This window comes from Mycobacterium sp. OAE908 (assembly GCF_017872775.1).
Classification (GTDB): Bacteria; Actinomycetota; Actinomycetes; order Mycobacteriales; family Mycobacteriaceae; genus Mycobacterium.
This window is the reverse complement of record NZ_JAGGJL010000001.1, coordinates 1,308,508-1,534,214: the sequence shown is the minus strand read 5'-3', so window position 1 is coordinate 1,534,214 and position 225,707 is coordinate 1,308,508. Positions and strand designations below refer to the sequence as shown.

Annotated in this window: 230 protein-coding genes, 3 tRNA genes and 1 other RNA gene (2 of these 234 only partly in view); 129 read left to right on the top strand and 105 right to left on the bottom strand. The window is 66.0% G+C overall.

What is annotated here, in order from left to right:
• Positions 1–79, top strand: the end of a protein-coding gene (locus tag J3E61_RS07495) for a hypothetical protein (RefSeq protein ID WP_210083141.1). The gene continues 554 nt to the left of window position 1, outside the view; 79 of the gene's 633 nt are visible here — the last part of the coding sequence; its start codon lies beyond the left edge, outside the window; it ends in the stop codon at positions 77–79.
• Here the strand turns inward: J3E61_RS07495 and J3E61_RS07490 are convergent.
• Entirely contained in the window at positions 76–450 is a 375-nt protein-coding gene (locus tag J3E61_RS07490; protein ID WP_192724607.1) for a hypothetical protein, read from the bottom strand. The genes J3E61_RS07495 and J3E61_RS07490 overlap by 4 nt on opposite strands.
• A gap of 56 nt (positions 451–506) precedes the next feature.
• On the opposite strand from J3E61_RS07490, the gene J3E61_RS07485 reads away from it, so the two are divergent.
• A complete protein-coding gene (locus tag J3E61_RS07485; RefSeq protein WP_192724606.1) occupies positions 507–848 on the top strand; it encodes a DUF732 domain-containing protein in 342 nt (113 codons plus the stop codon).
• A 79-nt stretch (positions 849–927) separates the two neighbouring features.
• Here J3E61_RS07485 and J3E61_RS07480 read toward each other — a convergent pair whose 3' ends face one another.
• Positions 928–1,425: a lipoprotein LpqH gene (locus tag J3E61_RS07480; protein ID WP_210085469.1), complete on the bottom strand. Its 498-nt coding sequence runs from the start codon at positions 1,423–1,425 to the stop codon at positions 928–930.
• Between the two features lie 186 nt (positions 1,426–1,611).
• Here J3E61_RS07480 and J3E61_RS07475 point away from each other — a divergent pair, with 186 nt between their 5' ends.
• Positions 1,612–2,517 carry a haloalkane dehalogenase gene (locus tag J3E61_RS07475; RefSeq protein WP_210083140.1) on the top strand — a complete coding sequence of 302 codons (906 nt, stop codon included), beginning with the start codon at positions 1,612–1,614 and terminating at the stop codon, positions 2,515–2,517.
• Here J3E61_RS07475 and J3E61_RS07470 read toward each other — a convergent pair.
• The gene (locus J3E61_RS07470; RefSeq protein ID WP_192725228.1) at positions 2,514–2,933 is read right to left on the bottom strand and encodes a lipoprotein LpqH; all 420 of its coding nucleotides are present in this window, start codon (positions 2,931–2,933) and stop codon (positions 2,514–2,516) included. The two genes, J3E61_RS07475 and J3E61_RS07470, sit on opposite strands and share 4 nt — an antisense overlap.
• Positions 2,934–2,965: 32 nt before the next feature.
• Between J3E61_RS07470 and tgt the strand changes: the two genes are divergently transcribed.
• The 3 genes from tgt to J3E61_RS07455 all read left to right on the top strand — a co-directional run bounded on the left by tgt (position 2,966) and on the right by J3E61_RS07455 (position 6,794).
• Positions 2,966–4,195 (top strand): tRNA guanosine(34) transglycosylase Tgt, encoded by a 1,230-nt coding sequence (gene tgt, locus J3E61_RS07465; protein WP_210083139.1) that lies wholly within the window; start codon positions 2,966–2,968, stop codon positions 4,193–4,195.
• Between the two features lie 67 nt (positions 4,196–4,262).
• A complete protein-coding gene (locus J3E61_RS07460; RefSeq protein ID WP_210083138.1) occupies positions 4,263–5,468 on the top strand; it encodes a saccharopine dehydrogenase NADP-binding domain-containing protein in 1,206 nt (401 codons plus the stop codon).
• A 3-nt stretch (positions 5,469–5,471) separates the two neighbouring features.
• Positions 5,472–6,794: a 4-hydroxybutyrate CoA-transferase gene (locus J3E61_RS07455; RefSeq protein WP_210083137.1), complete on the top strand. Its 1,323-nt coding sequence runs from the start codon at positions 5,472–5,474 to the stop codon at positions 6,792–6,794.
• 67 nt (positions 6,795–6,861) lie between these two features.
• On the opposite strand, the gene J3E61_RS07450 is transcribed toward J3E61_RS07455, so the two are convergent.
• From J3E61_RS07450 to J3E61_RS07430, 5 genes are read right to left on the bottom strand one after another with little or no spacing between them, the layout of a single operon-like run.
• Positions 6,862–7,617, bottom strand: coding sequence for an amino acid ABC transporter ATP-binding protein (locus tag J3E61_RS07450; protein WP_210083136.1), 756 nt, complete (start codon positions 7,615–7,617; stop codon positions 6,862–6,864).
• Positions 7,614–9,077, bottom strand: coding sequence for an ABC transporter permease subunit (locus J3E61_RS07445; RefSeq protein ID WP_210083135.1), 1,464 nt, complete (start codon positions 9,075–9,077; stop codon positions 7,614–7,616). Before J3E61_RS07445 ends, J3E61_RS07450 begins: the two co-directional genes overlap by 4 nt.
• Before the next feature lie 44 nt (positions 9,078–9,121).
• Positions 9,122–9,994 carry a tRNA glutamyl-Q(34) synthetase GluQRS gene (gene gluQRS, locus J3E61_RS07440; RefSeq protein ID WP_210083134.1) on the bottom strand — a complete coding sequence of 291 codons (873 nt, stop codon included), beginning with the start codon at positions 9,992–9,994 and terminating at the stop codon, positions 9,122–9,124.
• A gap of 13 nt (positions 9,995–10,007) precedes the next feature.
• A complete protein-coding gene (locus J3E61_RS07435; RefSeq protein ID WP_015309820.1) occupies positions 10,008–10,376 on the bottom strand; it encodes a hypothetical protein in 369 nt (122 codons plus the stop codon).
• A gap of 29 nt (positions 10,377–10,405) precedes the next feature.
• Complete coding sequence (locus J3E61_RS07430; protein ID WP_210083133.1) at positions 10,406–11,707, bottom strand: aspartate aminotransferase family protein; 1,302 nt, start codon at positions 11,705–11,707, stop codon at positions 10,406–10,408.
• Positions 11,708–11,753: 46 nt separating this feature from the next.
• Here J3E61_RS07430 and J3E61_RS07425 point away from each other — a divergent pair, with 46 nt between their 5' ends.
• The 13 genes from J3E61_RS07425 (at position 11,754) to J3E61_RS07365 (ending at position 18,889) form a co-directional block, all read left to right on the top strand.
• Positions 11,754–12,767 carry a phosphotransferase gene (locus J3E61_RS07425; protein ID WP_210083132.1) on the top strand — a complete coding sequence of 338 codons (1,014 nt, stop codon included), beginning with the start codon at positions 11,754–11,756 and terminating at the stop codon, positions 12,765–12,767.
• Between the two features lie 128 nt (positions 12,768–12,895).
• The gene (locus tag J3E61_RS07420; RefSeq protein WP_210083131.1) at positions 12,896–13,105 is read left to right on the top strand and encodes a hypothetical protein; all 210 of its coding nucleotides are present in this window, start codon (positions 12,896–12,898) and stop codon (positions 13,103–13,105) included.
• 1 nt (position 13,106) lies between these two features.
• Positions 13,107–13,355, top strand: coding sequence for a hypothetical protein (locus tag J3E61_RS07415; protein WP_210083130.1), 249 nt, complete (start codon positions 13,107–13,109; stop codon positions 13,353–13,355).
• A 392-nt stretch (positions 13,356–13,747) separates the two neighbouring features.
• Positions 13,748–14,476 (top strand): hypothetical protein, encoded by a 729-nt coding sequence (locus tag J3E61_RS07410; RefSeq protein WP_210083129.1) that lies wholly within the window; start codon positions 13,748–13,750, stop codon positions 14,474–14,476.
• 5 nt (positions 14,477–14,481) lie between these two features.
• Complete coding sequence (locus tag J3E61_RS07405) at positions 14,482–15,492, top strand: cyclase (protein WP_210083128.1); 1,011 nt, start codon at positions 14,482–14,484, stop codon at positions 15,490–15,492.
• Positions 15,489–15,899, top strand: coding sequence for a gas vesicle structural protein GvpA (locus J3E61_RS07400; RefSeq protein WP_210083127.1), 411 nt, complete (start codon positions 15,489–15,491; stop codon positions 15,897–15,899). Before J3E61_RS07405 ends, J3E61_RS07400 begins: the two co-directional genes overlap by 4 nt.
• Complete coding sequence (locus J3E61_RS07395) at positions 15,889–16,671, top strand: GvpL/GvpF family gas vesicle protein (RefSeq protein ID WP_210083126.1); 783 nt, start codon at positions 15,889–15,891, stop codon at positions 16,669–16,671. The genes J3E61_RS07400 and J3E61_RS07395 overlap by 11 nt, the downstream gene beginning before the upstream one ends.
• A 2-nt stretch (positions 16,672–16,673) precedes the next feature.
• Positions 16,674–16,931, top strand: coding sequence for a gas vesicle protein GvpG (locus J3E61_RS07390; protein WP_210083125.1), 258 nt, complete (start codon positions 16,674–16,676; stop codon positions 16,929–16,931).
• A gap of 5 nt (positions 16,932–16,936) precedes the next feature.
• Positions 16,937–17,242, top strand: coding sequence for a gas vesicle protein (locus J3E61_RS07385; protein WP_210083124.1), 306 nt, complete (start codon positions 16,937–16,939; stop codon positions 17,240–17,242).
• Between the two features lie 17 nt (positions 17,243–17,259).
• A complete protein-coding gene (locus tag J3E61_RS07380) occupies positions 17,260–17,610 on the top strand; it encodes a gas vesicle protein (protein ID WP_210085468.1) in 351 nt (116 codons plus the stop codon).
• The gene (locus J3E61_RS07375) at positions 17,600–18,376 is read left to right on the top strand and encodes a GvpL/GvpF family gas vesicle protein (RefSeq protein WP_210083123.1); all 777 of its coding nucleotides are present in this window, start codon (positions 17,600–17,602) and stop codon (positions 18,374–18,376) included. The genes J3E61_RS07380 and J3E61_RS07375 overlap by 11 nt, the downstream gene beginning before the upstream one ends.
• Positions 18,373–18,597: a gas vesicle protein gene (locus J3E61_RS07370; protein ID WP_192724586.1), complete on the top strand. Its 225-nt coding sequence runs from the start codon at positions 18,373–18,375 to the stop codon at positions 18,595–18,597. Before J3E61_RS07375 ends, J3E61_RS07370 begins: the two co-directional genes overlap by 4 nt.
• The gene (locus tag J3E61_RS07365; RefSeq protein ID WP_210083122.1) at positions 18,575–18,889 is read left to right on the top strand and encodes a gas vesicle protein K; all 315 of its coding nucleotides are present in this window, start codon (positions 18,575–18,577) and stop codon (positions 18,887–18,889) included. The genes J3E61_RS07370 and J3E61_RS07365 overlap by 23 nt, the downstream gene beginning before the upstream one ends.
• 7 nt (positions 18,890–18,896) lie before the next feature.
• Here J3E61_RS07365 and J3E61_RS07360 read toward each other — a convergent pair whose 3' ends face one another.
• On the bottom strand, positions 18,897–19,364 hold the full coding sequence (locus J3E61_RS07360; RefSeq protein WP_210083121.1) for a hypothetical protein: 468 nt from the start codon (positions 19,362–19,364) through the stop codon (positions 18,897–18,899).
• 10 nt (positions 19,365–19,374) lie between these two features.
• Entirely contained in the window at positions 19,375–20,448 is a 1,074-nt protein-coding gene (locus tag J3E61_RS07355; RefSeq protein WP_210083120.1) for an ATP-dependent DNA ligase, read from the bottom strand.
• 108 nt (positions 20,449–20,556) lie between these two features.
• On the opposite strand from J3E61_RS07355, the gene J3E61_RS07350 reads away from it, so the two are divergent.
• Genes J3E61_RS07350 through J3E61_RS07340 form a run of 3 tightly spaced genes read left to right on the top strand, consistent with a single transcriptional unit; the run spans position 20,557 to position 23,725 of the window.
• Positions 20,557–21,612, top strand: coding sequence for an ATP-dependent DNA ligase (locus J3E61_RS07350; RefSeq protein WP_210085467.1), 1,056 nt, complete (start codon positions 20,557–20,559; stop codon positions 21,610–21,612).
• On the top strand, positions 21,612–22,664 hold the full coding sequence (ligD, locus tag J3E61_RS07345; protein WP_210083119.1) for a non-homologous end-joining DNA ligase: 1,053 nt from the start codon (positions 21,612–21,614) through the stop codon (positions 22,662–22,664). The genes J3E61_RS07350 and ligD overlap by 1 nt, the downstream gene beginning before the upstream one ends.
• Complete coding sequence (locus J3E61_RS07340; protein ID WP_210083118.1) at positions 22,661–23,725, top strand: low specificity L-threonine aldolase; 1,065 nt, start codon at positions 22,661–22,663, stop codon at positions 23,723–23,725. Before ligD ends, J3E61_RS07340 begins: the two co-directional genes overlap by 4 nt.
• Here J3E61_RS07340 and J3E61_RS07335 read toward each other — a convergent pair whose 3' ends face one another.
• From J3E61_RS07335 to J3E61_RS07325, 3 genes are all read right to left on the bottom strand, one after another.
• Positions 23,726–24,352, bottom strand: a complete 627-nt coding sequence (locus J3E61_RS07335; protein ID WP_192724580.1) for a DUF4352 domain-containing protein — start codon at positions 24,350–24,352, stop codon at positions 23,726–23,728.
• Positions 24,353–24,489: 137 nt separating this feature from the next.
• Entirely contained in the window at positions 24,490–25,179 is a 690-nt protein-coding gene (locus J3E61_RS07330) for a cutinase family protein (protein WP_210083117.1), read from the bottom strand.
• Between the two features lie 84 nt (positions 25,180–25,263).
• Positions 25,264–27,210, bottom strand: coding sequence for a serine/threonine protein kinase (locus J3E61_RS07325; RefSeq protein ID WP_210083116.1), 1,947 nt, complete (start codon positions 27,208–27,210; stop codon positions 25,264–25,266).
• A gap of 153 nt (positions 27,211–27,363) precedes the next feature.
• Here J3E61_RS07325 and J3E61_RS07320 point away from each other — a divergent pair, with 153 nt between their 5' ends.
• Together J3E61_RS07320 and J3E61_RS07315 are read left to right on the top strand one after the other, a co-directional pair.
• Positions 27,364–27,795 (top strand): hypothetical protein, encoded by a 432-nt coding sequence (locus J3E61_RS07320; protein WP_210083115.1) that lies wholly within the window; start codon positions 27,364–27,366, stop codon positions 27,793–27,795.
• A gap of 50 nt (positions 27,796–27,845) precedes the next feature.
• Positions 27,846–29,132 carry a serine hydrolase gene (locus J3E61_RS07315; protein ID WP_192724577.1) on the top strand — a complete coding sequence of 429 codons (1,287 nt, stop codon included), beginning with the start codon at positions 27,846–27,848 and terminating at the stop codon, positions 29,130–29,132.
• Here the strand turns inward: J3E61_RS07315 and J3E61_RS07310 are convergent.
• From J3E61_RS07310 to J3E61_RS07290, 5 genes are all read right to left on the bottom strand, one after another.
• Complete coding sequence (locus tag J3E61_RS07310; RefSeq protein ID WP_210083114.1) at positions 29,129–30,199, bottom strand: dihydrodipicolinate reductase; 1,071 nt, start codon at positions 30,197–30,199, stop codon at positions 29,129–29,131. The genes J3E61_RS07315 and J3E61_RS07310 overlap by 4 nt on opposite strands.
• Before the next feature lie 18 nt (positions 30,200–30,217).
• Complete coding sequence (locus tag J3E61_RS07305) at positions 30,218–31,237, bottom strand: trypsin-like peptidase domain-containing protein (RefSeq protein WP_210083113.1); 1,020 nt, start codon at positions 31,235–31,237, stop codon at positions 30,218–30,220.
• A 50-nt stretch (positions 31,238–31,287) separates the two neighbouring features.
• Positions 31,288–31,680 (bottom strand): hypothetical protein, encoded by a 393-nt coding sequence (locus tag J3E61_RS07300; RefSeq protein ID WP_210083112.1) that lies wholly within the window; start codon positions 31,678–31,680, stop codon positions 31,288–31,290.
• Between the two features lie 31 nt (positions 31,681–31,711).
• Entirely contained in the window at positions 31,712–32,458 is a 747-nt protein-coding gene (locus J3E61_RS07295; RefSeq protein WP_210083111.1) for a hypothetical protein, read from the bottom strand.
• A gap of 74 nt (positions 32,459–32,532) precedes the next feature.
• A tRNA-Ser gene (locus J3E61_RS07290) sits at positions 32,533–32,618 on the bottom strand.
• A 68-nt stretch (positions 32,619–32,686) separates the two neighbouring features.
• Between J3E61_RS07290 and ffs the strand changes: the two genes are divergently transcribed.
• The 4 genes from ffs to J3E61_RS07270 all read left to right on the top strand — a co-directional run bounded on the left by ffs (position 32,687) and on the right by J3E61_RS07270 (position 36,954).
• An RNA gene (ffs, locus tag J3E61_RS07285) (signal recognition particle sRNA small type) lies at positions 32,687–32,781 on the top strand.
• Positions 32,782–32,809: 28 nt separating this feature from the next.
• A complete protein-coding gene (locus J3E61_RS07280) occupies positions 32,810–34,093 on the top strand; it encodes an aminotransferase class I/II-fold pyridoxal phosphate-dependent enzyme (RefSeq protein ID WP_210083110.1) in 1,284 nt (427 codons plus the stop codon).
• Between the two features lie 39 nt (positions 34,094–34,132).
• Positions 34,133–36,004, top strand: coding sequence for a DNA polymerase III subunits gamma/tau (locus J3E61_RS07275; RefSeq protein ID WP_210083109.1), 1,872 nt, complete (start codon positions 34,133–34,135; stop codon positions 36,002–36,004).
• A 95-nt stretch (positions 36,005–36,099) separates the two neighbouring features.
• Complete coding sequence (locus J3E61_RS07270) at positions 36,100–36,954, top strand: DUF559 domain-containing protein (protein ID WP_210083108.1); 855 nt, start codon at positions 36,100–36,102, stop codon at positions 36,952–36,954.
• Positions 36,955–36,995: 41 nt separating this feature from the next.
• On the opposite strand, the gene J3E61_RS07265 is transcribed toward J3E61_RS07270, so the two are convergent.
• Both J3E61_RS07265 and J3E61_RS07260 read right to left on the bottom strand, forming a co-directional pair.
• Entirely contained in the window at positions 36,996–38,306 is a 1,311-nt protein-coding gene (locus J3E61_RS07265; RefSeq protein ID WP_192724569.1) for a class I SAM-dependent methyltransferase, read from the bottom strand.
• Positions 38,303–39,682 (bottom strand): FAD-binding oxidoreductase, encoded by a 1,380-nt coding sequence (locus tag J3E61_RS07260; protein ID WP_210083107.1) that lies wholly within the window; start codon positions 39,680–39,682, stop codon positions 38,303–38,305. The genes J3E61_RS07265 and J3E61_RS07260 overlap by 4 nt, the downstream gene beginning before the upstream one ends.
• Positions 39,683–39,746: 64 nt before the next feature.
• On the opposite strand from J3E61_RS07260, the gene J3E61_RS07255 reads away from it, so the two are divergent.
• On the top strand, positions 39,747–40,187 hold the full coding sequence (locus J3E61_RS07255; RefSeq protein WP_192724567.1) for an SRPBCC family protein: 441 nt from the start codon (positions 39,747–39,749) through the stop codon (positions 40,185–40,187).
• On the opposite strand, the gene J3E61_RS07250 is transcribed toward J3E61_RS07255, so the two are convergent.
• The gene (locus J3E61_RS07250; protein ID WP_192724566.1) at positions 40,184–40,939 is read right to left on the bottom strand and encodes an Rv3717 family N-acetylmuramoyl-L-alanine amidase; all 756 of its coding nucleotides are present in this window, start codon (positions 40,937–40,939) and stop codon (positions 40,184–40,186) included. The two genes, J3E61_RS07255 and J3E61_RS07250, sit on opposite strands and share 4 nt — an antisense overlap.
• 111 nt (positions 40,940–41,050) lie before the next feature.
• Here J3E61_RS07250 and J3E61_RS07245 point away from each other — a divergent pair, with 111 nt between their 5' ends.
• The 3 genes from J3E61_RS07245 (at position 41,051) to J3E61_RS07235 (ending at position 42,934) form a co-directional block, all read left to right on the top strand.
• Positions 41,051–41,383: a YbaB/EbfC family nucleoid-associated protein gene (locus J3E61_RS07245; RefSeq protein ID WP_192724565.1), complete on the top strand. Its 333-nt coding sequence runs from the start codon at positions 41,051–41,053 to the stop codon at positions 41,381–41,383.
• Positions 41,384–41,983, top strand: a complete 600-nt coding sequence (gene recR / locus J3E61_RS07240) for a recombination protein RecR (RefSeq protein ID WP_192724564.1) — start codon at positions 41,384–41,386, stop codon at positions 41,981–41,983. It abuts the gene before it with no gap.
• A 102-nt stretch (positions 41,984–42,085) separates the two neighbouring features.
• On the top strand, positions 42,086–42,934 hold the full coding sequence (locus tag J3E61_RS07235) for a hypothetical protein (protein WP_210083106.1): 849 nt from the start codon (positions 42,086–42,088) through the stop codon (positions 42,932–42,934).
• 69 nt (positions 42,935–43,003) lie between these two features.
• Here J3E61_RS07235 and J3E61_RS07230 read toward each other — a convergent pair whose 3' ends face one another.
• Together J3E61_RS07230 and J3E61_RS07225 are read right to left on the bottom strand one after the other, a co-directional pair.
• Positions 43,004–43,720, bottom strand: coding sequence for a type 1 glutamine amidotransferase (locus J3E61_RS07230; protein ID WP_210083105.1), 717 nt, complete (start codon positions 43,718–43,720; stop codon positions 43,004–43,006).
• Complete coding sequence (locus J3E61_RS07225) at positions 43,713–44,942, bottom strand: Mur ligase family protein (RefSeq protein WP_210083104.1); 1,230 nt, start codon at positions 44,940–44,942, stop codon at positions 43,713–43,715. The genes J3E61_RS07230 and J3E61_RS07225 overlap by 8 nt, the downstream gene beginning before the upstream one ends.
• Positions 44,943–45,041: 99 nt before the next feature.
• Here J3E61_RS07225 and J3E61_RS07220 point away from each other — a divergent pair, with 99 nt between their 5' ends.
• On the top strand, positions 45,042–46,031 hold the full coding sequence (locus J3E61_RS07220) for a DEDDh family exonuclease (protein WP_210083103.1): 990 nt from the start codon (positions 45,042–45,044) through the stop codon (positions 46,029–46,031).
• On the opposite strand, the gene J3E61_RS07215 is transcribed toward J3E61_RS07220, so the two are convergent.
• Complete coding sequence (locus J3E61_RS07215; RefSeq protein WP_210083102.1) at positions 46,028–47,290, bottom strand: cytochrome P450; 1,263 nt, start codon at positions 47,288–47,290, stop codon at positions 46,028–46,030. The genes J3E61_RS07220 and J3E61_RS07215 overlap by 4 nt on opposite strands.
• A gap of 49 nt (positions 47,291–47,339) precedes the next feature.
• Between J3E61_RS07215 and J3E61_RS07210 the strand changes: the two genes are divergently transcribed.
• The 5 genes from J3E61_RS07210 to J3E61_RS07190 are packed head-to-tail and all read left to right on the top strand — an operon-like array spanning position 47,340 to position 51,146.
• Entirely contained in the window at positions 47,340–48,554 is a 1,215-nt protein-coding gene (locus J3E61_RS07210; RefSeq protein ID WP_210085466.1) for an aminopeptidase P family protein, read from the top strand.
• A complete protein-coding gene (locus tag J3E61_RS07205) occupies positions 48,551–49,636 on the top strand; it encodes an aminopeptidase P family protein (protein ID WP_210083101.1) in 1,086 nt (361 codons plus the stop codon). Before J3E61_RS07210 ends, J3E61_RS07205 begins: the two co-directional genes overlap by 4 nt.
• A complete protein-coding gene (locus J3E61_RS07200) occupies positions 49,636–50,085 on the top strand; it encodes a VOC family protein (protein ID WP_210083100.1) in 450 nt (149 codons plus the stop codon). The genes J3E61_RS07205 and J3E61_RS07200 overlap by 1 nt, the downstream gene beginning before the upstream one ends.
• A gap of 39 nt (positions 50,086–50,124) precedes the next feature.
• Positions 50,125–50,580: a hypothetical protein gene (locus tag J3E61_RS07195; protein WP_210083099.1), complete on the top strand. Its 456-nt coding sequence runs from the start codon at positions 50,125–50,127 to the stop codon at positions 50,578–50,580.
• Positions 50,580–51,146: a TetR family transcriptional regulator gene (locus tag J3E61_RS07190; protein ID WP_192724555.1), complete on the top strand. Its 567-nt coding sequence runs from the start codon at positions 50,580–50,582 to the stop codon at positions 51,144–51,146. Before J3E61_RS07195 ends, J3E61_RS07190 begins: the two co-directional genes overlap by 1 nt.
• On the opposite strand, the gene leuA is transcribed toward J3E61_RS07190, so the two are convergent.
• Entirely contained in the window at positions 51,143–52,963 is a 1,821-nt protein-coding gene (leuA, locus tag J3E61_RS07185) for a 2-isopropylmalate synthase (protein WP_210083098.1), read from the bottom strand. The two genes, J3E61_RS07190 and leuA, sit on opposite strands and share 4 nt — an antisense overlap.
• Positions 52,964–53,209: 246 nt before the next feature.
• On the opposite strand from leuA, the gene J3E61_RS07180 reads away from it, so the two are divergent.
• Positions 53,210–53,869, top strand: coding sequence for a hypothetical protein (locus J3E61_RS07180; RefSeq protein WP_210083097.1), 660 nt, complete (start codon positions 53,210–53,212; stop codon positions 53,867–53,869).
• 4 nt (positions 53,870–53,873) lie between these two features.
• Here J3E61_RS07180 and J3E61_RS07175 read toward each other — a convergent pair whose 3' ends face one another.
• The 7 genes from J3E61_RS07175 to J3E61_RS07145 form a co-directional block, all read right to left on the bottom strand.
• Positions 53,874–54,557 (bottom strand): helix-turn-helix domain-containing protein, encoded by a 684-nt coding sequence (locus tag J3E61_RS07175; RefSeq protein WP_192724552.1) that lies wholly within the window; start codon positions 54,555–54,557, stop codon positions 53,874–53,876.
• Positions 54,532–55,728: an FAD-binding oxidoreductase gene (locus J3E61_RS07170; protein ID WP_210083096.1), complete on the bottom strand. Its 1,197-nt coding sequence runs from the start codon at positions 55,726–55,728 to the stop codon at positions 54,532–54,534. The genes J3E61_RS07175 and J3E61_RS07170 overlap by 26 nt, the downstream gene beginning before the upstream one ends.
• On the bottom strand, positions 55,710–57,017 hold the full coding sequence (locus J3E61_RS07165) for an FMN-binding glutamate synthase family protein (protein WP_210083095.1): 1,308 nt from the start codon (positions 57,015–57,017) through the stop codon (positions 55,710–55,712). The genes J3E61_RS07170 and J3E61_RS07165 overlap by 19 nt, the downstream gene beginning before the upstream one ends.
• Positions 57,017–57,703, bottom strand: a complete 687-nt coding sequence (locus tag J3E61_RS07160) for a protein glxC (RefSeq protein WP_210083094.1) — start codon at positions 57,701–57,703, stop codon at positions 57,017–57,019. The genes J3E61_RS07165 and J3E61_RS07160 overlap by 1 nt, the downstream gene beginning before the upstream one ends.
• A complete protein-coding gene (locus tag J3E61_RS07155; protein ID WP_210083093.1) occupies positions 57,691–58,563 on the bottom strand; it encodes a glutamine amidotransferase in 873 nt (290 codons plus the stop codon). Before J3E61_RS07155 ends, J3E61_RS07160 begins: the two co-directional genes overlap by 13 nt.
• Before the next feature lie 28 nt (positions 58,564–58,591).
• The gene (glnT, locus tag J3E61_RS07150; RefSeq protein ID WP_210083092.1) at positions 58,592–59,893 is read right to left on the bottom strand and encodes a type III glutamate--ammonia ligase; all 1,302 of its coding nucleotides are present in this window, start codon (positions 59,891–59,893) and stop codon (positions 58,592–58,594) included.
• A 72-nt stretch (positions 59,894–59,965) separates the two neighbouring features.
• The gene (locus tag J3E61_RS07145) at positions 59,966–61,219 is read right to left on the bottom strand and encodes an ammonium transporter (RefSeq protein WP_192724546.1); all 1,254 of its coding nucleotides are present in this window, start codon (positions 61,217–61,219) and stop codon (positions 59,966–59,968) included.
• Positions 61,220–61,328: 109 nt separating this feature from the next.
• Between J3E61_RS07145 and J3E61_RS07140 the strand changes: the two genes are divergently transcribed.
• Positions 61,329–61,781 (top strand): hypothetical protein, encoded by a 453-nt coding sequence (locus tag J3E61_RS07140; protein ID WP_192724545.1) that lies wholly within the window; start codon positions 61,329–61,331, stop codon positions 61,779–61,781.
• A gap of 1 nt (position 61,782) precedes the next feature.
• On the opposite strand, the gene J3E61_RS07135 is transcribed toward J3E61_RS07140, so the two are convergent.
• Positions 61,783–62,379: a nitroreductase family protein gene (locus tag J3E61_RS07135; protein WP_210085465.1), complete on the bottom strand. Its 597-nt coding sequence runs from the start codon at positions 62,377–62,379 to the stop codon at positions 61,783–61,785.
• A gap of 100 nt (positions 62,380–62,479) precedes the next feature.
• Between J3E61_RS07135 and J3E61_RS07130 the strand changes: the two genes are divergently transcribed.
• The 12 genes from J3E61_RS07130 (at position 62,480) to J3E61_RS07075 (ending at position 74,592) form a co-directional block, all read left to right on the top strand.
• On the top strand, positions 62,480–63,745 hold the full coding sequence (locus J3E61_RS07130; RefSeq protein ID WP_210083091.1) for an aspartate kinase: 1,266 nt from the start codon (positions 62,480–62,482) through the stop codon (positions 63,743–63,745).
• The gene (locus J3E61_RS07125) at positions 63,745–64,776 is read left to right on the top strand and encodes an aspartate-semialdehyde dehydrogenase (RefSeq protein WP_210083090.1); all 1,032 of its coding nucleotides are present in this window, start codon (positions 63,745–63,747) and stop codon (positions 64,774–64,776) included. Before J3E61_RS07130 ends, J3E61_RS07125 begins: the two co-directional genes overlap by 1 nt.
• Before the next feature lie 2 nt (positions 64,777–64,778).
• On the top strand, positions 64,779–65,897 hold the full coding sequence (locus J3E61_RS07120) for a DUF4185 domain-containing protein (protein ID WP_210083089.1): 1,119 nt from the start codon (positions 64,779–64,781) through the stop codon (positions 65,895–65,897).
• 234 nt (positions 65,898–66,131) lie between these two features.
• On the top strand, positions 66,132–66,551 hold the full coding sequence (locus J3E61_RS07115; RefSeq protein ID WP_210083088.1) for a hypothetical protein: 420 nt from the start codon (positions 66,132–66,134) through the stop codon (positions 66,549–66,551).
• Between the two features lie 81 nt (positions 66,552–66,632).
• Positions 66,633–67,061 carry an organic hydroperoxide resistance protein gene (locus tag J3E61_RS07110; RefSeq protein WP_210083087.1) on the top strand — a complete coding sequence of 143 codons (429 nt, stop codon included), beginning with the start codon at positions 66,633–66,635 and terminating at the stop codon, positions 67,059–67,061.
• 3 nt (positions 67,062–67,064) lie between these two features.
• Entirely contained in the window at positions 67,065–67,706 is a 642-nt protein-coding gene (locus J3E61_RS07105; RefSeq protein ID WP_210083086.1) for a sensor domain-containing protein, read from the top strand.
• A gap of 165 nt (positions 67,707–67,871) precedes the next feature.
• The gene (gene egtA, locus J3E61_RS07100) at positions 67,872–69,122 is read left to right on the top strand and encodes an ergothioneine biosynthesis glutamate--cysteine ligase EgtA (RefSeq protein WP_210085464.1); all 1,251 of its coding nucleotides are present in this window, start codon (positions 67,872–67,874) and stop codon (positions 69,120–69,122) included.
• Positions 69,122–70,396, top strand: a complete 1,275-nt coding sequence (gene egtB, locus J3E61_RS07095) for an ergothioneine biosynthesis protein EgtB (protein ID WP_210083085.1) — start codon at positions 69,122–69,124, stop codon at positions 70,394–70,396. The genes egtA and egtB overlap by 1 nt, the downstream gene beginning before the upstream one ends.
• A complete protein-coding gene (gene egtC / locus J3E61_RS07090; protein WP_210083084.1) occupies positions 70,396–71,088 on the top strand; it encodes an ergothioneine biosynthesis protein EgtC in 693 nt (230 codons plus the stop codon). Before egtB ends, egtC begins: the two co-directional genes overlap by 1 nt.
• Positions 71,085–72,050: an L-histidine N(alpha)-methyltransferase gene (gene egtD, locus J3E61_RS07085; RefSeq protein ID WP_210083083.1), complete on the top strand. Its 966-nt coding sequence runs from the start codon at positions 71,085–71,087 to the stop codon at positions 72,048–72,050. Before egtC ends, egtD begins: the two co-directional genes overlap by 4 nt.
• Entirely contained in the window at positions 72,047–73,171 is a 1,125-nt protein-coding gene (gene egtE / locus J3E61_RS07080; RefSeq protein WP_210083082.1) for an ergothioneine biosynthesis PLP-dependent enzyme EgtE, read from the top strand. The genes egtD and egtE overlap by 4 nt, the downstream gene beginning before the upstream one ends.
• Before the next feature lie 50 nt (positions 73,172–73,221).
• Positions 73,222–74,592 carry a cation:dicarboxylase symporter family transporter gene (locus J3E61_RS07075; protein WP_210083081.1) on the top strand — a complete coding sequence of 457 codons (1,371 nt, stop codon included), beginning with the start codon at positions 73,222–73,224 and terminating at the stop codon, positions 74,590–74,592.
• Here J3E61_RS07075 and J3E61_RS07070 read toward each other — a convergent pair.
• The 3 genes from J3E61_RS07070 to J3E61_RS07060 form a co-directional block, all read right to left on the bottom strand.
• Positions 74,589–75,266: a class I SAM-dependent methyltransferase gene (locus J3E61_RS07070; protein ID WP_210083080.1), complete on the bottom strand. Its 678-nt coding sequence runs from the start codon at positions 75,264–75,266 to the stop codon at positions 74,589–74,591. The genes J3E61_RS07075 and J3E61_RS07070 overlap by 4 nt on opposite strands.
• 10 nt (positions 75,267–75,276) lie before the next feature.
• Complete coding sequence (locus tag J3E61_RS07065; protein WP_192724532.1) at positions 75,277–76,755, bottom strand: glutamate--cysteine ligase; 1,479 nt, start codon at positions 76,753–76,755, stop codon at positions 75,277–75,279.
• A gap of 74 nt (positions 76,756–76,829) precedes the next feature.
• Positions 76,830–80,471 (bottom strand): hypothetical protein, encoded by a 3,642-nt coding sequence (locus J3E61_RS07060; RefSeq protein WP_210083079.1) that lies wholly within the window; start codon positions 80,469–80,471, stop codon positions 76,830–76,832.
• Between J3E61_RS07060 and J3E61_RS07055 the strand changes: the two genes are divergently transcribed.
• Positions 80,425–81,072, top strand: a complete 648-nt coding sequence (locus tag J3E61_RS07055) for a hypothetical protein (protein WP_210083078.1) — start codon at positions 80,425–80,427, stop codon at positions 81,070–81,072. The genes J3E61_RS07060 and J3E61_RS07055 overlap by 47 nt on opposite strands.
• A 152-nt stretch (positions 81,073–81,224) precedes the next feature.
• On the opposite strand, the gene J3E61_RS07050 is transcribed toward J3E61_RS07055, so the two are convergent.
• Positions 81,225–82,001 (bottom strand): class I SAM-dependent methyltransferase, encoded by a 777-nt coding sequence (locus J3E61_RS07050; protein WP_210083077.1) that lies wholly within the window; start codon positions 81,999–82,001, stop codon positions 81,225–81,227.
• Position 82,002: 1 nt separating this feature from the next.
• On the opposite strand from J3E61_RS07050, the gene glpK reads away from it, so the two are divergent.
• Positions 82,003–83,556 carry a glycerol kinase GlpK gene (gene glpK, locus J3E61_RS07045; protein ID WP_192724528.1) on the top strand — a complete coding sequence of 518 codons (1,554 nt, stop codon included), beginning with the start codon at positions 82,003–82,005 and terminating at the stop codon, positions 83,554–83,556.
• Between the two features lie 15 nt (positions 83,557–83,571).
• Here glpK and J3E61_RS07040 read toward each other — a convergent pair whose 3' ends face one another.
• The 5 genes from J3E61_RS07040 to J3E61_RS07020 all read right to left on the bottom strand — a co-directional run bounded on the left by J3E61_RS07040 (position 83,572) and on the right by J3E61_RS07020 (position 86,807).
• A complete protein-coding gene (locus J3E61_RS07040; protein ID WP_210083076.1) occupies positions 83,572–83,817 on the bottom strand; it encodes a hypothetical protein in 246 nt (81 codons plus the stop codon).
• 142 nt (positions 83,818–83,959) lie between these two features.
• Positions 83,960–84,832 (bottom strand): oxidoreductase, encoded by an 873-nt coding sequence (locus tag J3E61_RS07035; protein WP_210083075.1) that lies wholly within the window; start codon positions 84,830–84,832, stop codon positions 83,960–83,962.
• Positions 84,833–84,882: 50 nt separating this feature from the next.
• Positions 84,883–85,623: a helix-turn-helix transcriptional regulator gene (locus J3E61_RS07030; protein WP_210083074.1), complete on the bottom strand. Its 741-nt coding sequence runs from the start codon at positions 85,621–85,623 to the stop codon at positions 84,883–84,885.
• A 150-nt stretch (positions 85,624–85,773) separates the two neighbouring features.
• Positions 85,774–86,121 (bottom strand): hypothetical protein, encoded by a 348-nt coding sequence (locus tag J3E61_RS07025; RefSeq protein ID WP_210085463.1) that lies wholly within the window; start codon positions 86,119–86,121, stop codon positions 85,774–85,776.
• Positions 86,122–86,228: 107 nt separating this feature from the next.
• Positions 86,229–86,807, bottom strand: coding sequence for a PadR family transcriptional regulator (locus J3E61_RS07020; protein WP_210083073.1), 579 nt, complete (start codon positions 86,805–86,807; stop codon positions 86,229–86,231).
• Between the two features lie 55 nt (positions 86,808–86,862).
• Between J3E61_RS07020 and J3E61_RS07015 the strand changes: the two genes are divergently transcribed.
• The 3 genes from J3E61_RS07015 (at position 86,863) to J3E61_RS07005 (ending at position 89,822) form a co-directional block, all read left to right on the top strand.
• Positions 86,863–88,194, top strand: coding sequence for a carotenoid oxygenase family protein (locus tag J3E61_RS07015; RefSeq protein WP_210083072.1), 1,332 nt, complete (start codon positions 86,863–86,865; stop codon positions 88,192–88,194).
• A gap of 95 nt (positions 88,195–88,289) precedes the next feature.
• The gene (locus tag J3E61_RS07010; RefSeq protein WP_210083071.1) at positions 88,290–88,664 is read left to right on the top strand and encodes a hypothetical protein; all 375 of its coding nucleotides are present in this window, start codon (positions 88,290–88,292) and stop codon (positions 88,662–88,664) included.
• Entirely contained in the window at positions 88,665–89,822 is a 1,158-nt protein-coding gene (locus J3E61_RS07005) for a cation:proton antiporter (protein WP_210083070.1), read from the top strand.
• Here the strand turns inward: J3E61_RS07005 and J3E61_RS07000 are convergent.
• Together J3E61_RS07000 and J3E61_RS06995 are read right to left on the bottom strand one after the other, a co-directional pair.
• Positions 89,792–90,751, bottom strand: a complete 960-nt coding sequence (locus J3E61_RS07000) for an AraC family transcriptional regulator (protein ID WP_210083069.1) — start codon at positions 90,749–90,751, stop codon at positions 89,792–89,794. The genes J3E61_RS07005 and J3E61_RS07000 overlap by 31 nt on opposite strands.
• A gap of 9 nt (positions 90,752–90,760) precedes the next feature.
• Positions 90,761–91,396 carry a TetR/AcrR family transcriptional regulator gene (locus tag J3E61_RS06995; protein WP_210083068.1) on the bottom strand — a complete coding sequence of 212 codons (636 nt, stop codon included), beginning with the start codon at positions 91,394–91,396 and terminating at the stop codon, positions 90,761–90,763.
• Between the two features lie 87 nt (positions 91,397–91,483).
• Between J3E61_RS06995 and J3E61_RS06990 the strand changes: the two genes are divergently transcribed.
• Positions 91,484–92,149 carry a DUF998 domain-containing protein gene (locus J3E61_RS06990; RefSeq protein WP_210083067.1) on the top strand — a complete coding sequence of 222 codons (666 nt, stop codon included), beginning with the start codon at positions 91,484–91,486 and terminating at the stop codon, positions 92,147–92,149.
• Positions 92,150–92,217: 68 nt separating this feature from the next.
• Positions 92,218–92,712 carry a DUF1772 domain-containing protein gene (locus tag J3E61_RS06985; RefSeq protein WP_210083066.1) on the top strand — a complete coding sequence of 165 codons (495 nt, stop codon included), beginning with the start codon at positions 92,218–92,220 and terminating at the stop codon, positions 92,710–92,712.
• Between the two features lie 2 nt (positions 92,713–92,714).
• On the opposite strand, the gene J3E61_RS06980 is transcribed toward J3E61_RS06985, so the two are convergent.
• Entirely contained in the window at positions 92,715–93,587 is an 873-nt protein-coding gene (locus J3E61_RS06980) for an RDD family protein (protein ID WP_192724516.1), read from the bottom strand.
• Positions 93,588–93,615: 28 nt separating this feature from the next.
• Between J3E61_RS06980 and J3E61_RS06975 the strand changes: the two genes are divergently transcribed.
• Positions 93,616–94,608 (top strand): stage II sporulation protein M, encoded by a 993-nt coding sequence (locus J3E61_RS06975; RefSeq protein ID WP_210083065.1) that lies wholly within the window; start codon positions 93,616–93,618, stop codon positions 94,606–94,608.
• Here the strand turns inward: J3E61_RS06975 and J3E61_RS06970 are convergent.
• From J3E61_RS06970 to J3E61_RS06950, 5 genes are read right to left on the bottom strand one after another with little or no spacing between them, the layout of a single operon-like run.
• Complete coding sequence (locus J3E61_RS06970) at positions 94,605–95,927, bottom strand: DUF58 domain-containing protein (RefSeq protein ID WP_210083064.1); 1,323 nt, start codon at positions 95,925–95,927, stop codon at positions 94,605–94,607. The two genes, J3E61_RS06975 and J3E61_RS06970, sit on opposite strands and share 4 nt — an antisense overlap.
• A complete protein-coding gene (locus tag J3E61_RS06965) occupies positions 95,927–96,904 on the bottom strand; it encodes a MoxR family ATPase (protein ID WP_210083063.1) in 978 nt (325 codons plus the stop codon). The genes J3E61_RS06970 and J3E61_RS06965 overlap by 1 nt, the downstream gene beginning before the upstream one ends.
• The gene (locus tag J3E61_RS06960) at positions 96,901–98,058 is read right to left on the bottom strand and encodes a DUF4350 domain-containing protein (RefSeq protein WP_210083062.1); all 1,158 of its coding nucleotides are present in this window, start codon (positions 98,056–98,058) and stop codon (positions 96,901–96,903) included. Before J3E61_RS06960 ends, J3E61_RS06965 begins: the two co-directional genes overlap by 4 nt.
• Complete coding sequence (locus J3E61_RS06955) at positions 98,055–98,711, bottom strand: DUF4129 domain-containing protein (RefSeq protein WP_210083061.1); 657 nt, start codon at positions 98,709–98,711, stop codon at positions 98,055–98,057. Before J3E61_RS06955 ends, J3E61_RS06960 begins: the two co-directional genes overlap by 4 nt.
• 1 nt (position 98,712) lies before the next feature.
• Positions 98,713–99,942 (bottom strand): glycerophosphoryl diester phosphodiesterase membrane domain-containing protein, encoded by a 1,230-nt coding sequence (locus J3E61_RS06950; protein ID WP_210085462.1) that lies wholly within the window; start codon positions 99,940–99,942, stop codon positions 98,713–98,715.
• A gap of 103 nt (positions 99,943–100,045) precedes the next feature.
• On the opposite strand from J3E61_RS06950, the gene J3E61_RS06945 reads away from it, so the two are divergent.
• Genes J3E61_RS06945 through J3E61_RS06935 form a run of 3 tightly spaced genes read left to right on the top strand, consistent with a single transcriptional unit; the run spans position 100,046 to position 101,711 of the window.
• Positions 100,046–100,510 carry a GatB/YqeY domain-containing protein gene (locus J3E61_RS06945; RefSeq protein ID WP_210083060.1) on the top strand — a complete coding sequence of 155 codons (465 nt, stop codon included), beginning with the start codon at positions 100,046–100,048 and terminating at the stop codon, positions 100,508–100,510.
• Between the two features lie 49 nt (positions 100,511–100,559).
• On the top strand, positions 100,560–101,546 hold the full coding sequence (locus J3E61_RS06940; protein ID WP_210083059.1) for an LLM class F420-dependent oxidoreductase: 987 nt from the start codon (positions 100,560–100,562) through the stop codon (positions 101,544–101,546).
• Positions 101,547–101,558: 12 nt separating this feature from the next.
• Positions 101,559–101,711, top strand: a complete 153-nt coding sequence (locus J3E61_RS06935; RefSeq protein ID WP_210083058.1) for a hypothetical protein — start codon at positions 101,559–101,561, stop codon at positions 101,709–101,711.
• Here the strand turns inward: J3E61_RS06935 and J3E61_RS06930 are convergent.
• Positions 101,708–102,379, bottom strand: coding sequence for a phosphodiesterase (locus J3E61_RS06930; protein ID WP_210083057.1), 672 nt, complete (start codon positions 102,377–102,379; stop codon positions 101,708–101,710). The genes J3E61_RS06935 and J3E61_RS06930 overlap by 4 nt on opposite strands.
• A gap of 118 nt (positions 102,380–102,497) precedes the next feature.
• On the opposite strand from J3E61_RS06930, the gene J3E61_RS06925 reads away from it, so the two are divergent.
• Together J3E61_RS06925 and J3E61_RS06920 are read left to right on the top strand one after the other, a co-directional pair.
• On the top strand, positions 102,498–103,193 hold the full coding sequence (locus J3E61_RS06925) for a methyltransferase (RefSeq protein WP_192724504.1): 696 nt from the start codon (positions 102,498–102,500) through the stop codon (positions 103,191–103,193).
• Positions 103,190–103,405, top strand: a complete 216-nt coding sequence (locus tag J3E61_RS06920; protein WP_210083056.1) for a CDGSH iron-sulfur domain-containing protein — start codon at positions 103,190–103,192, stop codon at positions 103,403–103,405. The genes J3E61_RS06925 and J3E61_RS06920 overlap by 4 nt, the downstream gene beginning before the upstream one ends.
• Here the strand turns inward: J3E61_RS06920 and J3E61_RS06915 are convergent.
• The gene (locus J3E61_RS06915) at positions 103,388–104,404 is read right to left on the bottom strand and encodes an iron-containing redox enzyme family protein (RefSeq protein WP_210083055.1); all 1,017 of its coding nucleotides are present in this window, start codon (positions 104,402–104,404) and stop codon (positions 103,388–103,390) included. The two genes, J3E61_RS06920 and J3E61_RS06915, sit on opposite strands and share 18 nt — an antisense overlap.
• 247 nt (positions 104,405–104,651) lie before the next feature.
• Between J3E61_RS06915 and J3E61_RS06910 the strand changes: the two genes are divergently transcribed.
• The gene (locus J3E61_RS06910) at positions 104,652–104,897 is read left to right on the top strand and encodes a hypothetical protein (RefSeq protein WP_210083054.1); all 246 of its coding nucleotides are present in this window, start codon (positions 104,652–104,654) and stop codon (positions 104,895–104,897) included.
• Here the strand turns inward: J3E61_RS06910 and J3E61_RS06905 are convergent.
• From J3E61_RS06905 to J3E61_RS06870, 8 genes are all read right to left on the bottom strand, one after another.
• Positions 104,894–106,087 (bottom strand): HAMP domain-containing histidine kinase, encoded by a 1,194-nt coding sequence (locus J3E61_RS06905; RefSeq protein WP_210085461.1) that lies wholly within the window; start codon positions 106,085–106,087, stop codon positions 104,894–104,896. The genes J3E61_RS06910 and J3E61_RS06905 overlap by 4 nt on opposite strands.
• Positions 106,088–106,146: 59 nt before the next feature.
• Positions 106,147–106,827 carry a response regulator transcription factor gene (locus J3E61_RS06900; protein ID WP_210083053.1) on the bottom strand — a complete coding sequence of 227 codons (681 nt, stop codon included), beginning with the start codon at positions 106,825–106,827 and terminating at the stop codon, positions 106,147–106,149.
• A 28-nt stretch (positions 106,828–106,855) separates the two neighbouring features.
• Positions 106,856–107,119 (bottom strand): ferredoxin, encoded by a 264-nt coding sequence (locus J3E61_RS06895; RefSeq protein ID WP_210083052.1) that lies wholly within the window; start codon positions 107,117–107,119, stop codon positions 106,856–106,858.
• A complete protein-coding gene (locus J3E61_RS06890) occupies positions 107,116–108,291 on the bottom strand; it encodes an NADH-quinone oxidoreductase subunit F (protein ID WP_210083051.1) in 1,176 nt (391 codons plus the stop codon). The genes J3E61_RS06895 and J3E61_RS06890 overlap by 4 nt, the downstream gene beginning before the upstream one ends.
• Entirely contained in the window at positions 108,288–108,848 is a 561-nt protein-coding gene (locus J3E61_RS06885) for a ferric reductase-like transmembrane domain-containing protein (protein ID WP_210083050.1), read from the bottom strand. Before J3E61_RS06885 ends, J3E61_RS06890 begins: the two co-directional genes overlap by 4 nt.
• Positions 108,845–109,750 (bottom strand): FAD:protein FMN transferase, encoded by a 906-nt coding sequence (locus J3E61_RS06880; RefSeq protein ID WP_210083049.1) that lies wholly within the window; start codon positions 109,748–109,750, stop codon positions 108,845–108,847. Before J3E61_RS06880 ends, J3E61_RS06885 begins: the two co-directional genes overlap by 4 nt.
• Positions 109,747–110,199 carry a hypothetical protein gene (locus J3E61_RS06875; protein ID WP_210083048.1) on the bottom strand — a complete coding sequence of 151 codons (453 nt, stop codon included), beginning with the start codon at positions 110,197–110,199 and terminating at the stop codon, positions 109,747–109,749. Before J3E61_RS06875 ends, J3E61_RS06880 begins: the two co-directional genes overlap by 4 nt.
• A gap of 570 nt (positions 110,200–110,769) precedes the next feature.
• Positions 110,770–111,381 (bottom strand): TetR/AcrR family transcriptional regulator, encoded by a 612-nt coding sequence (locus J3E61_RS06870; protein ID WP_210083047.1) that lies wholly within the window; start codon positions 111,379–111,381, stop codon positions 110,770–110,772.
• A gap of 159 nt (positions 111,382–111,540) precedes the next feature.
• Between J3E61_RS06870 and J3E61_RS06865 the strand changes: the two genes are divergently transcribed.
• Positions 111,541–112,455 carry a DUF2236 domain-containing protein gene (locus J3E61_RS06865; RefSeq protein WP_210083046.1) on the top strand — a complete coding sequence of 305 codons (915 nt, stop codon included), beginning with the start codon at positions 111,541–111,543 and terminating at the stop codon, positions 112,453–112,455.
• On the opposite strand, the gene J3E61_RS06860 is transcribed toward J3E61_RS06865, so the two are convergent.
• Entirely contained in the window at positions 112,416–113,024 is a 609-nt protein-coding gene (locus tag J3E61_RS06860; protein ID WP_210083045.1) for a recombinase family protein, read from the bottom strand. The two genes, J3E61_RS06865 and J3E61_RS06860, sit on opposite strands and share 40 nt — an antisense overlap.
• A 383-nt stretch (positions 113,025–113,407) precedes the next feature.
• Here J3E61_RS06860 and J3E61_RS06855 point away from each other — a divergent pair, with 383 nt between their 5' ends.
• Both J3E61_RS06855 and J3E61_RS06850 read left to right on the top strand, forming a co-directional pair.
• Positions 113,408–114,184: a hypothetical protein gene (locus tag J3E61_RS06855; RefSeq protein ID WP_210083044.1), complete on the top strand. Its 777-nt coding sequence runs from the start codon at positions 113,408–113,410 to the stop codon at positions 114,182–114,184.
• Positions 114,185–114,358: 174 nt separating this feature from the next.
• On the top strand, positions 114,359–115,021 hold the full coding sequence (locus tag J3E61_RS06850; protein WP_210083043.1) for a hypothetical protein: 663 nt from the start codon (positions 114,359–114,361) through the stop codon (positions 115,019–115,021).
• Between the two features lie 365 nt (positions 115,022–115,386).
• On the opposite strand, the gene J3E61_RS06845 is transcribed toward J3E61_RS06850, so the two are convergent.
• From J3E61_RS06845 to ponA2, 4 genes are all read right to left on the bottom strand, one after another.
• Positions 115,387–115,460: transfer RNA gene (locus J3E61_RS06845), tRNA-Pro, on the bottom strand.
• A gap of 251 nt (positions 115,461–115,711) precedes the next feature.
• Complete coding sequence (locus J3E61_RS06840; RefSeq protein ID WP_210083042.1) at positions 115,712–116,821, bottom strand: PLP-dependent cysteine synthase family protein; 1,110 nt, start codon at positions 116,819–116,821, stop codon at positions 115,712–115,714.
• Between the two features lie 75 nt (positions 116,822–116,896).
• Positions 116,897–117,853 carry a metallophosphoesterase gene (locus J3E61_RS06835; protein WP_210083041.1) on the bottom strand — a complete coding sequence of 319 codons (957 nt, stop codon included), beginning with the start codon at positions 117,851–117,853 and terminating at the stop codon, positions 116,897–116,899.
• Positions 117,854–117,927: 74 nt separating this feature from the next.
• The gene (ponA2, locus tag J3E61_RS06830; protein WP_210083040.1) at positions 117,928–120,390 is read right to left on the bottom strand and encodes a transglycosylase/D,D-transpeptidase PonA2; all 2,463 of its coding nucleotides are present in this window, start codon (positions 120,388–120,390) and stop codon (positions 117,928–117,930) included.
• 301 nt (positions 120,391–120,691) lie between these two features.
• Between ponA2 and J3E61_RS06825 the strand changes: the two genes are divergently transcribed.
• The gene (locus tag J3E61_RS06825; protein WP_192724497.1) at positions 120,692–121,048 is read left to right on the top strand and encodes a WhiB family transcriptional regulator; all 357 of its coding nucleotides are present in this window, start codon (positions 120,692–120,694) and stop codon (positions 121,046–121,048) included.
• Here J3E61_RS06825 and J3E61_RS06820 read toward each other — a convergent pair.
• On the bottom strand, positions 121,045–122,187 hold the full coding sequence (locus tag J3E61_RS06820; protein ID WP_210083039.1) for an ArsA family ATPase: 1,143 nt from the start codon (positions 122,185–122,187) through the stop codon (positions 121,045–121,047). The two genes, J3E61_RS06825 and J3E61_RS06820, sit on opposite strands and share 4 nt — an antisense overlap.
• Positions 122,187–123,206: an ArsA family ATPase gene (locus J3E61_RS06815; RefSeq protein WP_192724495.1), complete on the bottom strand. Its 1,020-nt coding sequence runs from the start codon at positions 123,204–123,206 to the stop codon at positions 122,187–122,189. The genes J3E61_RS06820 and J3E61_RS06815 overlap by 1 nt, the downstream gene beginning before the upstream one ends.
• 48 nt (positions 123,207–123,254) lie before the next feature.
• On the opposite strand from J3E61_RS06815, the gene J3E61_RS06810 reads away from it, so the two are divergent.
• From J3E61_RS06810 to J3E61_RS06800, 3 genes are read left to right on the top strand one after another with little or no spacing between them, the layout of a single operon-like run.
• Positions 123,255–123,416: a DUF4177 domain-containing protein gene (locus tag J3E61_RS06810; protein WP_014817956.1), complete on the top strand. Its 162-nt coding sequence runs from the start codon at positions 123,255–123,257 to the stop codon at positions 123,414–123,416.
• Positions 123,413–123,868: a RidA family protein gene (locus tag J3E61_RS06805; RefSeq protein ID WP_192724494.1), complete on the top strand. Its 456-nt coding sequence runs from the start codon at positions 123,413–123,415 to the stop codon at positions 123,866–123,868. The genes J3E61_RS06810 and J3E61_RS06805 overlap by 4 nt, the downstream gene beginning before the upstream one ends.
• Positions 123,865–124,641, top strand: a complete 777-nt coding sequence (locus J3E61_RS06800; RefSeq protein ID WP_210083038.1) for an MBL fold metallo-hydrolase — start codon at positions 123,865–123,867, stop codon at positions 124,639–124,641. Before J3E61_RS06805 ends, J3E61_RS06800 begins: the two co-directional genes overlap by 4 nt.
• Before the next feature lie 12 nt (positions 124,642–124,653).
• Here J3E61_RS06800 and crp read toward each other — a convergent pair whose 3' ends face one another.
• Together crp and J3E61_RS06790 are read right to left on the bottom strand one after the other, a co-directional pair.
• Positions 124,654–125,328 (bottom strand): cAMP-activated global transcriptional regulator CRP, encoded by a 675-nt coding sequence (gene crp, locus J3E61_RS06795; RefSeq protein WP_041312815.1) that lies wholly within the window; start codon positions 125,326–125,328, stop codon positions 124,654–124,656.
• Between the two features lie 102 nt (positions 125,329–125,430).
• Positions 125,431–125,763, bottom strand: a complete 333-nt coding sequence (locus tag J3E61_RS06790; protein WP_210083037.1) for a hypothetical protein — start codon at positions 125,761–125,763, stop codon at positions 125,431–125,433.
• Positions 125,764–125,985: 222 nt separating this feature from the next.
• Here J3E61_RS06790 and nth point away from each other — a divergent pair, with 222 nt between their 5' ends.
• From nth to marP, 4 genes are read left to right on the top strand one after another with little or no spacing between them, the layout of a single operon-like run.
• Complete coding sequence (gene nth / locus J3E61_RS06785; protein ID WP_210085460.1) at positions 125,986–126,666, top strand: endonuclease III; 681 nt, start codon at positions 125,986–125,988, stop codon at positions 126,664–126,666.
• Positions 126,667–126,676: 10 nt separating this feature from the next.
• Complete coding sequence (locus tag J3E61_RS06780; RefSeq protein ID WP_210083036.1) at positions 126,677–127,333, top strand: TlpA family protein disulfide reductase; 657 nt, start codon at positions 126,677–126,679, stop codon at positions 127,331–127,333.
• Positions 127,330–128,112 (top strand): CoA pyrophosphatase, encoded by a 783-nt coding sequence (locus J3E61_RS06775; RefSeq protein WP_210083035.1) that lies wholly within the window; start codon positions 127,330–127,332, stop codon positions 128,110–128,112. Before J3E61_RS06780 ends, J3E61_RS06775 begins: the two co-directional genes overlap by 4 nt.
• Positions 128,109–129,299 carry an acid resistance serine protease MarP gene (gene marP, locus J3E61_RS06770; protein WP_192724489.1) on the top strand — a complete coding sequence of 397 codons (1,191 nt, stop codon included), beginning with the start codon at positions 128,109–128,111 and terminating at the stop codon, positions 129,297–129,299. The genes J3E61_RS06775 and marP overlap by 4 nt, the downstream gene beginning before the upstream one ends.
• Here the strand turns inward: marP and J3E61_RS06765 are convergent.
• Positions 129,296–130,240: an alpha/beta hydrolase gene (locus J3E61_RS06765; protein ID WP_210083034.1), complete on the bottom strand. Its 945-nt coding sequence runs from the start codon at positions 130,238–130,240 to the stop codon at positions 129,296–129,298. The two genes, marP and J3E61_RS06765, sit on opposite strands and share 4 nt — an antisense overlap.
• Positions 130,240–130,749, bottom strand: coding sequence for a phage holin family protein (locus J3E61_RS06760; RefSeq protein WP_192724487.1), 510 nt, complete (start codon positions 130,747–130,749; stop codon positions 130,240–130,242). The genes J3E61_RS06765 and J3E61_RS06760 overlap by 1 nt, the downstream gene beginning before the upstream one ends.
• Before the next feature lie 132 nt (positions 130,750–130,881).
• Here J3E61_RS06760 and J3E61_RS06755 point away from each other — a divergent pair, with 132 nt between their 5' ends.
• The gene (locus tag J3E61_RS06755; RefSeq protein ID WP_210083033.1) at positions 130,882–131,583 is read left to right on the top strand and encodes a serine protease; all 702 of its coding nucleotides are present in this window, start codon (positions 130,882–130,884) and stop codon (positions 131,581–131,583) included.
• A gap of 4 nt (positions 131,584–131,587) precedes the next feature.
• Here the strand turns inward: J3E61_RS06755 and acs are convergent, their stop codons facing one another.
• Positions 131,588–133,534: an acetate--CoA ligase gene (gene acs, locus J3E61_RS06750; RefSeq protein ID WP_210083032.1), complete on the bottom strand. Its 1,947-nt coding sequence runs from the start codon at positions 133,532–133,534 to the stop codon at positions 131,588–131,590.
• Between the two features lie 78 nt (positions 133,535–133,612).
• Between acs and J3E61_RS06745 the strand changes: the two genes are divergently transcribed.
• A complete protein-coding gene (locus tag J3E61_RS06745; protein ID WP_192724484.1) occupies positions 133,613–134,359 on the top strand; it encodes an oxidoreductase in 747 nt (248 codons plus the stop codon).
• A 426-nt stretch (positions 134,360–134,785) separates the two neighbouring features.
• On the opposite strand, the gene J3E61_RS06740 is transcribed toward J3E61_RS06745, so the two are convergent.
• The gene (locus tag J3E61_RS06740; RefSeq protein WP_192724483.1) at positions 134,786–135,643 is read right to left on the bottom strand and encodes an HAD-IB family hydrolase; all 858 of its coding nucleotides are present in this window, start codon (positions 135,641–135,643) and stop codon (positions 134,786–134,788) included.
• A gap of 454 nt (positions 135,644–136,097) precedes the next feature.
• On the opposite strand from J3E61_RS06740, the gene J3E61_RS06735 reads away from it, so the two are divergent.
• The 6 genes from J3E61_RS06735 to J3E61_RS06710 all read left to right on the top strand — a co-directional run bounded on the left by J3E61_RS06735 (position 136,098) and on the right by J3E61_RS06710 (position 140,551).
• The gene (locus tag J3E61_RS06735) at positions 136,098–137,141 is read left to right on the top strand and encodes a CpaE-like family protein (RefSeq protein WP_210085459.1); all 1,044 of its coding nucleotides are present in this window, start codon (positions 136,098–136,100) and stop codon (positions 137,139–137,141) included.
• Positions 137,138–138,304, top strand: a complete 1,167-nt coding sequence (locus J3E61_RS06730; protein WP_210083031.1) for a TadA family conjugal transfer-associated ATPase — start codon at positions 137,138–137,140, stop codon at positions 138,302–138,304. The genes J3E61_RS06735 and J3E61_RS06730 overlap by 4 nt, the downstream gene beginning before the upstream one ends.
• The gene (locus J3E61_RS06725) at positions 138,301–139,083 is read left to right on the top strand and encodes a type II secretion system F family protein (RefSeq protein ID WP_210083030.1); all 783 of its coding nucleotides are present in this window, start codon (positions 138,301–138,303) and stop codon (positions 139,081–139,083) included. The genes J3E61_RS06730 and J3E61_RS06725 overlap by 4 nt, the downstream gene beginning before the upstream one ends.
• Positions 139,080–139,649: a type II secretion system F family protein gene (locus J3E61_RS06720; protein ID WP_210083029.1), complete on the top strand. Its 570-nt coding sequence runs from the start codon at positions 139,080–139,082 to the stop codon at positions 139,647–139,649. The genes J3E61_RS06725 and J3E61_RS06720 overlap by 4 nt, the downstream gene beginning before the upstream one ends.
• A gap of 29 nt (positions 139,650–139,678) precedes the next feature.
• Complete coding sequence (locus J3E61_RS06715) at positions 139,679–139,882, top strand: DUF4244 domain-containing protein (RefSeq protein ID WP_210083028.1); 204 nt, start codon at positions 139,679–139,681, stop codon at positions 139,880–139,882.
• A gap of 117 nt (positions 139,883–139,999) precedes the next feature.
• Positions 140,000–140,551 (top strand): flp pilus-assembly TadE/G-like family protein, encoded by a 552-nt coding sequence (locus J3E61_RS06710; protein WP_210083027.1) that lies wholly within the window; start codon positions 140,000–140,002, stop codon positions 140,549–140,551.
• Here the strand turns inward: J3E61_RS06710 and J3E61_RS06705 are convergent.
• Positions 140,548–141,591, bottom strand: coding sequence for a DUF5593 domain-containing protein (locus J3E61_RS06705; RefSeq protein WP_210083026.1), 1,044 nt, complete (start codon positions 141,589–141,591; stop codon positions 140,548–140,550). The genes J3E61_RS06710 and J3E61_RS06705 overlap by 4 nt on opposite strands.
• Before the next feature lie 290 nt (positions 141,592–141,881).
• Positions 141,882–144,212: a DEAD/DEAH box helicase gene (locus J3E61_RS06700; protein ID WP_210083025.1), complete on the bottom strand. Its 2,331-nt coding sequence runs from the start codon at positions 144,210–144,212 to the stop codon at positions 141,882–141,884.
• A gap of 277 nt (positions 144,213–144,489) precedes the next feature.
• Here J3E61_RS06700 and J3E61_RS06695 point away from each other — a divergent pair, with 277 nt between their 5' ends.
• The 3 genes from J3E61_RS06695 to topA all read left to right on the top strand — a co-directional run bounded on the left by J3E61_RS06695 (position 144,490) and on the right by topA (position 148,331).
• Positions 144,490–144,693: a cold-shock protein gene (locus tag J3E61_RS06695; protein WP_006243848.1), complete on the top strand. Its 204-nt coding sequence runs from the start codon at positions 144,490–144,492 to the stop codon at positions 144,691–144,693.
• Positions 144,694–144,821: 128 nt separating this feature from the next.
• On the top strand, positions 144,822–145,400 hold the full coding sequence (locus tag J3E61_RS06690; protein ID WP_192724475.1) for a hypothetical protein: 579 nt from the start codon (positions 144,822–144,824) through the stop codon (positions 145,398–145,400).
• A 135-nt stretch (positions 145,401–145,535) separates the two neighbouring features.
• Positions 145,536–148,331: a type I DNA topoisomerase gene (gene topA, locus J3E61_RS06685; protein ID WP_210083024.1), complete on the top strand. Its 2,796-nt coding sequence runs from the start codon at positions 145,536–145,538 to the stop codon at positions 148,329–148,331.
• On the opposite strand, the gene J3E61_RS06680 is transcribed toward topA, so the two are convergent.
• Complete coding sequence (locus tag J3E61_RS06680; RefSeq protein WP_192724473.1) at positions 148,328–149,935, bottom strand: HAMP domain-containing protein; 1,608 nt, start codon at positions 149,933–149,935, stop codon at positions 148,328–148,330. The genes topA and J3E61_RS06680 overlap by 4 nt on opposite strands.
• Positions 149,936–150,016: 81 nt before the next feature.
• On the opposite strand from J3E61_RS06680, the gene J3E61_RS06675 reads away from it, so the two are divergent.
• Both J3E61_RS06675 and J3E61_RS06670 read left to right on the top strand, forming a co-directional pair.
• Positions 150,017–151,225, top strand: a complete 1,209-nt coding sequence (locus J3E61_RS06675; RefSeq protein ID WP_210083023.1) for a DNA polymerase III subunit delta' — start codon at positions 150,017–150,019, stop codon at positions 151,223–151,225.
• 58 nt (positions 151,226–151,283) lie between these two features.
• Positions 151,284–151,356 (top strand) — tRNA-Thr (locus tag J3E61_RS06670).
• A gap of 84 nt (positions 151,357–151,440) precedes the next feature.
• On the opposite strand, the gene J3E61_RS06665 is transcribed toward J3E61_RS06670, so the two are convergent.
• The 3 genes from J3E61_RS06665 to J3E61_RS06655 are packed head-to-tail and all read right to left on the bottom strand — an operon-like array spanning position 151,441 to position 154,487.
• The gene (locus tag J3E61_RS06665; protein WP_210083022.1) at positions 151,441–152,319 is read right to left on the bottom strand and encodes an alpha/beta hydrolase; all 879 of its coding nucleotides are present in this window, start codon (positions 152,317–152,319) and stop codon (positions 151,441–151,443) included.
• 17 nt (positions 152,320–152,336) lie between these two features.
• Positions 152,337–152,705, bottom strand: a complete 369-nt coding sequence (locus J3E61_RS06660; protein WP_192724470.1) for a carboxymuconolactone decarboxylase family protein — start codon at positions 152,703–152,705, stop codon at positions 152,337–152,339.
• Between the two features lie 18 nt (positions 152,706–152,723).
• Entirely contained in the window at positions 152,724–154,487 is a 1,764-nt protein-coding gene (locus tag J3E61_RS06655; RefSeq protein WP_210083021.1) for a hypothetical protein, read from the bottom strand.
• A 57-nt stretch (positions 154,488–154,544) separates the two neighbouring features.
• Here J3E61_RS06655 and J3E61_RS06650 point away from each other — a divergent pair, with 57 nt between their 5' ends.
• From J3E61_RS06650 to J3E61_RS06640, 3 genes are read left to right on the top strand one after another with little or no spacing between them, the layout of a single operon-like run.
• A complete protein-coding gene (locus J3E61_RS06650) occupies positions 154,545–155,480 on the top strand; it encodes a GDP-mannose 4,6-dehydratase (RefSeq protein WP_210083020.1) in 936 nt (311 codons plus the stop codon).
• A gap of 39 nt (positions 155,481–155,519) precedes the next feature.
• The gene (locus J3E61_RS06645) at positions 155,520–157,301 is read left to right on the top strand and encodes an amidohydrolase family protein (RefSeq protein WP_210083019.1); all 1,782 of its coding nucleotides are present in this window, start codon (positions 155,520–155,522) and stop codon (positions 157,299–157,301) included.
• Position 157,302: 1 nt separating this feature from the next.
• The gene (locus J3E61_RS06640) at positions 157,303–157,890 is read left to right on the top strand and encodes a TetR/AcrR family transcriptional regulator (protein ID WP_210083018.1); all 588 of its coding nucleotides are present in this window, start codon (positions 157,303–157,305) and stop codon (positions 157,888–157,890) included.
• On the opposite strand, the gene J3E61_RS06635 is transcribed toward J3E61_RS06640, so the two are convergent.
• The 6 genes from J3E61_RS06635 to J3E61_RS06610 are packed head-to-tail and all read right to left on the bottom strand — an operon-like array spanning position 157,887 to position 166,103.
• Complete coding sequence (locus J3E61_RS06635) at positions 157,887–158,228, bottom strand: DUF2304 domain-containing protein (RefSeq protein ID WP_210083017.1); 342 nt, start codon at positions 158,226–158,228, stop codon at positions 157,887–157,889. The genes J3E61_RS06640 and J3E61_RS06635 overlap by 4 nt on opposite strands.
• Entirely contained in the window at positions 158,225–158,932 is a 708-nt protein-coding gene (locus J3E61_RS06630) for a glycosyltransferase (protein ID WP_192725218.1), read from the bottom strand. Before J3E61_RS06630 ends, J3E61_RS06635 begins: the two co-directional genes overlap by 4 nt.
• A gap of 18 nt (positions 158,933–158,950) precedes the next feature.
• On the bottom strand, positions 158,951–160,192 hold the full coding sequence (locus tag J3E61_RS06625; RefSeq protein WP_210083016.1) for a hypothetical protein: 1,242 nt from the start codon (positions 160,190–160,192) through the stop codon (positions 158,951–158,953).
• On the bottom strand, positions 160,189–161,538 hold the full coding sequence (locus J3E61_RS06620) for a M1 family metallopeptidase (protein WP_192724463.1): 1,350 nt from the start codon (positions 161,536–161,538) through the stop codon (positions 160,189–160,191). Before J3E61_RS06620 ends, J3E61_RS06625 begins: the two co-directional genes overlap by 4 nt.
• Positions 161,535–165,461 (bottom strand): amino acid adenylation domain-containing protein, encoded by a 3,927-nt coding sequence (locus J3E61_RS06615; RefSeq protein WP_210083015.1) that lies wholly within the window; start codon positions 165,459–165,461, stop codon positions 161,535–161,537. The genes J3E61_RS06620 and J3E61_RS06615 overlap by 4 nt, the downstream gene beginning before the upstream one ends.
• Before the next feature lie 12 nt (positions 165,462–165,473).
• Positions 165,474–166,103: a DedA family protein gene (locus J3E61_RS06610; RefSeq protein WP_210083014.1), complete on the bottom strand. Its 630-nt coding sequence runs from the start codon at positions 166,101–166,103 to the stop codon at positions 165,474–165,476.
• 219 nt (positions 166,104–166,322) lie between these two features.
• On the opposite strand from J3E61_RS06610, the gene J3E61_RS06605 reads away from it, so the two are divergent.
• The 3 genes from J3E61_RS06605 (at position 166,323) to J3E61_RS06595 (ending at position 169,431) form a co-directional block, all read left to right on the top strand.
• Positions 166,323–167,336 (top strand): TerC/Alx family metal homeostasis membrane protein, encoded by a 1,014-nt coding sequence (locus J3E61_RS06605; protein WP_192725217.1) that lies wholly within the window; start codon positions 166,323–166,325, stop codon positions 167,334–167,336.
• 36 nt (positions 167,337–167,372) lie between these two features.
• Positions 167,373–167,780 carry a hypothetical protein gene (locus J3E61_RS06600; protein ID WP_210083013.1) on the top strand — a complete coding sequence of 136 codons (408 nt, stop codon included), beginning with the start codon at positions 167,373–167,375 and terminating at the stop codon, positions 167,778–167,780.
• Between the two features lie 316 nt (positions 167,781–168,096).
• Positions 168,097–169,431, top strand: coding sequence for an acyltransferase (locus J3E61_RS06595; RefSeq protein WP_210083012.1), 1,335 nt, complete (start codon positions 168,097–168,099; stop codon positions 169,429–169,431).
• Here the strand turns inward: J3E61_RS06595 and J3E61_RS06590 are convergent.
• On the bottom strand, positions 169,409–170,560 hold the full coding sequence (locus J3E61_RS06590) for a beta-lactamase family protein (protein ID WP_210083011.1): 1,152 nt from the start codon (positions 170,558–170,560) through the stop codon (positions 169,409–169,411). The two genes, J3E61_RS06595 and J3E61_RS06590, sit on opposite strands and share 23 nt — an antisense overlap.
• Positions 170,561–170,600: 40 nt before the next feature.
• Positions 170,601–174,644, bottom strand: coding sequence for a TIR domain-containing protein (locus tag J3E61_RS06585; RefSeq protein ID WP_210083010.1), 4,044 nt, complete (start codon positions 174,642–174,644; stop codon positions 170,601–170,603).
• A gap of 124 nt (positions 174,645–174,768) precedes the next feature.
• Here J3E61_RS06585 and J3E61_RS06580 point away from each other — a divergent pair, with 124 nt between their 5' ends.
• The 3 genes from J3E61_RS06580 (at position 174,769) to J3E61_RS06570 (ending at position 178,039) form a co-directional block, all read left to right on the top strand.
• Positions 174,769–177,111 carry a hypothetical protein gene (locus J3E61_RS06580; RefSeq protein ID WP_210085458.1) on the top strand — a complete coding sequence of 781 codons (2,343 nt, stop codon included), beginning with the start codon at positions 174,769–174,771 and terminating at the stop codon, positions 177,109–177,111.
• Between the two features lie 135 nt (positions 177,112–177,246).
• Positions 177,247–177,486: a hypothetical protein gene (locus J3E61_RS06575; protein WP_210083009.1), complete on the top strand. Its 240-nt coding sequence runs from the start codon at positions 177,247–177,249 to the stop codon at positions 177,484–177,486.
• Between the two features lie 22 nt (positions 177,487–177,508).
• Entirely contained in the window at positions 177,509–178,039 is a 531-nt protein-coding gene (locus J3E61_RS06570) for a hypothetical protein (RefSeq protein ID WP_210083008.1), read from the top strand.
• Positions 178,040–178,043: 4 nt separating this feature from the next.
• On the opposite strand, the gene J3E61_RS06565 is transcribed toward J3E61_RS06570, so the two are convergent.
• Positions 178,044–178,565 carry a 2-oxo-4-hydroxy-4-carboxy-5-ureidoimidazoline decarboxylase gene (locus J3E61_RS06565; RefSeq protein ID WP_192724454.1) on the bottom strand — a complete coding sequence of 174 codons (522 nt, stop codon included), beginning with the start codon at positions 178,563–178,565 and terminating at the stop codon, positions 178,044–178,046.
• Between the two features lie 63 nt (positions 178,566–178,628).
• Positions 178,629–179,117 (bottom strand): inorganic diphosphatase, encoded by a 489-nt coding sequence (locus J3E61_RS06560; RefSeq protein WP_192724453.1) that lies wholly within the window; start codon positions 179,115–179,117, stop codon positions 178,629–178,631.
• A 106-nt stretch (positions 179,118–179,223) separates the two neighbouring features.
• Between J3E61_RS06560 and dacB the strand changes: the two genes are divergently transcribed.
• The 6 genes from dacB to J3E61_RS06530 all read left to right on the top strand — a co-directional run bounded on the left by dacB (position 179,224) and on the right by J3E61_RS06530 (position 185,795).
• The gene (gene dacB, locus J3E61_RS06555; protein ID WP_210083007.1) at positions 179,224–180,606 is read left to right on the top strand and encodes a D-alanyl-D-alanine carboxypeptidase/D-alanyl-D-alanine-endopeptidase; all 1,383 of its coding nucleotides are present in this window, start codon (positions 179,224–179,226) and stop codon (positions 180,604–180,606) included.
• A 73-nt stretch (positions 180,607–180,679) separates the two neighbouring features.
• Positions 180,680–181,732 (top strand): zinc-dependent metalloprotease, encoded by a 1,053-nt coding sequence (locus J3E61_RS06550; protein ID WP_210083006.1) that lies wholly within the window; start codon positions 180,680–180,682, stop codon positions 181,730–181,732.
• Complete coding sequence (tilS, locus tag J3E61_RS06545; RefSeq protein ID WP_210083005.1) at positions 181,711–182,673, top strand: tRNA lysidine(34) synthetase TilS; 963 nt, start codon at positions 181,711–181,713, stop codon at positions 182,671–182,673. Before J3E61_RS06550 ends, tilS begins: the two co-directional genes overlap by 22 nt.
• Positions 182,674–182,675: 2 nt before the next feature.
• Positions 182,676–183,272 carry a hypoxanthine phosphoribosyltransferase gene (hpt, locus tag J3E61_RS06540; RefSeq protein WP_210083004.1) on the top strand — a complete coding sequence of 199 codons (597 nt, stop codon included), beginning with the start codon at positions 182,676–182,678 and terminating at the stop codon, positions 183,270–183,272.
• 2 nt (positions 183,273–183,274) lie between these two features.
• On the top strand, positions 183,275–183,511 hold the full coding sequence (locus tag J3E61_RS06535; RefSeq protein ID WP_192724449.1) for a hypothetical protein: 237 nt from the start codon (positions 183,275–183,277) through the stop codon (positions 183,509–183,511).
• Between the two features lie 64 nt (positions 183,512–183,575).
• On the top strand, positions 183,576–185,795 hold the full coding sequence (locus tag J3E61_RS06530; RefSeq protein WP_210083003.1) for a molybdopterin-dependent oxidoreductase: 2,220 nt from the start codon (positions 183,576–183,578) through the stop codon (positions 185,793–185,795).
• A 106-nt stretch (positions 185,796–185,901) separates the two neighbouring features.
• Here the strand turns inward: J3E61_RS06530 and J3E61_RS06525 are convergent, their stop codons facing one another.
• Genes J3E61_RS06525 through J3E61_RS06510 form a run of 4 tightly spaced genes read right to left on the bottom strand, consistent with a single transcriptional unit; the run spans position 185,902 to position 189,761 of the window.
• The gene (locus J3E61_RS06525) at positions 185,902–186,642 is read right to left on the bottom strand and encodes an SIMPL domain-containing protein (RefSeq protein ID WP_192724447.1); all 741 of its coding nucleotides are present in this window, start codon (positions 186,640–186,642) and stop codon (positions 185,902–185,904) included.
• 16 nt (positions 186,643–186,658) lie between these two features.
• Positions 186,659–187,675, bottom strand: a complete 1,017-nt coding sequence (locus tag J3E61_RS06520) for a zinc-binding dehydrogenase (protein WP_210083002.1) — start codon at positions 187,673–187,675, stop codon at positions 186,659–186,661.
• Positions 187,675–188,868 carry an LLM class flavin-dependent oxidoreductase gene (locus tag J3E61_RS06515; RefSeq protein WP_210083001.1) on the bottom strand — a complete coding sequence of 398 codons (1,194 nt, stop codon included), beginning with the start codon at positions 188,866–188,868 and terminating at the stop codon, positions 187,675–187,677. The genes J3E61_RS06520 and J3E61_RS06515 overlap by 1 nt, the downstream gene beginning before the upstream one ends.
• A complete protein-coding gene (locus tag J3E61_RS06510; protein WP_210083000.1) occupies positions 188,865–189,761 on the bottom strand; it encodes an alpha/beta hydrolase in 897 nt (298 codons plus the stop codon). The genes J3E61_RS06515 and J3E61_RS06510 overlap by 4 nt, the downstream gene beginning before the upstream one ends.
• Positions 189,762–189,981: 220 nt before the next feature.
• Here J3E61_RS06510 and ftsH point away from each other — a divergent pair, with 220 nt between their 5' ends.
• The 11 genes from ftsH (at position 189,982) to J3E61_RS06455 (ending at position 199,848) form a co-directional block, all read left to right on the top strand.
• Positions 189,982–192,315 (top strand): ATP-dependent zinc metalloprotease FtsH, encoded by a 2,334-nt coding sequence (gene ftsH / locus J3E61_RS06505; protein ID WP_210082999.1) that lies wholly within the window; start codon positions 189,982–189,984, stop codon positions 192,313–192,315.
• A gap of 76 nt (positions 192,316–192,391) precedes the next feature.
• Positions 192,392–192,970, top strand: a complete 579-nt coding sequence (folE, locus tag J3E61_RS06500) for a GTP cyclohydrolase I FolE (protein WP_210085457.1) — start codon at positions 192,392–192,394, stop codon at positions 192,968–192,970.
• Positions 192,919–193,785, top strand: a complete 867-nt coding sequence (gene folP, locus J3E61_RS06495) for a dihydropteroate synthase (RefSeq protein WP_210082998.1) — start codon at positions 192,919–192,921, stop codon at positions 193,783–193,785. Before folE ends, folP begins: the two co-directional genes overlap by 52 nt.
• Positions 193,786–193,797: 12 nt before the next feature.
• Positions 193,798–194,181, top strand: coding sequence for a dihydroneopterin aldolase (gene folB / locus J3E61_RS06490; protein WP_192724440.1), 384 nt, complete (start codon positions 193,798–193,800; stop codon positions 194,179–194,181).
• Positions 194,178–194,690 carry a 2-amino-4-hydroxy-6-hydroxymethyldihydropteridine diphosphokinase gene (gene folK / locus J3E61_RS06485; RefSeq protein WP_210082997.1) on the top strand — a complete coding sequence of 171 codons (513 nt, stop codon included), beginning with the start codon at positions 194,178–194,180 and terminating at the stop codon, positions 194,688–194,690. The genes folB and folK overlap by 4 nt, the downstream gene beginning before the upstream one ends.
• Positions 194,690–195,166, top strand: a complete 477-nt coding sequence (locus tag J3E61_RS06480; protein ID WP_192724438.1) for a DUF3180 family protein — start codon at positions 194,690–194,692, stop codon at positions 195,164–195,166. Before folK ends, J3E61_RS06480 begins: the two co-directional genes overlap by 1 nt.
• 76 nt (positions 195,167–195,242) lie before the next feature.
• Positions 195,243–196,658, top strand: coding sequence for a hypothetical protein (locus J3E61_RS06475; RefSeq protein WP_210082996.1), 1,416 nt, complete (start codon positions 195,243–195,245; stop codon positions 196,656–196,658).
• A gap of 80 nt (positions 196,659–196,738) precedes the next feature.
• Positions 196,739–197,683, top strand: a complete 945-nt coding sequence (locus J3E61_RS06470; protein ID WP_210082995.1) for a DUF2520 domain-containing protein — start codon at positions 196,739–196,741, stop codon at positions 197,681–197,683.
• The gene (locus J3E61_RS06465; protein WP_192724435.1) at positions 197,680–198,621 is read left to right on the top strand and encodes a pantoate--beta-alanine ligase; all 942 of its coding nucleotides are present in this window, start codon (positions 197,680–197,682) and stop codon (positions 198,619–198,621) included. Before J3E61_RS06470 ends, J3E61_RS06465 begins: the two co-directional genes overlap by 4 nt.
• A complete protein-coding gene (locus J3E61_RS06460) occupies positions 198,621–199,028 on the top strand; it encodes an aspartate 1-decarboxylase (protein WP_192725214.1) in 408 nt (135 codons plus the stop codon). The genes J3E61_RS06465 and J3E61_RS06460 overlap by 1 nt, the downstream gene beginning before the upstream one ends.
• A 4-nt stretch (positions 199,029–199,032) precedes the next feature.
• Positions 199,033–199,848: a type III pantothenate kinase gene (locus J3E61_RS06455; RefSeq protein WP_192724434.1), complete on the top strand. Its 816-nt coding sequence runs from the start codon at positions 199,033–199,035 to the stop codon at positions 199,846–199,848.
• A gap of 30 nt (positions 199,849–199,878) precedes the next feature.
• Here J3E61_RS06455 and J3E61_RS06450 read toward each other — a convergent pair whose 3' ends face one another.
• A complete protein-coding gene (locus J3E61_RS06450; RefSeq protein ID WP_210082994.1) occupies positions 199,879–201,096 on the bottom strand; it encodes an alanine racemase in 1,218 nt (405 codons plus the stop codon).
• A 23-nt stretch (positions 201,097–201,119) separates the two neighbouring features.
• Between J3E61_RS06450 and lysS the strand changes: the two genes are divergently transcribed.
• The 7 genes from lysS to J3E61_RS06415 all read left to right on the top strand — a co-directional run bounded on the left by lysS (position 201,120) and on the right by J3E61_RS06415 (position 208,104).
• Positions 201,120–202,634: a lysine--tRNA ligase gene (lysS, locus tag J3E61_RS06445; RefSeq protein ID WP_192724433.1), complete on the top strand. Its 1,515-nt coding sequence runs from the start codon at positions 201,120–201,122 to the stop codon at positions 202,632–202,634.
• Positions 202,635–202,756: 122 nt separating this feature from the next.
• Entirely contained in the window at positions 202,757–203,098 is a 342-nt protein-coding gene (locus J3E61_RS06440) for an Lsr2 family protein (RefSeq protein ID WP_192724432.1), read from the top strand.
• 278 nt (positions 203,099–203,376) lie between these two features.
• A complete protein-coding gene (gene clpC1, locus J3E61_RS06435; RefSeq protein ID WP_192724431.1) occupies positions 203,377–205,926 on the top strand; it encodes an ATP-dependent protease ATP-binding subunit ClpC in 2,550 nt (849 codons plus the stop codon).
• Positions 205,927–206,083: 157 nt separating this feature from the next.
• Entirely contained in the window at positions 206,084–206,455 is a 372-nt protein-coding gene (locus J3E61_RS06430) for a heavy metal-binding domain-containing protein (protein ID WP_192724430.1), read from the top strand.
• A 144-nt stretch (positions 206,456–206,599) separates the two neighbouring features.
• The gene (locus J3E61_RS06425) at positions 206,600–206,815 is read left to right on the top strand and encodes a CbtB-domain containing protein (RefSeq protein WP_210082993.1); all 216 of its coding nucleotides are present in this window, start codon (positions 206,600–206,602) and stop codon (positions 206,813–206,815) included.
• Between the two features lie 15 nt (positions 206,816–206,830).
• Positions 206,831–207,556 carry a CbtA family protein gene (locus J3E61_RS06420; protein WP_210082992.1) on the top strand — a complete coding sequence of 242 codons (726 nt, stop codon included), beginning with the start codon at positions 206,831–206,833 and terminating at the stop codon, positions 207,554–207,556.
• The gene (locus J3E61_RS06415; protein WP_210082991.1) at positions 207,553–208,104 is read left to right on the top strand and encodes a histidine phosphatase family protein; all 552 of its coding nucleotides are present in this window, start codon (positions 207,553–207,555) and stop codon (positions 208,102–208,104) included. Before J3E61_RS06420 ends, J3E61_RS06415 begins: the two co-directional genes overlap by 4 nt.
• 1 nt (position 208,105) lies before the next feature.
• Here J3E61_RS06415 and J3E61_RS06410 read toward each other — a convergent pair whose 3' ends face one another.
• The 6 genes from J3E61_RS06410 to J3E61_RS06385 all read right to left on the bottom strand — a co-directional run bounded on the left by J3E61_RS06410 (position 208,106) and on the right by J3E61_RS06385 (position 214,145).
• Positions 208,106–208,678 (bottom strand): sugar transferase, encoded by a 573-nt coding sequence (locus tag J3E61_RS06410; protein ID WP_210082990.1) that lies wholly within the window; start codon positions 208,676–208,678, stop codon positions 208,106–208,108.
• The gene (locus tag J3E61_RS06405) at positions 208,675–209,625 is read right to left on the bottom strand and encodes an SDR family oxidoreductase (protein ID WP_210082989.1); all 951 of its coding nucleotides are present in this window, start codon (positions 209,623–209,625) and stop codon (positions 208,675–208,677) included. The genes J3E61_RS06410 and J3E61_RS06405 overlap by 4 nt, the downstream gene beginning before the upstream one ends.
• Positions 209,618–210,763, bottom strand: a complete 1,146-nt coding sequence (locus tag J3E61_RS06400; protein WP_210082988.1) for a glycosyltransferase family 4 protein — start codon at positions 210,761–210,763, stop codon at positions 209,618–209,620. The genes J3E61_RS06405 and J3E61_RS06400 overlap by 8 nt, the downstream gene beginning before the upstream one ends.
• On the bottom strand, positions 210,760–211,533 hold the full coding sequence (locus J3E61_RS06395; protein ID WP_192725212.1) for a class I SAM-dependent methyltransferase: 774 nt from the start codon (positions 211,531–211,533) through the stop codon (positions 210,760–210,762). The genes J3E61_RS06400 and J3E61_RS06395 overlap by 4 nt, the downstream gene beginning before the upstream one ends.
• Positions 211,534–211,714: 181 nt before the next feature.
• Positions 211,715–212,770 carry a glycosyltransferase gene (locus J3E61_RS06390; protein WP_210082987.1) on the bottom strand — a complete coding sequence of 352 codons (1,056 nt, stop codon included), beginning with the start codon at positions 212,768–212,770 and terminating at the stop codon, positions 211,715–211,717.
• Positions 212,760–214,145 carry a hypothetical protein gene (locus tag J3E61_RS06385; RefSeq protein WP_210082986.1) on the bottom strand — a complete coding sequence of 462 codons (1,386 nt, stop codon included), beginning with the start codon at positions 214,143–214,145 and terminating at the stop codon, positions 212,760–212,762. The genes J3E61_RS06390 and J3E61_RS06385 overlap by 11 nt, the downstream gene beginning before the upstream one ends.
• Positions 214,146–214,258: 113 nt before the next feature.
• Between J3E61_RS06385 and J3E61_RS06380 the strand changes: the two genes are divergently transcribed.
• The 3 genes from J3E61_RS06380 to J3E61_RS06370 all read left to right on the top strand — a co-directional run bounded on the left by J3E61_RS06380 (position 214,259) and on the right by J3E61_RS06370 (position 219,106).
• A complete protein-coding gene (locus tag J3E61_RS06380) occupies positions 214,259–215,773 on the top strand; it encodes a polysaccharide biosynthesis tyrosine autokinase (protein WP_210082985.1) in 1,515 nt (504 codons plus the stop codon).
• 189 nt (positions 215,774–215,962) lie between these two features.
• A complete protein-coding gene (locus J3E61_RS06375; protein ID WP_210082984.1) occupies positions 215,963–217,819 on the top strand; it encodes a polysaccharide biosynthesis protein in 1,857 nt (618 codons plus the stop codon).
• 105 nt (positions 217,820–217,924) lie between these two features.
• Complete coding sequence (locus J3E61_RS06370) at positions 217,925–219,106, top strand: polysaccharide biosynthesis C-terminal domain-containing protein (protein ID WP_210082983.1); 1,182 nt, start codon at positions 217,925–217,927, stop codon at positions 219,104–219,106.
• Here the strand turns inward: J3E61_RS06370 and J3E61_RS06365 are convergent.
• On the bottom strand, positions 219,072–220,436 hold the full coding sequence (locus tag J3E61_RS06365; protein WP_210085456.1) for a serine hydrolase: 1,365 nt from the start codon (positions 220,434–220,436) through the stop codon (positions 219,072–219,074). The two genes, J3E61_RS06370 and J3E61_RS06365, sit on opposite strands and share 35 nt — an antisense overlap.
• Entirely contained in the window at positions 220,417–220,740 is a 324-nt protein-coding gene (gene mhuD / locus J3E61_RS06360) for a mycobilin-forming heme oxygenase MhuD (protein WP_192724419.1), read from the bottom strand. The genes J3E61_RS06365 and mhuD overlap by 20 nt, the downstream gene beginning before the upstream one ends.
• 25 nt (positions 220,741–220,765) lie before the next feature.
• Here mhuD and J3E61_RS06355 point away from each other — a divergent pair, with 25 nt between their 5' ends.
• Positions 220,766–221,536, top strand: coding sequence for an alpha/beta hydrolase (locus J3E61_RS06355; protein ID WP_210082982.1), 771 nt, complete (start codon positions 220,766–220,768; stop codon positions 221,534–221,536).
• On the opposite strand, the gene J3E61_RS06350 is transcribed toward J3E61_RS06355, so the two are convergent.
• Positions 221,510–221,764: a hypothetical protein gene (locus J3E61_RS06350; RefSeq protein ID WP_192724417.1), complete on the bottom strand. Its 255-nt coding sequence runs from the start codon at positions 221,762–221,764 to the stop codon at positions 221,510–221,512. The two genes, J3E61_RS06355 and J3E61_RS06350, sit on opposite strands and share 27 nt — an antisense overlap.
• A 71-nt stretch (positions 221,765–221,835) precedes the next feature.
• Between J3E61_RS06350 and J3E61_RS06345 the strand changes: the two genes are divergently transcribed.
• A complete protein-coding gene (locus J3E61_RS06345) occupies positions 221,836–222,822 on the top strand; it encodes a helix-turn-helix domain-containing protein (RefSeq protein WP_192724416.1) in 987 nt (328 codons plus the stop codon).
• On the opposite strand, the gene J3E61_RS06340 is transcribed toward J3E61_RS06345, so the two are convergent.
• Entirely contained in the window at positions 222,819–224,183 is a 1,365-nt protein-coding gene (locus J3E61_RS06340; protein WP_210082981.1) for an adenylate/guanylate cyclase domain-containing protein, read from the bottom strand. The two genes, J3E61_RS06345 and J3E61_RS06340, sit on opposite strands and share 4 nt — an antisense overlap.
• A gap of 54 nt (positions 224,184–224,237) precedes the next feature.
• Entirely contained in the window at positions 224,238–225,137 is a 900-nt protein-coding gene (locus J3E61_RS06335) for an A/G-specific adenine glycosylase (protein ID WP_210082980.1), read from the bottom strand.
• Between J3E61_RS06335 and J3E61_RS06330 the strand changes: the two genes are divergently transcribed.
• Positions 225,136–225,707: the 5' portion of a carbonic anhydrase gene (locus J3E61_RS06330; protein ID WP_192724413.1), read on the top strand. The gene runs 49 nt beyond the window's last position; only the first 572 of its 621 coding nucleotides appear in the window; it begins with the start codon at positions 225,136–225,138; its stop codon lies off the right edge, out of view. The genes J3E61_RS06335 and J3E61_RS06330 overlap by 2 nt on opposite strands.

The following is a 225,707-nucleotide window of genomic DNA, read 5'->3' as shown; positions in this document are numbered from 1 at the left end:
ACGGTGGCGACGGACCACGTCGAGTAGCCCAAGCGACTTGATCGGGCCTGCCGACAGCCCGCCTCCCCTACGCCGTTAAGCGAACGGCACGCCGTAGTCGGGTGTCCATGCGCCGCCGATGCAGCTCATCGTCACGCCGTCGGCCGTCAGCGCCACGCCCTTGTCCTCACCGCACGCCGCGCGGTTGGTGCGGATGCCGACCAGCGGCGGCGAGCTGATCCACTGCCCCTTGGCGCTGCATGCCAGCGTGGCACCGGACGGGTCGAGGGCCAGGTTGTATCGGGTGCTCGTGACACAGGCATCGCCCGCGCTGGCGCCGCGCTCGATATACGGCACGCATGCGGGCGCGGTGCCGTCACAGGACACCGGATACGCCGATGCGCTCGTCGCCGTCACCATCGGTGCCGCGATGAATCCACAACCCAACGCCACTGCAGCCATGAGTTTCATGGCGCTTAGCGTAGGGCCCTGCGCAGGCGCAGGGGTGCGCATTAGGCTCACTACGCATGAAGTCGCTGGCTGTCGCCGTGTTCGCGAGCTTGTTGTCGCTGGTTGCTTTCGCGGCACCCGCCAATGCCGATGTGGTGGCCTACCTCGTCAACGTGACCGTGCGTCCCGGCTACAACTTCCCCAATGCAGACGCCGCGATCGGCTACGGCAACAGCATCTGCGACCGGGTCGCCGCGAAGATGAGTTACGCGCAACTGGTCGAACAGGTCAAGGCCGACTTCAACACGGCCGACTATTACCAGGGCGCCTACCTGATCAACCAGGCCGTGAACGAGCTGTGCCCCGCTCAGGTCTGGCAGCTGCGCCAGTCGGCGGCCGGTTACACCCTTCCTGCTTGAGTCCTGCTCGGGCGTTCTCACGACAACAGCGGCGCCCCTTTCGGAGACGCCGCCGTCGTGTCGAATCTGGAGTACCTGGCTACGGGCAGGTGACGTCGATTTCAAACGGCTTGTTCACCGGCTGCATGGGGTTGGCCATGTCAATGCCGGTCGCCGTGCCGGAGATCGTCCACTTGTTGCCGTCCTTGGTGGCCTTGGCCTCACCCTGGCCGGTGCCGCTCTGGTAGCCCAGCGTGACGCCGTTGACGTTGCCGAGGCCCACGGAGGTGACGTTCGAGCCATCCTCGCTGACCACGGCGGCGATGCCGGTTGCGGCCTCGCCGATCGCGATGTTCATGTTCCCGCCCATCGCGGTGCAGACGACGGTGCCTGCGACGTTCTGGTCCTTGCCGTCGATCGTGACCTTGGTGCCGCCCCCGCTGGGTGCTGCCGTTGCGCTGACTGAGGCGGTGCCCGACGCGCTGCTCGCTGTTGAACTGCCGCTGCTTTCGGACTTCTTGTCACCCGACGAACAGCCTGACAGGCCGGCGATGACAATTGCCGCGCCGCCTACGGCGACCACGAACCCACGCTTCACCACTGGTTCTCCTTTGTTTTTGTTGTGATCCGTCAAGATCGGCGGAGCATCCCGGCCAGTATGGTTGGCTTGTACAACGCGGACATGGCGATTTGGCGAAAAATTTGCCTGTTCAGCCGCTGATTGTTATCTGGGGTTGACGCGAACGGCCCCGTGGCTCTTGCGATATCCGATATCTTCGCCACCATGCAGAGTTTGCGCACGCCAGACGAGCGGTTTGCCGAACTGCCTGAATTCCCTTATCCCGCAAAGTATTGCGAAGTCGATGACGGTGAGGGCGGGCAATTGCGGGTGGCGTGGGTGGAAGACGGCCCGGCCGAAGGTAATCCGGTGCTGATGCTGCACGGTGAGCCGTCGTGGTCGTTTCTTTACCGCAAGATGATGCCCATCCTGGCCGCTGCGGGGTATCGGGTCATTTGTCCGGACCTGGTCGGTTTCGGTAGGTCCGACAAGCCGACCCGCATCGAGGACCACACCTATGCCCGGCACGTGGAATGGATGCGCACCCTCGCGTTCGACGTGCTCGACCTGCGACAGGTGACGCTCGTCGGACAGGACTGGGGTGGCCTGATCGGCCTGCGCATCGCCGCCGAGAATCCGGATCGCTTGGCGCGCATCGTCGTCGCCAACACCGGACTGCCCACCGGCGATCACCGGATGCCCGACGTGTGGTGGAACTTCTACAAGACCATTCAGCGGACCCCGCAACTCGACGTGGGCAGGTGGGTGGAGGCCGGTTGCGCGCACCCGCTCACCGACCCAATCCGCGCGGCCTACAGTGCGCCGTTCCCCGACGACAGCTACTGCGTCGGCCCGCGCGCGATGCCGGGGCTGGTGCCCACTTCACCCGAGGACCCAGCGACGCAGGCCAACCGCGCAGCGTGGAAAGCGTTGTGCGAGAGCATGACTCCTATGCTGGTGGCGTTCAGCGACAGCGACCCGATCACCGGCGCAATGGCTCCCATCTTCTCGAGCAGGATGCGTGGCGCCCAAGGCATCGAGCATCCCGTCATCGCCAATGCCGGACACTTCCTGCAGGAAGACGCCGGCGAGGAGCTCGCTGAGGCGATTGTTCGATTCCTGGCGCGTTAACAAGCCACCTTGATGGCGAACGTGCCCGAGGTGCGGAAGCTGGGATTGGCGGTGGCGAAGCCGTCGGCTGTTCCACTGATGTCGTAGGTCCTGCCGGCCATCGTGACCTTGGCGTCCCCGCCCAGGCCCCTGTTGTAACTGCCGGTGAAGCCGCCGACGTTGTTGATGCTGACGGCGTCGGCGGCCAGTTCGTCCTTGTTGGAGATCAGCGCCGTCACCCCCGACACCTGGTCGCCGGTGGTAATCGTGGTCAGCGGGCCCGCAGGCGTGCACGCCACCGCCTGGGTGGTACCGACGTTCTGACCGTTGACGGTGACCTGCGCGGTGCCCGCGACGAGCATCCCCGGCCCTGGTTTGTAGTCCGGCGGAGCAGATGAACAGCCCGCGACAGCCAACGTTGCCGCTGCGGCGGCCACCCACCCAGTTCTCACAGTGCAGAATCTACGGCGTGAGTGAGTCGTTCTTCAGCGTTGACGCAGAATTGCCTGGACGACTCGGTCGCGCCGGCATCATCCGCACTCCGCACGGCGACATCCACACCCCGGCGTTCATCGCCGTCGGCACCCAGGCCACCGTCAAGGCGGTCCTGCCCGAAACCATGAAAGAGCTTGGTGCGCAAGCCATTCTGGCCAACGCGTACCACCTGTATCTGCAGCCCGGCCCCGACATCGTCGAGGAGGCAGGCGGTCTCGGCGCGTTCATGAACTGGCACGGCCCCACCTTCACCGACAGCGGCGGGTTTCAGGTGCTCTCGCTGGGTGCCGGCTTCAAAAAGGTGCTGGCGATGGACACCGAGCGAGTGCAGGCCGACGACATCATCGCCGAGGGCAAGGAGCGGCTGGCCCACGTCGACGACGACGGCGTCACATTCCGTTCCCATCTCGACGGCTCGACCCATCGCTTCACCCCAGAGGTGTCGATCGGAATTCAGCACAAGCTCGGGGCGGACATCATTTTCGCGTTCGACGAGCTGACCACGCTGGTCAACACCCGTGGCTACCAGGAAGAGTCGGTGCAGCGCACCCACGACTGGGCGGTCCGATGCCTGGTCGAACACCGCCGCTTGACCGCCGAACATCCGGACAAGCCCGCGCAGGCGTTGTTCGGTGTCGTGCAGGGCGCCCAATACGAGGACCTGCGGCGGCAAGCCACCCGTGGGCTGATGAGCATCGTCGACGAGGACGGGCGAGGCTTCGACGGGTACGGCATCGGCGGCGCGCTGGAGAAGCAGAACCTCGCGACCATCGTCGGCTGGGTGAGCAGTGAGCTGCCCGCGGACAAACCCCGCCACCTGCTGGGCATCAGCGAGCCCGACGACCTGTTCGCCGCGGTCGCGGCGGGCGCCGACACTTTCGACTGCGTTTCGCCGTCGCGCGTCGCGCGCAACGCCGCCGTCTACTCGCCGACCGGCCGCTTCAACGTCACCAACTCGCGCTACCGGCGTGACTTCGGTCCCGTCGACGCGAACTGCGACTGCTACACCTGCGCCCACTACACCCGTGCCTACCTGCACCACCTGTTCAAGGCGAAAGAACTGCTCGCCAAGACGCTGTGCACCATCCACAACGAGCGCTTCGTCATCCGCCTCGTCGATCAGATTCGCAGCGCGATCCGCTCCGGCGAGTTCGACGAACTCCGCGCGCACGTTCTCGGCCAGTACTACTCGACGCGCTCATAACCGAAAAAGTTCGAGTAGAACTCGCCAAAACGTCGATCTCGGCGAGACCGTGTATACGGTCGAGCGCATGCGAATTCTGTTGGTTGGCGCAGGCGGGGTCGGTGCGGCGTTCTGCGCCATCGCGGCGCGTCGAGACTTCTTCGAGCACATCGTCGTCAGTGACTACGACGAATCGCGGGCCAAACAAGCCGCGGAGGCCGTTGGCGACGACCGGTTCTCGGCAGCGCGGGTGGACGCGACATGGGCCGACGACGTCGCTGCAGTAGTCGACCAACACGGCATCACCCACGTCATGAACGCCGTCGACCCGCGGTTCGTGATGCCCATCTTCAACGGTGCGCTGGCCGGCGGCGCCGACTACCTCGACATGGCGATGAGCCTGTCGCAACGCCATCCCGAGCGACCTTACGAACTCACCGGCGTCAAACTCGGCGACGAGCAGTTCGCGGTCGAGGAGCAGTGGAAGATGGCGGGCCGACTCGCTCTGGTCGGGATAGGCGTGGAGCCCGGCCTTTCCGACGTGTTCGCTCGATACGCCGCCGATCACTTGTTTTCCGACATCGATGAGCTCGGCACGCGGGATGGCTCGAACCTCACTGTCGACGGTTACGAGTTCGCGCCGTCGTTCTCGATCTGGACCACCATCGAGGAGTGCCTCAATCCGCCGGTGATCTGGCAGGCCGACCGCGGCTGGTTCACCACCGAACCCTTTTCTGAGCCAGAGGTTTTCGACTTTCCGGACGGTATCGGCCCGGTCGAATGCGTCAACGTCGAGCACGAAGAAGTCCTGCTGATGCCCCGCTGGGTGAACTGCAAACGCGCCACCTTCAAGTACGGCCTCGGCGAGGAGTTCATCGACGTGCTCAAGACCCTGCACAAGCTCGGCCTCGATCGCACCGACAAGGTCTCCGTCGGCGGCGTCGAGGTCAGTCCCCGCGATGTGGTCGCGGCCTGCCTACCGAATCCCGCCACGCTCGGGCCCAAGATGCACGGCAAGACCTGCGCCGGCCTGTGGGTGACGGGCACCGGCAAGGACGGCAATCCGCGATCGACCTACCTGTACCACGTGGTCGACAACCAATGGTCGATGACGGAGTACGGCCATCAGTGCGTCGTCTGGCAAACCGCCATCAATCCCGTTGTTGCGCTGGAGCTTCTGGCCAACGGCACCTGGAGCGGCAGCGGCGTGCTGGGGCCCGAGGCGTTCGACTCGGTGCCCTTCCTCGAGCTGCTGACCGCCTACGGTTCGCCGTGGGGCCAAAAGGAGCTCTAGCGGATGCCAACAGAGCTCACCGCCGAGCAGGCCGCTGCGCTGCTCGACGCGGCCGACACGCTCGGGATGCCGCTCGGGCCGGGCCAACCGCCGGCGTTCATGCGCGCGCTCGGTCAGCGCGACGACTGGACGAATCTGCGGGTGTACGGTGCGCTATTGGCCGTCGGGACCGAACTGTTCTCGCGCCAAGGCGTGCACTACCTTTCGGGCTTCTACGGTCCGATCGAGCGGGCGCTGCAAGCAATGGGTGCCGACATCGACTTCGCGCCTGCCGACTTCCGCCGGTTCGGCCCGCTGCTCGAGCGTCAGGCGCCGCGGGTGATGACGACCGTCGCGACGCCGCCAGACACGAACGGCTGGTGTTCGCTTTCGTTGCACGCAGGCGGCACGATCGGCGAATTGCACCGCGCCGGAGCCGATCCCGACCGACTACTGGTCGTCGAGGTGTCGGACGCCTATCCGCGGACGTTCGGGCTCGGCGAGGACCGCCACGCGCTGCATGTCGACGAGATCGACATCCTGGTGCACTCGACCGATGCCCCGCTCGCACTGCCCGGCGGCGAGGCGGCACCGACCGACGTCGACCGCGCGATCGCACGGCACGCCGTCGCATACATCCCGTCCGGGGCAACGCTGCAGACGGGAATCGGCTCGATTCCCAACCAGATTGCCACGCTGTTGGCCGAGGGCGACGGCGGCAACTACGGCCTGCACAGCGAGATGTTCACCGACGGCTGCATGCGCCTGCACCGCGCGGGCAAGGTGACCAACGCCTGCAAGGGCCAGTACGACGGGGTCAGTGTGACGACGTTCGCGTTCGGCTCGGCCGAACTCTACGACTGGCTGAACGGCAACTCCGACGTCGCGTTCCTGCCTGTCGAGATCGTCAACGCGCCCGATGTGATCGCAGCCAACAACGACATGACCACCATCAACGGCGCGCTGGCCATCGACGTCCAGGGTCAGGTCGTCGCCGACACGATTTCCGGCGGCCAGTTCAGCGGAATCGGAGGTGCTGAAGACTTCGTGGCGGGCGCCGGACTAGAACTGTCCGATCGATCGCTGATCTGCCTGCCGTCGACGTTCGAGAAGGACGGCGTGGTGCAATCGCGAATCGTGCCGTGGTTCGGCCCCGGTGCTGTGATCACGACACCGCGGCATCAGGTCGACGTGATCGTCACCGAATACGGCGCCGCCGAACTGGAGGGCAAGACCGTGCGTGAGCGCGGCGAGGCGCTGGCCGCGATCGCCCACCCGCAGTTCCGCGACGAACTGACCGCAGCGGCAGAGCGCGCCGCAAAAGGCCGCTCGCCCGTCGCTACCTGACGCGCGAACGTGGGTTACCCGCACACCTGAACCACAAAGTGCGTGCATCAATCCCACACTCGCGCCGCTAGAGCGGGTTGAGAATCCGGTCCAGGAACTGGCGGGTGCGCTCTTCTTTCGGATTGCCGATGACTTCGGCGGGCGGGCCCTGCTCCAGGATCACTCCTTGATCGGTGAACAGCACCTGATCGGAAACCTGCTTGGCGAACTGGATTTCGTGCGTCACGATGATCAGAGTCCAACCTTCGACGGCCAGGTCCCTGATGACTGACAGCACCTCGCCGACGAGTTCGGGATCCAGCGCCGACGTCGGCTCGTCGAACAACACGACCTTCGGCTTCAGCGCCAGCGCCCGCGCTATGCCGACGCGCTGCTGTTGCCCACCGGACAGTTGATACGGGTATTGGTCGCGCTTTTCGGCCAAGCCGACCTGCTGGAGCAGTTCGAGAGCTTCGGCCTCGGCAGCGTCCTTCGATCTCTTCTGCACGAAGATCGGGCCCTCGGTGATGTTCTGCAACACCGTCTTGTGCGGAAAAAGGTTGTGAGACTGGAAGACAAAGCCGCTCTGCGCGCGATAGCGACGCAGCAGGTCCTTGCTCACCGGCTTGGAGAAGTCCAGTTCGACCTCCCCGACCCGTACCACTCCCGCGTCAGGCACGTCCAGCGCGTTGAGCGCGCGCAGCAGGGTCGTCTTGCCCGAACCCGACGGCCCGATGATCGTCGTCGCCGAGCCCTGCGGCACATTGAATGAAACGCCTTTGAGCACTTCGTTGTCTCCGAAGGCCTTGTGCACACCTTCGGCCACCACGCGGTTCTCTGTCATCGCGCCACATACCTTTCCAGCCGGTGTTCCACGCGGCTCTGACCGAACGAGAGCACCAGGCAGATCACCCAGTAGTACACGGCCGCCGTGCCGTACAACGCAAAGAACTCGAATGTCGGCGCCGCGATGATCTGGGCCTGCCGCAGCAACTCGGTGACCAATATGGTCGAGGCGAGGGAAGTGTCTTTCACCAGTGAGATCAACGTGTTCGACAGCGGCGGCACCGCCACACGCGCGGCTTGCGGAAGGATGATGCGCCTAAGCGCGCCAACGTAATTGAGGCCGATCGTCTCGGCCGCCTCCCACTGCCCCTTGGGGATGCTCTGGATCGCCGACCGGATGATCTCCGCCGCGTAGCCGCCCACGTTCAGCGAGAACGCGATGATCGCCGCGGGGAACGGATCGATCTTCACGCCCAACTCAGGAAGCGCGTAGAACACGATGAAAAGCTGTACCAGCAAGGGGGTTCCGCGGATGATCGAGATATAGAACCGCGCGACGTTGGTGAGGATCAGGTTCGGAGAGAGTCGCGCCAGCGCAACCGCAAGAGCCAGCACCAGGCCGATCACGAAACTGATCACCGTCAACGGGATCGTCTTGGTGATCGCCGCCTTGGCCAGCGGCCCGAGGCTCTCCGCAATGAGCCCCCACGTCGACTTCGACTGCTTGCCTGCGGGGGCCCCGGACGCGTTGGCCTTCAGATACTTCTGCGAGATATTCGCCAGCGTGCCATCGGCACGGAGTTCGTCGAGCGCCTTGTTCAGGTCCGGGAGAAGTCCGCTGTTCTTGCGCGCGGCGAAGCCCTGTTCGCTCTTCTCGCCGACGTTCCCGGCGATTTTGACGGAGGTGTCGCCAGTCTCGGCAAGGTAGGCGTACACCGCGATGCTGTCGTTGACGACGACGTCGACGCGGCCCTGATTGAGAAGCTTGATCGCCTGGGTGAACCCTTCGACGGTCTCGACGCGCGCCCCCGCCTTTCGGGCCACGTCCGCCCAGTTGCTGGTCGCGTTCTCGCCTGCGATCTTGCCCTTCAGGTCTGCGAGCTTCGTTATGGAGTTGTCGTTCGTGCGTGTGACGATCACGCCCTCGCCGACCGAGTACGGCTCTGACAGGTCGTACTTCTGTTTGCGTTCGGCGTTGATGGTCACCTCGTTGGCCACCACGTCGAACCGGTTGGCCTCCAGCGCCGCGAAGATCGAATCCCACGGCGTCTCAACGAATTCGACCTTCACGCCGAGCTTGTCGGCCACCGCGCGGGCCACGTCGACGTCGTAGCCGACGAGCTGGCCGGTGGCAGGGTCGTGGTAGCTGAACGGTGAGTAGACACCTTCGGTCCCGACGCGCAGCACGCCTGCCGACTTGACCGGGTTGTCGCCGTTGGTGGCCGACGAACCGCATGCCGTGAGCAGACAGGCGGCGAGCAGCAAAACGGCCACGACGGCTCTTCGTAGATTGCGCACCGGCGGAAGCTAGCAAGTCTGCTCGTTTACACCAAGAGTTCTGCTCAACCCGGCCGGTATATCCACGGTTCGCGCGGCAGCGCAGCCGGTTTGAACTGCGTGAGCATCTGCTCTGGGGTCGCCGCCGAATAGCCGAGTGAGGAAGCGATCTGCGCCAGTGCCCGCTCGACGCCGATCTCGGCAAGCGTCACCGCGCCGTCGCGTTTGGCCAGCCGCGCGCCGTCTTCGTTGAGCACCAATGCGACGTGGGCGTACGTCGGCTCCGGGTAGCCGAGCAGCCGCGCGAGGTAGGCCTGCCGCGGGGAGGACGACAGCAGGTCGTCGCCCCGCACCACCTGGTCGACGCCCTGCGCGGCGTCATCCACCACCACCGCGAGGTTGTAGGCCGCCACGCCGTCGCCGCGCCGCACCACGAAATCGTCGACGATGCCCGTGTACTGGCCGTGCAGCAGGTCGTGGACGGTGTGCACGAACGTGTCAGCGCGCAACCGCAGCGCCGGCGGGCGGCCTGTCTCGCGACGCCGGTCCTCCCGTTCGGCATCGGAGAGGTCGCGGCAGGTGCCCGGGTAAGCGCCCTGCGGTGCGTGCGGCGCTCGCGGGGCCTGCGCGATATCCTTTCTGGTGCAATAGCATTCGTACAGCAGACCGCGCTCGGCCAGCTCGTCGACGACGGCGTCGTAGCGCTGCGGGTGTGCGGATTGCCATTCGGCAGGCTCGTCCCACGTCAGCCCGATCGCCGCCAGATCGTCGAGCTGGCGGTTGGCGATGTCGGCATGGGTGCGGTCGTCGAGGTCCTCGACGCGCATCAGAAACCGACGCCCCGTCGAACGCGCGAACAACCACGCCAGCACCGCTGTACGCAGATTGCCGATGTGCAGATCGGCGGACGGGCTTGGCGCGAACCTGCCGGCGGTCACGCCCGCAATCTACCTAGCTGCGCTCCCAGGGAGCCGTGTCGCCCATCTTCTTGTAGTACTTGGCCAGGTGGCTCTTGACGCGGTCGATGTCGTCCTTCGGAAGGTCGACGCCGCCGCGTGAGCCCTGCATGATCGCACCAGCGGCCATCACACCCCGAGGGACGGCCTCCAACTTGCCGTCGACGACGTCGGCGATCAGCAGCTTGTAGGCGGTGAAGTTGTCCTTGTTGTCGCTGTCGTACCAGACGTGCGCGTCGCGATATTTCTGGTTGGGCTCGTCTTGCGCATCGGCCCACTTACGAACTCGCTTTTCTGCCGCGTCGCCGTCCCACTCACGGTCGCGATCAGCGAGCGGCAGATCTTGAAATGCTGTCACTGACATAGGAAAAGCGTGCCCGCACCACGGACGGGTTAAACCGCCAGCGCCGCTGTGAATTCGCTGCAAAACCAGTCGACGTCGCTGCTGGAAAACACCAGCGGCGGGCGGATTTTCAGGACGTTGCCGTCATGACCGCACACCGAGATCAGCACCCGCCGTTCGCGCATGGCGTTGACCAGTGCCTTGGCGCCGGCGCGATCCGGAGCCTTGGTTTCGGCGTCGCTGACGATCTCCACGCCGATGTACAGCCCTGCCCCGCGCACATCGCCGATCCGTGGGTTGCTTTCCGCGATCTGCGCCAACTCGGTCCGCAGCGCCGTGCCGACCGTGGCGGCATTGGCCATCAGGTTCTCGGCCTCGATGACATCGAGCACCGCCGTCGCGGCGGCCATCGACACCGGGTTGCCGGCATAGGTGTTGAAGTACGGCACCCTGACCGCGAACGGATACAAGACCTGGTCGCGCACCGCCATCGCAGCGACCGGCAGGCCGTTGCCCATCGGCTTGGCCATCGTGACGATGTCGGGGACCACGCCGTGGCGCTCGAAGCCCCACATGGATTCCCCGGTGCGCGCGAAGCCCGGTTGCACCTCGTCGGCGATGAACACGCCCCCGCTTCGGCGCACGATGTCGACCGCGGGTGCAAGCACGGAGCGGTCGGGATAGATGCCGTCGGACGAGAAGATCGTGTCGGCGATCAGGCAACTGACGCGAATCCCCTTCTGGCTCAGGTCATCAGCTGCCTGCGCCACGTCGGCTGCGAATCGCGCCGCCGCGTCCGGATATCGGTAGCTGTCCGGTGGCGGCACCGTCCGCACATGCGAAGCGAGCGTGGTCGAGTCACCCAGCGACGGCGAAATCTGTGTCACCGCAGCGGTGTTGCCGTGGTAAGCGTCGCGGGTGACGATGACGCCCTTGGCTTCGGTGAAGGCCTCGGCGACGCGCAACGCGAGGTCGTTGACCTCTGAGCCGGTGCAGCCGTACATCACCTGATCGATCTCGGCGGGCATGGTGGCGAGCAGCCGCTCGGAATAGTCGACGATGCCGCGGTGCAGGTAACGGGTGTGGGTGTTCAGCGTCGACATCTGGCGCGTGACCGCCTCGATCACGTGCGGGTGGCAGTGCCCGACGCTGACGACGTTGTTGTAAGCGTCCAGATACCGCTGGCCGTCGACGTCGAACACGTGGCTGCCCAGCCCGCGGACCAGATGCACCGGCCGGTCGTAGAACAGCCGGTTCGCCGGGCCGAGCACCCGCTCACGCGCCTCGATCAGCGGGTCGCCATCGTCGCCGGCGGTGTAGCTGTTGGAGTCCATGATGTTGCTGAAGCTCACCGGGCCCAGTCTGCTGTATCCGGCGTCGTCCGTCAGACTGTGTGGAATGTCCGGATTGCCGCCCGATCATGAGTCGTATGCCCGTGCGGCGCTGGCCGCCTACGGCCGCGAACCCGACAGTCCGCTGCGTCTGCTCAGCCTGTCGGAGAACGCCACATACCTGGTCGACGACGGCGACCCGATGGTGTTGCGGGTGCACCGGCCCGGCTACCACTCGCTGGACGGGATCCGCTCGGAACTGCAGTGGATGACCGCACTGCGCGAGCAGGCCGGCGTGCTGACCCCGCATCTGATTCCGGCGCGTGACGGCCGTGACGTGGTCCCAGCCACGGTCGGCGGCAACACCCTGCACGTCGACGCGGTGACGTTCATTTCCGGTTGCACCGCCGAAGAGCAACCCGATGTCGTCGGCTTCGACGAACTCGGTCGCATCACCGCGGCAATGCACAATCACGTCCAGCGATGGACTGCACCCGAATACTTCACCCGGTTCAGCTGGGACGTCGACGCCACGCTCGGCCGTGAGGCGCGCTGGGGCAACTGGCGGCACGCGCCTGGATTGACTGCGGCGGACGAGGCCGTCGTGGCCCGCGCGGCCGCCGAGGTTGGCCGTCGGCTCACCGAATTCGGCTGTGGGACAGACCGTTTCGGCCTTATTCACGCGGATCTGCGGATGGCGAATCTGATGGTCGACCCTGCCGATGCTTCGGGACGGATCACGGTCATCGACTTCGACGACTGCGGATGGTCCTGGTATCTCTTCGATCTCGCCGCAGTGGTGTCGTTCATCGAGGACACCCCCGAGGCCGAGCGGATGATCGCCGACTGGCTGCGCGGTTACCACGAGGTGCGCGACATTCCCGGCGAACACCTGGAGGTGATCCCGACGTTGGTGATGCTGCGCAGACTCATGCTGACCGCCTGGGTTGCCTCGCACGCGGATGCCGACGCCGCGATCGCGTTCACCGACGGGTTCGCGACGGGGACGGCCAGGCTGGCCGAGCGATACCTCACCGATCGCGACTGGTTGCGCGACGCGATCCACTCGTCGCGAGTATGACCGCTACAGGGCGGAATCGACGCCTGGGTTAATTCTGTGCCCAAGGGGTAGCCCCACCTACGAGGAGCGGAGCCGGTGATTGCGCCCGCTTCGCCGGCTCTGATCCTCCGTAGTTGAGGAGGGTCATCGTGCAAGTTCTCAATCGCCTGCTTGGTGTGGTGCTCGGAATCCTCGGGGCTGTGCTCGGCGTCGTCTTGGGCATCGTCGCGGCGTTGGTGTGGCTGGTCGGGGCCGTGCTGTGCGTGACGGTGCTCCTGATCCCGCTTGGCATTCCAGTGATGAAGCTCGGTTCTCGGCTGTTCGCCCTCGCCGGCGACATGATGCACATCGGCGGCTGAGATGCGGCTCCTACGAGGCCTGCTTGGCGCGCTGCTGTGGATCGTCGCGGCGATTCTCGGCCTCCTCGGCTTTGTGCTGTGCGTGACGGTCATTCTGCTTCCGCTCGGCATTCCGCTGTTGGGCCTCGCTCGGCGGCTGCTGACGCGGGCCGTCGCGCTGATGCTGCCGCGGTCGTTGGCGCACCCGGTTGACGAGATCACCAAGACGACGCAGAAGAAGGCACGCAAGCTTCGCAAGCGCGTGGCCTGAAGCGGCGAGTCGACAGACCGTGTGTTTGGCCCACACGCGCGTGGGCCGGTCGAGCGTGCCCGGTGAAAAATGATCCGCCGAAGCGGATCTAGCGAACTTATCGATGAGTCAAGATCTACCTATTTGACGCGTTAATTAACTAAGCGAACGATCCCGGACTACATAAGCGCTGTGACATGCGTCATACCTGCGCGGCGAGCTATCGGCAAGGGTTTGCATTACTGACGGATACGTAGAAACAGCGATTTACCTCAGTATTTATCGGGTTAGCGGCGAGCGCGACGGGGTAGAGCAGGTGACATACGACGGTCGCGGGCGACAGAACGACCAACAGCGATCCAGCGCTACGCACCGGATGTATCGGACGTTAGAAAGCGGAAGGGAGGCGCATCGTGTCGAACGGAGCAAAGGTGGCGGTCGCTGTCGGAGCGGGCTACCTACTCGGCAGAACCAGGAAGATGCGGATAGCCATGATGTTGGCGGCAGCGGGGATCACCGGAAAGTTTCCGGCCCGATCCGCCGAACTGCTCGCCCATGGATTGAAGTCGCTCGGCGCCGCCGATCAATTGCATGATCTGACCGACCAATTGCGCGGAGAGGTGCTGACAGCCGCCAAAGCTGCCGCGGTTTCTGCTGCGACTCATCGGGTTGATGCGCTCAACGATCGTCTGCAGGGCGTGGTGCCCACCGAAGACGTCGGACGTGCGGTTGGCTCCGCGGGCCGGGGACTGACATCGGTTGCCGGGCGCGGACGTCGCCGGCGTGACGACTTCGATGACCGCGACGAGTTTGAAGACGAGCAAGCCTACGACGACGAAGAGCCGTTGGACGTGGAGGAAGAGGACCTCGAAGACGAGGACCTCGATGATGACGATTTCGACGACCAAGACCTCGAGGGCGACGACCAGGACGAGCAGGACGACTTGGATGACGAAGCCGAATTCGAGGACGAGCCGCCACCACCGCGTAGGCGGGCGGCACGGAAGGCGTCAGCTCCGCGGGCATCGACGCGGCGCAGAACGACGACATCGAGCGGTGACGGTGAACCGCCAAAGGGGCCGTCGCGTCGCGGACGCGCATCGGCGGCCGCCAAGCGGGCACCTGTGCGCCGAGGCAGGTGAGTGAAATGGCAAGGCAGACAACCCAAAAAAGCGCCTCGTCCAACGGGGCAGGCGCCCTGCAGGATTCCATCCAGCGGCTGGCGGGGTCCATGACCGACCGAGCGGTGAGTTCGGTGTCAGATCGTCTCACCGGAGCGACCGGCCGCTTGACCGATTACGCGCAGAACGGTGGCGGGGGTCTGCTCTCGGCGGTGACTGGCCTCGACGATGTGTCATCCCCGGTGAAGTCGGCGCTGCGCGCGGGTGTTGGCGGTGCCGCGGGAAAGGTGAAGGACTCGCTGAAGGGCGTAAAGGATTCGGTAACAGAGGCTCTTGGCGGCAAGGGCGGCAAGGGCGGCAAGGGTGGCGGCGGCAAGATCAAGGTCACCAACATCGTCGAGGAGATCGATGTGGGAGTCCCGATCGACGTGGCCTACCGGCAGTGGACTCAATTCGCCGAGTTCCCGAAGTTCATGAAGAAGGTGGAACAGGTCGAGCAGGTCTCCGACGAGAAGTTGCGGTGGAAGGCGCAGGTGTTCTTGTCGCACCGGACGTGGGAGTCCACGATCGTCGAGCAGGTGCCCAATGACCGGATCGTGTGGAAATCCAAGGGCGACAAGGGGTATGTCGACGGCGCCATCACGTTCCATGAATTAACGCCCGACCTGACGCGTGTCGTGGTTGTGCTCGAATACCATCCGCAAGGACTCTTCGAAAAGACCGGCAACCTTTGGCGCGCTCAGGGTAGGCGGGTTCGGCTGGAACTCAAGCACTTCCAGCGGCAGGTGATGACCGACACGATCCTGCATGCGGACGACGTCGACGGCTGGCAGGGTGAAATCCGGGATGGCGAAGTCGTGTCGAACGACGCTGAATCCGACGAGAAGTCGGCCGATCGGCCCAAGCGTCGGCCGCGAAAGACGGCCGCGCGCAGTAAAACCAGTGAGTCGAAGCCAAGCCGATCCAGGACGCGCACCCAACCGCGGTCCGCTTCGGGGCAACGGCGCTCGCCGGCCAGGAAGGCGGCCCGCTCGTGACTACCGCAATTCAACCCGCCGGCGGCGACGTCGGTGGGCCGAGTTCCAGCAGCCTCGCCGACGTGATCGACACGATCCTCGACAAGGGACTGGTCATCGATGCCTATGTCCGAGTTTCGTTGGTGGGCATCGAGATATTGACCGTTGACGCACGCGTCGTGGTCGCCAGCGTCGACACGTATCTACGGTTCGCCGAAGCGGTGAACCGGCTCGACATCTCTGCGCAGGAGCCCAAGGCCGGCCTGCCCGAACTGGTGGGTGACATCACGGAGGGCGGTGCCAAGCACAAGACGAAAGGCGCGCTCGAAGCGGCGGGCGAAAAGCTCAGCGATCTCCTTGGCGAGTCCTCGTCGTCACGCGAACGGGCTCCCCGCCGAGCGCGGCGAAGGAGTGATGATGACGAGTAAACAGTCCGGCCGCGCTGAAGCGGCGACGGGAATCTATGTGTACGGAATCGTTCCCGCCGATGTCGAGGTCGAGGAAGACGCGCAAGGCATCGGCGATCCACCGGCGACGGTCACGGTGATTCGCGAGGGCGACATCGCGGCGCTCGTCAGTCAGGTACCCACCGACGAACCGCTCGGGAAGCCGGAATGCCTGCAGGCGCACGCCCGGCTGCTCGACGGAACGGCGTCGGTTGCGCCGGTGCTGCCGTTGCGATTCGGGGCGGTGATGACCGACGAAGACTCGGTTGCCGAAGAACTGCTGCGGAAGAATCACGACGAGTTCGCGGGGGCGCTGCATGCCCTTGAAGGACAGGCGGAGTACGTCCTGAAGGGCCGTTACGAGGAGGACATCATCCTGCGGGAGGTGATCTCGGAAAGCGCTGAGGCGCAACGCCTTCGCCAGAGCCTGGCGGGCATGTCAGAAGACGCTTCCCGCAAGGCGCGGATGGCGCTTGGTGAGATCGTGGTAAAGGCGATCGACGCCAAACGTGCCGCAGACACCGACGCCGCGGTCAACAAACTCAAGGGTGTTGCCAAACAGGTCAATGTCCGCAAGCCCACGCATGAACTGGACGCCGTCAATCTGGCGGTGCTCGCTGCCGTCGACGACCACGACGAACTGCAAGCCGAGGTGGACGACCTTGCCGAGGAGTGGGGCGACAGAGTGCAGCTGCGACTGCTGGGGCCCCTTGCGGCATACGACTTCGTCGTCACCCGTACGGCGGAAGGCTGACAATGGGCGTCCTCTCGTCGCTGGTGCTGTGGCCTCTGACTCCGGTTCGGGGCGTGGTGACGCTCGCCGAGCTGATCCAGCGGCAGGTCAACGACGAACTGAACGATCCGGCAAGGACTCGTCGGCAGCTAGAGGAACTCGCGGAAGCGCGCGGCCGTGGAGAGATATCCGCGCGTGAGGAGCGCGAAGCGCAGGCACGGATCCTTGAATCGAGGATTGGTCCGCAGCCGGCCAGGCGCGCACCTCGCAGAAAGAGGTGAGAACGATGGCCCAACGCACTCAGTCGCGAAACGACCCGCCGCTTCGCGCGAGAGATGCCGCCGAAGTGGCCAGGGAGTTCATCACGGAGCTCAACGGCAGCGAACCGGTCGCGATGACATCGGTGGAACTGACCGATGCCGACGGCTGGGTCGTGGAATTCGAAGTGGTAGAAGACCGTCGAATTCCGTCGTCGGCGGATGTGCTGGCGCTCTACGAAGTGGAACTGGATGCCGATGGCGAACTGCTCGGCTTCCGCAGGACACGCCGGTACCTCCGAGGCCAGACCCGCGATGGGAGTGAGGCGACGTGACGTTGGGAGACGACAGCCTGGTGCCTCGCGGCTACGGCGGCGCTGTAGGCAACCCCCAGCCCGCCAACCTTGGCGACATCCTGGAGCGGGTGCTGGACAAGGGCATCGTCATCGCAGGCGACATCCAGGTGAACCTGCTCGATATCGAGCTCCTGACGATCAAACTCCGCCTCGTCGTCGCGTCGCTGGAAACGGCGAAAGAGGTCGGAATCGATTGGTGGGAGAACGATCCCTGGCTGACCGGTAAGAAGTCGCGCCTCGAAATCGAGAACCAGCGGCTGCGCGCCGACATCGAGCGCCTGCAGCAGGGCGACGGTGACCGTCGTGCGGTGACGGCGCGATCCGCGGAGTACGAGGATGAGCGTTGACGCTGTCTGGGTCTATGCGGTCATCCACGTCGGCCGCGCTGAGAGCCGTGTGTCTGGATTGCGTGGGGTGGCGGGCGAACCAGTGCAGGTGGTCGCTTCCGATGACCTGGCCGCGGTTGTTGGCGTCGTCAGTCTCGACGAGTACGGCCAGGATGCCTTGCGCCGCAACCTCGAAGACCTCGATTGGGTGTCGCACAAGGCGCGCGCGCATGACGCAGTGATAAGCGCGATTGCACGCTCAGGCGCGGTGATTCCGGTGCGGATGGCGACGGTGTACCTCGATGACGACCGGGTGCGGGATCTGTTGGAGCACCGGCGCCGAGAATTCGTCGCGACGCTGAGTCGGCTGTCCGGACGCGCTGAAGTCGGCGTGAAGGTATATGCCGATCCGGCGAGCTTGACGATGCCGGACGAAGGATGTGTCGATCACGGGGCGCGCAGCGGCACTTCGTATCTGATGCGTCGGCGGCGTGAGCTCGCCTCCCGCGAGGAGGCCTACCAAGCCGCGGCTGTGGAGGCTGACCGCATCCACACGACGCTGATGCGGCACGCCGTCGACGGTAAGCGCAAACCGCCGCCCGACCGCAGTCTCTCAGGCCGAAACGACCTCGCGGTGCTCAACGGTACGTACCTCGTCGACGCTGACGCCGTCGAGTTCTTCCGGGAAACCGTTGCCGCACTGGCAATGTCGACGGCACGACTGTCATTGGAGACGACGGGGCCATGGCCGCCGTACTCGTTCGCGGGAGAGCCGGTCGCCGAATGAACGAAGTGCTACCTGCGCAGGAGGACCGGCGCATCTCGCTGGTGGACCTTCTGGATCGCGTGCTCGCGGGAGGTGTGGTGATCAGCGGCGAAGTGGTGCTGTCCATCGCCGACGTCGATCTGGTCGTCATCTCCCTGCGCACGCTCGTCTCGTCGGTCGGTTCGTTGATGTCAGTTGAAGGAATCACTGGAGGTGACCATGACGGGCGCCGAGCGCGGTGATCTCGTTGCGCCGCGGCAACGAATCAACGCTGACCCTGCGACCGTGGAGCGCGGCCTGGTGAGTTTGGTGCTGACCCTGGTCGAGTTGCTGCGGCAGCTGATGGAACGCCAAGCGATCCGCCGGGTGGACGACGGGCTGTTGACCGAGGAGCAGATCGAGCGTGTCGGAACCACGCTGATGTTGTTGGAGGAGAAGATGGTTGAGCTCCGCGAACATTTCGATTTGCGGCCAGAGGATCTCAACATCGACCTCGGCCCGTTGGGCCCGTTGCTTCCGACCGATCCGGCCTAGATCAATGTCAGGGAATCAGGCCGTCGAGAAACTTTGGTGGCGCAGACGGGGCCGCGGGCTCCAGACTGATCGGCTGTTGACCCTGCTGCGGGTTGGGGTCGTTGCACACCCCGGGTTTCGACGTGGCGCTGACGGTGCCCGCGAGCGTCACAGGGTCGAACGAGTACAGCAGGTCTGCCGGGCCGGTACTTCCGTCGGGGCACGTCCACCCAGTCGAGGCGCCAAGGCGTTCAGCGGTCCAGGGGCCGCCGGCCACTCTGCTGATCGCCCCGACCCACCCCCGAGACGTCGCCACCGACCCTCCGCAAGTGCGCTCTGCATTGCATTGCGTAGTGATGGTCCAGATGGTCGGCGGGCCGTCGGTGACAAGGTTGTAGTCGCCATCGAGTTGGTCGTCCGCCGATGCCGGGCTTGCCAAGCCGATAGCGGCGCTGGTGAGAGTGATGGCGGCAGCCATCGCGCGGGTGATCGCCATCGGCGAAGCATCACATGTTTCGGCGAAGGCCGGGCACGATATCGCCAAGGTCGAACGTAGCCGGGTGCTCGAGCTGCTCGTAAGTACATGAGCGCGGGTCGCGGTCGGGCCGCCAGCGGTTGAACTGCGCGGTGTGGCGGAACCGTCGGCCTTCCATGTGGTCGTAACGGACTTCCACCACGCGCTCGGGTCGTAGCGGGACGAACGAAAGGTCCTTGCCTGCGTTCCAGCGCGAGCCCCCTTCGTAGCGCCTTGGGTTGTCGGCCACCGCGTGTGCGGCCCAATTCCACGGGTGGCCTTCAAACGTCGTGACGAGAGGCTGCAACTCGGCGTACAGCCGCCGGCGTTCGGCCATCGGGAATGCGCCGATGACTCCGACCGATGCGAGCGTGCCGTCGTCGGTGTAGAGGCCGAGCAGCAGCGAGCCGACCGCGTCGTCGCCCGATTTGTGCACCCGGTGGCCGGCGACCACGCAGTCGGCGGTCCGTTCGTGCTTGACCTTGAACATGACCCGCTTGTCCGGCTGATAGGTGATGTCCAACGGCTTGGCGATCAGCCCGTCGAGCCCGGCGCCCTCGAACTCGGTGAACCACCGCTGCGCGGTCGTCAGGTCGGTGGTCGCGGGCGTGACATGGACCGACGGACCTGAACTGGCCAACGCGTCGACCAGCGCGGCGCGACGCTCGTGAAACGGTCGACCGGTGTAGTCGTCATCGCCGAGGGCGAGCAGATCGAACGCGATGAACGCCGCAGGAGTCTGCTCGGCGAGCATGTTGACGCGACTGGCCGCAGGGTGCAGGCGCAACTGCAGAGCCTCGAAGTCAAGTCCACCGTCGGTGGCGATGACGATCTCACCGTCGACCACGCAGCGTTGCGGTAATTCGGAGGCAATTGCCGCTACGACTTCCGGGAAATACCGGGTCATCGGCCGTTCGTTGCGGCTGCCCAGCTCCACCTCGTCGCCGTCACGGAAGCAGATCGTCCGAAACCCGTCCCACTTCGGTTCGTAGGAGGCGTCCGGCGGGATCGACCGCACCGGCCTGGCCAGCATCGGAGACACTGGCGGCATCACAGGCAGCTGCACTGGCTCATTCTCTCGCGCGTTAACGGGGTGATTACTCGTACCAGGCGCTAGTAATCAACCCGTTAGCCGTCCCGATGACATTGCCCGGTGTCGGCGGTCTACGTGAGTATGGAAAGCGTGGATCTCCCCGTATTGCCACCGTTGGAGCCGATGCTGGCCAAGGCCCAGGCCAAGGTGCCACCCGAACCGGGGGTGTGGTCCTACGAACCGAAGTGGGACGGTTTCCGCGCGCTGGTGTTCCGCGACGGCGACAAAGTCGTCATGCAGTCACGCAACGGCAAGGAACTCGGCCGCTACTTCCCCGAATTGGAGCAGGCGTTGCGCGACGAACTCGCGCCACGTTGCGTGCTCGACGGAGAGATCGTGGTGCCGCGCGAGATCGACGGCCGCATCCGGCTGGACTGGGAGTCGCTGTCGCAGCGCATCCACCCGGCGGCGAGCCGAATCAAGCTGCTGGCCGAGCAGACGCCCGCACATTTCATCGGATTCGACGCGTTGGCCACCGGCGAGAGGTCTTTGTTGAAAGAGCCGTTCCGGGTTCGCCGCGACGTGCTGTCCGATTCGGTCAACGAAAAGCAGTGGTGCCATGTCACCCGCACCACCGAGGATCCGGAGCAGGGCGCCAAGTGGCTCGACACTTTCGAGGGCGCCGGCCTTGACGGCGTGATCGCCAAGCGGCTGGACGGCCCCTACCTGTCAGGCAAGCGGGAGATGGTCAAGGTCAAGCACGCCCGCGATGCCGACTGTGTGGCGATGGGCTACCGCATCCACAAGAGCGGCGAGGGTATCGGCTCGATTCTGCTCGGGCTCTACCGCGACGACGGCGAGCTGCAAATGGTCGGCGGCGCTGCGTCGTTCACCGCGAAGGACCGGCTCAAGCTGCTTGCCGATCTCGAGCCGCTGCGCGAGGGCGACGAAGTGCGCGAGGGGGATCCGAGCCGGTGGAACTCGGCGGCCGACAAGCGCTGGATTCCGGTGCGTCCGGAGAAGGTGTGCGAGGTGGCCTACGACCAGATGGAGGGAAACACGGTGCACGGCAAGCGGTTTCGGCATGCGGTGAAGTTCGTCCGATGGCGCCCTGATCGCGAACCGGACAGCTGCACCTTCGACCAACTCGATGTGCCGATCACCTTCGACCTGTACGACGTGCTGGAGTCGCGCTGATGGCCACGCCCGCAGAGGAAATCGACGTCGACGGCATCAACGTCCGGCTGACCAACCCCGATAAGGTGTACTTCCCGAAGCTGGGCTCCGAGGGCACCAAGCGCAAACTCGTCGAGTATTACCTGGCCGTCGCGAGCGGTCCGATGCTCACGGCGCTGCGGGACCGGCCAACACATCTGCAGCGCTTTCCAGACGGCATCGAGGGCGAGGAGATCTATCAGAAGCGGATTCCCAAGCATGCGCCGGATTACCTGGAGACCTGCGTGGTGACGTTCCCCTCGGGCCGAACTGCGGACGCGCTCAAGGTGACTCACCCGGCGGCGATCGTGTGGGCAGCGCAGATGGGAACCATCACCCTGCATCCCTGGCAGGTGCGCTGCGCGGACACCGAGCATCCCGACGAGTTGCGGGTCGACCTGGATCCGCAGCCCGGCACAGCGTTCAAAGAGGCTCGCACAATCGCGGTCGACGTGCTCAAACCGGTGCTCGACGAACTCGGCCTGGTCGGCTATCCGAAGACGTCCGGCGGTCGCGGTGTGCACATCTTCGTCCGCATCAAGCCCGACTGGGATTTCATCGCGGTGCGGCGGGCGGGCATCGCGTTGGCCCGCGAGGTGGAGCGTCGAGCGCCCGACGCGGTCACGACGTCATGGTGGAAAGAAGAGCGCGGCAAGCGAATCTTCATCGACTACAACCAGAATGCCCGCGACCGCACCTTCGCGTCGGCGTACTCGGCACGCAAGACGCCGATCGCGACGGTGTCGATGCCGTTGACATGGGACGAACTGCGCGACGCCGATCCCGATGACTACACCATCACCACCGCACCCGATTTCGTCGCAGGCCGACCCGACCCCTGGGACGGAATCGATTCCGTCGCACAGTCATTGGATCCGTTGTTGGAGATGGTCAAGGCCGACGAGGAACGCGGGCTCGGTGATCTGCCGTATCCGCCGAGTTATCCGAAGATGCCGGGCGAACCGCCGAGGGTGCAGCCGAGCAAGAAGGTGGCCGCGAATTGGGACGACGAGGGCAACCCGGTGAGCCGGTGAGCCACACCGACGCCCAACGCCGTCACGACCCGGACGTTCGTAGCTTCGCCAGTGACAACTACGCCGGCGTTCACCCGGAAATACTCGACGCTCTCGCACTGGCCAACGGCGGGCACCAGGTCGCCTACGGTGACGACGCGTACACCGAGAACCTGCAGAACATCATCCGCGAGCACTTCGGCCCCACCGCGGAAGCGTTTCCCGTTTTCAATGGAACAGGGGCGAACGTCGTTGCCCTGCAAGCCGTCACCGATCGATGGGGTGCTGTGGTGTGCGCCGAGACCGCGCACATCAACGTCGACGAGGGCGGCGCACCCGAGCGGATGGGCGGGCTCAAGCTGCTCACCGTGCCCACAGCCGACGGCAAGCTCACTCCGGACCTGATCGACCGGCAGGCCTGGGGCTGGACCGACGAGCACCGCGCGATGCCGCAAGTCGTATCGATCACCCAAAGCACCGAGTTGGGCACGCTGTACACACCCGAAGAGATCCGGGTGATCTGCGACCAGGCCCACGGCAGAAACATGAAGGTGCACGTCGACGGGTCACGTATCGCCAATGCGGCTGCGACACTTGACCTCCCGATGCGTGCATTCATCTCCGACGTCGGCGTTGACATCCTGTCGCTGGGTGGCACCAAGAACGGCGCGCTGTTGGGCGAGGCTGTTGTGGTGCTCAACCCGGATGCGGCCAGCCATATGAAGCATCTGCGCAAGCTGTCGATGCAGCTGCACTCCAAGATGCGCTTCGTCGCGGTGCAGCTGGAAGCGCTGCTGGTCAAGGACCTTTGGCTGCGCAACGCCAGGCACGCGAACCAAATGGCGCAACGCCTCGCCGAAGGAGTGCGCGCCGTCGACGGGGTTCAAGTGCTTCATCCGGTGCAGGCCAACGCGGTCTTCGCTCGGCTACCCCGTGACGTCAGCGAGCGGCTGCAGAAGCGATTCCGGTTCTACTTCTGGGACGAGGCGGCCGGCGACGTCCGCTGGATGTGTTCGTTCGACACCACCGAGGCCGACGTCGATGCATTCGTCACGGCCGTGAAGGAAGAGATGGCGCGCTAGTCAGGACGAATTCACCTGAATGCGAGCGCCTTCGGAGAACACCGAGTCGTGTAGTTCCAGCGCCTTCGGCAGTGTTCCCGTTGGCACGTCGAACGGCAACTTCACGGTCATGTTGGCGCCGGGCTTCATCGTGACCACCATCGAGCTGTTGTTCATCGCGACAGCTGCTTCGGCATCGGCCGCGTAGACATGGCCATTCGAGTCGATCAACCTCTGGTTGGTGGCAGCGAATTCCTGCGACTCGTCATCGAGGTTGTGCACGGTCATCGTCGCGATGAGCCACTCACCCTTCGGGCGCGGATCGCCGCGCCAATTGGCCGGGGTGGCCACGTCCGTGACGACGAACTCCAAATCACCATCACGGAGCGGTGTACCGAGCCAACCGGTGGGCCCATGGAATTTGTCTGCGCTAGGGGTGTCCGACTTCGATCCCGCCACGACCATCGCGGTGCAGCCCCCGAAGAACAGCGCGATCACCGCGATGACGCTCACTGCGATCCACAGCCCGGTCCTGCTCAGCGTTGGCCGCGCAGGCGCATGGCCGGTCCACTGAACACCGTCCCAGTAGCGCTGCCGCGGCGCGCCCGATGGGTCCGGATACCATCCCCTCATTGGTGTGCTTGCCACTGAAATTCCCTCCCGAAATGGACCATAGCGGCACGCAGCATCGGGAGTAAAGTTTGCTGGAACTAACTAGGACGTCGAATTAACTTGAGAGCCTGGTCGTTGGCGGTTTGGTGGTCGTTTGCTCAAGGAGGTGCTAGCTAGACCCGGCCCGCGGCGAACGCCGCGCCCTGACTGGCCATGCCCGAGCGCACGTAGGACAGGTGCGCGTCGGAGAACATCTCGTCGCGCGTAGGTGTCGACATACCGCCGCCGGGTGTGCAGATCGGGTCGCCGGCCGCGCACAAGTCGAGGGTCTTGTCGGCATATAGCGGGCTCACCCCTGTCAGCGGCATGCCGACATATCTGTCCAACGGATTGCCGAAGACTGCCACCGCTGCAACGTGATTCGCGACATCGGGTGGCATCGGCGCGGGAGTGAAGCCCGCGAGCGAGACCGGGATCGCGGTGATCAGATCGATCGTCAACGCGCCTTGGGAGTAGCCGCCGAGCACGATGCGGGTGTTGGGGCAGTTCGTCACCGTCGACTGGACGTGTGCCCGGGCATTGTCGGCACCCACCGAGGCGGAACCGGCGAAGTCCTCCGAGGCGGGGTAGTCAACCGGGTAAACGGCGACGGATCTGCCACCGGCCTGTGAGCGCAGTGTGTCCACGAATACCTGCCCGACGTGCCCAACACCGGGCGGTTCGGTTGTGGCGCGGGCGAATACAACTTCGATGTCGGGGCAGCCTGCGGCGAGTGCCGGGGCGATGATGGCGGGCATAGAAAGGGCCGTCCACGCTGTCACCATCGCGGAACCCAGGACACACACGACTGCGCGTGCGCTCACGTCTCAATCGTGGCATACCACGTCGGCATAGGCACGGATCTTGTTGCGAGTGCAAGGAACTGGGTGGCACGGCGGCCGACTGGTCTAGTCGCCGGTCCGCTGGACCCGGGAGTCGAAGTCACTGTTGAACGGACACTCGCCGGTGACGGTGTAGTGGCCCCGCCCCGTCAGCAGCGTGACGGGGTCTTGGGCCGGCTGGGGAAGCGGGTAGTTCAGGGTGATCTGGGCACGAGCAGGGCTGCCGTTGGTGCACTTCGCATCTTGTGACGTGTCCGCCAGCACCCACTGATTCTTCGCGAATAGCAGGATCTTGGTGTCGCCGGGATTCTGCCAATAACTCAGGCAGCGATCGCCGGTGCGCAGGCAATACGTCGCAATGTCGAAGTTCACTTCCGCGTTGCGGCCACCGACGGCATAGGTATCCGTCTCTTGGTAATTGCCGTGTAGCCCTTGGGCCGGCGATGGCACGCGCGTCGGTTGCTTCCGCGGATCAGCAACTGACGCATCGGGTTTCAAATCTCCGACGCGTGTGAACTGAACCTGTTGGTCGGTCGCACAGCTTGCCGTTGACCGAACGACGAAGTTACCGTCCAGCGTTCCGTCCGGCCGAAGCTGAAGCGACATCGCTTCCCAGACCTCGGCCTGGCTGTTCATGCATGACCCCTGCGCTGCGCTCACGGCGACCCAGTGTCCGCCGAGCTCGTCGAGCACCATCGTCGATGCAGCTGATCGAGATCCGCTGACCTTTGATGCGGTGGCCACGCATCCTTCGGTCTGGCAGGCAGACTTGATCACCCATGTCTCCGAACCGCCCGATTGGTTCGCGTTTGACTGCGCATCAGGCGGCTCAGCAGTGCCGAACTCGACGGTGTAGATGCCGTTGAGAGGTGTCACTTGCTGCGGTTTGTTCCCGCTGTCGCTGCCACCGACGACCGAGAAAATCGTGACCAGAGCAATGACCATCAAGGTTACGGCGACGGGGATCACGACCGTCTTTCGTTGCCACCATGGCAGCGGCCGGTGGAACTCGTCAGGTTTGGCTTCGGTGGCTTCGACCGTGCCGTACTGTGTTGGGGCCCAGGCTTTCTCGAGGTGCACCGGCGTACCGGTCTGCGTTGGCGCCCAGGCTTCTGCGGATTCCGGAGAGAAAATCTCGGTCGGTGAGTCGGCCGCAACGCCGATGGCAGTGTGGTCGAGACCAGTCGGAGTCGTAGGGGTGACGGCAGTCAGTGCCTTGCGCGCGGCGCGCGCCATCTCTGTGGTCGTGCTGTATCGATCGGTAGGCTCTTTGGCCATCCCCGCGGTGACAACCGCATCCAGCGCAGCTGACACTCCGGGCCGTGAAATCGACGGCCGCGGTGGGGGAGTCGTGAGATGACCGGCGATCTGCTGCTCGACGCTTTCGCCGGGAAAGGGCCTGTTCGACGTCAGGCACTCGTACAGGACGCAGGCGAGGGCATAGATGTCCGAACGCGCGTCCGATACACCGCTGGTGAAGCGTTCCGGGGCCATATACGCCCACGTGCCAACGACATTGCCGGTTGCGGTCAGCTTTGTCTCGCTCGCTGCGCGGGCGATCCCGAAGTCGATGAGATACGCGAAATCATCCTCTGCGATAAGGATGTTGGAGGGTTTGACGTCGCGATGCACCAGGCCCGCCCGGTGCGCAGCGTTGAGCGCCGAGGAAACCTGCTCGATGATTTTCACGGCCCGTTCCGGTTCCAGTGCGCCGCGCTCCAGCGTGTGCTCGAGGTCTTCTCCCTCGATCAGGCGCATGTCGACGTAGAGCCGCCCCGCGATCTCGCCGAAGTCGTGGATCGGCACCACATGAGGATTGTTCAGTCCGGCGGCGGTGAAGGCCTCGCGACGGAATCGCTGCTCGAACATCGGGTCGGCGGCCAGCTGCGCCGGCAGGACTTTCACGGCGACCATGCGCTGGGTGGCGGTGTCGAAGGCCTTCCAAACCTCACCCATGCCGCCGCGGCCCAACAGCTCGAGCAATTGGTATCGGCCGAACGGCGTGCCCTTCACAACGACTCCGCTCGGCGGCAAACCGACAGGTTCACAGCGATCACACTAAGGCCGTCGCCTCGCCCGGAGGCGGGTATTGAGGTCCGCATTGGGAGTGACAACCTGGCTGAAATCATCGACGGACACGTCCGCCCGAACTAGCCTGGGGACCCGATGCAAACAATCCGCAAGCTGCTTGCCGCGGTCGCGATCGTTGCAATGCTCATCGGCGGCATCAGCATTGCGGCGGCGCTGATCTTCGGTGACCACTCCAAACCTGTGCCGACGGTCGCCACACCTCCGCCTCCGCCACCGCCGTCGGTGCCGATACCCAAGGAGTTCACGGTCAACGTGGTGGTCACCGAGCAGACCTGTGACCCTGGTCCCGGATGCGTCTACAAGTACACGATCGAGCCGAAATACATTGGCTTCCATCCGTTGCCGACCACCCCGTTCACGGTCAAATATGAGGTGCAGGGTGGAAACCTGCCCCAGCCCGGCGAGTTCACCGTCGAGGGCAACCAGGCAAAGATCCTCAAGGACGTGGTGCTCGAAGGACCGCCTGCGGCCCGACTGCAAGCCGTCGTCCTGCAGGTAGTCGGCTGAATATTGCGATTTCCTACGCGTGGCGGCGTCCTGCACGCATTGTTAGCGCTATGAGCAAGGCCTCGTTGCTCCGCGCTGAGGAAGGCCTGCCCCGCGGTGTTCAGGGGGCGGCCGATTCGCGGTTCTCCAATGTCGTTCGCGTGTTCGCGGGTCTGTTCCCGGGCAGACGGTTTGGTGGCGGCGCGCTTTCGGTGTACATCGACGGGCGGCCGGTCGTCGATGTCTGGACGGGCTGGTCCGACCGCGCGGGGGAACAGCCCTGGACCGTTGACACCGGTGCGATGGTGTTTTCGGCGACGAAAGGCGTAGCGGCGACTGTCATTCACCGCCTCGTCGATCGCGGCCTGCTCGACTACGACGAACCGGTCGCAACGTACTGGCCCGCGTTCGGCGCCAACGGCAAGGACGCCATCACGATCCGCGACGTGCTGCGGCACCGCTCCGGCCTGTCGCATCTGAAGGGTGTCGGCCGCGACGAGTTGCTCGACCACGAGCTGATGGAGCAGCGGCTGGCCGCTGCGTCGGTGGACCACCTGCGCGGCTGGCCGGCCTACCACGCGCTGACCTACGGGTGGATCCTTTCCGGCTTGGCCCGCGCGGTAACCGGGCAGGGCATGCGTGAGCTGATCCGCGAAGAGGTGGCCCGTCCGCTGGACACCGACGGTCTGCATTTGGGCCGCCCGCCTGCCGGCTCGCCGACGAAGGTCGCGCAAATCCTTGCACCGCAGAGCAGTCGCGGCAATCCGGTGTTCAACTTCGTCGCGCCGAAGGTGGCGGGCCTGCCGCTCTCCGGCGCGTTCGGGGCGATGTTCTTTCCCGGCATCAAATCGTTTGTGCAGGGCGATATTCCATTTCTCGACGGCGAGGTGCCCGCTGCCAACGGCGTCGTCACCGCCCGTGGGCTGGCCAAGATGTACGCCGCGATCGCCAACGGCGGCAGGATCGACGACACCCAGTTCGTGTCGAACGACTTGGCGCAGGGGCTGATCGGAAACCCGAAACCCTGGCCTGATCTCAACATCGGCGTACCGATGCCGTTTCACCTCGGCTATCACGAGTCGCCGATACCCGGCCTGCTCAAGGGCTTTGGCCACTTCGGCCTTGGCGGCACCCTCGGCTGGGCCGATCCGGCGTCGGGCGCGGCGTTCGCATTCGTACACAACCGGCTGTTGACCCCGATGGTGCTCGACATGGCGTCGTTCGCCGGACTGGCCCGGCCGTTACGCAACGCGATCACCGCTGCCCGGCACGCGGGCCCGCTTGCGGTACCGAGATACGGTGCGCGGTATCGCGACGTCGGCCAAAAGGAGAAGAAGAGGCTGGCAGGTCGCCGTTAATTCTGCGCCACAACGCCTTTCGCTTGTGGAAGCGGCAGGTCGTTGTAGGTCACGATGCCGGGTGGCGCGGCGACCACGGCCGGGATCGCGTGGATCGGCGGCATCGCCGTCATGATGTGGCCGAGGACGAAGAAATCGTCAATGGACTTGGCGTTCTCGATCATGTCCTGGGGCGGAAGAAAGCCGACCTGCATGTTGACCGTCGGACGGCCCTCGATCGTGATCTTCCAACCATCGGCGTCCAGCTTCCACTCCGGTTCGAGCGTCTGGCCCTTCTTCCACCGGACGTTGATGTCGATGACTGTCTTGCCGTTGGCAATCCCTTGCCAGCTGGCGAAGGTGCCCGCCACGTGGCCCGCGGGAATGGTCCACGATGCCATCGTGAGATCCTCTGTGGTCTGGGCGTATTCGGCCACGCACTTGATCTCGTCGAGTTCGACTCCGAGCGAGTCGGCGACCAGTTGTACCGCCTCGGCGAACACCACGGTCCCCTTCGACATCATCGGCTCCAGGTCGGGGTCGTCGATCGGCATGCCGAAACCACACGGCCGCTCGGTGTCGGGCGAGTCGTAGAGGGTGGTGTCGGCGGACTCCGCGATGGTGACCTTGTCGACGCGGTCGCATGATGTCGCCGCCACGATCGCGAGCAGTTCCGCGAAGCCAGGACTCACACCGGAGCCGAACAGCGTCGACCCACCCTTCTGGCAGGCATCCTCGAGTTTGGCTCTGTCGTCGCCGAGATTGTGGCCGGTGATGAAGGACGCGGAGGCGACGACGTTGACACCGGCCGAGAGGATGCGGGCCAGCTCGTCGACGTCGATCCACATCGGGTTGTAGACGACGCAGTCGGGCTTGAGCGCGAGCAGCGCGGCGACGTCGTCGGTTGCCTTGACGCCGAGCGGTTGGATGCCGGCCAGTTCGCCGACGTCACGGCCGACCTTGTCCTTCGACCAGGCGTAGCACCCGATGAGGTCAAGTGTGGGGTTGGCAGCGATGGCCGCTACGGAGCTTTTTCCGACGTTTCCCGTCGTCCACTGGACAACGCGATGAGGAGTGGTGTTGAGCACTCGCTCAGCATAGGGCGGTCAGGGGCCGGAAACCAGAGTCGCCTTGCCGGTGCGCTCCTGGCCGCTGCGGTCGATCCAGGTCAGGTCGACGACATCACCGGGGTAGTGCCGGTCCAGCACGTAGGTCAGTGTGGTGGCCGAGTCCAGCGAGGTGCCGTCGAGCACCGTCAGCACGTCGCCGATGTTCAGGCCCGCCTGGGCGGCCGGGCCTCCGATCACCACGTCGCGCACGATGATCCCGCCGCCGTTGCGTGGCTGCGTGCCGACGCCGACGCCGAGCAGCGTCGGCTGCCCGATGTGCACGCTCGGCGACGGCGCACCGGAGCGGATCTGGTTCGCGACGGCCATCGCGTCATTGATGGGTATCGCGAAACCCTTTCCGGCAGGGCCCATTTGGAAGTTCACCGTCGCGGCGGTGACCACCCCGATGACCTGCCCGGCGCCGTTCACCAGCGGACCCCCGGAATCGCCGGGGCGTACGTCGGCGGACACCTCGATGAGCCCGTTGACCTCTTCCGAGCTGCCGGTCAGCGCGTCTTCGGCGTTCACGGTGCGGTTCAGTGCGGCCACTGGGCCGGTTTCGTGGGTGAGGGGTGCGCCCGTCCCGCGCGCGTTGCCAAGGCCGACCGTCGGCTCACCGACGACGACCTGACCGGAGTCACCGATCGGGGCGGCGGGCACTCCGCCGGCGCCACGCAACTGCAACACCGCGATGTCGTTCTTGCGGTCGTAGCCGACCAGGTCGACCGGGTAGTCCCGGCCGCCGACCGTGCCGGTGATGGTGTTGGCGCCCGCGACGACGTGGTAGTTGGTCAGCACCACGCCACCCGGATCGATGACCATCCCGGTGCCGGTCCCGATCGCCTGTTGATAGTCGATCTTCGTGGTGATCTGGACGACCGCAGGTTCGACCGCAGCGGCAGCCGCGGCGATGTCCACCGGTGCTGCCGCCGACGTCGCCGGTGCAACCAGGGCGAAGACCGCGGCGAGCACGGTCAGCAATGCAGGCACCAGGCGGCGCTTGGGAGATGTGCGCATCTGCCTATAGTGCCCGAACTGCGGTCCGCTAACCCTCGAAGGCGCCGTCGTCAGCGGTTCTGCACCACGATCGTGGCCCGATAATCCTCGAACCTGATCGGGTCGTCGGGCGTCTGCGGATAGGGCTCAAGCGATTGCAACTCGATGCGGTATGCGCCAACAGTCGCCACGTTGACCGTCTGACCCGGCGCCGGGTTGGTGTTGAACTCCACCGTCGTCGGGGCGGTGGAATCGGGTTGCACCGCAATCGCGATCCTGGCCTGTCCGGTCCAGAAGCACTGCACCCTGGTCGGGCAGCGGGAGTCTTCGAGTACGTCGGCGAACCGAAGGCGCAATTTCTCGCTCGGTATCAGGGCTTCCTGACCGCTTGCCAACGCGAACGGCGTATCGAGGGTGAACTCGGGGATATCGGCCCGGGCGGGCCCGCCGGCCCGGCAGCTCATCAATGCCAAGCCGATGAGAACTGCGCAGACGCTAGTCCTCGACGGCGACACGGCCCCGCAGCCGCCTGCGTCTGCGGTTGCGCAGACCGCCGTTGGTTGACTCGGCAGCCGGTTCGTCCTCCACGGGTGGCTCCGGATCCTCTGTCGTCGACTCCGTCTCCGCGGTGTCCGTGCTTTCGGCGGTGACCTCGGCTGGTTCCGCGTCGGCTTCGTCCGTAGCGTCCTCAGGGGTCTCCTCGGCGGCGTCCTCAGCGGCGTCTTCAGTGGCGTCTTCGGTGGCCTCGTCCTCGGCGGCCTTGCGGCCACGGCGGCCCTGCTTGGCCTTCTTCGGCTTGAGCGGTTTGGGCGGAGGCGGCGGCAGTTCGGCAACGAACGCCAGATAGAACGCGGAGATGCCGAGCAGCGCGATGGCTGCGGCGGCGCCGTAGATGCCGAACAGCCACTGCCCGGCGTTGTCGAGGCTGATCCAGATCTCGCTGATCGCGGTGCCCAGGATCAGCACCCCCGCGAGCACGTGCAACACGATCGACGACGTGTAAAGGCGCAGGGCCATCTGCGGCGTCCCGAACTCCGGCCGACGGGTGCGCAGCAGCGTGAACACCACCGGCAGCGCAGCCAGCCCGATGAGCGCGCCGGTGACGATGCGCAACGCGGTACCGAGAGTGGGTGACGTGTCGCCCGAAAGTTCCCACCACCGCGGTAGGACGAAGAAGAAGTAGAGGACACCGGCGGCGATAGAAAACGACGCGTGCCAAACCACCGCCACGGTGCGGCTCATAGCCCTCCTATTGGTTATTTGGCCGGGGTGCGACCGGGCCGTTGGACCAGCCGGTCGCACTCCCGAGCCGAGTGCGGAGGATAGGGGATTTGAACCCCTGAGGGCTATTAACCCAACCCGCGTTCCAGGCGAGCGCCATAGGCCACTAGGCGAATCCTCCGCGGGCTATGGTAGCCGACCGCGCTGATGTGCTCGTCGAGTCGCAGGGTCCGCGGGTATTACACTCGCTACGGACCCCGCGCGGCGTCTATCCTGTGAACTCCCCCAGGGCCGGAAGGCAGCAAGGGTCAATGGGCTCTGGCGGGTGCGCGGGGTCCCCTTCTGTTTCACGGCTAATCGGAAAGGCGCGCCGTGTCGTTTTTGTCTCTTGGCCGTGACGAACTGCAGGCACAGCACGAGCTGCAGTCCCGCAACTACGCCGACCTGCAGGCCAAGAAGCTGAGCCTCGATCTGACCCGCGGCAAGCCGTCGCCTGCGCAGCTGGATCTGTCCAATGCCCTGCTAGAGCTGCCCGGTGCCGGAAAGGATGCCTTCCGCGACGGTGACGGCACCGACACCCGCAACTACGGCGGCTTGCACGGTCTGCCCGAACTGCGCGCGATCTTCAGCGAGCTGTTGGGCATTCCGGTGCCCAACCTCATTGCAGGCAACAACGCCAGCCTCGAGCTGATGCACGACGTGGTGACGTACTCGATGCTGCACGGCGGCGTGGACTCCACCCAGCCGTGGATCAAAGAGCCGACCGTCAAATTTCTCTGCCCGTCGCCCGGATACGACCGGCACTTCGCGATCACCGAGACCCTCGGAATCGAGATGATCACCGTGCCGATGCGCGAGGAAGGCCCCGACGTCGACCTGATCGAGGAACTCGTCGCCGCCGACCCGGCCATCAAGGGCATGTGGTGCGTGCCGGTCTACTCGAACCCGACCGGTGTCACGTTCTCCTGGGAAACCGTCCGTCGGCTGGTGCAAATGCAAACGGCGGCAAAAGATTTCCGGCTGATGTGGGACAACGCCTATCCCGTGCACACGCTGACCCACGACTTCGTTCAGCAGGTCGACGTGCTCGGGCTGGCCGAGGCCGCGGGCAACCCGAACCGGCCGCTGGTGTTCTCGTCGACGTCCAAGATCACGTTCGCGGGCGCCGGCGTCAGCTTCTTCGCAGGCTCGCTCGGCAACATCGCCTGGTATCTGCAATACGCGGGCAAGAAGTCCATCGGGCCGGACAAGGTCAACCAGCTGCGGCACCTGCGGTTCTTCGGGGACGCCGACGGCGTGCGCCTGCAGATGCAGCGCCACCAAGAGCTGCTTGCGCCCAAGTTCGCGTTGGTTCAGGAGATTCTCGACGACCGCCTCGCCGAATCGAAGGTCGCGTCGTGGACCGATCCCAAGGGCGGCTACTTCGTCAGCCTCGACGTGCTGCCTGGTACTGCCAAGCGCACCGTCGCGCTGGCAAAGGACGCGGGCATCGCGGTCACGGAAGCCGGCTCTGCGTTTCCGTATCGAAAAGACCCGGAAGACAAGAACATTCGAATCGCGCCGTCCTTTCCCGGCCTGCCCGAGCTGCGCGACGCGATCGACGGCCTTGCCACGTGCGCGCTGCTGTCGGCGACCGAGTCGCTTCTGAAGAGCTGACGTGTCCATCCGTCGGACCGCGCCGGTAGCCTGCTGAGCGTGGCGCTCTACCGGAAGTATCGACCGGCAACCTTCGCTGATGTAGTCGGCCAGGAGCACGTCACCGAACCGCTCTCGACCGCCCTGTCCGCGGGACGCATCAACCATGCGTACCTGTTCTCGGGGCCGCGGGGCTGCGGCAAGACGTCCTCGGCGCGGATCCTGGCGCGCTCGCTGAACTGCGAGCAAGGGCCGACTCCGACGCCGTGTGGCGTATGTGACTCCTGCGTCGCCCTGGCGCCGAACGGGCCGGGCAGTGTCGACGTCGTCGAACTCGACGCGGCCAGCCACGGCGGCGTCGACGACACCCGCGAGCTTCGTGACCGGGCGTTCTACGCGCCCGCCCAGTCGCGCTATCGCATCTTCATCGTCGACGAGGCGCACATGGTCACCACCGCCGGCTTCAACGCGCTGCTGAAGATCGTCGAGGAGCCGCCGGACCACTTGATCTTCGTGTTCGCGACGACGGAGCCGGAAAAAGTGCTGCCGACCATCCGCTCGCGCACGCATCACTATCCGTTCCGGTTGCTGGCACCGCGGACGATGCGGTCACTGCTCGAACGCATCTGCTCGGCCGAGGACGTTTCGGTAGATGATGCGGTGTACCCGTTGGTCATTCGGGCCGGTGGTGGGTCGCCGCGCGACACGTTGAGTGTGCTGGACCAGCTGCTGGCAGGCGCCGAGGGCAACCGGGTGGACTATCAGCGCGCGCTGGCGTTGCTCGGCGCGACGGACGTCGCGCTGATCGATGTCGCCGTCGACGCGCTGGCGGCAGGGGACGCCGCGGCGCTGTTCGGGGCCATCGAGGCCGTGATCGATGCCGGTCACGACCCGCGCCGGTTCGCGACCGATCTGCTGGAGCGCTTCCGCGATTTGATCGTGCTGCAATCCGTGCCCGACGCGATCGCCCGCGGCGTGGTTGACGGGCCCGAGGACATTCTGGAGCGGATGCGCGAGCAGGCCACGCGCGTCGGCACTGCGACCCTGACCCGGTACGCCGAAGTGGTGCACGCCGGGCTCGGTGAGATGCGGGGTGCCACTGCGCCGCGCCTGCTGCTCGAGGTGGTGTGCGCACGGCTGCTGTTGCCGTCGGCCAGCGACACCGAAGCGGCGCTGCTGCAACGTGTCGAACGCATCGAGACGCGGCTGGACCTGTCCATCCCGGCGGGGGAGGCCGCGTCTGCTTCGGCGTCACTGGCACCGCCGAAGCAGTACGCCCGCAAGAGCAAGACAGAGCCGACTCCGGCCGCCGAGCCGAAGCCGGAGCCCAAGCCGGAGCCCACGCCGGCACCGAAGGTCGAGACCGAGCCGCCCCCGCCGGTGTCCGAACCGGTGTCCGCGCCAGAGCCGCCGCCGTCACCGCCCCCGGTGCGACCGCCGTCCGACCCCGTGGTGGAGGCGCCCCCGACACCGCCGGTCGGAGGTGAACTCAACGCGGCCGCGGTGCGCAGCATGTGGACCACGGTGCGTGAGAAGGTTCGGCAGCGCAGCCGCACCATCGACGTGATGCTTGCGGGCGCCATCGTCCGCGCGGTCGAGGGCGACACGCTGGTGCTCAGCCACGAGTCAGCACCGTTGGCGAAACGGCTTGTGGAACAACGTAATTCCGACGTGATCCGGGAGGCCCTCAAGGACGCCCTCGGCGTGGACTGGAAGATCCGCTGCGAAGTCGGAACCGCCGCGGCCGCACCTGCGGCGCCGGAGCCAGCTGATCCTGTGGTGGTGTCGGCGCCGCAGCAAGATGACGACGAAGAGGACATGCTGGCCGAGGCCAGCAATGACACCTCCGAGGTGACGCGCCGCGACCCGGAAGAGGCCGCGCTGGAGCTACTGCAGACCGAACTCGGCGCCCGTCGCATAGACGGCGGTTGAGTGACTTGTGTGCGTTGAGGAGCGCTGAGCGCAACAAAACGCACACAGGATGGTGACGATGGAACCGTTGACGTATCGCGGGCCGTCAATCATGAGTGCTCGAAGAGTATTTGCGATGCCAAGACGGGGTCGTGACCCTCGCGCAAGCGCAACGGGCGGGTCTGAGCCGACACGCAGTCAACCGTCGTGTCCGAACGGGGCAGTGGAAACGGTGCACGCCAGGCGTCTTCTTCGTCGACGACCGTCCGTTCACCGACGCTGCACGCCTCCGGGCCGCGGTTTGGGGTTACGGACCGCTAGCGGTGGCCAGTGGAATGGCGGCCGCGTGGTGGCATGGCCTTACCCGATTCGCTCCCGACGTCGTTGAAGTAACGGTGCCGAGGCGCAGCCATCATCCGCGTCGAGACGGTGTACGCAAGCGTCGGCGCGACTTAGCGCCAAAGGACGTCGTCGAGCGGAATCAGTTGAGGGTCACCGGGCTAGCGCTGACGGTAGTTGAGGCTGCCGTCCGACAGCGCGACGGAGCCAGGCTGATGGATTCTGCGTTGCAACGCCATGTCGATCTGCACGAATTGTGGCGGGCACATCTGCGAAATGCGCGCCGCCACGGATCGCCGGCGGCGCGACAACTGTTGCAAATGGCGTCCGGCGGAGCCCGCTCGGAGGCCGAGCGACTACTCGTCCGGCTTCTGCGCGCACACAAGATCACCGGGTGGCAGAGCAACTATCCGATCGGCGGCTACAAGGTCGACGTCGCGTTTCCCAAGCGGAAGGTCGTCATCGAGGTCGACGGTTGGGCGTTCCACAGCGATCACGAAGACTTCGTGAAGGACCGCAGGCGTCAAAACACCATCGTTCAACTCGGCTGGAAGGTACTACGTTTCACGTGGTTAGATCTGACCGAGTACCCGGAACGCGTGATCGCCGAAGTACTCGCCTGTGTGCGTTGAGGAGCGCTGAGCGCAACAAAACGCACACAAAGCACTGAGGGCTAGGGCGTCCACCACGGCCGCAGCGGCAGCCCGCCGTCGTGGCCATGCGAGTCGAGCTTGACCGCCAGCACCTGGTGCAGCTGAACGACATTCGTCTCGAAGCCGACGCGCGAGCCCGCCATGTACAGGCCCCACACCTTGGCCGTGGGCAGTCCGACTTCTTCGACGGCCTCGTCCCAGTGTTCGACGAGATTGCGGCACCAGTCGCGCAGCGTCAACGCGTAGTGGTGGCGCAGGTTCTCCTCGTGGATCACTTCGAGACCGACGTCCTGGGCCTCGGTGATGATGCGGCCCGAACCGGTCAGCTCACCGTCGGGGAACACATAGCGGTCGATGAAACCGCCCGCGTTCGCCCCAGTTCGGTTGTCGTGGCGCGTGATGCAGTGGTTGAGCAGCAGACCGCCGGTGCGCAGCTTCGACTTGAGGAACCGGAAGTATGCCGGATAGTTGTGCACGCCAATGTGTTCCGTCAAGCCGATGGACGAAACCGCGTCGAATCCGGACTCACGCACGTCGCGGTAATCGCTGTGGCGGACCTCGGCCAGATCCGAAAGTCCCTGTTCCTCGATCGCGTTCTGCGCCCACGCGGCCTGTTCTTTCGACAGCGTCACGCCGATGGCCTTGACGCCGTGGCTGGCCGCGTAACGCACCATGCCACCCCAGCCGCAGCCCACGTCGAGCAGTCGGTCGCCTGGCTTCAGCCGCAGCTTGTCGAACACCAGTCGGTATTTGTTCTCCTGCGCCTCTTCCAACGTGGCGTCCGGAGTCGGGTAACACGCGCAGGTGTACGTCATCGAAGGGCCAAGAACCCACTCGTAGAACGTGTTTGACACGTCGTAGTGATGGTGAATTGCCTCGGCGTCACGGATTCGGCTGTGCCGCAGCCCTTCTGCGATCCGACGCCAGCGCGGCAGCGCTTCCTGCGGCGGCGGCGCGATGGGCTTGAGATGTTCGAAGCCGATCGAGCGAATGATATTCGGCAACAGCCGCGCCGGTGGCAGCTTGAAGTCCATCTTGTCGGCGAGCGCCTTGAGTAGCTCATAGGGATCGCCGGGATGCACCCCGAGCGGTTCCAGGTCGCCGGACACGTAGGCGCGCGCCAGGCCGAGATCGCCGGGGGCAGTGGCCAGATACGTGGTGCCGCGCGGCGTCTTCAGGTCGAGGCCGACGGGCGCGTCGTCGGGCCCGGCCGTGCTGCCGTCGTAAGCGCTGAACCTCAGGGGCAGCTGCCCTGACGCGAAGATTTCCAGGATCTCGGCCAGCGTCAGCTTCCTCGCCGGGGCGTGTGATTGCTCTTTATAGGTCGTCATCGTCTTTGCACCGCCTTCGCGTACAGGTCTAGCAGCCGTGAGTCAGGGTCGTAGGTTTTCTTGACGGTCTTGTAAGCCTCCCCGCCATACAGCTCGTCAAACTCTTCAAGGGAGTAAAAAGCGTCGGAATACAGCGATTTGTGCCCTTCCAGACTGCTGACCTTGTGTTCGATCAGCCTGTTGGTGTGCCCTTCGGTCGGTCCGATCGGCACCGATGACCAGAAGCCGACATTGACGTAGGTGTGGTGCGGGCGGATCGGATACAGCGGCCAGCGCTCGTCGCCGCGCAGTCGCAGCGGGCACAGCCACACCGGTTCGATCGGGACGTTGTCCAGGAACCAGGCGAGGAATTCTGCGGTGCGCTCGATGGGCACCTCGATGTCCTGCACCACGCGTTCGCGGGGCGGCCTTCCGTTGCGTTTCTCGATCCGGTCGGCGATGTTGAAGCGCTGGTCGTAGGCGATCAGCTTCCAGTAGACGCTGCTGCGCCGGTATCGCCGCGGCCAGAGTCGGCGGATCCGCGGATCCTGCGCACCGAATGCGCGCGAGCACCAGAACCAGTCGGTGTCCCACCGCCACAGGTAGTCGTGGATGGTGAGCCGGTCGTGCTTCTCACCGTCAGCGTGCTGGATGGAGCGGTAGTAGATCTGCTGGCCGGTGTAGTCGCTGACAGGACCGGGCGTGCCGGTCTGGAAGCCCAGCGTCAGGTAACTCTCGTCCGCGCTGAACACCACACCGTCGAGGTAATCGACAGGGGTGCCGTCGTGTCCGCCGGTCTCGATGATGCGATCCATGGCCGCGACCAGGTCGTCCAGCGAGTGGAATCTCAAGTGCCGCAACGCCACGAACGGTTTGACGGATTCCAGCTCGATCTTCAACCGGACCGAATAGCCAAGCGTGCCATAAGAATTCGGAAAGGCATGGAACAGGTCGGAGCAGTGGTCACGACTTGCCGTCACGACCTCGCCCGTGCCGGTCAGGATGTCCATCTCCAGCACCGACTCATGCGGCAGCCCGTTGCGGAACGATGTCGACTCGATGCCGAGCCCGGTGACCGCGCCGCCCAGCGTGATGGTCTTGAGCTGCGGCACCACGAACGGCGCGAGCCCGTAGGGCAGGGTGGCTGAGACGAGGTCCTCGTAGGTGCACATGCCCGCGACGTCGGCAGTCTTGCGCTCGGGATCGACGGAGATGACGCCCGTCAACCCCGAGGTGTCCAGCCCTTTGGCCGTCGATTTGGCCCGCGCGCGGAACAGGTTTGACGTGCGCTTGGCGAGTCGCACCGTGGCGTTCGGCGGAATCGCGCGGTAACTGGCAAGAAGGCGCTGCACGCCCGCAGCGTGCGCAGCCTGTGCGTCGCTCCCCTCAACTGACACAGATATACGCTAGTCCGCGGTCGCAGCCGATGCGACCGCACCTAGCGGACAGGAGAGCCATCTCATGGGACAGGTCAGCGCGTCCAGCACCGTCTTGATTGACGCCCCGCCGGAGCGCGTACTGGCGGCCGTTGCCGACTATGCGACCGTCCGCCCGAAGATCCTGTCGTCGCATTACCGCGATTACCAGGTGCTCGAGGGCGGTCAGGGCGCGGGCACCGTCGCGACCTGGAAGCTGCAGGCGACGAAATCGCGGGTGCGTGACGTGAAGGCCAACGTCGACGTGGCAGGCCACACCGTCATCGAGAAGGACGCCAACTCGTCGATGATCACCAACTGGACCGTCGCACCGGCCGGCCCGGGGTCGTCGGTCACGGTCAAGACTTCGTGGCAGGGCGCAGGCGGCATCGGCGGCTTCTTCGAGAAGACCTTCGCGCCGCTGGGGCTGCGCAAGATCCAGGGCGAGGTGCTGGCGAACTTGAAGTCTGAGGTCGAGAAGGGCTAATTGGTCCGCGGCGGCTGGGTGGCCAGGAAGCCCGCAATGCCGCGCACGACGGCCTCGGCGTACTTTTGCCGTCCCTCCGGTGTTTTCATCAGCCCCGAGTCGACAGGGTTCTTCATGTTCCCGCATTCGACGAGGATCGACGGGTACTGCGCCAGGTTGAGGCCCGCGATGTCGGAGCGGGGGTCGAGGCCGTTGGAGCCGGTGTAGGTCGACGGCACGAATCCTGCGGCCTGCATCTGGTCACGCATTGTCTGCGCGAACTGGACCGACGGGCCGGCCTGCACCTGGTTCAGCGGAGGCGACGAGTAGAGCACGTGAAAGCCGCGACCGGTGGGCGGGCCGCCGTCGCCGTGGATGCTGACGACCGCGTTCGGCGCCAGCGCATTGGCCATCGCGGCGCGTTCGTCGACGCACGGGCCCAGGCCGGTATCGTCGCCGCGGGACATCGCGGTGCGCACGCCGAGCGCGGTGAGGGCCTGGCGGATGCGCAGGGTGGTGTCCCAGGTGAACGTGTGTTCGGGGTAGCCGTCGTCGGTCGAGGTACCGCTCTCCTGGCAGTTCTTGGTGCCACCGCGGCCGGTGGGCACCTGCTTGCCGATGGAGGCGTCGTTGGAGCCGTTGTGGCCGGGGTCGAGAAACACGATCATCCCCGCGATGTTGGCGGGGGCGGCCGACGCTGGGCTGGCGAGCGTCGACGCGACGACGAGGAGACCGGCGGCGATTGCGGCGCCGACACGCAGGGTGGCTGGCACGGGCGCCACGGTAGCCCGTCTGGCGACTAGGCTGAAAGCCCGAACCGCCGCTTACCGATGAGCGCAACCAAGTCGAGACCCATCTGCAACTAACACGCAAGGGGAACAGTCATGCAACCCGGAGGCACGCCCGACATGTCGGCACTCCTCGCGCAGGCCCAGCAGGTGCAGCAGCAGTTGATGGAGGCGCAGGAAGCGCTGGCCAACTCCGAGGTGCACGGGCAGGCGGGCGGCGGCCTGGTGCAGGTCACCATGAAGGGCAGCGGTGAAGTGGTCGCGGTGTCGATCGATCCGAAGGTCGTGGATCCCTCCGACGTCGAGACGCTGCAGGACCTTGTCGTCGGCGCCATTGCCGACGCCGCCAAGCAGGTCACCATCCTGGCGCACGACCGGCTCGGGCCGCTCGCGGGCGGGATGGGTGGCCTGGGTCTGCCAGGACTTTAAGTGTTCGAAGGCCCCGTCCAGGATCTGATCGACGAGCTAGGCAAGCTGCCCGGCATCGGGCCGAAGAGCGCGCAGCGGATCGCATTCCATTTGTTGTCGGTGGAGCCGCCCGACATCGACCGGCTGACCGCCGTGTTGAACAAGGTCCGCGACGGTGTGAAGTTTTGCGCGGTGTGCGGAAATGTCTCCGACGAGGACCGCTGCCGAATCTGTTCGGATGCACGCCGTGATCCCGCTGTGGTGTGTGTGGTCGAGGAGCCGAAGGACGTGCAGGCCGTCGAACGCACCCGCGAATTTCGTGGCACCTACCACGTGTTGGGTGGGGCGCTCGATCCGCTGTCTGGCATTGGGCCAGAACAACTGCGGATTCGCGAGCTGTTGAACCGGCTGGCCGAGACCGAGATCTCCGAGGTGATCATCGCGACGGATCCCAACACCGAGGGTGAGGCGACGGCCACGTACTTGGTGCGGATGCTGCGCGATATCCCCGGTTTGACGGTGACGCGCATTGCGTCGGGTCTGCCGATGGGCGGCGACCTGGAGTTCGCCGACGAGCTGACGCTGGGCCGGGCGCTGGCCGGCCGCCGTGCAATGGCCTAGCTCCCTTTTCGCGAGATCGCACTTATCACGTTGCTCACTCGAACTCTCCCGCGGTAACTGCAGTTTCGCGGACATGTCGGCCCTCGCTGCGACCATCCCCACATGCGGAGAGTGTTTCTAGGTAGCGAGGCGGTGGAAGAGGGGGCGCTGACCGCCCACGAGTTGCGTCGCTGGCATCAGCGCCTTATCCGCGATGTATATCTCGACAAGTCGAATGACGTGACGCTCCGCGATCGGATCGAGGGCGCCTGGCTGCGATCTGGCCGGGAAGGCGTCATCGCGGGAGTTGCAGCCTCGGCACTGCACAATGCCCAATGGGTTGGCGATGACATCCCGATCGAGCTGATTTGGAACTACGGCCGCTCGCCCAACGGATTGCTCGTTCGCAATGAGGCGTTGGCCGAGGATGAGATCACAAGGGTGGCTGGGATTCCCGTGACAACGCGAGTGCGTACCGCGTTCGATCTCGGCCGCTACCTGCCACGTGACGAAGCCATCGCCCGACTCGACTCCCTCATGCACTCCCAGGTGTTCTCGATTGAGGACGTGTTGCTGCTCGCCAAGCGATACCGAGGCGCACGGGGGCTGAAGGCACTTCGAACAGCCCTTCCGCTTGTCGACGGTGGTTCCGCGTCGCCACGGGAGACACGGCTTCGGTTGTTGTACATCGACGCGGGATTGCCAACGCCGACAACCCAGATCCCCATCGTCGAAGGCCGCGGGCGACTTGTCCGGTGGGCGGACATGGGCTGGGAAGAATTCATGGTCGTTTCCGAGTACGACGGGGATCAACACCGCACCAATCGCGGGCAGTACACCAAGGACATCCGAAGCCTACGAAGGGCCAGAGAACTCGGTTGGATCGTCGACCAGGTGATCAAAGAGGACCGGCCCGCGGAGATCGTCGCCCGCGCGCGGAAGGCATTGGTCTCGCGCGGTTGGCGACCCTAATTCGCGAGATCGCACTTACTGCGTGGGCCACTCGAACTTTCGCGCAATAACTGCAGTTTCGCCGTCCGCCTAGACGCGGCGGGGGGCCGCCAGGCGTTCGCGGCGCAATTGCGCGACCTCGTCGATCTCGAGCGGCGCCAACTCGCCGACGACCTTCGACAACAGATGGTCGGCCAACTCCGGGTTGCGGGCCAGACAAGGCCCATGCAGATACGTCGCGATCACACTGCCCTGCACCGCGCCGTCGATGCCGTCGCCCGCGCGGTTGCCCGCCCCGCTGATCACCTTCGCCAGCGGTTGCGCCGCAGGGCCGAGAACTGTTCCGCCGCGGTGGTTTTCGAAACCGGTAAGCCGCTGCGACAGCCCAGCCATCAAGGGCTGCGACACCACCTCGCCGATGGTCCGAGTCTCCTGCGGCGACGTCGTCACGTCCAGCAGTCCCACGCCCTCGACGCGCTCACCCGACGACGTCTCGTACCAATGCCCGAGCACCTGGATCGCCGCGCAGATCGCCAACACCGGCGCCCCGCGCGCGGCCGCCTGCTGCAGACCGGGATAACGGATCAAGTGCTTGGTCGCCAGGCGCTGCGCGTAATCCTCTGCGCCGCCGAGCGTGTACATGTCGAGTTCTGACGGTACCGGGTCCGACAGCGTGATCTCGACGATCTCGGCATCAAAACCCCTGAGCCGCAACCGTTGCCGCAGCACCACCGAGTTGCCGCCGTCGCCGTAGGTGCCCATCACATCGGGCAGCACCAGCCCGATCCGCACAGCAGATTCAGCCATGTCGAGCCACCGCCCGCTGAAGCTGAAGGAACGCGGTGTAGTTGGCTACCACCTCGACGTGTCCCGGCGGGCACGACGCGATCGCCTCAATCGCGTTGTGCACCAACGTGTGCTCGACGCCCGCATACCCGAGTCGCACAGCAAGATCGGTGCCGCGCTCACCGGCGGCAACCACCGGCTTGTTCACGAAATGCTCGAAGTTGACGTCCCAGAGCCACGACAGGTCTTCGCCGTCGGGCACCTGACCGTTGACGGAGATCACCACCGAGCCCGCGTCGGTGTCGACCATCGACAGCGCTTCCTGCCAACCGGCTGGGTTCTTGGCCAACAACATTCGCACCGAGTGCGCGCCGAGTTGCACCGTGCTGTACCGGCCTGCGACCTCATCCACACCCGAGACCGCCGCCACTGCCGCGGCCGGATCCGCGCCGAGCGTCACCGCAGCCGCCACCGCCTGCGTGGCATTCCCGCGGTTCACCGCACCCGGCAGCGCCAGCGTCATCGGCAGCGAAAGCCCTTCCGGCCCATAGATGTTCGCATCGTCGTACCACCATTGCGGGGTCGGTCGTTTGAAGTCGGTGCCCGTCGAATACCAGTGGCTGCCGTCACGCACGATGGTCTCGCCTGACCGCGGACAGCTCACGGAGTCGTTGGCCCAGCCGCCACCCGCGGCCACCCACACCACGCGCGGGCTGTCGTAGGCCGCCGACGTCATCAGCACGTCATCGCAGTTGGCCACGACGACGGTGCCGGGGTGACGCGCCAACCCGCCACGGAGCGTTCGCTCGATGTGGTTGATCTCGCCGACGCGGTCCAGCTGATCGCGCGACAGATTCAACAGCACGATCACCGCGGGCTGCACAGCGTCAGCGACATGCGGCACATGCATCTCGTCGACCTCGAGCGCGGCCAACGACGCGGAACGGGCTCCCGCCAAGGCCGCCACCAGTCCCGCATCCATGTTCGCGCCCTCGGCATTGGTGGCGACGGGCCCCAGCGTTCCCAAGGCCGCCGCTGTCATCCGCGTCGTCGTGGACTTGCCGTTGGTGCCGGTGATCACCACCGTGCGACGGCCCTCGCCCAGCTGGCGGAGCATCGATTTGTCGAGCGCAAGCGCCACCAGCCCGCCGATCATCGCGCCCGCGCCGCGCCCGGTGACCCGCGACGCCCAGCGCGCGCTTGCCCCGGCCGCAAGCGCGACACGTCCACGAGTGGTGACCATCCTCGGCAGTCTAAAAGGGTAGAGGCAGGGAGCCGACACGCTGTGACGGCGATCAAGTCCTTGAGGGGAATTGTCGGGACCCCGTGCCATGCTCGAAATGTGAGTCAAACCTGGGGCCGGCCGGCAAACGAGACCGGTCCGGGCTGGGCCGTCGTGGACGTAGAGACGTCCGGCTTCCGCCCCGGGCAGGCCCGCATCGTCAGTGTCGCGGCGCTCGCCGTCGGCGACGACGGCAACGTCGAGCAAAGCCTCTACACCCTGCTGAACCCGGGCGTCGACCCCGGCCCCACCCACGTGCACGGGCTGACCGCCGAGATGCTGCAGGACCAGCCGTGCTTCGGCGACGTCGTCGGCGACCTGATCGCGTTGCTCAAGGACCGCACGCTCGTCGCGCACAACGTCGGCTTCGACTACTCATTCCTGGCCGCAGAGGCCGAGTTGGTCGGCGCGGAGCTGCCCATCGACACCGTGATGTGCACAGTCGAGCTGGCCCGCCGCCTCGAGCTGGGCACCGAGAACCTGCAATTGTCGACGCTCGCGTCGCATTGGGGCATCACGCAGATCAAGCCGCACGACGCGCTCGACGACGCGATGGTGCTCGCGCAGATCCTCAAGCCGGTGCTGGTCCGCGCCAGGGAGCGCAAGGTATGGCTGCCCGTCCGCTCGGTGTCGCGGCGGCAATGGCCCAACGGCCAGGTCACCCACGACGAGTTGCGCCCGCTGAAGATGTTGGCCTCGCGGCTGCCGTGCCCGTACCTGAATCCCGGCCGATTCGTCGCGGGCAGGCCGCTGGTCCAGGGCATGCGGGTCGCGTTGTCGGCCGAAGTCACCCGCACCCACGAAGAGCTGATCGAGCGGATCGTGCACGCCGGGCTGGCCTACACCGACAACGTCGACCCCGAAACCTCGCTCGTCATCTGCAACGAGGCCGAACCCGAACACGGCAAGGGCTATCAGGCCATCGAGGTGGGTGTGCCGCTGGTGAACGATGCCGACTTCATGCGACTCCTCGACGGCGTCATCGGCGGCACCGACATCGAGCAGTTCACCGACACCACACTGGCCGGCGACCAGTTCGCGCTCTTCTAACTCGGCGGGGCGGTACCCAGCGAAGCACCGGGTGTGAACGTGACCGGCAGCCTGCCGAGCCCCGTCATGCTCGGGTTGCCGGAGTAGCGATGCACGCGTGTCAGATCGACCTCGTAGTCGGGGATGCGGTCGAGCACGGCCTTCACCATCACCGCGAACATCACCCGCGCCAGCGGCGCGCCGATGCAGCGGTGGGGCCCGAGGCCGAACGCGAGGTGACGATTGGGCGCGCGATCGAGCACGACCTCATCGGCGCGGTCGAACGCCCGCTCGTCGTGGTTGGCGGCCAACCAGCTGATGAGCACTTGGTCGTTGCGCCGAAGTTGTTGTCCGCCAAGGACGGTGTCGCGACTGACGGTGCGGCTGAGCGTCTTGTTGACCGAGCAGTAGCGGAGGTATTCGTCGGCTGCGGTGCGATAGAGGTCTGGCTGTTCGATGAGTTGGCGCCGCAGTTCGGGATGGGTGCCGAGATGCAGCAGGCTCAGCGCGGTCAGTGAGGTCGTGGTGTCGACGCCGCCGCCGATCAAGTTCCAGAGGATGTCGATGAGCTGGTTGTCGTCAAGGTGCTTGCCGTCGAATTCGAACTGAACGAGGAAGCTGGTCAGATCGTCGGCAGGATCGGCACGCCGGGTCGCTGCGAACCTCAGCAGCCCGTCGATCATCGCAGGTACTTCGGCGATCACCTTGTTGTACTGCGCGGCGTCGCCCGCATCCATCACCCCGTGGAAGAGGTCGGCATACAGCCGCCAGTTGTCGTAGGGCAGGCCCATCAGTCGCATGGTGAGAATGGCAGGGACCGGGCTCGCGTAGTCGAGCACGAGGTCCATTCGGCCGTCGGCGATTTTCTGGTCGAGGAACCAGTGCACAGACTGCTCCATGAACGGCCGCATCTTCTCGACCGCGCCCGATGAGAAGAACGGCGTGAGTGCCTTGCGCAGCGCCAGATGGTACGGTCCGTCGACCTCGCCGATGCCCAGCGGCGGCTGCCCTTCAGGACGCGGAACACCCATCTCGCCTTGATAATTCACGCCGTCGGCGGCGTCCGGCTCGTACTTGTGGGCGAAGGTGTCGGTGTCGCGCGCGATCTGTTCCACCGCGTCGTAGGAGGACACGTACCAGAACCCGCCGTACTTCTCGTTCCACGCGACGGGGCACCGGCTGCGTAGGTCGGCGTTGAGCTCGTTCTCGTTGCGGGTGAACTCCGCGGAATGGTGATCAAATCCCACGATCGCGTCGGCACTGACGTCGGGACGGCCCATTCGGCTATCTTTACATTTTTAGGGAATTAAGTCCGCAGGAGGTGGACTCATCGGCGGAGCGACCATCGGCGGGCGAGCGATTCCGGACCAGCCTGATCTGCCGCGGATGCGAAGGGAACGTTTCGAGCGGTTGCAGCGACAGCTCGAGACGCAGGGCATCGACGGCCTTGTCCTGCTCGGATCGAGTTCGGTCGGCTATGCCACCGGAGCCGCGGCCCCCGCCCAAGACGGTGACCGGGCGGCGCTGTTCCGCCAGGTGGCGGTGGTGGTGACCGGGGATTCGGCGCCGCACCTTTACACACCGTTCTCCGACGGCGTGCCAGCCGAACTTCCCGACGACCATCTGCACGGGCCGTTGTTCCCCGATCTCGACGACGGTATCGATGTCTTCGCCAAGGAGCTCGCCGAACACTTCAGTTCCGGAGCACGCCTCGGTGTCGACGATCAGACGCATGCGATGTTGCGCGCGTTGCCTCGGTACGAGTGGGTCGACGCCTCCGACGTGGTCGGCGCCGCGAAGCTGACCAAGACGCCCGACGAAATCGCGTGTATCCGCAACGCGCAGCGGCTCAATGAGCTCGCGATGGCCGACGCGTTGGCGGCGCTGCGTCCCGGGGTTCGCCAGATCGACCTGAGCGCGATATTCCTGCGCCGAGTGTTCGAACTCGGAGCGTCGGCGAACGGCATCGATCCGATCTGGCAGGTGATGGCGCCGACCCGCGAGCTGGGGCCCTGGACGTTGCACGGCGACCTGGCCTACCCGACCGTCACCACCGACCGCTTTCTCCGCGAGGGTGACGTCATCTGGGTCGACTCCGGCATCACCTGGGAGGGCTACGCATCCGATTACGGCCGAACGTGGATCACCGGCGCTGCCCCGAATGCCAAGCAGCAAGCACACTTTCGTCGCTGGCGTACCGTCGTCGACGCCGCCCTTGACGTTCTGAAGCCCGGCGTGTCCGCGCTCGAACTCGGCAAGGTTGCCATCGATGCCAACGACGGTATGCGGCCCTGGATCGAGCATTTCTATCTGGCTCACGGCGTCGGCACGGACAGCGCCGAAATGCCGCTGATCGGAACTGACCTAGGCGAAGGCTTCGACGAACGCCTCATCATGCAACCGGGAATGGTGCTCGTCCTCGAGCCGGTCATCTGGGAAGACGGCTATGCCGGCTATCGGTCGGAAGACATTGTGGCCGTGACGGATACCGGTTGGGTGAAGCTCAGCGGGTCAACCTATGAGCCTTATGGAGTCGAGGCATGAGCCCGGCTCCCCGTGACCGCGGGGTGTTCATCGGCATGATGGGCCTCGAGGACGGCGCACGCGTCGACTTTGCGCGTCTGCGTGCCGAGCGACGGTCAAAAGTATTCTCCGGCATGGCAGCTCACGATCTCGATGCGCTGATGCTCGGCGGCGTTGGCAATGTGAAGTACGTGTCGGGCGCGCGTCAGCTGGGACGTTCGGGTGTGCTGCCGTTCGCACCTGTCGTGGTGGTGGTACGGGAAACCGAACGCGTGCATCTGCTTTCGACGTGGGACGAGGGAGTGCCGCCCGAGATCGGCCGCGACGACCTGTACCGCATGAGCTGGAACCCGGCCAATCTCGCTGCCGATCTCGCCAAGGTTCCCGGCTTGCGCGACGCGCGGCGCGTCGGCAGCGACGGTCTGACACCGATGTTCGCTTCGTTGATTCCGGAGATGGTGACGAAGGCGGACCTCGTCGATGCCGGACCGATGCTGACCGCTGCGCGGCGGACCAAGACGCCCGACGAGATCCTCTGCGTTGAGGTCGCGTCGGCGATCGCCGAAGCCGCGCTGAGCGCGATGAAAGGCGCACTGGCGCCTGGCATCACCCCGCGCGAACTGCTCGCCGTCTACCACGAGCGGATCGCGAGCCTCGGCGCACCGATGCCGCCGTCCGAAGACGTCTGCACCGTGGCGCCGTCGTCGGTGATGCTCGCGCCCGGCGCGCTCTACGCGGGCTACGAGGCCGGCCTGGCGCGCACCAGGACAGCCGACAGCGATTTGGTGTCGCGATGTGAAGGTGCAATGGACGCGCTAGTCGCCGCATGCCGTCCGGGGAACACCGGGGCGGATCTGTACCGGGCATGGGAGGCGACCGGGAACGAGCCCCCGAGCGGTCCGTTGGCGCACGGGCTGGGGCTGGGTGCCGAACCGCCGCTGATCGGTCTTGGGCGCGGCCGCGACGCTGCCATCGTGGAGGGAATGGTGTTGAGTGTGCAGTCGTGGGTCGCCGAACCAGGTATCGGCGGCTGCCTGCAGCGGGATACGGTGCTCGTCGAGAGTGACGGGCCAAGACTGCTCACCCGATACGGAAGGTTGTAATGGCAAGCCACCGAACGGCTTTCAACCACATCGGGTTGTGTGTGGCCGATCGCGAGCGATCGCGGCGCTTCTACGAAGGCCTGCTCGGCTTCCAGTTCTGGTGGGAACTGGAACTGCCAGACGCAGGCACCGAAAAGCTGCTCCAACTCGAACGGCCGATCGGCGTGCACGCGACCTACCTGGTGCGCGACGGGCTGGTGCTCGAACTGCTCGACTACTCGAAGCGAGAGGTCAAGCCGCAGCAGCGTGCGATGGACCACGCGGGGCTGACACACACGTCGCTGTCGGTGTCGGATCTGGCTGCCGTGCTGGCGATGGTGGAGGAGTTCGGCGGAGCGGTGATTCACGAGACCGTCACCGAGCAGTTCGCGATGATCCGTGATCCCGACGGGCAGTTGATCGAACTGCTGCCCGATTCGTGGCTCGCCAACCTGCCGCCCCGGCCCTAACTATTGCAGTCACTACACACGTAGTGATACCGTCGGCTCATGACAACCACTACAGACGTAGTACGTAAATCGTCCCGTGGGGCCGCCTATCGGCGCCACGGCTACTTCTTCAAGGAAGCGGCGATGCTGACCATCGGCCTCGGCGTGGTCCTGCATCTGCTGCGGGTGATTTTCGGTGACGCCTGGGCGTTGCAATACGCGATCACGCCGACGACCGACAAGATCCTGCTCGTGCCGATGACATATGCCGCCGTCACCGGGATCGTGCTGCTGGCGACGCATCGCGTGAGGTTTGCCAACAAACGGCACCGCGCGCTTTTCACCGGCTCGGTGGTCTACATCGCAGGCAGTGTGCCGCTGCACATCTACTGCTCCTACATCATCTGGGACACCACTTTGGTCACATGGTTTCCGATGTGGTTCAGCTGGTTCCTGCTGATCGTCGTCTACCCGGCGTTCTTGACCCTGTTCGCCAGGCTGCAATATAGGAACTGATGCCACCCAATCCAGAACGACGGACGCAGATCCTCGACGCCGCGATCGACATCCTCTGTGATGACGGCGTCGGGGGTCTCACGCACCGACAGGTCGACAGCCGCGCGGGCGTGCCGGCGGGCACCACGTCGAACTACTTCCGCACGCGCCAGGCGCTGCTCGAGGCGACCGCCCAACGGACGGTTGATCTGCATTGGCAGCGCGTCGAGACGCTGCAGTCGGCGATCGGTCCGCTGAGCCGGGATGCGTTGAAGGCGTTGATGATTCGCATGCTCGAACCCGACGAGCAGATGCGGCGTTTCACGCTCGCACGGTTCGAGCTTTTCATGGAAAGCACCCGGCGAGAAGAGCTTCGGCCGCTGATGAAGGAGCTCCAGGCGGCCGCGGTGAAGTCGGCGACACTCATCATCGAGGCCGCCGGCTTCACCCCGACACCGCAGCGGATGGACGAACTCAGCAGATTGCTCAACGGCTTTGTGTTCAGCAATCTCACCATGGCGCCCGAGTCGGGCGCGCTAGATGCCGCCGGTCTTGTGAACCGACTGCTGAGCGCCTTCCTCGATTAGGAGCGACTTGCGCGGTTGACCGCCGACACCACCGCGCGAAGCGATGCAGTGGTGATCGAAGTCGCGATGCCGACGCCCCACACGGTCTTGCCGTCGATGGACGCCTCGACGTAGGCAGCGGCCTGCGCCTCCTCGCCAGCCGAAAGCGCATGCTCGGAGTAATCCAGCACCGAGACGTTGATCCCGATTGCGCCGAGCGCGTCGACGAACGCGGCGAGCGGACCGTTGCCTGCGCCGACGATCTCGCGTTCGACACCGTCGACCTTGACCACGGCCTCGATCGTGTCCGTTCCGCCGTCGACCTCGGCTGCGGTGACCTTCTGCCGAATGCGCTCCAGCGGCCGGATCGGCGCCAGGTACTCGTCGGCGAAGACGTCCCACATCTCCTTGGGGGAGACCTCGCCGCCCTCTCCGTCGGTGATCTTCTGGATCGCCTGGCTGAACTCGATTTGCAGCCTTCGCGGCAGGGCCAGGCCGTGGTCGGCCTTCATGATGTAAGCCACGCCGCCCTTGCCCGACTGCGAGTTGACCCGGATGACCGCCTCGTAGGTTCTGCCGACGTCCTTCGGATCGATCGGCAGATACGGGACCTGCCAAAGGATGTCGTCGACATCGGCGTCCTGCTCGTCGGCCGATACCTTCATCGCGTCCAGGCCCTTGTTGATGGCGTCCTGATGGCTCCCGGAGAACGCGGTGTAGACGAGATCGCCGCCGTACGGGTGGCGTTCGTGCACCGGTAGCTGGTTGCAGTACTCGACAGTGCGACGGATCTCGTCGATGTTGGAGAAGTCGATCTGCGGGTCGATGCCGCGGGAGAACAGGTTCAATCCCAGCGTCACGAGGCAGACGTTGCCGGTACGCTCGCCGTTGCCGAACAGGCAGCCCTCGATTCGGTCGGCACCGGCCTGATAGCCCAATTCCGCTGCCGCAACGGCAGTTCCGCGATCGTTGTGCGGATGCAGGCTCAAGATGATGGCCTCGCGCGGGGTCAGATGCCGGTGCATCCACTCGATCGAGTCGGCATACACATTCGGCGTCGCCATCTCGACGGTGGCGGGCAGATTGACGATGAGCGGGACGTCGGGCGTCGGCTGGATGATCTCGGCGACGGAGTTGCACACGTCGACGGCGTACTCCAACTCGGTACCGGTGTAGGACTCCGGGCTGTACTCGTAGCGCCAGAGCGTGCCCGGGTACTTCTTGGCTTCCTCGACGCACTTGCGGGCGCCGTCGGTGGCGATGGCCTTGACCGCCTCGCGGTCGGCGCGGAACACGACCCTGCGCTGCAGGATCGAGGTCGAGTTGTAGAAGTGCACGATCGCTCGCGGTGCACCCTCGCACGCCTCGAACGTCCGCTCGATCAACTCGGGCCTGCACTGCGTCAGCACCTGGATGGTCACGTCGTCGGGGATCGCGCCCGCGGTGATGATCTCGCGGACGAAGTCGAAGTCGGTCTGGCTGGCCGACGGGAAACCGACCTCGATCTCCTTGTAGCCCATCCGGACCAGCAGGTCGAACATGCGGCGCTTGCGCGCCGGGCTCATCGGGTCGATCAGCGCCTGATTGCCGTCGCGCAGGTCGACGGCACACCACATCGGGGCGCGGTCGACGACCTTGTCGGGCCAGCTGCGGTCGGCGAGCGTGACGCGTTCGACTTCCTGGGCGAATGGCCGATACCGGCTGACCGGCATGGATGTGGCCCGCTGAGTGTTCCAGGCCGGTTGGCCCGGGTTGGCCGGGCCGGACGGCTTGTTGATGCTTCGTACGGAATTGAAGGCGTCAGGTGAATCTGGCGTGGATTTCGAGAAGGTAGTCATTGGGATTGCTCCGGGAGTTATAGACGGGACTCGACCGGCGCATCGCGACTACCCGCGACGGGAGGCCAGTCTGATCAGACCCCGTCGCGGCTGCCGAGAAGGAGCACCCGCTGCACCCGACCACTGTAGCAAGCCCGTCTGGCAGGCCAAAAAAGTCGTCAAAAAAGTGTCAGAGATACCGGGCGTCGCCGCTCCTACCTATGAGCGCGGCCCATCGGGGGTCGCCGAACGCAGAAAGAGCACATCGTGGCCACCACTTCTACCCGCAGCCGACTGATCCTGACCGCCGCAGGCGCCGCAACGGTGCTGGCCCTGTCCGTGACCGGCTGCACCAACGTCACGCCCGGAGCCGCCATGGCGGGTGACCGGGGCCCCTGCACACACGTCGACACACCGATGCTGGATGTTCCGGCCGCAGGCAGTACTGAACCGCAGATCCGCATTCCGCAGCCCACCGGTTGGGAGCGCACCCCCGAACTCGAAAAGGATGGCTCGCCCACCCGGCTCGCGCTGTCGGACGACGAAGCGTCGGTCATAGTCATGGTGAGGTCGATTCCGGAGGGCGATCCTGCAGTCATCTTCGACAACTTCCAAGAGGGCTTGTTGATTGGCGCCGAACAGGAGGGCCTGTCGGCTGAACTGACCAGCACGCCTGGCACCGTCTGCGGGTTGCCTGCAGAGACGGTCTCCATCGCGGCGGCTGAGCCGGCGATGGGCGGCGCGGTGAATGCGTTGCCGAGCGACGACCCGTTCAAGACCGTGGCCGTGGTGGCCGAATCCGGCGGGGACACATACCTGATCGCCGTGGTGCAGGTCGGTGGGTCGCAAGATCCTGCGCAGCAGAGCGAGGCCGAGACTGTCCTGTCTGGGATCGAGGTGCTGCCGCGGGACGGGACGGTCGCATAGCCACTCAGACCTGAGAGTCAGGGAAGGCGATGACCGACAGGAAGCGGATCGGCAACTCCACCAGATCGACAGGCCCATGTGCGCCTTCACCGTCGATCTGCAGCGAGTCGCCGGGGTGCAGGCGATACACCGAGCGGCTGTGGCTGTAGTCCATAACGCCCTCGAGCATGTAAATGAATTCGGTGCCGGGGTGCTGGAACAGCGGATAGGTCTGGCTCTTCTCCGACAGCGTGACGTGCAGGCACTCGAGGCGTTTGTGCTCGCCCCGCAACGACCCGAGCAGCTGATACTCGTGGCCTTCCTTCGTGCCGTTGCGCACGATGCGCGCGCCGGTGCCCGCCTTGACGAACGCCGCGGGCCGCTCGACGTCCGCACCACGGAACAGGCTGGTGACCGGCACGTCGAAGCCCTTGGCCAGCAACGCAAGCGTGCCCAGGCTGCATGACGTCTGGGCGTTTTCGATCTTCGACATCATCGCCTTCGAAATGCCAACGCGGGCAGCCATTTCCGCCACTGTCAGGCCGTGCTGCAGCCGCAGCTGGCGCACGTTTCGACCGATCGCGGCCTCGAACTCGAGCTCCTCGACGGGCTCGTGTGGGTCACGGTCTCGCGCCGTGCCCGACTTGTTGCGAAGAAGCGGAACGTCTGTCACGGGGCCACCATCATCGCATTTGCCCGGCGCCGACATACGGATACGGGCTCTTGAGCAGGTCACCCTCGTCGAATCGAGACAGCCGGAAGTCGGAGTGCGGGATGCGGGGGTCGGTGCTGTGTCCGTCGACGACGAGGTCGGCGACCAACCGGCCCACCGCAGGCGCGATCTTGAAACCGTGCCCGCTGAATCCCGCTGCGACGACGAGGCCCTGCTTGTCGGCTCGGCTGATGACGGGGTTCCAATCCGGTGTGACGTCGTAACAGCCCGCGTAGCTGCTGCTGATCGCCGCGTCCGCGAAGCCGGGGAATCGGGAGCCGACCTTGTCCACGGTGAGGTCGACGAAGGCGTCGGTGGCCCGGTTCAGGTAGTTGTCCGGATCCGCTTCTTCGACGTCGGACAGGTCGCTGTTGCCGAACAGGATGTCGCCGCCGACCTCTGGCCTCACGTACTGCAACGACACCAGATCGGAGAACACGGGCACCGCCCCGATATCGATGCCTGGCGCGATCGTGACGATCTGTTCGCGCACCACGCGGATCGGCACGTCGACGCCGTACGGCGCCAAAAACGGTTTCGTCCACACGCCCGTAGCGACGACGACGGTGCCGGCAGAGATCTCGCTGCCGTCGGCGAGCCGGACGCCGGTGACGCGATCGCCGGTGACCAGCAGTTCGATCACATTGGCGCCCTGGCGGATTCGCACGCCCGCCGCGCGGGCCGACGCCGCGAACGCCTGCGCGGTCATGTACGCGTCGCCGTAGCCGCCGCGCGCCTCCCAGCCGAACGCCTCGAACGGCGACAGGTCTGCGAACGGCCACAGGTCGGCGACGTCCGATTTGTCGATCTCCTCGGTCTGCACACCGACCGCGCGTTGCGCGGCAAGACTTTTGCGAAGCGATTCGACGTTGGGTTCGCCGACGCCGACGACGTATCCGGTCTGCCGGAAGCCGATGTCGGTGCCGAAGACCTCCTCGGCATTTTCGAAGACTTCCAGTCCGACGGTGGCCATGGCGGCAAGCGAGGTGACCCCGTAGTGGCAGCGGACGATGCCGCTGGACTTGCCGGTCATTCCCGATGCGACGGTATTGCGCTCGAGCAGAACGACATCGGTGATGCCCCGCTGACTGAGCGCCCACGCGGCCGCCGCGCCTTCGATGCCGCCGCCGACGATGACGACGTCTGCCGTCATAGCCCCGGGATCCATGACGTTCCCGCCAGCGGCACCCGCGCCATCGCGGCCGCCTCGATGGTCACCGCGACCAAGTCCTCCGGTTCGAGGTGGCACACGTGTGCCTTGCCGCAGGCGCGGGCGATGGTCTGGGCCTCCATGGTCAGCACCCGCAGATAGTTGGCGAGCCTGCGGCCCCCTTCGACCGGGTCGAACCGTGCGGCGAGTTCGGGATCCTGCGTGCTGATCCCGGCCGGATCGGTGCCGTCCTGGAAATCGTCGAAGAAGCCTGCCGCGCTGCCGAGCTTCTCGTATTCGGCGGCGTAGCGAGGATGGTTGTCGCCCAACGCGATCAGCGCTGCGGTGCCGATCGCGACGGCGTCGGCCCCCAGCGCAAGCGCCTTGGCGACGTCGGCGCCGGTGCGGATGCCGCCGCTCACGATGAGTTGCACTTTGCGGTGCACGCCGAGCTCAGCCAGCGCCTGCACGGCCTGCGGCACTGCGGCCAGCGTCGGGACGCCGACGTGTTCGATGAACACCTCCTGGGTAGCGGCGGTGCCGCCCTGCATGCCGTCGACGACCACGACATCGGCACCGGCGTGCACGGCCAGTTTCACGTCGTAGTACGTCCGGGTGGCGCCGACCTTGACGTAGATCGGCTTCTGGAAATCCGTGATCTCGCGCAGCTCGTTGATCTTGATGGTCAGGTCGTCGGGACCCGTCCAATCCGGGTGTCTGCACGCGGAGCGTTGGTCGATGCCCTCGGGAAGCGTGCGCATCGCGGCGACGCGTTCGGAGATCTTCTGACCCAGCAGCATTCCGCCGCCGCCGGGTTTTGCGCCCTGGCCGAGCACTACCTCGATCGCGTCGGCCTTGCGCAGGTCGTCGGGGTTCATCCCGTATCGCGACGGAAGATATTGGTAGACAAGGTACTTGCTCTGCCCGCGCTCCTCGGGTGTCATGCCGCCGTCGCCCGTGGTTGTCGATGTGCCCACCTCGCTGGCGCCGCGGCCAAGCGCCTCCTTGGCCGGCCCCGACAGGGCACCGAACGACATGCCTGCGATGGTCACCGGAATATCCAGGTGCAGTGGATGTTTCGCGAACCGGTCGCCGAGCACCACATCGGTGCCGCACCGCTCGCGATAACCCTCGAGCGGATAGCGCGACATCGACGCACCGAGGAACAGCAAGTCGTCGAAATGTGGCAGTGGCCGCTTGGCGCCCCATCCCCGAATGTCGTAGATGCCGGTTTCGGCGGCACGCTGGATGGCCGCGATCGTCGGCCTGTCGAAGGTGGCGGATTCGCGAAGTTCCCAGTTGGTCATCAGTAGCTCGAGGTGTTGTCGACGTGGAAGTGGTAGAGATTTCGCGCGGAGCCGTACCGGGTGTAGGCCGCGGTGTCGTCTCCCTCGAAACCCGCAGCCTTCAGCAAGTATTCGAGCTCCTCGTGATGCTCGGACCGCATCGGCTTGGCGACGCAGTCGGCGCCGAGCGATGCGACATCGCCGCGCACGTAGATGCGCGCTTCGTAGATCGAATCGCCCAGTGCGTCGGCGGCATCGCCACGAACCACCAGCCGGCCGGCCTGGGCCATGAACGCGCTCATGTGTCCGACATTGCCACCCACCACGATGTCGACGCCCTTCATCGAAATCCCGCACCGCGCGGCGGCGTCTCCCTCGATCACCAGCAGACCGCCGTGCGCGGTGGCACCCGCCGACTGCGACGCGCTGCCCTTGACCCAGACGGTCCCGCTCATCATGTTCTCCGCCAGGCCGGTGCCCGCGTTACCGTCGATGGTGATCTCGGCCTGCTGGTTCATCCCCGCGGCGTAGTAGCCGACATGTCCCTCGATCGTCATCTTCACCGGCGCGTCGACGCCGACGGCGACGTTGTGCGCGCCTTCGGGATTCGCGATCACGAACTCACCAGACAGGTCCGGCTTGTGCAGTGCGGCGTTGATCTCCCGCAGCGGCGTGGTGCGCAGATCGAATGCGGTCACCTGTTCCACGCGTAGATCACCTCCGGTTCCGGCTCCCAGATCTTGGCCGATTCGACGCCGGGAAGCCCTGCGAGCGCCCGGTATTCGCTGCCCATCGCGACCCAATCGTCGGTCTCGGCGATGACGGCCGGTTTGCATGCGATCGCGTCGCGCACCACTGCGAAGGAGTCGCGATTGGACACCAGCAGCGTGTAGAACCCGTCGAAGACCGCGCACAGTTCCTTGAGTGCGGCCTCGACATCGCGGCCGTCGGCCAACTGCTTGGCGATGAACCGCGCGCCTACCTCGGTGTCGTTCTCGCTGTCGAATTGCACACCGGCGGCGCGGAGTTCGCGGCGGATCGTGGCATGGTTGGCGAACGAGCCGTTGTGCACCATGCACTGTTCTGGACCGACCGCGTACGGATGGCAACCCGCCGGCGTCACCGCCGACTCGGTTGCCATCCTGGTGTGGCCGACGCCCTGCCAACCCTGTGCCTTGCTCAAACCCCAGCCCTCGGTCAGCTCGCGCGGATGTCCAACTCCCTTCAGCACGGCCATATCCGCGCCGAACCCCGCGATGAGCGCCTGCGGGTAGGCCGCCTTCACCGCGTCCAACAGGTCACCGGAAGACGCGTCTGCGGTGACGAGATGGGTGTCGCCGAGGCGAACGATGCTCACGTCGAGTTCGATGGCCTCCGCCGTCGGGGTCACCTCCAGGACCGAGACGCAGCCGCGGCCCGGCGGCGACCAGACCGGGTCGCCGTAGACGGCGACGCCTGCCGAGTCGCTGCCGCGCTCGCCCATCTCGCACAGCATCCCGGTCAGCAGTTCCCCAAGCCGGGGATAGAGATCCGGCGTGCGCAGGTGCAGCCCGACGATCCCGCACATCAACTGTCTCCTTTGCCTCTTCGACGATTCAGAACGCGGTGAGGTAGCTGTCGACCTCCCACGGCGTCACCGCGCTGTGATAGGCGAAGAACTCGTCACGCTTGACGTTGGCGAAGTAATCGGCGACACCGTCGCCCGCTGCGTCGAGCACCCCGGTGACGACGGGGTCGCGCTGGAACTCGTCGACTGCGTGCAGCAGCGTTGACGGCAGCGGTGAACGGTGTTGTCCGCCAATGTCTCCGGGGTCGGCGCTGCGCTTCACCCCATCGATGCCTGCGCCCAGTGCCGCGGCGATCGCCAGATACGGGTTGGCGCTGCCGTCGCCGCCGCGCAGCTCGACGCGCGCCGAGTCGGGCACCCGGATGTAGTGGGTGCGGTCGTTGCCGCCGTAGGTTGGCGTCCTGGGCGCCCACGACGCTCCCGAAGCCGTCGTCGTCGCGCCGGTTCGCTTGTAGGAGTTGACTGTCGGCGCCACCACAGCCTGCAGCGCACCGGCATGATCGAGGATTCCACCGACGAATGCATATGCGGTCTCGGAAAGACCGAGGCCGCGAGGGTCGTCGTCAGCGGGAAAGACGGGCGCGCCGCCACTGGTCAGCGACAGGTGCAGATGCAGACCGCTGCCGGTTTTGTCGGCGAACGGCTTCGGCATGAAGGTGGCCACCATGCCGCGTTCGGCCGCGATCATCGACAGGATGTAGCGCAGCGTGATGACGCGGTCGGCGGTGGTCAGCGCCTCGGCGTATTCGAAGTTCTGCTCGAACTGGCCGTTACCGTCCTCGTGGTCGTTGGCGTAGTTGGACCAGCCGAGCGTGTTCATCGCCGTCGAGATCGCGGTGAGGTGCTCGTACATCCGTGTCACGCCCCTGGCGTCGTAACAGGGCTGTGCGGCGTTGTCGGCGGTGTCGGCGACCGACAGACTGCCGTCTGAATTCCGGTGCAGCAGAAAATATTCGACCTCGGCGCCGACCCACGGCTCGTAGCCCGCGTCGGCAACCCGCTGGATCAGCGACTTGAGGATGACCCGCGGCGCAAAGGGCCACGGCTCGCCGTTGACGTGCGGATCGCAGTGCACGATCGCGAGGCCGTCCTTGATGAAGGGGACTGGCGTGAACGATGCAGGGTCCGGAATGGCCATCAGGTCAGGGTCTTTGGGCTCCTGGCCGATCGCGCCGACGGCGTACCCGGCGAACCCGACGCCCTCGGTCGCGAGCAGATCGACGGCCTCGACCGGCACCAGCTTCGCGCACGGCTTGCCGCGGAGGTCGACGAACAGCGCGAGGATGAACTTCGTTCCCGACTGTTCGGCCAGGGTGGCTAGCTCGGACATGCTTCTCCCGTTTCTTTCACCAGTGAGGGCCGGCCGGCGCGGGCGAGTGGTTTCCGCGCCGGCCGGAGCTCGTCAGGCGGGCTGGAGTTCGTACGCGGCGTCCCGATGGAACTTCGCGTCGATGCCCTTTTCCTCTTCGTCAGTGGAGATGCGAATGCCCATCGTCTTCTTGATGACGAACGCGATGATGTACGCGACCACGAACGAGTAGGCCATCACCGCGCCCGCGGCGATCGCCTGCTTCAACAGTTGCTCGGGCCCACCGCCGTAGAACAGGCCGTCGGTCTTGTTCGGCATGCTTGCGCTGGCGAACAAGCCGATCAGCAGCGTGCCGATCACGCCGCCGACCAGGTGCACGCCGACCACGTCCAGTGAGTCGTCGTAGCCGAAGCGGGATTTCAGGCCCACCGCCAACGGGCAGATCGCACCGGCGATCAGGCCGAGGAAGATCGAGCCGACCGGGGTGACCGCGCCGCACGCGGGCGTGATGGCCACGAGCCCGGCCACTGCACCCGACGCCGCGCCGACGCCGGTGACGTGCCCGTCCTTGATCTTCTCCACGCCGAGCCACGCCAGCGTCGCAGCGCAGGTCGCGGTGAACGTCGTGACCATGACGATGGCCGCCGAGGTTCCTGCGGCCAGCGCCGAGCCACCGTTGAACGCATACCAGCCTGCCCACAGCAGTCCGGCACCGAGCAGTGTCAGCGGCACATTGTGCGGCTTGCGGAACTTGCCGAATCCGAGCGACTTGCCGAGCACGATCGCGACGGCGAGCGCCGCCGCGCCCGAGTTGATGTGCACAGCCGTGCCGCCCGCGAAGTCAATGGCCTTGAGCTGGTTGGCGATCCAGCCGCCCTTGGCGTCCGGCGTCACCACGCCGTCGAACGCGAACACCCAGTGCGCGACGGGGAAGTAGACGAGGATCGCCCACGCCGTTGCGAACGTCATCCAGGCGCCGAACTTCATCCGGTCGGCTGCCGCACCGGAAACCAGCGCAACCGTGATCGCCGCGAAAAGTGCTTGGAACAATGAGAACAGGCTCACCGGCAGGCCGTTGATGGTGGTCATCGGCTCGGTCAGGTTCTTCATGCCCGCGAACTCGGTGAAGCTGCCGACGAAGCCGCCGTAGGACGTGCCGAACGTCATCGAGAACCCGAACAGCACCCAGAGCACGCCGACGACGGCCACCGCGCCGAACGTCATCATCATCATGTTGGTCGAGCTCTTGACCGACACCATGCCGCCGTAGAAAAGCGCGAGCCCGGGAATCATCATCGTCAGCCCGATGATGCAACACAGCATGAATGCCGTGGTTCCTGTATCCATCTACATCTCCTGGAGTGGGCGGCCCTCGCCAGGGCCGTTCACTGGTAGTAATCAATGTTTCTGTTACGTGGACAGGCTCGCGGTGTTTCGGACGGGTTAAGTTCGTCGGATGAAACTAGACCGGCGTTGGTGGGTCGCCATTGCTGTCGTGGTGGTCGCAGTTGCGGCGCTGGTGCTGCGCTACACGGTGTTCGCCGGACCGTCCGAGGAGTGCCGTCCGGTCAAGGACCTGCTGGACTTCAACCGGGCCCAGGGTGAGCAGATCGCATCGAAAACCGGTGACGCGAAAGGCGTCCCGACGGTCGCCGAGGAAGCCGCATATCAGGCATGGGCCGACGGCATGGCCGAACGCGCGCAGAAGGTGACCAAGCCCGACCTGGCGCGCACGGCGACGACGGTCGCCAGCCTGGCCAACGATTTCGTCGGGAAGCTGTCCCTTGTGCGCTCACAGACCGACTCGCGTGCTCCCGGCGCGCCTGCGCCGCCTGCGGTCTACGAGATGGCGGCGCTGAACGCCAGGATCTCCAACGGTCTCGACGAGTTGGCCAAGGCCTGCTCCTGAGTCACAGCAGCGGTTGGCCCCACGTGCCTGCGTAGGCTACGTCCTCCAGTGGCAGCCGGTCGCGCCCCTTCGCGTCGCGTTCGACGATCTCGGGCGGCGCGTTGTCGTAGTCGCCAAGCGTTCCGACCGCGACGACCGCGATGGGACGGACTCCTTCGGGAATGCCGAACACCTCGAGCGCGGCGTCGCCGTCGAACCCCGCCATCGGGTGCGCGATCAAACCGCGCGAGGTCGCCTCCACGGTCAACTGCGCGATCGCCGCACCGGCGTCGACGGCGGCATATCGTGCGGTCCGCTCGTCCTCGCCCTCGTCGACGCAGACCATCACCAGCGCCCCGGCGGCCTTGGCGTAGCTGTTCCCGCGCTTGAGCAGCCCGGCGATCTTGGTGTTGGTCTCATCGCCACGCAGTCCGACCAGGAAGCGCACCGGCTGACGGTGCCCCCAGGTGGCGGCCCAGCGTGCCGCCTCGAGGACCGCGACCAGGTCGTCGGCCTCGAGCACGGCGTCTGCGTCGAACAACCGCGGACTCCAGCGTTGCGCGAGGTGCGGATGGATGGGCACTCGGGTCTGCGCCGTGGCTGTCTGCTCCTCGCGCAAGCGCTCGTCGGTCTTGACCACATCCTGACGCTACCGGCGGAGTAAATGGTGTGCGCAGACCCCTTATTCTTAGATGAACCCCGCCAAGAAAGGTTTCACAGTGGCGCTCGTCGTACAGAAGTACGGCGGATCCTCGGTATCGGATGCCGAACGGATCCGCCGCGTCGCCGAACGCATCGTCGAAACCAAGAAGCAGGGCAACGACGTCGTCGTCGTGGTCTCCGCGATGGGCGACACCACCGATGACCTGCTGGATCTGGCCAAACAGGTGTGCCCGGCGCCGCCGGCGCGGGAAATGGACATGCTGTTGACCGCCGGTGAGCGGATCTCCAACGCGCTGGTCGCGATGGCCATCGACTCGCTGGGCGCGCAGGCGCGGTCGTTCACCGGGTCGCAGGCGGGCGTGATCACCACCAGCACGCACGGCAACGCCAAGATCATCGACGTCACGCCGAGCCGGGTGCAGGACGCCCTCGACGAGGGCCTGATCGTTCTCGTCGCCGGCTTCCAAGGGGTCAGCCAGGACAGCAAGGACGTCACCACGCTCGGCCGCGGCGGGTCGGACACCACCGCGGTCGCACTGGCCGCGGCGCTCAAGGCCGACGTCTGCGAGATCTACACCGACGTCGACGGCATCTTCACCGCCGACCCGCGCATCGTGCCCAACGCCAGGCGGATGGACACGGTGACGTTCGAAGAGATGCTCGAGCTCGCCGCGTGCGGCGCCAAGGTGCTGATGCTGCGTTGCGTCGAATATGCCCGCCGCTACAACGTGCCGGTCCACGTCCGGTCGTCGTATTCAGATAAGCCCGGCACGTTCGTGACCGGATCGATAGAGGACATCCCCATGGAAGACGCCATCATCACCGGAGTCGCTCACGATCGCAGCGAGGCGAAGGTGACGATCGTCGGCATCCCCGACGTACCCGGCTACGCCGCCAAGGTGTTCCGCGCGGTCGCAGACGCCGACGTGAACATCGACATGGTGCTGCAGAACATCTCCAAGATCGAGGACGGCAAGACCGACATCACGTTCACCTGCTCGCGCGAAAGCGGCCCTGGCGCAGTGGAGAAGCTGGCCTCCCTGCAGGAGGAGATCGGGTTCTCGAAGGTGCTCTACGACGACCACATCGGCAAGGTGTCGTTGGTCGGCGCGGGCATGCGCAGCCATCCCGGCGTCACGGCGAAGTTCTGCGAGGCGCTCGCCGAGGTCGGCGTCAACATCGACCTGATCTCCACCTCGGAGATCCGAATCTCGGTGTTGATCAAGGACACTGAGCTGGACAAGGCGGTCCTGGCGCTGCACGAGGCGTTCGAACTCGGTGGCGACGAGACGGCGGTTGTCTACGCGGGAACGGGGCGGTAATGGTCAGCATCGGTGTGGTTGGTGCGACCGGTCAGGTCGGCCAGGTGATGCGAACGCTGTTGGAGGAGAGGGACTTTCCGGCCACCAGTGTTCGGTTCTTCGCGTCGGCGCGCTCGCAGGGCAAGAAGCTGTCGTTCCGTGGTCAGGAGATCGAGGTCGAGGACGCGTCGACGGCTGATCCGAGTGGCATTGACATTGCCCTGTTTTCGGCAGGCGCGACGATGTCGCGGGTGCAGGCGCCGCGGTTCGCCGAGGCGGGAGCGGTCGTCATCGACAACTCGTCAGCGTGGCGCAAGGACCCCGACGTGCCGCTGGTGGTCAGCGAGGTCAACTTCGAGCGCGACGCCCGCAACCGGCCGAAAGGCATTATCGCCAACCCGAATTGCACGACGATGGCCGCGATGCCGGTGCTCAAGCCGCTGCACGACGAGGCCGGACTCGTCCGGATGATCGCCTCGACGTACCAGGCGGTGTCGGGCAGTGGCATCGCAGGCGTCGAGGAGTTGTTCGGACAGGCCAGCGCCGTCGTCGGCGACAGCAGGGAGTTGGTGGCCAACGGTTCGGCGTTGCAATTCCCCGCGCCAGACAAATACGTCGCCCCGATCGCGTTCAACGTTGTCCCGCTTGCCGGCTCGTACGTCGAAGACGGCTCCGGCGAGACCGACGAAGACCAGAAGCTGCGCAACGAAAGCCGCAAGATCCTCGGCATCCCCGACCTCTTGGTGAGCGGAACGTGCGTGCGGGTGCCGGTCTACACCGGGCACTCGTTGTCGATCAACGCCGAATTCGCGCGGCCGCTTTCGGTCGAACATGCGCGTCAGCTGTTGGCCGAGGCGCCTGGGGTGAAGCTGGTCGACGTGCCCACGCCGCTGGCCGCCGCGGGTGTCGACGAGTCGCTCGTCGGAAGGATCCGCCAGGATTCCGGGGTGGAAAACGGTCGCGGTCTCGCGCTGTTCGTCTCCGGCGACAACCTGCGAAAAGGTGCGGCGCTGAACACAATTCAGATCGCTGAGCTGCTGGCTCGAGGCTAACCTTGCGCCGAAACTGTATTCCAGCAGGCCTCTTCTTGATCTTTCTCTGCTGGAATACAGTTTCGCCGGCGCATGCAGAGCCGGAGCCCGTCCCCGCGCCCGTGCTGCCGCCGTTGGCGCCCGGTCAGGTGATCCGTATCGCGCCCGCGGCCGGAACTGGTACGCCGACAAGCGATTACGACATCGGCGCCACCGACCTCTGCGAGTTCATGGAGTTCCCCGACGGCATCCTGCAGGTGTGCGGCGACAGCTTCGCAGGACAAGGCGTCGGGTTCGGGCCCTGGCACTCACCGATTGCGTTGCACGTCGACGGCGACTCGATCGACGACCCGACGGGCGTGCGCTACGACCGGGTCACCGGCAACATGAATCCGCTGCTGGCCGACCCGACACCGCCGGGGATGTCGCAGTTGCCCGCGGGTGTTGTGCAGATCAACAGGGACAACTACCTGATGGTGACGACGGTGAAGGATCTGGTGCCGCAGAATTCCAGGCTGGTGAAAGCCAATCCGGCACAAGGTAATTGGCCTACGGTCCCGAACTCTGCCCGGCCCGCAAGCTACGAGGGTGCCACGCAGTCGCAGGTCAGCGGTTACTACGACCCGATCCCCAAGCCGGATTCCCCAACCGGCTGGGTGTATCTCGTCGCCAACAACTTCGACCGCAGCGGGCCGGCGGTGTTGTACCGGGCGAAGAAGGAAACGTTCACCGATCGGGCCACCTGGCAGGGCTGGTCGGCTCAGGGTGGCTGGGGCAAGCCGCCGACACCGCTGTGGCCAGATCGCGTCGGCGAAATGAGTGTGCGACAGATCGACGGCCAGACGGTGCTGTCGTACTTCAACGCCAGCACGGGCAACATGGAGGTGCGCGTCGCGGGTGATCCGACCGGGCTGGGAACCGCGCCGGTTACGACGGTTGTCGTCGCAGGCACCTGGCCCGATCCCGCCGAGGAGCTGGGCCCGCCGGAAAACAACCAGCTGGCACAGCCGTACGGCGGCTACCTCTCACCCGGCTCGACGCTCGACGAGCTGCGGGTGTTCATCAGCCAGTGGAACACCGGCCCCGGCGACAACACGCCGTACCGGGTCATCCAGTTCGCAGTGAACCCCGTGAAGGCGTAGTCCCGGTTATCTCAACAACCACCGCAGTGGTGCTGCCACCAATTGAGTGCCCCACAAAGCCCCGGTCAGCGCGGCGCCGCCCAGCATGAGCAGGCCCGACACCGCGATTAGCGCGTCGCTGTTCATGACTGCACCTGTACCCGCGCCACGCGCCAGCAACACATTGGAGCATTCACAGCTGATTCATAAGCAATTCATCACGGACGCATCGGCATCGCTTGCATCCTCGGATACATGAGCGAACCAACGTCCTCTGAACCTGCGACCGGCCCAGTGGCCACCGCCACGCCTCCGCCGACCGAGCCGCCCGCTGTAGTCACCGAGCCGCGAGGCCACAGCCGGCTCACCGCGGTTGCCGCCTGGGTCGGGATTGTGGCGGGCGTCGTCTTCATCGTCGCCGTCGTCTTCTTCTCCGGCTTCTTCCTCGGCGCGCATTCCGGCGGCCACCGCGGCGGCTGGCACCACGGTGACGGCGACCGCGAATTCGGCATCATCCACCAGGGGCCGCCGCCGATGTTCCCGATGGGTCCGCCGCGCGGCGAGTTCGAACGTCCCTTCCCGATGGGACCCGGCGGCCCGAACTTCCAAGGGCCACAGGGTCCCGGACCGCAACAGCCGGGCACCCCGAGCACCACTGCACCACGCCCGTCGTAACAACTTGTCACCCAAGACGCCCCGGTCACCCCTCGGCCGGGGCGTCTTGCCGTTGTCGTGCCGGCTGGCATGATCGAGCCCATGAGCATCGAAGTCGTTTTCACCGCTGAGTCAACAGCAACCGGGGGCGGCCGCGACGGCCACGTGAAGTCGTCAGACGGCAGGATCGATCTCGACACCCGCATGCCGAAGGAAGCGGGCGGCAACGGCGAGGGCACCAACCCCGAGCAGCTATTCTCCGCCGGCTACGCGGCGTGCTTCCTGGGCGCGCTTCGACTTGTCGCGCGTAACAACAAGATCGACCTGGACGACGCGAGCGGGATCACCGCCCGGGTCGGCTTCGGCAAGGACCCCGAAGGGGGCTTCGCGATCAACGCTGCGCTGATCGGTTACCTGCCGGGCCTCGAGCAGAGCGCGGCCGATGATCTGATGAACCAGGCCCACCAGGTCTGCCCGTACTCCAAGGCCACCCGCGGCAATATCGACGTCACGTTGTCGGCGAAGGTCTAGCGGGTGCGGACCGCCGCGGGCGCAGGCGTTGTGCTGGCCGTCGGTCTTGCGGTGGCTGCGCCCGCACAAGCCCGTCCGTCTGACCCCGGCGTGGTGAACTACGCGGTGATGGGCAAGGGTTCGGTCAGCAACATCGTCGGCGCGCCACTGCGGTTCGCGTGGACATACACCGATCCGTTCCAGTCGTATTACGTCGACGAGCCGGCCTGCAACAACTGGGCCGACGTCGGGTTGCCGGAGGTCTACCTCGATCCGGACCTGGCGTCGTTCAACGGTGCGGTCGCGCAGACCGCCGACAACGACCAGACGCATATGGTCAAGCAGGCGGTCGGGGTGTTCGCCACCAGCGACGCGGCCGACCGCGCCTTCCACCGCGTCGTCGACCGAACCGCGGGCTGCAATGGCCAGACCACCGCGATGCACCTGGACAACTTCACCACTCAGGTGTGGAGCTTCAGCGGCGGGCCGGCCGGGGCGACCGACGCGGACTGGGTGAAACAGGAGGCGGGGACCGACCGCCGCTGCTTCACCACCACCCGAAAGCGCGAGAACGTTCTGCTGCAGGCGAAAGTCTGCCAATCTGGCAACGGCGGCCCGGCGGTGAACGTGCTGGCCGGGGCGATGCAGAACACATTGGGGCAGTAGCAGGCAACGTTTTTGGGTACGTGTCACCAACGCGTCATCCAAAAATCGCGGGATTTTGTCGGTGTGCTCTGGAAGATGGATAGAAGGCCGCGATCGTTCCCTACCCGAAAGGGGCCGGAAGACATGACCTTCGCCATCCCGTCCGAGGTGGACGACGCTCATCCAATGCAAGCGCAGGCTGGCGAGCTGACCAGCGCGTATGCCGCTGCGCAGCACATCGGTGAGACGTGTCTTGCCGACGGTCCCGTCGGAAAGGTGGGCCTCGAAGTCGAAGCGCACTGCTTCGATCTTGCCGATCCGACGCGTCGCCCGGGCTGGGCCGAGCTGACCGACGCGATCACGCGAGTGCCGGCACTGCCCGGCGGCAGCGCGATCACCGTCGAACCCGGCGGCGCCGTCGAGCTGTCCGGTCCGCCGATGGACGACCCCGTGACCGCCATCGCCGCGATGACGGCTGATCGGGCGACACTGAGGGCGGCGTTCGCGCAGGCCGGCCTCGGCCTGGTGCTCCTCGGCGCCGACCCGCTGCGGCCGGCCAAACGGGTGAACCCGGGCGACCGGTATCTGGCGATGGAGCAGTTCTTCACGGCCAGCCAAACCGGAGAAGCCGGTGCGGCGATGATGACGTCGACGGCATCCGTACAGGTCAACCTCGATGCGGGCCCGCGCGACGGATGGGCAGACCGGGTGCGGCTGGCGCATGCGCTGGGCCCGACGATGATCGCGATCGCCGCCAACTCGCCGCTGCTTGGCGGCCAGTTCACCGGGTGGCAGTCGACGCGGCAGCGGGTGTGGAGCCAGCTGGACTCGGCGCGCTGCGGCCCCATCCTCGGGACCAACGGCGACGACCCGGCCGCCGACTGGGCCCGCTACGCGCTGAAGGCGCCGGTGATGCTGGTGCACCCGACCCCGGAAATGGATGCCGTGCCCGTGACGGACTGGGTGCCGTTCGCGGACTGGGCCGACGGGCGGGTGCTGCTCGACGGTCGCAGGCCGACGCAGGCGGACCTCGAGTACCACCTGACGACGCTGTTCCCACCGGTGCGGCCGCGGCGCTGGCTGGAGATCCGCTACCTCGACAGCCTGCCCGATACGGTGTGGCCGGCCGTGGTGTTCACCCTTGTCACCCTGCTCGACGACCCGGTGGCCGCCGACATCGCCGCAGAAGTCACCGAACCGGTGGCCACGGCCTGGGACCGCGCGGCCCAGATCGGCCTCGGTGACCGCCGGTTGCGCGAGGCGGCAACTCGCTGCGTGGCGGTCGCCGCCGAGCGAGCGCCCGCCGAAATCGAGGAATCGATGGCGCAGTTGGTGCGTTCGGTCGAGAAAGGACGCTGTCCGGCCGACGATTTCTCCGACCGGGCAGTCAAATACGGGATCGCAACGGCGATCACTCAACTGGCGCAAGGGGAGTAGTGGCCGCACGCGAGACGCTTGCGCGTGAGCTGACCAAGGCGAGGGACCGCACGTTGCGGCTCGTCGATTTCGACGACGCCGAACTGCACCGGCAATATGACCCGCTGATGAGCCCGCTGGTGTGGGACCTCGCGCACATCGGATGGCAGGAAGAACTCTGGCTGCTTCGCGGTAACAACGCCGACAAGCCCGGATTGCTGGAGCCGCAAGTCGAGCGGTGTTACGACGCGTTCGTGAACTCGCGCGCCAGCCGGGTGAATCTGCCGCTGCTGCCGCCGTCGGATGCCCGCGCCTACTGCCGCACGGTGCGAAACAAAGTGCTCGACACGTTGGACGCATTGCCGGATGACGACACGGGTTTCAACTTCGGCTTGGTGATCAGCCACGAGAACCAGCACGACGAAACCATGTTGCAGGCACTGAATCTGCGGACTGGTCCGCCGCTGTTGAGCACCGGATCGCCGTTGCCACCGGGACGGTCGGGCGTCGCGGGTACTTCGGTGCTGGTTCCGGCAGGGGAATTCGTCCTCGGCGTCGACGCCGTCAGCGAGCCGCATTCGCTCGACAACGAGCGGACCGCGCACGTGGTCGACCTGCCGGCCTTCCGCATCGGCCGGGTGCCCGTGACCAACGGCGAATGGCGACAGTTCGTCGACGACGGCGGCTACCAACAGCAACGCTGGTGGTCGGAGCGCGGGTGGCGGCATCGGCAGGAGGCTGGCCTGAGCGCGCCGCAGTTCTGGAATCCAGACGGCACGCGCACCCGGTTCGGACACGTCGAGGCGATCCCCGCCGACGAACCCGTGCAGCACGTCACCTACTTCGAGGCCGAGGCGTACGCCGCGTGGGCCGGTGCGCGGTTGCCCAGCGAGATCGAATGGGAGAAGGCGGCCGCCTGGGACCCCGCAGCGGGTAAGCGTCGCCGATTCCCTTGGGGCGCAACCGAACCCACCGATGTGCTGGCGAATCTCGGCGGTGACGCGCTGCGTCCGGCGCCGGTTGGCGCCTACCCGGCCGGTGCGTCGGCGTACGGTACCGAGCAGATGCTCGGCGACGTGTGGGAGTGGACGACGTCGCCGCTGCGGCCGTGGCCCGGGTTCACGCCCATGATCTATGAGCAGTACTCACAGCCCTTCTTCGACGGCGACTACAAAGTGTTGCGCGGCGGATCATGGGCGGTCGCGGCGGGCATCCTGCGGCCGAGCTTTCGCAACTGGGACCACCCGATCCGCCGACAGATCTTCTCCGGCGTGCGCCTGGCCTGGGACGCCTGATGTGCCGGCACCTCGGCTGGCTCGGCGAACCGCGATCGATCGCGTCTCTGGTGCTTGAGCCGGCATCGGGGCTGCTGGTCCAGTCGTATGCCCCTCGCCGGCAGAAGCACGGGCTGATGAACGCCGACGGCTGGGGCGTTGGCTTTTTCGACGAAGGGGTCGCGCGTCGGTGGCGTAGCGCCGCACCACTGTGGGGCGACGCGTCGTTCGCGTCGGTGGCACCGGCGTTGCGCAGCAATTGCGTTGTCGCTGCGGTGCGTTCGGCCTCCATCGGCATGCCGATCGAACCGTCGGCGTCGGCGCCGTTCAGCGACGGACAGTGGCTGCTGTCCCACAACGGCTTGGTCGACCGCGGGGTGTTGCCGTTGTCCGCCAAAGCCGAGTCGACCGTCGACAGCGCGCTTCTGGCCGCATTGATCTTTGAGCGAGGTCTCGACGCGCTCGGCGAAACCATCGTCGAGCTCGCCGCCGCGGACCCCAATGCCAGGCTGAACATCTTGGCGGCCAACGGATCTCAACTACATGCCACCACGTGGGGCGACACCTTGTCGGTACTACGCCGAGACGACGGCGTGGTGCTGGCCAGCGAACCATACGACGACAACCCCGATTGGCAGGAAATCCCCGATCGCCATCTCGTGCTGGTCGAGGGATCGCGTGTCGACTTGATCCCACTGAAAGGATCGCCATGACCCTCTCGCTGTCCAACTATCTAGCCGCCGACTCCGCCGCACAGGCCCTGCGCCGAGACGTGCGCGACGGGTTGACGCAGACGCCGAAGTCGTTGCCGCCCAAGTGGTTCTACGACTCAACGGGCAGCGACCTGTTCGACCAGATCACCCGGCTCCCGGAGTATTACCCCACCCGTGCGGAGGCGCAGATTCTGCGGGCGCGCTCAGCTGAGATCGCCGCCGCGTCCGGTGCCGACACGCTTGTCGAACTCGGCAGCGGTACCTCGGAGAAGACCCGCCTGGTGCTGGGCGCATTGCGCGACAGTGGAGCCCTGCGCCGGTTCATCCCGTTCGACGTGGACGCGAGCGTACTCCAGGCGGCGGGGTCGGCAATCGAACGCGAGTACCCGGGCATCGAAATCGATGCGGTGTGCGGCGATTTCGAAGAGCACCTCGGCAAGATCCCGCGCGTCGGCCGACGACTGGTGGTGTTCCTCGGTTCGACGATCGGCAACCTGACGCTGGGCCCGCGAACCGAATTTCTGTCCACGCTGGCGGAGACGTTGCAGCCGGGCGACAGCCTGCTGCTGGGCACCGACCTCGTCAAGGACACCGATCGATTGGTGCGTGCCTACGACGACAGCGCCGGGGTGACGGCCCAGTTCAACCGCAACGTGCTCGCTGTGGTCAACCGGCACCTCGACGCCGACTTCGATCTGGGCGCGTTCGAGCATGTGGCGAAGTGGAACCCCGCCGAGGAGCGCATCGAGATGTGGTTGCAGGCATCGACCGTACAACACGTTCGGATCAGCGCCTTGGATCTGAGCGTTGACTTCGCCGAGGGTGAGGGGATGCTGACCGAGGTGTCGTGCAAGTTCCGGCCCGAGGGGGTGGAAGCCGAACTGGCCGCGGCGGGTCTGCGCCGCACCCATTGGTGGACCGACCCCGCGGGTGACTTCGGGCTGTCCCTGTCGACCAAATGAACCTGCCCGAGCAGTGGCGCGCGGCCCGGCCCAAGGTCGCCGGGTTGCATCTCGACAGCGGCGCCTGCTCGCGGCAGAGCTTCGCGGTCATCGACGCGGCAACGCAGCACGCCAGACATGAGGCAGAAGTTGGCGGGTACGTCGCCGCAGAAGCCGCAACGCCTGTGCTCGACGCGGGCCGCGCGGCCATCGGCGCACTGACCGGCTTGACCGGTTCCGACGTCGTCTTCACCACCGGCTCCAACAACGCCCTCGACATCCTGCTCAGCAGTTGGTCCGGCGAACGATCAGTGGGCTGTCTGCCCGGTGAGTACGGTCCCAACCTCGCGGTCATGGCAGCCAACGGGTTTCGGATCAGTGCGCTGCCCGCCGACGACCTCGGCAGGCTCGCCGTCGACGACGCCGCGCGGCAACTGGCCCATGATGCACCCGCCATGGTTCACATCACCGCCCTCGCCAGCCACCGGGGGCTGGCCCAGCCGCTGGCCGAAATCGCCGACGTGTGCCGCGATCTCGGTCTGCCGCTTGTGGTGGACGCCGCGCAGGCACTCGGACATCTCGACTGTGCGGTGGGCGCCGCAGCCGTCTACAGCTCGTCGCGCAAATGGATGGCGGGTCCGCGTGGCGTCGGTGCCCTGGCGATTCACCCCGATCTGGCTCAGCGGTTGCGGCCGCGGCTGCCGCCACCGGAATGGGGCTTGCCGATCCCGGTGATGGAATCCCTTGACCTCGGCGAGACGAATATCGCTGCGCGCGTTGGCTATTCGATCGCCCTCGGTGAGCATCTGGCTGCCGGGCCGGAGAACATCCGCGACGGCCTCGCACAGGTCGGCCGGATGACGCGCACCGCGCTCGCCGACGTGAAGGGGTGGCGAGTCGTCGAGCCGGTCGACGAGCCGACCGCGATCACGACATTGGAGCCCGTCGACGGCGCCGACCCGCAGCGCGTGCGGTCGTGGCTGATCGCCGAACGCGGCATCGTGACGACCTATGCCGAGCTGCAGCGCGCACCCTTCGAGATGACCACTCCGGTGCTTCGGGCGTCGCCGCATGTCGACACGACCGCCGAGGACCTGGATCAGTTCGCCGAGGCGTTGGCCGTCGCGACCACACAGGTGTGACGTAGCGCACTTCTGGCTATCCCAGGTGCACGACACCGAGGGAGCCGCAGATGACGCACGTAGAGGACGGCCCGGCCAAGTCGGCCGACGAGAAGCAACCCAAACGCGACCGCACACATTGGCTCTACATACTGGTGATCGTCGGTGTGGTCGCCGGTGTGGTGGTTGGCCTGCTCGCGCCCGACACAGGCAAATCGCTCGGCGTGCTCGGCACGATGTTCGTCAACCTGATCAAGATGATGATCACGCCGGTGATCTTCTGCACCATCGTGCTCGGCATCGGTTCGGTGCGAAAGGTGGCGTCCGTCGGCAAGGTCGGCGGGTTGGCACTGGGCTACTTCCTCGTCATGTCGACCGCAGCGCTGGGCATCGGCCTGCTGGTGGGCAACGTCATCAGCCCCGGCAGTGGCCTCAACGCGCATGGGGATCCGGGTGCGGGCGCAAAGCTCGCGTCGGAGGCGCACAGTTCCGGCGGCACCATGGACTTCATCCAGGACATCATCCCGAAGACGCTGTTCTCGTCGCTGACCGCAGGAAACGTGCTGCAGGCGTTGTTCGTTGCGCTGCTGGTCGGGTTCGGCATTCAGGCAATGGGCGCCGCCGGCGAGCCGCTGCTTCGTGGCGTCGCTCTGCTGCAGAAACTGGTCTTCCGCATCCTTGGCGGGATCCTGTGGCTGGCGCCGATCGGCGCGTTCGGCGCGATCGCTAAGGTGGTGGGCGACACCGGGTTTGACGCGGTAATCCAGTTGGGCGTGTTGATGCTGGCGTTCTATCTCACCTGCCTCATCTTCGTGTTCGGCGTACTGGGTGCGCTGCTGCGCTTCGCCGCAGGAGTCTCCGTGTTCAAACTGGTGCGTTACCTCGCGCGCGAATACCTGTTGATCCTCGCCACGTCGTCGTCGGAATCCGCGCTGCCGCGACTGATCGCGAAGATGGAGCATGCCGGCGTGCAACCCACCACCGTGGGAATCGTTGTGCCGACTGGGTATTCATTCAACCTCGACGGCACCGCCATCTACATGACAATGGCATCGCTGTTCATCGCCGACGCGATGGGCAAGCCGTTGTCGATCGGTGAGCAGCTGGGTCTGCTGGTGTTCATGATGATCGCTTCCAAGGGCGCAGCAGGTGTCACCGGTGCGGGCCTCGCCACGCTGGCCGCAGGCCTGCAGAGTCACCGCCCCGAATTGCTCGACGGCATCGGCTTGGTGGTCGGCATCGACAAGTTCATGTCGGAAGCCCGTGCACTGACGAACTTTTCGGGCAATGCGGCCGCCACGGTGCTCATCGGCGCATGGACTCAATCCGTCGACCACCGACAGATGCATCAGGTGCTCGACGGCGACAAGCCGTTCGACGAACGCACCATGGTCGACGACGAAGACACCTCAGCGGGCCAACCCGCCAGGGCCGGGCACTAACCTTTGTGCGCCGTCAGCAGGTAAGCGGGAAACTTGACCCTGCCCTTGTCGTCGGTCGGGTGCGCAGGCATCTCGAACGGCGCGTCGGGGACTTCGATCGCGTTGGCATGTATTGCCGCGGGCCGGATCTCGTCGATCTCCCAATACTTCGACACCGCAGTGCGCAGCTCGTCCTCATCGACCTCGTTGGGCTTGGGCTCCATCTCGGCGGGGAACGCGCCCTTGGCGAAAACGAGTATGTAGTAGGACGCGCCGGGTGCGGCCGCTTGATGCACAGACCGTAGATAGCCATCCCGACCCTCGACGGGCAGCGAGTGAAACAGCGTGCTGTCGATGACCGTGTCGAAGCGGCCGTCGTATCCGGTGAGGTTGGTGATGTCGGCCTGGACGAACGAGACGTTCGTCAGCCCCCGGTCCTGCGCCGCTCTGGTGGCCGCGGCGATCGCCGTCGGGCTGAGGTCCACTCCGACCACCGGGTAGCCGTCGGCTGCCAATGCGAGCGACAGTTCGGCGTGCCCGCAGCCGGCGTCGAGTACGTCGCCGCGGAACTTGCCGTCGCGGTGCAGCGCAGCCAATTCGGGCTGCGGCTCGCCGATGTTCCACGGCGGCGGACCCGTGAATTGACCTTCCCCGCGGTACGCGCCGTCCCAATCGATCATGTCGTCAGACGTCATGTCACTCAGGCTAGTCCGGGCCATCCCAGGTGTGTACGGGTTCGTTGCTGTGCATCCGCTCGCAGTACAGGCGCAGCATCTCGGCCAGTGCGCTGGGCCGCGTCATACCCCGTTCCTGCAATGCCGCCACGGTGGCCACTTGCCACGAGGCGCCGTTGCGTCCGGTCTTCGCCCGACCCTCGATCACGCTGAGATACCGGTCGCGCACCTCGCTTGCCACCTCCCAGCGGCGCAGCCCCTCATCCGCCATCGGCAACAGCTTGCGCAGCACCAATTCGTCGGGCGTCACCTCGCCGAGGCCTGGCCAATACAGCATGGCCTCCATGCCGTGTTCGGCCGACGCGACGAAATTATGTTGTGCCGCAGCGAAACTCATCTTGGTCCACAGCGGCCTGTCCTCTTCGGACAGCGTCCGCAGCATGCCGTAGTAAAACGCCGCGTTGGCCAACATGTCGACAACGGTGGGCCCTGCGGGCAGCACCCGGTTCTCCACACGGAGATGTGGCTTGCCCTCGACGACGTCGTACACCGGCCGGTTCCATCGCCAGATCGTGCCGTTGTGCAGTCGCAGCTCGGCCAGTTGCGGGGTGCGACCGTCGCCGAGCGCCGCAACGGGATCCTCGTCGGACAGTTCGGGTAGCAGCGACGGAAAGTAGCGGACGTTCTCCTCGAACAGATCGAAGATCGACGTGATCCACCGCTCGCCGAACCACACTCTCGGACGAACGCCCTGCGACTTGAGCTCGTCGGGTCGGGTGTCGGTGGCTTGGGCGAACAACTCGATGCGGGTCTCGGGCCACAGCTGGTGGCCGAAGAAGTACGGCGAATTGGCGCCGAGTGCCAACTGCGGACCCGCAATCACCTGGGCGGCATTCCAGTTGTTCGCGAACTGGGCGGGGGAGACCTGCAGGTGCAGTTGCATGCTGGTGCACGCCGATTCCGGCGCGATCGACGCCAGCTGCAGGCTCAACCGTTCCGGCCCCGCGATGTCGATCAGGATGTCCTCGCCACGCGCGGTGAAGATCGAGTTCTCCAGCGCCTGATAGCGCGTCGAATCGCTCATCCAACCGCCCGAAAGATGTTCGGGCATCAGCGTCGGCAGGATGCCGATCATCACGATGTGCGCGCCGTTGGAGTTCGCCTTCGCTTCCGCGGCGTTGAGACTGGCCCGGACGTCGGCCTCCAACTCCAGTGCGGCCCGGCCGGGCAACCGTCGCGGTGGAACGTTGAATTCGATGTTGTAGGCACCCAATTCGGTTTGATAGGCCGGGTCGGCGATCGACGCCAGCACCTCTTGGTTGCTCATCGCGGGCTGATAGTCGCCGTCGACGAGATTGCACTCGATCTCCATGCCGGTCAACGGTCGGTCGAATTCGAAGCTGGACTGGGCGAGCATCGTCTCGAAGACATCGAGGCACAGCTGCACCTTGCGGCGGTACTCGCGGCGCTGTGCGCGAGAAAAGTCGGTCTGCTTCACCTCTTCGCCCACACCGCCATTGTCGGCGAGCCGAGGTGTTTCTACGCCGACACGCCGCGATTGGTGGACTTCAAGGTGTCGCCGGACTAGCCGTCGGCACCGTCGCTGCCGTTGCTGCCGCCGCCGCTGCCCGTGCCGCCGCTGCCACCGGGCCCGCCGGGCGAGCCGTGCCCGCCGTCGCCGCCGTCTCCGCCGTTACCGGTGGCGGCGTCGGTAGTGACGGTCGACCCACCGTCGCCGCCCGCTCCGCCCGGGGCGCCGGTGCCGTTGCCGCCGTTGCCGCCGTCGCCTGCGTTGGCTGTGGCGCCGCCATGGCCGATGGCTTGGCCGCCGTCGCCGCCGTCGCCGCCGGCACCCACAGTGGTGCCGCCACTGCCGCCGTCACCGCCGATGCCTCCGGTCGCGGTGGAATTCATACCGCCTTCGGCCTGACCGCCGATGCCGCCATCGCCACCATCACCGGATTTGCCTGCGGCACCGCCGTTTCCACCCGCACCGCCGGTGCCCTTGCTGATACCAGTGGTGCCTTTGCCGCCGTTTCCGCCGTCGCCGCCGTCGCCGGTTTCGGTGCCGCCGCCACCACCGTCGCCGCCGGCACCGCCAGTGGCCGCGTGGGTGCCGTCGCCGCCGAAGCCGCCGTCACCGCCTCGTCCGCCGTCGCCGTTGATGCCGCCATTGCCGCCGTCACCGCCGGCGCCGCCGACCGTGACTCCTTGGTCGGGATCGGCGTTGCCGCCGTTGCCGCCATCGCCGCCATCGCCGTCGCCACGGGCATCGCCGCCGCGGCCGCCCGCTCCGCCGGTGCCGGGACCGTTTTCGGTGGTGCTTTCCCTGCCGACCGAGCCGCCGTTGCCGCCGTCGCCGCCGTCACCGCTCTGCGTGCCGCCCTTGCCGCCGGCACCGCCGTCACCGCCAATGCCGCCTTTGACACCCTGGCCAGCGCCACCGTCACCGCCCCTGCCGCCGTTGCCCTGGATCGCCGCGTCGCCGCCGACGCCACCATCGCCGCCCACGGAGCTGCCGAACACGCCGCCGTTGCCCTCACCGCCTGCTCCGCCGTCTCCCGCGTCACCGAAGTAAGAGGCGCCGCCGTCACCGCCGTGCCCGCCCTTGGCGTCTCCGCTGGACGTTCCGCCGATCTCGCCCTTGCCGCCGTCGCCGCCGTTGCCGCTCTGCTGGCCGCCGGATCCGCCGGCACCGCCGTCACCGCCGGTCGCGTCGCCGCCGCCGAGGGCGATCGCCTTACCGCCGGCGCCGCCTGCCCCGCCGTCACCTGCGGTGAGCACGCTGCCCCCGGCGCCGCCGGCGCCTCCCGTGGCGCTGGCGCTGTCGGTTCCCCTGGCCTCCCCGCCCGTACCGCCGGCACCTGCTGGGCCGACGACGGCTTGTCCGCCTGCGCCGCCGTCACCGGCGCTGGCCTTGGCGTTGCCGTGGCCGGTGGCTTTGCCGCCTGCACCGCCGACTCCGCCGGCACCCTCGGTGGTGCCGCCGCTGCCGCCCTCACCACCCTTGCCTCCGGTCGCGGTGGAGCTGAAGCCGCCTTCGGCCTCACCACCGATGCCGCCATCGCCGCCACCGCCGGATTTGCCTGCGGCACCGCCGTTTCCACCCGCACCGCCGGTGCCCTTGCTGACACCGCTGGTGCCCTTGCCACCATTTCCGCCGTCGCCGCCGTCGCCGGTTTCGGTGCCACCGGCACCACCGTCGCCGCCGGCACCGCCAGTGGCCGCGCGGGTGCCGTCGCCGCCGAAGCCGCCGTCACCACCCTTGCCGCCATCGCCGTTGACTCCGGCATTGCCACCGGCACCGCCCCCGCCGCCGACATTGATTCCATTGTCGGAATCGGCGAAACCGCCGTTGCCGCCGTCGCCGCCGTTCCCGTCGCCACGGGCATCACCGCCGCGGCCGCCCGCTCCGCCGGTCATGTCACCGGTTTCGCTGGTGGAGTCGCGGCCCGAGCTGCCGCCGTCGCCGCCGTCGCCGCCGTCACCGCTGACCAGACCGCCCTTGCCGCCGTCGCCGCCTGCGCCGCTGATGCCACCGCGAACGCCGTTGCCGTTGCCGCCGTCGCCGCCCGTGCCGCCGTCACCGACGCTCAATGCATCGCCGCCGTTACCACCCCTACCCGCGATCACGTGTCCGGCGAAGCCGCCCTCGCCGTCGCCGCCGTCGCCGCCGTTACCGCCGTCACCGCTGACCGACCCGCCGTTTCCGCCGGCACCGCCGTCACCGCTATTGCCGTTTATCGCCCTGCCGCCGGAGCCGCCGTCACCGCCGTTGCCGATGGCGCCACCGTTTCCGCCGTCGCCGCCGTCGCCGGGTGTGGATCCCTTCGGTGCACCTGGCGCGGCCGCGTCGAAACCGTCGCCGCCGTCGCCGCCGCTGCCGGCCGGACCGGTTACGCCCGTACCGCTGCTTCCATTGGCCCCGCTGCTGCCCCCGGTACCACCGGTGCCGGGAGCGCCGCCGAGTCCCGCGGCCCCGACACTGCCGGGGTCGCCGCCGTCGCCGCCCGCTCCGCCATCGGGCGATGCGACATCACCGTCGGCCCCGTCCCCTCCGTCGCCAGGTGCGCCCGCGTCGCCGCCGTCGCCTCCCTCGCCGCCGTCGCCGTTGACGCCCACTCGGCCGAAAAATGCGCCTCTGCCTGCCGCGCCGCCTACTCCGCCGGTGCCACCGGCCCCGCCGCTACCGCCGTCACCACCGTCGCCGCCGCCCTCTCCCGCGGTGGTGGCGGTCAGGCCCTGCGCGCCGTCGCCGCCGCCGGCTCCGTCACCTCCGGTGCCGCCGACGCCACCCGATCCGCCGTTGCCGAACAGGGCAAGTCCGCCCGCGCTGCCGCCGGCGCCACCCGCGCCACCCGCGCCACCGTCACCGCCCGACGATCCCGCTTCACCCGGATCGATACCGTCCACGCTGGCCGCGCCCGCTGCACCGGCACCGCCGGCGCCGCCGTCACCGCCACTGCCGGCCAACGACAGCAGGCCCGCATTCCCGCCTGCGCCGCCCTTGCCTCCTGCGCCGTCGTTGACTCCGGTGATCCCGGCGGCGCCCGCGCCGCCGTCACCGCCGCTACCCAGAATCAGGCCACCTAGGCCGCCGCGGCCACCATCGCCGTTGTTGACACCGGCCAATCCGGCGCCGCCGTCACCGCCGTTGCCGACCAGACCGGCGTTGCCGCCTGCGCCGCCATTGAAGCCGCTGCCACCGCTGCCGAGCAGCAATCCGCCGTTGCCGCCCCGGCACACGCTGGCACACGTGCTGGCGTCATAGCTGAACCCGCTGCCGATCAGAAAGCCGCCGTTGGGGTGGGCGGCGGTGCCGTTGCTGATGAACACGGCGACGAAATCACCGATCAGGGAACCGATGTCGGATACGGCCGGCAGAGCGGCGACATCGGGAGCGGCCAGCGCGGACGTATCGACGGGTGGGTTGGCGGCCGATCCGATCAACGCGTTCGGTTGTCCAGCACCCGAAGCGATGGCCAGGCTGTTGCGCGCCAAATCGGCTCCGCCGGGATCGACGTCATCGAGCCGATCGTGCGTCGCCGGCTGCCCGAGTTCGCGTCGCACGAATGCCAGCGCCGCCCACGTGAACGGCAGTTGTACCGGGGTCTCGGGGTCGGTTCCGGTGGCCTGCGGACCGAGGCCCAGCGACGACAGGAGCCCGGCCACCAGGGCGGTGACGACGTTCGGCGAGGGCGCGGCCGTTGTGGTGGGTGTTGCCACCGCCGCGGCCGGCAAGTCGGCGAAAGTCGGCGACGACAGCGTGGCTGCCGTCGGCGCCGATGACGACGAACCTGATGGGGCTGCCGACAGGCTCGGCGCAGCCACATCACTGCGGGCCGGAGTCGAAGCTGACGACGTCGGGGCGGGCGAGGATTCCGAAGTGGGGGTCGACGGGCGAGCCGTCTTAGTGGTCGAACCGGTCGCGGCGCCCTTACGAGGGACCCGGCGTCCGCCGGTGCCGTTTGTCGATGTGCCGCCAGTCGATTTGGGATTTCCTGCCGAGCTGGTCGATCCACCCGGTGATCCGGTCGTGGTTGTCGAGCCGGATCCGGTGGTGTCGGCGCCGCCCGTCCCTGAGGGTCCGGGCGGGTCCGATGCGGTCGGCGAACCGCCTGAGACGTCCCCGCTGCCGGCGCCGGCCGCGCCGCCCGACGGTGATGTGCCTGCCGACGATCCGGTGTCCGGAGAATCCGTATGCGTCGTTGTCCCCGACGCGGAGTCGCCTGATCCGGTGGTGTCGGCAGAAGCTATCGGCAGTGTGGAGGCGATCGCCGCGCCCACGCCAAGGGCCACCGCCAGCGCGCCCACCCGACCGACATAGTGCGAATTTCCCACGACGTTCCTCCGCCCTGACGCACAGCAAACGCCGAACGGGCGCTATGCACTCGGTCGGAACGCTAGAGCGATACGACCGCGGAAGAAATCAGGTATTCACCTGACAAATTTTGCGTATCGGGGTGGACGTACCGGCGATCAGCGGGGTGTGGTGACTCGGCGGCTGGCCACCGCGATCTGCGGATTCATCAGTCCGCCGCGCAGTTCCACCTCTATTTGCGGATCGGCGTGCGCGGCGAGTGCGCGCAGCGCGGACGGGCTGTAGCAGCGCAGTGAGCTGATCACACCGTCGTGGACGAACGGCACGATCGGCGCGAGCGGCAGCATTGTCGCCAGCCGGATGAGGTGCAACGGCGAAGGCGGCCGCGGCAGGTCGATGATCACCAGCTTGTCGGCAACGCGGGTGCCTTCGGCGAACACCTGCGCAGCCTGGCCCGGCGGCAGGTGATGGAACGAGAGCGCGAACACGACGAGGTCGAAATACCCGTCGGGCGCGTCGATTTCGGTTGCGTCCATCTCCCGCACTTGCGCGCGTGGATGCGCACCGAGGTCGCTCTGCTGGATCGCCTTAACGGATTGCGCTTCGACGTCGGTCACCGTGAGCTCTGCGGTCGGATGCCATTCGAGGAGCTTCCGCGACAGGCCACCGTGGCCGGAGCCCAGTTCCAGGATCTTCGGATCGGGCACGTCGGCTACCTCGTCGAGCACGATCTGCGCGAATTTCTCAGTGTTGCCGAAAAATTCGCCCGCCCATTCGAGTGCGCGAATGACGCTGCGCTTGGTCTTGTCATCGACGTCGTCGCGGTCGAGGTACTCCGAGCGGTCGGTCTGCAACAGCCGGTCGAGGCAGGAGGCATCCGGCCCCCCGCGGGGCATGCGGTCAATGTCAGTGATCGGTGCAGCCATGTAGACCATGATGGTCGATTGGAATCGCCGTCAGGAGGGAGCGGGAGTGGCCGAGTTCGTAGCCGCCGTTGACCAGGGCACCACCAGCACGCGGTGCATGATCTTCGACCACGACGGCGCCGAGGTCGGGCGCCACCAGCTCGAACACGAACAGATCCTGCCCAAGGCCGGCTGGGTTGAGCACAACCCCGTGGAGATCTGGGAACGCACCGCGTCGGTGATCCAGTCGGCCCTGAACAAGACGAAGTTGTCGGCTCCCGACCTGGCCGCGTTGGGCATCACCAACCAGCGCGAAACCGCACTCGTGTGGAACAGACGGACCGGGCGGCCGTATCACAACGCGATCGTCTGGCAGGACACCCGCACCGACCGCATCGCCTCGGCATTGGATCGCGATGGCCGCGGCGACGTGATCCGGCGTAAGGCCGGCCTGCCACCGGCCACGTATTTCTCCGCAGGCAAAGTGCAGTGGATTCTGGACAACGTCGATGGTGTGCGGGCCGATGCCGAGAACGGCGACGCGCTGTTCGGTACCCCTGACACCTGGGTGCTGTGGAATCTCACCGGAGGGCCGCGTGGCGGCGTGCACGTCACTGACGTGACCAACGCCAGCCGGACCATGCTGATGGATCTGGAGACCCTCGACTGGGACGACGAGTTGTGCTCGTTCTTCGGGATTCCGCGCCAGATGCTGCCCGAGATCAAACCGTCGTCGTTTCCCGAGTCATACGGCGTCACCCGCGACGACGGGCCCGTCTCGGGGCAGGTACCGATCACCGGGATACTCGGCGATCAGCAGGCCGCGATGGTCGGACAGGTCTGCCTGGACGCCGGTGAGGCCAAAAACACTTATGGCACAGGTAATTTCCTGCTGCTCAACACCGGCGAAAAGATCGTGCGCTCCGAGAACGGACTGCTGACCACCGTCTGCTATCAGTTCGGTGACGCCAAACCCGTTTACGCCCTTGAGGGTTCGATCGCGGTCACCGGCTCGGCCGTGCAGTGGCTTCGCGACCAGTTGGGCATCATCAGCGGCGCGGCACAGAGCGAAGCGCTTGCTCGTCAGGTCGACGACAACGGAGGCGTGTACTTCGTCCCGGCTTTCTCGGGATTGTTTGCGCCGTACTGGCGTTCGGATGCCCGCGGCGCAATCGTCGGCCTGTCGCGGTTCAACACCAATGCCCACCTGGCACGCGCAACCCTCGAGGCGATCTGCTACCAGAGCCGCGACGTCGTCGACGCGATGGAGGCCGACTCCGGTGTGCACCTCGAAGTCCTGAAGGTCGACGGAGGCATCACCGCCAACGATCTGTGCATGCAGATCCAAGCCGACGTGCTCGGCGTCGACGTGGTCAAGCCCGTCGTCGCCGAAACGACCGCCCTAGGTGCGGCGTACGCGGCGGGCCTGGCCGTCGGGTTTTGGGAGAACCCCGACGACCTTCGCGCCAACTGGCAGGAGGACAAGCGCTGGTCACCCGCGTGGAGCGAGGACCAGCGCTCGTCCGGTTACGCGGGTTGGCAGAAGGCCGTGCAGCGCACGCTGGACTGGGTCGATGTCGACTGACCGGGTGCTAGCGCGCTAGATGCACGCCCCGAACACGCAGACGCCGCCCCAGGGTTCCCAGCCGCCGTTCCAGCCACCTGGAACAGGGTCGCCGTTCCATCCGCGGTTGTCCCATCGAGGACCGTTCCACCCGTGCCCATGGTGGCCGTCGCCGTACCAATACCCTGGGTCGGCGCTTGCGACGCCAGCACCGACTCCGAGCGCCCCGGCCGCAAGACCACCGGCGACTGCCAGTGTTGCGAAGATCTTTGCGGGTTTCATCGTTGATCAACTCCTTCCGCAGCGTTTGATCACTAGTTGTATTAGCTAGGCTAATTATACTTCGCGCATCGGACTGATGTTGTCCGACAAGGTGATTCAGCAGCCGCGCGGAACCGGGTATTCCCCGTCCCCGAAATGTGATCTATGCCGCGTCGTCGAGTTGCGTCCTGGTGTCGTCGTCCAACTCGATCTCGGCGACGGCGGTGTTCTCCTCGAGATGCGCCACCGATGACGTACCGGGGATCAATAACACGTTGGGCGCCACCGACAGCGTCCACGCGAGCACGATCTGGGCAGGCGCGCGGCCGAGCTTGTCGGCTTCGCTGCGCACCGCCGGGTGATTGAGCACCGGGTTGTCGGGCGAGAAGCCCGAACCGAGCGGGAAGAACGGGACGAACGCGATGCCGCGGTCCAGGCAGGCGTCGAGGACGGGTTGCGATGTCCTGTCGAGGAGGTTGTAGGCGTTCTGCACGCACACGATGTCGGTGCGGTCGAGTGCGATCTGCAAGTGCTCGAGGCAGATGCTGCTCAGCCCGATCCCGCCGATCAATCCTTCGTCGCGGGCCTTGATCATCGCCGACAACTGGGCGTCGAACAGCTCGCGGTCGACAGGGCCGACCGCCGTGGGGTCACCGGAGTGGATGCGCAGATTGACCGCGGCCAGCCGGTCGACGCCCAGCGTCTGCAGGTTCGTTTCGATGTCGGCCCGCAGATCGTCGGGCTCCTGCGCGGCAACCCATGTCCCTGCGTCGTCGCGGCGGGCGCCGACCTTGCTGACCAGAGCGAGATCCGCGGGGTAGGGGTAAAGCGCTTCGCGGATCAGTTCGTTGGCGACATCGGGGCCGTAGAACTGCGCGGTGTCGATGTGGTTGATGCCCAATTCAATTGCGCGCCGCAGCACGGCCAGCGCCTGATCGTGATCGCGCGGCGGCCCCAACACCCCGGGGCCGGGTAGCTGCATGGCGCCGAATCCGACGCGGCCAACATGGAATGAGCCCAACGGGAAGGTTTGCATAGTGAATGCGTACACCAGTCCCGCTGGACTTATTCCCTGCAGTTGACTAGTCAGTCTTCGCCGAGGATCCCGTAGATCTCACGGCGGGCATTGTTGACGATGTCGACGATGCGCTCCTGCTGCTCATCGCTGGCCGTGTGCGCCGACTGGGCGACCGCGCCCATCAGCTGGCCAATTGCGGCGCGCAGGTTCAGGTGTCCGGGCGCTTCGTCTTTCCAACCTTCGGCGATCTCGTCCCATGGCGGGGTCTCGATCTTCTCGGCCGTGGCGCGGCCCTCGGCGGTCAGCTCGAAAAGCTTTTTGCTGCCTTCACTTTCGGTTCCGGCAATCAGTCCCTCGTCCACCAGCAGTTGCAGTGTCGGGTAGACCGAACCGGGGCTTGGTCGCCACAGGTTCTGGCTTCGCTCGGCGATCTCCTGGATCATCTCGTAGCCGTGCATCGGCCGCTCGGCCAACAGTTTGAGGATCGCGGCGCGGACGTCACCGCGCTTGCCGCGTCCTCGACCGCCGCGGCCGCGGCCGCGCGGACCTCCTGGGCCGCCGAAGCCGAACCCGCCGAAACCGGCGCGGGGATCGAAGCCGAACTCGAAGCCGCGGCCGGGTCCGAAGGCACGACCGGGGCCAAAGCCTGCCTGAAAATCGGGCCCGGCGTCGTGCTCGCGTAGGTGGTCGCGAAGGTGTTCGCGGAAGTCGCGACGGGCTTGGCGCCGCTGCTGATGAAATGCGCGCCGATCGCCGGGGCCGAAGCCGAAGCCGAACGGACCGTGAGGTGGTGTGAATGGGTTGGTCACTTGATGGTTCCTTACGTTTGTGATGGATGCGCCTGATGCGCTACCGATACGTTTACGATATATCGGAACCTATCGCGATGCAACGCCTAAAGCGCCGCAAACGTGGTGATCGGGATTTGCGTCGCGACCACCACGCTTGGCGGCTGGCACTCAGTAGGTCGGGTTGAAGTAGTCAACGCCGCCGACGGGGCATTCCACCTGGGCTTTCCAGGTGGTGCCGGTCTGGATGCCCGGAAACCAGAGGTTGTGGGTCTGGTTCGCCTGCAGATAGAACGGCACCTTGTACACCGGCAACGGCTTCACGGTCTGCCAGCCGAACCACGGTTCGGCACTGTAGAAGCACAGGCCCTCGCTGCCCGTCGAGTGGATTTCGACGGTCACGCCGGCCGCATCGCTAGCCGTGTTGAGCGAGGTCGCCGCCTGCGCGCTGCCCGAGCCGAGAAACAGCATCGCCGGTGCGGCCAGGGTGGCCGCGACTGCACCGAGTACAGCGGTGATGGACTTCTTCCGAGTGTTGGTGTTGTTGTTCACTTCTTGCTCCTTTGTGTGGTCGCGACTCCCGTTGAGCCGCTTTCACAGGTAGGAGCAGTCAGGTCGCGCGGGTCTTACATTTTTTGAGAAGAATTTTTGCGGGCGCGATTTCCGCCCAGCCGCGGCGCTACCGGTGCGCGCTTGTCGATCTGCTGCGCCAGCCAGTTCGCCCAATCCGCCTGCATCGCGTTCATCCGCAGTCCGTACTCGAGGGCGGCGAGGCCGTAGAACGCCCCCTCGTCATCGGCCCAGTCGATGGAGGCGCGCAACTCTTCGAGGCGCTTGACCTCGGCTTCGGCGTGCCCGGCCATCGCCATCACGTGGCCACGGGCGTCCTCGGGCGGTACTTCGCCAAGCAGGAACACCCTTAGCAATGCTGCGCTGCGAAATGGTGGATCATCGTGCGGGCTGTTCACCCACCGCCGCAGTTCGGCACGCCCGGCGTCGGTGATCCGGTACTCCTTGCGCCCGCGCGCGCCGACGGCGGACACCTCGATCAGCCCCGAGTCCGCGAGCTTGTTGAGCTCGCCATACAGCTGGCTCTGCGTGGCCGGCCACACGTTGGCCATCGACTTCTCGAAGTGTTTGAGCAGGTCGTATCCGCTGCCCGGTTCCTGGGCCAGCAGGCCCAACGCCGCCATCCGCAAACTCACGCACGAAGCATACTCCACTCTTGACATGTCACTATAGACATGTCATGTTTGGGGCATGACCGATACCACCTCGACGCTGTTCGGCACCGGCGAGTACTTCAAGCGCGACAACTACGCTCCGGTGACCGACGAGTTGACCGAGTTCGACCTGCCCGTGGAGGGCGCCATCTCTGCCGAACTCGACGGCTGGTACCTACGCAATGGACCCAACCCGAGGCAGGCGACCGCGCACTGGTTCACCGGCGACGGCATGATCCACGGCGTCCGCATCGAAAACGGCCGCGCCGCCTGGTACCGCAATAGATGGGTGCGCACGGACAGCTTCAAAGAGGACTTCCCGCTCTACAACGCCGATGGCACCCGCAACCTGCGGGCCAGCGTCGCGAATACCCACGTCGTCAACCATGCAGGCAAGACACTGGCGCTCGTCGAATCGTCACTGCCCTACGAGATCACCAACGAGCTGGAAACGTTGGGCGCCTACGATTTCGGCGGCAAGCTGGTCGATTCGATGACCGCGCATCCGAAGATCTGCCCGACGACCGGGGAGTTGCACTTCTTCGGCTACGGCAGCATCTTCGAGCCCTACGTGACCTATCACCGGGCCGACGCACATGGTGAGCTGACCATCAACCGGCCGCTGGACACCAAGGCGCACACCATGATGCACGACTTCGCGCTGACTGCCGAGCACGTCGTCTTCATGGACCTGCCGATCGTGTTCAACCTCGACGTCGCGATCAAGGGCGAAGGCGACATGCCCTACCGGTGGAGCGACGAGTACGGTGCGCGGTTCGGCGTCATGCGGCGCGACGACCCGTTCGGCCCGATCCGGTGGTTCGACATCGAGCCGTGTTATGTGTTCCATGTCGCCAACGCCTACGACGATGGGAATTCGATTGTGCTGCAGGCGGTTCGCTATCCCGAACTGTGGCGCGACAGCGGCGGGTTCGACTCCGACGGAGTGCTGTGGAGCTGGACCATCGACCTACAGGCGGGCACGGTTGCCGAACGGCAGCTCGACGACCGCGCGGTGGAGTTCCCGCGCATCGACGACCGGTTGGCGACACTTCCCGCCCGTTACGCGGTGTCTGTCGGCGACGCGCGTCTGGTCCGTTACGACCTGACCACCGGAGCCGCGGTCGAGCACCCGTTCGGCACGGCGGACTCGCCGGGCGGACCAGGGGAGGCGGTGTTCGTGCCTTCGGCAGCAGGGCCTGCCGATGAGAGCAGTGGCTGGTATCTCGGCTACGTCTACGACCCGGCGCGTGACGGCAGCGATCTGGTGATCATCGATGCATCGGACTTCGCCGCGCCGCCGGTAGCCAGAATCAAGTTGCCGCACCGAGTTCCGTACGGCTTCCACGGCAACTGGATCGGCAACTAGGCCGAAACACAGCCGGTTGCCAGAATTGCGCTGTCGCAGCGTACTTGGCAGCTTTCGATGGCAAGGGGTCAGCGGGCTGAGTAACGTGTCCGGCCATGGCGGTGAAGTGGCTGGCCGAACCCGAGGCCCACGATTACGACGCGGCGGCGGCGTACCTCAGCATGCTCGCGGAGGACGACGCTGTCGACAAGACCGTGGCGGCGCTGAAAAAGGCCAAGCCCGTCTCTCAGAAGGCCAAGGATATTCTGCGCGCGGCCGGACTGAAGCTGTTACCTGAGACCAACGCCCATGTCCGGGCCGACTTGGCGAAGATCAGCGATGGCAAGAAACTGTCGCCCATTCTATTGGTGCGGGGCAGCGCCGTCGGGGGTTGTTCGTTGCAGATCGCCGACGGCTACCACCGGGTCTGTGCGAGCTATCTGACCGACGAAAACACCAATATCCCTTGCCATTTGGTGTCTTGGCAATAGATGTCCGGGTTCGGCTTCGACACGCTGGCCGTGATAGCCGTCATCGGCGTTGCGGGGCCGCTGCTGGCGTCGATGCCGCGGTTCGGCGTCCCGGTGGTCATCGGTGAACTGGTCGCCGGTCTTGTGGTCGGGCGGACGGGTTTCGGCATCGTGGACCATACGGATCCGACGTTCACGTTATTGGCCAACGTCGGCTTCGCGTTGGTGATGTTCGTCGCCGGTACGCATGTTCCCGTGCGGGACAAGACATTGCGGTCATCGGTTCCGAAGGCGCTGCTGCGCGCGGTGGCGGTGGGCGCGGTGGCCGCTGTGGTTTCAGTCATGCTGGCGGAGATCTTCGGCACCGGACACGCAGCGGTCTACGCGGTGCTGATGGCGTCCTCCTCGGCTGCGTTGGCGCTGCCGGTGATCGATGCGCTGCGACTGGATGGGCCGCCGGTGCTGTCAGTGACTACCCAGATTGCGATCGCCGACGCAGCCTCGATCGTGTTGCTGCCGTTGGTGATCAATCCTGCGCAGGCGCCACGCGCTGCGCTGGGCGCGCTCGCGATAGCGTGCTGTGCCGCGGCAGTCTTCTTCGTGCTGCGCATCGCCAACCGGCGCGGCTGGCGCAGGCGGTTGCACCGCTACTCGCACAAGCGCCGGGTCGCGCTGGAACTTCGGCTGAGCCTGATCATCCTTTTCGGGCTGTGTGCGTTGGCTCTGAGCACGCACGTATCGATCATGTTGGCCGGCTTCGCTCTTGGCCTCGTGGTGTCCGGGGTCGGCGAACCGCACCGGCTGGCACGGCAGCTGTTCGGCATCACTGAAGGCTTCTTCGGCCCCCTGTTCTTCGTCTGGCTGGGTGCTTCACTGCAAGTTCGCGAACTCGGCCACCATCCAGCCCTCATTCTGCTCGGCCTTGGCCTCGGTGTGGGTGCGCTGCTTGCCCACGGCCTGGGCAGCTTGTTCGGCCAGCCCCTGACGCTGGCCGTGCTGTCGGCAGCACAGCTCGGGGTACCGGTCGCCGCCGCAACCCTGGGCACCGAACAACATCTGTTGGCTCCCGGTGAGCCGTCGGCGTTGATGCTTGGCGCATTGGTCACGGTGGCAACCACGTCGATCGCTTCAGCGGTGGCTGCCCGTGGTCAGAGCGCCTCGACCGCTGCGCCCGGGTAGGCGGCGTCGGCGCGGTAGGTGTTCGGGCTGACTCCGTAGGCGCGTTTGAACGCGCTGCTCAACGCGAACGGGGTGCTGTATCCGACGTGCCGCGCCACCGCTGCGATGGTGGACTGGCTGGACCGCAACAGATCCGCGGCCAGCGCTAGCCGCCAGTTGGTCAGAAACGAGATGGGTGGCTCGCCGACCTGCTCGGTGAACCTGCTCGCGAATACGGCCCGCGAACTACCAACCGCCGCAGCAAGATTCGCGACAGTCCAGGGATGGCCAGGATGGTTGTAGATCAGCTTCAGCGCAGGGCCGACCACCGGGTCGTGTTCGGCGTGCCACCAGGTCGGGGCGTTCTCGTCGCGGTCGAACCACGTGCGCAGCACGGCGATCAGCAACAGATCCAGCAGTCTGTCGAGATACGCCTCCTGACCGGGCCCATCGTGGCCCGCCTCGGTCGTCAGCAGATCGACCAGCGGCGTTTCCCAATCGTCGGCCCGCAGCACCAGCACAGCGGGCAACGCCTCGAGTAGGCGCGTGCTGACCTCGCTGCGGCCCTCATACGCACAGATCACCGAGCGCGTGGCACCCGATGAACTATTGCCCCACGTCCGCACGCCGAGCGACATCTCGAACTTCAGGCTTTCACCGGACAGCGTCGTGCACCGCTGGCCCGGATGGATGACGACCATCGGCGTGGTGGCCGGGTCGTCGGCGAAGACGTAATGTTCGGTACCGCGGGTGAGCGCGACGTCGCCGGGGCCAAGCCACAACGTTCCGCTGTGCTCACCGAGGATCACCGCGCGGCCGTGCGTCTGGCAGATAAGCGTCAGCGGCGCATCGTCTTTGATGCTCATCGACCACGGCGGGTCCATCATCATCCGCAACACGAAAGCGCCTCGCGCTCGCACACCATCGAGCAGCCCGACCACGGCGTCCACGCCGCGAGCCTAACCCGTGTGCACCTGGTAGGCGGCCAGAAAAACCTGTACACCCGCACGGACATGGTGCTCGATGTCGATATCCGCCAACACCTGCGACCCACCGTAGAACAACGCCTGGTCGATCGATCGTCCGACGATCAGGAACGCGAAATGCTCTGCGGCGACGGCAGGTTCAGCGACGTGCAGGAGGCCACGCCGATGCAGCGCCGCGAAGCAGGCGGCGAAGGCGGACAGCGTGCGGGCGGGTGCCTGCGTGTAGTAGAGCTCGGCCAACTCGGGCACCCGGTTGGCCTCGCCGACGACCAGCCGTCGCAGCTGAACGACGGGCTCCTGCAACACCGCCCGAAGATAGTCGGCGGCCAGCGCGGTCAATTCGGTTTCGAGATCGGCGGCGTCCGCGAGCGCCGCAATCCTGTCGAGGAACGGTGCCACCGTGTCGTTCAAGGCTTCGTTCACAATGCTCAGCAGCAGTTCGTGCTTGTCGCCGAAGTGCTTGTAGACCGTCTGCTTGGAGACCGCTGCCAAGGCGGCAATCTGGTCGACGCTGGTGCCCCCGTAGCCGTTGCTCAGAAACAGGTCTCGTCCCGCTTCCAGGATGGTCAGTCGCTTGCGCGCGGAGCGACCGAGTACTGCCTCGGGCATGCGGCACTCCCTTCAGTACTGGACAGTCTAGTTCTGCGATGAGTACAGTACTGAACAGTCTAGTTTGATTCCGGCGAAAGGCCCGTCATGACCACGACCGATTGCCCACCACTATCGGTGCGGATCACAAAGTCGCTGCTCGGCTATGGCGTCATTGCGGGCCCCATCTACGTGGTTGCGGTCGCCGGCCAGATGGCGACGCGCGATGGGTTCGACCCGACCCGGCACGCGGCCAGTCAACTCGCGAACGGACACCTCGGCTGGATTCAGATCGCGACGTTTCTGGTCACCGGCGCGATGACGATCGCGGCCGCCGTCGGCGTGCGGCGGGCGCTCGGGCCGGGACGATTGTCGGCCTGGGCCTCCGGGCTGCTCGGTGTTTACGGCGTCGCACTTGTCGGGGTAGGCATCTTTCGGGCTGACCCGTCGGACGGGTTCCCACCTGGCACTCCACCTGGCATGGGTGAGGTCAGCTGGCACGGCATGGCGCACCTGATGGTGGCGAGCGTCGGTTTCGCGTGTCTGGTGGCAGCATGCTTCGTGCTCGGCGCGTGGTTCGCCCGCACCGGACAGTCGCGGTGGGCGTGGTTCTCCCGCATCACCGGCGTCGTATTCGCCGGCAGCTTCGTGGCGCTGGCATCCGGATCCGGCGGGGCGGCAACGATTCTCGTGTTCACCGCGGCCGTGGTGTTGGCGTGGGGCTGGTTGACCGCTTTGTCGGTGAAGCTGTACGGCGGCACCGGCCTGGCATAGACGCACGCGTATGGAGTCGGGACGGTCAACGATGGCCCGTCGCCGCTGGTCTCGGTTGACTTCATGGCATGAATACCAGCCCCGTCGTCCTCCTGACCTCGCTCACCGCCCTCGCCAGTGCCGCAGGCGGCGGAATGATGTACGTGTTCTCGACCATGGTGATGCGCGGTCTCGACCGCACCGGCCCGGTGGACGCCATCACCGCGATGCGCGGCATCAACGCCGAAGCCAACGCCAGCCCCGCGTTCCTGCTGGGGTACTTCAGCGCGACGATCCTTGCGCTGGTGGTCGGCGTCATCGCGGTCGTGCGACTGAATCAGCCAGGCAGTTGGTGGCTGCTGATCGGCGCGATCTTCGCAATCCTCGGTGCCATCATCACGATGGCTTTCAATGTGCCGCTCAACAACCACCTCGATTCGGTGAACCCCGCTGCTCTGTCGGCGGCCGATGCCGCGCGTGAGTGGCAGGCGTATTTCTCGACCTGGACGGCGTGGAACCACGCCCGCACCCTCACCGCTTTCATCGGAGCGGCGGTGCTGCTCGTCGGGCTACGCCACCGCTGACATCAGCTCGGCGGAGTGAAACCGCCCGAATCCGTTGGCGGTTGGGGCGGCGGCGCCTGGGGTGGATATGCCGGCTGGGCGGGCCACTGCTGCCACTGGGGTGGGGGAGCAGTCGGCGGGCCCGCGACCCGCAGCCGCTCGAGCTCGCGGCGATGCCGCTCGGCCAGCACCGCCGCCAGCACCAGTTGCGGCGGCGTGCCAGGCGGGGGCGGCGGGGAGATCTGGGCCACCACATCGGTGGTGATCCGATAAGCCATTGGGTCGCGCACGGCAGGATCCAATTGCGCTGCACGGGAAAGGAATTGACGGGCGAGCTCGGCCTGCTCGGGATTGAGGCCCGACAATTGGAGCGACGACGCCCACCACGCGAGCTGGGGTGGCATCGGCGGTGGTGGGCTCAGCCGTGGGGCGCGCTCGGTGATCACCACGGTGCCCGCGAAGAAGTCACCGATGCGTTTTCCCTTGGCGGACAGCAGGCTACAGATCACGGCAGGTCCGCCGAGGAATGTCCAGATCTCGAATATCCCGGCCAGCGCCCGAAAGAGCGCTTGACGAAAGCGTTCTGGACCACCGTCCTCCGACACCACCCGCAGCCCGAGCGCCATCTTGCCAAGCGATCTCCCCCTGGTCGCCGTCTCGAACACGACCGGATAACCCACCAGCGCCAGCACGGTGAAGATGATCAGGATGGCGGCCGACAACGCTTCGTCCAACTGCGTCAGCGTGGCCGCCCACAACAGCGTTCCGAGGATGTAGGCGATGAACACCACCGTGATGTCGATCATCGCCGAGAGCGCACGCACCGGTAGCTGGGCGATCTGAACATCAAGGACCACCGCGTCCCCGGTCACCACTTGTTCTTGCTGGCCGACCATGGCAACCCACGCTACTAGGATTTGCCATGTGGATGTCGACGCGTTCGTGCTCGCGCATCGCCCGACGTGGGACCGGCTCGAGACGCTGGTCAAGCGTCGTCGGCGATTGACCGGCGCGGAGGTAGACGAACTGGTCGATCTCTATCAGCGGGTGTCGACTCATCTGTCGATGGTGCGCAGCGCTTCGACCGATGCGCTGCTGATCGGCCGCTTGTCGGGTTTGGTGGCGCGGGCGCGTTCTGCGGTGACCGGCGCCCACGCACCGCTGTGGAGCGAGTTCATCCGGTTCTTCACGGTGTCCTTTCCCGTCGTGGTGTACCAGGCCTGGCGGTGGTGGCTCGGCACGGCCATCGGGTTTCTGTTGGTGAGTGTCTTGGTCGCGCTGTGGATCTCCGGTAACCACGAGCTGCAGTCCAGTCTCAAAACCCCAAGCGAGATAGACCAATTGGTCAATCACGACTTCGTGTCGTACTACAGCGAGCATCCGGCGGGATCGTTCTTCTCGCAGGTGTGGCTGAACAATTGGTGGGTCTCGGCGCAATGCATCGGCGCCTCGATCCTGCTCGGCATCCCGATTCCCTGGATGCTGTTCCAGAACGCCCTCAACCTCGGCGCGAACGCGGCGTTCATGTTCGACGCCGGTAAGGGCGACGTCTTCCTCAGTCTGATCCTCCCGCACGGGTTACTGGAACTGACAGCGGTGTTTCTTTCCGGCGCAGTCGGCATGCGGCTCGGATGGTCGGTGGTCGCACCGGGGAACCGGCCCCGCACTCAGGTTCTCGCTGAACGCGGCAGGGCGGTGGTCGCGGTGACCATCGGGTTGTTCGGGGTGCTGTTGGTTTCGGCGATGATCGAGGCTTTCGTGACTCCGTCGTCGCTGCCGACCGCAGTGCGCATCGCCATCGGCCTTGGGGCCGAAATCGCTTTCCTCGCTTACATTTTCCACTTCGGGCGCAAGGCCGCGAGGGCAGGCGAGACCGGCGACATCGACGACGCCCCCGACGTGGTGCCGACGGGCTAGAGCCGTCCGGTGGCTTTCATCGCCAGATAGTGGTCGGCGAGTGCGGGCGCCAACTCCTCGGGCGGGGCGTCCACCACGTCGACGCCCGAGCGGCGCAGCCGCGACGCGATCGCGCGCCTGTCGTTGCGCGCCCGTTCTGCCGCCGCGGCGTCATATACTTCGGCGGCGTCGGAGCGGCCCGCGGCAAGGCGTTCGATGCGTGGATCCGCGACGGCTGCGAGCAGTATTTGATGCTTGGCCGACAGTTGCGGCAGCACCGCCATCAGGCCTTCGTCCAGTGCCGAGGCGTTGAGGTCCGTCAACAGCACAACCAGCGCCCGTTGCCGGATTCGCCGTCGCACCGCGGCCACCATCGCCCGTGCGTCCGATTCCACCAGTGCGGGCTCCAGGGGCGCCATCGCCTCGACCAACTGCGCGAGAAGTTCGGTACGCGACGCGTTGTGGACGCCGCTTCGGGCCACCCGGTCGTGGGCGATGAAGTCGACGTGATCGCCTGCGCGCGCCGCCAACGCGGCCAGTAGCAGCGCGGCGTCCATCGACCAGTCCAGCCGCGGCCAGCCGCCGGGATCGCCGGCGGTCGGGTCGACTCCGACGCGGCCCGCCGACGTGCGGCCGGTATCGAGCACGATGACCACGCGTCGGTCACGCTCCGGCCGCCACGTCCGCACCACCACGTCGCCGCGCCTGGCGGTGGCACGCCAGTCGATGGATCGAACGTCGTCGCCGATGACGTATTCGCGCAACGAGTCGAATTCGGTGCCCTGGCCGCGGATCAGCACCGGCGTCATGCCTTCCAGTTCACGCAGTTTCGCGAGCCGGGCGGGCAGGTGCTTTCGCGAAAGGAACGGCGGCAGGATCCGGATCTGCCACGGCACCCGGTGCGAGCCCTGCCTGCCGGCCAGCCCCAGCGGCCCGACCGAGCGTGCCGTGACGAGCGCGGAACGCTGATCGCCGCGGCGCACCGGGCGTAGCGTGGTGACAAGGCGAACCTGCTGGCCCGCAGCGACATTGACGGCGTGCGTGCGCGGTTGCGGGCGGGCACTGGGCGCCCATGCGTCGCGGATTAGGCCGCGGAAGCGTGCACTGCCCGCGTTTTCGACCACCAACTCGGCTTCGACTGGCTGGCCGAGCCGAGCCGCCGTCTCGCCAAGCCGGCTGCACTGCAGCCTGCGTGGGCTCGCGGCCAGCGCGATATCCGCGACGATGCCCGCGACCAGGGTCGCCAGCAGTACGGCAAAAGTGGTTGCGGGCCAAGGTGATACCGCGATCGGCAAAACACAGATCAGCGCGATCAGGCCGACGCGGCCGGTCAAAATCACTAGCGCGGTACCGGCACGGCCGCGAGTATGCCGTCGAGCACGCCGTCCGGGTTGGCGCCCTCCAGTTCGGCCTCCGGCCGAAGGGATACCCGGTGGCGCAGGGTCGGCCGGGCCATGGCCTTGACATCATCGGGGGTCACGTAGTTGCGGCCGGACAGCCACGCCCAGGACCGCGCCGTGGCCAGCAGCGCCGTCGCCCCGCGTGGCGACACACCCAGTTGCAGTGACGGCGAGTGCCGCGTGGCTCCGACGATGTCGACGATGTAGCCGAGCACCTCGTCGGCCACCAGCACCTCACGAACCGCCTCGCGGCCGGCCGCCAGCTCGGCCGCTCCGGCAACGGGTTTCACCGCCGACAGGTCGCGTGGGTCGAAGCCCCGCGCATGCCGGTTGAGGATCGCGATCTCCTGCTCGCGCGGTGGCAGGGGCACGTTGAGCTTCAGCAGAAAGCGGTCCAGCTGCGCCTCGGGTAGCTGATAGGTGCCCTCGTACTCGATCGGGTTCTGTGTCGCGGCGACGATGAACGGGTCGGGCAGCGGACGCGGCTCGCCCTCGACACTGACCTGGCGTTCCTCCATGGCCTCCAACAAGGCGGCCTGGGTTTTGGGCGGGGTTCGGTTGATCTCGTCGGCGAGCAGCAGGTTGGTGAACACCGGGCCCGAGTGAAACTCGAATTCCGCTGTGCGGGCGTCATATACGAGTGAGCCGGTCACATCGCCGGGCATCAGGTCGGGGGTGAACTGCACGCGTTTGAACTCGAGTTGCAATGCCGCGGCCAGGGTTCGCACCAGCAGCGTTTTCGCCACGCCCGGCACACCTTCGAGCAATACATGGCCACGGCAGAGCAGCGCGATCACCAACCCGCTGACGACGGCGTCCTGTCCGACGACCGCCTTGGCGATTTCACCGCGCAACGCCAGCAAGGCGTTTCGCGCGGAGTCCGATGTCGCGGTGGTCTGGGCGGTTGGCTGAGTCACGATTGGGCGACCTGCCTTTCGAGGTTGTCGAGTTCGTGCGCGAGGTTGACTAGTTCGGGGTCGCTGGCTGGTGGTGGCCCGAAGAATATGTGTGTCACCGCTGGTGGAGACGATCCGCTGCGTTCGGCGACCGCCGCGGTGATCGCAGGCGGGTCTGCGTCGGGCCCGAGACCGAGTCGAGGCGTCATCCGTTGCAGCGCAGCGGTGCGCAGCGCTTCTGCTGCGCGATCGCGCGCACGCTGTGACCGGTACAGTCGGCCACGCCCCTCGACGGTCTCCGAGGCCCGGACCACTACGGGCAATTGCTCTGCAACCAGCGGGCCGATGCGGCGGCCCTTCCAGACCGCCAGCACTGCGACCACCAACACCAACTGCAGAAGGACCCATTTGACCGGCGCGGGCATCAACCCGAAAAGCCCCGGGCTGCCGCTGGATTCGGTGCCGCTGGCCTCGCTGTGCTGGGGCGCGTACCAGATCAGCCGCGGATGCGATCCAGCCAGATTCATCGCCAGCGCGGCGTTGCCCTCCTTGAGCAGGCCGGAGTTGGTCATGAAATCCGCTGAGCTGACGACCGTCACCTCACGGCCGTTTTCGGTGTAGCGGACCAGCGCTCCGCCATAGCAGCGCGTCACCGACACCTTGCCTGCCGCCTCGTAGTCATCGCCGAGGCCGAGTTGCACCCGCCCCGCGCGGTTCGCCTCACGCATGTCGCAGTCGGGTTTTGCATCGGCGAAGGCGATCGTGGAGCCACCGAGACGCACCTCGGGGGCGAGTTGCTCGCGGGTTCTGGATATCGGCGAAACCAACAGACGATCACCGGGCAGCGCGGCCAACCGGCGCAGCACGTCGTCGTCGGACAGATACATCGTTTGCGCGATGAGAAGTAGGGTGTCGGGTCGCGCAGCGGCTTCTACCGCGGCGATGTCGCCTGCCGCGACGACGTCCACGCCGTGCTCGCGCAGGATCGTCACCAGCGCTCGGGCGCCTTCCGGTGACGTCGATTCGGGGTCCATCGGGCCGCCGGGTCGCGGCGCCGTCAGTAATGCGCTGACGGCGGCCACCGCGATGATGACGGCCAATGCGAACAGCACCCATCGAGCACTTCGCCATCGCTGGGTGAGCGTCGGCCCGACTGCGGTATCGCGGGCTGTCATCGCACTTCGGCCCAACCGTCGGCAGCCGCGGGGACCACAGCCGCGGCGTTGGAGGTGGCCGACGTGCGTGATCTCAGGTGGTTGTCGAGGTCGGCGATCATCCGGTAAGCAGCCTCGGTTCCCGGCCGCTCACCGTACCTGACGTCGTTGAAAGCCTCTGCTGCCCCGCTCAATTCGGTGGCCAGCGCGGGTAGCGCGCGGCCGGCGTCGCGCGCGAGTTCGGTCGCGGTGCGGCCGGGTACGGGATCGAGGACCGAGCTCTCCTCCAACTGCCGGGCGACGGCCCTGAGCCGGTTGCGGATCGCGGCGGACCAATTGCCTTGTGCCGCATTCTGTTCGGCAGTGGCGCGGTGTTGAGCGGCGCTGAGCTCGTGCTCGCCGAACAGTGCATGCTCGCCGCGACGGTTGGTGCGCATGGTGCGTCGGGCGATGCGGATAGCGACCACGATGGCGATCGCAAGCAGAATCCCCAACACGCTCAGCGTCAGCCAACCGCCGGGCACCGATGCGCTGGCCTCCATCATTCGGTACAGCATCTCGTTGATCCAGTCGAGAATCCGATCGGTCAGTGATGCCTTGGGGTATATCGGCTTTGCGAGCTCGTGCTGCGCCGCCTCGTGCGCGGCGTCGCGGTCGATGTCTATTGTCGGCACGTCAGGGTTGGCGGGTCAGCCACAGGTGGTCGGTGGAATCTGGTGGAGCGCCGGGCCCCAACCACGCACCGGTCTGCAGCACCATGTCGAACGCCTCGGCCCGGATGCGGCGGTCGGTGTAGAGCAGCACGACGACACCGGCAGAGAACGGCGCGGTGATGATCTGGCCGATCGCGCTACCCACGGACAGCAGCACCAGAGCGAAAAGGAACGCCATCGTGGAAGACGCTGCAGTCAGCAGGATTTGGCCGCCGAGGCTGAATGGTACAGATACCGCTCCCGCCACCACTGAGGTCACGATCATGGCGAGCAGCCAGATGCCGAACACCCGCCAGAAGTCGTTGCGCACCAATTTGAATGAGCGCGCAACGGCAGGGAAGATCGCGAGCCGTTCCAGCACGATGAGCGACGGTGTGAACATCAGCATCGTGGCCAGATAGATCATGCCGAGGGCCAGCGCGATCACCAATGGCACGCCGACAACGGCGGCCGCGGTACCGTTGGCCGCCACCGCGACTCCGGCGATGACGAGCACACCGATGGTGACCAGGACGACGGCGCCGAGCACCTGCAGCACCGCGAAGCCGATCAGCGCCCACAGTCGGGGGCGCAGCCGCTGCCACGCCTCCTTGACGGTGATGCTCGCGCCGAACACGGCACGTCCGACGACGACGGTGAGCATGCCGCTCAACAAGATGGACGACAGCCAGGTGGCGGCTGCGCCTGCGATGCTGGAGGCCGACGAACCGATCAGCAACCCGGTCGAAACTTCCTGACCGTTCAGCGTCGGCTGAAGCTGACCCGTGACGGCGAACGGGCCGACCGATAAGACGAGCGCAAGAAGTTGTGCGATAACCACCACCGCGGTCGTCAACCCCAGCGTCGCTTTGGGATTGGCGCGGATGTAGGCCACCGCCCCGTTGAAGATGTCCGACAGGGTCAACGGCCGCAACGCAATCACGCCGGGCTTGAGAGCCAACGGTGCACCGTACCCGGGCGGGGGGTATCCGGGTGGTGGGTAGCCCGGCGGGGGGTAGCCACCCGGGAAGCCGTAGCCAGGCGGCGGGTAGCCCGGCGGCGGGTATCCCGGCGGGGGATAGCCCCCAGGGGGTGGATAGCCCTGATACGGGGGCGTCGGATGACCCTGGTAGCCCGGCGGCGGATAGCCGGGAGGTGGATAGCCGGGCGTCGGCGGGCCAGTCGTGGGGTAGCCGCCGGCGTCGTTGCTCATGGTCACCATCCTGTCGATGACAGTGCGAATTGACAACGTCGTCGACGGCGCGCCGCCGGAAAGGCGCACCGGCCTGCGGCCGCCCCGGCGTAGCGTTTGCGTCATGGCCGAACTCAAAGACCGGTTGCGCGCTGACTTGACCTCCGCGATGAAGTCACAGGACAAGCTGCGCACCGCGACGTTGCGGTTGGTGCTGGCGGCGATACAGACCGAAGAGGTTTCAGGGAGTGCGCCGCGTGAGCTATCCGACGCAGACGTGATCAAAGTGCTCCAGCGCGAGGCGAAAAAGCGCGGTGAGTCGGCCGAGATCTACACGCAGAACGGCCGCGGCGAACTCGCGGCGAACGAGCACGCCGAGGCTCGCATCATCGACGAGTATCTGCCGACGCAGCTCACGGAAGCCGAGGTGGCCGACGTCGTCGACACCGCGATCGCACAGGTGGCCGAGGAGATCGGGGAGCGGCCCGGCATGCGACAGATGGGCCAGGTGATGAAGGCCGCGACCGCCATTGCCGCAGGCAAGGCCGACGGCAAGCGACTGTCGGAGGCGGTCAAGAACAGGCTGTAGCCGGTTCGTCGATCGTTTCTCGGGAAAGACGCCCGGGTACCCGAGTGCCATGACGCGTTTTGGCTACACCCTGATGACAGAACAGAGCGGCCCTAAAGAGCTTGTCCGTTATGCCGTTTCGGCGGAACGCGCAGGCTTTGACTTCGAGGTGTCCAGCGACCACTACTTTCCGTGGCTGGCGTCGCAAGGCCATGCGCCGTACGCGTGGTCGGTGCTCGGTGCCGTCGCCCATGCGACCGAACAGGTCGAGCTGTTCACCTACGTCACCTGTCCGACGATGCGGTATCACCCCGCAGTCGTGGCGCAAAAAGCCGCGACACTTCAGATCCTTGCCGATGGGCGATTCACGCTCGGCGTAGGCAGCGGCGAGAATCTCAACGAGCACGTGGTCGGCGGGCGCTGGCCGACGGTGTCGCGGCGCCAGCAGATGCTGAAGGAAGCCATCCAGATCATCCGCGAGTTGTTCACCGGCGAGCTGATCGACTGGAAAGGTGAGTATTTCGAGGTTGACTCGGCCCGGATATGGGATGTGCCCGAGTCACCCGTCGCGATTGCCACGGCTGTCTCCGGCGAGCGGTCGGTCGACATGTTCGCGCCGCTGTCCGACCATCTGATCGCCGTCGAGCCGAACAAGGACCTCGTCGATGCATGGCATGACGCACGCCGCGCGACCGGACTGCCCGGCGACGTGCGCGTGATCGGGCAGATACCGATCTGTTGGGACCCCGACCGCGACGCCGCGGTCGCGCGTGCCCACGATCAGTTCCGCTGGTTCGGTGGCGGCTGGGCAGTCAATGCCGATCTACCGACGACGGCGGGATTCGAGGGTGCCACGCAATTCGTGAGGCCGGAGGATGTCGCCGAATCCATCCCGTGCGGACCGGATCTCGACGCAATCGTCGACGCTGTGCGCAAGTACTGGGAAGCCGGGTTCACCGACATTGCGCTCGTGCAGATCGGCGATGACAACCAGGAGCTCTTCCTGAAGGAAGCCGCGGGCTCACTGCTGGAGCAGTTGCGCGCCGAATCCCATTGAGAGGAAACAACTATGCCAACCGGTAAAGGGATCTACGACGACGAAAACGCCGACGAGCCAAAGGGCGGGCGTCCCGGTCCGAAAGATGAAGGCCGCGAAGGCGGTATGGCGACCCGGGAGGAAGCACCTGATGTCGCGGAGACCGACGCGGAGCCCACTGCTTAGTTTGCTTCTCTGCCTTCGCGACTGCGTCGATACGCCGCTCGGCGAATGTTCGCGAGCCAACCGGGAGCCAACTGCACGTCCTCATCGCTGTGGAGTACGGGATCGAACGCGATGTCGTCGTTGCTCGGATCCAGATGGAGCAGTTTCAACCGTGCCAGCGGTTCGAAGTCTCCGTTGCCCTTGGCTTGTTCAATATCGAACTCTATTCCACCAGAGTCGATTTGATTGCTGATCGTGTCCAGCGACAGGCCGGGCTCATCGATCTTGGTGACCAGTCTGGCGCGCACCCACCACGTCCCATCGCGGAATCGAAGCGGCATCAGGCTGGAGAACGACGTGCCAGACCACGACCGTGTCGGTCCGAGGACGAAGCGGCTGTTCGCGATCGTCGAGGCCAGCAGGACATCCCATGGCACGCACGAGCGCAGATCCTGTGGAGGCGGGATACGCCAGGCGAGGCCGGCGACGTCGGCCATCGCACCAGGTAAGCCCACGCCTTTGGAGACCCGGCCGATGATGTCGCACGACTGCATCGGCAGTCCGTGGTCCGGTGGCGCTACCCGCTCGAGTCGGCCCGCGGCGAGGACACCATGCGGATGGAACAGCCGACTCTGGCGGATGGCGGCTCCGAGCCGCACCGGCAACGCCACGACGTCAGATGCATGCACCAGGCATGTGTGCCCTGAATGCCGCAGTGCAAAACCCATACCAGTGGTTTAACGCAGCCGATACCGGGCATTAATCACCGCAGTGCTGGACGCACAAGCAAACACTGTCGAAAGGCCGATGTTGACAAGGGCATACACCGACCTGGATTTTCCAGCCGTTGTCGAGGGTGTTTACACACCACAAGCGGACTCTCAACTGCTCATCGACGTCATGGACAAGACCGGCCTCGCGCGTGGTCACCGCGTCGCCGACCTGTGCACCGGCAGCGGTGTGGCCGCGATCGCCGCCTACCAACAGGGCGCCACCGAGGTCACGGCCTTCGACATCTGCCCGCGCGCCGTGCACTGCGCGCGAAGCAACGCCGCCGGCGCCGGCTTCGATGTCGCGGTGCACCTCGGATCGTGGGCGCGCGCGATCGAATTCGGCCCATACGACTTGATCGTCTGCAACCCGCCATACGTGCCGCATGATCCGAGCGCCGAAGGTGTGCAGTTCCCGTCTCATCTCGGGTCCTCGGTGGCGTGGGATGCCGGATACGACGGTCGCATGGTCCTTGACCCCTTGTGCGCCTCCGCGAACGATTTACTCGCTACCGGCGGCACATTGCTGTTGGTGCAGTCGGAGTTCGCCGGCCCCCGTCAGACGTTGGCGCAGCTGGCCAGCACCGGGCTGGACGCGGAAGTCATTGCATGGCAATGGATTCCCTTTGGTCCGGTGCTGTCGTCACGGGCGCAGTGGTTGGAGGAGACGGGTCGGCTCGAGCCGGGCCGGCGCGAGGAAGAGCTGTTGGTGATCAGGGCGGACAAGGCGTGAGCGACGACGAGCCCCGCATCGTGCGGGTGGTGCCCGCAGGCCCGGTGATGGTGCAGGGGCCGGTGCGCATCGAGATGGCCGACGGCAGCGTCGTGGAGTCCGACCGGTTCATGGTCGCGATCTGCACCTGCCGGCGCAGCAAGAGTTACCCGCTGTGCGACACCAGCCACCGCTGCCGTCAGCGGCCCGAACGGTCAGAGCGGTCGGCGTAGCGACGAGCGGCCCGACTTCCAGCACGCCATCACATGTGCGGCGAGTCGGTCTTCCACGACGTCACGTGCTTTGATGCCGAACACCACGTCGCGGTCCAAATGCGGTTCGCGCGCAACGAGATCCCCGACCACATCGGTGCGGACCACCTGTTCGTGCACTGCGTCGGCGACGATGTGTTCGCGGTAGAAACTGATGCACGCCTGCGGTGCGCCCATCCGCTCCAGCGCGTCGACCAGGCGGCGAGACCCCGGTGACGACGTGATTTCCGTCGATGCGAAGTGCCCGACGGCCGCGCCGCGCAGTTCGCGGTGCAGACCGAACAGCGACATCAGGTTGACCGAAGCCAGTGCGTCGGCAGGAACATCGTCGAGATAAGCCAGGTACGTCGAGTCGAGGCCGGCGGCGTCCAATAGGTCGGCGAACAGCTGCTGATGCACCAAAGGTCCACGACCACCGCCGTATTCGTCGAACTCGACAGCGACGAACGATGCCTTGGCCTGTCCGATCAAGCGAGGTATCGCGAACGCGTGCGGGTCGGCTTCCTTGAGGTGATACAGCGAGCGGTGCACGAAGTACTCCCGCATCTGATCCCAGGTGCCGCTGTCGCGCAGGTAATACGACGGGCCCTCACCGTCGACCGGTTCGATCGACAACGCGTCCATCGCGTCGGCCGCGGTTTCGTCTTCGGCGATCTCGCCGACGTCGTGCCGGACCGCGCTCAGGAACGCCTCCTCGAGGCGGCCGCGCACGTGCAGCAGCCCCGGATTCCATTCCCAGCGCGGGTTGACGCCGTCGAACCCGCGGTAGTGCAGTTCGTAGCAGACGTAGAGGGCCAGCTGCAGGTCGAGACCGTACGGGTCGGCCTCACAGAGGGGAACGTCGGTCGGACGGGCGTGCAGCGCCGGCCTGCCGCGCGCGAGCGTGTCGATGATCGCCGATGAGAGAGGGCCGACGGCACGGGGCAGCTTGGGTTCGATCGAGGTCGACGGCAAAGTCACGCCGCATGTAATTCCCCACCAAACGGGCAGTCAAACTACTTCCGAGCGACTCCGTGACGAGCGTCTGCGGCCGATATCCAGCATGCGAAATGCCGTAGACCAAAAGGTACGGAAAAGGCGGGTGTCACCACTCGTGCCGCAAATCCGTCGGCGTGATCGCGAGCCTAATGTCGTGGGGGTTTGTTTAGTTCTAGAGTTGGTGGGGAAGTCGGCTCCCAACGTTGTCGAGTCGCAGGGGGAGAACGTTATGGTCGGCACGCTGATAGCCATCTACCTCATCGGCTGGTTGCCCGTGAGCTTTGTGGCGTACGCGGCGGGCACCCGTCTTGCAGATCGCAGAGCGCGCGCGGACCAGCCGTTGATGATGGTCGTCAGCCTGGCCGCCGGCGCCATCTGGCCGCTGTTGGTCGTCGGGCTCGTCGAGATGAGTTCGGTGATGGTGCTGACGAAGGTCCCGTCGAAACCCCGACGCAGTATCGGCATCTACGCCTAGTCGCGTCCGCAGTCGGCGGCGGGCACGGTGAGGGTGAACGTAGCTCCCTGTCCGGGTGTCGAGATCACCGCGATGTCGCCGCCGTGAGCCTGGGCGATTTCGCGGACCAGCGCCAGGCCGATGCCGTAGGGCTCGCGGCGCGAGGTTCCGGTGTGGCTTGCGCCGTGCGAGAACCGGGTGAACAACGTCGGTAGCGCTCCAGGATCGATGCCAACTCCGTCGTCGGCCACTGTCACGTTGACGTGCTCGTTGGGACGCGACAGCCGCACGTCGATGCTGCCGCCCTGGTGTTGGTGGGCCAATGCGTTGTCGATGAGGGACGTCAGAGCTCTTCGAAGTGCAGGTTCGGACCCCATCACGTCGAATTTGTCATTGGCCGACTCGGTGTTCTCTAAATGGATTGTCACACCGAGGGATCCGGCATGATCGGCCATGCTGTCGCAGACCGCCTGGGCCACCGCCGACAGGCTGACAACCTCGCGGGGTGGGGCGCCGGCCATCATCGTTGCTGAGGCGAGAAGGTCGTCGACGATGTTGCCGAGTACCCGAGTATCGGCGACCAGCGCGTTCGCGTCCTTCTGAAGCGCGGGGAGGTCGCCGTCGCTGGCCCGATGCGCGAGCATCTGCGCGCGAGTGTGAAGTACGGTCAGCGGTGCCCGCAGTTCGTGGGACGCGTCGGCGACGAAACGCCGTTGCAGCGCGAGTGCCTGAGCCAGCGGCCGCACCGATCGCCTGGTGAATAGCACGACAACGGCGACTGAGGCCAAGATGCCTGCCAATTCGGCGAGTCCGAGCGACAGCAGCAGTCGATTCCGGCCCGCGTGATACGGACCCAGATCGAGAAGTGCGACGACCCTGCCTTCCTGGCGATCCATCACAAGAGCGCGGAGTTCGGTGCCACCGACGCGGAGGTCGGTGAAACCCGTTGGGCCGGTGAGCAATGCGACCCCGGGCTGACCGCCGTCGCTCGTCGATACCTTGCCGTTCTTCTCGAGTAGTACCAGTTCCATGCCGGGCGGCGGATCGTTGACGTCGTCGGCGGTGGCGGCAACCCTTTGCAACTGGCTGCTGATCTGACGGTTCTGCACGCGGACGTCAACGATGAACACGACGGCTCCGACCACGAGCAGCACAACTGCAAGTGCCAGCGAGGCCTGGACGGCGGCGATCCTGCCTGCCCGTTGCACCACCGTCAGATCGCTTACCGGCGCCGGCGGTTCCGGTCGGTGATCTGGGCGACGCGGCGTGCTCACTCGAGACCGAACCGGTAACCCGTGCGATGGACGGTTCGGACCACGTTCTTGCCGAGTTTCCGCCTCAAATAATGCACGTACGAATCGACGGCACCCGGTGTCTCGGCGCCATCGAAGACGGAATCGAGCAGCTGCCCACGGCTGAACACCCGCTTGGGTGCCGTCATCAACATCGCCAGCAGCGATGCCTCGCGCTCCGACAGCTCCACATCCACACCAGCCGGGGTGGCCCCTGACACCTGTCGCGTCACCCGGTCCAGCCGCAAGCCTCCCGCACAGACAGTCGCGGATGTGCTGTCTGTTCGCCGCAACAGTGCCCGGACTCTGGCCATCAGTTCCGGGATCTCGAATGGCTTCACCAAATAATCCTGTGCACCTGAGTCAAGGCCCTCGACGCGGTCGGCCACCGCGCCGCGGGCGGTGAGCAAAAGGGCTGGTGTGACGATCCCGCGAGATCTCAGCAGCACGATGAGTTCGGCTCCGTCCATCACCGGCAGGCCGCGATCCACGACCATCGCGTCGTAGGCACCGGTCAGCCCACGGTGCAGTCCCTGCTGACCGTCGTAGGCCGTGTCAACCCGGTATCCCTGCTCGGCGAACAGTTCGGCAAGCATCGCGCTCAGCGCGCGGTCGTCCTCCACCAGCAACAGAACGGGCCCGGAGGTTGGCGTGGCCACGCTGCGAGCGTGCCACGCTGCGCGGTCCTCAGCGCGCGGAATGCCGCCCACCGGTCTCCGGGGTGGTTGCCAACAGGGAAAGCGCAAGTCGCGGGCAGCGTCCGACTGCGGCGCGCGCGTTACGCAACGCCTGCACTGGAACGGCAGGTTCGCGCGACCCGTCGCGGGCCAGCGGGTAGCCCCATGGGTCGCGGCGGAGGACATCCGGCAGGAGTTCAACACACAACCCACGTCCGTCACACCGCGTCCAGTCGACGTGCAGTCGCTGCGTCGGCTTCTTCGTCGACTTCATACCGCCGACACCTCGGCGGCTTCGCAGCTGCGATGCCGATGACGTTCGATGTCTGCGGAGAATGTCTCGAGGGCACTGCGAATCATTCGCGCGGTTCCGTCAGGATGCCTGCACGCGCCCCGACCCTCGACCAGACCGACCAACCTGCGTATCTCCCTCACATCCGTGTTCTGGGCACGTTCGTATGCAAGCTTGCCGAGCAGTTCAGCCAACCGGGGAAGTCCGGTCGTGCACGGTCCGCATTGGCGTGCGCTTTGGGCGGCGAGGTAATCGACGATCTCGGCGGTCCGCGCGAGGCCGCATTCGTCGATCCGCAGCGTGTGCACGATGCCGACGCCCGACACCCCGGTGCCGTCAAGGGCACTTGCCGGGACCCAGGTGCCGTGATAGCCGCCGAGGAGCGCGGCGCGCACGACCTCGGGGCGTGGGATCAGGTCGGCCACCGGCGTGCCGCCCGGAACTTCCACGACATTCTGTTTGGCCGTGGCGCCCGACAGCGTGACCAGCATGCTGCCGGGATTGTTGCGGCCGCCGACAGACCGAAACCAGTGTGCTCCGAATCGGGCGATCAACGCGATATGCGCTAGCGTTTCAACGTTGTTGACCAGCGTGGGCCGTCCCCGCACGCCCGATATCGCCGTGACCACTGTGCGGCCCCGCGGTAGCGCCGGACCTCCCTCGATTCGCCGGATCAGTGCCGACTCTTCGCCCGCGACGAACGTGTTCGGCGCCTCGACCACCGTCACCTTGAACCGGTCGAGACCACTGGCCCGTCGCTGGGTCAGCGCGCGAGTCACGTCGGGTACCAGGTGAGTCGGCAAGTACAGGTAGACCTTGTCGGCGTCCACGGCACCGGCCGCCAGTTCGAGCCCGTCGAGCACCAGGTGGGGCGCGGCGGTCAGAAGCACCGCATCCTTACGACTCAGCGGTTCGCCCTCTGCGCCGTTGCCTACGACTACCGGCTTGCGGCCCGAAACTGCGGCGATTTTCCGACCCGTGGGGAAGCCGGCACCGCCGCGCCCGGACAGTCCTGCCGCGTCGAGCAACGAAATCAATTCGGGTGCATTGACTTTGGGGCAGTCACCGAACCGAAAGTGATGTGCGGCCAGTGCGGGCCCCTGCGCGGCAAGGAGACGTGGCATGTGCGGCGGCGCAATGTGATTCGTTGTCATGCGCGCCCCGATACTCGCGCATCGGCGTACTCGGCGAAGTTGGGCCGCAGCCGCCACACGAGTGCGGCGGCGACCGTCAGTGCGCAGCAGCCGGCGAACGCCAGAAACCATCCGCGGTAGGCATCTGTTCCGTTTCCCATCGCGTGCGCCAACGCGACCGGCCACAACGCATAGGTCAGCCAGTGGACGGCGCGGAAAGCCCGTAGGCCGAGGCGATGTCGCAGCAAGCTGCTGACGATGATCACGACGAGAAGATCGACGGCGAGTGTTCCCAAGCCTTGCCACAGCGGTCGGTACGCGCCGAGGAAGGGCACGATGAAGTCGACCAACCGCAACTGTGCGTACGGGTCCAAGAAGAGCAGCGTGATGTGCAGCGTGACAAGAAGAGTCGCGGAAAGGGCGGCGAAACGGTGTACATCGGCGACGGCGAACCTGGGCAGCGCCTGCAGCGGGCGGCCCGAGCGAGTGGCGATGCCCAATGCCACCGAGATGGTCAGGAACGCAAGGGCTGTGATGCCGGTGCCACGGCCGACGGCCCACAGTGCTTCGTCGGTCATGGCCAGCCTCCAACGGTGTGAACCTCCAGGTTTTCGTCCACGAGTCGTGCAGGCATGCCAAGGGCTGCAATCCATTTCAGTGCCGCCCAGCCCCGAACGATTGCAGCCGTACTGACGGTGTTGGCCGCGAAGCAGCTTTGTGCCGCGACACTGACGGTGCGCCACACCGGATCTGCCGACCGGCCTGTCCGCGGATCGAGGATGTGGTGGACGAGCTGCTCGTGATTGCGCCAGCGCCGCCGCACCGTGCTCGACGTGGCCAGCGCCGCGCCGTCGGGCAGGGCTATCGAGCTCGCCGGGTCCGCGTCGTCGTCTTGGACCAGTATCTGCCAGCCGCCGTCGGGTGCCGGTCCCGCAGTGGCAATGTCACCGCCGAGATTGATCAGCACTCCGCAGCCGGTGACGATGTGTACACGGCGCGCGCATCTGTCGGCGGCGACCGCCTTGGCCGTCGCCCCGAGGTCCAGGACGACTCCCGGCGGAACGGTGACGTGGCGGCCGTGCAGGGTGATCATCGGCCACGAGGCAGGAATGGTGATCGAAGTGGCGAGCGTCGGTGAACCGGTGACTGCACCGAAATCGCGGTCATAGCCCAGGGCCACCAACGCGGCGCCGATCGTTGGGTCGACGTCACCGTCGGTCAGGCGCGCCGCGGTAAGCGCGGCGTCGATGAGGTCCGCGAGCACCTCACTGACCGCCATCGGCCGACCGGAAGACATTGCAAGAGCGTTGATTTCGGAGTCGGGGCGGAACCGCGACGCGGCGGCATCGATGGCGTCGAGTTCGTTGTCGACTCCGCGACGCGCGACGTCCAGAGCTGCCGGATCGGTGACGACGATCTGCATGTCGGTGCTCCACCGCTGCCATTCGGTGGACGCCGTCTGTTCGATGACGGTCGTCATGATCCGCGGGACCGCGAGATCTGGGGTGAGAAGTTCGGCGCCCTCACCGTCGTGGGAGTGAGCGCTCGCCGGGTTGAGGTGCTGCGCGGTGTCGTCGGGGCCGGAGCCTGGCGCGTGGCGGGAGCCTGCTCGACGGTCGTCTCGGGGATATACGTCGGCTGGGGTGTGTATGTGCGGGTCGGCGCTTGCTCGACGGTCGATTCGGGCGTCGCAGTCGGTGGTGGCGGAGGCGGGGCGACGGGCGGGCCTGGCGGAACGTCTGGCACCGAACTGGGTGCGACTACGACGGGCGCTTGCTCGACGACGTCGATCGGCGGCTCGGCAGGCGCCGGCTTGACCGTGTCGGCGTAGGCAAGGGCAGATGCGCCGGCTACACCGGCGATGCCGATGCCTGCCAGCGCCCACGACGTGGCGGCGGCCCGGCGGAATCCCGAACGCGTTGAGTCCATGGCCGCCGATATTGGCAGTCGGTTCTTTGAGCGTTCCAAGAACTCGGCGGCCGAGCCGGTTCAGCGTGAGCGGATCACGCCGAGCAGATCACACAGTCGGGGTGGCGGGATTCGAACCCACGACCTCTTCGTCCCGAACGACCGTGACCAGGTCATATGGAATCAGTTGGCCATCGGCGAGCATTCGCGGTTGTCGACGGAAAAGGCCCTTTGAAGTGCAGCGTTCGATGTGCAATTCGTGAACAACCACCAACGATCAATCGGGCAAGAAGCGTACCCGCTTGCGTACCGCAGTCTTTAAGACCATGACCTACTCGATGCGAACGAGTCGACATGGGCGTTTGTTGCGGTTGACACCGTTGGCTGCGACAGGAAGTCGCTGGCCAGAGCGTTGGTGATGCTGGCGGGCGATGGCGGTTCTCGGAACTGCTGCGGACGCATTGCGGACGCTCGCCGCTTTTTGCCTGATTCCGGAGAGGAGCTGACGCTGGCCGTTCGAGGCGCGGCGGGTCGGGGCAAGGGGCCACCCCCACCCCCTTCGCTGTCGGGCTGACGGAGACCGAGCGTTGTTCAGCGAGTGCGTTGTCGGGCCAAGGCGGAGGTGGTAGCCGCTTGGGTGATGGGCAGGATGTGTCGGCGGGCGTAGTCCTCGACGTGTTGTCGTGTGGTCAGGGCATCGCGGACTCGCGGCGTCAGTAGTAGCGACTGGGTCAGTCGGACAAGAATTTCGGCGAGGCCATAGGTGTCGGCGGGCGCGATGTCGTCCTTGAGTGTGGATGTGATGTGGCCAGCAAGGTATGTAGTAGCCATGTCGAGGGCCGGTCCGGCACCAGTGGTCAAGATGGGCAGCACCGATTCTGGGTCCGTTTCTAGGGCGCGACCGAGCAATGGGTGTGTGTGGACGAACCAGTAGATGCCGGTGAAGCCTGCAACGATCTTGTCCTGAGGGTTGTCCAGTACCCCTATGTCGCTGTCGACCGTGGTGAATAGCGTCTGAATTTCACGCATCACTACTGCGAGCAGGAGTTCGTTCTTCGTTGGCCAGCGCCGATACACCGTCATATGTGAGACGCCCGCGCGTTTAGCGATCCCCTCGATGGTGGTGCGTCTGCTTCCGAAGCTGACCAGCGTGTCCAACGCGGCGTCCAGGATGCGCTCTCGCGTCGCATCAACCGATGTCACAGGTCACATTGTCGCACCGCTAAGCCTGGACCCGATAGGGTGTTAGCATTTCTCTAACTTCCTAACATTGGAGGATGGATGACTACGGCTAGCCCCATCAGTTCCGCCGCACCGATTCGCGAGAGCAACCACCGATTCCAGCGATTTCTCGGATCGACGATGTTCGCTCCCTTCGCTGGTGCATTTTTCGACCAGGTGATGCTGCCTGAGGTCGCTGCCGGAGTGGAATGGACCGGCCGCATCCGCAATACACCTTTCGAGCGAGCGATGCGGTCCGCAGCAGCCGACCAACTTGCGTTTGTAGGCAGTGCCGCCGACAACAAAGCCTTCGGCGAGTGGCTTCGCCAAGCGCACCGCGATGTCAAAGGAACGGGTCCCAATGGCGTACGGTTTAGCGCCCTGAACCCCGAATCATGGAACTGGATCATGACCAGCGCCATCATTGCTTTCCAGAATGCTTACACGCCGATCACCGGCCAACGACTGACCGACGCAGAGCGTCAAGAGTTCTACGAGTTCCTACTGGAAAAATTCGAGCACGTGCAGCTATCCGGTAAGCATTCTCGGCTGCCGGGCAAGTATCGGGAGCTGCTCAACTGGTACGACTCGGTGCTTGACGGCAAGGGAGAGCACAACATCACGGTGGCCAATGCGGTGGACACCTTGCGCCACCCGCCATTTCCACCGTTCCTGCCGAACTTGATGAAGCCGGTGTGGCGGCCGATTGGTGAGCTAGCCGGCCACCTCGCCAGCGTCTATTCGTTCGGCATCATGCGGCCCAAAGCCCGTGCCCTGACAGGGTATTCGTGGACGGGCCGACACGCTTTCCAATTCCGCCTCTACACTGCGATACTCCCGACTATCTATCGGCGAGCGCCCAAGCGGCTAACGATGGCTCCCATGGCATACCACTATTGGCGTTACAGCCAACTAGCCGACCAATATCGATCCATGCAACTCGACAACTTCGCCCCGAGCTGCCCCGCCGGCGGTAGCGCACCCGTTCGTGAGGCCGGTTTCACACCGCCTCTACGTCAACCTGTTTCAGTGGAGGCGTCAGACAGCACGCGGTAAATGGTCGCACGGCTGACACCGAGTGTCGCCGCGATGGTGTTGGCAGAATCTCCGCTTGCGTGCATCCTTTGCGCAAGAGCAGATTTCGATTCGTTCAAAGCCTTGGGGCGACCGATGGACTGTCCACGCGCCCGGCGCGCTTCGCGAGCCGCAGCCCGTCGCTCCCGGCCCAACTCCAACTGCAATTCCGCCAAGCTGGCAAGCACGCCCGCCACCATGCGCCCCGTCGCATTCGACGTATCGATGCCCTCACGGAGCGACCGCAATAGGATGCCTCGTTCACCGAGGTCCCGGATTGTCGTCATAACCTCTGCGGCGTTGCGGCCTAGCCGGTCGATCCCGACCACCACGATGGCGTCACCCTGGCGTGCGTAATCCAGTAGCGAAGCGAGACCGGGACGCTGCTCGCGGGTCGAGGTGCCCGAGAACTTGTCCGAGTAGACGCGGGCAGGATCGACGCCCGATGCCGTAAGTGCATCGACTTGTTGGTCGAGGGACTGGTGCCCGGTGCTTACTCGCGCATATCCCAGTTGAGTGCCCGTCGCGGTGGAGGTTGCGGAGAGTGCCATGAAGAGATTGTCTCAAAAGTCTCAGAACATATCAATATGAGACTCTCTTTTTGCGTCAACTTTTTGAGACATCACCATCTGCTAATTTCTATGACGCAACGCATCCCAGCGGACTCGTCTCAATTCTTTAGAATTGAGACAATGTGGAGCGCACGTAGGGCAGCTAGCCAAATTCGCACCAAATTCGGCTGGAGAAGCATTTGGGGTGTCCTTGGAGGCGAGACCGACTATGCTTCGCGGCATCTTTCATTCTCTGTATTCGCTTCTATTTGCTGGTCGACAGAGTTGGAGTCGAAATGCCTGGAAACGGGGCGACTCGTCCGGCGATACGATACATCCGATGGTGGATCATCTCGATCTGCTTAGCGCTTATCGGAGGCGGTGTGGCCTTCGCATTCGTCCATTTAGAGGATGGGCCAAAATACTTCGTATCGGGCGCTCTTGTCGGGGCTGGCTTAGCCGGCGTGCTGACTGAAGTGTTCACCGCACCAGATCGTCGTGAAAGCGAGAGGAGGCTTGACGAACTACGCGGCGGCAACGTCGGCAGCTATCGGCTCGCCTACCGGATGGGTGAGTTTGTGTGGGGCTTCTATGCACACTTATCAAAGGGCGAGACGACGCATCGGGAAGTTACCGAATTTCTCAGGCAAGGAGAATCGCTCGGTATTGAAGATGGTCTACAAGCTATGATCTCCCGGGCTAACAATCCGAGCGAGACCATCGACTTCAATGACATAAAGAGCCGTGTGGAACAAGCATTTACGTACAAAGGGCAACTCCTTGAGCGGTTCTTCGACATCGGATGGTATGTGTTTGTACTACGTGGCGATGATGCCAAGACAGATGCCGGAGCACGCAATAAGGTCGGTGAGGATCTAAAGTTTGAGCTTGACGCTGTAAGTGCAGTCATCTCTGGGGTTTCTCCACACCTTGCGTGGACGAACATCCAGCAACTCTGGGATGAGCACAAGATCACCGACGCGCAGGTTGACAGGCTCCTCCTTGCGCTTCACGGATTCTTCACCTTCCTAGAAGACGATCAAAAGGAATATCAGCGGTTCAAGCAGGTCATAGTCATGATCAGCGAAAAAGAGTTGGTGCAGAACCCAGCGAAAAAATTGCCAAGTATTATGCATGCACTTGCGGGATTGGGTCTCTAGAGGACGAGGCGCGATGGCTCCCGCGCTCCGATCTTTCGCTTCGACCTTTGAGAAATCCACAACGTTAGATATGAGACGTACTGCTTACTATCCGCATTAGCGAAGGTGTGTTCCTTGAACGGCTCCGGCGAGTAACCGGATCGTAGGGGTGGAGAACGTCGGTATCGTTGTCCTGTGCTTCATGAGACTTGGCGTGATGAGAGTGAACGTCTCTGGCGTTCGTTCGTGGACCTGCGACAGATGATGGAAGACACCGCCACAAACGAACGCATCGCAGCCACCGACCCCCTGCGCCAGTTTTGCCGACACGCTTTCGAGTTGCGCGACTGGTTGCTAAACGCGCCTGATGTAGATCCCGTCGCAAAAAGCTCGATAAAGCAACTGTTCGGTACACCGTCAAACAATGCCGCCAAGCGTGTGCCAGCCACATCAGTCGCGCTCGCAGCCTGCGCTGACATCGCCAATGCGACAAAACACTTCGAGTTGAACCGGCCAAGCTTCTCAGAGGGCGGCTACGCCAAAATCACCGGCGAGTCGAAGTCATCACTTAGCGATCTACCGGAATTTTTTCGCGCCCTCAGCGGTGATGTCCCGCGCTTATACGGCGAGCATCAGTGGCACTGGTGGATCGCCATCAACGGCGAGGACCACGACGCTTTAATGCTCGCCGAAAGGGCCATCGGCGACTGGACGGCCTGCCTCGCAAGCGTTGGGCTGGCTAGGCCCTTTCCGGGCGGCTGGATCTACCTGACCGCCGACGGCGCATGGGAATATTGGTCCGAGCAGCGTGGCGGATGGACAAACCTTGAACCCGATCCTGGTGCCGTCAACGGCTGAGTCAGCTTCGGCCCGGTTTTCGCCCCCGCTAGTACCGGCTTTCAGAGCGCCATAGGCGGCTTCGATTCCCGGTAGCTTGCAAGCAAGAACTCTCGCCAGAGGTGCGGACTGCTGCGCGGTGCCGTCGAAAGCCCTGGCCCGGTCTGGGATTACCGTGTGCGTACGACCGGGGGTGGTTCAAATCTCAATGGTGAACAAGGCATTGACCGCTTGCCAGGCCTTTGCGTGTCAGGACCAATTTCGAAAAATATATGGCCCCATTGGCAGGCCGTTCTCGGATCTACTGCGGACCAGCTCCGGACTGCGACAGAAAAAGACCCCGACCAGAACGACTGGTCAGGGCCTGTGATCTGCGACGACGCGAGTCGGGGTGGCGGGATTCGAACCCACGACCTCTTCGTCCCGAACGAAGCGCGCTACCAAGCTGCGCCACACCCCGCGTGAAGCCACGACAGCGTATCGCACCGGCGGTCGGTGAAGCCAAACGGCTTTCGTACGTTAGCCAGATCACGACACGCCGCGGGATGGAAGTCACTTGTCGGTGGCGTTATGCACACTGACGGCAGTAACTCCAGAATCGAGGCACGAAATGACTGGGCTTGGAGCTTCCATCTACCTGGGATTCTTCGCCCTGGCCGCATTGTGGCTGTTTCTGACCTCCGATGGGCCACTCACCGGCGGATCCGACGATCAAGGCCAGCGGCCCGAGCGCTCGAACTCCACCAACACCTCGGCCGATGCCGAGGGATCAATCCCCTGGCTGGTCAGCCACTCGCCGCAGAAGTAGGTGTCCGCGTAGCGGTCGCCGCTGTCGGCGAGCAGCGTCACTACCGAGCCGCTGCGCCCCGCCACGATCATCTCGGCCAGCAGGCCGAACGCCCCCCAAAGATTCGTCCCGGTTGACGGGCCGACCCGACGGCCGAGAACTTTACTGACGTGGTGTGCCGCCGCGACCGACGCGGCGTCTGGCACCGCCACCATCCGGTCCACCACCTCAGGCAGAAACGACGGCTCAACCCTCGGCCGGCCGATGCCCTCGATCCGCGACGACATACCGGTGACGACATCGCGGCGGCCTTGCGCATAGGACGGGAAGAAGGCCGAGTTCTCGGGATCCACCACGCACAACCGCGTCGCGTAGCGCCGGTAGCGGATGTAGCGGCCGATGGTGGCGCTGGTGCCGCCCGTCCCCGCACCGACGACGACCCACTCCGGAATCGGATGCGTCTCGTCACGCATCTGCTCGAAGATCGACTCGGCGATGTTGTTGTTGCCCCGCCAGTCGGTCGCACGCTCGGCATTGGTGAACTGGTCGAGGTAGTGGCCGCCGGTCTCTGCGGCCAGCCGTTCCGCCTCGGCGTACACCTGCGACGCCTCGGCGACGAAATGGCAACGGCCGCCTTGAGATTCGATCAGCGCGATCTTGGTGGCACTTGTCGATGACGTCATCACCGCGATGAACGGCAGACCCAGCAGCGCCGCAAAGTAGGCCTCCGAAACGGCCGTGGACCCCGACGACGCCTCGATGACCGTGGTGCCCTCACCGATCCAGCCGTTGCATAGCCCGTAAAGGAACAACGACCGCGCCAGTCGGTGCTTGAGGCTGCCGGTGATGTGGGTGGTCTCGTCCTTCAGGTACAGCTGAATGTCGCAGCCGTCGCACCACGCCGCAGGCAATGGATAGCGCAGCAGATGGGTGTCGGCGCTGCGCCTGGCGTCGGCCTCGATCAGCCGAACCGCGTTGTCCACCCATGAGCGCGGCTGGCTCCGAACAGCCGTCGCGGCCTTTTCGGTGGTCATATCCCGGCGAGTGTGGGGTTATGACACGCTTTAGCGCCGAAAGCGTGCGTTAAGCCCACACTCGACAACGGTTCTTCACCGCACCGAAACGCTCGGGTGGGACTCCGCCCTTTTTCCCGCGTCACGCCCGCCGATGGGCGCCGCCACCAACGTCAGCAGCGTGGCCTCCGGCCGGCAGCAGAACCGCACCGGATAGTAAGGCGACGTGCCGATGCCCGCCGAGACGTGCAGTTGCGTCCGTGCACCCCACCGCGAAGCACCCTTCGCGCGCGACCTGTCGAGGTCGCAGTTGGTGACGATGGCGCCGTAGAACGGCAGACACAGCTGGCCGCCGTGCGTGTGGCCGGCCATCACCAGCTGATAGCCGTCGGCGGCGAAGCGGTCGAGCACCCGCGGCTCGGGGGAGTGCGTCAGCCCCAGCGTCAGGTTCGCCGCCGGGCTGGCCGGGCCCGCGATGGTGTCGTAGCGATCCCGCGACAGATGCGGATCGTCGACACCGGCGACGGCGATGCGCAGACCGGCCACCTCGAGCTCGCGCTTGGTGTGCGTCATGTCCAGCCAGCCGCGCTCGGTGAACGCCGCCCGCAGGTCCTGCCAGGGCAACGGTTCGCCGTGGATGCGGTGGCTGGGCTTGGTCAGGTAATTCGCCGGGTTCTTCGGCCGCGGCCCGAAGTAGTCGTTGCTGCCGAAGACGAAGACACCCGGGGCAGCCAGCAGATCGCCCATCGCCTGAACGACGCCGGGCACCGCCTTCGGGTGCGCCAGGTTGTCGCCGGTGTTGACGACCAGATCGGGCTCCCAGCGGGCCAGGTCGCGCAACCAGGCCTGCTTGCGCCGCTGCTTGGGCCGCATGTGGATATCGCTGATGTGCAGCACCTTCAGCGGTGACGAGCCGGGCGACAGCACCGGCATGGTCACTTCGCGAACCACGAACGCGTTGCGCTCGATCAGCGACGCATAACCGATCCCTGCTACGACCGAACCGACGGTCACGGCTGCGGTGTTCTTCAGGATCGACGAACGGGCGGGCATGTAGAGAGCCTACTGCCAGTTACTGGCAGGCACCGTCTTCACACCCGGTGCGCGTGGTCAATTCCACAGCCTGGTCACGGTGGCGGCGGCGCCGGCGGGGGTGGCCCGAGCACGGGAACCGTGATCGGCGGCAGACCAGGAATCTCCACGACGGTCGAACCGATTTCCGGCGGCATGCCAGGTAGGCCAGGAATCGCGCCTGGCGGCGGCGGGGGCGGTGGCGGCGGGATGCCGTTGGAAATCTGGATCGTGATGATCGAACCGGGCACCGTCTGCCCGGCCGGCGACGTGCCGACCACCGCTCCGTACGGCGCGGTGCTGTTGACCGGCGTGGCCTGGTCGGCAACCTGGAAGCCCGCCTCTTTGAGTCGCATGCGCGCGGTGTCCTGGTTCATGCCTGCCACGCTGGGCACCTTGGAGCCCGGCGCCCCGTCGACATAGCGCGGGTCGGTGGGCGGCAACGCAACAGGACCGAAGTTGTCGGCGATCGGCTTCATCGCAGTGAACCAGGTGCGCGCAGGCTCGTTGCCGCCGTACAGGTTCCCAGAACCGCACTGCCGCAACGGGAATGAACACAGGTCGCCCGGCGTGGTCGAGTCGTCGTAGATGTAGTTCGCGGCCGCGTAGAAGGGCGTGAAGCCTACGAACGCCGATGACCGGTGCGCCTCGGTGGTGCCAGTCTTGCCCGACATCGGCAGATTCCACCCGGCCGAACCGGCGGCAGAAGCGGCGGTGCCGCCGGTGTCGTCCTTGCTCATCGCGTTGGCCAGCGTGTTGGCCAGCCCCTCGGGCACCACCTGCTCACACGTTTCGGTCGTGACGGCAACGTCCTTGCCGGTGCGGTCGATGACCTTGTCGATCGGGTTGGGCGGGCACCAGGTGCCACCCGATGCCAGCGTCGCCGCGACGTTCGACAACTCGAGGGCGTTGACCTCGATGGGGCCCAGCGTGAACGAGCCGAGGTTTTGGCGCTTGACGAAATCGGCCAGGCTTTCGTTGCTCTGCGGGTCGTAGTCGCGTGCCGTGCCGGGCAGGGCGTAGGACCGCATGCCCAGCTTGACCGCCATGTCGACGGTGCGCTGCACGCCGACCTGAGAGATCAGCTTCGCGAACGCGGTGTTGGGTGACTGTGCCAGTGCATCGGTGACGCTCATCTGACCGCGGTAGTTGCCATCGTTCTGCACACACCAGGTCGCAGGTGGGCAGCCCTTGGCGCCGCCGCTGCCGAGGCCCTTGGCCTCGAAGCGGGCCGGGGCGTCGAGCTGCGCGTTGATGCCCATGCCCATGTCCAGCGCGGCGGCCGTCGTGAAGATCTTGAACACCGAGCCTGCGCCGTCGCCGACCAGTGAAAACGGCTGCGGCTGCATGGTTTCCCCGGCTTCGGTGTTCAGGCCGTAGGTGCGATTGCTGGCCATCGCCAGCACCGGATGCGACTGTTTGCCCGGTTTGATCACGCTCATCACGCTGGCGACTCCGTCGAGATCGGGCGCCGCGAGGCTGTCGATCGCCGACTTGACCGGGGTCTGCACGTCGGGGTCGAGCGTGGTCTTGATCATGTAGCCGCCCTTGGCGACCTGCTCCTTGCTGATGCCGGCGCGGGCGAGGTACTCGAGCACGTAGTCGCAGAAGAACGCGCGATCGCCCGCGGCAATGCAGCCTCGAGGCAGCTCGTTGGGCTGCGGCAGGATGCCCAGCGGCTGCTCCTTGGCCGCGCGCAGCTCGTCGGCGTGTTCGGGAAGATTGTCAATCATGGTGTCCAGCACCAGATTTCGACGAGCCAGCGCACCGTCGGGGTTGGTGTACGGGTTCAGCGTGCTCGTCGACTGCACCATGCCCGCCAGCAGCGCGGCCTGCTGCCAGTTCAGTTCGGAGGCGTTGACCCCGAAGTACGTCTGGGCCGCGTCCTGAATTCCGAACGCGCCGTTACCGAACGACACCAGGTTGAGGTAGCGGGTCAGGATCTCCGGCTTGGTGAACGTCTTGTCCAGCGTCAGCGCCATCCGGATCTCACGCAGCTTGCGGGCGGGCGTCGTCTCGACGGCGGCCCGCTTCTCGGCATCGGTCTGCGCGATCACCAGCAGCTGGTAGTTCTTCACATACTGCTGTTCCAGCGTCGACCCGCCGCGGGTGTCGAGGTTTCCGGTCAGGTAGCCCGAAAGGCCGGTGAGCGTGCCCTGCCAGTCCACGCCGTTGTGTTCGGCGAACCGCTTGTCCTCGATCGAGACGATCGCGAGCTTCATCGTGTTGGCGATCTGATCGCTTGGCACCTCGAACCGGCGCTGCGAGTAGAGCCACGCGATGACGTTGCCTTTGGCGTCGACCATGGTGGACACCTGCGGCACCTCACCCTCGACGAGCGCGGCGGAGCCGTTGGCCACTACGTCGGAGGCGCGATTGGATAGCAATCCGAACCCGCCGACGACGGGAAACATCAGCCCGGCAACGACCACGCTGGCCAGAAGGCAGCACCAGGCGAGCTTGATGACCGTAACCGTGACGGGCACGGTCGGTGGTCGGGTCGGTGGCTGCTCCGGCATGCGTACAGAGTAACTAGGGCCTTGAGGGCACAAAATGGCAGTTCATGTCGGTCGATTGCCGGGTTCGCTGGCCGCGCCGACCTGCCGTTGCGTCAATTTTGCAGTCTGACGGCACGGTCGTCCCAAAAAAGTGCCTCCCAGACTGTTGCCAAGAACGCCCCTGACCACCTAAGTTGAGCTAACAGTGCGATGCAGGTCACACTCGACCCTCGCAATGTGGCGTAGATCGCATCAGCGTTCTACACCGGAGGACTACGCCGTCGCTGTGCTAGCTCGGCGGCTTGGAACGAAGGGAACGCTGGTGTCAGCAACGAGGCCCGCCGCGCGGAGGACAACCCCGAACATGTCAGCACACGCCATTGTCCACGGCGCGGAGGCCGAGGCCCGTATTGCTTGGGTATCCCAGGCTCGGTGCCGCCAGGCCGATCCCGATGAGCTCTTCGTCCGCGGTGCCGCACAGCGCAAGGCCGCCGTCATCTGCCGCCACTGCCCGGTGATCCTCGAATGCGGCGCCGATGCACTCGATAACCGCGTCGAATTCGGTGTCTGGGGCGGCATGACCGAACGCCAGCGCCGTGCCCTGCTCAAGCAGCACCCCGAGGTCGTTTCCTGGGCTGACTTCTTCGCCGCCCAACGCAAGCACCGCAGCGCCGTTTAGGCCGTTTCAGTAACTGTTTTCGTCTCGCCGGTGATCTGATCGGCGATGGCCCTCAGTGCCTCGAGGTCGGACACGTCGAACGGCAGCGACGGCACACCCACGATCGCCACGTGCGGGTTGGCGCCGGTGAACCGCGACAGCAGCCGGATTTCACGCTTGGCGGTCATCGCCCGGTCGGCGTGGATGCGCAGCACCGCGGCCGCCAACGAATCGGGATCCTTCTTGTCCAATTCCTCCGCGGCTTCCTCGGCCTTGTCGGCGTGCAGTTCGGTCAACGTGGGGTGGGTGCGGTTGAGAATCAACCCGGCCAGCGGCATGTGTTCCTGCGAGAGCCGATCGATGAAGAACGACGCCTCCCTCAGCGCGTCGGGCTCGGCGGCCGACACCACGACGAACTGCGTGCCGCGTCGCTTGAGGAGCTCGTAGGTGCGGTCGGCCTTCTCCCGGAAGCCGCCGAACGTCGCGTCCAGTGACTGCACGAAAGAGGCTGCGTCGGAAAGCATTTGCGAGCCAAGCACGGTGGACAAGGCACGCATGGCAAGTCCCATTGCGCCCGTCACCAGCTTGCCGATGCCGCGCCCCGGGCCGAGTAGCAGCTTCCAGAGACGGCTATCCATGAAGCCGCCCAAGCGTTTTGGCGCGTCCAGGAAGTCCAGTGCGTTGCGCGACGGCGGAGTATCGACGACGACGAGATCCCACTTGTCTTGGGCGAGAAGCTGACCCAGCTTCTCCATCGCCATGTACTCCTGCGTGCCTGCAAGCGAAGTGGCCACCGTCTGATAGAACTGGTTGTCCAGAATCTCCTGTGCGCGGTCGCGTCCGGAGTACTGGATCACCATTTCGTCGAACGTCCGGCGCATGTCGAGCATCATCGCGTGCAACTCGCCGGGCACCTCGGGGGCAAGCGGTACCCGCTGCGGGGTATTGCCCAGATCCTTGATGCCAAGTGCCTGGGCCAGTCGCCTGGCCGGGTCGATGGTCAGCACGACGACGGTGCGGCCGTATTCGGCCGCCCGCAACGCCATTGCCGCCGCGGTGGTGGTCTTGCCGACGCCGCCCGCGCCACAGCACACCACGACGCGGTTGGAGGTGTCGGTCAGGATCGAGCCCATATCGAGGGCCGGCGGTGTGGTGCTCATCATCGAACCCCCTGGTGGGCAAGCGCTTCGGCCAGCTCGTAGAGGCTGCCGAGATCGACCCCGTCAGCGATCTGCGGCAACTCCAGCCGCGCGACGTCGAGGGCGTCGAGCTGCTCGGCACTCTCAGCACGCGCCGTGATCCGTGTCGCGTGCTGGATGGTCTCGGTCAACAGACCGGCAAACTCACTGTCGGGCAACGTGATTCCGACACTTTCCAGTCCGGTGCGCACCGCGTCGGCATCGATGTCTCCCTCGGCGGCTTTGGCCAGATCGTCTGCCGGCAGATAGGCGGGGATGTTGCGGTTGACGATCACGCTGCCGATCGGCAGTTCCAGTTCCCGCAATTCCTCGATGGCCTCGATGGTCTCCTGGATGGGCAGCGCTTCCAACAGGGTGACCAGGTGGATCGCGGTGAGGTCGGAGTGCAGCACCTTGACCACGCTCTCGGCCTGCGAATGCACCGGTCCGCCCTTCGCGAGATCCGATACCGCCTTGGTGACGTCGAGGAACCGGGCGATGCGGCCCGTCGGTGGGGAGTCGACCACGACGGCGTCGTAGACGGGTTGCTTACCCTTCTCGGCGCGGGTGACGATCTCGCGGATCTTGCCGGTGAGCAGCACGTCGCGCAGGCCAGGCGCGATCGTCGTCGCGAACTCGACGGCCCCGATCCGACGCATCGCGCGGCCTGCGAGGCCGAGGTTGTAGAACATGTCGAGGTATTCGAGGAAGGCCGCCTCGGTGTCGATCGCGAGCGCATTCACGGTGCCGCCGCCGTCGGCAGTGGCGATCTTCACCTCCGCGTACGGCAGCGGTGGCACGTCGAACAGCTGCGCAATGCCTTGGCGCCCTTCGACTTCCACCAACAGCACGCTGCGTCCGCCTGCGGCCAGAGCCAACGCCAGCGAGGCCGCGATCGTCGACTTGCCGGTGCCGCCCTTGCCGGTGACGAAGTGCAGCCGCGCCTTTGTCAGGCGAGACGGCCAGCCGACCGGTCTACCGCTGTTCGCTGAGGTAGCCACACCTGCATGCTAGCTGGGAGGAAATCGGTGACCGATAAGCTCAGCCACATGAGCGAACCGACCCGTTGGGAATACGCCACCGTCCCGCTGCTGACGCACGCGACGAAGCAGATCCTCGACCAGTGGGGTGAGGATGGTTGGGAACTGGTGTCGGTGCTGCCGGGGCCGACGGGCGAGCAGCACGTCGCCTATCTGAAACGTCCGAAATGACCGCATCAGAACGGCTCGCCGAGCTGGGCATCGAGCTTCCGGACGTGGTCCCGCCTGCAGGTGCTTATGTGCCCGCGGTGCGCACCGGCAACCTGGTCTACACCGCGGGCCAGCTGCCGATGCAGGGCGGCAAGCTGCCGCAAACCGGCAAGGTCGGCGGCGAGGTGACCCCCGAGGAGGCCAAGGCGCTGGCGCGCACGTGCGCACTCAACGCATTGGCCGCCGTGCATTCGCTGGTCGGCATCGACAGCGTCACCCGCGTCGTCAAGGTCGTCGGATTCGTCGCATCCGCGCCGGGCTTCAACGGTCAACCCGGCGTCATCAACGGAGCCTCGGAGCTGCTCGGTGAGGTGTTCGGCGATGCGGGCAAGCACGCCCGCTCGGCGGTCGGGGTTTCGGAACTACCGATCGACACGCCCGTCGAGGTTGAGATCATCGTCGAGGTGTCGTGAGCCTCGAGCATCCCGCGTACGGGCTGCTCAGACCGGTCACCGACACGGCGTCGGTGCTGCTGTGCAACAACCCGGGCTTGATGACGCTGGATGGCACCAACACCTGGGTACTGCGCGGACCGGGTAGCGACGAGATGGTGGTCGTCGACCCGGGACCCGACGACGATGAGCACATCGCGAAGATCGCCGAACTCGGCAAGATCCCGCTGGTGCTGATCAGCCACAAACACGAAGACCACACCGAGGCCATCGACAAGATCGTCGACCGTACCGGCGCGGTGGTCCGCTCCGTCGGCAGCGGCTTCCTGCGCGGCCTCGGCGGTCCGTTGGCCGAGGGTGAGGTCATTGACGCGGCCGGCCTGCGCATCACGGTGATGGCGACGCCGGGACATACCGCCGACTCGGTGTCTTTCCTGCTCGACGATGCGGTGCTGACCGCGGATACGGTGCTCGGCCGCGGCACCACCGTCATCGACAACGAAGACGGCAGCCTCGGCGACTATATGGAGTCGCTGCGCCGGCTGCACGGCCTTGGCCATCGCACCGTGCTGCCCGGCCACGGGCCCGACCTCGACGACCTCGAAGCCGTCAGCGCGATGTACCTGACACACCGTGAAGAGCGACTCGACCAGGTGCGCGGCGCGCTCCGTGCACTCGGCGACGACGCCACGGCGCGACAGATCGTCGAGCACGTCTACACCGACGTCGACGAAAAGCTATGGGACGCAGCCGAATGGAGTGTCCAGGCGCAACTGGACTACTTACGTTCCTGAAATCGCAAGGAGCTAGCGGGCGCGGCGGGCCAGCCGCTCCGAGTCGGAGATCAACACGCTCTTGCCCTCCAAGCGAATCCAGCCGCGGTGGGCGAAATCGGCGAGCGCCTTGTTGACCGTCTCGCGGGATGCGCCGACCAACTGCGCGATCTCTTCCTGCGTCAGATCGTGCGTCACGCGAAGCGCGCCGCCCTCCTGTGTGCCGAACCGCTGCGCCAACTGCAGCAGTTGCTTGGCCACGCGGCCGGGCACGTCGGTGAAGATCAGATCGGCCAGGTTGTTGTTGGTGCGACGAAGGCGGCGGGCCAGGACTCGCAGCAATTGCTCGGCGATCTCAGGACGGTCGGCGATCCACGCCCGCAGCGCGTCGCGGTCCATCGACACCGCGCGTACCTCGGTGATGGTTGTCGCGCTCGACGTCCGCGGCCCCGGGTCGAAGATCGACAGCTCGCCGAACATGTCCGATGGACCCATGATCGTGAGCAGATTCTCGCGACCGTCGGGCGAACGGCGGCCGATCTTGACCTTGCCCGAAATGATGATGAACAGCCGATCGCCTGGCTCTCCCTCGGCGAACACCGTGTGTCCGCGCGGAAAGTCGACGGGCTGTAGTTGCTTGGTCAGCGCGGATACGGCGCTGGGTTCGACCCCCTGGAAGATTCCGGCCCTCGCCAGGATCTCGTCCACGTTGCCCCTCTTAAGCTGTTGGGTGATATGACATGCGCCAGCCGACCTCTTACTGGTTAGCGAAATCAGTCTAGAGGTACGGCCCGCCGCGACTAGCCCACGCTACACACGATTGGCATGTCGAGTCGGCTGAAATTCAGGATTGGCTCGATGATGCATGACCAGCCGATTTGGCAAACTTGACATCTCGCGAGCGGCTGGCGCAGTGGCCAGTGTCCATTCCTGTTCGCCCAATCGCTTATGCAGGCCGTCGAGCGCGCTGCCCATGCCTTCCCGCGCCAGCGTGTTGACGTCATCAGCCTCGGCTTGGTCGAGAAACTCGGCTACGTCGGCAGCGGAGACGGCATCGTTTTCGAGATTCGATTCGAGTCGCTGCAGCCCGAATGTCGCCAGCATCAGCAACGCCGGGATAAACGCAGCGAGCAACCAAGACACAAGGGTGAAGTAAACACTGCGAAGGTCTCAGCGGGATCACGAAATGTAACCGGTCCGCACCGGTATCCGCCGGGCGCGTCGTACCCGCTGCGTAGGCTGACATTCGTGACCGTTGGCCAGACTTCAGCCGATAAGACCACCCCCGCCAAGGCGCCTCGGCGTGCGTCGGCGCGCAAGTGGGACAACGAGACCCGCGTCGGGCTCGTTCGCCGGGCTCGCAGGATGAATCGCACACTGGCGCAAGCGTTTCCGCATGTCTACTGTGAGCTGGACTTCACCAATCCGCTGGAACTGACGGTGGCGACCATATTGTCGGCGCAAAGCACCGACAAGCGCGTCAACCTCACCACGCCCGCGCTGTTCAAGCGCTACCGCACCGCACTCGATTACGCGCAGGCCGACCGCACCGAGCTCGAAGAGCTGATCCGGCCGACTGGTTTCTACCGCAACAAGACCACCTCGCTGATGCGGCTCGGTCAGGAGTTGGTCGAGCGCTTCGACGGCAACGTCCCCGACACCATCGAGGAACTGGTGACGCTGCCCGGCGTCGGCCGCAAGACCGCCAACGTCATCCTCGGCAACGCGTTCGACATTCCGGGGATCACCGTGGACACCCACTTCGGTCGGCTGGTGCGCCGGTGGCGGTGGACCGCCGAAGAGGACCCGGTCAAGGTCGAGCACGCCGTCGGCGAGCTGATCGAGCGCCCGGAGTGGACGCTGCTGAGCCACCGGGTGATCTTCCACGGCCGCCGCGTTTGTCATGCGCGGAAGCCCGCCTGCGGGGTGTGCGTGCTGGCCAAGGACTGCCCGTCCTTCGGCGCGGGGCCCACCGACCCGCTGATCGCAGCGCCGCTGGTCAAGGGTCCGGAGACCGAGCACCTGCTCGCGATGGCCGGCCTCTAACCTGCTGCAGATGAGGACGTCGACCCGGTGGACCGTTGCGGTGCTGGTCGTCGTGGTCGCGCTGGGCGTCGCGTTGTGGATGCAACTGGATGACGACGGTTCGCCGACAGGGTCGCTGGGGCAGGGACAGCCTCGCGACCGTCGCGACGCCGACACCGCCCAAGCCCTCGCAGGCCCGCGCGCACGCGCCGACCTGCCGCCGTGTCCTGTCGGCAACGGGCAAGGGCCTCAGCCGTTGCGCGGCATCACCCTCGAATGCGCGGGCGACGGTGTGAGCGTCGAGGTGGCCAAGGCTGTCGCAGGCCGCACGACGATCCTCAATCTCTGGGCCTACTGGTGTGCGCCATGTGCCAAGGAACTGCCCGCGATGGCCGAATACCAACGCCGCGTCGGACCCAGCGTCACCGTGCTCACGGTGCACCAGGACGAGAACGAGGAAGCCGCATTGCTGCGACTGGCCGACCTCGGGGTGCGGCTGCCGACGCTGCAGGACGGACGCAGGCTGGTGGCCGCCGCGTTGCGGGTACCCAACGTGATGCCCGCGACCGTGGTGCTGCGCTCGGACGGTAGCGTTGCCGAAGTCCTGCCGAGGTCATTCGCCAGCGCCGACGAGATCGCCGCGGCGGTGGAACCGGCGGTCGGCCAGAAGACAGGAGTGCCGGGGTGAGTTGGGGCAGCGCACCGGGGCAGCTGACCCCTGACGCGGCCCCGATCTGGTTGAAGCCCCTGACCGACAACTGTGGCCACGTGAAGCGGGCCTATCGCAGGCGGGTGCCTGCCGAGATGCTGGCGCTGCTCACCGCGGCCAACGCCAAGGCGGCGATCACGGGGCAGAAGCGTGACGCGGCGGTGCTGGTGCTGTTCTCCGGCCCTCCGGACTCGCCGACCGGCGGCCTGCCCGACGACGCCGACCTGCTGCTCACGGTGCGTGCCTCCACGCTTCGCCACCACGCAGGTCAGGCCGCGTTCCCCGGTGGGGCGGCCGACCCCGGCGACGACGGACCTGTGCACACCGCGCTGCGCGAAGCCAACGAGGAAACCGGCATCGACACCAGCCTGCTGCGCCCGCTGTGCACCCTGGAGCGGATGTTCATCCCGCCATCGGGGTTCCACGTGGTGCCGGTCCTGGCATATTCACAGGATCCGGGGCCAGTGGCGGTGGTCAACGAAGCAGAGACCGCGATCGTCGCGCGGGTGCCGGTGCGGGCGTTCATCAACCCCGAAAACCGAATCATGGTGTACCGCAAGGAAAATGGCCGCCACTTCGCGGGCCCGGCCTTCCTGCTCAACGAGATGCTGGTGTGGGGCTTCACCGGTCAGGTGATCTCGGCCATGCTCGACGTCGCCGGCTGGGCCACGCCATGGAACACCGACGATGTTCGAGAACTCGACGACGCAATGGCGCTCGTCGGGCACGAGGGCAGCTACGGTGATGCACAACAATGACATCGTCACAGTGGCTTGACCTCGCCGTCCTCGCGATCGCGTTCGTTGCCGCCATCTCCGGATGGCGCTCCGGCGCACTCGGCTCCCTGCTGTCATTCGTCGGCGTCGTGCTCGGCGCGGTCGCAGGCGTGCTGCTGGCGCCGCACATCGTCACGCACATCAGCGGCCCCCGCACCAAGCTGTTCGTCACGCTGTTCCTGATCCTCGCGCTGGTGGTGATCGGTGAGATCGCCGGTGTGGTACTGGGCAGGGCGGTGCGGGGTGCGCTGCGCAACCGCACGCTGCGCACGTTCGACTCGATCATCGGCGTCGGCCTGCAGTTGATCGCGGTGCTGGTCGCGGCCTGGATGCTCGCGACCCCGCTGACGTCGTCGGACCAGCCCAACCTGGCGGCCGCCGTGCGCGGCTCGAAGGTGCTCGCCCAGGTCGACGAGGTGGCACCCAGTTGGCTGAAGTCCGTGCCGACTCGGCTGTCGGCGCTGTTGGATACGTCGGGTCTGCCCGACGTGCTCTCCCAGTACGGCCGCACCCCGATCATCGCCGTCGACGCTCCCGACGCAGCGCTGGCCAATGACGCCGTCGTGACCGCCAGCCGGCCCAGTGTCGTGAAGATCCGCGGCGTGGCGCCCAGCTGTCAAAAGGTGTTGGAGGGAACCGGTTTCGTGGTCGGACCGAACCGCGTGATGTCGAATGCGCACGTGGTCGCCGGCTCAGACAGCGTCACCGTCGAGGTCGACGGACAGACCTACGACGCAAGCGTGGTCTCCTATGACCCCGAAGCCGACATCTCGATACTCGACGTGCCGAACCTGCAGTCAGCGCCGCTGGAATTCGTCCAGGGTGGCGCACCGACGGGCACCGACGCGATCGTGATGGGTTACCCCGGCGGTGGCGACTTCGTCGCGACACCTGCCCGTGTTCGCGAGATCATCGAGCTCAACGGACCCGACATCTATCGCACCGCCACCGTCACCCGCGAGGTGTACACCATCAGAGGCACTGTGCGGCAAGGAAATTCGGGTGGGCCGATGCTTGACCGCAGCGGCAAGGTGCTCGGTGTGGTGTTCGGCGCAGCCGTCGACGACGCCGACACCGGCTTCGTGTTGACCGCGAAGGAAGTCTCCCGCCAGATGGCGAAGATCGGCAACACGCAACGCGTTCCGACCGGCGCCTGCGTCGGCGGCTAGCGGTACACCTGCGCCAAGAACCGCGACAGCTGCTCGTTGACCAGCTCTGGTGCTTCCTCGTGGCCGTAATGCCCTGCGCCTGCGATGGATACGTAGCGGCCGTGCGGGGCGTAGCGCTGAGTGCGGTACACCGGATCGGCCAGCACGTAGGGGTCGGCGTCCCCGCGAAGGTGCAGCACCGGCACCGGCAACGGGCGTTTCATCGACCGCATGAAGCGCCTGCCCTCGCCGCGCAATTGGCTGCGTACCGCCCAGCGCTGATACTCCAGCGCCGAATGCGCCGCCGAGGGAATCTGGATGGCCCGTCGCATATGCCGAATCGTCTCCGAGAAGTCTTCGCAGGCTTGCCATTTGCCGCTGGCACGGCTGCGCACCAAGCGTTCCAGCTCCTCGGCGTCGTGGCGGGTCAACGACCGCTCCGGCCAGATCGGAACCTGGTAGCGCAGCATCGACGGCATCAGTGCCCTGCCCTGGTCGCGGCGGGTCAGCGCGGAGGCCCGCAGCGCGACGGGATGCGGCGAGCTCACCACCGCGATCGCGCGCACCATCCGCGGATGCAGCACAGACGTGGCCCAACACACCAGCCCGCCGTCGGCATGGCCGACCAGCGTCGCGGACTTGTGGCCGAGTGCTCGGACCAGGCCCGCGGTGTCGCCGGCAAGCGTCCAGCCGTCGTAGCCGCGGGGCGGTTTGTCGGTGCCGCCGTAGCCCCGCAGGTCGACCGCGACCACTCTGGCACCGGTCAGGCCGCGCAATTGGTGCCGCCACGACCACCAGAACGAGCCGAAGCCGTGCAGCAGGATCACCAGCGGGCGATCCGTGATCGGACCCGTATCGGCCGACTCCGCTTCCGTGACGTGGAAGCGAATCCCGTTGGCGTGCACCTCGAGATGACGCCAGGGACCGTCGATGCGCACCACCGACGGGTCGGGTGGGGCCACTACCAGCCTGACGGATCGGTCGCCAGAGGTTTGCCGTCACCATTGGGCGACGAGGTCAGCGCCTTGTCATGGCCCGGGGTGAGGGCCTCGCGGGTTTCCTTCACCGACTCGATGGTCTGCTGCGGCCCGCGGATGCGTCGCACCTTCAGGTAGCCGAACAACGCAAGGACGCCGGTGACGACGAGCATCAGGGCGAACACGATCAGGAACGCAACCCACCGCCACAGCCAGGTGTCCAGCAACTCGGCGAGGAAGAAGAAGAAAAAGAACGTGGAGTAGAACAGCACCACCAGCGCCAGGATGAAGAACACGCTGCCGGTGAGGCCCTTTTTGACGTCCCGCGTGATCTCGGCCTTGGCGAGTTCGACCTCCGCCCGCACCAGCGTCGACACCTGGGCCGTCGCATCCTTCACGAGGTCACCGATGGACGGATTTTCCTTGGGCGCATGCGGGTCGACCAGCGGTATCGAGGTCACAGTCGTCGGCACGCCATCCCTGCGATCACTCACGGAACATTTCCTCCCCGCATCACGGTGTCAGTCGCGTTCATGTTGCCACGTGCCGTCCATGGAAACGATCCCGGCCGACGTTAGACTGGCCCGGTTGATCGGTCGGGCGGCACATCGATGGGGGTTGAGAAGTTGAGGACCAGCGTCCGCTGCCTGACTGTTTCTGCGGTGGTCGTGGCGCTGTTCGCGCTGCTGCTGCCGTCCGCGCACGCCGACGGGCTGGTACCCCTGGGCGGCGGTTCTGGCATCGTGATCGAAGGCGACACATTCTGCACGCTCACCGCGATCGGCAGCGACAACCGCGGCAACCTCATCGGCTTCACCTCGGCGCACTGCGGAGGTCCGGGCGAGCAGGTGTCCGCCGAAGGCGCTGAAGCGGCGGGCGTGCTGGGCACCATGGTCGCGGGCAATGACACGCTCGACTATGCGGTCATCCAGTTCGACCCGCAGAAGGTGCAACCGGTCAACAACGTCAAGGGTTTCCAGATCGACGGCCTTGGGCCCGATCCGGTATTCGGCGACATCGCATGCAAACTCGGTCGCACGACAGGTTATTCGTGCGGTGTGACGTGGGGGCCCGGTGATCAGCCAGGCACGATCGTCAACCAGGTCTGCGGCCAGCCCGGCGATTCCGGCGCGCCGGTCACCGTCAACAACCGGCTGGTCGGCATGATCCACGGCGCATTCAGCGAGGATTTGCCGACGTGCGTCGTCAAGTACATACCGCTGCACACGCCTGCGGTGACCATGTCGTTCAGCACCCAGTTGGCAGACATCACCGCCAAGAACCGACCGGGCTCGGGGTTCGTCCCGGTCGGTGCCGCCGCGGCCTGATTGGCTACTTGCTGGCCCGGATCGCCTCAAACACGCTGGGGTCCACCAACGTTGAGGTGTCGCCGAGTTCGCGGCCCTCCGCCACGTCACGCAGCAGCCTGCGCATGATCTTGCCGCTGCGGGTCTTCGGCAACTCCGGCACGACGTGAATCTCGCGGGGCCGGGCGATCTTTCCGATCTCCTTGGCGACCTGTTCGCGGAGCTCCTCGACCATGTTGTCGTTGTCCTTGGCGTGCGACTCGAGTATGACGAACGCGCAAATGCCTTGTCCCGTCGTCTCATCCGACGCACCGACCACCGCTGCTTCGGCGACACCGGAGTGTCCGACCAACGCCGATTCCACTTCGGTGGTGGAGATGCGGTGGCCCGACACGTTCATCACGTCGTCGATGCGGCCCAGCAGCCAGATCGAACCGTCGGAGTCCACGCGTGCCCCGTCGCCCGCGAAGTACCAGCCTTTGTCGGCGTAACGCGACCAGTACGTTTCCTTGTACCGCTCCGGGTCGCCCCAGATGCCGCGCAGCATCGACGGCCATGGCTGATCGAGCACCAGGTAGCCGGTCACGTGTTCGGCCTCGTCGGCACCGGGCACCAACTCGTTGCCCTCCTCGTCGACGATCTTTGCCGAGATGCCCGGCAATGGTTTCATCGCCGACCCCGGCTTGGCCGCCGTGACGCCGGGGAGCGGTGAGATCATGATCGCGCCGGTCTCGGTCTGCCACCACGTGTCGACGACCGGAGTTCTGTTGCCGCCGAACGCATCCCGATACCAGCGCCACGCCTCCGGGTTGATCGGCTCACCAACGCTGCCCAGCAGGCGCAGACTGGACAGGTCATGAGCGTCGGGGATCTCGCGACCCCACTTCATGAACATCCGGATCAGCGTCGGCGCCGTGTAATAGATGGTGACGCCATACTTTTCGATGACCTCGAAATGCCGATGCTCATTCGGGCTGTTCGGCGTTCCCTCGTAGACCACCTGCGTGCACCCGTTCGACAGGGGCCCGTAGACGATGTAGGTGTGGCCGGTGACCCAGCCGATATCGGCCGTGCACCAATACACATCGGTCTCCGGCTTGACGTCGAACACGTTGTAGTGGGTGTACGACGACTGGGTCAGATACCCGCCGGAGGTGTGCATGATGCCCTTGGGCTTGCCGGTGGTTCCCGATGTGTAGAGCAGGAACAGCGGGTGCTCGGAGTCGAACGCCTCGGGCGTGTGCTGGTCCGAGGCGGTGTCCACAGTGTCGTGCCACCACAGGTCGCGGCCCTCGGTCCATGGCGTGTCAATTCCGGTGCGGCGCACCACAAGAACGTGCTCAACAGACTTCTGCCCGTCGCAGGCTTCGTCGACCGCCTCCTTGAGCGACACCGCCTGCCCGCGGCGGTACTGGCCGTCGGCCGTGATGACCAGCTTGGCCTCTGCGTCCTCGATCCGGGCGGCAAGCGCCGTCGAGGAGAAGCCGGCGAACACCACCGAATGCAGCACACCCAGCCGCGCGCACGCCAGCATCGCGACGATCGCCTCCGGCAGCATCGGCAGGTAGATCGCGACGCGGTCGCCCGCGACGAGCCCGAGTTCGGTAAGCGCATTGGCGGCCTTGCTCACCTCGGCGAGCAGGTCTGCGTACGTCAGCTCGCGGCTGTCGCCGGGCTCGCCCTCCCATTTGATCGCCACCCGATCGCCGTTGCCCGCCTCGACGTGTCGGTCCACGCAGTTGTAGGCGACGTTGAGCCTGCCGCCGACAAACCATTTCGCGACCGGGGCCTCCGACCAGTCGAGCACGTCGTCGAACGGGGTGTCCCAGAACAGCCGGTTGGCCTGCTCCGCCCAGAACGCCAGCCGGTCGGCCTCGGCCGCGTGGTACAGCTCGTCGGTCGCATTGGCCTGCGCAGCGAACTCGGAGGACGGTGGGTAGACGGAGTGAACTTCGGTGTGCGCGTCGGACATATCTGTGAGGGTAGTCACCGAACGTTGCACTGAGGTTGGCAAGTCACAGCTCGGCGGGTAGCAGTAGCCTGGGCTGCCGTGACTGATCCGCTGGCCCCGCTGGCCGACCTGCCCGGTGTGGCCGCGGCCGGCGAGGAAGCCCGTGAGGCGCTGGGCCGCGCTCACCGCCACCGCACGAATCTGCGGGGCTGGCCTGCGACGGCCGCCGAGGCGTCGCTGCGGGCGGCGCGTGCCTCTTCGGTGCTCGACGGCGGCTCACTTCAGCTGTCCGAGGCCGGTGAGCCGGATCCGGTGTTGGCGGGGGCACTTCGCGTCTCGGAGGCACTGGAGGGCGGCGCGACGTCGCTGATCGGCGTTTGGCAGCGCGCTCCGCTGCAAGCCATCGCGCGACTGCATGCGTTGGCAGCTGCCGACCTCGTCGACGATGACCGGTTGGGCCGGCCACGCGGCGACGAGCAGGTCGGCACGCGGCTGGCCTTGTTGGCCGACATCGTGACGGGCGGGACCCAGGTGCCTGCCACGGTCCTGGCCGCGGTCGTCCACGGTGAGCTGCTCACGCTCGAGCCGTTCGGCGTCGCCGATGGTGTGGTGGCCAGAGCGGTTTCGCGGCTGGTGACCATCGCCAGCGGGCTGGACCCACACGGCCTCGGCGTGCCGGAGGTGTATTGGATGCAGCGCTCCGGCGATTACCGGGCCGCCGCGCGTGGCTTCTCGTCCGGCACACCCGACGGTCTGACCGCCTGGCTGGTGTTGAGTGCCAAGGCGTTGCATGCGGGTGCGCGCGAGGCACTTTCGATCGCGCAAGGCGCGTCGGCGCAGACCTGACGTGACGGCCCCAGCAACGCGAAGCGGGCGACGCTCCGAACTGATTCGGCTCGCCGCCCGCTAGCACGGACTCCGGTTACCAAGCGTGCTTTGTGGGTTGCGTGGGTTGACCTCGGCGTCCTTGCGATGCGCTTCGACTGCAACCCCACCCAAGGGGCCGTCGTGGCCGTCCGCTCTTCGCAATTACGCAGGCCCGCAACACTTTTACCTATTCCGCGGTATGTGCTCCGCGTGGGTGCCGGGATCCGTGCTGGAAAGTCCGGTTCGGGAGATCGAGCCTTCTCTTCCGGCTCGGTCTTGGCCTCCCCAGGCTTCCGTGCTTCCTTTGTACTCCGTGACCCTCGTCACATCAAGGGCCAAACGCCGGTGACTCGGGATCGTTACAAGCCCGCGCCAGCTACTTGCTCTTTTGGACGAAGCCGCGCCTTAAAACGCGAACCGGCGCAGCAACGAATACGTCAGCGCGCCTGCCGCCAGGGCGCTGACTCCGACGGCCGCGGTGGTTGCGACGGCCGCGCCGGACGGGGCCGGGATGCGGTCGCGCAAAGACACCGGTTTGGAGAAGGTGAGCACCGGCCAATCCCGTGCGGCGGCTTCTTTGCGCAGTGCGCGATCCGGGTTCACCACAGTCGGGTGTCCGACGGTGCCGAGCATCGGCAGATCGGTGATCGAGTCGGAGTAGGCGTAGCAATGTTCGAGCGCGTAGCCCTCGCGGGCCGCGAGCTGACGAATCGCCTCCACCTTGCCCTCGCCGTAGCAGTAGAACGCGATCTCGCCCGTGTAGCGGCCGTCCTCGACGACCATCCGGGTTGCCATCGCGTGGGTGGCGCCAAGCGCCCGCGCGATCGGCGCGACGATCTCCTCGCCAGATGCCGAGACCACGACGACGTCGCGGCCACAGATTTTGTGGTCGGCGATCAGGTCGGCCGCTTCGGCGAACACCAGCGGGTCGACGATGTCGTGCAGCGTTTCGCCGACGATCGACTTCACCTGCTCGACGTCCCATCCGGTGCACATGTTCGTCACGTAGGACCGCATTCGGTCCATTTGGTCGTGATCGGCACCCGACATCAAGAACAGGAACTGCGCATAGGTCGACTTGAGGACCGCACGCCGATTGATTAGCCCCTGATCGAAGAAAGGTTTGCTGAAAGCCAATGTGCTGGATTTGGCGATGACGGTCTTATCAAGATCGAAGAACGCAGCGGTCCGAACGGGTTTGCCAGCCATTGTTGGTGTTTGCCGCGCAATCAACCCGTCGGCCCTGGGCTCCGGTGCGGTCACAGCGCCAGCATAGGGGTGGACGCGTGACAACTGGCGACAGAGTGTACAAATTGGCAGTTCACGACAGGTGCCGGTAACTGCAGTCTTTCCTGCTATCGGGTGCTTTCTCTGGCAAGCAGCACTTGCGCCGATCCGCTATGGCGTGTGTATAGTGAGCATTACTCGGCTTATGCCGGGTGTGCATCAGCCCGACCCCCCGGGGCTGATACACGACGACCTCCGCCTCCTCCCCCCCTGGCGGGGGTCGTCCCTTTTGTGGGGGCTTTTCGCATCCGGGACAGCTAATCCACGCCGCATTAGTTGCGGAATGCGATTTTCACTAGGTACATACCAAACGGTTTGTTTGGTCTGTCCCCAGATTCGCATTCATCCACAGATGCCGTCGCAGCGATGGCCGGACGTCGTCAGCCGCCTGCAAGCTGAGGTCATGACCGCAACCAACGGGGTCTTGGCGCTGGTAGGCGACCCCGAACTTCGAGACGACGTCGACCGAGTCGCGGCAGCCGCCGGACTGCCGGTCGTCCACTCGACGGAGCCGCCGGGCCGCAACGCGTGGACGGGCGCTGCCGCCGTATTGGTGGATGTTGACGCCGCCCGGCGCTGCGCGGATCGAGCACTGCCGCGGCGCAGCCGAGTGATTCTGGTCGTCGGCTCCGAGCCAGCGGCGAGCGATTTCCAGGCCGCGATCGCGGCCGGCGCGCAGCGAGTCGTGATGCTGCCTGCTCATGACGGCGAGTTGATGAGCGAACTCTCCGACGCCGCCGACGCCTCCCGTGAGGAGGGCAGACGCGGCGCGATAGTCGCAGTGATGGCGGGTCGCGGCGGGGCAGGGGCCTCGGTTCTTGCGACCGCGTTGGCACAGTCGGCGACAACGAATTGCGACGCGCTGCTCATCGATGCCGATCCATGGGGCGGTGGCATCGACCTCGTCGCCGGATGTGAAGGCGAGACCGGCCTGCGCTGGCCGGACCTGGCGTTGCAGGGTGGCCGGTTGAGCTATCCGGCGTTGCGGGACGCATTGCCGCAACGAAACGGGGTGTGCGTGCTGTCGGGCAGCCGCGTCGGCAGCGACATCGAGGCCGCTCCGCTGGCCGCGGTGGTCGAGGCGGGCAGTCGCGGCGGAGCGACCGTGATCTGCGACCTGCCCCGGCGGTCGACGGGCGCGGTGGAGACCGTGCTCGACGCGGCCGACCTCGTCGTCGTGGTCGCTCCCGCCGACGTGCGGTCGTGTGCTGCTGCGGCGGCGCTCGCGCCGTGGGTGTCGGCGGCCAATCCAAACGCCGGCGTGGTGGTGCGTGGCCCCTCGCCGGGCGGTCTGCGCTCTACCGACGTCGCGCGGATCGTCGGGTTGCCCCTGTTGGCCGCGATGCGCGCGCAGCCGGGGGTGGCAGACGTGCTGGAGCGGGGCGGGTTGCAGTTGCGACGGCGATCGCCACTGGCTGCCGCGTCGCGGCGCGTCCTGGGAATGCTGCACCAGCGTCGGCAGGCACCCGGATGAGCGCGTCCCTGATCGACCGCGTGCGCGAACGGCTGGCCGCCGAGTCGGCACCGCTGCGGCCCAACGTGGTGGCCGCCGCCATTCGCGCCGAGTCAGGAGGAGTGCTCGGCGACTCCGAAGTGCTGAGCAGCTTGCGGGTGCTTCAGACCGAGCTCACCGGGGCTGGCATCCTCGAGCCGCTGCTGACTGCGGAAGGCACCACCGACGTGCTCGTCACGGCGCCGGATGCGGTCTGGGTTGACGACGGAAACGGGTTGCGCCGCAGCGAAATTCGATTCACCGACGAAGCCGCGGTGCGACGGCTGGCGCAGCGTCTGGCGCTGGCGGCAGGTCGGCGCCTCGACGAGGCGCAACCGTGGGTCGACGGCCAATTGACGGGGCTCGGTACCGGCCGGTTCAGCGTGCGGCTGCACGCAGTGTTGCCGCCGATCGCTGACGGCGGCACGTGCCTGTCGCTGCGGGTGCTGCGGCCCGCTACTCAGGATCTGGCCACGCTTGCCGACTCCGGTGCGATCGCACCGGACGCGGCCGAGTTGCTCAGGGACATCATCGCGGCGCGGTTGGCGTTCCTCATCTCCGGCGGGACGGGTGCGGGCAAGACGACCCTGTTGGCCGCGGTGTTGGGCGCGGTTGCCGCCGACGAACGCATCGTTTGCGTGGAGGATGCGGCCGAACTCGCGCCTGCCCATCCGCATTTGGTCAAGCTGGTTGCGCGGTGTGCCAACGTCGAAGGCGTCGGCGAGGTGACTGTCCGCGATCTGGTCCGGCAGGCGCTGCGGATGCGACCGGACCGGATCGTGGTCGGCGAGGTTCGCGGCGCCGAGGTGGTGGATCTGCTCGCTGCCCTCAACACCGGCCACGACGGGGGCGCGGGCACCGTGCATGCCAACAACCCTGCTGAGGTGCCCGCACGGCTGGAGGCCCTCGCTGCTCTGGGCGGGCTGGACCGCGCCGCGTTGCACAGCCAACTGGCCGCGGCGGTGCAGGTGGTGTTGCACGTCAGTCGTGACCGAACGGGCGTGCGGCGACTGACCGAGATCGCGGTGCTTGACCGCACCGACGACGGCAGGGTCAGGGTCGTGACCGCTTGGCGGGCCGACACTGGATTTGGTTGCGGGAGAGATGCTTTGACGCTGTTGTTGCGCGGCCGGGGGGTGCTGTGAGTGCCGCACTGCTGTCGCTGGCAGCAGCGCTACTGATCCTGCCCGCGCCGACGCGTGGCAGGCTCGATGTGCTCGGTTTCGCGGTGACGCGGCGACGCCGGCCGCCGGTATTGCCGTGCGCAGGCGTGGCGGCGGCGTTGGCGGTCGTGCTGCCCGCCGGTCTCGTTGCCGCCACGGCGATCCTCGGTGTCACGTGGTGGGTCCGGAGGCGGCGGCGTATCCGGGAGAAGCGGCGAGCGGCCGAATCCGCTGCGCTGCAGGGCGCATTGGAAGTCCTCGTCGGCGAACTGCGCGTCGGCGCGCATCCGGTTGCCGCGTTCGGTGTCGCCGCCTCAGAGGTCGACGGCCCGGTCGCGGAGTCGATGCGAGCGGTAGCGGCGCGTGCCCGACTCGGCGCCGACGTCCCCGCGGGCCTGCGTAGCGTGTCCGCGGGCTCGGCGCTGCCTGCGCATTGGGAGCGGCTCGGCGTCTGCTGGCAACTCGCCCAGGACCACGGCCTGTCGATCGCGCCGTTGATGCAGACCGCACACCGGGATGTCGTCGAACGCGAGCAGTTCGCGGCAAGGGTCGATGCCGGGCTGACCGGCGCGCGAACCACTGCCTTCGTGCTGGCCGGGCTGCCGCTCCTCGGTGTCGGCCTTGGCGAGTTGATCGGCGCGGCACCGTTGAGCTTCCTGTTGTCCGGCGGCGTCGGCGGCTGGTTGTTGGTCATCGGCGTCGCGCTGGTGTGCGTGGGCATGCTCTGGTCGGATCGGATCACCGCGCAGGCAACGATATGAGTTGGGCCGCAATGCTTTTGGCTGCCGCGCTGATGCTGGCCACCGATTCCCGGCCCAGGATGCGCGCGGGATTGCAGGTCGTCCGACGCCGGTCGACGCCGGCGCGCATCGATGACCCGTTGGCCGCCGCGTCTAGTCTCGACGTGCTCGCGGCGTGCCTGCGCTCGGGCATGGCCGTAGCGACGGCCGCGTCGGCGACCGCGCCGTCTGCGCCGGCCGCACTGGCGGACGCGCTCGGCCGTGCCGCCGACCTGTTGGCGCTGGGCGCCGAACCGGCGACGGCGTGGACGAACGCAACTGGGCCCGACGACAAGACAGTCGACGCGTTGTTGCGGCTCGCCAGGCGGTCGGCAGCGTCGGGAGCGGCTTTGGCCCAAGGAGTGGCCGACCTGGCCGACCAGTCACGCCATGAGGCGGCCGCCACGGCGACCGCTGCCGCGGAGCGGGCGTCGGTGTTGATCGCAGGGCCGCTGGGTCTGTGCTATCTGCCGGCATTCGTGTGCTTGGGCATTGTGCCCGTGGTCGCCGGGTTGGCCGGCGATGTACTGGGGTCGGGAATTCTGTGACGGCCGACGAGAAATGAGGGGAAAGCACGATGGTAGGCAACAAGATTCGCATGCTGTGGGCGCGGCTGACGTTGTTGGCCACCGACGACGACGGGATGTCGACGGTGGAGTACGCGATCGGCACCATCGCCGCGGCGGCGTTCGGGGCGATCCTCTACACGGTCGTCACCGGCGACTCGATCGTCAGTGCGTTGACCAACATCATCAACCGGGCGTTGAACACCAACGTCTAGCGGATGAGGCCGGGGGCGTCACGGTTGAGGCGGCCTTCGCGATCGCGGCCCTGGTCGTCGTTCTCACGCTGTGCGTGTCGGGACTCACCGCGGTGTCGATGCAGGTGCGTTGTGTCGATGCCGCACGGGAGGCCGCCCGCCTCGCCGCGCGTGGCGACGACGGTTCGGCCGCCGTTGCCGCGCAACGCATTGCGCCGGACGGGGCGGCCGTGCAGCTGCGGCGCGACGGGGAACTGGTCGTGGCCAGTGTCACGGCGCGATCGCCGCTGCTGCCGGGCGTCACGATCGCAGCCGACGCCGTCGCCGCGCTCGAGCCTGGTATGCGCTGAGCACGGCTCGGCTTCGCTGGTGGCCGTCGCGATGATGGCCGTGTTGTTGGCGCTCACCGTGGGTGGGGTGTACGTCGGGTCGACGGTGGTGGCGCGTCATCGGGCGCAGGGCGCCGCCGACCTGGCCGCGCTTGCGGCCGCCGCGCACCTTGCCGATGGCAGCGCCGAGGCCTGCGTGCACGCAGCGTCGTTGGCGCGCGCCATGCACACGACCGTCACGCAGTGCGCCGTCGAGGACCTCGATGTGATCGTCACTGTCGACGCCGCTGTCGCACTCGGCAGGTTCGGCGTCGGCCCGGCCCGCGCAACCGCGAGGGCTGGACCGGTCGAGACCGGCTAGCGGAGGGCCGCCTCGTCAATGTCGTCGAGGCCGGCCGCGGCGATCTCGGCGTCGGTCGGAATACGCAGCGTCGCCAACCCCGCGTAGATGTCCTCCTCGAGTTGCACCCGGTTGACGGTCACGTGCACCGGCGTCCAGCCGCCGCCGTTGGCCACCATCCGCAGCACGCCCGAGGCTGTCCCTGTCGGCACGAATTCGCTTGCCATCTTTGACATCTGACGGCGATCAGCAGGATGCACCGCGTGGTCTCCAGTCATGCTGGCACGCCAGTCGAAGAACGGCACGGGGTCGTCCAGCCACTTCAGCAGCGTCCAGTTGTTCAGATCGACCATGCACCGATACACGCCCGGTCGCGAGAGGCTGTCGAGAATGCGCTGCGCCAGGTAATCGCGCGGGGTGGCCGTTTCCTCGCGCACGCTTCGCCAGTTCATCGCGCGGCAGATCAACCGTTCACTGCCGTCGTCCTGACTCTCCTGACGCACGCGGGACACGAACCCGATGGTGATTGGTTCCCCCTGGTAATCCGTGACGTCCCAGGTGCTGGAAAACGCCATACCCACTTCGGGTTTGATCGCCATGGACAGCACCTTGGCTTCGCTTGGATTGAGGTCGCGGCGGGGCAGATCGTCGGCGAACGCCCTGCCGTGGGTCGGCGCCTTCTCGGGATCCCATCCGCTGTTCCACAGCGACTCCGGGGTATCGGTCGCGGTCCCGCTCGTCAGGTCCCAGAGCAACGGTCCGGGGACCGGCCGTGCGGGCGCTTCGAGGTCCGGCGGACCGATCCACAAATGGACACCGTGTATTAACCCGTCGGACATCTTGACAATTTCAGTACGGATTACGCGGTCGTTCTTCGGGGTGATGCTGCTCAGGCCGACACCGGCGCGCACGGTTTCACCGATGGCACTCTGTATCGCCATCAGGTGTGGGTTTCGCCTCAAGAACGCGCTGATTGGAACGAGATTCTTGGTTCGAGGACCTTGTGCGACCACGGCGGGCTCGCTGCCCAGTGTTTCCACGAGCAGCCAGTCGTGGGTCATGGCGGCATTTTAGCCGTCGGCCTCACAGCTATCCGCCAGGTGAGCCGTCTACGGATTCCGCAAATCTGTGCAGCTAGGAGGTCACAGCGCGGTTTCGGTAAAGCATCCCTAAGTTGCCATAACCCCTCCGACGAGGTATTTTCCGTCTGCGCCCACTTTCTGGGATTGGGAACGGATCGAGTTGTCCGACCGTTCAACCGCAGCCGTCTGTGAGTCCGCTGTGTGCTCAAGCACACTGGCCACGGGTCCATGGGGGCGACCGTCGAGGGGTGGGTCGCCCCCATGGTCGGCTAATGGCGCCTTCCTGCCACCGCCTCGAGCACCAGCCGCAGCACCCTCACCGCACCCTCCTTGTCGAGCGGGTCGTTGCCGCTGCCGCACTTCGGCGACTGAACGCAGGACGGGCAACCGAGCGGGCATTCGCAGGCCTCGATCGCCGCCGCCGTCGCCGCCCACCACGTGTCGATTTTGCGGAAGCCGCGGTCGGCGAAGCCGGCCCCGCCCGGGTAGCCGTCGTAGACGAAGATCGTCGGCAGGCCGTCGACCGGACCGACTGCTGTCGACATGCCGCCGATGTCGCCGCGGTCGCAGCTGGCGACCAATGGCAGCAGTCCGATGGCCGCATGCTCTGCGGCATGCAGTGCGCCCGGCACGCGGAGCAACTCGATCCCTTTGTGCTGCAACGCCTCTGGGGTGATGGTGCACATCACCGCCATGGTGTCGAGCGTACGGGTCGGCATGTCAAGCTCGACGAAGTCGATCACCTCACCGTCCAGGCGGCGCCGCAGGTAACCGGTCACGGTGTTGGTCACCGACACCGGAACCACGCCAACGGTCACCGTGCCGTAGGTGTTTCGTTCGCCGTCGCCGGTGACGGCGATGTCGGTGAGCTCGCGAGCGAAGGTGGTGTAGCCGGGATCCTCCGCGTGCACGAACGCGACGCCGTCCTCGAAATCCAGCGAGTCGACGACATAACTCTCACCCTGATGCAGATACACCGCGCCGGGATGCACCGACGCGGGCGCCTGTCCCGCACCGGCGCTGCCGAGCAGTCGGCCGGTGTCGGCCTCCAGGATCGCTATCTGCCCGCCCGACGACCCGCGGATGTCAACCGCCGGATGCGGATCGACGCCGGGAGTGGGGAAGTAGCCGCTCGGTCGCCGGCGCAACAGCCCGTCGTCGACGAGCGCTTCCGCCACCGCCTCCGCATTCCACATGCGGACCTCCGCGTCGCTCAGCGGAAGCTCGGTCGCGGCGCAAAGTAGTTGTGGCCCAAGCACATACGGGTTGCCGGGGTCGATAACCACTCGCTCGATCGGTTTGTCGAGCAGCGCTGCCGGGTGGTGCACGAGGTAGGTGTCCAGTGGATCGTCGCGGGCGATCAGCACGATCAACGCGCTCTGCCCGCGACGGCCGGAGCGGCCGGCCTGTTGCCAGAACGACGTGACCGTGCCGGGGAAGCCGGCCAGCACGACCGCGTCGAGGCCCGCGATGTCCACACCCAATTCGAGCGCGTTGGTGGTGGCCATGCCGCGCAATTCCCCTTCGGCCAGAGCACGTTCCAGTGCTCGGCGGTCCTCGGCGAGATAGCCGGCGCGATAGGACGCCACCCGCTCGGCGAGTTCGGGTGCGGTGTCCTCGAGGCGGGCCCGCGCACCCAGCGCGGTCAACTCCGCGCCGCGGCGCGATCGCACGAACGTCAGCGTCCGGGCACCTTCGGCGATCAGGTCGGCCATCACCCGCGCGGCCTCGGCACCCGCCGAACGCCTTACCGGAGCGCCGTTTTCGCCGAGGATGTCGTCCCGCAGCGCCGGCTCCCACAGCGCGACCGTGCGTGCGCCGTGCGGGGAACCGTCCTCGGTGACCTCTTCGACGGTCTGGCCGATGAGCTCGGAGGCGGTCGCCGCGGGCTGTGCGGTGGTGGCGCTGGCGAAGATGACTGTCGGAGTCGACGAGTACCGATTGCACAGCCTCAGCAGTCGGCGCAGTACCATGGCCACGTTCGAGCCGAAAACGCCTCGGTAGTAATGGCATTCGTCAATAACGATGAACTGCAGGTTGCGCAAGAACACCGCCCAGCGGGCGTGGTTGCGCAGCAGCGACAGATGAATCATGTCCGGATTCGAGAAGATCCAGCGCGACCGCTCACGCGCGAAACGTCGCACGTCGCTCGGACTGTCGCCGTCGTATGAACTGGGCGCGACGTTGTCCAGCCCCGGCACGGCTTCGGTGAGTGCCACTGCGGTTCGCAGTTGGTCGTGGCCGAGGGCCTTGGTCGGCGACAAATAAAGCACCCGCGCACGCGGATTCGCTTTCAGGGCCGTCAATATCGGCAACTGGTATGCCAACGACTTTCCCGATGCGGTTCCTGTGCTGAGCACGACGTGCCGCCCGTCGCGGGCGAGATCGGCGGCGGCGAGTTGATGCGACCAAAGAGACTCGATACCGCGATCAACGAACGCCCGCACCACATCTGGGTCCGCCCATCGCGGCCACGGTTGCGGCCTGCCCTGACGCGCGGGCAAGTCTGCGACGTGCCGCAACGGTTGTTCGTCGGGATCCGTGCCTTCGATCGCACAGGAAAGCAGTGCGCGGCCGAAATCCGACCCCGGAATTGACACTGCCAGCCTCCTGAAACCCCTATGTAAGTGAATTGTTCCCCACTCGATTGCGTTGAGACTGTCGCACCAGCGCCGAACATGATTGACTTAGCGCGGTCGCAGCTTCTGTGTTCGTGTATTAGCACTCGCAGGATCGTCGTTGCGATCGCGGTTCCTGCGAGGAATGTAGGTCGGGTCAAGTTCCGATTACTCCGCGAAGGTCAGCGGTCGGAACGGGCCCGGTGTACCGAAACACGGTGGACCGCACCCGGAAAAAAGAAAAGGAAAGATCAAGGAAATGCCACAGGGAACTGTGAAGTGGTTCAACGCGGAGAAGGGCTTCGGCTTTATCGCCCCGGAGGACGGCTCTGCGGACGTGTTCGTTCACTACACGGAAATTCAGGGCAGCGGATTCCGCACCCTGGAGGAGAACCAGAAGGTTGAATTCGAGGTTGGCCAGAGCCCCAAGGGGCCCCAGGCCACGGGTGTTCGGGCCGTCTGAGCAAGCGAAACTGAATAACTCCCCGCGTCATCCTTGATCGGACGGCGCGGGGTGTTTTCGTTTTGGCGGACGCTTCCGAGCGGCCTGGCGACACATCTGTGGTGCACCCCTGGCCTACTGTCGTTGACGTGAGCCAGCTGTCGTTCTTCTCGGCTGAGTCGGTGCCGCCCGCGGTTGCCGACCTGACGGGAATTCTCGCCGCGCCGGGCCAGGTGGTCCTCGTCGGCAGCGGGGCTCGGCTGTCCGTCGTCGTGGATCGGCTGTGGCGCGCAGAGGGCCTCGCGGAGATGATCACCGACGCCGGGCTGCAGGCGGAGATAGCGCGCACCGACGAGAACACGCCGTTGGTGCGCACCCAAGCCGACCCGCGGTTGTTGGCCATTGCCCGCGATTGGACGCTTGGCGCCGTCAAGACCGTGCCGCCGCAGTGGCTGCCCGGACCTCGCGAGTTGCGGGCCTGGACGCTGGCGTCGGGCACCCCCGAAGCCGACCGGTACTTGCTGGGCCTTGATCCGCACGCCCCGGACACCCATGCGGCGCTGGCGTCGGCGATGATGCGGGTCGGGATCGCCCCAACCTTGATTGGCACAAGAGGGTCGCACCCAGCACTTCGGATCAGTGGCCGTCGACGGCTATCGCGCCTGGTAGAGAACGTGGGGGAACCCCCTGGCAGCGTCGAGGCGTTTGAACAGTGGCCTCGTATTTGAGGGGCCGCGCCCGGGGGGTCAGTTTGCGTCGGCTGGCGCGGGGTGCGAAATTGTCAGTTGCCAGGGGGTCCGATTCGTCCGAGGCGTTATATATCTTGGGCCCCTGGCAACAGAAGAAGTGGAGCGTAGGCAGAGGTGGCAGACACCGACCGCAGCAGCGGCCGCAACGGAAGCGTGCGGCGGCTCGTCATAGTCGAGTCGCCGACCAAGGCACGCAAAATAGCTGGCTACCTGGGATCCAACTACATTGTCGAGTCGTCCCGGGGGCACATCCGCGACCTGCCGCGAAACGCCGCCGACGTGCCGGCCAAGTACAAATCCGAGCCCTGGGCACGCCTCGGGGTGGACGTCGACCACAACTTCGAGCCGCTCTACATCATCAGCCCGGAGAAGAAGAGCACCGTCGCCGAGCTGAAGGATCTGCTCAAGGACGTCGACGAGCTCTATCTGGCGACGGACGGCGACCGCGAGGGTGAGGCGATCGCCTGGCACCTGCTGGAGACGCTGAAGCCGCGTGTGCCGGTCAAGCGGATGGTGTTCCACGAGATCACCGAGCCGGCCATCCGGGCCGCCGCAGAGGACCCTCGCGACCTGGACAACGACCTGGTCGACGCGCAGGAGACCCGCCGCATTCTCGACCGGCTCTACGGCTACGAGGTCAGCCCCGTGCTGTGGAAGAAGGTCGCGCCGAAGTTGTCGGCGGGCCGCGTCCAGTCGGTCGCGACGCGCATCATCGTCTCGCGCGAGCGTGAGCGGATGGCGTTCCGCAGCGCCGGCTACTGGGACGTCACCGCCGAACTCGACGCCAGCGTCTCCGATCCGCAGGCGCAGCCGCCGACGTTCACGGCCAAGCTGAACTCGGTCGACGGCAGGCGCGTTGCCACCGGCCGCGACTTCGACTCGCTTGGTGGGCTGAAGAAGCCCGACGAGGTGCTGGTACTCACCGAAGCCACCGCGGGCGCGCTGGCCACCGGACTGCGCGGGGCGCAGTTGGCAGTGTCCTCGGTTGAGCAGAAGCCGTACACCCGCAGGCCCTACGCGCCGTTCATGACGTCGACGCTGCAGCAGGAGGCCGGTCGCAAGCTCCGATTCTCTTCGGAGCGCACCATGAGCATCGCGCAGCGGCTCTACGAGAACGGCTACATCACTTATATGCGTACCGACTCCACGACTTTGTCGGAGTCGGCGATCAACGCCGCGCGCAATCAGGCCCGCCAGCTTTATGGCGAGGAGTACGTGCACCCGACGCCGCGGCAGTACACCCGCAAGGTGAAGAACGCGCAGGAGGCACACGAGGCGATCCGGCCCGCCGGTGACGTGTTCTCCACGCCGGGCCAGCTGCACAGCCAGTTGGATACCGACGAGTTCCGGCTCTACGAGCTGATCTGGCAGCGCACGGTGGCGTCGCAGATGGCCGATGCCCGCGGTACGACGCTGTCCCTGCGGATCAGCGGAGCCGCATCCACGGGCGAGCAGGTCGTCTTCAACGCGAGCGGCCGCACCATCACGTTCGCCGGTTTCCTGAAGGCCTACGTCGAGAGCATCGACGACCAGGCGGGCGGCGAGGCCGACGACGCCGAGAGCAGGCTGCCCAACCTCGAACAGGGCCAGCGCGTCGACGCCAAGGAGCTGACCGCCGACGGCCACACCACGTCGCCGCCTGCGCGCTACACCGAGGCGTCGCTGATCAAGGCGCTGGAAGATCTCGGCATCGGCAGGCCGTCGACGTACTCGTCGATCATCAAGACCATTCAGGACCGCGGTTATGTGCACAAGAAGGGCAGCGCGCTGGTGCCGTCCTGGGTGGCGTTCGCGGTGACGGGCCTGCTGGAGCAGCACTTCGGCAGGCTGGTCGACTACGGCTTCACCGCTGCGATGGAGGACGAGCTCGACGAGATCGCCGCAGGCAACGAGCAGCGCACCAATTGGCTGTCGAACTTCTACTTCGGTGGCGAGCACGGGGTGCAGGACTCGATCGCGCGCTCTGGCGGACTGAAAAAGCTTGTCGGAGTGAACCTCGAGGGCATCGACGCGCGAGAAGTCAACTCCATCAAGCTGTTTGACGACGAAGAGGGCCGGCCCATCTACGTGCGGGTCGGCAAGAACGGCGCGTACCTCGAGCGCATGGTGGCCGACGAAGACGGCGAGCTCAAGCCGCAGCGGGCCAACCTCAAGGATGAGCTGACGCCCGACGAGCTGACCCTCGAGCTGGCCGAAAAGCTTTTCGCCACACCGCAAGAAGGGCGCTCGCTGGGTGTCGACCCGGCGACCGGTCACGAGATCGTCGCCAAGGACGGACGCTACGGTCCTTACGTCACGGAGGTGCTGCCGGAACCGGAGTCGGGTGACGAAGGCGACGCAGGCACACCGGCGAAGAAGGGCAAGAAGCCGACGGGTCCCAAGCCGCGCACGGGTTCGCTGTTGCGGACCATGGACTTGGAAACGGTGACGCTCGAAGACGCGCTGCGACTGCTGTCGCTGCCGCGGGTGGTCGGCGTCGACCCGAACACGAACGAGGAGATCACAGCTCAGAATGGCCGGTACGGCCCATATCTGAAGCGCGGCAACGACTCTCGTTCCTTGGCGACCGAGGAGCAGATGTTCGACATCACGCTCGACGAGGCGCTGAAGATCTACGCGGAGCCCAAACGCCGTGGCGGACAGCGTGCGGCGACCCCGCCGCTGCGCGAGCTCGGCAACGACCCGGCGAGCGGCAAGCCGATGGTGATCAAGGACGGCCGGTTCGGGCCGTACGTCACCGACGGCGAGACCAACGCAAGCCTGCGCAAGGGCGACGACGTGCTGTCGATCACCGACGAGCGGGCCGCCGAGCTACTGGCCGACCGCCGTGCGCGAGGGCCGGTCAAGCGGACGAAGAAGGCACCGGCCAAGAAGAAGGCGCCCGCGAAAAACGCCGCGAAGAAGAGCTAGCGCGTCGCGTCGCTCCGGACGTCGTCGGGATGAGCGGCTTCGCTGGGCGACACCAGGTTCAGCGGGCGGGCCAGCTGAGTGGGTGCGGTGCGGCCGCGCAGTTCGACGATCTCGCCGACATCCCAGCACAGTGCCTCTGCGTCGAGCGCGCCGCTGACCGCGATCGCCGATGCGAGCACGTGGCCCGGCTCGAGCTTCGCCAGCTCTGTCAGCCGGGCGGCCTCGTTGACCGGGTCGCCGATCACGGTGTACTCGAAGCGGGCCTGCGCGCCGATGTGGCCCGCGATGGCGCGTCCGGCCGAGACACCGATGCCGAACTCCGTCTCGCCGAGCACGGTGATCAGTTCGTCGTGCAGCTCACGCGATGCGGCCAGCGCGGCACCGCACGCGTCGGGGTGTTCGATCGGTGCGCCGAAGATGCACAACGCCGCGTCACCCTGGAACTTGTTGACGAAGCCGCCGTGCCGGTTGACGGTGTCGACGACGACGCGGAAGAACTCGTTGAGCAGGCTGACGACCTCGGCCGCCGGGCGTGTGGACGCCAAGTGCGTCGAACCGACCAGGTCGACGAAAAGCACTGCGGCATCGCGCTCTTGGCCGCCGAGCTCGGTGCCGCGTTCGAGCGCGCGACGAGCCACGTCTTCGCCGACGTACCGGCCGAACAGGTCGCGCAGCCGTTGCCGCTCGGCAAGGTCGCGCACCATGTCGTTGAAGCCGGCCTGCAGCAAGCCCAATTCGCTGGCGTCATAGATCTGCATATGCGCGTTGTAGTTGCCGCGTTGCACTTCGCCCAGCGCCCAACGCAATTGGCGCAGCGGGTCGGCGATCGACATCGCGACAAGCACCGTGCCGAACAGGCCGATCACCAACGCGGCGACGGCAAGCAGCAGGATCGGCGTGGTGAGGCGGTCCGCTGATGCGGTGAGGATCTGGAATTTGCTTGCCACCAAGGCCAACACGATCGCCAGCACCGGCACCGCGGTGGACAGCACCCAGGTCAGCACCTGACGCTGGATGACGCCGGGCGCCCGGAAGTTCTCGGGCACGCCGCCCCGCAGGGCGGCCACGGCGACCGGCCGCAGCACCCGCTCCGACTGCAGGTAGCCGATGATCGCCGTCGCGGTGGCGCCAAGTCCCGTCGCGACGGCCACCACCGGGGCGGACCTGCTGGCGACCGGCCAGCTAGCGACGATGAAGACGATCGAGCCGAGGCACCAGTTCGCGACGCTGATCAGGGTGCGATAGAACGGCATCTTCAGCGCGCGGGCCCGCGCGAGCTCAGTACTGGATGGATCCGAGTCGCCGAGCAGCGTGTCTCGGCGTTGCCACCGCATCACCGGGATCAGCAGTCGCAGGCTCAGATACGAGCCGACGGTGAACGACAGGAACAGGTAGCCGAGGAACACCGCCAGGTTGAAGGCGGGCAAATCCTGCAGCTGGATGCGGTCCTCGGGCGGCAGGCCGAAGCGAAGGAAGCCGAGCACGAACAGCGCGCCGATGATGTCGCTCTGCAGCATGCCCAGCGTGAACACCGGCCACGGCGTGCGCGCAGCCCAGCGGACGAATCCGCTGATTCGCCTGATCGGAATGGCCTCCGTGCTCACAGCTCAACCGTATCGGGCGGGGCGGACGGAAAAGGGTGCTGTGGGACGGACGTGTCGGTTCGCAGCATTACTGTTATCTCGATGGCCGGTGTGTTTTCGCGTCTGGTGGGGCAAGACGCCGTGGAAGCGGAACTGGTTGCCGCGGCGCAGGCCGCCCGCGGTGATTCGGCTCACAGTGTCCTTTCAGCCGGGACCATGACACACGCCTGGTTGATCACCGGGCCGCCCGGCTCGGGCCGTTCGGTCGCGGCGCTGTGCTTCGCCGCTGCGCTGCAATGCACCTCCGAGGGCATCCCCGGCTGCGGAGAATGCCGGGCCTGCACCACGACGATGGCCGGGACCCACGCCGACGTGCGCCGGATCATCCCCGAGGGCTTGTCGATCGGTGTCGACGAGATGCGCACCATCGTGCAGATCGCGTCGCGCCGTCCCGGGACAGGGCGCTGGCAGATCGTGGTGGTCGAGGACGCCGACCGGCTCACGGAGGGCGCCGCGAACGCGCTGCTCAAGGTGGTCGAGGAGCCACCGCCGTCGACGGTGTTCCTGCTGTGCGCGCCGTCCGTCGACCCCGAGGACATCGCCATCACGCTGCGCTCGCGGTGCCGGCATGTGGCACTGGTCACGCCGCCGGTCGATGCGATCGCCAGGGTGCTGATCGAGACCGACGAACTGCCCGAGGACGAGGCCGTCTGGGCGGCGTCGGTCAGCGGTGGCCATGTGGGGCGGGCCCGGCGGCTGGCCACCGACGAGCAGGCGCGTGAGCGGCGGCAGCGTGCCCTTGGATTGGCGCGTGACGCGGCGACGCCGTCGCGGGCCTACGCCGCGGCCGAGGAGTTGGTGGCGACGGCCGAGGCCGAGGCGCGGGCGCTGACCGAAGACCGCAACGAGGCCGAGACCGAGGAGTTGCGCACCGCGCTCGGCGCGGGCGGCACCGGTAAGGGCACCACCGGAACGTTGCGCGGCGCCACGGGTGCCATCAAAGACCTTGAGCGACGGCAGAAGTCGCGGCAGACGCGAGCGTCACGCGATGCGTTGGACCGCGCGCTGATCGACCTGGCGACATATTTCCGCGATGCGCTGCTCGTGTCGTCGGGAGCAGGCCAGGTCCAGGCCAACCATCCGGACATGACCGATCGGGTGGCGGCTATGGCTGCGCACGCGTCACCGGAGAAGCTGTTGCGTTGCATCGAGGCGGTGCTGGAGTGCCGGGACGCGCTGGCGGTGAACGTGAAGCCGAAGTTCGCGGTCGATGCCATGGTGGCGACCGTCGGGCAGGCCCTGCGGAACTGACTTGGGTTGCGACTGGGGCCTGCCGTAGACTCGTCCCGCCCGGACAGAGGCCGGGCGCGCCACCTTAGCTCAGTCGGTAGAGCGATTCACTCGTAATGAATAGGTCAGGAGTTCGATTCTCCTAGGTGGCTCAAGCCGTTCCCTTCCCGCGAATGACCGTGTTTGTACGCGACGCGCCGAGTCCTGCTGGCATTCTGCGGTCGCTCGCGGGGATTTCACCGGCCATATGCGCTAGTCAAGAAGTCCTGCACCAGAGGCACCACCTCGTTCAGGTGCGTTTCCAGCAGCCAGTGCCCACCGCCGAGCAGGTGCAGCGGCGCGTCGGGCAAATCGCGATGGTAGGCGCGGGCCGACTCCTCCGGCATGTACCCGTCATGAAAACCCCAGACGATCAGCGTCGGCGGCCGGTGCTCGCGAAGGTATGCCTGCTCCTTGGAGAACCACTCCAGCGTCGACGGCTGGTCCTCGAGCAGACGGATCAGGTTGGCGACGCGGTCGGGCGTGGACATCAGCGACCAGTGCAGCGTCCACAGGTCGGGGCTGATGCGATCGGCGACGTCATCGGGCAGCTCGCCGACGAACTCGCTACGGAAGCCGTCGAGCGTGACGTGTTGGGCGATGCGTCGTCGCGCATCGGGGCCCGGATTGCTCCATGACTTCTTGAGAAACTCGTACTTCGGGCCGAACGCATCCTCGTAGATGTCTCCGTTTTGGATGACGAGCCCGGCGATGCGGTCGGGTTGGTGAAGCGCCAGACGCAAGCCGAACTGCGAACCGTAGTCGTGCAACCAGACCACGTAGCGCGTCAGGCCCATGGTTTCGACGAAGGCTTGCAGAAACTCCGCGTAGGCGTCGAACGTGTAGCCGAAGCTGTCAGTGGAAGGTGTTGCGCTGTAACCGAATCCGGGTAGGTCTGGCGCAATGCATCGCCAGCGCGCGCCGAGGTGGGCCAACAGGTGGCGGTAGGCGTACGACGAGCACGGGTAGCCGTGCGGAAGCAGCACGACGGGAGCGTCGGTGGGACCGGACTCGCGGTAGAAGGTGTCGATCCCGTCGACGGTGATGCGGCGGTGGCGGACAGGTGCGAGCGGCATACCGCTCACGTTCCCCGTCACTGTGACTCGTCAAACACCTCGCGGGCGATCTTGCGGGCGGTGTTGGCCGCGGGAAAGCCCGCGTATCCGCTGGCGTGGTAGATGACTTCGGCGATCTCGTCTTCGGTGAGACCGTTGGTGCGAGCGATCTGGAAGTGAATCGAAAGCTCGTCGGTGGCGCGCAACGAGATCAGGATGCCGAGCGTGACGAGGCTGCGGTCACGTCGGCTCAGGCCGTCGCGTCCCCACAGCCGTCCGAAGACGTTGTCGATGCCGATCTCCATCAGCTCGTCACCGAACTTGCCGTCCCGCAACCTCTCTGCTGTGGCAGCGCCCGGCAGAAGTTCACGAAAGACCCGCAGGCCCTGTTCACGGATGTCTGTCATCCATTCAGATTGGCATGACTAGAGAGGCGCCACGAACCCGACGGGCCCCGACGCGAGACACACCGACAACGCGGCCGTGTTCGCCCGTACCTTGATCGCACCGCCTGCCCCCGGCAGCCGGACGAAGGCACGGTTGAGGCCGGGACGTACCGGCACCTTCGTCTCCGTGCCCTCCGACAGCGACATCGTCAGCGACCCGTCGCTGTTGGCCAGGTAGTTGATCTCCGCTGTCCAGTTGGCAGGCAGCAGTGGACCATCCAGTTTCATCGAAACGGGAAAGTCGGGCTGTACCAGATATCCGCAATTCGGTTCGGGCCCTGGCGCGATCGACCGCACCCACGTGACTTTCGCATCGATGACGTGCCCACTCACATCGAACATGCGCAAATCTGTTGTCGCGCCTGCGAAGTCGGGCCGATCCGACAGCAGGGCGAACATGTGACTGGCCAAGTTCTCCGGCCCGACAACGCGCTGCAACACCATCGGGTCGACCTCCTGGTCGAGCATCGGCGCACTCGATGCCGCATGCGCCGCCGCCAGTCCCGCCCTGGCGTTCTGCAGATACGGTTGTGTCGGGTTCTCCCGCCAGATGGTCATGAACGTAGCCGTCGAGTACATGCTGCTCGCAGCGAAAATGACTGTGAGACAGACAATTACAGCTGTGCGGGGCCGTGAGGCGTCCAGCCATGTCGATCGCTTGCGGTTCGGCGCGCACAGGCCGACCGCGAGCAGCAGCGCCAACACCACCACGAGGTCGGGCAGATAACGCAGCGTCTGCGCGAGTTCGAGTGCGGTGAACCGCGACGAACGCATCAGGTAGATCGGAATCTGGCAGGCGACCGCGTAGCCGACTGCCACCAACCACACCGCCCCGATTCGCTGTTTGCGCAGCAACGAGATCGCGACCACGCCCGCCAACGCCACCCAGCCCAGAACCATCACCGCGATCGGCGGTGTCGCCCACGGCGACGCCGGGGCCCAGCGCTGCCACTCCCACGGTCCGCCGACCAAACCGGGCACGATGCCGTGAGTTACCGAGCGGCTCAACAGGTCCCAGGTCATCGCCAGGTCGAAGCTCCACCGCTTCTGATCGACCACCACCAGGTAGACGCCGATCCACGCCGCCGTCAGGACCAGCGCCGACACCCACAGCCGCAGCCCGCGCCGCCACACCTGCGGCACCGAGCCGGTCGAGGTGACGTGCGCGTAGAGCGCCGCGATCGTGAAGGCGACGAACGGAATGACGGCCGCCTTTTCGAAGAACAGCAAGCCACCGAAGTACACCAGCAGCCCGGTCACCGCATACCGCTGGTTGCCGGTGCGGACCAACAGCACCGCGTCGGCGCATACCCACGCCAGCGCGGCGAGCATCGGCAGTGAGTTCAGCGCCGCCGCCCACCATGCGAATGCGGGTACCGACAGCGGCGTGAACAACGCGAACGTCAACGGCAGCAGCAGCACCGGGCGCCAGCCGAGAATCGTGTGCAGCGCCCGCAGCAGTGCCAGCGACGCCAGCAGTTGCAGCACCACCAGGCTGATCGCTGGTCCGATCCAGTTCAGCGGCGCGATACGGGTGATGCCGCCCGCGACCAGGAAGGCGCCCGGCATCACGTGTCCGTCGTGGTCGTCGAACAGGTACGCCGGCGACAGCAGGCTCTGCGTGCCTGCGCGGCCGGTCAGGATCAGGTCGTCCCAGTAGAAATAGCCTCGGAACGCCAGCACGGCCCGGACGACGAGCTGCACCACGATCAGCACGGCGGCGGTGCGGGCAACCCAGTTCATCGGTGGTCGAGCCTACGGACAGAGCTGACGCGTAGCCGCCGTCGGTATGGTGGGCCGATGCGCACACTGGTCACCGGGGCAGCCGGTTTCATCGGATCAACGCTGGTAGACCGCCTTCTTGCAGAGGGGCACACGGTCGTAGGAGTCGATGACCTGAGCTCGGGGCGCAGCGAGAACATCGTGTCGGCGGAGCGGCACGACGGCTTCGAATTCGCCAAGGCCGACATCGTCAGCGCAGACCTCATCGGACTGCTCGCCGACACCCGACCCGAGGTGGTTTTCCACCTGGCCGCGCAGATCTCGGTGAAGCTGTCAGTCGACGACCCGCAGTTCGATTCGTCGGTCAACGTGGTCGGCACGGTGCGGCTTGCCGAGGCGGCGCGTCGTGCCGGGGTCCGCAAGATCGTGCACACCTCCTCCGGCGGCTCCATCTACGGCACCCCGCCGACATACCCGACCAGTGAAGACGTGCCGACAAACCCGTCGTCGCCGTATGCGGCAAGCAAGGTCGCGGGCGAGGTGTATCTGAACATGTACCGCAACCTCTACGGCCTGCAGTGCTCGCACATCGCGCCAGGCAACGTCTACGGGCCCCGCCAGGATCCCCACGGCGAGGCGGGCGTGGTGGCGATCTTTTCCAGGGCGCTGCTGGCGGGGAAGCCGACCAAGATCTTCGGCGACGGGAGCGACACCCGCGACTACGTATTTGTCGACGATGTCGTGGACGCGTTCGTCAAGGCATCCGGCGAGGCCGGTGACGGGCAACGCTTCAACGTCGCCACGGGAACCGAAACCTCGACGCGGCAACTGCATTCGGTGATCGCCAAGGCCGCGGGCGCCCCCGACGAGCCGGAGTTTCACCCGCCGCGACTCGGCGATCTGCGCCGGTCGTGCCTCGACATCAGCCGCGCCAGGCGAGTGCTCGGGTGGACCCCGGAGGTCGACATCGACGAGGGCGTCGCCAGGACAGTCGACTACTTCCGCGCTCAATAAAGATTGTAAGTACTTACTTTCTGTTGTAGCCTTGGCGCCATGCCCTACGACGTCATCATTCGCAACGGCCTGTGGTTCGACGGCACGGGAACCGCGCCGCAGGTTCGCACGCTGGGGATTCGCGACGGAATCGTCGTCGCGGTTTCGGCAGACCCGCTCGACGAGGCGGGCTGCCCCGACGTGATCGATGCCGCGGGCAAGTGGATCGCGCCAGGGTTCATCGACGTGCACACGCACTACGACGCGGAGGTGCTGCTCGACCCGGGTCTGCGGGAGTCGGTGCGCCACGGCGTGACAACGATCCTGTTGGGCAACTGCTCGCTGTCGGCCGTATACGCCGACTCCGACGACGCCGCCGATCTGTTCAGCCGGGTCGAAGCTGTTCCGCGGGACTACGTGCTCGGTGCGCTGGAAGCCAAGAAGACGTGGTCGACGCCCGCGGAATACGTTCGCGCCCTCGACGAACTGCCGCTCGGCCCCAATGTCGGCTCCATGCTTGGGCATTCGGATCTGCGCACGGCTGTTCTCGGCCTCGACCGCGCCACCACCGACGGCGTCATGCCGACGGAAGCCGAGCTGAACCGGATGGCAGACATGCTCGATCAGGCTCTCGATGCCGGGTTGCTCGGCATGTCCGGAATGGACGCTCCCATCGACAAACTCGACGGCGACCGCTACCGGTCGCGCGCGCTGCCGTCGACGTTCGCCACCTGGCGGGAGCGCCGCAGACTGATCTCCGTGCTGCGCAAGCGCCGCCGAATTCTGCAGAGCGCACCGAACACCAAGAACCCCCTCGAAGCGTTGATGTTCTTCCTGACCAGCAGCAGGCTGTTCGGTCGGCGTGCAGGCGTGCGCATGAGCCTGCTGGTGTCGGCCGATGCCAAGTCCGCTCCGGGCGCCGTGCACGTATTCGGGCCAGGGACAAGGCTTCTCAACAAGGTCTTCGACTCGCTGGTACGGTTCCAGCATCTTCCTGTGCCGTTCGAGCTGTACTCCGACGGCATCGACTTGCCGGTGTTCGAGGAGTTCGGGGCAGGCACCGCCGCGCTTCATCTGCGCGACCAGATCAAGCGCAACGAACTGCTCGCCGACACCGACTACCGTCGCCGGTTCCGCAGGTCGTTCGACCGCCGCAAGCTCGGCCCGACGTTGTGGCATCGGGATTTTCACGACGCCACCATCGTCGAGTGCCCGGATAAGACTTTGATCGGCAAGAGCTTTGGGCAGATCGCCGACGAGCGCGGGCTGCATCCCCTTGATGCGTTCTTGGATGTGCTCGTCGAGAACGGCGAGCGCAACGTGCGCTGGACCACGATCGTGGCCAACCACCGGCCCGAACAACTCGACAAGCTGGCCGCGGATCCGTCGGTCCACATGGGCTTCTCCGATGCCGGTGCGCACCTGCGAAACATGGCCTTCTACAACTTCTCGCTGCGATTGCTGAAGCGTGTCCGCGACGCCGAGGCCGCCGGGCGCCCGTTCCTGAGCCTGCAGCGAGCGGTGCACCGGCTCACCGCCGAGGTCGCCGACTGGTTCGGTCTGGACGCAGGCACGTTGCGTGAGGGCGACCGTGCGGACTTCGTGGTGATCGACCCGGCCGGCCTCGACGCCTCGGTCGACGCTTATCACGAGGAGAAGGTGCCGTTCTACGGCGACCTGAGCCGCATGGTCAACCGCAATGACGCCGCGATCGTCGCGACCGGTGTCAACGGCACCGTGGTCTTCCGCGACGGGCAGTTCTGCGACGGTTACGCCACGACTCTGAAGACCGGCCGCTTCCTGCGCGCCGGCGTCGGCGACGCCGTGAAAGCGCTTGCCTGACATGGCAAGAACTCAGCAACAACGTCGCGAGCAAACCATCGCGCGGCTACTGGACGCGAGCATCGACTCCATCATCGATGTCGGCTATGCGCGCGCGTCGGCCGCGGTGATCGCCAAACGTGCCCAGGTCTCCGACGGCGCGCTGTTCCGGCACTTCTCGACGATGGGCGACTTCATGGCCGCCACCGCGCGCGAGGTGATGCGGCGCCAACTCGATTCGTTCACCAAGCAAGTCGCCGAGATCCCCGCCGACAAGCCTGCGCTACAGGCGGCGCTGACGATCATGCGCGATGTCACCGGCAACCCCACCAACGCCGTGATGTACGAGCTCATGGTCGCTGCCCGCACCGACGAGAAGCTGCGGACCACTCTGCAAGAGGTGCTCACCGAATACGCCGCCAACATCTATGACGTCGCACGGGCGCTGCCAGGAGCGGACCAAATCCCTGACGACACCTTCACCGCATTGGTGGCCATCATCACCAATACCTTCGACGGCGCGGCGATCGTCAGGGCGGTCATGCCGCAGCCCGATCTCGAGGACAATCGAATTGCGTTGCTGGCACGGCTGATCGGTGAAGCGCCCTAACGGTCTTCAGGTACCCGGGCGGTTTGTAGCGCCACGGCCCGCGCCAACCGCGCGTACTTCAGTTCGAGATCCTTGAACCGCATGTAGGCAGACAGCGTCGTGAACACGAACGCGATCACAAGCAGGTACAACATCAGGTCGGTACCGCGTTTCACGCCAAGCCAATTCGCGACCACGGTGGTGTCGTCGGGGCGAAGGATCGCGTAGATACCGGCGATGACGAACAGCACGTAACCGACCTTCACCCACGCCTTGGACCGCGCGCTGCGACGCGAGCGCAACAGGTAAACCAACAGCGAGAGCACCGAAACGATCAGCAGCGCCTGGATCCAGTTCATCGCGACATCCTTCCTCGCAACCAACCGTCGAAGATGATGTTGACGCCGTTGAGCAACGGCTGGCCCTTGGACATCGAGTATTCGGTGTAGAGAATCTCCACAGGTTCTTCCGTTACCCGCCAACCGTTTTCATAGGCCAGCGCGATGAACTCGTCGGCGTGGCTCATGCCGTTCATGGTGAGGTTGAGCCCGTCGGCCACCTTCTTGTTGAACACCCGCAGCCCGTTGTGCGCGTCGGTCAGCCCGAGCTTGCGGCTGCGCCTGCTCAAGGTGGCCGCCGTGCGCAGCACAACGCGCTTGAGTAGCGGCGTGTGGCTCACCACACCGGGGTCGGCGAATCGGGTGCCGACGACGAGGTCGACGTCGTCGCCGGCGAGCCGGTCGATCATCCGGATGACGTCCTTGACGCGATGCTGGCCGTCGGCGTCGAAGGTGGCGAACACCGCCGCACCCGGTTGCCTGCGGGCGTACTCCACGCCGGTCTGGATGGCCGCGCCCTGTCCGAGATTGACCGGGTGGCGCACCGAATGGGCCCCGGCGCGCAACGCCACGTCGCCGGTGTCATCGCGGCTGCCGTCGTCGACGCACACCACGTTGTCGAAAACGGAGCGAACGTCAGAGATGACGTCGCCGATGACGCTCGCCTCGTTGAAGGCGGGGATGATGAGCCAAACGTCGTGGTAGCGCGAGTCCGAGATACTGATGCCCCTCAAAATACAGGGTCAGCGATCCGGCATCCTGGCAAGCGCGGCCAGGTGCACCGCGATTCCTACCAGCGGCCCGCACAGCAGCGCGATCACCGTGCGTGTTTCCAGGCCTACCGGCAGGAGCAGCAGCAACGCCGAGGCCACCGTCGCCGACACCCAGCCGAGCGAATAGGCCCGATGGAGGGCGGCCGCGACCGCAGCGGCGCCGGTCAACGTCAGGATCGCGATCGCGACCGCCGCGCCGGTCAGCCAGGCCAGCAGCTCGCCGTCGGCCCGATACTGCGCGCCGAACCCTTCGCGCAGCAGCCACGGCCCGAACACCCCCGCGAGCAGCACCCCCAGCAGACCGAGGCCCGTCACCACCAGCGCGGGCTGCACCAGCGCCCGCAGCCGCTCCGTGCGCTGGTCGACGAAGTGCGCGATCAGGTTGCCCTGCATGGCGGTCAGCGGCACCAGCAGCGGTGCCCTGGTCAGCGTGACCGCCAGGATCACCACGCCGCCGGTGGCGCCCAGGTCACCCGAGGTCGCCTTGAGCAGCACCGGAAAGCCCATCACCAGGACAGCGCTTGCCCCCGCGGCAGCGATCGAATGCGAAGCGCCGCGCAGGAACGTCACGGTGCCGCCAGGCGTCAGCAGTTGCGCCGCTGCGCGGGTGGAGGGGGATGCGATGAGCAGGATCAGCCACGCGATCGCGCCTGCGACCGTCGCCCACAGATAGCCGACCAGGCCCCAGCCGACCACGAACGTCGCGGCCGCCACTGCCACGCGCATGCCTGCGTCGGTCACCATCAGCGAGCCGTACTCGGTCCACCGATTCACCCCCGCCAACATGCCCAGCAGGGTCGCGTGCAGGCAGAAGCCGGCCAATCCCACACTCAGCAGCCCGACGCTCAGCCACTGCGACTCGACGAACACGTGCGCCGACCACAGCGGCGAACTGACGGCGATCACCGCCGCGGCCACCACCCCGACCATCGCCGCCACCCGCATCGGATGCGTGCGTGGCCCGGCGACGACCTCCGCGTAGCGCGTCGAGCGCACCTCGCGGGTGGCCTCCTGGAGCAGTCCGAACGCCGCGCCGGTGACCAACCCGAATGCGCCCCAGAACACCCCGAACACCGAAAAACCCGCCGGCTCGAGATCGCGCGCCGCCAGGTACAGCACCGCGTATCCGCACAGCGCGGACAACACGGTGGCGGTGCCGACCCGCGTCACGCTGGCGCGGGTGATCGGTCCGGTCGGCGCCGCGTCGGTCATGACGGCTCGTCGAGCGAGGGCACCGGCATCGAGTACAGCCACGCGTCCCACAGCGGACGCAACGACTCGTCTGCGTAGTTGGCGGCCAATCCGGTGAAGTCGTCGGTGACGACGGTGCCGTGCCGATAGCGTGCCGTCCAATCCTTCAGCAGCGCAAAGAAACTGTCGTCGCCGATGTGCCCGCGCAACACGTGCAGGGTCAGCGCCCCGCGTTTGTACACGCGGTCGTCGAACATGTCTCGCGGTCCCGGGTCGGCCAGCACCAGATCCTGCGGCGAATCCACCAGCCGCTGGTGATAGTGGCGCGCCCACTCGTCGGCGCTGCGGTCGCCGGAATGCTCGGACCACAACCACTCGGCGTAGCAGGCGAAACCTTCGTGCAGCCAGATGTGGCGCCAGCGTTTGGCGGTGACGGAATTGCCGAACCACTGATGGGCCAGCTCGTGGGCGATCAGCCGCTCAGCGCGACCATGGCCGTCGCAATGGTTGGCGCCGAAGATCGAAATCCCTTGTGCTTCAAGGGGTATCTCGAGATCGTCGTCGGTGACCACGACGGTATAACCGCTGTCCAATGGGTACGGACCGAACAGCTTGACGAACAACTTCATCATCTGCGGTTGGTCGGCGAAGTCCTGCTCGAAATTGCGGCGCAGCCGGTCGGGCAGCACTGCGTGTATCTGGACACCGTTCTTGGCTATCCGGTGCCGGTCGTACACACCGATCTGCAGGGTGATCAGATATGTAGAAGTCGGCTCGGCCTGCTCGTACGTCCACGTCGTCATGCCCGCTCTCGCGCGCCGCGACAACAGCTCGCCGTTGGCCAGCGCGTAATACGCGCTCTCCGTGCTGATCTGGAGACGGAAGCTGGCCTTGGCGCTGGGATGGTCGTCACACGGAAACCACGACGCGGCGCCGTTGGGCTGGCCTGCGACGAGCACGCCCTCTGACAGTTCCTCGAAACCGACTTCGCCCCAATGGGAGCGGACCGGCCGCGGCGTGCCGCCGTAGCGCACCGAGATCGTCATGGCCGCGCCCGCGGGCAGCGTGTCGGACAGCGCAATGTGCAACTTTCCGTTCGACGACCGGAACTGGGCCGGGCGCTTGCCGTTGACCGTCACCTTCGAAACCGAAAGGGCGTCCGACAAGTCGAGGGTGAACGTGCGCAACGCGGCAAGGGTGACGGCGGTGATGGTGGCGGATCCGGCCAGCCGGTTGATCGTCACCTTGTATTCGAGGTCGAGTTCGTAGCGCGACACCCGATAGCCGAAGTTGCCATTGCTGGGTAGGTACGGGTCGATGACCGGTGGTTGGGCCGCTTTCTTCGCCGCTTTCTTGCTTCTTGTCACGCGGCGGTTGCCTTGTTCTTGGGGGGTTTCGTTGCGTCGCCGCCCTTCTTGCGGAACAGGTTCCACGGGGCGATCGGATTGCCTTGCCAGCGGCTGGACGGCGGCACCTCGTCGCCGCGCATCACCAGCGACGCCGGACCGACCGTCGCGCCTGCACCGATGCGCGCGGCGGGCAGTGCGACACAGTGCGTGCCCAGCGTCGCGCCCTCCTCCAGCACCACGGTGTCCATCCGCATGATCCGGTCATGGAACAAGTGGGTCTGCACCACGCAGCCGCGGTTGACCGTTGCGCCCTTCTCGAGGGTGACGAGGTCGGCCTCGGGCAGCCAATAGGTTTCACACCAGACACCGCGGCCGATCTTGGCGCCCAGCGCGCGCAGCCACAGGTTCATCACCGGGGTGCCGCTGGCGGCGCGGGCGAACCAGGGCGCGGCGACGGTTTCGACGAACGTATCGGACACCTCGTTTCGCCACACGAATGACGACCACAGCGGGTGCTCGATGGCGGTGATACGGCCGACCACAAGCCATTTCGCGACCACCGCGACGGCGCCCGCGAACGCGCCCGCGGCCAGCAGCACGACACCGCCTGCCGCCGCGGTCCAACCCCAGCCGACTTCGATCGCCAACCACTGCACGGCGAACAGCACGGCCACCCCGATCGCGAACGTCACGATCATCGGGATCAGCCGGCACGTCTCGACCATTGCGCGGAGAATCTTCAGCCGCGGCGAGGGATGGAATGTGCGCAACACATCGGCCGCGGTGGTCTTGCGGCGCAACCGGACCGGCGGGCTGCCCAGCCACGACGAGCCCGCCTTGGCTTTGTGCGGCGTCGCCGACAGCACCGCCACCAGACCGTCGTCGGGCACGCGTCGGCCGGGCTGGGTGATGCCGGAGTTGCCGAGGAACGCCCGCTTGCCGATGGTCGCCTTGGCGACGTGGATCCAGCCGCCGCCCAGTTCGTAGGACGCCACCATGGTGTCGTCGGCCAGGAACGCGCCGTCCTCGACGACAGTGAACTTCGGCACCAGCAGCGCTGTCGAAATCTCGGTGCCACGACCGACTTTCGCGCCGAGCATCCGCAGCCACCACGGCGTCAGAAGGCTGGCATAGATCGGAAACAGATAATTGCGGGCGGCGTCCATCAGCCGCTCGGTCGCCCACAGCTGCCATCCGACGCGGCTGCGCACGGGGTGATATCCCTCGGGCATCCACATCGACAACAGCCGCACCCCGATCACCGTCAGCGCGGCGTAGGTGACGATCGCGGCCAGCGTTGCAGCGGGCGTCCACACCGCAGCGGCCAGCGCCGCATCCGTCAGTGACGCGGAATCGCGGACGGCCCAACCGATCACGGCAAGACCGACTCCGAGCGCCAGCAGCGGCAGCGCGCCGAGCAGAATCGACGTCACGCCGTAGACGGCCATCCAGAACGGCGCGCTCGGCGGCCGGTGCTCAGGCCACGGGTGGCGGGCCTTGCCCGACTTCACCGCGGGCGAGCCTTTCCAGTACTGGCCGTTCTTGACCTTGCCGACCACCCCGGAGCCCGGCGCGACGTCGGCGTTCTTGCCCACGACCGCTCCGGGCAGCAGCGTGGTGCGCGCACCGATGGACGCATCGTTGCCGACGGTGATCGGCCCGACATGGAAGTGGTCGCCGTCGATCCAGTGCCCAGAAAGGTCGACCTCGGGTTCGATCGAGCAGCGATGGCCCAGCCGCAGCATGCCCGTCACGGGCGGGGCCGAGTGCAGATCGACGCCCTTGCCGACCTGGTTGCCGAGCATGCGGGCGTAGTAGACCAGCCACGGTGCGCCAGCCTGATTCTCCGCCCCGCTGGCTTCGGCGAGGCGCTCGGCGACCCACACCCGCAGGTGGACCGAGCCGCCGCGGCGATACGTGCCGGGTTGCAACCCGCCCAACAGGATTCGCGCGCACAGCGCAGCAATCGACATGCGGCCGACCGGAGTGATGAACAGAAGGAAGCCGACGCCGACGAACCACCAGTTCACCGGCACCAGCCACGGCGGCGGATGAAGTTGGGCGATACCGCTTTCGACAACATTGTTCAGCAATGCCAGCCACACCACCCACTGCAGCCCGGTCAGCGTGGCCAGCGGCAGTGACACCGCCACCTGCACTGCCTGGGTCAATCGCGGGGTTGGCTTGACCACGCGCGTTTCGACCGCAGGCGGCGGGTCCAGCTCGTCGAGATAGCCCGCCAGCGACCCGAGGCGGGGATGGTCGTAGAGGTCGGCGACGGTCACCTGCGGATAGCGATGGCGCATCGCGGCGACCAACTGCGCGGCGGACAGCGAACCTCCGCCGAGGGCATGGAAATCGGCTTCCGGCCCGTCGATCGGCGCTGCGAGGACCTCGCGCCACAATCCGGCCAGCCACCCGAGCGTGCCACCGAGATCCGGCTCCTCCTCGGCACTGCCTGCGACGGGCCACGGCAGGGCGTTGCGGTCGACCTTTCCCGACGTGCGGGTCGGCAGCTCGTCGACGAGCACCAGCCTCGGCACCAGCGCAGCAGGCAGGGTATCGGCCAGCGCGGCGCGGGCCTTACCGATGTCGAACGACGGGTCGGCGCTTGCGATATAACCAACCAACAGCGGTGTGCCGCTGGCGGTCTTGCGCACCGCAGCGGCGCCGCCGCTGACCCCCGGCAGATTCACAAGCGCGGCGTCGACCTCGCCGAGCTCGATGCGGCGGCCGCCGACCTTCACCTGGTCGTCGGCGCGGCCCATGAAGTACAAGCCGTCGGGCTCGAGCCGCACCAGATCGCCGCTGCGATAGGCGCGTGACCATGCGAGCGTCGGCATCATCGCGTACTTCTCGGCGTCCTTGGCCGGATCCAGGTACCGGGCCAGCCCGACACCGCCGATGACGAGTTCACCGACCTCGCCCGTGCCCACCGGCAGGCCCTCTTTGTCCACCACCGCGAGATCCCAGCCCCGCAGCGGCAGGCCGATGCTCACCGGCGCAGAGCCCTCCAGACGCGCTGCGCATGCCACCACCGTCGCCTCGGTCGGGCCGTAGGTGTTCCACACCTCGCGACCGTCGACGGCCAGCCGCTCGGCGAGCTCCGGCGGGCATGCCTCGCCGCCGAAGATCAGCAGCCGCACCGCTTCGAGCGCCTCGGCGGGCCACAGTGCCGCCAGCGTCGGCACCGTCGAAACCACGGTGATGTCGCGGCTCACCAGCCACGGGCCCAGGTCCATGCCGCTGCGCACCAGCGCGCGCGGGGCGGGCACCAGACACGCCCCGCGCCGCCAGGCCAGCCACATCTCCTCACACGATGCGTCGAACGCAACCGACAGGCCTGCCAGCACCCGGTCACCGGGACCAATGGGGTTGTCCTGCAAGAACATTTGCGCTTCCGCATCGACGAATGCGGCGGCGCTGCGGTGCGTGACGGCGACACCCTTCGGGGTGCCGGTGGATCCGGACGTGAAGATGATCCAGGCATCGTCGCGACCGAGCGGCGCGCCGGCCCGCCATCCGCGCGATTCGCCCTGCGCGCGGTGCAGGCCCCGCTCGGTGATGATGCCGACCACGTCGGCTTCGCCGAACACCAGCTCGGCGCGTTCGTCGGGGTCGTCGGCGTCGACGGGCACGTAGGCGGCTCCCGCGGCCAGCGTCGCGAGGATCGCCACGTACAACGCGTAGTTGCCCGAGGGCATCCGGATCCCGATGCGGTCGCCGCGGCCGATGCCGCGGGCAGCGAGCCATTCGACGCTCTCCTCGATGTCGGAGAGCAACTCGGCATAGGTCAGCTGGACCTCGCCGTCGTCGAGCGCCGGTGCATCCGGGTATCGGGCCGCCGTGTCGTTGAGGATGTCGATGAGCGTGCGCGGTTCGGGCGCGCACGAAGACAACAGGTATTGAGGCGGTACCTCGGGATGGAAAGCCGTTGTCACGGGTACAAACTACTAAGCCGCTCGCTCGGCCCGGGCGCGCCGCACGCGGTGGGTGATCACAATCGCGACAACCAGGACGACGGCGGCGACGACGTACCACTTGTATCGCTCGAACGTGTCGTAGATCTCCACGATGTGCTCGCCTGCGAGGTACCCCAGCGCAGACCACGCGCCAACCCACAGCACCGCGCCCAGTGCGTTGTAGCCGAGGAATTTCAGCCAGTGCATGCCGACGATGCCTGCCAGTAGGCCGTTGATCTGACGCAGGCCGTCGATGAAGCGCGCGACGGTGACGATCTTGCCGCCGTGGCGGTTGAAGAACGCCTCGGCCCGGTCCAACCGCTGCGGTGTCAGGAACACGTACCGGCCGTAGCGCTCGGCCAGTGGCCTGCCGCCGAAGTGGCCGACGACGAACCCGACGTTGTCGCCGATCACGGCGGCCAGCACCGCGACCACGAAGACGACGGCGATGTTCATCTGGCCCGCACCGGCGAACACCGCGGCGGCGATCAGCATGATCTCGCCGGGCACGGGGACGCCGAAGTCCTCCAGGAACAACATTCCGGCCACGCCCAGGTAGCCGTAGTGCTCGAGCAGCGGCTGCACATCCCCGAAAACACCAGGCAGTTGGGTGTCGGTCATGGCTGTAACCGTAAGTTCATGCGGCTCCGATTTCGATCGAAGGCGGCCGGCTGGCACAATGGCCGGTGGAGGGGAGTATTCCTTCGCCACGGTGTCGTCACCACGTCGACCGTCATCGGCCGACCGGGACCGCGGGCCGACCTTCGGGTCGGTGGAAGAGACCTCCGGCGTTTAGCGGGCCTCATTTGCGGCCCGCGGCTGACGACCGGAGGCTTGTCTGTGCACGTAACCCAACTCGAGTGGATCATCACGCTGAGCGTGACGATTGCTGTCCTGCTGTTCGACGTGATCGTGATCGGGCGTCGACCGCACGAACCGTCCAAGCGCGAGCTCATTGTCTCGCTGTCGGTGTACGTAGCGCTCGCCGTGGCGTTCGGCTTGTGGACGTGGTTCTACCACGGCGACCAGTACGGGCTGGAGTTCTTCGCCGGCTGGCTCACCGAATACAGCCTGTCGGTGGACAACCTGTTCATCTTCTTGATCATCATGGCCAGCTTCAAGGTGCCCAAGAAGTATCAGCAGGAGGCGCTGTTGGTCGGCATCATCCTGGCGCTGATCTTCCGCGGTGTCTTCATCGCGCTCGGCGCGGTGGCCATCAACCAGTTCTCCTGGGTGTTCTACCTTTTCGGCGCGTTTTTGGTGTACACCGCGATCACCCTGGCACGCGACACCGAGCACGACGACGACGCCGAGAACTTCGTGGTGCGGTTCGCGCGAAGGCATCTCAAGCTCACGGAGAAATGGGATGCCGGCCTGAAGCTGTGGATCAAGGACAACGGCAAGCGGCTGATGACGCCGATGTTCCTCGTCATCGTCGCGCTCGGGACCACCGATCTGCTGTTTGCCCTGGACTCGATCCCCGCGATCTACGGCCTCACCCAGGAGCCGTATCTGGTGTTCACCGCGAACGTGTTCGCGCTGATGGGACTGCGCCAGCTGTACTTCCTGCTCGGGGATCTGCTCAAGCGGCTGGTCTACCTGTCGCAGGGCTTGGCGTTCATCTTGGCGTTCATCGGGCTGAAGCTCCTGCTGCATGCCCTGCATGAGAACGAGCTGCCGTTCATCAACGGCGGTGAACACGTGCCGGTCCCGGAGATCCCGACGCTGGCCAGCCTCGGCGTGATCGTGGTGACGCTCGTCATCACCACCGCGGCCAGCCTGTACAAGACGCGGGTGCACGACGTCAGGAAGGACGCCAAGGAGGCCGAAGAGAAGGCCTTGGATTCGGCTTGATCGGAATAGTCGACACCACCGGTCCGTTTTTTTAGCGTGACCCTGGTGCGGCTATTCGTGGCGGACACGCCGAGCGGCGACTGGACAGAACTGACCGACGGTGAGGCGCGCACTGTGCGCGTCGCGGCGACGGACCTGCAGCAGGCGCGCCGGGCCCGCATGCGGATACGCGCAGGCGATCAGGACGTGGCGGTGATCCTCGACGTCACGGTGGCCGTAGCAAGTGACTTCCGTTCGGCGCGAACCGCTCTGGGGTCCTCCGGACACACCGTGCACTATGCGGGCACAGTGGACGGACTTGCCGGCCTGATCTCCGACATCGCAATGGCCGACGTCGCCGATGGTGTCACGCTGATCTCCGCGTCACCGCGTCAGGACCTGAGTGACCTCGCGCGGCAGGTGTTGCGCCGGCTCAGCGTTCGGGACCAATTGCGCGCGTCGTAGTGGCGGCCGGGCATCCCGGTCCGAGTTCGCTGAAGCCGCTCACCGCCGCCGATTTACATAATCGGAGCGGACCCATCGGCTTTCCGTTACGTAACTAGCTTTAATAAAGCAATACAATTCGATGCGCATAACACAAATAGCGGCACAATAAGTCGACTTATTTCGCATGCGAAAGTATCGCCTGCGATGTACAGTTCATTAGCTGGCCAGGCATCACTATCGGTTGCTATGGGGATGGCCGTGCATATTTCACGAGTCTGCAGAAAAAGGGGCGTCAGTTGCCGGTAATTATTTCCGACGTCAATTTTTGTTCGCGATGACCGCCGACTCGACTCATCGAACAGCAGACTCAGCGGTGGCAACGGATCCGCCCGAACCGCAAACCCGCAGGCGGGCGCGCATCATCGGCCTCGATGGCGTGCGTGGGCTGTTGTGCCTGAGCATCGCAATCACGCACGTGACGGGGTACTACTCCAAACACACCGCTGCGGTCTGGAAGACGAATATCTTCGGCTTCTCGCTGGTGTACTTCTTCGTGCTAAGTGGTTTCCTGTTGTTCTTACCGTATGTCCGAAATGTGGTTGCCGAGCGCTCGTCGGCTCGCATGCCGAACACGCGCGATTACGCGGTGCACCGGCTGGCCCGGATCATGCCTGCCTACCTGGCGATCTTTTTGATCGTGAATTTCGTCTTACGGTTGTCCTATGTGCAGAATGCGGCGTTGATGCCCGATGACGCCAGGACCGGCGTCGGCGTCATCACCGATCCCGGTGAATTGCTCGCCAACCTGGCACTGGTGCAGACCTACTTCCCGTCCTACATCCAGACCGGCATCGGGCCGTCGTGGTCGCTGACGCTGGAGTACGCCTTCTATCTGTCGTTGCCGCTGCTGGGATTGGCCGTCTTCCGCATGCGCAAGCGCAGCACCCGCAACCCGTTCGTGGTGGCCATGCTGGCGCCCAGCATCCTGTTGATCGTCGGCCTCATCGGACGCGCGCTGATTCCAGTGGTGAATCGATACGCAGGCACCACGGACTTCATCCTGCTCAACTGGGGTCCGAACATCGCCGCGGTATTCACCAAGAGCATCCTGACCAACGCCGACAACTTCGCGATGGGCATGTTCGCCGCGATCGTGTTCGTCGCGATCGAGCACGGCGCTCTTGCCGAACGGATCAGTCGACGCGTTCGACTGCTCAGCGCGGTCTTGATCCTGCCCGTATTGGTGGTCAGCGCGGCGTTTTTCGCCATCGCGGTGCAGTTCGTGACGGCGGGGGTCGGTGTCGTCGCCGCCATGATGATCCTGATCGTCGTGGTGCCGTTGGCCCGTGGCCGCAAGTCGAAGTTGGCGACGTTCCTCGACGTGCGGCCGATCCGGTACGTGGGTGAGATCTCACTGTCTGCCTACCTCTGGCACTTTCCGATGCTGCTGTTGCTGGGTCGCCTCGGCTGGATGGCGGGTGACACGCTGCCCGGAATGCTGCACAACATCGTGATCCTGCTCGCCGCAACAATTCTCGCCGCATCGGTGACTTACTACCTCATCGAGAAGCCTGCGATGAACTACGCCAGACGGCTTCGTGCCGCCAAGAAGGCGCCGCCGCGCCAGACCGACGAGAAGGTAGGGGTCAGCCCAGGGCTTGGTAGATGAGCGCGGAGTAGCGGTTGGTGCGCTCGGTGCCGGTCGTGCCGGGCCCCATCCTGTTCATCACGTAGGCGAAGGTGGCGCCGCGGTCGGGATTCATCACGATCGCCGAGCCGCCCCAGCCGCCCCACCAACAGATCCTGCCCTCGGGAATGGCGGGAACGCTTTGCGGCGACGGCAGTCCGAAGCCGATGCCGAACCGCAGCGGGACCAGCAGCACCAGGTCGGAGCCGTTCGACTGTTCTTCGAAGATCAGGTCGATCGTCTCCGGGCTCAGCAGTTGCACGCCGTTGGCCTTGCCGCCCAACGAGATTGGTGACAGCGCCCGGGCGAGTGCGCGGGCGTTGCCGTGTCCGTTGACCCCGCCGATGTCCGCGCGACGCCATCCAGTCGTCTCGGCTATCAGGGCGGTGTTGTCGTCGGGCGGGAAGCCGGCGAACGTCTTGTAGGCCGGGTGGTCGGTGGGTAACGCGTCGAGCGGGATCGGCAACGGCGGGGGCGGGATGATCTGGGCGACGCGATGTTCGTCGGACGGGTCGAGGCCGATTTGGACGTCGGCGTCGAGCGGGCCTGCGATCTCGTCGCGCACGAACTCCTTGAGGGTCTTGCCGGTCGCGCGGCGGATCACCTCGCCGATCAGGTGTCCGTAGTTGACGGCGTGATAGCCCGACGCCGTTCCCGGCTGCCACCACGGTTCCTGACGCGCGAGGTGGTCGGTGGCCTTCTCCCAGTCGTACATGTCCTCGACCGCGAACGGCACCTGCCACCCGGAAACCCCTGACGTATGGGACATCAGGTGGCGTACCTCGATGTCCTGCTTGCCGTTCGCCGCGAACTCCGGCCAGTACTTCGCGACAGGAGCGAACGCATCGACGATGCCGCGATCGATCACGATGAGTGCCGCCAGCGCGGTGAGCGTCTTGGTGCAGGAGAAGAAGTTGACGATGGTGTCCTGCTGCCACGGGACGGTCTTTGCGCGGTCGGCGTGGCCGGCCCAGATGTCGACGACGAGTTCACCGTCGATGTCGACGGCGATCGAGGCGCCCAACTCCTCACCCTTGGCCACCTCGTCGGCCAATGCCTCGGCGACGCGGGAGAAACGGCTGTCGCAGTGCCCGTGCACGAGATCGTTCATCGGGCCATCATGCGCCCCGCCGACGGGTTTCGGGACAACTTCAGCCCGTGCCGCCCTCCGGTGCCACCGGCAACCCGGGGCACAATTCTGTGTACGCGATGTCAGGAGCGACCCAGTCATGCCACTGCTGATGACTGAGGTTCGCAGAAAGCTTGGCGCACACCAGGTTTGGCCATGCCGTCAGAGCAGGAGGTGGGAACAACCGGCGATCCGGGGCGGCGCCGTCCGAAAGCAGTTGCTGACCATCAGCGCTGAACTGCACGCCCAGCATGTACGCGTTGTGCGCGTTCATCGGCGGTCCGACAGGCGTGGTGCTGGCAGCATCCCAGAGTCGCAGCGTGTGGTCTTCGCTTCTGGACACCATCCGCCCGCCGCCGGGGCCGAAGGCCACATCCGTCACCGCGGCGGTGTGCCCGGTCATCGGGGTGCCAACGGGTTTACCGGTCTCGGTGTTCCACATCCGCAGCGTGGTGTCTGCGCTCCCGGACAGCAGCAGCTGCCCGTTCGGGCTGAACGCCACGGTAAGCACCGGCGCGGTGTGGCCGGTCATCGCCGTGCCGACCGGGTGTCCTGTCGCGAGATCCCACACTCGTGCGGTGTTGTCGGCGCCCCCTGAGCCGAGCCTGCTGCCGTTCCAGCTGTATGTCAGGCTCGTGACGGCGCCTTTGTGTGCGTTGATCACGGGGCCCACGGCCGTCTTGGTTTCGGCGTTCCACCGCTGCACCGTGCCGTCGGCTGCGCCCGACGCGATCGAGCGACCGTCCGGACTGATCGCGACGCTCGTCGTCGCCGCGTGCCTGCCGTTGGTCAATTGGGCTAGCAGGCTTCGGTTGTCGGCGTCCCACAACCGCACCGTGCCGTCACCATTGCCCGAGACGATGCGATGACGATCGGTGCTGACCGTCACGCTCGTCACCGCGGAGTTGGCGGGAACGGTCGGCTGTGGCCCCACATCGGCGTCCCAGACGCGAAGCGTCTCGTCGGCGCCGCCGGTGAGAAGACGATGCCCGTCGGGGCTGAACGACACCGCGTTGATCGACCCGACGTGACCGGTCATGGGCTGGGCGACCGGCTGCTGGGTGCTCGCGTCCCAGATCCGCAGGGTGCCATCGAAACTGCCGGAGGCGATGCGGCCGCCGTCCGGGTTGAACACCACGCTGGTCACCGTGTTCTGATGTCCGGTCATCGGAACCCCGATGGGCTGGCCGGTGTCGGCGTTCCACAACCGCACGGTGTGGTCGGCGCCGCCGGACACGACGCGCTGGCCGTCAGGGCTGAACGCCGCGGTGGTGACCGCGCCGGTGTGGCCGGTCATCGGTGGTGTGATGGGCTGGCCGGTGCCGGTGTTCCAGACGCGCAGCGTGCCGTTGGCATCGCCGACCGCGACACGTTGCCCGTCGTCGCTGAAATCCACTGTCGTGACTGGGCTCAACTGTCCGGCCATCGGGGCCGCCAACGGTACGGCGGTTGCGGCATTCCAGATGCGGGTGGTGCCGTCCGGGCTGCCCGCGGCGACGAGTTGGCCGTTGTCGCTCAGATCCAGACTCGTCACGGCCGAGTTCTGCAGCATCGGCGGATCGACGGGCTGACCGGTCAGCGCGTTCCACACCCGCACGCTGTCGGCGCTCGCGAAAGCCACGTCCTTGCCGTCATCGCTCAACGCCGCGTTGGTGACTGCGTTGGTCTGCATCATCGGCGGCCCCACCGGCGCACCGGTGTGCGCGTCCCACACCCGCACGGTGTGGTCTGCGCCGCCCGACACCAGACGCTGCCCGTCGGTGCTGTAAGTGACATCCATGATCGGGGCGTTCGACTGGATGATCTTTGTGGTGTCGATGCGCATCAGCGCTGCGGTGAACAGGCCGCCGACGTTGTCGGACATCACGTGTTGTGCGGCAAGAATCTGTGACAGCGCCCGGATGTCGCCTCCGCCTTGGATTCCCGCGAGCATTGCCTGACCCTGATACGTCAGCCGCAACCCGAGTGCCTCGCGGGTGCGCTCGTTGGCCCGGTCGGTTTCCTTCTTGGCGGTGACGAAGCCGTACACGGCGGCGGCCGCGATCAACAGTGCGACGACCAGCACGAGGCGCAGCACGAGTGAGCGCTTGCGCAGCACTGCGGCGTGTGCTTGGGCTTTCTCAAGTTCGGCGATACGGCGCTTGTCCTCGGCCTCGATTCTGTCCCGCTCGCGGCGCCGCGACGCGGCGAGGAAATCGTGCACATGGGCCAACCGGTCGCGGAAAGCCGTTTTCGCACTGAGTTTTTCGGCGTCTGCCAACCGGGTGCCCTCGAGCAGCCAGGCCGGGTTGCGGTTGTTGTCCTCCCACGCGGCAGCGGAGCGCTCGAGATGGTCGGCGTCCTTCAGGTCGCCGCGCTCTTCGGCGAGCCAGGTGGCCAGGTCGTCCCACTGGCGCAGCAGGCTCTCCAGGGCCACCTCGACGACGACCTCGCCGTCGTGAGTGTCCCTCACCAGCAGCCGTCGAGCGACGAATCCTTCTAGCAGAGAACGACTTTCGGGTGGCAGGTCGGTCCACCGGGCGGCTCGTCGTACCGGTTGATCGCTGTCCGGACTTATGGTGGCCAGCCATGGGATGAACGCGCTGCGCAGGTGCTGCAGTTGCTCGACACGACGTTCGTCGTCGAAGGACAACAGGTGGTCGATCTCGGACTGCACGACGCTTCGGACGCCGCCCATCGACCGGTAGTCGCGCAGCGTCAGCGCGCCGTCGTCGCCGTAGTCCTCGTAGAGGCGGGCCAGTGTGAGCGCGAGCAGCGGAAGCGTGTCGGCCCCCTCGGTGCAGTCGTCGAGCAGGTGGTTCACCAGAGCGGGATCGACCGACAGCGGCCGGCCACCCTGGGTCGCGCGGGCCGCGGGGCCGGTGATCACCTCCTTGAACTGGGTGCGGGGCATCGGTTTCAGATCGTCGAACAAGACGCTGCCGACCTCGGCGAGCTGGGGCGCGGTCTGCAGCGGCTCGTACAGATCGCTGCGGATTGTCACCGCGACGATCAAGTCGACGTCGGCAGTGTCGTCGCGGGGCGCTGCTGCCAGGTCGGCGATCAGCTCGAGAAACGCCACCGCTTCGCGTCCCGCATCGGCGCCGAACAACTCCTCGGCCTGGTCGACGGGCAGCACCAATGTCGGCGGTGGCTGTCGGGCCTCGGTCAACAACCGCGCTGCCGCGGCGCGACGGATGTCGAGCAGCCACTGCCGCACCCGCTCTGAATCGCCTGCGACGCAGGCTCGCTTGATCTCACCGAGGTCAGGACCGGTGACACCGAACCGGGCGTGTGTGGCGTGCACCGCCTTCGCCAGACCGGCATCACCGGTCAACACATTGCGCTGCGGACGCACGATGTCGAGCAACGCGAAGTCGCGGTCGTCACGCCTCAATCGGGGCAACAACCCCGCCCGCAAGAACGACGACTTACCTGTTCCGGACGGCCCGAGCACCACGAACAGTGTCTCGATGCCCGAGCGTCGCATCCCGCGTAGCGCGTCGAGGCCGCGCACGATCTGCGCGTCGCGGCCGAAAAACACTGCCGCGTCGACTTCTTCGAGCGGGTTCCAGCCGCGGTACGGCGCGCGATCCGGTTCGTGTGCAGGCGGCCACGCGAACGACTCGGCACCGATGCCCGCGCTGACGATCCCGTCGCGAAGCCCACGCAACCCGTCGGTGAGGAAGGCGACGGGCTCCGCGCCGTCGCCGATGTCGACTGCGGTGAGGGCACCGTCGCCGACCAAGTCGATGCGTTGCCATTCGGCGGTCGGATCCTCGCCCGAGGTGGCACCGATGCGCGCACTGAAGATTCGCTTGTTGAGATACTCCGCGAACCGGTATTCGGTTATGCATTCCGGTGAGGACAGCCAATTGTCAGACAGCAGACAGATAACCGCCTCGCATCTGGTGCTGGCCTGGCGCAGAGCTTCCTTCCACCGCGTGCCTGTCCGAATGCCTGCTGAGGCGTCGAGGTCGAGGAAGATTTCGTCGGCTAACCGCGCGTCCTGACCGATCAGCCACTGGCGCAAGGCAATTGCCTGCCGGTTATCCCGGCTGGAATGGCTCAGGAAGATACGCGACATTAGTTCACGCCTTCGCAAATTACATCGGCAACCGGCCTAGCGTATTTCGGTTACCGCCCGCAATGGGTCTGAAAACGTGAAAAGGCCATTCTGCAGACTGCGGTTGACGCAAGCTCGATTCGTGATGCGTCGTGACGTCGATGCGGTGCGCCTGGCCCAGGCTGGATTGCTCGGCGTCGTCGTGGCCGCGACGGTGTATCTGTCGGTGCTGGCGGTCGACCCCGCGATCCGCGAGGCCGCACCCGAAGGGCTGCGGTGGTTCGGCCGACCGGGCTCCGGGCCGACCATCGCCGTCGTCGCGATCGGCATCGTCGCGTTGTGCGTGATCGCCTACCGCGCCAGGGCCGCGGGCAGTGTCTCGCTGACCATCGTGCTTGCCCTGACGGTGATGAACTGCGTGCTCGGCATGGCCTCCTACTGGAATTGCCACGACAGCGCCCACCCCGTGTTCATCACGCCGTTGATGTGGACCGCGCAATTGGTCAAGGGCGGCGTTTCGGAACTGCAGATGGCCGGCGGCGCCGCCTGTCCGACGCCGATCCCGGTCGCATTGGACATCGCGCGGATGGGTGCGCTCGCGGTGATCTTCCTCGGCGTCGCCAGCGTGGCCATTGCGCTGTTTCGCGCTCAGGTCGACCGGGTCAGGGCGCGCGCTGCCCGGACGGTGACCGCGGTGATCGGCGTCGACGACGACTCCCGTTCGATGATCACTGCAGTCGCTCGAACCCTCGAGCCGCGCAGCCAACTGGTCGTCGTCGCCGACAACATCGACCACCCCGTCGTGGCGGATTGCCGGGCGGATGGCGCGCGGCTGATCGCCGCGGCGCTTGATTCACCGGAAGCTCTTGCCGCACTTCCGTTATGGCACAAGTTGAACCGGCTCTACCTGCTGCACGGTGACCCGTCGACCAACCTGGCCCGCCTGCAGACCATCGGCGAGGCCAGAGCCGCCCGCGGCGCCGAACGCCGGCTTCCCCTGATCGTGCGCATCGACGACCCCTGGTATGCCGTTGCCTGGCGCGCTCAGCAGGCCGGGGGAAGCGACGGCCGCTGGGCCGCCGACGCGGTCGGCAAGTACGAGGTGACTGCGCGGCGGCTGCTCGACGAGATCGGCGAACGCGGTGGCGTCAACCGCATCCTGGTGTGCGGCACGTCGCCTCTGACGTTGGCCTTGTGCGCCGACCTCGAACAGCGCAGGCGCGAACACGAGTTCTGCGTTCGCGGCGATCATGACTTTCCCACGATCACGGTGGTCGCCGATGCGGCGGAGGAATACGCCAACGACCACCGGCACCGCCAACAACGGCTCGGGCTGCCGCGCGGCGACCGCTACGTCGACGCCGTCGATGAGGCACCGTCGATACCGGTACTCACGCGACTGATCGCGGAAGCACACGACGCCGGTTGCGCGGTGATCTTCGTCGACGCCGACCCGATGTTCGGCGCCGCGATCGACCCGACCATCGCGACACGGCTGGCGATGCGATTCCCGGACGTGCCGATCTTCGCCTGGAACGCCAAGGCCGAAAGTGCGGGCGGCGAGCGCGCCGGCATCGACGCGCTGCGCACCTATCGACTCACCATGGATCTGCCCGCTGGGCACGCGCACGACGCGTGGGAGCGGGCGGCGATGCTGATCCACGAGCGGTACCGGCTCAGTGCCGGCGGGACGTCGCCCGCGCGTCGGCCGTGGGCGGAGCTGGACGAGTTCTACCGCGGCTCGAACCGTCGCCAAGTGCGCAATGCCCTGTGGCTGGTGGAGCAGATCGGCGGGCACACCTGGAACAGCCTGGAGGGCTGGGCCCCTGACATTCCGAAGGCCCAGGCTGTTGAGCCGCTGGATCAGCTGCAGGCGATGGGCTTTGACCGCGCTGCCGCGCTGGCGATGGCGCGCGCAGAACACGAGGACTGGTGTCGCTACTACCGCAAGGCAGGGTGGTCGTGGGGCGAGGTCCGCGACGACGAACGCAAGACGCACCCGAACCTGACCGATTGGCGCACCGTCGAGGCCGACCCCGAACTCCTGCACGCCTCGCTGGCCAGCCTGGCTGCCACGCTCTCGCAGCTGCGCGAGCTGGGTTACCGGTCGGTGCCGCGCTGGCGGCGCTACCGCCGCGTCGGGGTGGTCACCGCAGAGCAGCGGTCGCAGCCGTGGACATGGACGTCGGACTCGGGACACGAGATGCGTGCAGGCGCGGGCGACTGGCTGGTACAGGACGACGGGGGACGGTCGTGGTCGGTGCGTGACGACATCTTCCGCGCCACCTATCAGCGCGTCGACGACAAGCATTGGCGCAGAGCCGGATTCGTCGCGGCACGGCCGGCCCGCGACGGTGAGGTCGTCGACACGTTGGAAGGCACGGCGGCAGCGGGTCCCGGCGGATGGATCGTGCGCGGAGAGGGCGGCGAGCGATGGCCGGTGTCGGCCGAGGAGTTCGGCCGTCGCTATGAAGGACCTGTGGACTGAGCAGAAAACAACGACGCAATTACACCCTCGAAATTCCGCGAATTGCGTAGTCGCATTGCGCAAATGCGCCAACAGAAGGGTCCGCGCGGCGTACCGTTTTCTTCGCAAATTTCCCACACCCCGGGGAGGAATGTGATGCGCAAATTCGGTATGGCCCTCGCGATCGTCGCGATGATGTCGGGCTCGGTGGTCACCGCGCAGACGGCATACGCGGCGCAGAGCTCACACGACACGACCACCTACACCCAGCCTGCGGTGCCTGTCGGTCCGGCCGTGCAGATGCTCGACTGCTTCGGGACCACGGGCGGAATGGGCTGTGGGCCGGGCTGGGTGTGGCGTGACGGCTGGCGCGGTTGGGCCTGCTACCCCTGCTGATCACCACCGATTGGAGCATGTCGTGAACAAGATTCGCACAATGGCAGGCGGATTCGCAGCGGCCGCGGTGCTGACCATGAGCGGTTTCGGTTATGCCGCAGCACAACCCGGCGACTTCAGCACGCTACCGGTTGACCCCAATCTGATCACCGATTCGCTCGCTTATAACGCGGCGGCGCCTGTCTTCAACCCGAATGGACAGCCGGGCGTCGAGACCGTCTACACCCACCGCGACGGCAGTCGGACCATCACCACCACTGTGCTCGTGCTGCCCGACGCGGGCGCGGCAACGGCGGCATTGGACGGCGCGAGAGCAGGTTTGGCGGTCGCCAACGGCAAGTCACAGCCCGCGGCGGTCGGTTCGGGCGGAACGATGCTGACCGGGATGTCGCCGGACGGGTCGAAGTCGGTGACCGTGCTGTCCTTCACCGAGGGCAATACGGCTACCACAATCGAATTCGCCGGTGCACCAAAGGATCCCGCGCCGTCGGATTTGGTGCTGGAACTGGGTCGCAAGCAGGACACCGCGATCCGCGACTGGCAGGCCGCTTAACAGCTCACCAGTTGTCGTAGCCGCCCTCGGGTCCGAGCATGCGCTCGAGCCGGGTGCGGTTGATGCGCGCGAGTTCGTTGCGCACCACCTTGCGCTCGGTTTCGAAGTCGTTGAGGAGCCGGTCGTTCATGGTGGCCAGCACGTCTTGGGCGGTGTAGCCGTTGATGAACATCACGAACCCGAAGCCGAAGTGCTCGAGGTATTTCTTGGACGCGGCTGTCAGGCGGTCCATCACCTCGGGCTGATCACACCAGACCGCGCACTGCTCGGCCTGCGACTTCTCGCTGCCCGGCCGCCGCCCCACGTCCGGGTAGGCCTGCAGGATGGAGTCGATCGAGTCCTCGGACAGGCCGAACAGCAGCGCGTCGGCTTCGCGGAACAGCCGATCGTGGCTGTCGTACGGCCGGCCGCGGGCCAGATCGGCGGCCAGCGGCACGCTGTAGCAGCACTCGTAGATGGCGTGCACCGCACGACGCATCGGCAATGCGTTGAACGCGGCCAGGCCGATCCCCTGATGCAGCAACACACAGCAATCATCAGAGGTGCAGAGCACGCCGACGTTACCGCGTGTTACAGCGAGGAAAACTAACTAGTGCCCGGCGTTCTTGAAGCGGTCGACGGACGCCTTCAACTCGGCCTCGGCCTCCTCGCGGCCCACCCAGTCGGCGGCCTTGACGAACTTGCCCGGCTCCAGGTCCTTGTAGTGCACGAAGAAGTGCTTGATCGCCTCGAGCTCGAAGGCGGGCACGTCGCCGAGGTCCTGAATGTGGTCCCACCGCGGATCGCCTGCGGGCACACACAGCAGCTTGTCGTCACCGCCTGCCTCGTCGGTCATCTTGAACATCGCGACGGGCCTGGCCTCCACGACGCAGCCGGGGAACACCGACTCGGGCAGCAACACCAGCGCGTCCAGCGGATCGCCGTCTTCGCCGAGCGTGTTCTCGAAGAAGCCGTAGTCGGTCGGGTAGCCCATCGGGGTGAACAGGTAGCGGTCCAGCTTCACCCGGCCGGTGTCGTGGTCCACCTCGTACTTGTTGCGCGATCCCTTCGGGATCTCGATGACGACGTCGAACTCCACCGCCGCAGCTCCTCACGCATGTGCTCAGGTCTCTTCCAGGGACGGGCCTCACCCTAACGGAGCGATACGCTGCTTTAAGGGGGCGGTTCACTAGATCAGGAGAGATATGCGGCCGACGCAGTGGCGGCGATCCACGCATGTGGGGATCGGCGTGGCGGTGCTGCTGCTGGTCGCAGGCGTCGTCGCGGCGGCCGCCGTGTTCGGTAGCGGCAACTCCACCAGCGATGCGCAGGCCGTCAAGGCCGTGCCGGCAGCTGCCACCGCGGCGCCGGGCATCGTGCCCGTTTCCGACTCTGCGACCAAGCCGACTCCCGACCGGCTGGCAGCCACGCTGGCCCCGCTGGTGGCCGACCCCAACCTGGGGGCGCTGACCGGCCGGATCACCGACGCGATCACCGGGGCGCAGTTGTGGGCGCAGGGCGCCGAGGTGCCGATGCAACCCGCGTCGGTGAACAAGACGCTCACCACGGCCGCGGCGTTGCTTGCCCTCGACCGCGACGCGAGGCTGACCACCCGGGTGCTGTCGACCGGGCAACCCGGTGTCGTCGTGCTCAAGGGCGGTGGCGACCCGACGCTTTCGGCGGCGCCGAGCGGTCAGGACACCTGGTACAAGGGTGCGGCGCGCATCAGCGACCTCGCCGACCAGGTGCGCAGCAGCGGCGTCGACGTGACGACGGTGCAGGTCGACGTCAGTGCGTACAGCGGACCGACCTTGGCGCCCGGTTGGGATCCCGCCGACATCGACGGCGGCGACATGGCGCCGATGGAAGCGGTGATGCTCGACGGCGGCCGCACCCAGCCGGTGAGCGTCGATTCGGCACGGTCCAGGACGCCCGCGCTTGACGCGGGCCGCGCGCTGGCCGTCGCGCTGAAGGTCGACCCCGCCACGGTGACCGTGTTGCCTTCCGGCATGAGCGGAGGCAAGGAGATCGCGTCGGTGCAGTCGCCGCCGCTGATCGAGCGGCTGCGGCAGATGATGAACGACTCCGACAACGTGATGGCCGAGTCGATCGGCCGCGAGGTGGCCGCGCATGAGAACAAGCCGCAGAGTTTCGACGGCGGTGTGCAGGCGGTGCTTGCTCAACTGAACAAGGCGAAGATCGACACCGGCAATGCGCATCTGCTGGACTCCAGCGGGCTCTCCGCCGACGACCGGCTCACCGCCGAGACGCTGGACGGGGTGGTGACCGCGGCCGCCGGTGATGACCAGCCAAGGCTGCGGCCGCTGGTCGACCTGCTGCCGATCGCGGGTGGCAGCGGCACGCTTTCCAACCGCTACGTGGACACCGACGCCGGCCGTGCCGCCGCCGGATACCTACGGGCCAAGACGGGGTCGTTGACCGGAACCAATTCGTTGGTCGGCATCGTCACCGACGCCAGCGGGCGGGTGCTCACCTTCGCGTTCATCTCCAACAACGCCGGCCCGACGGGCCGCACTGCGATCGACGCGCTGGCCGCTGCCCTGCGGTCGTGCGGGTGCAGCGCATGAGCACCCGAAGACGACCGCGAGTGAGGATCGCAGCGAGGAACGAGCGAGGACCGGAGCGACCGGGAGTCGAGGCATGAACCGAGCAACGAGGCCAAAGCTCACTGTCGGCCGCGCCGTGGACTGGCAGTTCGCCGCGACCGTCGGCGCCAAACTGGTCCGGCCCGGTCCCGCCGCCACCGACTACACCCACCGGCAGGTCATCGATCAGCTGGCCGAGTCGTCGCGCACCGCCGAATTACCTGTGCGCGAGGTGACGGGGTTGATCGAGGGCGGCGAGATTCCCGAGGCACGCGTCGTCGACCGCGTCGAATGGATCCGCGCCGCAACGCAATCCATGCGGGTGATGACGGGCGGTGCAGAACATCCCAGCGGCTTCATCACCGGCCGCCTCACCGGGGCGCAGACCGGCGCCGTGCTGGCGTTCATCTCGTCGGGAATCCTCGGCCAGTACGACCCGTTCGGGCCGAACGGCGGTGAGCTACTGCTGGTGTATCCGAACGTGATCGCAGTCGAGCGTCAATTGCGGGTGTTGCCAGCCGATTTCAGGCTGTGGGTGTGCCTGCACGAGGTCACCCACCGGGTCCAGTTCCGGGCCAACCCCTGGCTCGCCGAGCACATGTCGCAGTCACTCGCGGTGCTGACCGAGGACGCCGGGGAGGATGTCTCCCAGGTGGTCGGGCGGCTGGCCGAGATCATCCGTAACAGGCGTGACGGCGTTGCGCCGGAACCGAATTCGGCTGGTGTACTCGGCTTGCTGCGAGCGGTGCAGTCCGAGCCGCAGCGCCAGGCGCTCGATCGGTTGCTTGTGCTCGGCACGCTGCTGGAGGGACACGCCGACCACGTGATGGACGCCGTGGGTCCCGCAGTGGTCCCGACGGTCAGCACGATTCGGCGCCGGTTCGACGAACGCCGCAAACGCAAGCAACCGCCGCTGCAGCGCATCGTGCGGGCCCTGCTGGGATTCGACGCCAAGCTCAGTCAGTACACGCGCGGCAAGGCATTCGTCGACCATGTCGTCGGCCGGGTCGGCATGGCCAGGTTCAACACGATCTGGACCAGCCCCGAAACCCTGCCGCTGCCAACCGAAGTCGATGATCCTCAGCGATGGATCGACCGGGTGCTGTAGCGACGCTGACCGCGGCGGTGGCCGCCTTCGTCAGCGCGCATGCCGCACATCACGAACGCTGGTGTGTGGCGTTGTCCGGCGGTGCGGATTCGCTGGCGCTCACGGCCGTGGCCGCCGCAGCCAAACCCACCGTCGCGCTGATCGTCGACCATCGGCTGCAACCCGAATCCGGCCAGGTGGCGGCGACGGCGCGAGAGCAGGCGTTATCACTGGGATGTGTTGACGCCCAAGTGCTTTGCGTCGATGTGGGCACCGACGGCGGGCCGGAGGCGGCCGCGCGCACCGCTCGCTATCAAGCCCTGCGGGATGCCAGCGGGCAGGCCCCGGTGCTGCTCGCGCACACCCTCGACGACCAGGCCGAGACGGTGCTGCTCGGGCTGGGGCGTGGCTCGGGCGCGCGGTCCATCGCAGGCATGCGGGTCTGCGACCCGCCGTGGTATCGCCCGCTGCTGGCTGTTCGTCGGGCGGTGACGCATGCCGCCTGCGAGGAACTGCGGCTCTCACCGTGGCAGGACCCACACAACGCCGATCGAAGGTTCACCCGCACGCGGCTGCGCACCGAGGTGCTGCCCCTGCTGGAGGACGTGCTTGGCGGCGGGGTGGCCGAGGCGCTGGCGCGGACCGCGACCGCGCTGCGCGAAGACACCGAAGCCCTCGACGACCTGGCAGCGCACGCGATGGCCGAGATCGGCACCCGCGGGGGTCTGGACATTGAGCGGCTGGCGGCGCTGCCGGACGCGGTCCGCCGCAGGGTGATTCGGGGTTGGCTGCTCGCAGGTGGGGCCAGTGGGCTGACCGACAAGCAGATCCGCGGAGTGGACACGTTGGTGACGGCGTGGCGCGGTCAGGGCGGCGTGGCCGTCGGGTCGGCGTTGCGCAATCAGCGTCTGATCGCCGGGCGCCGCGACGGGATGCTGACGCTGCACACCGAGCCGGTGTGAAGATGTGGCACGCTGTGGACGTGGCTGAGCAACCCGCCGAGCTGTACCCAGGCGACATCAAGTCGGTGTTGCTCTCAGCGCAGGCGATCCAGGACAAGGTGGCCGAACTCGGTGCGCAGGTCGGCGCGGACTACCGCGACGCGATCGCCGAGAACGACCTGCTTCTCGTCACGGTGCTCAAGGGTGCGGTGTTCTTCGTCACCGACCTCGCGCGGGCCATTCCGGTGCCGACACAGCTGGAGTTCATGGCGGTCAGCTCCTACGGCTCCTCGACCTCGTCCTCGGGCGTCGTGCGCATCCTCAAGGACCTCGACCGCGACATCAACGACCGCGACGTGCTGATCGTCGAGGACGTCGTCGACTCCGGGCTGACCTTGTCGTGGTTGCTGCGCAACCTGGCCACCCGGCGGCCGAGGTCGCTTCGGGTGTGCACGCTGCTGCGCAAGCCCGACGCGGTGCGCGCCGACGTCGACATCGCCTACGTCGGCTTCGACATCCCCAACGAGTTCGTGGTGGGCTACGGCCTCGACTACGCCGAGCGCTACCGCGACCTGCCGTATATCGGCACGCTCGATCCCAAGGTGTACGAGCAGGAGTAGGCGTGGGCAACGAAGAGCTCGCCGAATCGCTGCATGTGCTCGAGGGGCTCGGATACCGGCAGGTGCGGGCGGGTGTCGACGAGTCCACACGTCAGGAGGGCTGGCATCCGCCGCTGCAGCCAGGGGACTACTACGTGGAGACCTGGATGCCGGACTGGGCGGGCTATAGCCAGCAGAACGTGATCCACGTCGAGGTCGATCCGGCCCGCCCGCTTCCGCCCGATCTCCTGCTCAAATGAGCGGCAACAGCGATTACGTAGGGGGTAATGGCGCGACCGCCGGGGCACAGCGCAGAATGCGGAGATGACCACAGCCCTTCGGATCTGCCCGTTCTGCGAGGCCACCTGCGGCTTGACGCTGACCATCGAGGACGGCCGGGTGACCGGCGCCCGCGGCGACCGCGACGACGTGTTCAGCCACGGGTTCATCTGCCCGAAGGGCGCCAGCTTCGCCGAACTCGACAACGACCCTGACCGGTTGACGACGCCGCTGGTCCGTCGTGACGGCGAACTCACCGAGGCCACCTGGGATGAGGCGTACGCCGTCATCGCCGAGCGGTTCGGCGGGGTCATCAAGGACCACGGCGCGACGTCGGTCGGCGTGTACCTCGGCAACCCGAACGCACACACCATTGCCGGTGCCCTCTACGGACCGCTGATCATCAGGGCGCTGAAAACCCGGCACGTGTACAGCGCGAGCACTCTTGACCAGATGCCCAAACATGTCGCCCTTGGCTACATGTTCGGCAGCCCAGTCGCATTCACTGTCCCCGACCTTGACCGCACCGACTATCTGGTGATCATCGGCGCGAATCCCCTTGTGTCCAACGGTAGTTTGGCCACTGCGGCGGACTTCCCCGGCAAGCTGCGGGCGTTGCGCAAGCGCGGCGGCAAGCTCACCGTGATCGATCCGGCCCGCACCCGCACCGCCGAACTCGCCGACCGTCATATCGCACCGCGCCCGGGCACGGATGCCGCTCTGCTGTTCGGGGTAGTTCACACCTTGTTCGAAGAAGGCCTTGTCGCACCGGATCTCGGCGGTATGGCCGAGCATGTGAACGGCCTTGAGGAACTTCGCGGGTTGGCGTCAGGCTTCTCACCGGAATCGGTCGCCACGCACTGTGGTGTGCCTGCCGACGAGATCCGGGCCTTGGCGCGGGAGATCGCCGCCGCGCCGTCGGCGGCGGTGTACGGCCGAATCGGTACGTCCACAGTCGAATTCGGCACGATCGGCAGCTGGTTGGTCGACGTCATCAACGTCCTTACCGGGAATCTCGACCGGCCGGGTGGGGCGATGTTCCCGCTAGGCGCGGCGATGCCCGCGCCACGGCCTGCGGGCCCCGGCAAGGGGTTCACCACCGGCCGCTGGCACAGCCGCGTCTCCGGCTATCCCGAGGCGCTCGGGGAGCTGCCCGCGGTCGCGCTCGCCGAGGAGATCGACACCGCAGGCGACGGTCAGATCAAGGCGATGATCACGATCGCCGGCAACCCCGTGCTGTCGGCGCCCGACGGCGACCGGCTCGACCGGGCGCTGGACAGCGTCGATTTCATGCTCAGCATCGACCCGTATCTCAACGAGACGACGCGGCACGCCGACGTGATCCTGCCGCCGCCACCGCCGTCACAGGCAGGCCATTTCGACTTCGCGCTGAACAACCTTGCGGTGCGCAACAATGCCCGCTACTCGCCGCCGGCGCTGCAATCGGATGGTCGACCCGACGAGCCGGAGATCCTGTCGCGCCTCGCGCTGATCCTTTACGGCATCGGGTATCAGGCCGACCCGGCGTTGGTGGACGACCAGGTCATCGCGACGACGCTGCAGAAGGAAACCGCCGACCCCGATTCACCGGTTGCCGGGCGTGCGGTCGACGAACTGACCGCGATGCTGATCGACGGTCCGGGATACGAACGCCGTCTCGACATGATGCTTCGGCTCGGCCCGTACGGAGATGCGTTCGGCGCCAACGCCGATGGCCTGACCCTGGAGCGACTCAAGGCGGCGCCACACGGCATCGACTTCGGCCCGCTGCAGCCCAGGATGCCGGCGGTGCTCAAAACACGTTCGGGCAGAATCGAACTCGCGCCCGAGCCGCTGATCGCCGACGCCGCTCGGTTGCAGGATTCGCTGAGCCGCGGCGACGACGGTTTCGTGCTGATCGGTCGCAGGCATCTGCGTTCGAACAACAGCTGGATGCACAACCTGCCCGCTCTGGCGGGCGGGACGAACCGCTGCACGCTGCAGATCCACCCGGACGACGCGGCAGAACTCGGGCTGACCGACAACGCGTCGATCAAGGGGCCCGGCGGCGATGTGGTCGCGCCGATCGAACTGGATCCGGGTATGCGGCGCGGCGTCGTGTCGCTGCCGCACGGCTGGGGCCACGACCGCGGCGGCACGCGGCAGGCGGTGGCCGCCGATCAACCCGGCGTCAACGTCAACCAGCTCAACGACGGCGGCCAACTCGACCCGCTGTCGGGCACCGCTGTGCTGAACGGCATCCCGGTTGTCGTCGCCCCCGCCTAGCCACAACTACCGCCCCAACTACCGCGAGCGTGCGTGTCTGCACGCCGACACGCCGCTAGTTGCGGACATTTCGCGCACGCTCGGCGCGGCGCGAGTGTGCGCAAAGTCAGGTGAGCTCGAAGATCACCGTCACCGAGAAGCCGACCGTCTGCTGGCCGGGCTCCAGCGGCACGGCCGCCATCTCCGCACCCTTGAAGTTGGGCACGGGCGTCGGCGGTGTCGAGCCGCCCGACTCGGTGATCGAGATGACCTTGCCGAGCTTCAGACCGGACAACTGCGCGTACTGCTGGGCGCGGTCCTTGGCATCGTTGAACGCCCGCGCCCGCGCGTCCTTGACGAGTTGCGAGTCGTCCTCGAGCGAATAGTTCACCGAGTTGATGCGCGTGGCGTCCCCGCCGGTGCTGACGATCAACGCCAACGCCTGCGATGCGCTGTCGAGTTTGCGGATCTTCACGTCGATCGAATTCGTGGCGCGGTAGCCGATGATCGTCGTGCTGTCGCCGCCTGCGAATTGCGGTTGCAGGCTCACATTCGACGTGCTGATGTCCTTGCGGTCGATGCCCGAGCCCACCAACGCGTCGATGACCGCCTGTTGACGGTCGCTGGTCTGGTTCATGGCGCCGCTGACGTCGGGTGCGACGAACTCGATCGACGCGTTGACGGTGAGCCGGTCCGGCGTGCCCTGCACCTCGCCCGCGCCGACGACGGTTACTTGCCGGGCGTCCTTGTCGCCGGTTGCCGTTGGGCCAGAGGAGGAGTCGCAGGCCGAGAGACCAACCGCGGCAAGCCCCGCCGCGGCGAGAAGGAGGAAACGGGTGGACATCTTCGCTCTCGCTGCGATCGGCATGCCTCGCACCATACCTTCAGGGAGCCACCAGGATCTTGCAGTGCGCGTCGGGGTGCGCCAGCTCGTCAAACGCCGCACCGACGCCGTCCAGGCCGACCTCACCGGTAATCATCGGCGCCACGTCGACGTCACCCTCGGCGATCGCGCGCAGGCAATCGGTGAACTCCGTCGGGTCGTAGGCCAACACGAACTGCACGTTGATCTGCTTGGCGATCGCGAAATACGGATGGAAACTATCGGCCTGCATGCACACTCCTGCGACGACGACGCGCGCACCGACAGGCGCCCGGCGCAGGATGTCGTCGATGATGCCCGGCACGCCGACTGCCTCGAACACCACCGTGGGGCGCGCGCTGTCGAACGGTGACCCATCAGCGGGGTCTACGGTCGACGTCGCGCCCATCGCGAGGGCCAGTTCGCGTCGGCGGGCCGAATAGTCCGCCGCCACAACTGTTTCCACACCGCGGTGGCGAAGCCCCGCGATGATCGCGATGCCGATCGGCCCGCAACCGAGCACCAAAGCGGCCTCACCGCGCTCGATAGCAGATTTGTTCACCGCGTGCAGGCCGACGGCCATCGGCTCGGTCAGCGCAGCGTGCCGCGGGTCCAGTCCATTGGGGATCGGCGTCAGCAGCGGAGCCGATAACAGCATCCGCTCCGCGTAGCCGCCAATCGTCCTGTTGGAGTAGACGATCGGCTCGATGCCGCCGGCCGAAAGCAGCACCGGCAGGGAGGTGACCAGCGTGCCGGGCGCAGGCGCCACGGTGTCGGGCCCCGCCTCGAGCACTTCGGCGCTGAACTCATGACCCATGAAAACGTCACGGCTCAGATCGATATTCATGCCGCCGCCACCGAAGCCCTCGATCTGATCGTTGAGTTCAAGCACATCGGCGCCGTGTTTGGCGAAATGCAGGTCCGAGCCGCAGATTCCGCACGCCTTCACGCCGACGAGCACCTGGCCGGGGCCGGGAACCGGTTCGGCGACATCGTCGCGCAGTACCATGCGGCCGTCGCGCAGAACGGAGGCGCGCATCAGGTTTGCTCGCGCTCTTTGAGCTCGTCGGTGTGCTCGTTGATCGCCTTGACGATGGCCTCGCCCGCCCGGCCAAGGAGCTTGTCGCGCATGCCCTTTGCCCAATCGTGGCTGGCCCGCGGCGCGGACAGCTGCCCCTTGAAATGCGGCATGACCTCACGCGCGAACAGTTCGTACGAGTGGTACGTGGCAGCGGGCGAGGCCCAGTCGTGGCCGAGTAGCAACAGCGTGCCGAACCCACCGGACTGATCGAGCAGATCCTGAATGTAGGCCACTGCATCGCCGGGCGTGCCGATGCAGCAATTGCCCATGCCTGCATACTCGGCCACGAATTCGCGCGGGGATTGCGTTCCCTCAACCGAATTCGACAAGGGCACGAATCCGGCCGCTCCGAAGTAGTTCGCGAAATCCTGCAACCCATAGGTGCAGTCGTCGATCGCCTGCTCCTTGGTGTCAGCCAGATGGATGATGGCCAACACCCGCCAGTCGTCGCGGTCCGGCTCGTCACGGCCGGACTTCTCGGCCTGGTCGACCACGACCTCCCAGGTGTTCTCCAGCGCTGCATAGCCGCCGGGCACCGACATCGACAACGAAAGCAGCGAGGTACCAAGCGCACCCGCCAGCCGCGGACCGGACGGGGAAATCATTGCCGCCGTTGAGATTTCGGGATGCGGCCACGTGTACGGACGAATGTGCAGCTGGGCTTCCTGCAGCGTGAACCAGTCGGAATGCCTGCTGACCCGCTCCTCTGGCGCCGCGCGGAACAATGCCAGGATCGCCTCGAGGGATTCCTGCATCATCCGCCGCTGCTCGACCGGGTCGATCCCCATCATGTAGGCGTCGGAAGGCAGCGCGCCCGGGCCGGTGCCGAAGATCACGCGTCCGCGGGTCAGGTGGTCGAGCAGCACCCAACGGTCGGCGACCATCAGCGGATGGTGGTAGGGCAGCGACACCACGCCGGTGCCCAGCTTGATGTGCTTGGTGCGCTCGGCGGCTGCGGCGATGAACACCTCCGGGCACGCGATCAGTTCGTAGCCGCCGGAGTGGTGTTCGCCGTACCAGACCTCGTCGTATCCGAGCTTGTCGAGTGCGACGGTGCGATCGAGGTCGTATTCCAGTGCGACGGTTGGAGATTGACCGACGGGGTGAAACGGCGTGATGAAGACTCCGAACTTCATCGGCTTACCGCTCATGACTCCTCCAGTTCGGTCAGGAATGCCAGCAGGATTCGGTTGACCTCGTCGGCGCGTTCCTGTTGCACCCAGTGGCCCGCACCGTCGATCCACTTTTCGGTGTAGGGGCCGACGGCCAGTTCACGCGCGCGGGCCGGGTTCATGGTGTGGCCCACCGGGTCTGCGGTGCCGCCGACGAACAGCGCGGGCGCCGTGATCTTCGCGTCGGCGAGCTGCGGCGTCGACTCCCAGTTGCGGTCGTAGTTGCGGTACCAGTTCAGCGCGCCGGTGAAGCCCGTCCTGCTGAACTCGGTGACGTAGTGCTCGAATTCGTCGGCGCTGATCCAGTCCGGCAGCGGCGCGGGTCCGGTCAACAGCCCGGCGAACATTCCGCTCATCGTCGCGGCGACGTCGGCTTCCATCTCGGCCTCGGCCACGCCTGGCTTCTGGAACCGCAGCATGTAGAAGTCGTCGCCGAACTTCTGCCGCCAGCGTTCGGTGGGGCGCGACCGTGCCCGCGGGATGGGTGGAACCGAAAGGCCCGCGACCGCCCGCACGCGCCCGGAGTGCAAGACGGCGGTGTGCCAGACGACCATGGCACCCCAGTCGTGGCCAATGAATGTCGCTTGTCGTGCGCCGACGGCGTCGAGCAGGCCGACGAGGTCGCCGGTGAGCGCATGGATGTCGTAGTCCTCGACAGCGTCGGGACGGTCCGAGCCGCCGTAGCCGCGCTGGTCGGGAGCCAGCACGTGGTAGCCCGCCGCCGCGATCACCGGGATCTGGTGGCGCCACGAGTAAGCCAGTTCGGGAAAACCGTGTGCCAGGACGACCAGGGGTGCGCCGCGCTCGCCGGCTTCGTACACCCGCAGTGAAACGCCGTTTGTCTCAACTAACCGCTCGGTCGAGGTGAGCACGACCACAGCCAAGCACAGGGCAACGGTCGCCGAAAGAGTGTGTTCTGCCGGGGCCGAGTGTGGGCTCGTGTCACGCTTCGAGCGCGACAAGCGTGCGGGTAACCCACGTTCGGCGGAAGGGCCAGACAACCGCGGGAACTGCTGTTCGTTGGTCTAGCGGTAGCCTTGAGGTTTCCAGCTGCGCGTATGGAAGGACCTGGCCCACGAGGGCCGATGCTTGATGAACCGGAAAAATGTGATTCGCACGGTCACGGCGGTCTGCGTGATCCTGCTGCTGGTCTGGTCGTTCTTCTATTTCAGTGACGACACCCGCGGCTATAAACCCGTCGATACCTCGGTGGCGATGGCCCAGATCAACAGCGACAACATCAAGAGCGCGCAGATCGACGACCGTGAGCAGCAACTGCGGCTCGAGCTGAAGAACGGCAACGCCGACACCGACAACAGCGACAAGGTCATCACCAAGTTCCCCACTGGGTACGCCGTGCCGCTGTTCGACGCGCTGAACGCGAAGAACGCCAAGGTCAACACCGTGGTCAACCAGGGCAGCATGTTGGGCTCGCTGCTGATCTACCTGCTGCCGCTGCTGTTGCTCGTCGGGTTGTTCGTGATGTTCTCCCGCATGCAGACCGGCGGGCGGATGGGCTTCGGCTTTGGCAAGTCGCGGGCCAAGCAGCTCTCCAAGGACATGCCGAAGACCACGTTCGCCGACGTCGCGGGTGTCGACGAGGCGGTCGAAGAGCTCTACGAGATCAAGGACTTCCTGCAGAACCCGACCCGCTATCAGGCGCTCGGCGCCAAGATCCCCAAGGGCGTGCTGCTTTACGGCCCACCGGGCACCGGCAAGACGCTGCTCGCCAGGGCCGTCGCAGGCGAGGCCGGGGTTCCGTTCTTCACGATTTCGGGTTCGGACTTCGTCGAGATGTTCGTCGGTGTCGGCGCGTCCCGGGTGCGCGACCTGTTCGAGCAGGCCAAGCAGAACAGCCCGTGCATCATCTTCGTCGACGAGATCGACGCGGTCGGTCGCCAGCGTGGCGCCGGCCTCGGCGGCGGGCACGACGAGCGCGAGCAGACGTTGAACCAGCTGCTCGTCGAGATGGACGGCTTCGGCGACCGTCAGGGCGTCATCCTGATCGCGGCCACCAACCGACCCGACATCCTCGACCCAGCGCTGCTGCGGCCGGGCCGCTTCGACCGCCAGATCCCGGTGTCCAACCCCGATCTCGCCGGCCGCCGCGCGGTGCTGCGCGTGCATTCGCAGGGCAAGCCGATCGCGCCCGACGCCGACCTCGACGGGCTGGCCAAGCGGACCGTCGGCATGTCCGGCGCCGATCTGGCCAACGTCGTCAACGAGGCCGCGCTGCTGACCGCCCGGGAGAACGGCACCGTGATCACCGGCCCCGCGCTGGAGGAGGCGGTCGACCGCGTCGTCGGCGGGCCGCGGCGCAAGAGCCGGATCATCAGCGAGCACGAGAAGAAGATCACCGCCTACCACGAGGGCGGTCACACGCTCGCGGCGTGGGCGATGCCGGACATCGACCCGATCTACAAGGTGACCATCCTTGCCCGCGGCCGCACCGGCGGCCACGCGATGGCGGTGCCCGAGGACGACAAGGGCCTGATGACCCGCTCGGAGATGATCGCCCGACTGGTGTTCGCGATGGGCGGGCGCGCCGCCGAGGAACTGGTATTCCGCGAGCCGACCACCGGGGCGTCCTCCGACATCGACCAGGCCACCAAGATCGCCCGTGCGATGGTGACCGAGTACGGCATGAGCAGCAAGCTGGGCGCGGTGCGCTACGGCACCGAACACGGCGACCCCTTCCTCGGTAGGACGATGGGCACGCAGGCCGACTACAGCCATGAGGTCGCGCAGATCATCGACGACGAGGTGCGCAAGCTGATCGAGGCCGCGCACACCGAGGCGTGGGAGATACTCACCGAATACCGCGACGTGCTCGACACGCTCGCAGGCGAGTTGCTGGAGAAGGAAACCCTGCACCGCGCCGAACTGCAGGCCATCTTCGGTGACGTGAAGAAGCGGCCCAGGCTCACCATGTTCGACGACTTCGGCGGCCGGGTGCCGTCCGACAAGCCGCCGATCAAGACGCCGGGCGAGCTCGCCATCGAACGCGGCGAGCCGTGGCCCAAGCCGATCCCCGAGCCCGCGTTCAAGGCGGCCATCGCGCAGGCAAGCCAGGAGGCCGCCGCGCGCCAGGCCCACCAGAACGGCGCAAATGGCAACGGCGCCAACGGAATCCCCGCGAATGCGCCGACGCAGCCCGATTACGGCGCCCCAGCCGGATGGCACGCGCCCGGCTGGCCACCGCAGGGCCAGCCGCCGGGACAGCCGTACCCCCAACCGCAGGGGTACTGGTACCCGCCGCCCCACTGGCAGCAGCACTACCCGTATCAGCCCTACCCGCAGACCGGACATCCGCAGCCCGTACAGGATGCTCCGCCCGTGCAGGACGCTCCTGGGGTACAGGACGCTCCGCCTGCGCAGGGCGCCAACGAGGATCCGGGCCATGACAGCGGCCGCCCGAACGGCTGACAGATAAACGGAGGCTCCGATGACCCCGCGCACGCGAGGAGCGGTACCGCAGACGTCGCACAACAACTCGGCCACGGTGAGCCACCGTGTCTTTGACCAACCGCGCGCCGAGGCCGCGGTCCGCGAACTGCTGATCGCCGTCGGCGAGGACCCCGACCGCCATGGTCTCGAGGACACGCCCGCCCGGGTGGCGCGGGCGTACCAGGAGATGTTCGCCGGGCTCTACACCGACCCGGATACCGTGCTGGACACCACCTTTGACGAACAGCACGACGAACTGGTGTTGGTCAAGCAGATTCCGATGTACTCCACCTGCGAACACCACCTGGTGTCGTTCCACGGCGTCGCGCACGTCGGCTACATCCCCGGCAAGGACGGCAGGGTCACCGGCCTCTCGAAGATCGCGCGCCTCGTCGACTTGTACGCCAAGCGCCCGCAGGTGCAGGAGCGGCTGACTGCGCAGATCGCCGACGCGCTGATGCGCAAGCTCGATCCGCGCGGCGCGATCGTCGTCGTCGAGGCCGAGCACCTCTGCATGGCGATGCGCGGCGTGCGTAAACCCGGCGCCATCACCACCACATCGGCGGTGCGCGGGCAGTTCAAATGCGATGCGGCATCGCGTGCCGAGGCGCTGGATCTGATCCTGCGAAAGTGAGCACGACGCGCGTGCAGGTCATGGGGGTCGTGAACGTCACCGACGATTCCTTCTCCGACGGGGGACTGTTCCTCGACCGTGACCGCGCCGTCGAACATGGACTGGCGCTGGCCGCGCAGGGTGCAGCGATCATCGACGTCGGCGGCGAATCGACCCGGCCGGGCGCCACCCGCGTCGAGTCGCGCGTCGAGTCAGCCCGCGTGCTACCCGTCATCAAAGAGCTTGCCGGGCAAGGTATTACGGTCAGCATCGACACGATGCACGCCGAGGTGGCACAGGCGGCGCTGGAAAACGGCGCCCAGATCGTCAACGACGTGTCCGGCGGGCGCGCCGACCCCAACATGGCTCCACTGCTCGCTGACGCGAAAGTGCCTTGGGTGCTGATGCATTGGCGCTCGGTCGGCGCAGAGGCACCCCATCAGGCGCCCAACTACCGCGACGTGGTGGCCGCAGTGCGTGACGAGTTGCTGGCAAGCGTCGATGCGGCCGTGCATGCGGGTGTTGACCAGTCCCGGCTGATCATCGATCCCGGCTTGGGTTTCGCCAAGACCGCAGAACACAATTGGGCGCTGCTGCGTGCGCTGCCGCAGTTCGTCGACACCGGTATCCCGGTGCTCGTCGGCGCGTCGCGCAAACGCTTCCTCGGCTCACTGCTGGCGGGCGCCGACGGCGAGCCCCGGTCGCCGGACGGAAGGGAGACCGCAACAGCGGTGATCTCGGCGCTGGCAGGACTGCACGGCGCGTGGGGGGTGCGGGTGCACGATGTGCGGGCGTCGGTGGACGCTCTGAAGGTGCTCGAGGCTTGGACGGGCTGAGAATGGTTGAGCATGGCTGATCGAATCGAGTTGCGTGGCTTGACCGTTCGCGGCCACCACGGTGTGTTCGATCACGAACGTCGCGACGGCCAGGACTTCATCGTCGACATCACGGTATGGATCGACTTGGCGGGCGCCGCCGCGAGCGACGACCTCGCCGACACGCTCGACTACGGCAGGCTCGCCCAGCGCGCCGCCGATATCGTCGCGGGGCCGCCGCGCAACCTCATCGAGGCGGTGGCGGGCGCGATCGCCGACGATGTGATGACCGACGAACGCGCGCACGCCGTCGAGGTCGTCGTGCACAAGCCGTCGGCACCGATCCCGCTGGCATTCACCGATGTTGCCGTCACAGCGCGACGTTCCCGACGCGGCGGACGCGGGGGAGCGGCATGACGCGCGTCGTGTTGTCCATCGGATCGAACCTCGGTGATCGGCTGGCGCGACTGCAGTCGGTGCTCGACGGTCTCGAGGGGGCGGTACGGGCGGTTTCGCCGGTTTACGAGACGCCGCCGTGGGGTGGGGTCGAGCAAGGGCCGTTTCTCAATGCGGTGCTCATCGCCGACGACCCCGCCATGGACGCGCATGGCTGGCTTCGTCGTGCACAGGAGCTCGAAACGGCGGCCAACCGGGTACGCGAACAGCGTTGGGGCCCACGTACTCTCGACGTTGATCTCGTTAGCTGTCATGACGCTGAGCGTGAAGTGACGTCGCGTGACGCGGAACTCACGCTGCCGCACCCCCTGGCACACCTGAGGGCATTCGTACTCATCCCGTGGCTGGCGATCGACCCCGATGCCGTCTTGACGGTGGCAGGCCAACCGCGCCGGGTCGGAAACCTGCTCTCCGAACTCGACGCTGCCGACCGCGACGGTGTGCGCGTCACCGAGCTGGCGCTGAACTGATGGGACCCACTCGCAAGCGTGACCTGACGGCCGCGACGGTGCTGGCCGCCGTCGTTGGCTACTTGTTCGTCGTGCTGGCGTACCGCTACTTCCCGCCGATCACGGTGTGGACGGGGGTGTCGCTGCTTGCCGTTGCGATCGCTGAGGCCGGCTGGGCGTTCTATGTACGCACCAAGATCAACAACAACGAAATCGGCGACGCGCGCGGTTGGCTGCATCCGCTTGCGGTGGCACGGTCCGTGGTGATCGCAAAGGCGTCGGCGTGGGTGGGCGCGCTGGTGTTCGGTTGGTGGATCGCCGTGCTGGTCTACCTTTTGCCGCGCCGCGGCACGCTTCGGGTGGCGGGCGAGGACACCGCGGGAGCGATCGTGGCGGCCGTCTGCGCGCTCGCGCTGGTGATTGCTGCGCTATGGCTACAGCATTGCTGCAAGTCCCCACAGGAGCCGCCCGAGAACGCCGACGGGGCGACCGAGTAACTGACCAGCGGCGTCGACGGCCGAATCGCCGAATGGGTCGACACGCGAGATGACCTGTGGCAGGTACAGTCGGCCCATGGCCGATCTGTCCCGCGGTACGCGCTCCCGGCGCGCTGCCCGCAGGCCGGGTTGGCTGCTGATGACGGTGTTGCTGGTGCTCGCCATCGGGGCGAGTTCGGCGCTCGTATTCACCAACAAGGTGGAGTTGCTGAAGCTGGCCGTCATCCTGGCGTTGTGGGCCGCCGTGGTGGCGGCATTCGTTTCGGTGATCTACCGCAGGCAAAGCGACATCGACCAGGCCAAGGTGCGCGACCTCAAGCTCGTGTATGACCTGCAGTTGGACCGCGAGATCTCGGCGCGGCGCGAATATGAGCTAACGGTGGAAACCCAGCTACGCCGCGAGCTGACCTCTGAGATCCGCGCACAGGCCGCCGACGAGGTTGCCGGTCTACGGGCCGAATTGGCCGCGCTTCGGGCCAATTTGGAAATTCTGTTCGACGCCGACCTGTCGCACCGGCCCGCGATCGAAACCGATCGCAGCCGCGACTACGGCGACTGGCCGCGGGTCGCAGAATCCGCAGGCCGGGTCACCGCCAGCCGGATCGACACCGAAGATTCCGACGACGGCGATGCGAACACCGAGGAAAGCCCGATCATCGACGTGTCGGCCGAACCCCACGCACCTGAGGCGGAGTGGGCGCCGATGACCGGCGGTGCGCACCGTCGACCGTCGGAGACAGAGCAGGAGCGGGCCCGACGCCATCGCGCCGAGGAGCAGTCACGCGCGTGGTCGCCGCCGCCACCACCATCGGTCAACGAGACCACCACCCAATTCACTTGGGAGCCACCGCAACAGGAGCGACCACTGGAACCACCGGCCCCGCCACCGCGCCCCGAGCCGGAGCCGGTTGCGAAGGAAGAAGCCGGAGCACAGGCTTCCGATTGGCAGCCGGCACCGGCCGAGGGTCAGTGGCTACCCCCCGGCGCACCGGGTAGCAACTGGGTTGCGCCCGTGCCGACCCCGGTCGCCGAGGTGCCTACCGAGAACGGCTCGGCCGCCGAGTACGTCGGCAGACGACGGGCACCCGAGCCGGCCCCTACCGATTCGCCGGCTCAGCCGGCCCCTGCCCAATCGCCGGCTCAGCCGGCCCCTGCCCAATCGCCGGCTCAGCCGGCCCCTGCCCAATCGCCGGCTCAGCCGGCCATGCAGTCCCCGTCAGCCGAGCTCCGCCGCGGCCGCCACTCCGCACCCCCGGAGGCGGCCGACCCCGGTCGCCCGCCCGCGCCGCCGTCCTTGCACGCGGAATCCGGCGGTCCGCCGCCACATCACGAGCGCGAGCAAGAGCCGGCGACCGAACCGCCGCCTGCCGAGTCCGAGGGGCGCAGGCACCGCAGCGCAGAGGACACCGGCGGACAATCGGTTGCCGAGCTGCTGGCCCGGCTCCAGGCCACCCCGACCGGGGGCGGCCGTCGCAGGCGCCGCGACGAGTGAGTTAGGCTTTCAGCGACCGTCCGGTACCCGCAATGCAGGACCGGAACGAAGAAACCAGACATTTTGCGAGGTCGTCTGCGATGGAGCAGGTGGACGGACTGCGTCCGGCGCGCCTCACGATCGGCATCATCTCCGCTGGTCGGGTGGGCACAGCGCTCGGCGTCGCGCTCGAGCGCGCCGATCATGTGGTGGTCGCATGCAGCGCGATCTCGCGCGCTTCGCGCCAGCGCGCCGAGCGGCGCCTGCCCGACACCGCGATCCTGCCGCCCGACGAGGTCGCCGCTCGCGCCGAACTGCTGTTGCTGACCGTGCCGGACGCCGAGCTCGCCGCCCTGGTGTCAGGTCTGGCGGCCACGTCCTCGGTTCGGCCGGGCACCATCGTCGCGCACACATCGGGTGCGAACGGCATCGGCGTGCTCGCGCCGCTGACCGAGCGGGGCTGCATACCGCTGGCCATTCATCCCGCGATGACGTTCACCGGAGCCGACGAGGACATTGCGCGGCTGTCGGAGACCTGCTTCGGCGTCACGGCCGCCGACGAGGTCGGTTACGCGATCGCGCAGTCGCTGGTGCTCGAGATCGGCGGAGAGCCGTTCCGTGTCCGCGAGGACGCTCGCACGCTGTATCACGCGGCATTGGCCCACGCCAGCAACCACGTCGTCACCGTGCTGCTCGACGCCGTCGAAGCATTGCGTGCGGCCCTGTGGGGTCAGGAGCTGTTGGGGCAGGAGCTTGTCGGTGACGCACCTGGCGGCATCGCCGAGCGTGTGATCGGTCCGCTGGCGCGGGCCTCGCTGGAGAACTCGCTGCAGCGCGGGCAAGCGGCGCTGACCGGGCCGGTGGCTCGCGGCGATGCCGACGCCGTCGCCGGTCACCTGCGGGCGTTGGCAGAAGTGGATCCGCAACTGGCGCAGGCGTATCGGGCCAACTCGTTGCGTACGGCGCAGCGTGCCCACGCGCCCGCGGAAGTGTTCTCCGTGCTCGCCGATGGGCCCACGCGTCAGCTGGGGACGGGACAATCATGACCATGTCGAAACCGAAGTTCACCTCCGGTGACCTCAACGTCTACGCCAGCCCCCGCGACGTCTCAGATGTCACCAAGGCGCTGCGTGCGACTGGGCGCAGGGTGATGCTGGTGCCCACGATGGGGGCGCTGCACGAGGGCCATCTGACGCTGGTTCGGACCGCCAAGCGGGTGCAGGGCGCGGTCGTCGTGGTGTCGATCTTCGTCAATCCGTTGCAGTTCGGCGCGGGTGAGGACTTGGACGCCTACCCGCGCACGCTCGACGACGATCTCGCCGCGCTGCGCTCCGAAGGTGTCGAAATCGCGTTCACACCGACGGCCGCCGACATGTATCCCGACGGCATGCGCACTTCTGTACACCCCGGCCAGCTGGGCAGCGAACTCGAAGGAGGAGCCCGCCCAACACATTTCGCCGGTGTGCTGACCGTCGTGCTCAAACTGCTTCAGATAGTGCACCCGGACCGGGCCTTCTTCGGTGAGAAGGACTACCAGCAGCTGGTGTTGATCCGGCAGATGGTCGCCGATCTGAATATCGACACACAGATCGTGGGCGTTCCGATAGTGCGGGAGGCCGACGGGCTCGCCATGTCGTCGCGCAACCGCTATCTCAGTGAGGAGGAACGTGAGCAGGCCGGTGCGCTCTCGGCGGCGCTGCTCGCAGGCATGTATGCCGCGTCGGGTGGCACCGCATCGGCGCTGGACGCCGCGCGCGCCGTGCTCGACGAAGTGCCCGCGATCGACGTCGACTACCTCGAGGTGCGCGACGTGATGCTGGGTCCTGCTCCCGCGGAGGGCGTCGCCCGCATGCTCATCGCGGCCCGACTCGGCGGTACCAGACTTCTCGACAACATCGCCATCGACATCGGAGCAACCGGCGCCACCGACGGCCACCCACGTGTCGGGCCTGAGGAGACTCACGAATTACCTTGGAGGAATTGATGTTACGGACAATGCTCAAATCGAAGATCCACCGCGCGACGGTCACCAAGGCCGACCTTCACTATGTCGGGTCGGTGACCATCGACGCCGACCTGATGGACGCGGCCGACCTGCTCGAGGGCGAGCAGGTGACCATCGTCGACGTCGACAACGGCGCCAGGCTGGTCACCTACGCGATCACTGGTGAGCGTGGCAGCGGTGTCATCGGCATCAACGGTGCTGCAGCACATCTGGTGCATCCGGGTGATCTGGTGATCCTGATCGCCTACGGCACAATGGAAGACGCCGAAGCCAGGACGTATCAGCCCCGCGTGGTTTTCGTCGACGCCGACAACAAGCAGATCGACCTGGGGCATGATCCCGCCTACGTGCCGGCCGATGCGGCCGAGCTGATGTCGCCGCGGTAAGCCCGTGCTTCTCGCTATCGACGTACGCAACACTCACACCGTCGTCGGCCTGATCTCGGGATCTGGCGACCACGCGAAGGTGGTGCAGCACTGGCGGATTCGCACCGAGTCGGAGGTGACCTCCGATGAGCTTGCCCTGACCATCGACGGCCTGATCGGTGACGATTCCGAACGTCTGACCGGCGCGGCGGGCCTTTCAACCGTGCCGTCGGTGCTGCACGAGGTTCGGGTGATGCTCGAGCAGTACTGGCCCTCGGTGCCGCACGTGTTGATCGAACCGGGTGTTCGCACCGGCATTCCGCTATTGGTCGACAACCCGAAAGAGGTTGGTGCAGACCGCATCGTCAACTGTCTGGCGGCCTATCACAAGTACAATTCCGCGGCGATCGTGGTCGACTTCGGTTCGTCGATCTGTGTGGACGTCGTGTCCGCGAAAGGTGAATTCCTCGGCGGCGCAATCGCTCCCGGGGTGCAGGTGTCCTCCGACGCCGCAGCCGCGCGATCGGCGGCGTTGCGTCGCGTCGAGCTGACCCGCCCCCGTTCGGTCGTCGGCAAGAACACTGTCGAGTGCATGCAGGCCGGCGCCGTGTTCGGATTCGCCGGGCTGGTCGACGGGTTGGTCAACCGTATCCGTGAGGATGTCGAGGGCTTCGCCGGCGACGACGTCGCGGTGGTCGCCACCGGACACACCGCCCCGCTGGTGCTGCCCGACGTGCACACCGTCGAGAAGTACGACCAACACTTGACGCTCGACGGCCTGCGGCTGGTGTTCGAACGCAACCGCGACAGCAGCCGTGGCCGGCTGAAGCAGGCCCGCTAGACGGCCGAGCGGCCTGCTGGCCAGGGCCGCTCAAAAGTAAGTCCGGATCAGGCCGACGACGCGGTCGTCCGCATCGAGTTCAGGGATGAGCTGCCACTTGTCGAACACCGTGCACGGGTGCGAAACACCGAAGCCCAGCCAGTCGCCGACCTCGACGCCGTCGTCGCCGCCCAGCCGCAAGTACGCGTGCTGATCGTTGAGCTTGGTCACCTCACTGTCGGCCAAGCCGAGCGGCATCGGCAGATCCTGATCGAAGGACACGTCGCGGCGGCCCATGGTCAGCAGGGCCAATCCGGGCTCTGGACGAGACATCACCTGTGCCCACACCTGCAGTGCGGGCTGCAGCGTGGTGCGAAGCGGCGAGGTGCGCGCGTACAGGCCGTCGTCGTGGGTCAGGTACGCACCGCTGCGCACGATCGTGCGCCAATCTCCACCCAGCACGTCGGCCACCGCATCGAAGTAAGTGCTGCCACCCGCGGTCACGATCGCGTGATCCGTCTCGAACAGCGGCGCCAGTCGCACCGCTGCTTCGCGCATGTCACGTAGATATCCCGTCACCGCAGCGACGGCGTCCGGTGCGATGTCGTGGCCGAACGCGGCCTCGTAGCCCGCGACGCCGACCAGCCGCAGCCGTGGCGACGCGGCGACCGCCCGCGCCACCTCGTCGACAGCGGCTCGGTCGCGGCAGCCCGTACGCCCGCCGGGCATACCGATCTCCACGCAGACCTCGACCGGCCTTCCACCGGTCGCCAGTGCCGCCGTCATCAGTTCGACGCCGCGAACCGAATCCACCCAGCACACCAAGGAGAAGTCGGGGTTGGCGTCGAGTTCGGTTGCCAGCCAACGTAATCCGGCCGTGTCGACCAGTTCGTTGGACAGCACGATGTCCCGCACCCCGAAGGCGCGGTATGCGCGCACGTGGCTCAGTGTCGCTGCGGTGATCGCGCAGGCGCCCGCTTCGAGTTGCCTGGCGAACAGCTCAGGGGCCATGTGCGTCTTGCCGTGTGGCGCCAGTTCGACGCCGCGGTCACGGCACCAGCCCGCCATCGCGGTGAGGTTGTGCGTCAGCGCATCGGCACGCAGCACGCATACCGGGCCGACCGCGCCTGCCTCGAACAGATCGGGTCGCTCTGCACAAACCTCCGCCACTGTGCGGCCCCACCACGCCGATGGCAGACCCTTGAAGCGCCAGTCGATCACTTCGTCGGCCAGCGCGGTGACCGCAGCGGCGCTGATCGGAGCGGCCATGCGTTCATTTAAGCTGGTCGGTCGTGACCTCACCTGATCAGCCCGAATTCGAGTCCGACGTCCCCGAGCAGTTCCGGATCCGTCAGGCCAAGCGGGAGCGGCTGCTCGCTGAGGGCCGCGAGCCCTACCCCGTCGAGGTCGCCCGCACGCACACGCTGGCCGAGATCCGCCAGGCGTATCCCGATCTGGAGGCCAACGCCGAAACGGGCCAGCTCGTCGGCGTCGCCGGCCGCGTGATGTTTGCGCGTAATTCCGGAAAGCTCTGCTTCGCCACGTTGCAGGAGGGCGACGGCACGCAACTGCAGCTGATGATCAGCCTCGATCGCGTCGGACAGGAATCACTCGATGCCTGGAAGTCGGATGTCGACCTCGGCGACCTCGTTTTCGCGCACGGCGAGGTGATCAGTTCCCGACGCGGCGAACTTTCTGTGCTCGCTGATTCCTGGCAAATTGTTTCCAAGGCGCTGCGACCCCTTCCCGTTGCACATAAAGAGATGAGTGAAGAGTCCCGTGTCCGGCAGCGCTATGTCGACCTGATCGTTCGTCCGGAAGCCCGCGCCATTGCTCGCCAACGGGTGGCAGTGGTGCGTGCAGTCCGCGAGGCGCTGCAGCGGCGCGGTTTTCTCGAAGTCGAGACGCCAATGCTGCAGACGTTGGCAGGCGGCGCCGCCGCGCGTCCGTTCGTCACACACTCCAATGCGCTCGATGCCGACCTGTACCTTCGGATCGCGCCGGAACTCTTCCTAAAGCGTTGCTTGGTAGGCGGATTCGAGCGCGTCTTCGAGTTGAATCGGGTGTTCCGAAACGAAGGCGCGGATTGGACGCATTCGCCGGAATTCGCGATGCTCGAGACTTATCAGGCCTACGGCACGTACGACGATTCCGCCGTCATGACGCGTGAGGTTATTCAGGAGGTCGCCGACGAAGCCATCGGCACAAGAAAGCTGCCATTGCCCGATGGCAGCATCTACGACATCGACGGTGAATGGGAGACGATACAAATGTATCCGTCTCTGTCAGATGCACTCGGTGAAGAGATCACGCCGCAGACTCCGGCCGATCGGTTATGGGAGATCGCCGATCAACTCGAAGTCGAGATTCCACGCGATCGCGGTTACGGCCACGGGAAATTGGTCGAGGAACTCTGGGAACATACTGTCGGTAACAACCTTTGGGCGCCGACCTTCGTGCGCGATTTTCCCGTTGAGACGACCCCGCTGACCCGCTCACACCGCAGCGTCGAAGGCGTCACTGAAAAGTGGGATCTGTACGTCAGAAGGATCGAACTGGCCACCGGTTACTCCGAGCTGATCGACCCCGTTATCCAACGCGAAAGGTTCGAAGCCCAAGCTCGCGCGGCGGCCGCCGGCGATGACGAGGCAATGGCTCTTGATGAGGATTTTTTGTCCGCATTGGAGTATGCGATGCCGCCTTCTACTGGCACCGGAATGGGCGTCGACCGGTTGTTGATGGCATTGACGGGACTGTCGATTCGAGAGACTGTTTTGTTCCCGATTGTTCGTCGGCACAGCAACTGAACTGGTTCGTTTCCGATTTTTTCAGAACTTGTTGAATGGTATGCGTTCTTATGGCACATTGGGGCGGGGGTTCGAGGACTAAACTACCGGGCTAGTGCTCAAGCAGAAGGGCAGTGTGGGGAATGGCGAAGAAAGTGACCGTCACGCTTGTCGATGATTTCGACGGCGAAGGCGCAGCCGATGAGACGGTCGAATTCGGGCTCGACGGGGTGAGCTATGAGATCGACCTTTCCTCCAAAAATGCCGCAAAGCTTCGAAACGACCTGAAGCAATGGGTCGACGCGGGCCGTCGGGTAGGTGGCCGCAGGCGGGGCCGTTCAGCTGGATCCGGCCGCGGTCGCGCGGCGATCGACCGCGAACAAAGTGCGGCAATTCGCGAATGGGCCCGGCGCAACGGGCACAACGTTTCCACCCGCGGACGCATCCCCGCGGATGTGATAGACGCTTTTCACGCGGCAACATAAGCGGGAGTTGCCAGGTCAGCTCGCCCTGGATACGGCCGGTAGTCGCCTTTCGCTAGCGGCGAACCCGCGGCGAGCGGTCTTCGGAAACGAATTCTCCACCAGGGGCGTTGCTATGTGCGGCGCCGGGTACAGGGCCTATGGCGCCAAGGACCGTCTTTGCACCGGCTTTCTGGACTGTGCCAGCAGGCAGCGCAGCGGCGGCGGCCGCCCACTAGACTTGGGTGACGGGTACAGCGTGCATGCGCGATACCTATTTGATGGAGAGCAGGTAACCACCGATGTTTGAGAGATTCACCGACCGTGCCCGCAGGGTCGTCGTCCTGGCTCAAGAAGAAGCCCGGATGCTCAACCACAACTACATCGGCACCGAGCACATCCTGTTGGGACTTATTCACGAGGGTGAAGGCGTAGCGGCCAAGTCGCTGGAGTCGCTTGGCATCTCGCTCGAAGGCGTGCGCAGCCAGGTCGAGGAGATCATCGGCCAGGGCCAGCAGGCGCCGTCGGGCCACATCCCCTTCACCCCCCGCGCCAAGAAGGTGCTCGAGTTGAGCCTGCGCGAGGCGCTGCAGCTCGGCCACAACTACATCGGCACCGAGCACATTCTGCTCGGCCTGATTCGTGAGGGCGAGGGCGTCGCCGCCCAGGTGTTGGTGAAGCTGGGCGCGGAACTGACCCGCGTGCGCCAGCAGGTGATCCAGCTGCTGAGCGGATACCAGGGCAAGGAGGCTGCGGAGGCCGGCACCGGCGGCCGCGGCGGCGAGGCGGGCAATCCGTCCACTTCGCTGGTCCTCGACCAGTTCGGCCGCAACCTGACTGCGGCCGCGATGGAGGGCAAACTCGACCCCGTCATCGGCCGCGAGAAGGAAATCGAGCGGGTGATGCAGGTGCTGAGCCGGCGCACCAAGAACAACCCGGTGCTGATCGGCGAGCCCGGTGTCGGCAAGACGGCCGTCGTCGAAGGACTGGCGCAGGCCATCGTGCACGGCGAGGTGCCCGAGACGCTGAAGGACAAGCAGCTCTACACGCTGGACCTCGGTTCGCTGGTGGCGGGCAGCCGCTACCGCGGTGACTTCGAGGAACGCCTGAAGAAGGTGCTCAAGGAGATCAACACCCGCGGCGACATCATCCTGTTCATCGACGAGTTGCACACGCTCGTCGGCGCGGGTGCCGCCGAGGGCGCCATCGATGCGGCCAGCATCCTCAAGCCGAAGCTGGCCCGCGGCGAGCTGCAGACCATCGGCGCGACCACTCTCGACGAGTACCGCAAGTACATCGAGAAGGACGCCGCGCTGGAGCGCCGGTTCCAGCCGGTGCAGGTCGGCGAGCCGACGGTCGAGCACACCATCGAGATCCTCAAGGGGCTGCGCGATCGCTACGAGGCGCATCACCGCGTCTCGATCACCGACAGCGCGATGGTGGCCGCGGCCACCCTGGCCGATCGGTACATCAACGACCGCTTCCTGCCGGACAAGGCGATCGACCTGATCGACGAGGCCGGTGCCCGGATGCGGATCCGCCGGATGACCGCGCCGCCAGACCTGCGCGACTTCGACGAGAAGATCGCCGAGGCGCGCCGTGAGAAGGAGTCCGCGATCGACGCGCAGGACTTCGAGAAGGCCGCCAGCCTGCGCGACAAGGAGAAGCAACTCGTCGCGCAGCGCGCCGAGCGCGAGAAGCAGTGGCGCTCAGGCGATCTCGACGTGGTCGCCGAGGTCGACGACGAGCAGATCGCCGAGGTGCTCGGCAACTGGACCGGTATCCCCGTGTTCAAGTTGACCGAGGCCGAGACCACTCGTCTGCTGCGCATGGAGGACGAGCTGCACAAGCGGATCATCGGCCAGGAGGACGCCGTCAAGGCTGTCTCCAAGGCGATCCGGCGTACCCGCGCCGGGCTGAAGGATCCGAAGCGGCCGTCGGGCTCGTTCATCTTCGCCGGCCCGTCCGGTGTGGGTAAGACCGAGCTGTCCAAGGCGCTCGCTGAGTTCCTGTTCGGCGACGACGACGCGTTGATCCAGATCGACATGGGCGAGTTCCACGACCGCTTCACCGCCTCGCGGCTGTTCGGCGCCCCTCCGGGCTACGTCGGCTACGAGGAGGGTGGCCAGCTCACCGAGAAGGTGCGGCGCAAGCCGTTCAGCGTGGTTCTGTTCGACGAGATCGAGAAGGCCCACCAGGAGATCTACAACAGCCTGTTGCAGGTCCTCGAGGACGGCCGCCTGACCGACGGTCAGGGTCGCACGGTCGACTTCAAGAACACCGTGCTGATCTTCACGTCGAACCTCGGTACGTCCGACATCAGCAAGGCTGTGGGGCTCGGCTTCACCCAGGGCGGTGGTGAGAACAACTACGAGCGGATGAAGCAGAAGGTCAACGACGAGCTGAAGAAGCACTTCCGGCCTGAGTTCCTCAACCGCATCGACGACATCATCGTCTTCCACCAGCTGACTCGCGACGAGATCATCACGATGGTGGACCTGATGATCGGCCGGGTGTCCAAGCAGCTCAAGGGCAAGGACATGGCCATGGTCTTGACCGACAAGGCCAAGGCCCTGCTGGCCAAGCGCGGGTTCGACCCCGTGCTCGGTGCCCGGCCGCTGCGCCGCACCATCCAGCGCGAGATCGAGGACGCGTTGAGCGAGAAGATCCTCTTCGAGGAGGTCGGACCCGGCCAGCTCGTCACCGTCGACGTCGACAACTGGGACGGCGAAGGCTCCGGAGAGGACGCGAAGTTCACGTTCACCGGAACCAAGAAGCCGGCCGAGCCGGTCGAGCCGGAACTGGAGAAGGCAGCTGCGGCTGGCACGCCGACAGCGGCAGCGTCCGAGTAAACAACGACAGCGAAAACGCCCCCGACATTGTCGGGGGCGTTTTTGCATGCAATGGCCACGACTGTGCCGTTTCATCCGCGACGCGCCGCGGGCGGCGGATAAATTCGCACACTCGCTGCGGCTAATCTCGGCCGCAACACCTCAGAAAGGACCGCGCGTGCTGATAGTGACCACCAATGATCTTCCCGGCTGGGAGATCCAGCGAGTGTGCGGCGAGGTATTCGGGCTGACCGTCCGATCCCGAAACGCGTTCGCGCAAATCGGCGCCGGGTTCAAGTCGATGTTCGGCGGCGAATTGCAGGGCATGACGAAGAACCTCGCCGAGAGCCGCAACGAGGCGATGAACCGGCTGATGTCCGAGGCGCGCGGAAGGGGCGGGAACGCCATCATCTGTATGCGGTTCGACACCACCGAACTCGGCGACGTGTGGACCGAGATTTGCGCCTACGGCACCGCGGTGCAGGCCGTGCCCGTCACCGATGCGGCGAAGTACACCGCCCAGCAGTTGGGATATGGCGCCGGAGGCTAGCGGCTTTGTTTAGGATGCTCATGTAATCGACGGGCGAAGGAATGCTGGTGAAAATCCAGAACGGTCGCGCCACTGTGGACAGTCAGACCCGACGTCCGTCGTCAACCCTGTAGCTGGGACGCGACATCCCGGAAAGGAAACGAGATGACTTCTCCCGAGGCTCGCAAGACCGTCGTACCGGCAGTCGATCTGTCGGTGGCCAAGGCGGCCATGTGGCTGTCGCTGACGGCGTTCCTCGCCTTGGTGGTGCTGTACTTCGTCGGTCTGGACCAGGGGGCAACCTCGGTGTTCGGCGACAACATGTATGTGCACGAGTTCGTGCACGATGCGCGCCATCTGCTCGGCTTCCCCTGCCACTGAGCAGGTAGCCGCGGTATGGAAAAACGAATAATCGCGCGCGGGCTATTGGCCGGCGCAATCGGTGGCGTGCTCGCCTTTCTATTCGCGCGCACTTTTGTCGAGCCGGTGATCACCCGTGCGCTCGCCTATGAGGAATCGCACGAACACGGCCACGAGCACGGCGTCGAACTATTCACCCGCGGAGTGCAGGCCAACATCGGCATGGGCTTCGGCGTGCTCGCGTTCAGCGTGGCGATGGGCGCCCTGTTCGCCGTGGCGTACTGCGTGCTCTACGGCCGCGTCGGCAACCTGTCGCCGCGATCCCTGTCGGTCGTGCTTGCCTGCGGAATGTTCTTGTCGCTGTACGTGATTCCGTTCTTGAAGTATCCACCGAATCCTCCTGCGACCAGCCTCGAGGAAACCATCAGGCAGCGCACCCTGCTTTACCTGCTGATGGTCGTGCTGTCGGCTGCACTGTTGGTGGCGGCGGTGTACCTGGGCCACCGCCTGGCGGCGCAGTACGGCCGATGGAGCGCGACGCTGATCGGTGCCGGGGCGTACGTGGTGGCGATTGCGGTCGTGATGCTGGTTCTGCCCACGATCGACGAGACGCCCGGCGACTTTTCGGCCGAGGTCCTCTACGACTTCCGGTTGTATTCGCTCGGCACGCAATTCGTGCTGTGGGCGATGATCGGACTGGCGTTCGGATCGATGGCTGACCGGCTGCTGCGGCAACCGCGACGGGAGAGCATCGCGGCGTGAGTGAGGTCGTCCGGCTCACCCTCGTGTCGCACGCCATGACCGATGCGATGGCAGCCGGACGATTTCCCACCGATGAACCGCTCAACGCCGTTGGGCATCGTCAGGTCGACGCGTCGATCGACCTTGGCATCACCGAGCGCGCGTACTGCGGACCGGAGAAGCGAACGAGACAGACCGCGGAACTTCTCGGGCTGCACGCCACCGTCGACAACCGATTGGCGGATCTGGACTATGGCCGCTGGCGCGGCGATGTGGTCGGCGGCGTGCAGTCCGACGATCTGGCGATCTGGCTCACCGACCCGACGCGGGCGCCGCACGGTGGCGAGACCGTCGTGGAGCTGATCGACCGGGTCGCAGGGTGGATGGATTCGCTGACCGCCCGTCGTGCCCGGCCGGTCGCTGTCACCCACCCCGCGGTGGTCCGCGCCGCGATCCTCGTGGTTCTCAACGCACCGCCAAAATCGTTCTGGCGCATTGACATTGCGCCGGTCAGCCGCACGGTGATGCACTTCCGCGGGCACGCCTGGACGCTGCGGTCGAGTCTGTAAGTCAGTGTGAAACACCTTCGCGGCGAACGACTTTCGCGATCGACAGCAGCAGAATATACATGTCGAAGTGCAGGGATTGCCGAGCCAGGTATTCGCTGTCGAACCGCACCTTCTCGGGGATGGCGAGGTCATCCCGGCCATTGACCTGAGCCCAGCCGGTCAGTCCTGGCATGAGTGCGTCGACACCGCGATTTCTGCGCAACTCGATCAGATCGAATTGGTTGAACAGTGCCGGACGCGGGCCGACAAAGCTCATGTCGCCGACCAAGATGCTCCATATCTGCGGCAACTCGTCGAGGCTCGTTTTGCGTAGAAAAGCTCCGATCGGCGTCAGGTACGCATCGCAGTTCTCGAGCAGATGAGTTGCCACAGCAGGGGTGTCGACGCGCATAGTCCGAAACTTCGGCATCAGGAAGAGCTTGTCATGGGCGCCAACGCGCTGACTCCAATACAAGATTGGGCCCGGCGACGTGACTCGCACAGCGACGGCCACGATCACGCCGACGGAAACGAACGCTGGGAGCGCCGCGATGGCCAGCACCCAGTCGGCTATGCGCTTCCCCGCGGCACTCATGTCGACACTCGATACCAGGTCGCCGTGCGGCGCAGGCCGTCGTCGACGCTCATCGTCGGTGCCCAACCGAGGACGCGCTTGGTCTTTGAGATGTCGACATGCAGGTTTCGGCACAGTCGTCGTACAACTTCGGGGTTTCCGAGGAACGAGTCTCCCGATTCGATCGCAGACAGGGGTGTGGGCACCAACCTGGCGGGCTTGCCCATCGCTCGTCCGAGACGTCGCAGCAAGTCGGGCGTCGAGAGGTCTTCGCCGTCGCTGATCAGGAACACCTGATTGGCGGCGCCCGGATGGCTGATGCAGGTCATGATCAAGCCCACCAAGTTGTCCACACCAATCAGGCTGCGCTTGTTCCGAATCAGCCCGAACGGCAGAGCCAAACCCTTGTCCAGCGATCTCATCATGCCAAGGAAGCTTGCTTTCACGTGTGGGCCGTACACGAGTGGCGGACGGATGATGACCACATCCATGCCACTGCTATCGGCGAACTCCAGCAGCTGATGCTCGGCCTGTAGCTTCGAGATCCCGTATGGGCCAACAGGTGCGGGTGCATCATCGGCGTCGAAGGGGCGATCGGACGTGGTTTCTTCGCCGTTGACCTTGATTGAACTGAGGAAGACGAATCGGCGCACGCCCGCATCCGCGGCCTGCCGAGCCAAATTCAGCGTCCCATCGACGTTGACGGTGCGAAAGTCAGCCGCATGTTCGGCGTCGTTTGTCCCGGGCACGCGAGCAGCCGTGTGGATGACACACGCCACGTCTCGAAGAGCGTCTTCCCACTCCGTGCCGGCGTCCAGCCGATCGATACCGAACCTACGCACATCGGGTGACACCGCGTCGAGGTCGCGAGATGCCGCCACGGCGTCGAAATCGAGTTCCGTCAGCCGGTCCAACACGGCCCTGCCGACGAAACCTGTTGCACCAGTGAGTAAGACGCGGTCAGCCATAACCCAGCGCCCGCATGATTCGTGTGTTGGCTTCGTGAATGTCGAATCTGCGTTCCGCTATCTGGCGACTCATCCGCCCGAACTCTTTGGCCAGCGCCGGGTCTTCAACGAACCGAATCATGGCCTTGGCGAGGGCTTTCGGGTCGTGAACGGGGACCAGCAATCCGTTCACGCCCTCTTCGACGGTTTCGCGGCAGCCGCTGCAGTCGGTGGTGATGATCGGCAGGCCGCTGGCCATCGCTTCCAGCGTGCTGCGGGGCTTTCCCTCGCCGTAGGAGGGCAATACGAACACGCTCGCCTGCGCCAGCCAGACGCGGACGTCTGGGACGTGGCCGGTCCATTCGACGATGCCTTCGTCCACCCAGGTTTGCAGCTCGGACGCTGTGATCGAGTCTGGATTGACGTCGACCTGCCCCACCAGAATGAATCGGCTGGTCGGATATCTCGCGCAGACGATTCTGGCCGCATCGACGTAGTCGCGGACGCCCTTGGTGCGCAACATCCTTGCGACGAGGATGAATGTCGTCGGGGGAGGAAAGTCATGTTTCACCGGATAGTGCTCGAGGTCCACACCTATCCCGTCCAGGACCACGATCTGAGTCGGCTTGACGACGCCAAGGTGACGGAATCGCGTTGGGTCGTCTTCGTTTTCGAAGAAGACCCTGCGATTGAAGAAGAGCGACAGTCGATACATGTTGGTCGCCACCCAGCGCATGACAGCCCGGGATTTACTGCCTGAGTCGGGATCGTTCAAAAACAGATATCCCAACCCTTCGATCATCGCGTACCGGTTTGGAACTCGTGCGATCACGGCGGCAATCGATCCGTAGATCACCGGTTTGATGTGGTAAGTGAGGACCGCGTCGAGTCTCAGCCGCCGCACGGTTGCGATCATGCTGAACATGCTTTTCGCATCTGAAATGGGATTGAGACCTGCTCGCGAAAGGGAGTAGTCGACGGGTTCGGCACCAAGTTCGCGGACCTGACGCTTCAGGTCCTCGGTGTAGTCCGGGGCCAGCGCGTAGATCGCGACGCCGATTTTGACCAGTTCGCTGATCAACGGGCCTCTGAAGTTGACCACCGAGAAGGCCTGGCTGGTGATGATCCCGACGCGATCCTGCCCGGTAACGCCGATCACCCCGACTTCTGCCAGAACACCCCGGACGAGTCGATAGCCACGATCGGGTCCTCGATGCCGTACTCGGCGCGGTAATCGGCAACGGCCCGTCTGCATGCCCGTACCGCGCCGTAGTCGTCGACGATCAGATACCCGCCCGGCGAGAGCTTCGGATACAGATTGGTCAAAGCGTCGATCGTGGATTCATACATGTCGCCGTCGAGCCTGGCGACGGCCAGCCGTTCGATCGGAGCCGACGGGAGTGTGTCCTTGAACCAGCCCTTGAGGAATCGGACGTTGTCGTCGAGCAGGCCGTAGCGCTCGAATGTTGCCTTCACCGTCTCCAGTGGAACCGCCAGTTCGGCGCAGTCGTACAGCTTCCCTCGGGCGTCCGCCGGGTACTTCGCGGCATTGGGCGGCGGAAGTCCGGCAAAGGAATCGGCAACCCACACGCGCCTGTCGGTGACCCCGCGCGCGGCGAGGATGCCGCGCATGAAGATGCAGGCGCCGCCGCGCCATACGCCCGTCTCGATGAAGTCGCCGGGCACGTCGTTGGCGAGCACGTCTTCCATGCAGAAGCGCAGGTTCTCCATGCGTTTCCGGCCGATCATCGTATGTGCAAGCCGCGGCCAATCCCGGCCGTCATCGCGTGCTCCGAGTTTGGCCGCGCGCTCGGCCTGCGACATCGTGAGCTGTCGCTTGATTTGCGTTTTCACCTTGGTGGCCAGGACCTGAAGTGGGCCGCCGATCCGCTGCTCGAGTGCGCCGTCGCCGGCATTCCACAGCGACATGATGAGGGCGCTTTGCAGCAGATCGACGTACCGATCACCGACGTCGACGGCTCCGACCCGCTCGGCAGAGGGCTTTGACAAGGGGCACTCCTCAAATGGCCACCGCCATTTTATGCGCCACCGTCAATAACGCGGGTGCTTTCGTTGCTGTCAGCGAAGTTCTTGAGACGGCGGCCGCGCGTCAACTTGAGTGATCAAGCACTGCGTTGCGCCACTGCGCGGACCACGCCGCAAAGCTGTAGCCCTCGCACACGCGGTCCCTGGCCCTTCTGCCCATCGCCGCGCGCGACTCGGCAGAGGCGTCCAGAATCGAACCGACCGCGTCGACCCATTCTGACTGCGACGTCGCCGCCAGCCCGCCCAACGCATCCACCACCTCGCGATTGGCGCCTACCGGCGAGGCCACAATCGGTAGCCCGGCCGCTCCGTATTGCAGCAATTTGTAGGCACATTTCCCGACGCTGTACGGATCCTCGCGCAGGGGAGCCAACCCGACCGCGGACATCGACAGATGCTTGGTGAAGTCGTCCAGGTTCCACGCGATGCGATCGGTCATCGCCGCCAGCGGCCCGAGCGGGCGATCACCCGAACTGATGACCTTGAGCCTGGCCCCGCGCCGCTTGTTCAACTGCAGAAGCGCGTCGGTGATCGCGGTGAGGTGATGTTCAGTGGTCGGCGACCCAAGCCAGACGAGAGTCGGGGACTCGTCCAATTCGTACGACGAGGGGCACTCGTACATGTCGGGTTCGACACAACTGGGAATCATGACGACATTGGAGTTGAAGCGCGCCGCGGCGTTGGCCAGGTAGTCACTTCCCGCGATGACGCAATCGGCAGCTGCGACTGAACGCGCCCACACTCTGGGCTTCGAAAGCAAGCGATGGATTCCGCCGCGGTCGTCCGCCCAAATGGCGTCATCGAAATCGTACGAGCTGTGTTTCGCCCTGCGTAGCAATCGGGTTTCGACTCCGCCTCTGCTGAACGGCGTCGCCTCTCGCGACATCAGTAGGTTGTCGATCCGCCGTGACCGACCAGCAAGCCGTATCCGTGCCTCGGCCGCGGGTATTCGCGTCCAGTTGGCCAGCACTGTCCTGCCGAAAAGGTTTGGCGTGCCGAGGTAGTCGTAGTTCGTCGTCGACAAGCCGAGGTGCGTGATCCAGTCATGGATCCGGACGCGACTGCTCGATCCGGCGCGGCCATACGTCGCGACTGTGGTGAGTGGCGCGCTAGTCGCCACCAATCGCCCCCGCCCGGCCGGCGGCACGCCGGCCGCTGATGCTCCTACCGAACGCCTCGAAGTATTTCTGCTTCCACGAGTTGGCGTCGGAACTCGAGGGGCGGTCGTCGCGCTGCTGCGGGTCGAGTAGCGCGTTCGCGACGCCGACAACCAGTGCGAGTCCCCACCCGTGGCCGACGGCCTGCAGGTACGGGTTCGACGCGTTCACGATCAGAAGCGCCGCAGCGCCGGTCGCCGATGCGACGAGCACGGGCAGATGCTGGGGGCATGCCCTTGCCGCACGGCGGATTCCGACAATTGCTGCCACCCCTGCGGCCGTCACGAGTGCAAAGCCCACCAGACCGGATGTGAACAGCAACTGGTGGTATTGCAGTTCGAACAGGTATGGCCGGTCCACGGCACGGTAGTACCCGCTGGGCAACCGTGCGCCCAATCCGTAACCGAATAGCGGCTTTTCGGCAAAGGCGGTCAGCAGTTGGGTGGCCTGGATGTCCCGCTCGATGTCGCCTGCCCCTTTGACACCGATGGTGGGCCGGCCGATGTCGAAGAACACGAACGCGGCCTGCGACATCGCAGTCAGAACTCGCCGAACGACCAAGAAGTTGGCAGCAATCGCGATGCCGATGAGAAGAAGTGGGACCGCGGCGACTACCCGCAAATCGATATCGCGGGGTCGGCCGCGCCGCACGGGCGTTGGTCGCAGCGCCCTCATGAAGAGGAACGCGATGATCGGAGCCATGATCGCGACCACGGCGATCGCACGCCGTCCGGAAACCAGCGCTGCAGTGATGCATACGGCAGAGGCGACGGCGAGCAGCCACCGCGGAGGTAACAAGCTGTCTTTGCCTGCCAGTAGACCGGCGGTCACCAATGGTGCCGCAGCGGCCAGCGAGGACAAGCTGTAGTAGCGGATGTGGCTGCCCTCCGCCGTGAGGCTGAACCCCGCTCCCTGGGCACGCACCAACCAGTCAGGAATGAGTTGCGGAAGGATGCCATCGTTGCCCCAGGTGTACAGCACGATGGTGCCGCCCACCAATGTCGCCGTGATCGTAATTGCGAGCAGAGCGTCGCGAATTGCGGTCCGGTCCAAGGAAATTGCCCACAGCCCCCAGATGATGAAGCTGCCGAACCACACCCAGCATTCGTGTGAAAGACCGGGTGCCGAGTTGAATGATCCGATCACCGCGGCGATCGCGCCAGCGAACACAAATAGCAATCCACTCACTACGAATGGTTCGGCGACATATCGGCGAGACGACACCCGCCACAATGCCAGGGCGGCGATCACGGTCAGTGTCGGATACAAGGCATAGCCACTGGAAACCGGCCGCCAGACGATGTACGCCAAGGCGAGCGCGCTGACGAGTCGCACCATTTTCAACCCTCCGTGGGCTGCTGGGAGCATACTCTGCGCCAACGGCTGTGACCGCCCGTCTTTCGGCGGGAGCAACCGTGAATTGAAGAATTGAAACTGAAAGTAGTCCGGCAGTGAGTATCCGACGGCTCTTGGCGACGTTTCGGGATAACGCGCTGCTGATCGTCGCGGTCACCCTCGCCGCCGCCCTTGCGGGGCTTGCACTCTCGCTGCTGATGACACCGCGCTACGAGTCGCAGGCACAGATATTCGTGCAGACTGCCACCACGCCCGAATCCCCTGGCGGCTTGTATTCCGGAGGCCTGTACACGCAGCAACGAATGGCTTCGTACGCCCAGCTCGCGAAGAACCAACAGCTTGCGCAGAAGGTTGTCGACGCAACGAAGCTGCCGATCTCGGCTGCCGAGCTGGTCCGCGAAACCACAGTTCTGCCCGCGTCCGACACCGTGATGTTGACGATCGTCGTCAACGACCGGTCGCCGCAGATGGCCAGGGACCTGGCCAACGGACTTGCCGAACAGTTGGCGCAGCAGATCGCGGAGTTGGAGACACCGCCCGGTTCCACCGTCCCATCCGCCGACGCGTCGATAGTGCAAGAAGCGTTGCTACCCACGGCGCCGGTGTCGCCGAGGACGAAACGAAATGTCGCGTTTGCCGGCCTCCTCGGGTTGATCGTCGGCTGCAGCCTCGCCTTGCTCCGCGCCCACTTCGACACCCGGCTCAACGACCCCGCCGAAGTTGCCGAGATCACCGGGACGGAATTGATCGGGTTGATCCCATTCGACACCAAACGAACAAAGCAGCCGTTGATCGATTTCACGGCCGGGAATTCCGCTGCAGCCGAAGCATTCCGACAGGTCAGGACGAAGCTGCTCTTCGCCGATGTCGAACGATCCCCGCGCGTCATCACCGTCACGAGTGCCGGCTCGACCGAAGGCAAAACGATGGTCGCGATCAACCTCTCGGCGGCCTTGTCGGAGACAGGAGCCTCCGTCGTGCTGGTCGAAGGGGACCTCAGGCATCCGGCGGTGAGTGGTTACCTGGGCTTGGTGGAGCACGCCGGCTTGACCAGCGTCCTGTCCGGCGCCGCCGCAATCGACCACGTCATTCAGGAGCCCAAAGGCCACCACATCAAGGTGCTGGGACCTGGTCCCCGCCCGGCGAACCCAAGTGAGCTACTCGGTTCGCAGCAGATGCTGTCGGTCGTCGCCTCGTTGCGGAAGCAGTTCGACTACGTCGTGATCGACGCACCACCACTGCTGGCTGTCACCGACGGCGCCGTGTTGGCGACCCTGTCGGACGGTGTGATCGTCGTGGCCCGCCGTCGTCACACCAGGATCGACGAGCTCCGGGGCGCGGTCGGAATTCTCGAGGGTGTCGACTGCAACTTCCTTGGCACCATCCTGAACACAGTCACGACTCGCGGCGGTAAGCGCGGCTCTGATCGCGACAGCGCCTCCGCGCCACCCGCGATCGCACCGCACATCAAGCCCGACCCCGTCACGTCGCGAAAATCCTGGCTTCGATCAGCGGATCGTGGAAATCAAAACGGGCATCCGTCCCACACCCGGCACTCTGCACCAAGCGCGCGACGTCGTCCGAACGGCGAGGTACGGACGGACGGCTAGGTCAGAGCGACGCCCAACAGGACTGGTTCTGACCGAACACCGGCCGTCACACGCTACGAGTTCCTGCAGCCCTAGCGAAGCTGCCACCAGCCCAAGGTCCGCCTAAAATAGGCGTATACGTCAATTATGCGATTCTGGCTACCAAATGGACGTTACGATGACGAAGCGGGGAGCAGGTGGAGGTGGTAGATGGTACAAACCGTCGCGCCTCGCAGCGAACTGTCGTCGCCTACGTCCCTGATCGCGCCGGACTCGGCGGTGTGGTTCGTCTCTGTGATGGCCGCCGCGTGGGCCCGCCACGATTTCGGTTTCGCCGGCGTCGCCCCCCGGGCGACCGCGCTTGTCGCGCTCTTTGCGGTCGTGATCAATGCCGCCGTCGGATTCTGTGTACACATCTACCGACGCAGCTATGTGGCTGGCAGCTTCGACGAGGCCAAAATGATTGCGCTGAGCGTGCTCATCTCGGCGAGCGCGCTGCAGTGCGTCCTCCTTTTGGTCCACCCGGCGGATGTCCCTCGAAGTGTGCCGGTGATCGCCGGAGCGTGTGCACTGGTGGGCATGTGGGGAGTGCGGGTCATCGGTCGACTACGAGAGTATCGCCGCATCGATCGGATCCCAGCTGACAACGCGATAGTCCTTGGGGCGGGGAACACGGGCGTGCAGTTGCTGCGGCACATGCGCACCGACGCGACCTCGCCGTTCCATCCGGTCGCAGTCCTCGACGACGATCCGTCGAAACGCCGAATGCACATCGAAGGCATCGCGGTATCTGGAACACGCAAACACCTCGCGGCGGCGGCGCTGCGATCGAAGGCAAGTGCCGTCGTCATCGCTATCCCCGACGCGGACGGCGCCACCGTCCGCGAAGTCTCCGCGGAGGCGGCGGCTTTGGGAATGAAGACATTCGTTCTTCCCCGTTTTCGTGACCTGCTCCACGCGTCCGTCGAGCCTCGCCACTTGAAGGAAGTCGAGTTGGCGGACATCCTTGGGCGCGAACCGATTCAGCTCGACGTGGAATCGATATCCAGCCGCATTCGCGACAAGAGGGTTCTTGTGACCGGCGCAGGCGGTTCGATCGGCTCAGAGTTGTGCAGATTGATTCACGAATTCGGACCGTCGCGGCTGATCATGCTCGATCGCGACGAGTCCGCTCTGCACGCTGTCCGGATGTCGATCTACGCCGGGGCGCTCCACGCTGAGCCCGCCATCGCGCTGGCTGACATCCGTGATCCCGGCTCTCTGTCCCTCGCATTCGCCGAGCACCGCCCCGAGGTGGTGTTCCATGCCGCTGCGCTCAAACATCTTCCGATGCTGGAAGCCCATCCGCGCGAGGCGTGGCTCAGCAACGTGGTGGGAACCATGAACGTCTTGGCGGCAGCCCGAGCAAGCGGCGTGAGCACCTTCGTGAACATCTCGAGCGACAAGGCCGCCGACCCCATCAGTGTCCTTGGTAAAAGCAAGCGAATCGGTGAGCGCCTGACGTCCGGAGTCGAGGGCTGCGACGGCCTCTACGTGAGCGTTCGATTCGGAAACGTGCTGGGTTCGCGTGGTTCGATGCTGCCCACATTCGAGGCCCAGATCGCTGCAGGCGGGCCGGTGACGGTGACACACCCCGATGTCACCCGTTACTTCATGACCGTCACCGAGGCCTGCCAACTTGTGTTGCAGGCGAGCGCAATTGGACGTTCGGGTGAGGCGATGGTCCTCGATATGGGGGTGCCGGTGAAGATAGCTGACATCGCGAGGTTGCTGATCGCACGGTCCGGCAAAGCAGGCATCGATATCGTGTACACCGGTTTGCGACCCGGCGAAAAGATGCACGAATGCCTTTTCTCAGCCGACGAGCCGCGGGACTTCCGCCCCGTCAACCCCCTGATTTCGCACGTCCTCGTGCCGCCACTTACGTTCGAACTAACGGGTTCTCAGCTCGATTCCATCGCCACACCCAAGTGGGTGCGGACGATAATGAATGCCCTGGCCTCCAGAAGTACAGTCACCGATACCAACTCGACCATCGCCGGTGATCCCATCGCAATCGCTGGTTGATCCCGGCCAGCCTACCGTCGCGTGATGATCCGGTCGGTGCGGACCCTACGAACGTCGGTCGTGCGACCGGAAGTCCGTGTCGTTGCGACCCTTGGCATTCAAGCGATGTCAGCAACAGTTCTCTCGGTACTGACGGCGCGGTGGCTCGGCCCGACAGACCGAGGGGTTCTGGTCACGTTCATCGCGGCCTCGACATTCTTGATGCTCATCGGGTCTGTGGGCGTGCCAACCGGCGGACGGGTACTCCTGGCCACCCGCCTAAGCCTTGACCGATATATGTCGATTGCGCGAACACTGTCAGTTCTGCACGTCGTCGGGTCGGCCACCGTCGGCCTGGGAATCCTCTGGCTCTCAGATGCTTTACCCGACACCGTGGTAGCTGTTCTCTTCGTCGCGAACGCGGCATCGCAGTTGTACGGCTACTTTCAACGTGAAGGCTTGCACGGCTTCGGATTTCACGCCACCGCGATCTCCGGCGAACTGATCTGGGCGACGGTGCAGATCGTACTGGTCGCTACGATGCATCTGATTGCCGGTTTGAACATCGACATGGCGTGCGCGGCCGTGCTCGCGGGATCCGTCGCGCAGAATCTGTTCCTCTGGAGGCAGATTCGCAGGATCCGATCCGCGGCACCCCCCGTCGTCGATCGATTGACGTTCGCCGACATCGTGCGGTTCAGCTCGCCGGCGGCAATCGGAGTGTTCTGCCAGGCATTTGCTTACCGCGGCGATCGGTTGATTCTCGCGACGTTGGCCACAACGGCGGCCGTGGGAATCTACAGCGTCGCGGCAACGATGGCTGAAGTCGTCGGCCTGATGTCGCTTGGAGTGTCGCAGGTTGTCTTCCGTCGCATGGCGGTAACCGGAACGGGATTGTGGTACAAGCACATTCGCAACGTTGCGATGCTGCTGACGGTTTGCGGTTGCGCGGCGATGGCGCTGGCGTCGCCGTACCTCGTTTGGCATGTATTGGGCCCTGCCTATGTGGGAGCAATCAGCGTCAGCTACGCGCTGATCGCCGCAATGGTTCCGCTGGCCAGTTACAACTTGGACATCGCCGCGCTCAGTGGTCTTGGCAGGCTCGCAAGCGCACGCCGAATCAACGTGGTGGGCGCAAGCATTCTTCTCATCTGTTGCGTGGTGACAGTCCCGTTCCTGAACCTGTGGGGGGCGACCATCTCGACTGTCGCGGCCTACTGCGTAATGGCGCTGCTCGCCCGGCGCGAAATCGCCCGCAGCACATCCGGAAGGGTCAGCCGACGGGAATCAGACCGAACGCCTGCTTAGCGATCGACAGCAGCCAGCCCGCCGCGGTATTGCTTCGGAAACTCGCCCAGTTCGTCTGAAAGCTGACCACCCAGGGCTGGCCGGTGCGGTCGACCGCATACCAGCTGAACGTCATGTCGCCGGGCAGGTTTCCGGCCTTGGCCCCGATATACGGCCACTTCGAGGAGTCCAAATCGATGCCAGGCACGTTGGAAAGGATGTCTTTGACCGGTGCCGCCGCACCGACCGCCGCGGTCTGCAGCGCGGCGTGTACCCGGCAGATGTCGGCGGCACTGCCGTACCACTCGGCACCGTAGATGGACGCCGGTGTGCCGGTGCGGGCTGGATCTGGTTCGTAGGGGCTGGAATTCGTCTGCTCGAGCAGCTGCGCACGAACTTGGGGGGTGGCTTCCTTCCACTGCTCGCGCAGATCCGGCTTGCCCCAACCGATCGAGAACAGTTCGTGCATGGTCGGAAACGGCGTCATGCTGGCCGGGTCGTGATGACCGGCCGCGACGAGCGCGCGCTCGACGGCCCTGGGGGTCAACCGCTCGATCAGCAGGTCGGTCGCCATGTTGTCGCTTGCGGAGATCATTTCCTGGGCGGCCTTGCGCACGGGAACCTCTGTGCCCGACGGCAGCTTGCCGAGAGTGGCCGATCCGACCTTCTTGGCTTCGTCAGTGATGGTGAGTTGGTCGGTCCAGTGCAGCGTGCCTGCCTTGACGGCATCGGCAACCGCAAGCAGCACATACAGTTTCATGATGGACGCCAACGGCAGGGACAGGTCCGCGTTGGCGCTGGCGATCGCCTCGCATTTGCCGTTATCGACTTTGGCGACTTGATACGAGTAGCGCGCACCGGTCTTCGCAAGCACCGCGTCGATATCGCGCCAGTCGGTGATCTTCGGGGGTTGTAGCTTGACCGCGAACCGGTCGACGAAACCGTCTGCGTTGGTGCGCAATTCGATGTCCTGCGCCGCGCCGTAGGGCGTCAGCGTATGCACTGTCGCCTGTCCCGCGCGGATCTCGATGCCAGCCACCGTGATCGGTCGATCCAGCCAGAGGTTGCCCATGGCCGAGGTGACGCCGTTGACCTGATCGGGGGCGGCCATCGTGGCCACTCCGACGGTTCCGATCGGCCATTCGGAGTTGATCATGTCGATGGTCTGCTTGGCCCGCAGACCCTGGGGCGTGTTGATCTCGATCGGCGCGCCGTACGTCGTGTCCGCCACCGGCGCGGGCGCTGCGGTCTTCGCGCAGCCACACGCCAGCGCGACGACTAGCGCCGCGGCGATCGACAGGCTGGCCGCGGCGCGCGCGCTACGCCGAGCCTTACTTGCCGGCGCCCGCAACGTCCAGGACAACCTCGAACTCGAGGAGAGAGGCCCCCGTGGCCACCGGGTTGGCGGCCTGGCCCTTGTGCGCCTCGATGGCCGGGCCGGTCGCCCACGCCTGGAACGCCTCTTCGGATTCCCACTGTGTGACGACGAAGTAGCGGTCTTCGCCCTTGACCGGGCGCAGCAGCTGGAAGCCCAGGAAACCGGGCTGGTTGTCGACCGCGTGCGCGCGGTGAGCGAACCGCTTCTCCAGTTCCGGTCCTGCGTCGGGCGGGACCTCGATTGCGTTGATCTTCACCACTACGTTTGGGCTCGGCATGCCGCCCAGGTTACCGTGCGCTGCCATGGCCCCCGACCTGCTCACCCCGCGCGGAGGCGACGGTGATCCGCTGGTCCTGGTGCATGGGCTGATGGGGCGGGGCAGCACGTGGTCACGTCAGCTGCCGTGGCTGAGCCGCCTCGGTGCGGTCTACACCTACGACGCACCGTGGCACCGTGGCCGCGACGTCGGCGACCCATACCCGATCAGCACCGAGCGCTTTGTTGCCGATCTCGGCGACGCGGTCGGCGAACTGGGCCGGCCTGCCGTGATGATCGGCCATTCGATGGGCGCGCTGCACTCGTGGTGTCTGGCCGCGCAACGGCCCGACCTTGTCAGCGCATTGGTGGTAGAGGACATGGCACCGGACTTTCGCGGTCGCACCACCGGGCCGTGGGAACCGTGGGTGCATGCGCTTCCGGTCGAATTCGCCACGGCCCAACAGGTTTACGACGAGTTCGGGCCGGTCGCCGGTCAGTATTTCCTCGAGGCGTTCGACCGGACTGCGACGGGCTGGCGGTTGCACGGCCGCCCCAGTACGTGGATCGAAATCGCAGCCGAGTGGGGCACCCGCGACTACTGGTCGCAGTGGAATGCGGTGCGCGTACCCGCTCTGCTCCTGGAGGCGGGTAACTCGGTCACGCCCGAGGGACAGATGCGCAGAATGCAGGAAACCGGCTACCGGGCAACGTATTTGCACGTGCCCGGCGCCGGTCACCTGATCCACGATGACGCGCCTTCGGTTTACCGGCAGGCGGTCGAAGAGTTCCTAGCGACGCTCACCGCTGGCGCCTGAGGCGGGCCAAAACGGTTGCTTCTCAAACCGTGAGCGGATCGCATCGACGTCGTGTGCGATGCGGAAGCCGTCACGATCGTCCTCGAACAGCCGACCCACCATCGGGGCCGACCACCGGAACTGATCGAAGCGGATACGAAGCGAGTCAGAGCGATGGGCGGCCCAGCTGAGCGCCGCTGCCACCGCGAAGGGGGCGATCAGGATGAGGAGTGAGAGTGCAGTGGTCATGGCAGTAATGCTCCGCTGATAAAAATCCAGCCAACAGTGGCAGGAAGGACACCTTGCGATAAAATGCTGCCATGGCATTAAAGAGCGTATCTGCACTGGTGCTGGACGGTCTAGCGGTTTTTGAGTTCGGCGTGATCTGCGAGGTCTTCGGAATCGACCGGTCAGCCGACGGTGTCCCCAACTTCGATTTCAAGGTCTGCGGGCCGGAGCCGGGCAAGGCGGTGCGGACGTCCGTCGGCGCCACCATCACTCCTGACCACGGTCTCGACGACCTCGTCGGCGTGGACCTGGTTGCGATACCGGCGATCAGCAGCCAGTTCGGCGGCTACCTGCCGGAGGCTCTCGAGGCGGTGCGAAAGGCCGCCGATTCGGGCTCGATCATCCTGACGGTGTGCTCTGGTGCCTTCCTTGCCGGGGCAGCCGGCCTGCTCGACGGCAGGCCGTGCACCACGCACTGGATGCACGCAGACGAACTGGCCCAGATGTATCCGACCGCCAAGGTCGATCGCAACGTGCTGTTCGTCGACGACGGCAATCTGATCACGAGCGCGGGCACTGCGGCGGGCATCGACGCCTGCCTGCACCTGGTGCGACGCGAGCTGGGCAGCGAGGTCACCAACAAGATCGCGCGTCGAATGGTGGTGCCCCCGCAGCGCGACGGTGGTCAGCGTCAGTACATCGACCAGCCCATCCCGGTGCGATGCTCGGAAGGGTTTGCGCCGCACCTGGATTGGGTCCTGAGCAACCTCGACAAGCCGCTGACGGTGGCGATGCTGGCGCGCCGGGTGAACATGTCTGCGCGCACCTTCGCCCGCCGATTCGTCGAGGAGACAGGGCGCACCCCGATGCAATGGGTGACCGATCAACGGGTGCTGTACGCGCGTCGACTGCTCGAGGAGACCGATCTCGACATCGACAGGATCGCGGACCGGTCAGGCTTCGGCACCGCCACGCTGCTGCGCCACCACTTCCGCAGGGTCATCGGCGTCACGCCGTCGGACTACCGCCGCCGGTTCGCCTGCGGTGGCCCGTGCGAGGAGGAGGCCGCGACGGCCTAGCGGTGCTCAGCGCGGCTTCCGACCAGGCCGTAGACCCGCCAGCGGCCAGGTACGCCTTTGAGTTCGTGACCGCCCCGTTCGGAAAACCTGCGCCGCGACCCGGTGACGATCTCCCGTACGGTCGACGACACGAGCACCTCGCTCGGTGCGGCGAGTGCGGCCACCCGAGCGCCGATGTGGACCGCCATTCCGGCGATGTCTTCGCCGCGCACCTCAACCTCACCGGCGTGAATGCCGACGCGGACTTCGATCCCGAGCAGACGAACAGCGTCGACGATCGCTTCCGCGCAATCGATCGCGACGCTGGGGCTGGTGAATATCGCGACGAAACCATCTCCGACCGTATTGACCTCCCGACCGCCGAACCGCTTGAGTTCGTGACGGACGACGTTGTCGTGGTTGTCGAGAAGCGCATGCCAGCGGTCGTCGCCAAGGGCGGCGGCCCGTTCCGTTGAACCGACGATGTCGGTGAAAACGATTGTGGTGAGTACACGTTCGGCATCGGATCCGCCGCGCACGCCGGTGATGAATTCCTCTATTTCGTCGAGCATCGGTGCGCTGTCGCCGACCCAGTACAGCGAATCGGCTCCGGGGAACTCGACGTAGCGCGATCCTGCGATCCGCTCGGCAAGGTATCGGGCGTGGCCCACCGGAATGAATATCGCGTCCCTTCGATGCAGAATCAGCGTTGGCGCCGTGACGCGCGCGAGCGTGTCGCGCACATCGGCCGCGGCGACCACCTGGGTGAGAGCACGGGCCATGCTCGGCGACGCGGCGCGATTGCCTGCGTGGTCCCACCACGTGCGGAATGCGTCGTCGTCCGCGACGGTCGGTGCAACGTATCTGAGAGTGTCAAAGCCCCGTTCTACGGCATCCGGCTCCATCGCGACCGTCATGAATGGATTGGCTGCGCTGATGTCCGCGCCAACCGGGTAGTCCGGCGCTTGCACCATCCGCGACGTGCCGTTGACGATCAGCAGGCTGCGCACCCGCTCCGGGTAATCGGCAGCGAGCACGATTCCGGTCATCGCAGAGAAGCTCGGCGCGAAGATCGCAGCCTGCTCGCAGCCAACGGCATCCATGACCGCGAGCGCGTCCGCGACCCAGAAAGCAGGCCCGACGACATCCATGGAGGGCACTCGCGAGGAAAGGCCGGTGCCGCGGTGGTCGAACCGGATGACACGGTTGAATGATGCGAGCCGCCGATGGAAGCGGTGAAACGAAGGCTCGTCGTCTATGGAGTCGACCGGGGTGAACGGTCCCGACAGCATGATGAGGTCGCTCGGCCCGTCGCCGAGGACCTGGTAGGCGATGTCGATGTCACCACAGCTGGCATACCGAGTACGCAGAACCTGCGCCACAGCCTCAGGCTAACGCCACCGACCCGGCTCTAAACCCGTTGTGCAAATTGCCCGCTAGTCGCCTTCGCCGGCCAACGCGAAACGGCCGTCGGCCGTCTGCTCCACCAGGCCGTCGACGAGCAACGAATCCAGCGCCCGGTCGCGCTGCGCGGTGTCGGTCAGCCACGCCACGTCCAGCTCGGCGCGCGAGACCGGAGAGTCGTTGCCGCGCAACACATCCAGCAGCCTGCCCCGGACCTGACGGTCCGTACCCGCGTACTTCTGCACGCGGCGGCCCTCGGTGCCGGGCGGATAACCGAGCGTCCGCCACGCGCACGCGCTCAACGGGCACAGGCCGCACTTCGGCGAGCGGGCCGTGCACACCGTCGCACCCAGTTCCATCAGCGCAACCGAAAACCTCGGCGCATCAACATCATCGGGCAACAACGCGGCGACGTCGTCGAGGTCGCGCGGTGACGAAGAGGCGGCCGCGTCGGCCCTGCCGTGCACCGCCCTGGCGACCACCCTGCGCACATTCGTGTCGACCACCGGCACTCGCTGCCCGTACGCGAAACAGGCGACGGCCCTGGCCGTGTAGGCGCCGATGCCGGGCAACGTCAACAACGTCTCGACGTCCGAGGGCACCCGGTCGTCGAACTGCTCGGCGATCACCGTCGCGCATTCATGCAGGCGCTTGGCCCGTCGCGGGTAGCCGAGCTTGCCCCACGCCCGCAACACATCGGCCGCGCTGGCCGCAGCGGTCGCCGATGGCGTCGGCCAGCGATCCACCCAGGCCAGCCAGATCGGCTCGACCCGCGAGACCGGCGTCTGCTGGAGCATGAACTCGCTGACCAGGATCTGCCACGGCGTTACGCCTGGTCGCCGCCACGGCAGGTCACGCTGCGCGTGCGCAAACCAGTGTGATAACTCACGTGAATCGATCACCGCCGGATACTCCGGCAGAATGTCGGCCATGCCGAACACGAGCCCGTTGACCGCTTGGAAAGCACTCAAAGAAGGTAACGAGCGATTCGTCGCCGGTAAGCCATTACACCCGAGTCAGAGCATCGAGCATCGCGCCAGCCTGGCCGAGTCCCAGAAGCCCAACGTGGTGGTGTTCGGCTGCGGGGACAGCCGGGTGGCTGCGGAGATCATCTTCGACCAGGGCCTCGGCGACATGTTTGTGGTGCGTACCGCCGGCCACGTCATCGACTCGGCGGTCCTCGGCTCGATCGAGTTCGCTGTCACGGTGCTCAACGTGCCGTTGATCGCGGTGCTCGGCCACGACAGCTGCGGTGCGGTGAAGGCGACCTTGTCGGCGCTGGACGAGGGCGTGGTGCCCGGTGGCTATGTCCGCGACATCGTCGAACGGGTGACCCCGTCGATCCTCGCGGGCCGCCGTGAAGGGCTGAGCAGGGTGGACGAGTTCGAGGCGCGGCACGTCACGGAAACCGGTTCGCAGCTGCTTGCGCGCTCGACTGCGATCGCCGAACGGGTCGCTTCCGGCGACCTGGCGATCGTCGGCTTGACGTACCACCTGTCCGA

Bases quoted from the DNA above. Each gene is read 5' to 3' on its own strand.
- J3E61_RS06665 (WP_210083022.1), bottom strand. From the start codon at position 152,319: ATGCCGCTCGCACCTGTCCGCCACCGCCGCATCACCGTCGACGGGATC.
- J3E61_RS06585 (WP_210083010.1), bottom strand. From the start codon at position 174,644: ATGTCGCGTATCTTCCTGAGCCATTCCAGCCGGGATAACCGGCAGGCA.
- J3E61_RS06350 (WP_192724417.1), bottom strand. From the start codon at position 221,764: ATGACCACTGCACTCTCACTCCTCATCCTGATCGCCCCCTTCGCGGTG.
- J3E61_RS06895 (WP_210083052.1), bottom strand. From the start codon at position 107,119: ATGAAGTCGACGAAGAAGCCGACGCAGCGACTGCACGTCGACTGGACG.
- J3E61_RS07295 (WP_210083111.1), bottom strand. From the start codon at position 32,458: ATGAGCCGCACCGTGGCGGTGGTTTGGCACGCGTCGTTTTCTATCGCC.
- J3E61_RS06335 (WP_210082980.1), bottom strand. From the start codon at position 225,137: ATGGCCGACATTCTGCCGGAGTATCCGGCGGTGATCGATTCACGTGAG.
- leuA (WP_210083098.1), bottom strand. From the start codon at position 52,963: ATGACTACCTTCTCGAAATCCACGCCAGATTCACCTGACGCCTTCAAT.
- ponA2 (WP_210083040.1), bottom strand. From the start codon at position 120,390: ATGCCGGAGCAGCCACCGACCCGACCACCGACCGTGCCCGTCACGGTT.
- J3E61_RS07125 (WP_210083090.1), top strand. From the start codon at position 63,745: ATGGTCAGCATCGGTGTGGTTGGTGCGACCGGTCAGGTCGGCCAGGTG.
- J3E61_RS07110 (WP_210083087.1), top strand. From the start codon at position 66,633: ATGAGCATCGAAGTCGTTTTCACCGCTGAGTCAACAGCAACCGGGGGC.
- J3E61_RS07175 (WP_192724552.1), bottom strand. From the start codon at position 54,557: ATGTCGGCGCCGGGCAAATGCGATGATGGTGGCCCCGTGACAGACGTT.
- J3E61_RS06695 (WP_006243848.1), top strand. From the start codon at position 144,490: ATGCCACAGGGAACTGTGAAGTGGTTCAACGCGGAGAAGGGCTTCGGC.
- J3E61_RS07490 (WP_192724607.1), bottom strand. From the start codon at position 450: ATGAAACTCATGGCTGCAGTGGCGTTGGGTTGTGGATTCATCGCGGCA.
- J3E61_RS06960 (WP_210083062.1), bottom strand. From the start codon at position 98,058: ATGACAGCCCGCGATACCGCAGTCGGGCCGACGCTCACCCAGCGATGG.
- acs (WP_210083032.1), bottom strand. From the start codon at position 133,534: ATGTCCGACGCGCACACCGAAGTTCACTCCGTCTACCCACCGTCCTCC.
- J3E61_RS06660 (WP_192724470.1), bottom strand. From the start codon at position 152,705: ATGACAGACATCCGTGAACAGGGCCTGCGGGTCTTTCGTGAACTTCTG.
- J3E61_RS07155 (WP_210083093.1), bottom strand. From the start codon at position 58,563: ATGTGCGGGATCGTCGGGCTGCACCTGCGCACGCCGGATCTCTATCCC.
- folB (WP_192724440.1), top strand. From the start codon at position 193,798: ATGGCTGATCGAATCGAGTTGCGTGGCTTGACCGTTCGCGGCCACCAC.
- J3E61_RS07070 (WP_210083080.1), bottom strand. From the start codon at position 75,266: ATGACGTCTGACGACATGATCGATTGGGACGGCGCGTACCGCGGGGAA.
- J3E61_RS06420 (WP_210082992.1), top strand. From the start codon at position 206,831: ATGGAAAAACGAATAATCGCGCGCGGGCTATTGGCCGGCGCAATCGGT.
- J3E61_RS06675 (WP_210083023.1), top strand. From the start codon at position 150,017: ATGGCCGGTGTGTTTTCGCGTCTGGTGGGGCAAGACGCCGTGGAAGCG.
- J3E61_RS07170 (WP_210083096.1), bottom strand. From the start codon at position 55,728: ATGGATCCCGGGGCTATGACGGCAGACGTCGTCATCGTCGGCGGCGGC.
- J3E61_RS07425 (WP_210083132.1), top strand. From the start codon at position 11,754: ATGTCCGGATTGCCGCCCGATCATGAGTCGTATGCCCGTGCGGCGCTG.
- J3E61_RS06780 (WP_210083036.1), top strand. From the start codon at position 126,677: ATGAGGACGTCGACCCGGTGGACCGTTGCGGTGCTGGTCGTCGTGGTC.
- J3E61_RS07140 (WP_192724545.1), top strand. From the start codon at position 61,329: ATGAAACTAGACCGGCGTTGGTGGGTCGCCATTGCTGTCGTGGTGGTC.
- J3E61_RS06645 (WP_210083019.1), top strand. From the start codon at position 155,520: ATGCCCTACGACGTCATCATTCGCAACGGCCTGTGGTTCGACGGCACG.
- J3E61_RS06720 (WP_210083029.1), top strand. From the start codon at position 139,080: ATGAGTTGGGCCGCAATGCTTTTGGCTGCCGCGCTGATGCTGGCCACC.
- J3E61_RS06475 (WP_210082996.1), top strand. From the start codon at position 195,243: ATGGCCGATCTGTCCCGCGGTACGCGCTCCCGGCGCGCTGCCCGCAGG.
- J3E61_RS07315 (WP_192724577.1), top strand. From the start codon at position 27,846: ATGAGCAAGGCCTCGTTGCTCCGCGCTGAGGAAGGCCTGCCCCGCGGT.
- glpK (WP_192724528.1), top strand. From the start codon at position 82,003: ATGGTCGATTGGAATCGCCGTCAGGAGGGAGCGGGAGTGGCCGAGTTC.
- folK (WP_210082997.1), top strand. From the start codon at position 194,178: ATGACGCGCGTCGTGTTGTCCATCGGATCGAACCTCGGTGATCGGCTG.
- J3E61_RS07215 (WP_210083102.1), bottom strand. From the start codon at position 47,290: ATGGGCCGTCCCGACGTCAGTGCCGACGCGATCGTGGGATTTGATCAC.
- egtE (WP_210083082.1), top strand. From the start codon at position 72,047: ATGAACCTGCCCGAGCAGTGGCGCGCGGCCCGGCCCAAGGTCGCCGGG.
- J3E61_RS06375 (WP_210082984.1), top strand. From the start codon at position 215,963: ATGGTACAAACCGTCGCGCCTCGCAGCGAACTGTCGTCGCCTACGTCC.
- J3E61_RS06710 (WP_210083027.1), top strand. From the start codon at position 140,000: ATGCCGCACGGGAGGCCGCCCGCCTCGCCGCGCGTGGCGACGACGGTT.
- J3E61_RS07200 (WP_210083100.1), top strand. From the start codon at position 49,636: ATGGCAAGCCACCGAACGGCTTTCAACCACATCGGGTTGTGTGTGGCC.
- J3E61_RS06730 (WP_210083031.1), top strand. From the start codon at position 137,138: ATGAGCGCGTCCCTGATCGACCGCGTGCGCGAACGGCTGGCCGCCGAG.
- J3E61_RS07415 (WP_210083130.1), top strand. From the start codon at position 13,107: ATGCGGCTCCTACGAGGCCTGCTTGGCGCGCTGCTGTGGATCGTCGCG.
- nth (WP_210085460.1), top strand. From the start codon at position 125,986: ATGAATCGCACACTGGCGCAAGCGTTTCCGCATGTCTACTGTGAGCTG.
- J3E61_RS07145 (WP_192724546.1), bottom strand. From the start codon at position 61,219: ATGGATACAGGAACCACGGCATTCATGCTGTGTTGCATCATCGGGCTG.
- J3E61_RS07255 (WP_192724567.1), top strand. From the start codon at position 39,747: ATGGGACAGGTCAGCGCGTCCAGCACCGTCTTGATTGACGCCCCGCCG.
- J3E61_RS06995 (WP_210083068.1), bottom strand. From the start codon at position 91,396: ATGCCCGAGGCAGTACTCGGTCGCTCCGCGCGCAAGCGACTGACCATC.
- J3E61_RS07375 (WP_210083123.1), top strand. From the start codon at position 17,600: ATGAGCGTTGACGCTGTCTGGGTCTATGCGGTCATCCACGTCGGCCGC.
- egtD (WP_210083083.1), top strand. From the start codon at position 71,085: ATGACCCTCTCGCTGTCCAACTATCTAGCCGCCGACTCCGCCGCACAG.
- J3E61_RS06840 (WP_210083042.1), bottom strand. From the start codon at position 116,821: ATGACCACCGAAAAGGCCGCGACGGCTGTTCGGAGCCAGCCGCGCTCA.
- J3E61_RS07015 (WP_210083072.1), top strand. From the start codon at position 86,863: ATGACCGATACCACCTCGACGCTGTTCGGCACCGGCGAGTACTTCAAG.
- J3E61_RS06590 (WP_210083011.1), bottom strand. From the start codon at position 170,560: ATGAACGATCTCGTGCACGGGCACTGCGACAGCCGTTTCTCCCGCGTC.
- J3E61_RS07075 (WP_210083081.1), top strand. From the start codon at position 73,222: ATGACGCACGTAGAGGACGGCCCGGCCAAGTCGGCCGACGAGAAGCAA.
- J3E61_RS06945 (WP_210083060.1), top strand. From the start codon at position 100,046: ATGGCCGAACTCAAAGACCGGTTGCGCGCTGACTTGACCTCCGCGATG.
- J3E61_RS06440 (WP_192724432.1), top strand. From the start codon at position 202,757: ATGGCGAAGAAAGTGACCGTCACGCTTGTCGATGATTTCGACGGCGAA.
- J3E61_RS07035 (WP_210083075.1), bottom strand. From the start codon at position 84,832: ATGCAAACCTTCCCGTTGGGCTCATTCCATGTTGGCCGCGTCGGATTC.
- J3E61_RS07350 (WP_210085467.1), top strand. From the start codon at position 20,557: ATGGAAAGCGTGGATCTCCCCGTATTGCCACCGTTGGAGCCGATGCTG.
- dacB (WP_210083007.1), top strand. From the start codon at position 179,224: ATGCGGCCGACGCAGTGGCGGCGATCCACGCATGTGGGGATCGGCGTG.
- J3E61_RS06925 (WP_192724504.1), top strand. From the start codon at position 102,498: ATGTTGACAAGGGCATACACCGACCTGGATTTTCCAGCCGTTGTCGAG.
- J3E61_RS07230 (WP_210083105.1), bottom strand. From the start codon at position 43,720: ATGGCTGAATCTGCTGTGCGGATCGGGCTGGTGCTGCCCGATGTGATG.
- J3E61_RS06885 (WP_210083050.1), bottom strand. From the start codon at position 108,848: ATGACCGACGAAGCACTGTGGGCCGTCGGCCGTGGCACCGGCATCACA.
- J3E61_RS07385 (WP_210083124.1), top strand. From the start codon at position 16,937: ATGGCCCAACGCACTCAGTCGCGAAACGACCCGCCGCTTCGCGCGAGA.
- J3E61_RS06860 (WP_210083045.1), bottom strand. From the start codon at position 113,024: ATGGCACTCTCCGCAACCTCCACCGCGACGGGCACTCAACTGGGATAT.
- J3E61_RS06595 (WP_210083012.1), top strand. From the start codon at position 168,097: ATGACCGCCGACTCGACTCATCGAACAGCAGACTCAGCGGTGGCAACG.
- J3E61_RS07235 (WP_210083106.1), top strand. From the start codon at position 42,086: ATGCGGAGAGTGTTTCTAGGTAGCGAGGCGGTGGAAGAGGGGGCGCTG.
- J3E61_RS06875 (WP_210083048.1), bottom strand. From the start codon at position 110,199: ATGGACTCAACGCGTTCGGGATTCCGCCGGGCCGCCGCCACGTCGTGG.
- J3E61_RS06865 (WP_210083046.1), top strand. From the start codon at position 111,541: ATGTTCGCTCCCTTCGCTGGTGCATTTTTCGACCAGGTGATGCTGCCT.
- ligD (WP_210083119.1), top strand. From the start codon at position 21,612: ATGGCCACGCCCGCAGAGGAAATCGACGTCGACGGCATCAACGTCCGG.
- J3E61_RS07165 (WP_210083095.1), bottom strand. From the start codon at position 57,017: ATGACCAACTGGGAACTTCGCGAATCCGCCACCTTCGACAGGCCGACG.
- J3E61_RS06705 (WP_210083026.1), bottom strand. From the start codon at position 141,591: ATGACCCACGACTGGCTGCTCGTGGAAACACTGGGCAGCGAGCCCGCC.
- J3E61_RS07010 (WP_210083071.1), top strand. From the start codon at position 88,290: ATGGCGGTGAAGTGGCTGGCCGAACCCGAGGCCCACGATTACGACGCG.
- J3E61_RS06355 (WP_210082982.1), top strand. From the start codon at position 220,766: ATGGCCCCCGACCTGCTCACCCCGCGCGGAGGCGACGGTGATCCGCTG.
- J3E61_RS06575 (WP_210083009.1), top strand. From the start codon at position 177,247: ATGCGCAAATTCGGTATGGCCCTCGCGATCGTCGCGATGATGTCGGGC.
- J3E61_RS06450 (WP_210082994.1), bottom strand. From the start codon at position 201,096: ATGGCCGCTCCGATCAGCGCCGCTGCGGTCACCGCGCTGGCCGACGAA.
- J3E61_RS07115 (WP_210083088.1), top strand. From the start codon at position 66,132: ATGAGCGAACCAACGTCCTCTGAACCTGCGACCGGCCCAGTGGCCACC.
- J3E61_RS07205 (WP_210083101.1), top strand. From the start codon at position 48,551: ATGAGCCCGGCTCCCCGTGACCGCGGGGTGTTCATCGGCATGATGGGC.
- J3E61_RS07365 (WP_210083122.1), top strand. From the start codon at position 18,575: ATGACGGGCGCCGAGCGCGGTGATCTCGTTGCGCCGCGGCAACGAATC.
- J3E61_RS07390 (WP_210083125.1), top strand. From the start codon at position 16,674: ATGGGCGTCCTCTCGTCGCTGGTGCTGTGGCCTCTGACTCCGGTTCGG.
- J3E61_RS06480 (WP_192724438.1), top strand. From the start codon at position 194,690: ATGGGACCCACTCGCAAGCGTGACCTGACGGCCGCGACGGTGCTGGCC.
- J3E61_RS07435 (WP_015309820.1), bottom strand. From the start codon at position 10,376: ATGTCAGTGACAGCATTTCAAGATCTGCCGCTCGCTGATCGCGACCGT.
- J3E61_RS06385 (WP_210082986.1), bottom strand. From the start codon at position 214,145: ATGGTGCGACTCGTCAGCGCGCTCGCCTTGGCGTACATCGTCTGGCGG.
- J3E61_RS06880 (WP_210083049.1), bottom strand. From the start codon at position 109,750: ATGACGACCGTCATCGAACAGACGGCGTCCACCGAATGGCAGCGGTGG.
- J3E61_RS07225 (WP_210083104.1), bottom strand. From the start codon at position 44,942: ATGGTCACCACTCGTGGACGTGTCGCGCTTGCGGCCGGGGCAAGCGCG.
- J3E61_RS06935 (WP_210083058.1), top strand. From the start codon at position 101,559: ATGCCAACCGGTAAAGGGATCTACGACGACGAAAACGCCGACGAGCCA.
- J3E61_RS07460 (WP_210083138.1), top strand. From the start codon at position 4,263: ATGCGAATTCTGTTGGTTGGCGCAGGCGGGGTCGGTGCGGCGTTCTGC.
- J3E61_RS06460 (WP_192725214.1), top strand. From the start codon at position 198,621: ATGTTACGGACAATGCTCAAATCGAAGATCCACCGCGCGACGGTCACC.
- folP (WP_210082998.1), top strand. From the start codon at position 192,919: ATGCGATGCGGCATCGCGTGCCGAGGCGCTGGATCTGATCCTGCGAAA.
- J3E61_RS06820 (WP_210083039.1), bottom strand. From the start codon at position 122,187: ATGAGCACCACACCGCCGGCCCTCGATATGGGCTCGATCCTGACCGAC.
- J3E61_RS06810 (WP_014817956.1), top strand. From the start codon at position 123,255: ATGAGCGAACCGACCCGTTGGGAATACGCCACCGTCCCGCTGCTGACG.
- J3E61_RS06395 (WP_192725212.1), bottom strand. From the start codon at position 211,533: ATGTCGCTGTGGAATGCCGGCGACGGCGCACTCGAGCAGCGGATCGGC.
- J3E61_RS06625 (WP_210083016.1), bottom strand. From the start codon at position 160,192: ATGACCGACGCGGCGCCGACCGGACCGATCACCCGCGCCAGCGTGACG.
- J3E61_RS06525 (WP_192724447.1), bottom strand. From the start codon at position 186,642: ATGCCGATCGCAGCGAGAGCGAAGATGTCCACCCGTTTCCTCCTTCTC.
- J3E61_RS06805 (WP_192724494.1), top strand. From the start codon at position 123,413: ATGACCGCATCAGAACGGCTCGCCGAGCTGGGCATCGAGCTTCCGGAC.
- J3E61_RS06990 (WP_210083067.1), top strand. From the start codon at position 91,484: ATGACCACGACCGATTGCCCACCACTATCGGTGCGGATCACAAAGTCG.
- J3E61_RS07040 (WP_210083076.1), bottom strand. From the start codon at position 83,817: ATGAAACCCGCAAAGATCTTCGCAACACTGGCAGTCGCCGGTGGTCTT.
- J3E61_RS07475 (WP_210083140.1), top strand. From the start codon at position 1,612: ATGCAGAGTTTGCGCACGCCAGACGAGCGGTTTGCCGAACTGCCTGAA.
- J3E61_RS06980 (WP_192724516.1), bottom strand. From the start codon at position 93,587: ATGGTCGGCCAGCAAGAACAAGTGGTGACCGGGGACGCGGTGGTCCTT.
- ftsH (WP_210082999.1), top strand. From the start codon at position 189,982: ATGAACCGGAAAAATGTGATTCGCACGGTCACGGCGGTCTGCGTGATC.
- clpC1 (WP_192724431.1), top strand. From the start codon at position 203,377: ATGTTTGAGAGATTCACCGACCGTGCCCGCAGGGTCGTCGTCCTGGCT.
- J3E61_RS06985 (WP_210083066.1), top strand. From the start codon at position 92,218: ATGAATACCAGCCCCGTCGTCCTCCTGACCTCGCTCACCGCCCTCGCC.
- J3E61_RS06650 (WP_210083020.1), top strand. From the start codon at position 154,545: ATGCGCACACTGGTCACCGGGGCAGCCGGTTTCATCGGATCAACGCTG.
- J3E61_RS06950 (WP_210085462.1), bottom strand. From the start codon at position 99,942: ATGAGCAACGACGCCGGCGGCTACCCCACGACTGGCCCGCCGACGCCC.
- glnT (WP_210083092.1), bottom strand. From the start codon at position 59,893: ATGTCCGAGCTAGCCACCCTGGCCGAACAGTCGGGAACGAAGTTCATC.
- J3E61_RS06530 (WP_210083003.1), top strand. From the start codon at position 183,576: ATGACCACAGCCCTTCGGATCTGCCCGTTCTGCGAGGCCACCTGCGGC.
- J3E61_RS06655 (WP_210083021.1), bottom strand. From the start codon at position 154,487: ATGAACTGGGTTGCCCGCACCGCCGCCGTGCTGATCGTGGTGCAGCTC.
- J3E61_RS07245 (WP_192724565.1), top strand. From the start codon at position 41,051: ATGCAACCCGGAGGCACGCCCGACATGTCGGCACTCCTCGCGCAGGCC.
- J3E61_RS07305 (WP_210083113.1), bottom strand. From the start codon at position 31,237: ATGCGCACATCTCCCAAGCGCCGCCTGGTGCCTGCATTGCTGACCGTG.
- J3E61_RS07485 (WP_192724606.1), top strand. From the start codon at position 507: ATGAAGTCGCTGGCTGTCGCCGTGTTCGCGAGCTTGTTGTCGCTGGTT.
- J3E61_RS06580 (WP_210085458.1), top strand. From the start codon at position 174,769: ATGCGTCGTGACGTCGATGCGGTGCGCCTGGCCCAGGCTGGATTGCTC.
- tilS (WP_210083005.1), top strand. From the start codon at position 181,711: ATGGATCGACCGGGTGCTGTAGCGACGCTGACCGCGGCGGTGGCCGCC.
- hpt (WP_210083004.1), top strand. From the start codon at position 182,676: ATGTGGCACGCTGTGGACGTGGCTGAGCAACCCGCCGAGCTGTACCCA.
- J3E61_RS06515 (WP_210083001.1), bottom strand. From the start codon at position 188,868: ATGAGCGGTAAGCCGATGAAGTTCGGAGTCTTCATCACGCCGTTTCAC.
- J3E61_RS07405 (WP_210083128.1), top strand. From the start codon at position 14,482: ATGGCAAGGCAGACAACCCAAAAAAGCGCCTCGTCCAACGGGGCAGGC.
- J3E61_RS06635 (WP_210083017.1), bottom strand. From the start codon at position 158,228: ATGAACTGGATCCAGGCGCTGCTGATCGTTTCGGTGCTCTCGCTGTTG.
- J3E61_RS06345 (WP_192724416.1), top strand. From the start codon at position 221,836: ATGGCATTAAAGAGCGTATCTGCACTGGTGCTGGACGGTCTAGCGGTT.
- J3E61_RS06910 (WP_210083054.1), top strand. From the start codon at position 104,652: ATGGTCGGCACGCTGATAGCCATCTACCTCATCGGCTGGTTGCCCGTG.
- J3E61_RS06715 (WP_210083028.1), top strand. From the start codon at position 139,679: ATGGTAGGCAACAAGATTCGCATGCTGTGGGCGCGGCTGACGTTGTTG.
- J3E61_RS07300 (WP_210083112.1), bottom strand. From the start codon at position 31,680: ATGAGCTGCCGGGCCGGCGGGCCCGCCCGGGCCGATATCCCCGAGTTC.
- J3E61_RS06470 (WP_210082995.1), top strand. From the start codon at position 196,739: ATGGAGCAGGTGGACGGACTGCGTCCGGCGCGCCTCACGATCGGCATC.
- J3E61_RS07450 (WP_210083136.1), bottom strand. From the start codon at position 7,617: ATGACAGAGAACCGCGTGGTGGCCGAAGGTGTGCACAAGGCCTTCGGA.
- J3E61_RS07195 (WP_210083099.1), top strand. From the start codon at position 50,125: ATGACAACCACTACAGACGTAGTACGTAAATCGTCCCGTGGGGCCGCC.
- J3E61_RS07360 (WP_210083121.1), bottom strand. From the start codon at position 19,364: ATGGCGATCACCCGCGCGATGGCTGCCGCCATCACTCTCACCAGCGCC.
- J3E61_RS06370 (WP_210082983.1), top strand. From the start codon at position 217,925: ATGTCAGCAACAGTTCTCTCGGTACTGACGGCGCGGTGGCTCGGCCCG.
- marP (WP_192724489.1), top strand. From the start codon at position 128,109: ATGACATCGTCACAGTGGCTTGACCTCGCCGTCCTCGCGATCGCGTTC.
- J3E61_RS07320 (WP_210083115.1), top strand. From the start codon at position 27,364: ATGCAAACAATCCGCAAGCTGCTTGCCGCGGTCGCGATCGTTGCAATG.
- J3E61_RS06640 (WP_210083018.1), top strand. From the start codon at position 157,303: ATGGCAAGAACTCAGCAACAACGTCGCGAGCAAACCATCGCGCGGCTA.
- egtA (WP_210085464.1), top strand. From the start codon at position 67,872: ATGCAAGCGCAGGCTGGCGAGCTGACCAGCGCGTATGCCGCTGCGCAG.
- J3E61_RS07455 (WP_210083137.1), top strand. From the start codon at position 5,472: ATGCCAACAGAGCTCACCGCCGAGCAGGCCGCTGCGCTGCTCGACGCG.
- J3E61_RS06835 (WP_210083041.1), bottom strand. From the start codon at position 117,853: ATGCCCGCCCGTTCGTCGATCCTGAAGAACACCGCAGCCGTGACCGTC.
- J3E61_RS07190 (WP_192724555.1), top strand. From the start codon at position 50,580: ATGCCACCCAATCCAGAACGACGGACGCAGATCCTCGACGCCGCGATC.
- egtC (WP_210083084.1), top strand. From the start codon at position 70,396: ATGTGCCGGCACCTCGGCTGGCTCGGCGAACCGCGATCGATCGCGTCT.
- J3E61_RS06520 (WP_210083002.1), bottom strand. From the start codon at position 187,675: ATGCGCGCCTCCGTTCTGCGCGACGGCCGCATGGTACTGCGCGACGAT.
- J3E61_RS06410 (WP_210082990.1), bottom strand. From the start codon at position 208,678: ATGAGTGCCGCGGGGAAGCGCATAGCCGACTGGGTGCTGGCCATCGCG.
- J3E61_RS06940 (WP_210083059.1), top strand. From the start codon at position 100,560: ATGACGCGTTTTGGCTACACCCTGATGACAGAACAGAGCGGCCCTAAA.
- mhuD (WP_192724419.1), bottom strand. From the start codon at position 220,740: ATGCCGAGCCCAAACGTAGTGGTGAAGATCAACGCAATCGAGGTCCCG.
- J3E61_RS06890 (WP_210083051.1), bottom strand. From the start codon at position 108,291: ATGACAACGAATCACATTGCGCCGCCGCACATGCCACGTCTCCTTGCC.
- J3E61_RS07050 (WP_210083077.1), bottom strand. From the start codon at position 82,001: ATGGTCTACATGGCTGCACCGATCACTGACATTGACCGCATGCCCCGC.
- J3E61_RS06610 (WP_210083014.1), bottom strand. From the start codon at position 166,103: ATGACCGACACCCAACTGCCTGGTGTTTTCGGGGATGTGCAGCCGCTG.
- J3E61_RS07395 (WP_210083126.1), top strand. From the start codon at position 15,889: ATGACGAGTAAACAGTCCGGCCGCGCTGAAGCGGCGACGGGAATCTAT.
- J3E61_RS07265 (WP_192724569.1), bottom strand. From the start codon at position 38,306: ATGACGACCTATAAAGAGCAATCACACGCCCCGGCGAGGAAGCTGACG.
- J3E61_RS06465 (WP_192724435.1), top strand. From the start codon at position 197,680: ATGACCATGTCGAAACCGAAGTTCACCTCCGGTGACCTCAACGTCTAC.
- J3E61_RS07370 (WP_192724586.1), top strand. From the start codon at position 18,373: ATGAACGAAGTGCTACCTGCGCAGGAGGACCGGCGCATCTCGCTGGTG.
- J3E61_RS06550 (WP_210083006.1), top strand. From the start codon at position 180,680: ATGAACCGAGCAACGAGGCCAAAGCTCACTGTCGGCCGCGCCGTGGAC.
- J3E61_RS06405 (WP_210082989.1), bottom strand. From the start codon at position 209,625: ATGGCTGACCGCGTCTTACTCACTGGTGCAACAGGTTTCGTCGGCAGG.
- J3E61_RS06425 (WP_210082993.1), top strand. From the start codon at position 206,600: ATGACTTCTCCCGAGGCTCGCAAGACCGTCGTACCGGCAGTCGATCTG.
- J3E61_RS07005 (WP_210083070.1), top strand. From the start codon at position 88,665: ATGTCCGGGTTCGGCTTCGACACGCTGGCCGTGATAGCCGTCATCGGC.